Annotated in this window: 213 protein-coding genes and 2 tRNA genes (2 of these 215 running past the window's edge); 85 read left to right on the top strand and 130 right to left on the bottom strand. The window is 69.9% G+C overall.

The features are described from left to right. Together AC1DXJ_RS01890 and kdd are read right to left on the bottom strand one after the other, a co-directional pair. Nucleotides 1-1,952, bottom strand: partial view of a phosphoketolase family protein gene (locus tag AC1DXJ_RS01890; RefSeq protein ID WP_477636240.1) — the 5' portion only. The gene continues 496 nt to the left of window position 1, outside the view; only the first 1,952 of its 2,448 coding nucleotides appear in the window; it begins with the start codon at nt 1,950-1,952; the stop codon falls past the left edge of the window. Nucleotides 1,953-2,006: 54 nt separating this feature from the next. After that, the gene (gene kdd / locus AC1DXJ_RS01885) at nt 2,007-3,059 is read right to left on the bottom strand and encodes an L-erythro-3,5-diaminohexanoate dehydrogenase (RefSeq protein WP_477612944.1); all 1,053 of its coding nucleotides are present in this window, start codon (nt 3,057-3,059) and stop codon (nt 2,007-2,009) included. A gap of 86 nt (nt 3,060-3,145) precedes the next feature. On the opposite strand from kdd, the gene AC1DXJ_RS01880 reads away from it, so the two are divergent. The 4 genes from AC1DXJ_RS01880 (at nt 3,146) to AC1DXJ_RS01865 (ending at nt 7,174) form a co-directional block, all read left to right on the top strand. After that, nucleotides 3,146-4,591 (top strand): KamA family radical SAM protein, encoded by a 1,446-nt coding sequence (locus AC1DXJ_RS01880; protein ID WP_477612943.1) that lies wholly within the window; start codon nt 3,146-3,148, stop codon nt 4,589-4,591. Between the two features lie 86 nt (nt 4,592-4,677). Next, on the top strand, nt 4,678-5,289 hold the full coding sequence (locus tag AC1DXJ_RS01875; protein WP_477636239.1) for a biotin transporter BioY: 612 nt from the start codon (nt 4,678-4,680) through the stop codon (nt 5,287-5,289). Between the two features lie 32 nt (nt 5,290-5,321). After that, nucleotides 5,322-5,813: a Cys-tRNA(Pro) deacylase gene (ybaK, locus tag AC1DXJ_RS01870; RefSeq protein ID WP_477612941.1), complete on the top strand. Its 492-nt coding sequence runs from the start codon at nt 5,322-5,324 to the stop codon at nt 5,811-5,813. A gap of 137 nt (nt 5,814-5,950) precedes the next feature. Beyond that, complete coding sequence (locus AC1DXJ_RS01865; RefSeq protein WP_477636238.1) at nt 5,951-7,174, top strand: glycoside hydrolase family 15 protein; 1,224 nt, start codon at nt 5,951-5,953, stop codon at nt 7,172-7,174. 5 nt (nt 7,175-7,179) lie between these two features. Here AC1DXJ_RS01865 and AC1DXJ_RS01860 read toward each other — a convergent pair whose 3' ends face one another. Further along, nucleotides 7,180-7,602, bottom strand: a complete 423-nt coding sequence (locus AC1DXJ_RS01860) for an Lrp/AsnC family transcriptional regulator (protein WP_477612939.1) — start codon at nt 7,600-7,602, stop codon at nt 7,180-7,182. Nucleotides 7,603-7,650: 48 nt separating this feature from the next. Between AC1DXJ_RS01860 and AC1DXJ_RS01855 the strand changes: the two genes are divergently transcribed. Next, nucleotides 7,651-8,646, top strand: coding sequence for a 5'-3' exonuclease (locus tag AC1DXJ_RS01855; protein ID WP_477612938.1), 996 nt, complete (start codon nt 7,651-7,653; stop codon nt 8,644-8,646). A 126-nt stretch (nt 8,647-8,772) separates the two neighbouring features. On the opposite strand, the gene AC1DXJ_RS01850 is transcribed toward AC1DXJ_RS01855, so the two are convergent. From AC1DXJ_RS01850 to AC1DXJ_RS01820, 7 genes are all read right to left on the bottom strand, one after another. Beyond that, on the bottom strand, nt 8,773-11,610 hold the full coding sequence (locus tag AC1DXJ_RS01850) for a DEAD/DEAH box helicase (protein WP_477636237.1): 2,838 nt from the start codon (nt 11,608-11,610) through the stop codon (nt 8,773-8,775). A 10-nt stretch (nt 11,611-11,620) separates the two neighbouring features. After that, entirely contained in the window at nt 11,621-12,541 is a 921-nt protein-coding gene (locus tag AC1DXJ_RS01845; RefSeq protein WP_477612936.1) for a diacylglycerol/lipid kinase family protein, read from the bottom strand. Between the two features lie 9 nt (nt 12,542-12,550). Next, a complete protein-coding gene (gene tatC, locus AC1DXJ_RS01840; protein WP_477612935.1) occupies nt 12,551-13,357 on the bottom strand; it encodes a twin-arginine translocase subunit TatC in 807 nt (268 codons plus the stop codon). 32 nt (nt 13,358-13,389) lie between these two features. Beyond that, nucleotides 13,390-13,677: a Sec-independent protein translocase subunit TatA gene (gene tatA, locus AC1DXJ_RS01835; RefSeq protein WP_477612934.1), complete on the bottom strand. Its 288-nt coding sequence runs from the start codon at nt 13,675-13,677 to the stop codon at nt 13,390-13,392. A 72-nt stretch (nt 13,678-13,749) separates the two neighbouring features. Beyond that, nucleotides 13,750-14,061, bottom strand: coding sequence for a hypothetical protein (locus tag AC1DXJ_RS01830; protein ID WP_477612933.1), 312 nt, complete (start codon nt 14,059-14,061; stop codon nt 13,750-13,752). 10 nt (nt 14,062-14,071) lie between these two features. Further along, nucleotides 14,072-15,085 (bottom strand): helix-turn-helix transcriptional regulator, encoded by a 1,014-nt coding sequence (locus tag AC1DXJ_RS01825; protein ID WP_477636236.1) that lies wholly within the window; start codon nt 15,083-15,085, stop codon nt 14,072-14,074. Then, on the bottom strand, nt 15,082-16,071 hold the full coding sequence (locus AC1DXJ_RS01820) for a helix-turn-helix transcriptional regulator (protein WP_477623768.1): 990 nt from the start codon (nt 16,069-16,071) through the stop codon (nt 15,082-15,084). The genes AC1DXJ_RS01825 and AC1DXJ_RS01820 overlap by 4 nt, the downstream gene beginning before the upstream one ends. 52 nt (nt 16,072-16,123) lie before the next feature. Here AC1DXJ_RS01820 and AC1DXJ_RS01815 point away from each other — a divergent pair, with 52 nt between their 5' ends. After that, complete coding sequence (locus AC1DXJ_RS01815) at nt 16,124-17,269, top strand: DUF3866 family protein (protein ID WP_477636306.1); 1,146 nt, start codon at nt 16,124-16,126, stop codon at nt 17,267-17,269. 33 nt (nt 17,270-17,302) lie between these two features. Here AC1DXJ_RS01815 and AC1DXJ_RS01810 read toward each other — a convergent pair whose 3' ends face one another. From AC1DXJ_RS01810 to pafA, 3 genes are all read right to left on the bottom strand, one after another. Beyond that, nucleotides 17,303-17,689 (bottom strand): FKBP-type peptidyl-prolyl cis-trans isomerase, encoded by a 387-nt coding sequence (locus AC1DXJ_RS01810; RefSeq protein ID WP_477612929.1) that lies wholly within the window; start codon nt 17,687-17,689, stop codon nt 17,303-17,305. Nucleotides 17,690-17,748: 59 nt separating this feature from the next. After that, nucleotides 17,749-18,699: an FKBP-type peptidyl-prolyl cis-trans isomerase gene (locus AC1DXJ_RS01805; RefSeq protein WP_477612928.1), complete on the bottom strand. Its 951-nt coding sequence runs from the start codon at nt 18,697-18,699 to the stop codon at nt 17,749-17,751. A gap of 105 nt (nt 18,700-18,804) precedes the next feature. Next, the gene (gene pafA, locus AC1DXJ_RS01800) at nt 18,805-20,172 is read right to left on the bottom strand and encodes a Pup--protein ligase (RefSeq protein ID WP_477612927.1); all 1,368 of its coding nucleotides are present in this window, start codon (nt 20,170-20,172) and stop codon (nt 18,805-18,807) included. Between the two features lie 64 nt (nt 20,173-20,236). Here pafA and AC1DXJ_RS01795 point away from each other — a divergent pair, with 64 nt between their 5' ends. The 5 genes from AC1DXJ_RS01795 to AC1DXJ_RS01775 all read left to right on the top strand — a co-directional run bounded on the left by AC1DXJ_RS01795 (nt 20,237) and on the right by AC1DXJ_RS01775 (nt 25,796). Continuing rightward, a complete protein-coding gene (locus tag AC1DXJ_RS01795) occupies nt 20,237-21,796 on the top strand; it encodes a coiled-coil domain-containing protein (protein ID WP_477636235.1) in 1,560 nt (519 codons plus the stop codon). Beyond that, nucleotides 21,789-22,976 (top strand): hypothetical protein, encoded by a 1,188-nt coding sequence (locus AC1DXJ_RS01790; RefSeq protein ID WP_477636234.1) that lies wholly within the window; start codon nt 21,789-21,791, stop codon nt 22,974-22,976. The genes AC1DXJ_RS01795 and AC1DXJ_RS01790 overlap by 8 nt, the downstream gene beginning before the upstream one ends. 76 nt (nt 22,977-23,052) lie before the next feature. Further along, nucleotides 23,053-24,045, top strand: coding sequence for an NAD-dependent epimerase/dehydratase family protein (locus tag AC1DXJ_RS01785; RefSeq protein ID WP_477623772.1), 993 nt, complete (start codon nt 23,053-23,055; stop codon nt 24,043-24,045). Between the two features lie 130 nt (nt 24,046-24,175). Continuing rightward, the gene (locus tag AC1DXJ_RS01780; RefSeq protein ID WP_477612923.1) at nt 24,176-25,111 is read left to right on the top strand and encodes an alpha/beta fold hydrolase; all 936 of its coding nucleotides are present in this window, start codon (nt 24,176-24,178) and stop codon (nt 25,109-25,111) included. 49 nt (nt 25,112-25,160) lie between these two features. Beyond that, nucleotides 25,161-25,796, top strand: a complete 636-nt coding sequence (locus tag AC1DXJ_RS01775; protein WP_477632159.1) for a peroxiredoxin — start codon at nt 25,161-25,163, stop codon at nt 25,794-25,796. 96 nt (nt 25,797-25,892) lie between these two features. Here the strand turns inward: AC1DXJ_RS01775 and prcA are convergent, their stop codons facing one another. The 4 genes from prcA to dop form a co-directional block, all read right to left on the bottom strand. After that, on the bottom strand, nt 25,893-26,714 hold the full coding sequence (gene prcA, locus AC1DXJ_RS01770) for a proteasome subunit alpha (protein WP_477636233.1): 822 nt from the start codon (nt 26,712-26,714) through the stop codon (nt 25,893-25,895). After that, complete coding sequence (gene prcB, locus AC1DXJ_RS01765) at nt 26,711-27,538, bottom strand: proteasome subunit beta (RefSeq protein ID WP_477636232.1); 828 nt, start codon at nt 27,536-27,538, stop codon at nt 26,711-26,713. The genes prcA and prcB overlap by 4 nt, the downstream gene beginning before the upstream one ends. After that, nucleotides 27,535-27,741 carry a ubiquitin-like protein Pup gene (locus AC1DXJ_RS01760; protein ID WP_056914404.1) on the bottom strand — a complete coding sequence of 69 codons (207 nt, stop codon included), beginning with the start codon at nt 27,739-27,741 and terminating at the stop codon, nt 27,535-27,537. The genes prcB and AC1DXJ_RS01760 overlap by 4 nt, the downstream gene beginning before the upstream one ends. Before the next feature lie 69 nt (nt 27,742-27,810). Further along, the gene (dop, locus tag AC1DXJ_RS01755; RefSeq protein WP_477612919.1) at nt 27,811-29,328 is read right to left on the bottom strand and encodes a depupylase/deamidase Dop; all 1,518 of its coding nucleotides are present in this window, start codon (nt 29,326-29,328) and stop codon (nt 27,811-27,813) included. Between the two features lie 153 nt (nt 29,329-29,481). On the opposite strand from dop, the gene AC1DXJ_RS01750 reads away from it, so the two are divergent. The 3 genes from AC1DXJ_RS01750 (at nt 29,482) to AC1DXJ_RS01740 (ending at nt 33,683) form a co-directional block, all read left to right on the top strand. After that, nucleotides 29,482-30,471, top strand: a complete 990-nt coding sequence (locus AC1DXJ_RS01750) for a ribose-phosphate diphosphokinase (RefSeq protein WP_477636231.1) — start codon at nt 29,482-29,484, stop codon at nt 30,469-30,471. Between the two features lie 18 nt (nt 30,472-30,489). Then, entirely contained in the window at nt 30,490-30,897 is a 408-nt protein-coding gene (locus tag AC1DXJ_RS01745; RefSeq protein WP_477636230.1) for a DUF3054 domain-containing protein, read from the top strand. 86 nt (nt 30,898-30,983) lie between these two features. After that, nucleotides 30,984-33,683, top strand: a complete 2,700-nt coding sequence (locus tag AC1DXJ_RS01740; protein ID WP_477636229.1) for an AMP-binding protein — start codon at nt 30,984-30,986, stop codon at nt 33,681-33,683. Here the strand turns inward: AC1DXJ_RS01740 and AC1DXJ_RS01735 are convergent. From AC1DXJ_RS01735 to AC1DXJ_RS01720, 4 genes are all read right to left on the bottom strand, one after another. Further along, nucleotides 33,610-34,458: a sterol desaturase family protein gene (locus tag AC1DXJ_RS01735; RefSeq protein WP_477636228.1), complete on the bottom strand. Its 849-nt coding sequence runs from the start codon at nt 34,456-34,458 to the stop codon at nt 33,610-33,612. The two genes, AC1DXJ_RS01740 and AC1DXJ_RS01735, sit on opposite strands and share 74 nt — an antisense overlap. Nucleotides 34,459-34,512: 54 nt before the next feature. Beyond that, entirely contained in the window at nt 34,513-36,252 is a 1,740-nt protein-coding gene (arc, locus tag AC1DXJ_RS01730) for a proteasome ATPase (protein ID WP_477612914.1), read from the bottom strand. 93 nt (nt 36,253-36,345) lie between these two features. Beyond that, a complete protein-coding gene (locus tag AC1DXJ_RS01725; protein ID WP_477612913.1) occupies nt 36,346-37,392 on the bottom strand; it encodes a tRNA (adenine-N1)-methyltransferase in 1,047 nt (348 codons plus the stop codon). Nucleotides 37,393-37,403: 11 nt separating this feature from the next. Then, a complete protein-coding gene (locus AC1DXJ_RS01720; RefSeq protein ID WP_477636227.1) occupies nt 37,404-38,516 on the bottom strand; it encodes a site-2 protease family protein in 1,113 nt (370 codons plus the stop codon). Between the two features lie 59 nt (nt 38,517-38,575). Here AC1DXJ_RS01720 and metH point away from each other — a divergent pair, with 59 nt between their 5' ends. From metH to AC1DXJ_RS01700, 4 genes are all read left to right on the top strand, one after another. Continuing rightward, nucleotides 38,576-42,373: a methionine synthase gene (gene metH / locus AC1DXJ_RS01715; RefSeq protein ID WP_477636226.1), complete on the top strand. Its 3,798-nt coding sequence runs from the start codon at nt 38,576-38,578 to the stop codon at nt 42,371-42,373. Between the two features lie 493 nt (nt 42,374-42,866). Next, nucleotides 42,867-43,418, top strand: coding sequence for a SigE family RNA polymerase sigma factor (locus AC1DXJ_RS01710; protein ID WP_477636225.1), 552 nt, complete (start codon nt 42,867-42,869; stop codon nt 43,416-43,418). Beyond that, nucleotides 43,415-44,341, top strand: coding sequence for a hypothetical protein (locus tag AC1DXJ_RS01705; protein ID WP_477636224.1), 927 nt, complete (start codon nt 43,415-43,417; stop codon nt 44,339-44,341). The genes AC1DXJ_RS01710 and AC1DXJ_RS01705 overlap by 4 nt, the downstream gene beginning before the upstream one ends. Before the next feature lie 117 nt (nt 44,342-44,458). Beyond that, entirely contained in the window at nt 44,459-45,304 is an 846-nt protein-coding gene (locus tag AC1DXJ_RS01700) for a RecB family exonuclease (protein WP_477623781.1), read from the top strand. 15 nt (nt 45,305-45,319) lie between these two features. Here AC1DXJ_RS01700 and AC1DXJ_RS01695 read toward each other — a convergent pair whose 3' ends face one another. Then, nucleotides 45,320-46,045: an HAD family hydrolase gene (locus tag AC1DXJ_RS01695; RefSeq protein ID WP_477636223.1), complete on the bottom strand. Its 726-nt coding sequence runs from the start codon at nt 46,043-46,045 to the stop codon at nt 45,320-45,322. A gap of 126 nt (nt 46,046-46,171) precedes the next feature. Between AC1DXJ_RS01695 and AC1DXJ_RS01690 the strand changes: the two genes are divergently transcribed. Both AC1DXJ_RS01690 and AC1DXJ_RS01685 read left to right on the top strand, forming a co-directional pair. Further along, entirely contained in the window at nt 46,172-47,023 is an 852-nt protein-coding gene (locus AC1DXJ_RS01690; RefSeq protein ID WP_477636222.1) for a PAC2 family protein, read from the top strand. A 130-nt stretch (nt 47,024-47,153) separates the two neighbouring features. Then, nucleotides 47,154-47,837 (top strand): alpha/beta fold hydrolase, encoded by a 684-nt coding sequence (locus AC1DXJ_RS01685; protein WP_477636221.1) that lies wholly within the window; start codon nt 47,154-47,156, stop codon nt 47,835-47,837. Nucleotides 47,838-47,876: 39 nt separating this feature from the next. On the opposite strand, the gene mshC is transcribed toward AC1DXJ_RS01685, so the two are convergent. Genes mshC through AC1DXJ_RS01665 form a run of 4 tightly spaced genes read right to left on the bottom strand, consistent with a single transcriptional unit; the run spans nt 47,877 to nt 51,203 of the window. Then, nucleotides 47,877-49,124: a cysteine--1-D-myo-inosityl 2-amino-2-deoxy-alpha-D-glucopyranoside ligase gene (mshC, locus tag AC1DXJ_RS01680; protein ID WP_477636220.1), complete on the bottom strand. Its 1,248-nt coding sequence runs from the start codon at nt 49,122-49,124 to the stop codon at nt 47,877-47,879. A 22-nt stretch (nt 49,125-49,146) separates the two neighbouring features. Continuing rightward, nucleotides 49,147-49,917, bottom strand: a complete 771-nt coding sequence (locus AC1DXJ_RS01675) for an SCO1664 family protein (protein WP_477632296.1) — start codon at nt 49,915-49,917, stop codon at nt 49,147-49,149. Nucleotides 49,918-49,955: 38 nt separating this feature from the next. Further along, nucleotides 49,956-50,495: a DUF3090 domain-containing protein gene (locus AC1DXJ_RS01670; protein ID WP_477612903.1), complete on the bottom strand. Its 540-nt coding sequence runs from the start codon at nt 50,493-50,495 to the stop codon at nt 49,956-49,958. A 9-nt stretch (nt 50,496-50,504) separates the two neighbouring features. Next, a complete protein-coding gene (locus AC1DXJ_RS01665; RefSeq protein WP_477636219.1) occupies nt 50,505-51,203 on the bottom strand; it encodes an MSMEG_4193 family putative phosphomutase in 699 nt (232 codons plus the stop codon). A 58-nt stretch (nt 51,204-51,261) separates the two neighbouring features. On the opposite strand from AC1DXJ_RS01665, the gene corA reads away from it, so the two are divergent. Then, complete coding sequence (corA, locus tag AC1DXJ_RS01660; RefSeq protein ID WP_477612901.1) at nt 51,262-52,242, top strand: magnesium/cobalt transporter CorA; 981 nt, start codon at nt 51,262-51,264, stop codon at nt 52,240-52,242. A gap of 47 nt (nt 52,243-52,289) precedes the next feature. Here the strand turns inward: corA and AC1DXJ_RS01655 are convergent, their stop codons facing one another. Then, the gene (locus AC1DXJ_RS01655; RefSeq protein WP_477636218.1) at nt 52,290-53,147 is read right to left on the bottom strand and encodes an undecaprenyl-diphosphate phosphatase; all 858 of its coding nucleotides are present in this window, start codon (nt 53,145-53,147) and stop codon (nt 52,290-52,292) included. Between the two features lie 61 nt (nt 53,148-53,208). Further along, a complete protein-coding gene (locus AC1DXJ_RS01650; RefSeq protein WP_477632146.1) occupies nt 53,209-54,267 on the bottom strand; it encodes an LLM class F420-dependent oxidoreductase in 1,059 nt (352 codons plus the stop codon). A gap of 64 nt (nt 54,268-54,331) precedes the next feature. Here AC1DXJ_RS01650 and AC1DXJ_RS01645 point away from each other — a divergent pair, with 64 nt between their 5' ends. Continuing rightward, a complete protein-coding gene (locus AC1DXJ_RS01645; RefSeq protein ID WP_477632145.1) occupies nt 54,332-55,270 on the top strand; it encodes an aldo/keto reductase in 939 nt (312 codons plus the stop codon). A gap of 4 nt (nt 55,271-55,274) precedes the next feature. Here AC1DXJ_RS01645 and AC1DXJ_RS01640 read toward each other — a convergent pair whose 3' ends face one another. Next, nucleotides 55,275-55,616, bottom strand: a complete 342-nt coding sequence (locus AC1DXJ_RS01640; RefSeq protein WP_477632144.1) for a hypothetical protein — start codon at nt 55,614-55,616, stop codon at nt 55,275-55,277. Nucleotides 55,617-55,655: 39 nt separating this feature from the next. Between AC1DXJ_RS01640 and AC1DXJ_RS01635 the strand changes: the two genes are divergently transcribed. Then, nucleotides 55,656-55,841, top strand: a complete 186-nt coding sequence (locus tag AC1DXJ_RS01635) for a DUF5703 family protein (RefSeq protein ID WP_477612896.1) — start codon at nt 55,656-55,658, stop codon at nt 55,839-55,841. Between the two features lie 33 nt (nt 55,842-55,874). Here the strand turns inward: AC1DXJ_RS01635 and AC1DXJ_RS01630 are convergent, their stop codons facing one another. Next, nucleotides 55,875-56,657: an RAD23 family protein gene (locus AC1DXJ_RS01630; protein WP_477636217.1), complete on the bottom strand. Its 783-nt coding sequence runs from the start codon at nt 56,655-56,657 to the stop codon at nt 55,875-55,877. Between the two features lie 63 nt (nt 56,658-56,720). Next, complete coding sequence (locus AC1DXJ_RS01625; protein ID WP_477632142.1) at nt 56,721-58,052, bottom strand: M20/M25/M40 family metallo-hydrolase; 1,332 nt, start codon at nt 58,050-58,052, stop codon at nt 56,721-56,723. A gap of 149 nt (nt 58,053-58,201) precedes the next feature. Between AC1DXJ_RS01625 and AC1DXJ_RS01620 the strand changes: the two genes are divergently transcribed. Continuing rightward, nucleotides 58,202-58,288, top strand: a tRNA-Leu gene (locus tag AC1DXJ_RS01620). Between the two features lie 46 nt (nt 58,289-58,334). Here AC1DXJ_RS01620 and AC1DXJ_RS01615 read toward each other — a convergent pair. Next, nucleotides 58,335-59,105, bottom strand: a complete 771-nt coding sequence (locus tag AC1DXJ_RS01615) for a hypothetical protein (RefSeq protein WP_477632141.1) — start codon at nt 59,103-59,105, stop codon at nt 58,335-58,337. 116 nt (nt 59,106-59,221) lie between these two features. Further along, nucleotides 59,222-59,623, bottom strand: coding sequence for a hypothetical protein (locus AC1DXJ_RS01610; protein WP_477623791.1), 402 nt, complete (start codon nt 59,621-59,623; stop codon nt 59,222-59,224). Nucleotides 59,624-59,867: 244 nt separating this feature from the next. Here AC1DXJ_RS01610 and AC1DXJ_RS01605 point away from each other — a divergent pair, with 244 nt between their 5' ends. Together AC1DXJ_RS01605 and AC1DXJ_RS01600 are read left to right on the top strand one after the other, a co-directional pair. Further along, nucleotides 59,868-60,971 carry a beta propeller repeat protein gene (locus AC1DXJ_RS01605; protein WP_477632140.1) on the top strand — a complete coding sequence of 368 codons (1,104 nt, stop codon included), beginning with the start codon at nt 59,868-59,870 and terminating at the stop codon, nt 60,969-60,971. A gap of 133 nt (nt 60,972-61,104) precedes the next feature. Continuing rightward, on the top strand, nt 61,105-61,287 hold the full coding sequence (locus AC1DXJ_RS01600) for a hypothetical protein (protein WP_477612890.1): 183 nt from the start codon (nt 61,105-61,107) through the stop codon (nt 61,285-61,287). A gap of 57 nt (nt 61,288-61,344) precedes the next feature. On the opposite strand, the gene AC1DXJ_RS01595 is transcribed toward AC1DXJ_RS01600, so the two are convergent. Beyond that, nucleotides 61,345-62,307 carry an anti-sigma factor RsbA family regulatory protein gene (locus AC1DXJ_RS01595; RefSeq protein ID WP_477636216.1) on the bottom strand — a complete coding sequence of 321 codons (963 nt, stop codon included), beginning with the start codon at nt 62,305-62,307 and terminating at the stop codon, nt 61,345-61,347. Between the two features lie 213 nt (nt 62,308-62,520). On the opposite strand from AC1DXJ_RS01595, the gene ald reads away from it, so the two are divergent. The 6 genes from ald (at nt 62,521) to AC1DXJ_RS01565 (ending at nt 67,247) form a co-directional block, all read left to right on the top strand. Next, complete coding sequence (gene ald, locus AC1DXJ_RS01590; protein WP_477612888.1) at nt 62,521-63,639, top strand: alanine dehydrogenase; 1,119 nt, start codon at nt 62,521-62,523, stop codon at nt 63,637-63,639. 39 nt (nt 63,640-63,678) lie between these two features. Further along, nucleotides 63,679-65,214 carry an ATP-dependent DNA ligase gene (locus AC1DXJ_RS01585; RefSeq protein WP_477636215.1) on the top strand — a complete coding sequence of 512 codons (1,536 nt, stop codon included), beginning with the start codon at nt 63,679-63,681 and terminating at the stop codon, nt 65,212-65,214. Between the two features lie 46 nt (nt 65,215-65,260). Beyond that, on the top strand, nt 65,261-65,731 hold the full coding sequence (locus AC1DXJ_RS01580; RefSeq protein WP_477636214.1) for an SMI1/KNR4 family protein: 471 nt from the start codon (nt 65,261-65,263) through the stop codon (nt 65,729-65,731). A 137-nt stretch (nt 65,732-65,868) separates the two neighbouring features. Further along, on the top strand, nt 65,869-66,057 hold the full coding sequence (locus AC1DXJ_RS01575) for a hypothetical protein (RefSeq protein ID WP_477612881.1): 189 nt from the start codon (nt 65,869-65,871) through the stop codon (nt 66,055-66,057). Nucleotides 66,058-66,102: 45 nt separating this feature from the next. Then, nucleotides 66,103-66,870, top strand: a complete 768-nt coding sequence (locus AC1DXJ_RS01570; protein WP_477636213.1) for a HipA family kinase — start codon at nt 66,103-66,105, stop codon at nt 66,868-66,870. Beyond that, nucleotides 66,867-67,247, top strand: a complete 381-nt coding sequence (locus tag AC1DXJ_RS01565) for a DUF3037 domain-containing protein (protein ID WP_477632134.1) — start codon at nt 66,867-66,869, stop codon at nt 67,245-67,247. Before AC1DXJ_RS01570 ends, AC1DXJ_RS01565 begins: the two co-directional genes overlap by 4 nt. Here AC1DXJ_RS01565 and AC1DXJ_RS01560 read toward each other — a convergent pair. From AC1DXJ_RS01560 to AC1DXJ_RS01535, 6 genes are all read right to left on the bottom strand, one after another. Further along, on the bottom strand, nt 67,229-68,056 hold the full coding sequence (locus AC1DXJ_RS01560; RefSeq protein WP_477612878.1) for a TrmH family RNA methyltransferase: 828 nt from the start codon (nt 68,054-68,056) through the stop codon (nt 67,229-67,231). The two genes, AC1DXJ_RS01565 and AC1DXJ_RS01560, sit on opposite strands and share 19 nt — an antisense overlap. 19 nt (nt 68,057-68,075) lie before the next feature. Further along, nucleotides 68,076-68,795: a TSUP family transporter gene (locus tag AC1DXJ_RS01555; protein ID WP_477636212.1), complete on the bottom strand. Its 720-nt coding sequence runs from the start codon at nt 68,793-68,795 to the stop codon at nt 68,076-68,078. Further along, on the bottom strand, nt 68,795-69,568 hold the full coding sequence (locus AC1DXJ_RS01550; RefSeq protein WP_477632132.1) for a sulfite exporter TauE/SafE family protein: 774 nt from the start codon (nt 69,566-69,568) through the stop codon (nt 68,795-68,797). The genes AC1DXJ_RS01555 and AC1DXJ_RS01550 overlap by 1 nt, the downstream gene beginning before the upstream one ends. 92 nt (nt 69,569-69,660) lie before the next feature. Further along, nucleotides 69,661-70,833 carry an SPFH domain-containing protein gene (locus AC1DXJ_RS01545; protein WP_477636305.1) on the bottom strand — a complete coding sequence of 391 codons (1,173 nt, stop codon included), beginning with the start codon at nt 70,831-70,833 and terminating at the stop codon, nt 69,661-69,663. A gap of 11 nt (nt 70,834-70,844) precedes the next feature. Then, complete coding sequence (locus AC1DXJ_RS01540) at nt 70,845-71,312, bottom strand: NfeD family protein (RefSeq protein ID WP_477636211.1); 468 nt, start codon at nt 71,310-71,312, stop codon at nt 70,845-70,847. A gap of 31 nt (nt 71,313-71,343) precedes the next feature. Next, nucleotides 71,344-72,162, bottom strand: coding sequence for an ABC transporter ATP-binding protein (locus tag AC1DXJ_RS01535; RefSeq protein ID WP_477612874.1), 819 nt, complete (start codon nt 72,160-72,162; stop codon nt 71,344-71,346). A 32-nt stretch (nt 72,163-72,194) separates the two neighbouring features. On the opposite strand from AC1DXJ_RS01535, the gene AC1DXJ_RS01530 reads away from it, so the two are divergent. Next, nucleotides 72,195-72,962, top strand: a complete 768-nt coding sequence (locus AC1DXJ_RS01530; RefSeq protein WP_477612873.1) for a hypothetical protein — start codon at nt 72,195-72,197, stop codon at nt 72,960-72,962. 41 nt (nt 72,963-73,003) lie between these two features. Further along, nucleotides 73,004-74,764, top strand: a complete 1,761-nt coding sequence (locus AC1DXJ_RS01525; protein WP_477636210.1) for an NAD(P)/FAD-dependent oxidoreductase — start codon at nt 73,004-73,006, stop codon at nt 74,762-74,764. Nucleotides 74,765-74,786: 22 nt separating this feature from the next. Here the strand turns inward: AC1DXJ_RS01525 and glgA are convergent, their stop codons facing one another. Then, nucleotides 74,787-75,995: a glycogen synthase gene (gene glgA, locus AC1DXJ_RS01520; protein ID WP_477636209.1), complete on the bottom strand. Its 1,209-nt coding sequence runs from the start codon at nt 75,993-75,995 to the stop codon at nt 74,787-74,789. A gap of 62 nt (nt 75,996-76,057) precedes the next feature. On the opposite strand from glgA, the gene glgC reads away from it, so the two are divergent. Continuing rightward, complete coding sequence (gene glgC / locus AC1DXJ_RS01515; protein ID WP_477632130.1) at nt 76,058-77,311, top strand: glucose-1-phosphate adenylyltransferase; 1,254 nt, start codon at nt 76,058-76,060, stop codon at nt 77,309-77,311. After that, nucleotides 77,308-78,126 (top strand): LLM class F420-dependent oxidoreductase, encoded by an 819-nt coding sequence (locus AC1DXJ_RS01510; protein WP_477636208.1) that lies wholly within the window; start codon nt 77,308-77,310, stop codon nt 78,124-78,126. Before glgC ends, AC1DXJ_RS01510 begins: the two co-directional genes overlap by 4 nt. A gap of 43 nt (nt 78,127-78,169) precedes the next feature. On the opposite strand, the gene AC1DXJ_RS01505 is transcribed toward AC1DXJ_RS01510, so the two are convergent. Both AC1DXJ_RS01505 and AC1DXJ_RS01500 read right to left on the bottom strand, forming a co-directional pair. Beyond that, nucleotides 78,170-78,364, bottom strand: a complete 195-nt coding sequence (locus AC1DXJ_RS01505; protein WP_477612868.1) for a hypothetical protein — start codon at nt 78,362-78,364, stop codon at nt 78,170-78,172. Between the two features lie 10 nt (nt 78,365-78,374). Continuing rightward, nucleotides 78,375-79,172, bottom strand: a complete 798-nt coding sequence (locus tag AC1DXJ_RS01500) for a hypothetical protein (RefSeq protein ID WP_477636207.1) — start codon at nt 79,170-79,172, stop codon at nt 78,375-78,377. A 204-nt stretch (nt 79,173-79,376) separates the two neighbouring features. On the opposite strand from AC1DXJ_RS01500, the gene serB reads away from it, so the two are divergent. From serB to cphA, 3 genes are read left to right on the top strand one after another with little or no spacing between them, the layout of a single operon-like run. Beyond that, complete coding sequence (serB, locus tag AC1DXJ_RS01495; protein ID WP_477612866.1) at nt 79,377-80,600, top strand: phosphoserine phosphatase SerB; 1,224 nt, start codon at nt 79,377-79,379, stop codon at nt 80,598-80,600. 16 nt (nt 80,601-80,616) lie between these two features. Beyond that, complete coding sequence (locus AC1DXJ_RS01490) at nt 80,617-81,486, top strand: cyanophycinase (protein ID WP_477612865.1); 870 nt, start codon at nt 80,617-80,619, stop codon at nt 81,484-81,486. A 38-nt stretch (nt 81,487-81,524) separates the two neighbouring features. Then, nucleotides 81,525-84,380 carry a cyanophycin synthetase gene (gene cphA / locus AC1DXJ_RS01485; protein ID WP_477636206.1) on the top strand — a complete coding sequence of 952 codons (2,856 nt, stop codon included), beginning with the start codon at nt 81,525-81,527 and terminating at the stop codon, nt 84,378-84,380. A gap of 6 nt (nt 84,381-84,386) precedes the next feature. Here the strand turns inward: cphA and AC1DXJ_RS01480 are convergent, their stop codons facing one another. The 3 genes from AC1DXJ_RS01480 to fabG all read right to left on the bottom strand — a co-directional run bounded on the left by AC1DXJ_RS01480 (nt 84,387) and on the right by fabG (nt 88,222). Further along, the gene (locus AC1DXJ_RS01480) at nt 84,387-86,645 is read right to left on the bottom strand and encodes a tetratricopeptide repeat protein (RefSeq protein WP_477636205.1); all 2,259 of its coding nucleotides are present in this window, start codon (nt 86,643-86,645) and stop codon (nt 84,387-84,389) included. Between the two features lie 45 nt (nt 86,646-86,690). Continuing rightward, nucleotides 86,691-87,449 carry an enoyl-ACP reductase FabI gene (gene fabI, locus AC1DXJ_RS01475; protein ID WP_477612862.1) on the bottom strand — a complete coding sequence of 253 codons (759 nt, stop codon included), beginning with the start codon at nt 87,447-87,449 and terminating at the stop codon, nt 86,691-86,693. A gap of 62 nt (nt 87,450-87,511) precedes the next feature. Then, entirely contained in the window at nt 87,512-88,222 is a 711-nt protein-coding gene (fabG, locus tag AC1DXJ_RS01470; protein ID WP_477612861.1) for a 3-oxoacyl-[acyl-carrier-protein] reductase, read from the bottom strand. Nucleotides 88,223-88,344: 122 nt separating this feature from the next. On the opposite strand from fabG, the gene AC1DXJ_RS01465 reads away from it, so the two are divergent. Next, entirely contained in the window at nt 88,345-88,665 is a 321-nt protein-coding gene (locus AC1DXJ_RS01465) for a DUF3099 domain-containing protein (protein ID WP_477632124.1), read from the top strand. Then, entirely contained in the window at nt 88,665-88,874 is a 210-nt protein-coding gene (locus AC1DXJ_RS01460) for a hypothetical protein (RefSeq protein WP_477612859.1), read from the top strand. The genes AC1DXJ_RS01465 and AC1DXJ_RS01460 overlap by 1 nt, the downstream gene beginning before the upstream one ends. Before the next feature lie 46 nt (nt 88,875-88,920). On the opposite strand, the gene moaA is transcribed toward AC1DXJ_RS01460, so the two are convergent. After that, nucleotides 88,921-89,967 (bottom strand): GTP 3',8-cyclase MoaA, encoded by a 1,047-nt coding sequence (gene moaA / locus AC1DXJ_RS01455; RefSeq protein ID WP_477612858.1) that lies wholly within the window; start codon nt 89,965-89,967, stop codon nt 88,921-88,923. 32 nt (nt 89,968-89,999) lie between these two features. On the opposite strand from moaA, the gene AC1DXJ_RS01450 reads away from it, so the two are divergent. Then, entirely contained in the window at nt 90,000-90,794 is a 795-nt protein-coding gene (locus tag AC1DXJ_RS01450) for an SURF1 family cytochrome oxidase biogenesis protein (RefSeq protein WP_477636204.1), read from the top strand. Between the two features lie 19 nt (nt 90,795-90,813). On the opposite strand, the gene AC1DXJ_RS01445 is transcribed toward AC1DXJ_RS01450, so the two are convergent. The 10 genes from AC1DXJ_RS01445 to AC1DXJ_RS01400 all read right to left on the bottom strand — a co-directional run bounded on the left by AC1DXJ_RS01445 (nt 90,814) and on the right by AC1DXJ_RS01400 (nt 102,284). Then, nucleotides 90,814-92,682 carry an ABC transporter ATP-binding protein gene (locus AC1DXJ_RS01445; protein ID WP_477636304.1) on the bottom strand — a complete coding sequence of 623 codons (1,869 nt, stop codon included), beginning with the start codon at nt 92,680-92,682 and terminating at the stop codon, nt 90,814-90,816. Between the two features lie 165 nt (nt 92,683-92,847). Then, complete coding sequence (locus AC1DXJ_RS01440; protein ID WP_477636203.1) at nt 92,848-93,636, bottom strand: enoyl-CoA hydratase/isomerase family protein; 789 nt, start codon at nt 93,634-93,636, stop codon at nt 92,848-92,850. Continuing rightward, complete coding sequence (locus AC1DXJ_RS01435; protein WP_477632120.1) at nt 93,633-94,358, bottom strand: sirohydrochlorin chelatase; 726 nt, start codon at nt 94,356-94,358, stop codon at nt 93,633-93,635. Before AC1DXJ_RS01435 ends, AC1DXJ_RS01440 begins: the two co-directional genes overlap by 4 nt. A 10-nt stretch (nt 94,359-94,368) precedes the next feature. After that, nucleotides 94,369-95,655 carry a uroporphyrinogen-III C-methyltransferase gene (gene cobA / locus AC1DXJ_RS01430; protein WP_477636202.1) on the bottom strand — a complete coding sequence of 429 codons (1,287 nt, stop codon included), beginning with the start codon at nt 95,653-95,655 and terminating at the stop codon, nt 94,369-94,371. Continuing rightward, nucleotides 95,655-97,013: a sulfate adenylyltransferase subunit 1 gene (locus AC1DXJ_RS01425; RefSeq protein WP_477636201.1), complete on the bottom strand. Its 1,359-nt coding sequence runs from the start codon at nt 97,011-97,013 to the stop codon at nt 95,655-95,657. Before AC1DXJ_RS01425 ends, cobA begins: the two co-directional genes overlap by 1 nt. Beyond that, nucleotides 97,013-97,945 carry a sulfate adenylyltransferase subunit CysD gene (cysD, locus tag AC1DXJ_RS01420; RefSeq protein WP_477612852.1) on the bottom strand — a complete coding sequence of 311 codons (933 nt, stop codon included), beginning with the start codon at nt 97,943-97,945 and terminating at the stop codon, nt 97,013-97,015. The genes AC1DXJ_RS01425 and cysD overlap by 1 nt, the downstream gene beginning before the upstream one ends. Further along, on the bottom strand, nt 97,942-98,709 hold the full coding sequence (locus AC1DXJ_RS01415) for a phosphoadenylyl-sulfate reductase (RefSeq protein ID WP_477636200.1): 768 nt from the start codon (nt 98,707-98,709) through the stop codon (nt 97,942-97,944). Before AC1DXJ_RS01415 ends, cysD begins: the two co-directional genes overlap by 4 nt. Beyond that, on the bottom strand, nt 98,706-98,909 hold the full coding sequence (locus AC1DXJ_RS01410) for a hypothetical protein (RefSeq protein WP_477636199.1): 204 nt from the start codon (nt 98,907-98,909) through the stop codon (nt 98,706-98,708). Before AC1DXJ_RS01410 ends, AC1DXJ_RS01415 begins: the two co-directional genes overlap by 4 nt. Beyond that, a complete protein-coding gene (locus AC1DXJ_RS01405; protein WP_477636198.1) occupies nt 98,906-100,582 on the bottom strand; it encodes a nitrite/sulfite reductase in 1,677 nt (558 codons plus the stop codon). Before AC1DXJ_RS01405 ends, AC1DXJ_RS01410 begins: the two co-directional genes overlap by 4 nt. A gap of 100 nt (nt 100,583-100,682) precedes the next feature. Continuing rightward, the gene (locus AC1DXJ_RS01400; RefSeq protein ID WP_477636197.1) at nt 100,683-102,284 is read right to left on the bottom strand and encodes an ABC-F family ATP-binding cassette domain-containing protein; all 1,602 of its coding nucleotides are present in this window, start codon (nt 102,282-102,284) and stop codon (nt 100,683-100,685) included. A gap of 151 nt (nt 102,285-102,435) precedes the next feature. On the opposite strand from AC1DXJ_RS01400, the gene ypfJ reads away from it, so the two are divergent. Then, nucleotides 102,436-103,362, top strand: coding sequence for a KPN_02809 family neutral zinc metallopeptidase (gene ypfJ / locus AC1DXJ_RS01395; RefSeq protein ID WP_477612847.1), 927 nt, complete (start codon nt 102,436-102,438; stop codon nt 103,360-103,362). 11 nt (nt 103,363-103,373) lie between these two features. Here the strand turns inward: ypfJ and AC1DXJ_RS01390 are convergent, their stop codons facing one another. The 13 genes from AC1DXJ_RS01390 to AC1DXJ_RS01330 form a co-directional block, all read right to left on the bottom strand. Next, nucleotides 103,374-103,739 (bottom strand): hypothetical protein, encoded by a 366-nt coding sequence (locus AC1DXJ_RS01390; RefSeq protein WP_477612846.1) that lies wholly within the window; start codon nt 103,737-103,739, stop codon nt 103,374-103,376. A gap of 19 nt (nt 103,740-103,758) precedes the next feature. Continuing rightward, nucleotides 103,759-104,358: an acVLRF1 family peptidyl-tRNA hydrolase gene (locus tag AC1DXJ_RS01385; protein WP_477612845.1), complete on the bottom strand. Its 600-nt coding sequence runs from the start codon at nt 104,356-104,358 to the stop codon at nt 103,759-103,761. Next, the gene (locus AC1DXJ_RS01380) at nt 104,292-104,621 is read right to left on the bottom strand and encodes a metal-sulfur cluster assembly factor (RefSeq protein ID WP_477616457.1); all 330 of its coding nucleotides are present in this window, start codon (nt 104,619-104,621) and stop codon (nt 104,292-104,294) included. The genes AC1DXJ_RS01385 and AC1DXJ_RS01380 overlap by 67 nt, the downstream gene beginning before the upstream one ends. Beyond that, nucleotides 104,618-105,154 (bottom strand): Fe-S cluster assembly sulfur transfer protein SufU, encoded by a 537-nt coding sequence (sufU, locus tag AC1DXJ_RS01375; protein ID WP_477636196.1) that lies wholly within the window; start codon nt 105,152-105,154, stop codon nt 104,618-104,620. The genes AC1DXJ_RS01380 and sufU overlap by 4 nt, the downstream gene beginning before the upstream one ends. Further along, nucleotides 105,154-106,452, bottom strand: a complete 1,299-nt coding sequence (locus tag AC1DXJ_RS01370; protein WP_477636195.1) for a SufS family cysteine desulfurase — start codon at nt 106,450-106,452, stop codon at nt 105,154-105,156. The genes sufU and AC1DXJ_RS01370 overlap by 1 nt, the downstream gene beginning before the upstream one ends. Nucleotides 106,453-106,481: 29 nt before the next feature. After that, nucleotides 106,482-107,240 carry a Fe-S cluster assembly ATPase SufC gene (gene sufC, locus AC1DXJ_RS01365; RefSeq protein ID WP_477612841.1) on the bottom strand — a complete coding sequence of 253 codons (759 nt, stop codon included), beginning with the start codon at nt 107,238-107,240 and terminating at the stop codon, nt 106,482-106,484. Nucleotides 107,241-107,265: 25 nt separating this feature from the next. Then, a complete protein-coding gene (locus AC1DXJ_RS01360; protein WP_477612840.1) occupies nt 107,266-107,622 on the bottom strand; it encodes a non-heme iron oxygenase ferredoxin subunit in 357 nt (118 codons plus the stop codon). After that, on the bottom strand, nt 107,619-108,821 hold the full coding sequence (sufD, locus tag AC1DXJ_RS01355) for a Fe-S cluster assembly protein SufD (RefSeq protein ID WP_477612839.1): 1,203 nt from the start codon (nt 108,819-108,821) through the stop codon (nt 107,619-107,621). The genes AC1DXJ_RS01360 and sufD overlap by 4 nt, the downstream gene beginning before the upstream one ends. Beyond that, a complete protein-coding gene (sufB, locus tag AC1DXJ_RS01350) occupies nt 108,818-110,239 on the bottom strand; it encodes a Fe-S cluster assembly protein SufB (protein ID WP_477636194.1) in 1,422 nt (473 codons plus the stop codon). The genes sufD and sufB overlap by 4 nt, the downstream gene beginning before the upstream one ends. After that, nucleotides 110,236-111,030, bottom strand: coding sequence for a helix-turn-helix transcriptional regulator (locus AC1DXJ_RS01345; RefSeq protein ID WP_477636193.1), 795 nt, complete (start codon nt 111,028-111,030; stop codon nt 110,236-110,238). Before AC1DXJ_RS01345 ends, sufB begins: the two co-directional genes overlap by 4 nt. 59 nt (nt 111,031-111,089) lie before the next feature. Then, entirely contained in the window at nt 111,090-114,128 is a 3,039-nt protein-coding gene (locus tag AC1DXJ_RS01340; protein WP_477636192.1) for a helix-turn-helix transcriptional regulator, read from the bottom strand. Between the two features lie 13 nt (nt 114,129-114,141). Continuing rightward, complete coding sequence (locus AC1DXJ_RS01335) at nt 114,142-114,336, bottom strand: hypothetical protein (RefSeq protein WP_477612835.1); 195 nt, start codon at nt 114,334-114,336, stop codon at nt 114,142-114,144. Between the two features lie 105 nt (nt 114,337-114,441). After that, nucleotides 114,442-114,615, bottom strand: coding sequence for a hypothetical protein (locus AC1DXJ_RS01330; protein WP_477612834.1), 174 nt, complete (start codon nt 114,613-114,615; stop codon nt 114,442-114,444). A gap of 168 nt (nt 114,616-114,783) precedes the next feature. Here AC1DXJ_RS01330 and AC1DXJ_RS01325 point away from each other — a divergent pair, with 168 nt between their 5' ends. The 6 genes from AC1DXJ_RS01325 (at nt 114,784) to AC1DXJ_RS01300 (ending at nt 119,588) form a co-directional block, all read left to right on the top strand. Beyond that, nucleotides 114,784-115,494, top strand: a complete 711-nt coding sequence (locus AC1DXJ_RS01325; protein ID WP_477612833.1) for an ABC transporter ATP-binding protein — start codon at nt 114,784-114,786, stop codon at nt 115,492-115,494. Beyond that, nucleotides 115,491-116,264 (top strand): ABC transporter permease, encoded by a 774-nt coding sequence (locus AC1DXJ_RS01320; protein ID WP_477612832.1) that lies wholly within the window; start codon nt 115,491-115,493, stop codon nt 116,262-116,264. Before AC1DXJ_RS01325 ends, AC1DXJ_RS01320 begins: the two co-directional genes overlap by 4 nt. 235 nt (nt 116,265-116,499) lie before the next feature. After that, entirely contained in the window at nt 116,500-117,423 is a 924-nt protein-coding gene (locus AC1DXJ_RS01315; protein ID WP_477612831.1) for a COX15/CtaA family protein, read from the top strand. 39 nt (nt 117,424-117,462) lie between these two features. Next, nucleotides 117,463-117,651, top strand: coding sequence for a hypothetical protein (locus AC1DXJ_RS01310; RefSeq protein ID WP_477612830.1), 189 nt, complete (start codon nt 117,463-117,465; stop codon nt 117,649-117,651). Nucleotides 117,652-117,705: 54 nt separating this feature from the next. Next, complete coding sequence (locus AC1DXJ_RS01305; protein WP_477612829.1) at nt 117,706-118,287, top strand: ArsR/SmtB family transcription factor; 582 nt, start codon at nt 117,706-117,708, stop codon at nt 118,285-118,287. Continuing rightward, the gene (locus AC1DXJ_RS01300; protein ID WP_477612828.1) at nt 118,284-119,588 is read left to right on the top strand and encodes an MFS transporter; all 1,305 of its coding nucleotides are present in this window, start codon (nt 118,284-118,286) and stop codon (nt 119,586-119,588) included. The genes AC1DXJ_RS01305 and AC1DXJ_RS01300 overlap by 4 nt, the downstream gene beginning before the upstream one ends. Here AC1DXJ_RS01300 and AC1DXJ_RS01295 read toward each other — a convergent pair. Then, nucleotides 119,575-120,525 carry a heme o synthase gene (locus AC1DXJ_RS01295; RefSeq protein WP_477612827.1) on the bottom strand — a complete coding sequence of 317 codons (951 nt, stop codon included), beginning with the start codon at nt 120,523-120,525 and terminating at the stop codon, nt 119,575-119,577. The two genes, AC1DXJ_RS01300 and AC1DXJ_RS01295, sit on opposite strands and share 14 nt — an antisense overlap. A gap of 163 nt (nt 120,526-120,688) precedes the next feature. Between AC1DXJ_RS01295 and tkt the strand changes: the two genes are divergently transcribed. From tkt to pgl, 6 genes are read left to right on the top strand one after another with little or no spacing between them, the layout of a single operon-like run. Beyond that, nucleotides 120,689-122,848 carry a transketolase gene (gene tkt / locus AC1DXJ_RS01290; RefSeq protein ID WP_477612826.1) on the top strand — a complete coding sequence of 720 codons (2,160 nt, stop codon included), beginning with the start codon at nt 120,689-120,691 and terminating at the stop codon, nt 122,846-122,848. 6 nt (nt 122,849-122,854) lie between these two features. Beyond that, nucleotides 122,855-124,000 carry a transaldolase gene (gene tal / locus AC1DXJ_RS01285; protein ID WP_477612825.1) on the top strand — a complete coding sequence of 382 codons (1,146 nt, stop codon included), beginning with the start codon at nt 122,855-122,857 and terminating at the stop codon, nt 123,998-124,000. Next, on the top strand, nt 123,997-125,676 hold the full coding sequence (locus tag AC1DXJ_RS01280; protein ID WP_477612824.1) for a glucose-6-phosphate isomerase: 1,680 nt from the start codon (nt 123,997-123,999) through the stop codon (nt 125,674-125,676). The genes tal and AC1DXJ_RS01280 overlap by 4 nt, the downstream gene beginning before the upstream one ends. Next, nucleotides 125,673-127,217, top strand: a complete 1,545-nt coding sequence (gene zwf, locus AC1DXJ_RS01275) for a glucose-6-phosphate dehydrogenase (protein ID WP_477612823.1) — start codon at nt 125,673-125,675, stop codon at nt 127,215-127,217. The genes AC1DXJ_RS01280 and zwf overlap by 4 nt, the downstream gene beginning before the upstream one ends. A gap of 55 nt (nt 127,218-127,272) precedes the next feature. Further along, complete coding sequence (gene opcA / locus AC1DXJ_RS01270) at nt 127,273-128,535, top strand: glucose-6-phosphate dehydrogenase assembly protein OpcA (protein ID WP_477612822.1); 1,263 nt, start codon at nt 127,273-127,275, stop codon at nt 128,533-128,535. Further along, entirely contained in the window at nt 128,532-129,266 is a 735-nt protein-coding gene (gene pgl, locus AC1DXJ_RS01265) for a 6-phosphogluconolactonase (RefSeq protein WP_477636191.1), read from the top strand. The genes opcA and pgl overlap by 4 nt, the downstream gene beginning before the upstream one ends. Nucleotides 129,267-129,413: 147 nt before the next feature. On the opposite strand, the gene AC1DXJ_RS01260 is transcribed toward pgl, so the two are convergent. The 11 genes from AC1DXJ_RS01260 to AC1DXJ_RS01210 all read right to left on the bottom strand — a co-directional run bounded on the left by AC1DXJ_RS01260 (nt 129,414) and on the right by AC1DXJ_RS01210 (nt 140,336). Continuing rightward, complete coding sequence (locus AC1DXJ_RS01260; RefSeq protein WP_091782702.1) at nt 129,414-129,764, bottom strand: RNA polymerase-binding protein RbpA; 351 nt, start codon at nt 129,762-129,764, stop codon at nt 129,414-129,416. A gap of 113 nt (nt 129,765-129,877) precedes the next feature. Continuing rightward, complete coding sequence (gene secG / locus AC1DXJ_RS01255; RefSeq protein WP_477612820.1) at nt 129,878-130,123, bottom strand: preprotein translocase subunit SecG; 246 nt, start codon at nt 130,121-130,123, stop codon at nt 129,878-129,880. A 74-nt stretch (nt 130,124-130,197) separates the two neighbouring features. After that, entirely contained in the window at nt 130,198-131,004 is an 807-nt protein-coding gene (tpiA, locus tag AC1DXJ_RS01250; RefSeq protein WP_477612819.1) for a triose-phosphate isomerase, read from the bottom strand. Nucleotides 131,005-131,080: 76 nt separating this feature from the next. Continuing rightward, nucleotides 131,081-132,289 (bottom strand): phosphoglycerate kinase, encoded by a 1,209-nt coding sequence (locus AC1DXJ_RS01245; RefSeq protein WP_477612818.1) that lies wholly within the window; start codon nt 132,287-132,289, stop codon nt 131,081-131,083. Between the two features lie 20 nt (nt 132,290-132,309). Next, nucleotides 132,310-133,314, bottom strand: a complete 1,005-nt coding sequence (gap, locus tag AC1DXJ_RS01240) for a type I glyceraldehyde-3-phosphate dehydrogenase (RefSeq protein ID WP_477612817.1) — start codon at nt 133,312-133,314, stop codon at nt 132,310-132,312. A gap of 153 nt (nt 133,315-133,467) precedes the next feature. Beyond that, nucleotides 133,468-134,640, bottom strand: a complete 1,173-nt coding sequence (locus AC1DXJ_RS01235; protein ID WP_477612816.1) for a nucleotide sugar dehydrogenase — start codon at nt 134,638-134,640, stop codon at nt 133,468-133,470. 51 nt (nt 134,641-134,691) lie between these two features. Further along, the gene (whiA, locus tag AC1DXJ_RS01230) at nt 134,692-135,672 is read right to left on the bottom strand and encodes a DNA-binding protein WhiA (protein WP_179422770.1); all 981 of its coding nucleotides are present in this window, start codon (nt 135,670-135,672) and stop codon (nt 134,692-134,694) included. A gap of 127 nt (nt 135,673-135,799) precedes the next feature. Then, nucleotides 135,800-136,735, bottom strand: coding sequence for a gluconeogenesis factor YvcK family protein (locus AC1DXJ_RS01225; RefSeq protein WP_477612815.1), 936 nt, complete (start codon nt 136,733-136,735; stop codon nt 135,800-135,802). A gap of 76 nt (nt 136,736-136,811) precedes the next feature. Next, nucleotides 136,812-137,762, bottom strand: coding sequence for an RNase adapter RapZ (rapZ, locus tag AC1DXJ_RS01220; protein ID WP_477612814.1), 951 nt, complete (start codon nt 137,760-137,762; stop codon nt 136,812-136,814). Nucleotides 137,763-137,790: 28 nt separating this feature from the next. After that, complete coding sequence (uvrC, locus tag AC1DXJ_RS01215) at nt 137,791-139,761, bottom strand: excinuclease ABC subunit UvrC (RefSeq protein ID WP_477612813.1); 1,971 nt, start codon at nt 139,759-139,761, stop codon at nt 137,791-137,793. 122 nt (nt 139,762-139,883) lie between these two features. Continuing rightward, nucleotides 139,884-140,336 (bottom strand): Rieske (2Fe-2S) protein, encoded by a 453-nt coding sequence (locus AC1DXJ_RS01210; protein WP_477612812.1) that lies wholly within the window; start codon nt 140,334-140,336, stop codon nt 139,884-139,886. A 301-nt stretch (nt 140,337-140,637) separates the two neighbouring features. Between AC1DXJ_RS01210 and AC1DXJ_RS01205 the strand changes: the two genes are divergently transcribed. From AC1DXJ_RS01205 to AC1DXJ_RS01185, 5 genes are all read left to right on the top strand, one after another. Then, nucleotides 140,638-141,765 (top strand): branched-chain amino acid ABC transporter substrate-binding protein, encoded by a 1,128-nt coding sequence (locus tag AC1DXJ_RS01205; protein ID WP_477612811.1) that lies wholly within the window; start codon nt 140,638-140,640, stop codon nt 141,763-141,765. A gap of 114 nt (nt 141,766-141,879) precedes the next feature. Next, nucleotides 141,880-142,866 (top strand): branched-chain amino acid ABC transporter permease, encoded by a 987-nt coding sequence (locus AC1DXJ_RS01200; RefSeq protein WP_477612810.1) that lies wholly within the window; start codon nt 141,880-141,882, stop codon nt 142,864-142,866. After that, entirely contained in the window at nt 142,863-143,993 is a 1,131-nt protein-coding gene (locus AC1DXJ_RS01195) for a branched-chain amino acid ABC transporter permease (RefSeq protein WP_477612809.1), read from the top strand. Before AC1DXJ_RS01200 ends, AC1DXJ_RS01195 begins: the two co-directional genes overlap by 4 nt. Next, entirely contained in the window at nt 143,986-144,921 is a 936-nt protein-coding gene (locus AC1DXJ_RS01190; RefSeq protein WP_477636190.1) for an ABC transporter ATP-binding protein, read from the top strand. Before AC1DXJ_RS01195 ends, AC1DXJ_RS01190 begins: the two co-directional genes overlap by 8 nt. Continuing rightward, entirely contained in the window at nt 144,911-145,630 is a 720-nt protein-coding gene (locus AC1DXJ_RS01185) for an ABC transporter ATP-binding protein (protein ID WP_477613419.1), read from the top strand. The genes AC1DXJ_RS01190 and AC1DXJ_RS01185 overlap by 11 nt, the downstream gene beginning before the upstream one ends. Before the next feature lie 98 nt (nt 145,631-145,728). Here the strand turns inward: AC1DXJ_RS01185 and uvrA are convergent, their stop codons facing one another. Then, nucleotides 145,729-148,869 carry an excinuclease ABC subunit UvrA gene (gene uvrA, locus AC1DXJ_RS01180; protein WP_477636303.1) on the bottom strand — a complete coding sequence of 1,047 codons (3,141 nt, stop codon included), beginning with the start codon at nt 148,867-148,869 and terminating at the stop codon, nt 145,729-145,731. Nucleotides 148,870-149,115: 246 nt separating this feature from the next. Here uvrA and AC1DXJ_RS01175 point away from each other — a divergent pair, with 246 nt between their 5' ends. Together AC1DXJ_RS01175 and AC1DXJ_RS01170 are read left to right on the top strand one after the other, a co-directional pair. Next, nucleotides 149,116-150,930: a glycoside hydrolase family 15 protein gene (locus AC1DXJ_RS01175; RefSeq protein WP_477636189.1), complete on the top strand. Its 1,815-nt coding sequence runs from the start codon at nt 149,116-149,118 to the stop codon at nt 150,928-150,930. Then, nucleotides 150,927-151,703, top strand: a complete 777-nt coding sequence (locus AC1DXJ_RS01170; RefSeq protein ID WP_477612806.1) for a maleylpyruvate isomerase family mycothiol-dependent enzyme — start codon at nt 150,927-150,929, stop codon at nt 151,701-151,703. Before AC1DXJ_RS01175 ends, AC1DXJ_RS01170 begins: the two co-directional genes overlap by 4 nt. Here AC1DXJ_RS01170 and AC1DXJ_RS01165 read toward each other — a convergent pair. From AC1DXJ_RS01165 to AC1DXJ_RS01155, 3 genes are all read right to left on the bottom strand, one after another. After that, entirely contained in the window at nt 151,700-152,374 is a 675-nt protein-coding gene (locus tag AC1DXJ_RS01165) for a response regulator (protein ID WP_477612805.1), read from the bottom strand. The genes AC1DXJ_RS01170 and AC1DXJ_RS01165 overlap by 4 nt on opposite strands. A 224-nt stretch (nt 152,375-152,598) precedes the next feature. Continuing rightward, nucleotides 152,599-153,249, bottom strand: coding sequence for a response regulator (locus AC1DXJ_RS01160; RefSeq protein WP_477612804.1), 651 nt, complete (start codon nt 153,247-153,249; stop codon nt 152,599-152,601). Continuing rightward, complete coding sequence (locus tag AC1DXJ_RS01155) at nt 153,246-153,878, bottom strand: sensor histidine kinase (protein WP_477632099.1); 633 nt, start codon at nt 153,876-153,878, stop codon at nt 153,246-153,248. The genes AC1DXJ_RS01160 and AC1DXJ_RS01155 overlap by 4 nt, the downstream gene beginning before the upstream one ends. A gap of 232 nt (nt 153,879-154,110) precedes the next feature. On the opposite strand from AC1DXJ_RS01155, the gene AC1DXJ_RS01150 reads away from it, so the two are divergent. Beyond that, the gene (locus AC1DXJ_RS01150; RefSeq protein WP_477612802.1) at nt 154,111-154,983 is read left to right on the top strand and encodes an EamA family transporter; all 873 of its coding nucleotides are present in this window, start codon (nt 154,111-154,113) and stop codon (nt 154,981-154,983) included. Here AC1DXJ_RS01150 and AC1DXJ_RS01145 read toward each other — a convergent pair. The 10 genes from AC1DXJ_RS01145 to AC1DXJ_RS01100 form a co-directional block, all read right to left on the bottom strand. Then, on the bottom strand, nt 154,972-155,976 hold the full coding sequence (locus AC1DXJ_RS01145; protein WP_477613417.1) for a TerC/Alx family metal homeostasis membrane protein: 1,005 nt from the start codon (nt 155,974-155,976) through the stop codon (nt 154,972-154,974). The two genes, AC1DXJ_RS01150 and AC1DXJ_RS01145, sit on opposite strands and share 12 nt — an antisense overlap. A gap of 270 nt (nt 155,977-156,246) precedes the next feature. Continuing rightward, entirely contained in the window at nt 156,247-156,591 is a 345-nt protein-coding gene (locus AC1DXJ_RS01140) for an MmcQ/YjbR family DNA-binding protein (protein WP_477612801.1), read from the bottom strand. Beyond that, nucleotides 156,588-158,696 (bottom strand): excinuclease ABC subunit UvrB, encoded by a 2,109-nt coding sequence (gene uvrB, locus AC1DXJ_RS01135; protein ID WP_477612800.1) that lies wholly within the window; start codon nt 158,694-158,696, stop codon nt 156,588-156,590. Before uvrB ends, AC1DXJ_RS01140 begins: the two co-directional genes overlap by 4 nt. Before the next feature lie 58 nt (nt 158,697-158,754). Then, a complete protein-coding gene (gene coaE / locus AC1DXJ_RS01130) occupies nt 158,755-159,945 on the bottom strand; it encodes a dephospho-CoA kinase (RefSeq protein ID WP_477612799.1) in 1,191 nt (396 codons plus the stop codon). Between the two features lie 32 nt (nt 159,946-159,977). Further along, nucleotides 159,978-160,334, bottom strand: a complete 357-nt coding sequence (locus tag AC1DXJ_RS01125; protein ID WP_477612798.1) for a hypothetical protein — start codon at nt 160,332-160,334, stop codon at nt 159,978-159,980. Between the two features lie 123 nt (nt 160,335-160,457). Beyond that, nucleotides 160,458-160,922 (bottom strand): PPOX class F420-dependent oxidoreductase, encoded by a 465-nt coding sequence (locus AC1DXJ_RS01120; RefSeq protein ID WP_477612797.1) that lies wholly within the window; start codon nt 160,920-160,922, stop codon nt 160,458-160,460. Nucleotides 160,923-160,980: 58 nt separating this feature from the next. After that, on the bottom strand, nt 160,981-161,763 hold the full coding sequence (locus AC1DXJ_RS01115) for a DUF4184 family protein (protein WP_477612796.1): 783 nt from the start codon (nt 161,761-161,763) through the stop codon (nt 160,981-160,983). A 128-nt stretch (nt 161,764-161,891) separates the two neighbouring features. Then, the gene (locus AC1DXJ_RS01110; protein WP_477624732.1) at nt 161,892-162,506 is read right to left on the bottom strand and encodes a hypothetical protein; all 615 of its coding nucleotides are present in this window, start codon (nt 162,504-162,506) and stop codon (nt 161,892-161,894) included. Continuing rightward, the gene (locus tag AC1DXJ_RS01105; protein WP_477636188.1) at nt 162,475-163,809 is read right to left on the bottom strand and encodes an ATP-binding protein; all 1,335 of its coding nucleotides are present in this window, start codon (nt 163,807-163,809) and stop codon (nt 162,475-162,477) included. Before AC1DXJ_RS01105 ends, AC1DXJ_RS01110 begins: the two co-directional genes overlap by 32 nt. Nucleotides 163,810-163,863: 54 nt before the next feature. Beyond that, nucleotides 163,864-164,547, bottom strand: a complete 684-nt coding sequence (locus AC1DXJ_RS01100) for a response regulator (RefSeq protein ID WP_477612793.1) — start codon at nt 164,545-164,547, stop codon at nt 163,864-163,866. A 242-nt stretch (nt 164,548-164,789) separates the two neighbouring features. Between AC1DXJ_RS01100 and AC1DXJ_RS01095 the strand changes: the two genes are divergently transcribed. From AC1DXJ_RS01095 to AC1DXJ_RS01075, 5 genes are read left to right on the top strand one after another with little or no spacing between them, the layout of a single operon-like run. After that, a complete protein-coding gene (locus AC1DXJ_RS01095) occupies nt 164,790-166,589 on the top strand; it encodes an ABC transporter substrate-binding protein (RefSeq protein ID WP_477612792.1) in 1,800 nt (599 codons plus the stop codon). A 9-nt stretch (nt 166,590-166,598) separates the two neighbouring features. After that, nucleotides 166,599-167,633 carry an ABC transporter ATP-binding protein gene (locus AC1DXJ_RS01090; RefSeq protein WP_477612791.1) on the top strand — a complete coding sequence of 345 codons (1,035 nt, stop codon included), beginning with the start codon at nt 166,599-166,601 and terminating at the stop codon, nt 167,631-167,633. Beyond that, nucleotides 167,630-168,712, top strand: a complete 1,083-nt coding sequence (locus AC1DXJ_RS01085; RefSeq protein ID WP_477612790.1) for an ABC transporter ATP-binding protein — start codon at nt 167,630-167,632, stop codon at nt 168,710-168,712. Before AC1DXJ_RS01090 ends, AC1DXJ_RS01085 begins: the two co-directional genes overlap by 4 nt. 6 nt (nt 168,713-168,718) lie before the next feature. After that, nucleotides 168,719-169,789, top strand: coding sequence for an ABC transporter permease (locus AC1DXJ_RS01080; RefSeq protein ID WP_477636187.1), 1,071 nt, complete (start codon nt 168,719-168,721; stop codon nt 169,787-169,789). 10 nt (nt 169,790-169,799) lie between these two features. Continuing rightward, nucleotides 169,800-170,759, top strand: a complete 960-nt coding sequence (locus AC1DXJ_RS01075) for an ABC transporter permease (protein WP_477612788.1) — start codon at nt 169,800-169,802, stop codon at nt 170,757-170,759. Between the two features lie 119 nt (nt 170,760-170,878). Here the strand turns inward: AC1DXJ_RS01075 and rpsA are convergent, their stop codons facing one another. Then, entirely contained in the window at nt 170,879-172,387 is a 1,509-nt protein-coding gene (rpsA, locus tag AC1DXJ_RS01070) for a 30S ribosomal protein S1 (protein ID WP_477612787.1), read from the bottom strand. Between the two features lie 152 nt (nt 172,388-172,539). On the opposite strand from rpsA, the gene AC1DXJ_RS01065 reads away from it, so the two are divergent. Beyond that, nucleotides 172,540-173,355, top strand: a complete 816-nt coding sequence (locus AC1DXJ_RS01065) for a class I SAM-dependent methyltransferase (RefSeq protein WP_477636186.1) — start codon at nt 172,540-172,542, stop codon at nt 173,353-173,355. 111 nt (nt 173,356-173,466) lie between these two features. On the opposite strand, the gene pgfA is transcribed toward AC1DXJ_RS01065, so the two are convergent. Further along, nucleotides 173,467-174,465, bottom strand: coding sequence for a cell envelope lipid trafficking protein PgfA (gene pgfA, locus AC1DXJ_RS01060; RefSeq protein WP_477632093.1), 999 nt, complete (start codon nt 174,463-174,465; stop codon nt 173,467-173,469). A 192-nt stretch (nt 174,466-174,657) separates the two neighbouring features. On the opposite strand from pgfA, the gene AC1DXJ_RS01055 reads away from it, so the two are divergent. Together AC1DXJ_RS01055 and AC1DXJ_RS01050 are read left to right on the top strand one after the other, a co-directional pair. Beyond that, on the top strand, nt 174,658-176,406 hold the full coding sequence (locus AC1DXJ_RS01055) for a hypothetical protein (RefSeq protein ID WP_477636185.1): 1,749 nt from the start codon (nt 174,658-174,660) through the stop codon (nt 176,404-176,406). After that, the gene (locus AC1DXJ_RS01050) at nt 176,403-177,614 is read left to right on the top strand and encodes an acyltransferase family protein (protein ID WP_477612783.1); all 1,212 of its coding nucleotides are present in this window, start codon (nt 176,403-176,405) and stop codon (nt 177,612-177,614) included. The genes AC1DXJ_RS01055 and AC1DXJ_RS01050 overlap by 4 nt, the downstream gene beginning before the upstream one ends. A 6-nt stretch (nt 177,615-177,620) precedes the next feature. On the opposite strand, the gene AC1DXJ_RS01045 is transcribed toward AC1DXJ_RS01050, so the two are convergent. Both AC1DXJ_RS01045 and AC1DXJ_RS01040 read right to left on the bottom strand, forming a co-directional pair. Beyond that, nucleotides 177,621-181,745 carry an alpha-(1->3)-arabinofuranosyltransferase domain-containing protein gene (locus AC1DXJ_RS01045; RefSeq protein ID WP_477612782.1) on the bottom strand — a complete coding sequence of 1,375 codons (4,125 nt, stop codon included), beginning with the start codon at nt 181,743-181,745 and terminating at the stop codon, nt 177,621-177,623. Then, nucleotides 181,742-182,503, bottom strand: a complete 762-nt coding sequence (locus AC1DXJ_RS01040) for a class I SAM-dependent methyltransferase (RefSeq protein WP_477613416.1) — start codon at nt 182,501-182,503, stop codon at nt 181,742-181,744. Before AC1DXJ_RS01040 ends, AC1DXJ_RS01045 begins: the two co-directional genes overlap by 4 nt. A gap of 85 nt (nt 182,504-182,588) precedes the next feature. Between AC1DXJ_RS01040 and AC1DXJ_RS01035 the strand changes: the two genes are divergently transcribed. Further along, nucleotides 182,589-183,767 carry a glycosyltransferase family 4 protein gene (locus tag AC1DXJ_RS01035; protein ID WP_477612781.1) on the top strand — a complete coding sequence of 393 codons (1,179 nt, stop codon included), beginning with the start codon at nt 182,589-182,591 and terminating at the stop codon, nt 183,765-183,767. Here AC1DXJ_RS01035 and AC1DXJ_RS01030 read toward each other — a convergent pair. The 3 genes from AC1DXJ_RS01030 to polA form a co-directional block, all read right to left on the bottom strand. Next, nucleotides 183,755-183,958 (bottom strand): hypothetical protein, encoded by a 204-nt coding sequence (locus AC1DXJ_RS01030; protein WP_477612780.1) that lies wholly within the window; start codon nt 183,956-183,958, stop codon nt 183,755-183,757. The two genes, AC1DXJ_RS01035 and AC1DXJ_RS01030, sit on opposite strands and share 13 nt — an antisense overlap. A 95-nt stretch (nt 183,959-184,053) precedes the next feature. Beyond that, nucleotides 184,054-185,691, bottom strand: a complete 1,638-nt coding sequence (locus AC1DXJ_RS01025) for an MmpA family trehalose lipid delivery protein (RefSeq protein ID WP_477636184.1) — start codon at nt 185,689-185,691, stop codon at nt 184,054-184,056. An 11-nt stretch (nt 185,692-185,702) separates the two neighbouring features. Then, complete coding sequence (gene polA / locus AC1DXJ_RS01020; protein WP_477636183.1) at nt 185,703-188,375, bottom strand: DNA polymerase I; 2,673 nt, start codon at nt 188,373-188,375, stop codon at nt 185,703-185,705. 103 nt (nt 188,376-188,478) lie between these two features. On the opposite strand from polA, the gene AC1DXJ_RS01015 reads away from it, so the two are divergent. Then, entirely contained in the window at nt 188,479-188,871 is a 393-nt protein-coding gene (locus tag AC1DXJ_RS01015) for a PaaI family thioesterase (protein WP_477613415.1), read from the top strand. A gap of 35 nt (nt 188,872-188,906) precedes the next feature. On the opposite strand, the gene AC1DXJ_RS01010 is transcribed toward AC1DXJ_RS01015, so the two are convergent. The 3 genes from AC1DXJ_RS01010 to AC1DXJ_RS01000 all read right to left on the bottom strand — a co-directional run bounded on the left by AC1DXJ_RS01010 (nt 188,907) and on the right by AC1DXJ_RS01000 (nt 190,832). After that, a complete protein-coding gene (locus AC1DXJ_RS01010) occupies nt 188,907-189,497 on the bottom strand; it encodes a GNAT family N-acetyltransferase (protein ID WP_477612777.1) in 591 nt (196 codons plus the stop codon). Between the two features lie 190 nt (nt 189,498-189,687). Further along, nucleotides 189,688-190,218: an N-acetyltransferase family protein gene (locus AC1DXJ_RS01005; protein ID WP_477636182.1), complete on the bottom strand. Its 531-nt coding sequence runs from the start codon at nt 190,216-190,218 to the stop codon at nt 189,688-189,690. A gap of 2 nt (nt 190,219-190,220) precedes the next feature. Then, on the bottom strand, nt 190,221-190,832 hold the full coding sequence (locus AC1DXJ_RS01000) for an ANTAR domain-containing response regulator (RefSeq protein WP_477612775.1): 612 nt from the start codon (nt 190,830-190,832) through the stop codon (nt 190,221-190,223). 327 nt (nt 190,833-191,159) lie between these two features. On the opposite strand from AC1DXJ_RS01000, the gene AC1DXJ_RS00995 reads away from it, so the two are divergent. Then, the gene (locus AC1DXJ_RS00995) at nt 191,160-191,975 is read left to right on the top strand and encodes a hypothetical protein (RefSeq protein ID WP_477612774.1); all 816 of its coding nucleotides are present in this window, start codon (nt 191,160-191,162) and stop codon (nt 191,973-191,975) included. Nucleotides 191,976-192,041: 66 nt separating this feature from the next. On the opposite strand, the gene AC1DXJ_RS00990 is transcribed toward AC1DXJ_RS00995, so the two are convergent. After that, entirely contained in the window at nt 192,042-192,443 is a 402-nt protein-coding gene (locus AC1DXJ_RS00990) for a hypothetical protein (RefSeq protein ID WP_477632087.1), read from the bottom strand. Nucleotides 192,444-192,764: 321 nt separating this feature from the next. Between AC1DXJ_RS00990 and AC1DXJ_RS00985 the strand changes: the two genes are divergently transcribed. After that, on the top strand, nt 192,765-193,724 hold the full coding sequence (locus AC1DXJ_RS00985) for a sulfotransferase family 2 domain-containing protein (protein ID WP_477612772.1): 960 nt from the start codon (nt 192,765-192,767) through the stop codon (nt 193,722-193,724). Between the two features lie 37 nt (nt 193,725-193,761). Here the strand turns inward: AC1DXJ_RS00985 and glfT1 are convergent, their stop codons facing one another. Further along, entirely contained in the window at nt 193,762-194,703 is a 942-nt protein-coding gene (gene glfT1 / locus AC1DXJ_RS00980; protein WP_477632086.1) for a galactofuranosyltransferase GlfT1, read from the bottom strand. Between the two features lie 167 nt (nt 194,704-194,870). Here glfT1 and AC1DXJ_RS00975 point away from each other — a divergent pair, with 167 nt between their 5' ends. From AC1DXJ_RS00975 to AC1DXJ_RS00940, 8 genes are all read left to right on the top strand, one after another. Further along, complete coding sequence (locus AC1DXJ_RS00975) at nt 194,871-195,770, top strand: glycosyltransferase (RefSeq protein WP_477612770.1); 900 nt, start codon at nt 194,871-194,873, stop codon at nt 195,768-195,770. Then, complete coding sequence (gene glf / locus AC1DXJ_RS00970; RefSeq protein ID WP_477612769.1) at nt 195,767-196,960, top strand: UDP-galactopyranose mutase; 1,194 nt, start codon at nt 195,767-195,769, stop codon at nt 196,958-196,960. Before AC1DXJ_RS00975 ends, glf begins: the two co-directional genes overlap by 4 nt. After that, nucleotides 196,957-198,924 carry a glycosyltransferase gene (locus AC1DXJ_RS00965; RefSeq protein ID WP_477636181.1) on the top strand — a complete coding sequence of 656 codons (1,968 nt, stop codon included), beginning with the start codon at nt 196,957-196,959 and terminating at the stop codon, nt 198,922-198,924. Before glf ends, AC1DXJ_RS00965 begins: the two co-directional genes overlap by 4 nt. Further along, nucleotides 198,921-199,796 carry an ABC transporter permease gene (locus AC1DXJ_RS00960; protein WP_477612767.1) on the top strand — a complete coding sequence of 292 codons (876 nt, stop codon included), beginning with the start codon at nt 198,921-198,923 and terminating at the stop codon, nt 199,794-199,796. Before AC1DXJ_RS00965 ends, AC1DXJ_RS00960 begins: the two co-directional genes overlap by 4 nt. 2 nt (nt 199,797-199,798) lie before the next feature. After that, on the top strand, nt 199,799-200,527 hold the full coding sequence (locus tag AC1DXJ_RS00955; RefSeq protein WP_477612766.1) for an ABC transporter ATP-binding protein: 729 nt from the start codon (nt 199,799-199,801) through the stop codon (nt 200,525-200,527). Next, a complete protein-coding gene (locus AC1DXJ_RS00950; protein ID WP_477636180.1) occupies nt 200,524-202,494 on the top strand; it encodes a DUF6541 family protein in 1,971 nt (656 codons plus the stop codon). The genes AC1DXJ_RS00955 and AC1DXJ_RS00950 overlap by 4 nt, the downstream gene beginning before the upstream one ends. Nucleotides 202,495-202,574: 80 nt before the next feature. After that, a complete protein-coding gene (locus tag AC1DXJ_RS00945) occupies nt 202,575-202,874 on the top strand; it encodes a three-helix bundle dimerization domain-containing protein (RefSeq protein WP_477612764.1) in 300 nt (99 codons plus the stop codon). 192 nt (nt 202,875-203,066) lie between these two features. After that, a complete protein-coding gene (locus tag AC1DXJ_RS00940; RefSeq protein ID WP_477612763.1) occupies nt 203,067-203,798 on the top strand; it encodes an AfsR/SARP family transcriptional regulator in 732 nt (243 codons plus the stop codon). On the opposite strand, the gene AC1DXJ_RS00935 is transcribed toward AC1DXJ_RS00940, so the two are convergent. The 21 genes from AC1DXJ_RS00935 to AC1DXJ_RS00835 form a co-directional block, all read right to left on the bottom strand. After that, entirely contained in the window at nt 203,759-204,118 is a 360-nt protein-coding gene (locus tag AC1DXJ_RS00935; protein WP_477636179.1) for a protease inhibitor I42 family protein, read from the bottom strand. The two genes, AC1DXJ_RS00940 and AC1DXJ_RS00935, sit on opposite strands and share 40 nt — an antisense overlap. A 5-nt stretch (nt 204,119-204,123) precedes the next feature. After that, nucleotides 204,124-204,555, bottom strand: a complete 432-nt coding sequence (locus AC1DXJ_RS00930) for a hypothetical protein (RefSeq protein ID WP_477612761.1) — start codon at nt 204,553-204,555, stop codon at nt 204,124-204,126. A gap of 31 nt (nt 204,556-204,586) precedes the next feature. Further along, nucleotides 204,587-204,799 (bottom strand): hypothetical protein, encoded by a 213-nt coding sequence (locus tag AC1DXJ_RS00925; protein WP_477612760.1) that lies wholly within the window; start codon nt 204,797-204,799, stop codon nt 204,587-204,589. Nucleotides 204,800-204,838: 39 nt separating this feature from the next. Then, nucleotides 204,839-205,843 carry a C1 family peptidase gene (locus AC1DXJ_RS00920; RefSeq protein WP_477612759.1) on the bottom strand — a complete coding sequence of 335 codons (1,005 nt, stop codon included), beginning with the start codon at nt 205,841-205,843 and terminating at the stop codon, nt 204,839-204,841. 243 nt (nt 205,844-206,086) lie between these two features. After that, nucleotides 206,087-206,169: transfer RNA gene (locus tag AC1DXJ_RS00915), tRNA-Leu, on the bottom strand. Nucleotides 206,170-206,271: 102 nt separating this feature from the next. Beyond that, nucleotides 206,272-207,723 (bottom strand): pyruvate kinase, encoded by a 1,452-nt coding sequence (pyk, locus tag AC1DXJ_RS00910; protein WP_477612758.1) that lies wholly within the window; start codon nt 207,721-207,723, stop codon nt 206,272-206,274. 93 nt (nt 207,724-207,816) lie between these two features. After that, nucleotides 207,817-209,271 (bottom strand): glutamate synthase subunit beta, encoded by a 1,455-nt coding sequence (locus tag AC1DXJ_RS00905; protein ID WP_477612757.1) that lies wholly within the window; start codon nt 209,269-209,271, stop codon nt 207,817-207,819. Next, complete coding sequence (gltB, locus tag AC1DXJ_RS00900) at nt 209,264-213,808, bottom strand: glutamate synthase large subunit (protein ID WP_477612756.1); 4,545 nt, start codon at nt 213,806-213,808, stop codon at nt 209,264-209,266. The genes AC1DXJ_RS00905 and gltB overlap by 8 nt, the downstream gene beginning before the upstream one ends. Before the next feature lie 138 nt (nt 213,809-213,946). Continuing rightward, nucleotides 213,947-214,807, bottom strand: coding sequence for a prolipoprotein diacylglyceryl transferase (gene lgt, locus AC1DXJ_RS00895; RefSeq protein ID WP_477636178.1), 861 nt, complete (start codon nt 214,805-214,807; stop codon nt 213,947-213,949). Between the two features lie 14 nt (nt 214,808-214,821). Then, nucleotides 214,822-215,388: a hypothetical protein gene (locus AC1DXJ_RS00890; protein WP_477612754.1), complete on the bottom strand. Its 567-nt coding sequence runs from the start codon at nt 215,386-215,388 to the stop codon at nt 214,822-214,824. 168 nt (nt 215,389-215,556) lie between these two features. Then, nucleotides 215,557-215,979, bottom strand: a complete 423-nt coding sequence (locus tag AC1DXJ_RS00885) for a hypothetical protein (protein ID WP_477636177.1) — start codon at nt 215,977-215,979, stop codon at nt 215,557-215,559. Between the two features lie 90 nt (nt 215,980-216,069). Then, a complete protein-coding gene (locus tag AC1DXJ_RS00880; protein WP_477612752.1) occupies nt 216,070-216,849 on the bottom strand; it encodes a DsbA family protein in 780 nt (259 codons plus the stop codon). Beyond that, complete coding sequence (locus AC1DXJ_RS00875) at nt 216,846-217,436, bottom strand: DoxX family protein (RefSeq protein WP_477636176.1); 591 nt, start codon at nt 217,434-217,436, stop codon at nt 216,846-216,848. Before AC1DXJ_RS00875 ends, AC1DXJ_RS00880 begins: the two co-directional genes overlap by 4 nt. A 2-nt stretch (nt 217,437-217,438) precedes the next feature. Further along, nucleotides 217,439-218,257, bottom strand: a complete 819-nt coding sequence (trpA, locus tag AC1DXJ_RS00870) for a tryptophan synthase subunit alpha (RefSeq protein WP_477612750.1) — start codon at nt 218,255-218,257, stop codon at nt 217,439-217,441. After that, on the bottom strand, nt 218,254-219,525 hold the full coding sequence (gene trpB, locus AC1DXJ_RS00865; RefSeq protein WP_477612749.1) for a tryptophan synthase subunit beta: 1,272 nt from the start codon (nt 219,523-219,525) through the stop codon (nt 218,254-218,256). The genes trpA and trpB overlap by 4 nt, the downstream gene beginning before the upstream one ends. Continuing rightward, nucleotides 219,522-220,313, bottom strand: coding sequence for an indole-3-glycerol phosphate synthase TrpC (gene trpC / locus AC1DXJ_RS00860; protein WP_477612748.1), 792 nt, complete (start codon nt 220,311-220,313; stop codon nt 219,522-219,524). The genes trpB and trpC overlap by 4 nt, the downstream gene beginning before the upstream one ends. Before the next feature lie 125 nt (nt 220,314-220,438). Continuing rightward, nucleotides 220,439-220,699 (bottom strand): HGxxPAAW family protein, encoded by a 261-nt coding sequence (locus AC1DXJ_RS00855; protein ID WP_477612747.1) that lies wholly within the window; start codon nt 220,697-220,699, stop codon nt 220,439-220,441. 64 nt (nt 220,700-220,763) lie between these two features. Then, complete coding sequence (locus AC1DXJ_RS00850) at nt 220,764-221,360, bottom strand: Trp biosynthesis-associated membrane protein (RefSeq protein ID WP_477612746.1); 597 nt, start codon at nt 221,358-221,360, stop codon at nt 220,764-220,766. Next, nucleotides 221,357-222,910, bottom strand: coding sequence for an anthranilate synthase component I (locus AC1DXJ_RS00845; protein ID WP_477612745.1), 1,554 nt, complete (start codon nt 222,908-222,910; stop codon nt 221,357-221,359). Before AC1DXJ_RS00845 ends, AC1DXJ_RS00850 begins: the two co-directional genes overlap by 4 nt. Next, the gene (gene hisI / locus AC1DXJ_RS00840) at nt 222,907-223,320 is read right to left on the bottom strand and encodes a phosphoribosyl-AMP cyclohydrolase (RefSeq protein ID WP_477612744.1); all 414 of its coding nucleotides are present in this window, start codon (nt 223,318-223,320) and stop codon (nt 222,907-222,909) included. Before hisI ends, AC1DXJ_RS00845 begins: the two co-directional genes overlap by 4 nt. A 32-nt stretch (nt 223,321-223,352) precedes the next feature. Beyond that, nucleotides 223,353-223,871, bottom strand: a complete 519-nt coding sequence (locus AC1DXJ_RS00835; RefSeq protein ID WP_477612743.1) for a hypothetical protein — start codon at nt 223,869-223,871, stop codon at nt 223,353-223,355. 376 nt (nt 223,872-224,247) lie between these two features. Between AC1DXJ_RS00835 and AC1DXJ_RS00830 the strand changes: the two genes are divergently transcribed. Beyond that, entirely contained in the window at nt 224,248-225,744 is a 1,497-nt protein-coding gene (locus tag AC1DXJ_RS00830; protein WP_477612742.1) for a cobyric acid synthase, read from the top strand. Nucleotides 225,745-226,005: 261 nt separating this feature from the next. Then, a complete protein-coding gene (locus tag AC1DXJ_RS00825; protein ID WP_477636175.1) occupies nt 226,006-228,690 on the top strand; it encodes a P-loop NTPase fold protein in 2,685 nt (894 codons plus the stop codon). A gap of 65 nt (nt 228,691-228,755) precedes the next feature. Here the strand turns inward: AC1DXJ_RS00825 and AC1DXJ_RS00820 are convergent, their stop codons facing one another. Further along, nucleotides 228,756-229,089, bottom strand: partial view of an ABC transporter ATP-binding protein gene (locus AC1DXJ_RS00820; protein ID WP_477613414.1) — the 3' portion only. It continues 1,409 nt past the right edge of the window; the window shows 334 of its 1,743 coding nt (coding positions 1,410-1,743); its start codon lies off the right edge, out of view — the gene reads right to left on this strand; its stop codon occupies nt 228,756-228,758.

The raw sequence follows: 229,089 nt of genomic DNA, 5'->3' as shown, positions 1-229,089 counted from the left end.
GCGAGCGCCTCCTGGGTCGGCACGTCGCCGGCGCAGGCGAGCACGATGTCGGGCTCGTCGTCCGGTCCGCAGGTGCTGGCCCAGTCCCAGACGCCGGCACCCGCGGCACAGTGTGCGTGGGCTTCCTCGAGCGTGAGGTACTGCAGGTGCTTCTGCTTGTCCACGACGATGAGGTTGACGTAGTTGGTGCTGCGCAGGCAGTGGTCGGTGATGGACAGCGTCGTGTTGGCGTCCGGGGGCAGCCACACCCGCACGACCTGTGGCGACAACGGGATCAGGCAGTCGATCAGGCCAGGACCCTGGTGGGAGAACCCGTTGTGGTCGTTGCGCCAGCAGGTCGACGTGAGCAGAACGTTCAGCGACGACACGTCGGCCCGCCAGGGCAGCTCCTGCGCGTGCTGCAGCCACTTCACGTGTTGCACGGCCATCGACGCCGACACCATCGCGAAGGCCTCGTAGGTCGCGAACAGCCCGTGCCGCCCGCTCAGCACGTATCCCTCGAGCCAGCCCTGGCACAGGTGTTCGCTCAGCACCTCCATGACACGGCCGTCCGGCCCCAGGTGGTCGTCGGTCTCGCGCAGGGGTCCCATGAAGCAGCGGTCCGTCACCTCGAACACCGGCTGGAGGCGGTTGCTCGCCGTCTCGTCCGGGGAGAACAGCCGGAAGGTGCCGCCTCCGTCGGGTCGGGTCGTCGCGGCATACAGGTCGCGCATGAGCCGACCGGACGTGATGGTGTTCTCCACCGAGTCCTGTCCGCGCGTGGTGGGCGTGAGGGGGACCTCGTATGCCGTCAGGTCCTGCGGTGGAAGCTCCGTGCGCAGCCGTCCGCCGTTCGCGTAGGGCGTCGCGGACATGCGCTTGTCCCCTGCCGGCGCGAGGTCCCGCAGCTCTGGCGCGAGCCGGCCATCGGCGTCGAACAGCTCGTCGGGGCGGTAGGTGTGCAGCCATTCTTCGAGCAGCCGCAGGTGGTCGGGGTCCTCGGCGAGGCCGGACAGCGGCACCTGGTGGGACAGGTTGGTCCCCTGCACCTGCACGCCGTCGACGATGTCGGGACCGGTCCAGCCCTTGGGGGTCCGCAGGACGATAGCCGGCCAGGGGTGCCGCAACGGCTCGGCCGGACCGTCGCCACTGCGCGCCGCTTCCTGGATCGACCGGATCTTGTCGTGGGCTGTCGCCAGCGCCGACCGGAAGGCAGGAAAGACCTGCGCGGGGTCGTCCCCGCTGACCGTGACCGGGTCCCAGCCCTGGCTGCGCAGGTAGTCCTCCACATCCGCGTCGGAGGTGCGTCCCAACACGGTGGGCCCGGCGATCTTGTATCCGTTGAGGTGAAGGATCGGCAGCACCGCACCATCCCGGCGCGGGTTCAGGAAGTTCGGCAGCCGCCACGACGCGGCCAGGGGTCCGGTCTCGGCCTCGCCGTCGCCGACGACGCAGGCGACCACCAGCTCCGGGTGGTCGAACGCCGCCCCCGCCGCGTGCACCAGTGCGTAGCCGAGCTCGCCCCCCTCGTGGATCGAGCCGGGGGTCTGGACGCTGACGTGGCTGGGGATGCCCCCGGGCGAGGAGAACTGGCGGAAGAGCCGCAGCACCCCTTCGGCGTCGTCACCGATGTGGGGGTAGATCACGCTGTAGGTACCCTCGAGCCAGGCTGCCGCCACGAGGGCGGGGCCGCCGTGCCCCGGGCCCGTGACGTAGAGCCAGTCCGTGTCGGTCTCGCGGATGCGGCGGTTCACCAGGGCATAGATCATCGACAGGCCGGGGCTGGTGCCCCAGTGGCCGAGCAGGCGGGGCTTGGTGTGCGCCAGGGTCAGCGGCTCCCGCAGCAGGGCGTTGTCCCGCAGGTAGATCTGGCCGACCGTCAGGTAGTTGGCGGCAGCCCACCACCGCAGGTCCAGCGCGAGGTCCTCCGGGGCGTAGGACACGGTCACCGGCACAGCGGACGTCTGCGGCATGCGCCCCACGACACCACGGACCCGCACCCGAGGGGAAGGCCTTTGGTCCCGCCGCTACTCCGCGAGGCGACCTTCGAAGAGACTCCGCACCGCGGCGTTGCCCCTGATCAGGTCGAGGGCGTATGCCGCGTGGCCGGGCACGTAGCCGTTGCCCACCAGCATGCGAACGTCGGCGGCGACACCTTCGGCGCCGAGCGCCGCTGCCGCGAAGTGGGTGGCCATGGAGAAGAAGATGATCGTGCCGCCCTGTGCCGTCGAGAGGATGGCCGGCTGCTCGCACCCGGGCACGTCCACGCAGACGACCGTGATGTCCGCTGGTCCCCCCGCAGCGGCAACGGCTTCGGACAGTCCGAGCGGGCTGCGGGCGTCGGCGATGACCACCTCGTCCGCCAGTCCGGTGCCGGACAGCAGGTCGGCCTCGCGCTCGAAGGGCACCACGGCGATCCGACGGCCTGCGCCGGCCCGCGCCGCCGCGGCGAGGGACAGCGAGCCGGACTTGCCGGCCCCGCCGAGCACGCACACGGTGGGGCTGACGCCGCGCGCGGCATACTCCTCCACCACGCGGGCCACCAGCGCCGGTGCGCCGCACACGTCCATCACCATGAGGGCGAGGTCCGGGGCCAGGTCGGGGGGCAGCTGCGCCGCGATCGAGCGGCCGAAGAGGATGGCGTGTCCCCGGGCGGGCACCCGCTCGCTCTTGCCGTCCCACCGAGCCAGCTGGTCGGTGACCACCAGCGGCGTGAGAGACAGCGAGACGAGCGTGGCGACGTGGTCGCCGACCGCCAGGCCGAGGGTGGACTCGGGTCCGACCTCCTCGACCGTGCCGATGAGCATGCCGCCGGAACCGGTGACAGGGTTCTGCATCTTCCCGCGCGTGGCCACGATGTCGAGCACCTCTGCGCGGACGGCATCGCCGTCGCCGCCGTGCTTCTCGGAGAGCTGACGGTAGGACGCCGCGTCGAGGTTGAGCGTCTCGATGCTGATGCGCACCTCGTCCGGCCACAGCTCGGGCGAGGCGTCGAGCCGCTGGGCGGCCTGGGGCAGCGAGGCCCCGGCGGGGTCGAGGACGCGGTGCAAACCCACGGGCGACGAGGGGGTGCGGACCACAGAATCTCCTATCAATTGCGACACAGAGCGCAAATCTTGCGGCCGGATGTCGATTTCATCGGAACCTGTCCCGTATCCTGCCACGTATGAGCACCGCCATCGAGCAGCCCTATGTCTACCGCCACCGCGAGCTGGTGGAGCCCGACTGGACCCGATTCGCGGGGTGGCGCGACGTCACTGCCGAGGACTGGGCCAGCGCCCAGTGGCAGCGGGCGCACTGCGTCAAGAACATCAAGCAGCTGCGCGAGCTGATGGGCGACCTGCTGACCGACGCCTTCTACGCCGACCTCGAGCGCGACCAGGCCGAGCGCGCCACGATGTCGATGCTCGTCCCCCCGCAGATGATGAACACCATGGTCAGTGAGATGACCTGGACCGACGGGCGGATGCCCGCCGCCGGTGCCGAGTTCACCCGGGCGTTCTATGCCGACCCCATCCGGCGCTACATGCTCCCGGTGTTCTCCGACCGACGCACCGACTGGCCGTCCCACCCGCACGCGACCCGCGACAGCCTGCACGAGCACGACATGTGGGTCGCCGAGGGCCTGACCCACCGCTACCCCACCAAGGTGCTCGCCGAGCTGCTCCCGACCTGCCCGCAGTACTGCGGACACTGCACCCGCATGGACCTCGTCGGCAACTCCACGCCGGTGATCGACAAGCTCAAGCTCACCGGCAAGCCGGTCGACCGCTACGCCGCCATGCTCGCCTACCTGCAGCAGACGCCCCAGGTGCGTGACGTCGTCGTCTCCGGTGGCGACGTCGCCAACATGCCGTGGAAGAACCTCGAGGGCTTCATCGACAAGCTGCTCGACGTCGAGAACATCCGCGACATCCGGCTGGCGACCAAGGCGCTGATGGGCCTGCCCCAGCACTGGCTGCAGCCCGACGTCGTCGAGGGGGTCGCCCGCGTGTCGGCCAAGGCCCGCTCGCGCGGTGTCTCCCTGGCGATCCACACCCACGTCAACAACGCGCAGTCCGTCACGCCGCTGGTGGCCGACGCCTCCAAGGCGATGTTGGAGGCCGGCGTGCGGGACGTGCGCAACCAGGGCGTCCTGATGCGCGGCATCAACGACTCGGTGGAGCAGCTGCTCGACCTCTGCTTCGCCCTCCAGGACGACGCGATGATCACGCCGTACTACTTCTACATGTGCGACATGATTCCGTTCTCCGAGCACTGGCGGCTCTCGCTCGCCGAGGCGCAGCACCTGCAGCACTCGATGATGGGCTACCTGCCAGGCTTCGCCACGCCGCGCATCGTCTGCGACGTGCCGTTCGTCGGCAAGCGATGGGTGCACCAGGTCGACAGCTACGACACCGAGCGCGGAATGTCGTTCTGGCGCAAGAACTACCGCACCTCGATCGAGAACGCAGACACCGACGCCCTGTCGCGCGACTACGTCTACTACGACCCGATCTACACCCTCCCTGAGGCGGGCCAGCAGTGGTGGCGTGAGGAGGGTGACCACGAGGCTGCCCACGCGATCGCCGTCGAGCGCGCCGCGGCCAGCCGCGAGGCCTCGCTGGTCTGAGTCGGACGGTGCGCGGCCGCGGCGTGTGACGTTCACGACGTGAGGGCCTGTCATGCCGCGCGGTCGGGCTTCGCTAGGTTGCTCCCGTGACTGCTATCGCCATCCCCCGCAAGCGCGTCCTGGCCGACTACGTCCCCGCAGTGGTGGGCGTGCCCGCATGGGTCGGATCGCGCGTTCGTGACGTCCTGCTCATCGCTGCCGGCGCCGGATTCATCGGCCTCTTGTCCCAGTGGCACGTCCCGCTCCCGGGCACCCCGGTGCCCCTCACGCTCGGCACGTTCGCCGTCCTGCTGACGGGAGCCTCACTGGGCGGCCTGCGGGCCCTGCTCAGCGTCGGCACCTACCTGGTCGCCGGCGGACTGGGCGTGAACTGGTTCGCCGACCACAAGGACGGCTGGGGCGGCGCCACGTTCGGCTACGTCATCGGCTTCGTCGCTGCGGCGACGCTCGTGGGGTGGCTGGCCCAGCGCGGCGGTGACCGCACCGTGGTCAGGACGGGCGTCACCATGGTGCTCGGCAACCTCGTCATCTACGTCGTCGGCGTGTCGTGGCTGATGGCCTCCACCGGCATGGACCTCGAGGCCGGCCTGGCCGCCGGCTTCACCCCCTTCCTCCTCGGCGACGCCATCAAGATCGCGGCGGCTGCGGGTCTCTTCCCGGCCGCCTGGGCGCTCGTCAAGCGCGTCGACAAGCGCTGACCGACCTACCTCCGTCACGGCAGACCGACCTGATGGGCAAGCGTCGCGAAGCCAGCACCGGCACCCCCGCCAGCACGGCGCTGACCCGGCTCGGACTGGCGTTCGAGGTGCACTCCTACGAGCACGACCCGGCGGCGGCCTCCTATGGACTGGAGGCCGCCGCTGCGCTGTCGGTGCCCCCCGGACAGGTCTTCAAGACCCTCCTGGTCGAGTCCGAACGCGGCCTGGCCGTCGGGGTGGTGCCGGTCGACCGGCAGCTCGACCTCAAGGCCATCGCGGCCGCACTGGGCCTCAAGAAGGTGGCGATGGCCCAACCCGCCGACGCCGAGCGGTCGAGCGGCTACGTCGTGGGCGGGATCTCCCCCATCGGGCAGAAGAAGGCACTCCCGACCGTCGTGGACGAGTCTGCTCTCGGGTTCGACCGCGTGTACGTCTCGGGAGGCCGTCGTGGCCTCGACCTTTCCCTCACGCCTGACGACCTGGTCACCGCCACGCGGGCACAGGTCGCGCTGATATCGCGGTGACGCCCTGACCGCGCCCTGACGTCGCGGTCGTCGACGCCCTGCTCACCCGCCGTGCCGCCGACTCCCCCAAAGGTGGTGTGCGTCGGCCCCCGGGGCGATCTACCGTGGGCTGACTGGCCCACCATCGGGGGTGACACGTGAGGACCACGCGGACAGGGTCGCTGGGCATCCTGCTGCTCGCGCTCGTCATGGTCGGCGCGACCGCAGGCCCCCGGGCGCACCTCCCCGAGGCCCGACTCCTCACGGCGCCTGGCTACCGCTCACCCGAGGTGTATGCAGCCGGTGGCCAGAGCAGGGCTGACCAGCTCTGGCTGGAGACCGGCACCGTGCCCGGCGACGGCACCCGCTGGGAGGACCTGGCGAGGTGGGCGCTCGTCGACATCCACTCGTTCCTGTCCCCGAACGGGACCGTGGCGGCCGGGCCCGGCGGGCCGTGGGGATACTTCTGGCCGCGGGACGGCTCGTTCGCGGCGGCCGCTCTGAGCATCAGCGGTCACGACAAGGAGGCTGCGTCGATCCTCGACCGCCTGGCGCGACTGGAGTTCGACCCCTTGCGGGGCTTCCAGGCTCGATACCGTCTGGACGGGTCGCCCCTGACCGACCGCCCACGCCAGTCCGACGGGTGTGGCTGGGTGCTCTGGGCCATCGCGCAGGTGCGGACCGCGAGCCCCTCGAGTGTCCCGGCGACGGCGGCCGGCCTCCGAGACCGCTGTGTGCAAGCCCTCACCACGCTCGTCGACTCGGGCAGCCGGCTCCCGCCACCGTCCCCGGACTACTGGGAGCTGCCGGTCGACCGCACCTCCCTGGGGACCGTGGCGCCGATGCTCGCGGGCCTGGAGGCCGCGGCCGGTGACTACCGCGTCACCGGACAGCCGACGGAGGCCGTCACGGTCGGCGTCGTGGCCTCGCGGTTGAGCGAGGTCGTCACCCGCAGCTTCGGTCCGCGGTACGAGCGGTTCGGACGGGACGGTGGAGGCGTCGACGCCGCGGTGGCGATGCTGCTGCCCCCGTTCCACGGTCCACCGGGAGGCCAGGAGGGCGACCACGCCCTGCGTGACGCGTGGTTGCGCTACCAGCGTGAGGCTCTGCGCCCGGCCGGCGGTCTGGCCCCCGGCGCCGACTGGCCCAAGGACGACGGTGCGTCGTGGACGCCGGAGACCGCTCTGGTGGCTCTGACGGCCGCGGCGACGGCCCGTGACGGGACAGCCACTCGGTGGTTGAACTGGCTGGATGACCACCGCACGCCCTACGGATCCCTCCCCGAGAAGGTCACTCGCACCGGGCGCCCTGCCGGGCCGGCTCCGCTCGTGTGGACCGCTGCCCTCACGCTGCTGACCCTGCACGAGCTGGACCAACCCTGAGGCGGCTACTCCCAGGGGGTGGAAAGGACCACGGTGGTGCGGGTGGCGACGTTCGCGGCGGACCGCACCCGAGCCAGCAGCACCTCGAGGTCACCGGGCGTGCGGACCCTCGCCTTGAGGATGTAGTTCTCGTCGCCCGCCACCGAGTGACAGGCCTCGAGCTCGGTGATGTCGCGCAACCGGTCCGGGATGTCGTCCGGCGCAGCAGGGTCCAGCGGTGAGATCGAGATGAATGCCGTAAGCGGCAGGTCCAACGCGGTGTAGTCGACCAACGCGGCATACCCCTTGAGGACCCCGCGCTCCTCGAGCCGACGCACCCGCTGGTGGACCGCCGAGGTGGACAGGCCCATGGCCTTGCCCAGGTCGGTGTAGCTCATCCGACCGTCGGCGCGCAGCAGGTCGACGATGCGTCGATCGAGGTCTTCCACGCCCACACCTTACTGAGGACCGGGGTCGGGGGTGGCAGCATGTCCGCCATGACCTCGCCCGACAGCTCCGGCCGTCTCATGCTGCTCGACAGCGCCTCGTTGTACTTCCGCGCCTTCTTCGGGGTGCCGGACCAGCGCAGCGATCCCTCGCAGCCGCCCACCAATGCGATCCGCGGGTTCCTCGACATGATCGCCTCGCTCGTCACGACCCACCAGCCGACCCACCTCGCAGCCTGCTGGGACAACGACTGGCGACCGCAGTGGCGGGTGGACCTGCTGCCCAGCTACAAGGCTCACCGGGTGACCGAGGAGTCCCCCGCCCCAGTGGCCGGCTCCGTGCCCGACCAGGCGCACCCGGCCTCGGACGACACCGTCGCCGAAGAGGTCCCGGACGACCTGGCTCCCCAGGTGCCGGTCATCGTCGATGCCCTGGCAGCGCTGGGTATTGCCCGGCTGGGGGCTGACGGTTTCGAGGCCGACGACGTGATCGGCACCCTGGCCACCCGGTGGGGCGGCACCATGAAGGTCGACATCGTCACGGGAGATCGCGACCTCCTGCAGCTCGTGGACGACGCCCGCGGCGTCCGCGTCCTCTACACCGGCAAGGGAGGGGTGCGTGACCCCGACCTCGCGACCCAGGACTACCTGCGGGAGCGGTATGCCGTGGAGAACGGCGACGCCTACCTGGACATGTCGATCCTGCGCGGTGACACGAGCGACGGCCTGCCCGGCGTCAAGGGCATCGGCGACAAGACCGCGGCCCAGCTGATCGCCGAGTACGGCTCGCTCGCCGGTCTCCGGGCGGCGGTGGACTCTGGAGCACCGGCCATCAAGGGAGCCCGGCGGGCCAACCTGGAGGCGGCGACGGCGTACCTCGACGTGGCGCCCACGGTGGTGCGGGTGACTCGCGACGCACCGGTCGACGAGGTGGACCTGGCCCTGCCGACCGAGGTGGCGGACCCCGTGCTGATGAGCCGGGTCGCCAGTGAGTTCGGGGTGACCAGCTCGTTCAACCGCGTGCTGTCGGCTCTGCGCATCGAGTAGGCGAGCAGCCGCATCCTCAGGCGTCGGGGGTGGACATTCGGCCACTCGCCCGGTCGTTCGGAGGGAGGGGCGCACCTGTGCCCGGGAAATCGGCCACTCGCCCGAAAGTGCCCACCCGAGAGCCTCTCAGTCGAGGCGGTCGGCGGCGACCACGCCGCGCATGACGGCGTCGATGGCTTTGCGCGACGTGGCGCGCAGGGTCGGCTCGGGTGCCGCGTCGCCGATCTGACCGAGCAGGTCGACCACCTGCTTGCACCGCCGCACGAAGTCACCAGCGGCCATGTCCGACCCCCGAAGCACCTCCTCCAGCTGACGACCGCTCGCCCACCGGTGCATCATCCAGACCATCCCGGCATCGGGGTCACCGGTGAGCGGGAGCCCGAGCTCGCGTTCGCGGTCCTCCAGCACCGACCAGAGCCGGTTCATCTCACGGACCGCCTCGGCGACGTCCTCGTTGGGCATCCGGGGTGACGGGTCGGTCTCGTCGCGACGCGGCTCGTGGATCAGGGCCGACACGATCGACGCCAGGCCGGCCGGGTCCAGCCGCTTCCACACCCCCAGCCGCAGGCACTCAGCGGCCAGCAGGTCCTTCTCGGTGTACAGCCGGCGCAGGTTCTCCCCCTGCGGCGTCACGAGGTCACCACTGTCGGACAGGTAGCCCATCTCCCCGAGCAGGGTGCAGATCCGGTCGAACGTGCGGGCGACCGAGTTGGTGCGCCCCTCCACCTTGCGCTGCAGCCCAACGGTCTCGCGCTTGAGCCGCCACCACCGCTCGGCCCACCGGGCGTGGTCCTCGCGGTCCGGACACTGGTGACAGGGATGCGCCTTGAGCTGGCGGCGCAGCTCGGAGATGCGTTCGTCCTCAGCGCTTCCCGCGTATGCCGCGTGGTCGCGCGAGCGGCCGGGCGGGGGGTCGTAGGGGACGGCGATCCGCAGTGAGGTCGCCAGGTCGCGGCGGGCCTTCGGGCTCTTGGAGTTGAAGTGTGGCGGCACCTTGACGTGCGCGATCGCCTCGACCGGTGTCGGGACGTCCACGAGCGTCAGCTTGAGGAGCTGCTTGTCCTCGGTCACCACGGTCGGAGCCGGCACCTCGCCCCGGTAGGACTTGGAGGGATGGACGACGACGGCGTAGCCCGCGCGGCGACCCGACGGGATCTTGATGACGTCCCCGATCTTCAACGCCTCCAGCGACACCGCTGCCTGCGCCCGGTTGCTCGCCGAGCGGACCTTGGCCCCCTCCTTCTCGAGGCGCGCGATCTCGTGGCGCAGCGCGGCATACTCCTTGAAGTCGCCGAGGTGACACGCCATGCCCTCGCCGTAGCCCTCGAGGCCCTCCTCGTTCTTGCGCACGGCCCTGGCCATCCCCACCACGGCGCGGTCGGCCTGGAACTGGGCGAAGGAGGTCTCGAGGATCTCGCGGGCGGTCTCGCGCCCGACCTGGGCGACGAGGTTGACGGCCATGTTGTAGGTGGGCCGGAAGGACGACTTCAGCGGGTAGGTGCGGGTGGACGCCAGTCCGGCCACGGCGAGCGGGTCCATCCCGCGGTTCCACTGGACCAGGGCATGGCCCTCGACGTCGATCCCCCGACGCCCGGCCCGTCCGGTCAGCTGGGTGTACTCGGCGGGGGTGATGTCGGCATGGGTCTCGCCGTTGAACTTCACGAGCTTCTCGATGACGACGGTGCGCGCGGGCATGTTGATGCCGAGCGCGAGGGTCTCGGTGGCGAAGACGGCCCGGATCCGCCCTGCCGTGAAGAGCTCCTCGACGATCTCGCGGAACGTCGGCAACATGCCGGCGTGGTGCGCCGCGAACCCACGCGTCAGGCCGTCCACGAAGTCCCAGTAGCCGAGCACGCCGAGGTCCTCGTCGGCCAGCGCGGAGACGCGCTCCTCGACGGTGCGCCGGATCCGGTCGCCCTCGGCCTCGGTGATCAGCCGGACCCCGTCGCGCAGCAGCTGGCCGACGGCGGCCTCGCACCCCACCCGGCTGAAGATGAAGGTGATGGCCGGCAACAGCCCCTCGCGCTCGAGCCGCTGGACGACCTCGGAACGGGTCGCTCCCCCACCGGGGCGCCCGCCCGAGCTGCGGGCCATGCCGTGCCCGCCGTAGCCGCCGCCGGGGCCGCGAGGCCCCCGCCCCCGCCCACCGCGGCTGTGCCGGTCCGACTGCGATCCGTGGCGGGCGCCGTCGTCCCAGCGACCGCGTTGCTCGAAAGTGCGAATCGCCTGCAACAGTTCGGGATTCACCCGCGTCGCGTCCGCGCCCGTGACCGGCGCCGACGCCTCGTCGACGAACAGGTCGTACATCGACTGCGAGACCATCATGTGCTGCCACAGCGGCACCGGGCGGTGCTCGGACACGATGATGTCGACGCCGCTGCGCACCTCCGACAGCCAGGCGCCGAACTCCTCGGCGTTGCTCACGGTTGCGGACAGCGACACGACCTGCACGTCCTGTGGCAGGTGGATGATGACCTCCTCCCACACGGCGCCACGGAACCGGTCGGCGAGGTAGTGCACCTCGTCCATGACCACGAAGCCGAGCCCGTGCAGGGTCGACGACCCGGCATACATCATGTTGCGGAGCACCTCGGTCGTCATGACGACGACAGGAGCCTCGCCGTTGATCGAGGAGTCCCCGGTGAGCAGCCCGACGTTCTTGACACCGTGACGCTTCACGAGGTCGTTGTACTTCTGGTTGGACAGCGCCTTGATGGGGGTCGTGTAGAACGCCTTGCGCCCGGTGGCGAGGGCCAGGAACACCGCGAACTCGCCCACGATGGTCTTGCCTGCCCCGGTGGGCGCCGCGACGAGCACGCCGCGCCCGGCCTCCACGGCCTCGCAGGCCTGCACCTGGAAGTCGTCGAGGGGGAAGTCCACCGTCGCCGCGAAGGCGGCCAGCCGAGACTTCTCGTATGCCGCGCGGCTGGCGCTTGCGGCGAATCGCTCAGCGGGCGTCGACATGCTCCCGAGCCTACGTGGCGGCAGGCGCCAGCACCGTCACCGCGCCGGGGACCACCTCGACGGTGATCGGCAGCGGGGCGAACCGCTCCCCGTCGGCGTAGGCCACGATGCCCGCTGCCTCGAGCGTCACCGAGCGCCCCTGGATGATCTCCACCGCGGGGTGGGTGACGTGGGCGCCCTTGAAGACCTTGGGGAAGACCTTGAGGAACTCCAGCGTGCTGATCTGGTGCAGGATCAGCACGTCGAGCAGCCCGTCGTCGAACCTGGCGCCGGGCAGGACCTGCATCCCGCCGCCGTAGCTGGGGCCGTTGCCCACCGCGACGAGCATGGCGCGGGTCTCGTGTCGCACGCCGTCGATCGTCACGACATAGGGAATCGCCTTGAACAGCGGGAGCTCGCGCAGGATCGCCAGGTTGTAGCGCATGTTGCCCTTGGGCCAGGGCCAGGTGTTGGCGCGCTCGTTGACGACCGAGTCGAAGCCGGCCCCGAGGACCCCCACGAACCAGTGTCGGCCCCCATGGGCGTCGACGTGGCGGACGGCGTCGATGGTGCGGGGGATCCCCGTGCTGACCAGGTCGGCCGCGCGCACCGGGTCGTGGACCGGCAGCCCCAGGCCGCGGGCGACGTCGTTGCCGGTCCCGGCAGCGATGATGGCCAGCGTCGTCTTGGTCTCGGCGGCGAGGTCGACACCCAGGTGCACCATGCCGTCACCGCCGACCACGGCCAGCACGTCCAGGCCTTGGGAGATGGCGCCGAGGGCGCGGTCGCGCGCCGCGGCATACGACTCGTCCGAGAGGTCCAGCACCTCGTGGCCGGCCGCCCGCATCCGCTGGGCCACCTCGATGCCGAGTGCCATCCCGCGGTTCTTGCCGGAGGTCGGGTTGACCACCAGGCCGATGCGCTTCTTCACGGTGGATGGGTTCGGACTCACGCGCGGAGGCTACAGGGCCGACGCCTCGTCGTCGGGCACCTCGGTCCACTTCGGCCGGTTCTTGGTCCGGCCACGCTCGATCAGCTTGCTGACCCCGATCGCGGCGGCATAGAGGACGCACAGCGGGATGGCGAGCAGGAACATCGTGAAGGCATCCGGTGTCGGCGTCGCGATGGCGGAGAGGACGAAGATCCCGAAGATGGCGGGGCGCCACGCCTTGATCATCGCCCTGGCCGGCAGGATGCCGATCGCGTTCAGCGCGACCAGGAAGACCGGCAGCAGGAAGGCGAGGCCGAAGACGAGGATGAACCGCGTGACGAAGGAGAAGTACTCGCTGACCTGCTGGATGTTCGACGCCCCAGGAGGCGTGAACCCGTAGAGGACCGCGAGCACCTTGGGCAGGACGTAGTAGGCCATGGAACACCCGGCGAGGAAGAGCGGGACCGTCGCTCCGATGAAGGCCAGCGAGATCCGCCGCTCCTTCTTGGTCAGCCCGGGCACGATGAACGCCCACAGCTGGTAGAGCCACACCGGGCTCGACACGATGATCCCGACGAAGATCGACAGGCTCACCTGCTGGGAGAAGGCAGCGGTGGCGGTCCCGAAGTTCAGGTTGATGACACTCGTGGGGTGGGCAGCCTTGTAGTCGTTGAACGGCGCGGCCAGCCTGCCGTAGACCTGCGGGTAGATGATCCAGCCGAGCACGCCACCGAGCAGGACCGTCACAGCGGAGATCAGGAAGCGTCGGCGGAGCTCACGCAGGTGGTCGCCGAGCGACATGCGCCCGTCGGGATTGCGGGCACGCCGGAACGCCATGGTCGAGGTGACTGGTGCGGTGACGGGTCGGACTAGGACGCGCCGGAGGAGTTGTCAGTGCGGGGACGGTCCTCACGGATCGGGCTGGCAGCCTCGGGAGCGGCAGGAGCCTCGGGATCCTTGATGGCCTCGCCCTTGACGGTGTCGCTGCTCGCTGCGGACTTGCCGTCGGTCTTCATCTCCTGGACCTCGGACTTGAAGATGCGCATCGACCGGCCGATCGAGCGGGCTGCGTCCGGGAGCCGCTTGAAGCCGAACAGCACGACGAGGAGCACGAGCAGGATGATGATGTGCCAGCCTTCGAACAATCCGCGACCCATGTGACTCATTCCTCTCGACCACGTCGTGGCCAGTGTGACGGTGCTGCCCTGCCTCTGCTGGGCCTTCTGGCCTCAGTCTAGGTGTCTGGCCCAGCTGGGACGCCGCGCGGCCTGACGGGCGCGCCGCTGCTGCTTCAACGACGCGCGGGTGGCGTCTCGTTCCCGGCGCAGCTGGCGGGGGTCCCCGAACACGTCTGGTTGCGGCGCCCGCGGGCTCTCCCCCAGTCTGCTCGTCTCCGCCTGGAGGGCGGCGACGGTCTCCGAGGAACGGCGCACCTCGGCGGTCAGCTCCTTGAACTGCCCCCAGACGCCCCACGCGCGGGTCGCCAGGTAGGCCGCCGCGATGACCACGAGCAGCACCCAGATGAGAACCCACCACCACACGGCGTCGACCCTACCCGCCTGTGGTGGGTGGGTAGGCGTCCGCTCCGTATGCCGCGAGGGCGGCCTGCGCCCCTTCGCTCACCGCCTGCGCCACCTCCGGGGGCGACACCACGACACCGCGTCCCCCCAGCCGCCACAGCAGGCGTCGGAGCCAGAGCGTGTCGGCGGTGCGCAGTGTGACGGTCTGCGACCCGTCGGCGGCAGTCTCGACCGACTCGTTCGGGTAGTAGTCGCTGACCCACGTCGCGCCGGGCTGCAGCAGCAGCGTGACGAGCGTGTCGTCCGGCCGTGGGGTGAAGGCACCCGCGTCGAGATCCCGCAGCTGGGCATCGGCAGGCGGGGTCCCGTCGACGTCCAGGACGTCGAGACGGGCGATCCGGTCCATGCGGAACGTGCGCGTGTCCTGGGCCAGGTGGCACCAGCCCTCGAGGTACCACCGCGAGTCCAGGTTGACCACGCGCATGGGGTCGACGTCGCGTTCGGTCGCCTCGTCCCGGCTGGGCACGAGGTAGCGCAGGTGCACCCGACGGTGCCCCTCGACGGCGCGGCGGGCGTCGGCGAGCAGGTCTGCCTCCACGCCCTCGCTGATCGCGACCTCGACCCGGGCGGCCGCCTCGGCGCTGGCACCCGTGGCCTGCTCGAGCTTGGCCATGGCGCGCTCGATCGCGTCACGCTCCCCCAGTCCCGGCACGGCCGCGAGGGCCCGCAGTCCGACCATCAGGGTGAGTGCCTCGTCGCGCCCGAGCCGCAGCGGCCGGGCGATGGTGTCGGCGTTGGTGACGAACACCCTGCCGCTCTCCCACTGCGCGTCGATCAGCTCGTCGGGCATCTGGCCGTAGCCACAGAGGTAGAGCAACCGGAGGTCGGTCTCGAGCTGGTCGACGGTGATGCCGAGCTCCGCCGCGGCCCGGCCCAGGTCGATCCCCTGTCGGGCGACCAGCCAGGGCACCATCGTGAGGAGTCGCGCGAGTCGGTCGGTGGCGGTCTCGGGCACGGTGCGAGCCCTCTTGGGCGGCGGGGTCATGCTGCGCCCCCGCTGTGGGCGGACAGCGCACCGCGCAGCCGCTCGACCACGAGCTCACGCACCTCGGGCGGCGACACGACGACGACGTCCGCGCCGTAGCCGCTCACCTCGTCGGCCAACGCGTCGTCGTCGCCGAACGGCACCACCAGCTCGCTCCACTCCCCCAGGTCGGTGGTGCTCGTGGCACGTCGGCGCAGGCTGTTGCCCCGGTCGGCCCGCACCCTGACGACCGCGTCGCGGGTCGGTTGCTCCCCGACGAAGTTGCGGATCATCTCCTGCGCCCGGTGGTCGGCCGGCACGGCATACGCCGGAGCCTTCTTGACCTCGGCGACGTCGCCGTCGATGCGTGACAACCGGAAGACCCGCGGCGCCTCGCGGTCCAGGTCGAAACCGGTGAGGTACCAGCGGCCGTGCCACGAGGCGAGCCCCCACGGCTGGACCGTTCGCGCGTTGACCTCGCCCTGACCACCGGTGCGGTAGCCGAAGGTGATCGTGCGCTGACCGACCACGGCGTTCTTGACCGGGTCGAACGCCGGCTCGCTGGTGCCGAGGCGCGGCTCGATCCCGATGAGGGAGTCGCCGTCGCGTTCGATCCCCGCCGCCTTGAGCTTGCGCAGTGCCTGGGCTGCCGGACCGGCCAGCGAGGCGTGCGCCCAGGTGCGGCTGGCCAGGCCGAGCACGGCGAGCTCGTCCGGTTCGAAGGTGATGTCGGGCAAGGCGTACTCGCGCTGGTCGATCCGGTAGCCGACCTCGTCGTCCCAGGCCCCACCGATGTCTTCCGTCACGAGCGGGATGCCGAGCTCGCGGAGCTCGTCCTTGTCGCGCTCGAACATCCGGTCGAAGGCCTCGTCGCTGACCGCGTCGCCGTACTGCGGGACGACAGCACGGATCCGCGACTTGGGTAGGGGCCGACGGGTGTAGAGCAGGCACAGCACGAGGTTGAGCAGTCGCTCTGTCTTGGCCGCCGGACCGGTGGGTGAACTCACCCGCCCGACGCTACCCGAGTGGCAGGCACGCCCCGTGGCTAGTCTGCGTGTCGTGATGCAGTGGCGCGAGGGAACGGTCGAGCAGGTGCGTGGCCGGTGGCCGGGCGCGGTGGAGTATGCCGTGCGGCTGCGTGGAGCCGGCTCCGACACCGCCGACGACATCGCCGACGACACGCTCGACGACACCCTGGTGCGGGCGCTGGCCTACACCGCGCTCGTGGGTGAGCCGCAGGTCGGCGACCGGGTGCTGCTCAACGCCTCGGCGCTGCTGCGAGGGCTCGGGACCGGCGGGCTCGCCTTCATCGTCGCCGCGCCCGACCGCCTGCCCAGCGACCCCGAGGCCTCCGCAGGGCACATCGTCAAGGCCCGCTACACGCCCCAGCAGCAGATGTTCATGGCCGTCGACGAACAGGACAGCCCGCACCACGCCGTGATGACGGGCGCGCTCGCCGCGGCAGGTGACCTGCTCGGCATGCCGGTCGTCGTGGCCGACCTCCACTCAGCGCTGCCCGCCATCCTCGCGGGGACCAGGGTCGACCGTCCCGAGGCGCGATGCGTCTACCTCATGACCGACGGCGGGGCGTTGCCGATCGCGTTCTCCCGCAACGTCGCGACCCTCACCGAGCACGGCTGGCTGGCCGGAACCGTGACGGTCGGGCAGGCCTACGGCGGCGAGCACGAGGCGGTCACCCTGCACTCGGGTCTGCTGGCCGCGAAGCATGTGCTCGGCGCGGACATCGCCATCGTCATCCAGGGCCCGGGGAACGTCGGCACGGGCACGACCTGGGGCTACACCGGGGTCGCGGCGGGCGAGGCGCTCAACGCGGTCGGCACCCTGGGGGGCCGCGGCGTGGCCGCGCTCCGCGTCTCGGACGCGGACGCCAGGGAACGGCACCGCGGGATCTCCCACCACAGCACCACGGCATACGGGCGCATCTGCCTGGTCACCGCGGACCTGCCGGTCCCCGCGACCGGCGACGAGTTCGGCGCCCTGGTCGCCGACCAGGCGCACACCCTCGCGCGCACGGCACAGGGTGCGCTCACGGTCCGCAGTGTCGACCCGGACGGGCTCGACGCAGCCCTGAGAGCGACTCCCGTCAGGCTCTCGACGATGGGCCGTGGCCTCGACGAGGACCACGCGGCGTTCCTGTACAGCGCAGCAGCCGGGCGGCATGCCGCCCGGCTGCTGGAGAGCTGACGCGCTGGCTTCAGCGCGCGGTCTGGCTCGGCCTCAGCGGACGTCGACCAGGTCGACGACGAAGATCAGGGTCTCGCCGGGCTTGATCGCGCCGCCGGCACCGCGGTCGCCGTAGGCGAGGTGGGCCGGGATGACCAGCTTGCGACGACCGCCGACCTTCATGCCGACGATGCCCTCGTCCCAGCCGCGGATGACCTGGCCGACGCCGAGGCGGAAGTCCAGGGGTGCTCCACGGTTCCACGAGGCGTCGAACTCCTCGCCGGTGGAGTGGGCCACTCCGACGTAGTGCGCCGAGATGGTGTCACCCGCCCCGGCCTCCTGGCCGTCGCCCTCGGTGAGGTCCTCGATGACCAGCTCGGTCGGCGCCGCGTCGCCGGGGAAGTCGATCTCGGGCTTGGTGGTGTTGGGGTCGAAACCCATGGGTCATGCTCCTTCGCAGGGTGAGAACTGGGGGGTGGGTGAAGCGGTGTCAGGTGACGTCAGAAGGCCGCGAGGATGTCGACCACGAAGACGAGGGTGTCGGTGCCGCTGATCTTCGGCGGGCTGCCGGCAGCGCCGTAGCCGTCGGCCGGCGGAACCACCATGAGAACGCGGCTGCCGACGGTCTTGCCGACGAGCTGGGTGTCCCAGGCCTTGATGACCTGCTGGGTGCCGATCGAGGTCTCGAAGTACTTGTTCGGCGTCTTGGAGGAGGAGTCGAAGACCGACCCGTCCTTCCAGAGCGCGCCGGTGTAGGTCACGCGGATCGTCTGGCCTGCCTGCACCTTCGCGCCGGCGCCCTCGATGAGGAGCTGCCCGACGGTCTTGGTCGGCGGCTTGGCGCCCTTGGGGATCGTGATGGTGGCGGGCTTGTCGTTGCCCTCGACCTTCACCGCCGGCAGCCCGGCAGCCGGCTTGACCTCCTTGCCCTCGGCGGAAGCCAGCGGCTTGGTCGCCGACAGGACGTCCATGAGGAAGACCACCGTGTCGGTCCCGCCGACCTTGATCTCGGTGTTGCCCTGGGTGCCGAAGGCGTCCTTGGGCGGCATGGCGACCAGGACGCGGGACCCGATCTTCTGGTTCAGGAGTCCCTTCTTGAGGCCTGGCAGCAGGTCGGCCGCACCGAGGTTGAGGCCGAGGTTCTGCTTGCCGAAGTTCGTGTCGAGCACCGAGGAGTCCTTGCCGTTCAGCAGGACGTACTTGAGGCTGACGATCTCGTCGCCCTTGACCTGTGCACCGGTGCCGGGCTTGACGACCTTTGTGGTGGTCTCGGTCACCGAGAGGGGCTTGGGGTTGACCGTCACCGTGGGGGCCGTGGTGTCGCTGCCGCCCGTCACCGTGATCTTGTCGAGCACGGAGGTCTTGGTGTCCTTGGCGTCACCACAGCCGGTCAGGGCCAGGGTTGCGGCCAGGGCGACCGCCGTGAGGGCGGGAAAACGACGCAGATGCACGATGGAGAACTTTCGCTGGGGGCGGGGAACCAGCGACCACCATAACCGTGGCCGCTGGCAATACCCGATTCGCCGGTATGCCGCCCACGCGGCATACCCCGCTGCTCACCCGCGCATGCCCTCGATCAGCCGGTCCACGCGGGCGTCCACCGCCGCGAAGGGGTCCTTGCAGAGGACCGTGCGCTGCGCCTGGTCGTTGAGCTTGAGGTGCACCCAGTCGACGGTGAAGTCGCGACGGTGCTCCTGCGCCGCCTTGATGAAGTCGCCGCGCAGCTTGGCCCGGGTCGTCTGCGGAGGCACGGTCTTGGCCTCGAAGACCTCTGGGTCGGTGGTGATCCGGGCCGCGCGCCCGTGCTTCTGGAGCACGTAGAAGACCCCCCGGTCACGGTTGACGTCGTGGTAGGCGAGATCCAGCTGGGCGATCCTGGGGTGCTCCATCGGCAGGTCGTGCTTGGCCATGTAGCCGGCGATCAGCTTGTGCTTGATGACCCAGTCGATCTCGGTGTCGACCAGGCCGAGGTTGCCGGTGTCGACCGCCCGGATGGTCCGCTCCCACAGGTCGAGGACCTGCTTGTGGATCGGGTCCTCCAGGCCCTCGCGGTCGGCGAACGCCTGGGCTCGTTCGAGGTACTCGGTCTGGATCTGGAGGGCGGAGAGCTCACGTCCGTTGGAGAGGCGGACCGTCTTGCGCCCCGTCATGTCGTGACTCATCTCACGGATCGCGCGGATCGGGTTCTCCAGGGTGAGGTCGCGCACCACCATCCCGGCCTCGATCATCCGCAGCACGAGGTCGGCCGACCCGACCTTGAGCATGGTCGTGGTCTCGCTCATGTTGGAGTCGCCGACGATSACGTGAAGSCGGCGGTAGCGCTCGGCGTCGGCRTGSGGCTCGTCGCGSGTGTTGATGATGGGGCGGCTACGGGTGGTCGCCGAGGAAACTCCCTCCCAGATGTGGTCGGCCCGCTGGCTCACGCAGTAGGTCGCGCCCTTCGACGTCGTGACCACCTTGCCGGCGCCACACGTGATCTGACGACTGACGAGGAAGGGGATGAGCACGTCGGAGAGCTGCTGGAACTCCCCCGCCCGGCCCACGAGGAAGTTCTCGTGGCAGCCGTAGGAGTTGCCCGCGGAGTCGGTGTTGTTCTTGAAGACGTAGATCTCGCCCTCGATGCCCTCCTCGGCGAGCCGGTCCTGGGCGTCGGCGACCAGGCCCTCGATGATCCGCTCGCCCGCCTTGTCGTGAACCACGAGCTGGCGGACGTGGTCGCACTCCGGGGTGGCGTACTCAGGGTGCGAGCCGACGTCAAGGTAGAGCCGACTGCCGTTGGAGAGGAAGACGTTTGACGAGCGCCCCCACGAGACGACCTTGCGGAACAGGTAGCGCGCCACCTCGTCGGGGGTGAGGCGGCGCTGACCCTCGAACGTGCACGTGATGCCGTACTCGTTCTCGATGCCGAAGATCCGCCGGTCCATGCCCACACTCTAGGCTTCCGGGGTCTCGGGCTGCGGGTCACGCCACGCGTGGGAAGATGGGCGCATGCCCGACGCCCACGCTACGGACGCGGGGACCCGTGTCGCCGGTACGACCACCACCCAGGTGGGCGACCTGACGCGGCACACCCAGTCCATCCTCGAACGTGCCCAGGCCTACGCCGATGCCATGCGAGCCGAGACCGACCAGGTCCTGGCTGCTGCTCGCGCGGAGGCCGCCAGCATCCGCGATGAGGTCCAACGCCTCCTCGACGACGCCGAACGGCAGCACGCGGACGCCGTCAGGGACCGCGAGCAGGCCGGTCGCGCGCTCGCCGAGGCGACCCGCGAGGCGGAGTCCCTGGTGGAGGACGCCACCGAGCAGGCGTCCATGCTGACGGAGTCCGCCACCAGGACCAGCGACGAGGCGGTCACCTCCGCTCGCGCCGAGGCCTCCGCTGTCCTCACCGAGGCAAACGCCCGCGCCGAGGCCCTGCGCACCAGCGCGCAGACCGACTACGACACAGCAATGGCCCGGTATGCCGCGCACGAGACCGAGCGCGACGCCGCGTTCGCGGCTGGCGTCGAGAAGATGGACAGCCACTTCGCGGAGCGCGACGAGCAGGAGAAGGCGGCCCGTGCCGCCCTGCTCGAGGAGGCCACGGCTGCGGCCGCGAAGCTCAGGGAGGACGCGCAGGTCGAGTCCGAGCGCATGATCGGTGCCGCGGCGATCCACCAGGAGGAGACCGCGGCGCGTGCGGCCGAGCTCGTCGAGCAGGCCCAGGTCGACGCGGATGCGCGGGTGGACCGCGCCCGCTCCGAGGCGAGCGAGATCATGGCGCAGGCCGAGGAGCACCTGAAGTGGGGGCAGGACACGGTGCGCCGGATCCTCGACGAGGGCGAGGCCGAGGTCAGCCGCATGCGCAAGGAGACCCACCGTGAGCTCGCCGCGCGGATGCGGTCCCGTCGTCAGCTGATCCAGACGTCGCTGGCCCAGACCGCACACCGCGCCCGGTCCGAGCGGGAGTCTGCGCGCCTCGAGTCCGACAGCCTGCGAGCCCAGGCCGAAGCCGTGATGGCTGCCGCGCAGTCCCAGGCCGAGCGCACCACCGCAGCCGCCGCTGCGGAGGCAGAGCGGGTGAGGGCGAGCGCAGCCGAGACCGAACGGGCTGCCGACGAGCGGGCAGCCCGCCGGCTAGACGAGGCTGACAAGGCGGCGCGCCTGGTCCGGGAACGCACGGCCCAGGAGATCGAGCGTCTCCAGCGGGAGACCCACGAGTCGCACCGTCAGGCACGGGAGGAGCTCGTGACCACCACCGCCGCCGCCCGCGCCGACGCCGACCGGGTGCGTGAGGAGGCCCACGCGATGCTCGAGCGCGCCCGCGCCGAAGTGGCGGCACTGGCCTCGCGCCGGCAGGACATCACCACCCAGCTCGGCCATCTCTCCGGGGTCATCGACGCGCTGTCCGTGCCGGACCGCGTCGCCGAGACCTCCACGACCGACACCTCGCCCTCCACCACGTCCGCCGACACCTCTGCCGACACCTCCGCCCAAACCGACACCTCCACCGACACTCCCACCAGCGAAGACCCCTCCCCCCACCAAGAACGGACCGACCATGAGTGACACCAGTTCCTTCCGCAGCGTCCTGCGCGGCTACGACCCGGCGCAGGTCGACCAGTGGCGCGCCGAACACGCAGGCGCCCTGGACCAGGCTCGACAGGAGGCCGCCGAACGCACTGTCGAGGTCAGCGAGCTGCGCGCAGCGCTGGCCCGCGTCCAGGAGGAGCAGGCCGGCACGGCAACGACGCTGGCCAGCCTCCGGGAGGAGCACAGCAAGGCGGCCGCCCCCACCTACGCCAACCTCGGTGAGCGGATCGGCACCATCCTGAGCCTGGCCGACGAGGAGGCAGCCGAGATCCGCAGCAATGCGAAGACCGACGCCGACACACTCAAGGGCACGACCACCCTCGAGGCCGACCGCGCTCGGGCCGAGGCAGACCGATACGCCGAGGACGTCCGGACCAAGGCCGAGGCGCAGGCCACCCAGGTCGTGGAGAAGGCCAAGCAGCAGGCGGACAGCATCCTCGACGACGCCGACCGCGAGGCTTCTGCCCGTCGCGAGGAGGCCGAGGCGTTCTACGAGCACCAGCGCGCCCGGGCCGCCTCCGCTGCCGCGGACTTCGAGGCCACCCTCGGCCAGCGCCGCGACAAGGCCGCAGCAGAGTTCTCCGCCCAGATGGCCGCCCACGAGACCGCCCTCACCCAGGCCCAGGAGCGTGCCGAGACGCTGGCTGCCGAGAGCGACCGGGCCCACGCGGACAGCCTCAGTGAGAGCCAGCGCGCCCTGGACGCCGCCAAGGCTGAGGCCGAGCAGCTCGTGAGCGCGGCCCGTGAGCAGGCAGAGCGCATCCGTCGTGACTCCGAGCGCGAGCTCTCCGCCGCGACCGCGCGACGAGACAGCATCACGGCGCAGCTGAGCAACGTCCGCCAGATGCTGGCAACCCTCGGCGGTGGCGCCATCGCCGAGGCGTTCGGGGACCACGACGAGCAGGCGGCTCAGCCCGTCACCTCTGCCGGAGCCGAGGCTGGAGCAGAAGCCAAGGCCGCCCCGGCCGAGGACGATGTCGACGCCGACCTCGACGCCGACGTCGACACCGTGGGCGACGCAGCCGTMGACCAGTCCGACTCCGCCGACGGCGATGCGGACGAGGACTCGGCCGACGCCTCCGACGACGACGAAGGCGACGAGGACGACGCCGACGCCGAGGCAGACGTGGACGAACGCGCCAGCACCCGCGCCTGAGTCGGCTGCAGGACGCCCGCTACGCCGTCAGCACAACCGCTCGACATGCCCCCACGCCCGCTGGTTGCGTGGGGGCATGTCGCTGCTCGTCCTCGGTGGGACCGCCTGGCTCGGTCGTGAGGTGGTCGCTGCCGCCCTCGCTCTCGGCCAGGACGTCACCGTCCTCGCCCGAGGAGCCTCCGGCCCGCCGCCACCGGGCGTCGAGGTGGTGCGGTCAGATCGCGGCGACCCCGCGGCATACGACGACGTGTCCGGTCGCGCCTGGGACGTCGTCGTTGACGTCGCCCGCCAGCCGAGCCACGTCGCCGGCGCCCTGGAGGCGCTGGCGGCGCGCACCGCCTCGTGGGTGTTCGTGTCCTCGGCCTCGGTCTACGCCAGCAGTGACGTGGCGGGAGCTGACGAGAGCGCCGAGCTTCTCCCCGCCCACGTGGCCGACGACGAGGGCTGGGAGACCTACGGCGGTCGCAAGGTGGCCTGTGAGCGCAGCATCCTCGCCCAGGTCGGCGACAGGGCGCTCGTCGCCCGGTCAGGGTTGATCGCCGGGCCCGGTGACCACACTGACCGCACTGGATACTGGCCGTTGCGGTTCGCCCATCCCGCCAGCCCCGACGGGGCAGTCCTGGTGCCGGACAGCGAGGTGGCCACCCAGGTCCTCGACGTCCGCGACCTCGCCGGGTGGCTCGTCCGGGCGGGCCTGGACCGCACCACCGGGGTGGTCAACGTGAGTGGCCCGGTGCTGCCCCTCGGGGACCACCTCGAGACGGCGCGGGAGGTCGCGGGTCACCGTGGCGAGACCGTGGGGGTGGACCAGGACTGGCTTGCAGCACACGAGGTGCAGCCCTGGTCCGGCGAACGCAGCCTGCCCCTGTGGCTGCCCGTGCCCGAGCATGCCGGGTTCATGGCCCGGAGCACCGCCGCCGCCGAAGCCCTGGGACTCACCAGCCGCCCCCTGGCCGAGACCCTGAGCGACACCCTCGCCTGGGAGGTCGCGTCCGGTCCCGGTCGTGCCCGCAAGGCCGGCCTGACGGTGGCCGACGAGCTCGACCTGCTCGCCGACGCCCGCGCCTAGGGGACCCGGCCCGTCGCAGGTGGTGCGCCGGCACACCCGCGGCTCGTCGATGTGGTCAGCGTCGCCATGTCACGCCAGTCCCTGTCTGCGTAACGTCGCTGTCCCGACCGATCACCAGACTGGGGGCATCGTGCTGGCGGAGCGCACCGAACGGGTTCCCGTCGACGGTGGCCACCTCATGGTGCACGTCCTGGCCGAGGCTCTGCCCGGAGCGCCCGTCGTCGTGGCCCTGCACAGCATCTCCTCGAACGCGTTGGCCTGGGTGCCCGTGGCTCGCGCGCTGGCCGGACGGGTCACCCTGATCGCACCGGACATGCGCGGCCGTGCCGAGAGCGCGGCGCTGCGTTCGACCGGGCTGGCCGACCACGTCGCCGACGTCATACGGGTGCTCGACCACTTCGGATCCGCATCGGCGACCCTCGCAGGTCATGCCATGGGTGGCTTCGCCGCCGCGCTGACGGCGGCCACGCACCCCGAACGCGTGCGCGGCGTGGTCCTCGTCGACGGCGGCCTGGCCTTTCCCTCCCCCGGCACCTTCGACGTCGACGAGGTGCTGCACGGCATCATCGGGCCGGCGATGGGCCGCCTGTCGATGACCTTCGAGGACCAGTCCGCCTACCTGCGCCACTGGGCTGCCCATCCGGTGATGGGCCCGCTGCTGGACTCGGCGTCCGGCGCTGACCTGACGGCCTACCTGCTGCACGACCTGGACGGGCCCCAGGGAGCCATGCGGTCGACCAGCTCGCTGGAGTGTGTGCGGGCCGACTGGGCCGACCTGATGAGCGACCCCGCGACGCTCAGCGCCGTGCACACCCTCCAGTGCCGGGCCCACCTGCTCTGGGCCTCCCGGGGGCCACTCGGCCAGGACCAGGGGCTCTACTCCCTCGAGCAGATCGCGGGGGCCCGCCTGCCCGACGATGTCGCGGTCACCGGCCTGGCTGGGGACCACTACGGCGTCCTGCTCGAGCCGACCGCAGTGGGCCTCATCGCCGAGGCCGTTGCGGGTCTTGCCGGGGTCGGCGGCGTACCAGCATCCGGACGGGCCATCCACTCCTCGGTCAAGTAACGGCATGTTTGGTCACGACAAACTTCGCGTTACCGTTGAGAGGACCGTCATGGCCACGCTGCGACTGGGCGACGACGCCCCCGACTTCACTGCCGAGACCACCGAGGGCGAGCTGAGCTTCCACGACTGGAAGGGCGACGGCTGGGCAGTGCTGTTCAGCCACCCCGCCGACTTCACCCCCGTGTGCACGACCGAGCTGGGCCGCGTCGCCCAGCTCAAGGACGAGTGGGCAGCCCGCAACACCAAGGTTCTCGCCGTGTCCGTGGACGCACTCGAGGACCACACCGCCTGGAAGGCCGACATCGAGGAGGTCTCCGGTGCTGCCGTCGACTACCCGATCGTCGCTGACAAGGACCGCCAGGTCGCCGAGCTCTACGACATGATCCACCCCGGCGCGGGAGACACGTCCGCGGTCCGCTCGGTCTTCCTCATCGACCCGGTGGGCAAGGTCCGCCTCTCGCTGACCTACCCCAAGAGCGCCGGCCGCAACTTCGACGAGATCCTGCGCGCGCTGGACGCCTTGCAGGTCAACGACGCCGGCCCGTTCTCCACCCCCGCCGACTGGAAGGCGGGCGAGCGGATCATCGTCGCCCCCACTGTCACCACCGAGGACGCGCAGGCGCGGTTCAAGGGCGTCGAGGTCGTCAAGCCCTACCTGCGCTACGCCGAGGCACCGACGGCCTGACGGCGGCCCCACCTCCAACGCGTGTGCCGCGTCGGCCCGTTCCCGGGCCGGCGCGGCATCGTCGTTCCCTGGCTCTCCCCTACTCTGGGCTCTCCCCTACTCCTGGGGGCGCTGGGTCTGCGGGTTGCTGGACTCGTCGCGGGGCGTTCCCTCACCCGTCAGGGTGTCGTGGCGCCCGGGTGTGGGGTCGTCCTCAGCAGGGGCGTCGCTGGTCGGGTCCTCGGTGCTGAGCAGCGCATCGAGGAGCCCGCCGCCGATCCGGCGGAAGGTCCGGCGCGGTCGCTCGCGGTCGAGCACGGCCACCTCGAGCTGGGCGGCAGTCAGGGTCCGCGAGGTACCGCCGGCAGGGTCCTGCCCGAGCAGCTCCACCGCGAGGCTGAGGGCGTCCGCGAGCGACAACCCCGGGGTCCAGCGATCCTTCAGCGCGGTCTCGATGGGTTCGGCTGCGCCACCCATGGCGACGAAGCCCAGCTCGTCGGCGACCGAACCGTCGTAGGTGAGCCGGTAGATCTGGTCCTCGTCCGCGGTGCTGCCCACCTCGGCGACGACGATCTCCACCTCGTAGGGCTTGGACTCCTGGGTGAACACCGTCCCCAGCGTCTGGGCGTAGGCGTTGGCCAGACCGCGAGCGGTCACGTCGGTGCGGTCGTACGAGTAGCCGCGCAGGTCGGCATACCGGACTCCTGCCACGCGGAGGTTCTCGAACTCGTTGTACTTGCCGACGGCAGCGAAGGCGATCCGGTCGTAGATCTCGGAGACCTTGTGCAGCGCCCGGGAAGGGTTCTCGGCGACGAACGCGATCCCCTTGTCGTAGCCGAGCACGACGACCGACCGACCGCGCGCAATTCCCTTGCGGGCGTAGTCAGCCCGGTCCTTCATGAGCTGCTCGGGCGAGACGTAGAACGGCATGCTGCTCATCGGGCACCTCCCGGGTTGCCCTGACGGGCGGCGATGACGGCTTCGACGACCGTGCGCAGGTCGTCGTCGCCGACGAACCGCACGCCCTCGGCTCCCACCACGGCGACGGTCGGCCAGATCCGACGGCCGACGTCGGGTCCACCGGTGGCGGAGTCGTCGTCGGCGGCGTCGTAGAGCGCTTCGACGACCACGCTGACGACCTCGTCGGGGGACAGGCCCGGTCGCCAGACCTTCTTGAGTGCGCCGCGGGCGAACAGCGAGCCCGAGCCGACGCTGTGGTGGTCGTGCTCCTCGTAGCAGCCGCCGGTCACGTCGTAGGAGAAGATCCGGCCGAGCTCGCGGTCGAGGTCGTAGCCGGCGAACAGCGGCACCACCGAAAGTCCCTGCATGGCCATGCCGAGGTTGGACCGGATCATCGACGCGAGCCGGTTGGCCTTGCCCTCGAGCGACAGCAGGGTGCCCTCGATCTTCTCGTAGTGCTCGAGCTCGACCTGGAAGAGCTTGACCAGCTCGATCGCGATCCCGGCCGTGCCGGCGATGCCGACGGCGGAGTACTCGTCGCCGGCGAAGACCTTCTCCATGTCGCGGTTGGCGATGATGTTGCCCATCGTGGCCCGGCGGTCACCCGCCATCACCACGCCACCGTCGAAGGTCGCCGTGACGATGGTGGTGCCGTGCGGGGCCTCCAGTGTGCTGCCGGGCGGCAGGACGCGTCGTGAGGGCAGCAGCTGGGGGGCGTGGGCGCCGACGAACTCGGTGAACGAGGACGACCCTGCCGAGAGGTATGCCGCGGGGAGCTTCCCCGCGTCGGCGCCAGTGGTCACTGGCCGCCCTTCTGGACGAAGCCGCGGACGAACTCCTCAGCGTTGGACTCCAGGACGCCGTCGATCTCGTCGAGGACGCTGTCGATGTCGGAGTCCAGGTTCTCCTTGCGGGCCGTCGCCTCCGGCGCGGCGGGAGTGGGCTCGGGCGCCTCGTCGGGAGCGTCGTCGCGTCGCTGTGGTCGGCTCTGCTCTTGGCTGGGCATTGGCGTGACCTCTCACTCGTGATTCTCGAAGCTCGCGGACGAGCCGCTGCACATGAACCTAGTCCGAACCTATCCCGATGCGGACGCCAACTCACGCAAGAGGGTGGCCGCGTCCGGACTGCGGTCAAGGAGCGGACCGACGGTCGCCTTGGTGCCCCGCAACGGTTCGAGCATCGGGACCCGCTGGAGTGAGGTCTGTCCCGGGATGTCGAAGATGACCGAGTCCCAGGACGCGGCCGCGATCTGGTCGGGGTACTTCTCCAGGCACTTCCCGCGGAAGTAGGCCCGGGTGTCGACCGGCGGCTCGTGGACGGCATCGAGGACGACGTCCTCGGTGACCAGCTCCTCGAACCTTCCGGCGGCCCGGAGCTTGTGGAAGATCCCCTTGTCGGGGCGCACGTCGGACCACTGGATGTCGATGGCTCGCAGTCGGGAGTCGGTCCAGTCGAGGCCGTCGCGGTCGATGTAGCCCTGCAGCACCTGCTGCTTGGCCACCCAGTCCAGCTCGCGAGCGGCCTCACGCGGATCACGCTCGAGTCGGTCCAGCACGAGCGCCCACCACCGCATCACCTCGGCGGTGTCGCTGTCGAGCTCACCGGCATACCTGTCCTTCAGGTAGCGCTCCGCGAGGTCGTGGTAGCGCCAGAGCAGCTGCACCGCGGTGAGCTTGGTGCCGTCCCGCAGCTCGATCATGGCCGTGCAGGTCGGATCGTGGCTCACGGCCTGCAGGGTCGCGACGGGGCGCGCCACCGTGAGGTCGACGTCGATGGCGCGGTCCTCGATCATGGCCAGCACCAGCGACGTCGTGCCGAGCTTGAGCAGGTTGGCGACGTCGCAGTGGTTGGCGTCCCCGATGATCACGTGCAGGCGGCGGTAGAGGTCGGCCACCGCGTGCGGCTCGTCGCGGGTGTTGATGATCGGCCTCTTGAGCGTGGTCTCCAGACCCACCTCGACCTCGAAGAAGTCGCTGCGCTGGCTCAGCTGGTAGCCGGCGGTGCGCGAGTCCTGGCCGATGCCCACCCTGCCGGAGCCGGTGATGACCTGACGTGCCACGAAGAACGGCACGAGGTGCCGGACGATGTCGGTGAACGGGGTCTCGCGACGCATGAGGTAGTTCTCGTGCGTGCCGTAGGACTGGCCCTTGCCGTCGGTGTTGTTCTTGTACAGGTTCACCCCGGGAGGAAACTGGGAGAGCCGGCGGACCGACTCGGCCATGATCGCCTCGCCGGCCCGGTCGAAGGCGACCGCGGCCCGGGGAGAGGTCACCTCGGGCGAGGAGTACTCGGGGTGGGCGTGGTCGACGTAGAGCCGAGCGCCGTTGGTCAGCACCACGTTGGCGAGGGTGGGATCCTCCTCGTCCGTGAGCTGGCTCGCATCGGCGACGCCGCGTCCCATCTCGAACCCACGTGCGTCCCGCAGCGGCGCCTCGTCGGCGTAGTCCCACGACGCGTGGGCGGCCCTGATCCCCTGGGCCGACGCGTAGGCGTTGACCACCTGTCCCGAGAGGATCATCGGGTTGGCGGCCGGGTCCCCGGGCACCGAGATGCCGTACTCGGTCTCGACCCCCATCACCCTGCGGACCGTCATACCTGGCTCACGCTCATGGACTCACCCTAGGCGAGACCCGCCGGACCAGCCGTGCTGCCACGGGGATGCCGCCTGCGCGCGCCACAGCGCGCCCAGGAGGGTTAGGCTCGCACCAAGACCTCATTGCCGGACACCCAGCCACCAGGAGTGCCATTGCGCGACATCGTGGTCTTCAGCGGGAACGCGCACCGCGCCCTGGCCCAACGCATCTGCGAGGCCCTCGGGGTGCGGCTGTCCCCTGCCGAGATCAAGCGGTTCAGCAACGACTGCCTCCAGGCGCAGCTGCTCGCGAACTGCCGCCAGCGCGACGTCTACATCGTGCAGCCGCTGGTGCCCCCGACGCAGGAGCACCTCATGGAGCTGCTCCTGATGATCGACGCGGCCCGGGGAGCCTCGGCCGCCCAGATCACCGCGGTCATCCCCCACTACGCCTACGCCCGCTCCGACAAGAAGGACGCTTCCCGGATCTCGCTCGGGGGTCGCCTCGTCGCCGACATGCTGGTGGCGGCAGGCGTGGACCGGGTCCTGACGATGACCCTGCACGCACCGCAGGTGCACGGCTTCTTCTCGGTGCCCGTGGACCACCTCACGGCGATCGGCGTGCTGGCCGACCACTTCCGGGGGGCGAACCTCGAGAACTCGGTGGTGGTCTCCCCCGACCTCGGCAACGCCAAGACGGCCACCCAGTTCGCGCGACTCCTGGGACTGCCGGTCGCAGCCGGGTCGAAGCAACGCCTCGCGGACGACCGGGTCATCATCGACTCGATCGTCGGTGACGTCGCCGGCAAGCGCGCCATCATCCTGGACGACGAGATCGCCACCGGAGGCTCGATCGTCGAGCTGCTGGACCGGCTGGCAGACCTCGGCTGCCCGCGTGCCGACGTCGCCTGCACCCACGGCCTGTTCGCCGGCAAGGCGGTTGAGCGCCTCAGGGAGCACCCGATGGTCGGTGAGGTCGTCACGACCGACACCGTCCCCGCTCCCGGTCACTGGCCCGAGCTGCGGGTCCGCTCGGTCTCGCAGCTGTTCGCTGAGGCGATCAAGCGGATCCACGGCGGCGAGTCAGTGAGCAGCCTGTTCGACGGCGTCGACCCCACCCACGCGCCACCTCAGGCCTCGCTGTTCGACAAGGTCCATGTCTGAGATCTCGGTGAGGGCCTCGTGAGGCCACCGGGGTCTGCCCGGCTCGCCCTGCTCGTCGACCTGACCTTCGTCCTCCTCTTCGCCACGGTCGGACGGATCAGCCACGCGGAGGGTGTCACCTTCACTGGCGTCCTCACCGTCGCTTGGCCGTTCGTCGCGGCCCTGCTCGTGGGGTGGGCCATCGCCCACCGGCGTGGCGGCTGGCCGGTCCGGATGCCCGGCTCCACCACGGTCTGGCTGGTCACGGTCGCCCTGGGTCTGGGGCTGCGCGTCGCCACAGGTGGCGGCTTCGCCTGGAGCTTCGGCGTGGTCACCCTGCTCACGCTGGGGCTGTTCCTGATCGGCTGGCGCTGCGCCGTCGAGGTGTTCCGCTTCGTTCAGGAGGGGCTGAACCGCTGGGCCGACAGGGCGGCGGCGCGCCGCTGACGGTCGCGTGAACGCTCCGCCCCTCTCTGTGACGCCACTGTGAACGCCATTTGAGTTTGGTAAGGCTTACCTAATACCATCCCCGCGTGACCGCCGATCTCCTATGTGCACCACAGCGCCACCGCGTCGACTTCGTCGCGACGCTGGCGGACCGGGGCGAGGCGACCGCGGTCCTCTCCCCCGGCACGACGCTCACCTACGCGGACCTCGCGGACCTCGTGGCCGGCGCCGGGGCCCGGTTGGGCACCGGACGGCGTCTGGTCCTCATTGCCGCCGAGAACTCGGTCGAGGCACTGGTCACCTACCTCGGCGCACTCCACGCCGGACACGTCCCACTGCTGGCCCCCGGCGACCGCCTCCAGCACCTGGACGGACTGATCGAGGCCTACGACCCCGACGTCGTCGCCGGGCGCGGGGACTCCGGGTGGCAGGTGGTCTCGCGTCACGCGGGCGCCGCGCACGACCTGCACGCCGACCTTGCCCTGCTGCTCACGACGAGCGGCTCCACCGGCTCCCCCAAGCTGGTGCGCCTCTCCCACGAGAACCTCGACAGCAACGCCACCGCCATCGCCGAGTCGCTCGGCGTGCGGAGCAGCGACCGGGCCATCACCAGCCTCCCGCTGCACTACTGCTACGGGCTGTCCGTCCTTCACAGCCACCTGAGCGCGGGGGCTGCCGTGGTGCTCACCGACCTGTCCGTCGTCGACCCCTGCTTCTGGACCCTGTTCGACGACGTCGGCGCCACGACCCTGGCCGGCGTCCCCCACAGCTTCGACCTGCTGGACCGCAGCGGCTTCGCCCACCGCGCGCACCCCACCCTGAGGGTGGTCACGCAGGCAGGCGGCCGGCTCCCGTCCGACACGGTGCGCCGCTATGCCACCTTGGGGCGGGCGCGGGGTTGGGACCTCTTCGTCATGTACGGGCAGACCGAGGCAACCGCGCGCATGGCCGTGCTGCCCCCTGACCTGCTCGAGACCAGGCCCGAGACGGTCGGACTGGCCGTGCCCGGAGGCTCGTTCCGCCTCGACCCGCTCAGCGACCTCGACTGCGGGCTGGGCGAGCTCGTGTACTCCGGACCCAACGTGATGCTGGGCTATGCCGAGTCCGTGCTGGACCTGTCGCGGGGACGCGAGGTGCACGAGCTGCGCACCGGCGACCTCGCCCGCCTGGGCCCTGACGGCCTGGTCGAGATCGTCGGCCGCCGGAGCCGGTTCGCCAAGGTGGTGGGTCTGCGCATCGACCTCGACCAGGTCGAGCGTGACCTCGCCAATGCCGGCCACGAAGCGCATTGCGTCGACCTCGGCGACGCCGTCGGTGTCCTCGCGACGGCGGTGGGCGCCGGCGCCGAGGTGACGGAGACGGTGACCCGGCGGCACGGCATACCCGCGTCCGGAGTCGTCGTCCTCGACGGGCTGGAGGCTCCGCGCCTCCCCACGGGGAAGCCCGACTATCGCGGCATGGCGGAGCTGATCGGAGCTCACCGGGCTGGCGCCGCCGAGGCCGACGGAGTCGCTGGTGGTGCCGCGCGCTCCGCCGAGGAACGGACCGACGCGGTGGTGACCCTCTATCGCGAGCTGCTCGCGGCGCCGCGCGCCGACACGACGACGAGCTTCGTCGACCTCGGCGGCGACTCGCTGTCCTACGTCGAGGTGTCGGTGCGGTTGGAGGCGCTGCTGCACACCCTTCCCGACGGCTGGCACCTGCTGTCCCCCGGCGAGCTGGCCGCGTCGGAGCCTGCCCGCAGGCGTCCTGGCCGGCGGCTGCACACCGTCGACACCACCGTCCTGGTGCGAGCCCTCGCCATCCTGCTCATCCTCGCCAACCACACCCACCTGTCGTTCGTGCCCGGTGGCGCCCACACCCTGCTCGCCCTCGTCGGCTACAACGTCGCCCGCTTCCAGCTGACCTCACGCCCGCGCGGCGAACGGGTCCGCGGGATCGCGCGCAGCGTCGCCCGCGTGGTGCTGCCGAGCGCCGCGTGGATCGGGGTCGTCGCGCTCGTGGCCGGGACGTACGACTGGCGCAACGTCCTGATGCTCAACCAGGTGCTCGGCGACTGGGGGCGCTGGTCCGACCACTGGCACTTCTGGTTCATCGAGGCGGTGACGTCGCTGCTCGTCGGCACGGCCGTGCTCATGGCGGTTCCTGCTGTGGACCGGTGGGAGCGGCGGTGGCCCTTCGCCTTCCCCGTCGCGCTCGTGGGCCTGGGCCTGTTGACGAGGTATGCCGTGGTGGTGCCGGACGCCGGGCCCTACCGGGGCGCGAACGCCTACGTGCTCGTCTGGCTGTTCGCGACCGGCTGGGCCGCGGCCCGCGCCTCCACCCCCTGGCAGCGGGTCCTCGTGTCCGCCATCCCGGTGCTCACGGTGCCCGGTTTCTGGCCGAGCATGCCCGGGCGCGAGGTGACCATCATCGTCGGGCTGCTCGCGCTCATCTGGTTCCCGACCGCGAGGGTGCCACGCTTCGTCGGCCGGGCGGCATCGCAGGTCGCGACCGCGTCGTTGTTCGTCTACCTCACCCACTTCGTGGTCTACCCGCGCATCATGGGGACGAGCTCGGTGCTCGCGATGGCCTGCTGTCTCGTCGTCGGGATCGCCTACTGCCGGCTGTGGACCTGGCTGGAGGCGACAGTGCGTCGCGGGATGGACTCACGCAGGGCCCGGTTCACGACTGGGTTCACGACCGCGTTCACGACCGCGTTCACCACCGCGTTCACGACCGGGGTTCCCACCCCGGAGGTGCGAACAGGTAGCCCAGCCGGTCGCGCCACCGACCCGCTGCTCTGACCTGGCGGAACATCAGCGCGAACTCGGCGTACTGCAACCTGAACGGGTTGAACGTCGTGACGGGGTGGGTGAGGCCGTAGGTCGGGCGCTGCTGCTCCTCGCGGAACGTCCCGAAGAGCCGGTCCCAGACGATGAGGATGCCACCGTAGTTGCGGTCGAGGTACTCGGCATCGCTGGCGTGGTGGACCCGGTGGTGGGAGGGCGTGTTGAAGACGAGCTCGATGGGACGCCACAGCTTGGGGATCGTCTCGGTGTGCACCCAGAACTGGTAGGTCAGGTTGAGCGAGAAGACGAAGAAGATCATCCACGGGGGCAGCCCCAGCAGCGGGAGCGGCACCCAGAACAGCAGCTCGCCCCACGGGTTCCACTTCTGCCGCAGGGCGGTCGTGTAGTTGAAGTGGACGCTGCTGTGGTGGGCCTGGTGCATCGCCCAGAGCACGCGGACCCGGTGGCTGCTGCGGTGGTAGGAGTACCAGAGCAGGTCGACGAGCAACAGCGCGACGAGCCAGGTCCACCAGTCACGCGGGTCGAGGCGCAGGGGCGTCACGGCATACAGGGCGGCGTAGCCCAGCAGGGCCAGCGCCCGCGCCCCGAGGTTGACGACGACCGAGCCGACGCCCATCGACAGGCTCGCCGCCGAGTCCTGCCTGGCGTACCCCACCCGCGGCGCGTCCTCGTCCGTCTCGAGCACCCGCAGGGCGACCAGCTCCAGCACGATGAACAGAACGAAGAACGGCACGGCCATCAACGCCGGGTCCTCGAGCAGGTGGTCCATGGACCACGATGTTACCCAGAGTAAGTTAGGTCGGGAAGGCCTCTGTGCGCCGCCTCACAGGTACTGGCCGGTGTTGGCCACGTTGTCGATCGAGCGACCCGGCTCGGTGCCGCTCTTGCCGGTGACGAGCGTGCGGATGTAGACGATCCGCTCGCCCTTCTTGCCGGAGATGCGGGCCCAGTCGTCCGGGTTCGTCGTGTTGGGCAGGTCCTCGTTCTCCTTGAACTCGTCCACGCAGCTGGCCAACAGGTGTTCGACGCGGATGCCCTTGGCCCCGACGGTGAGGAAGTCCTTGATGGCCATCTTCTTGGCCCGGTCGACGATGTTCTGGATCATCGCCCCGGAGTTGAAGTCCTTGAAGTAGAGGACCTCCTTGTCGCCATTGGCATACGTCACCTCGAGGAAGCGGTTCTCCTCGATCTCGGAGTACATCCGCTCGACGGCCGCGGTGATCATGGCGTCGACGGTGGCCTGCGGTGACCCACCGTGCTCGGCCAGGTCGTGCTCGTGCAGGGGCAGGTCGGCGACGAGGTACTTGGTGAAGATGTCGCGGGCGCTCTCGGCGTCGGGGCGCTCGATCTTGATCTTCACGTCGAGCCGTCCCGGGCGCAGGATGGCGGGGTCGATCATGTCCTCGCGGTTTGAGGCGCCGATCACGATGACGTTCTCGAGCCGCTCGACGCCGTCGATCTCCGACAGCAGCTGCGGCACGATCGTCGTCTCGACGTCCGAGGAGACACCTGACCCACGAGTGCGGAACAGGCTGTCCATCTCGTCGAARAACACCACCACCGGCGTGCCGTCGGACGCCTTCTCGCGAGCCCGCTGGAAGATGAGCCGGATGTGCCGCTCGGTCTCCCCGACGTACTTGTTGAGGAGCTCGGGGCCCTTGATGTTGAGGAAGAACGACTTGCCGACCGGCTTGCCCTCCTTCTCAGCGACCTTCCGGGCGAGCGACGCGGCGACGGCCTTGGCGATCAGGGTCTTGCCACACCCGGGCGGGCCGTAGAGGAGCACACCCTTGGGGGGCTTGAGCTTGTGCTCGGTGAACAGGTCGGGGTGCAGGTAGGGCAGCTCGACCGCGTCACGGATGGCTTCGATCTGGCCGGCCAGGCCACCGATGTCCTCGTAGGCGATGTCGGGGACCTCTTCGAGGACGAGCTCGGAGACCTCGGCCTTGGGGATCCGCTCGTAGACGAACCCGGAGCGCGGCTCCAGCATCAGGGCGTCGCCGACCCGGATCGGCTCGCCCTCGAGGGAGTCGGCCATCCGGCAGACCCGCTCCTCGTCGGCGTGCGCCACGACGAGCACCCGGCCCTCGCCGAGCAGCTCCTTGATCATGACGACCTCACCGATGCGCTCGTAGCCGCACGTGGCGACGACGTTCATCGCCTCGTTGAGGCGGACCTCGCGCCCGCTGGACAGCTCGGCCGGGTCGACCGCCGGGCTGACGGCAACGTGCATCTTGCGTCCGCCCGTGAGGATGTCGACCGTGGCGTCGTCGTAGGACTCGAGGATCACTCCGTAGGCCGCGGGCGGCTGGGCCAACCGGTCCACCTCGGACTTCAGGGTGACGATCTGCTCGCGCGCCTCCTTGAGGGTCCGCACCAGCCGTTCGTTCTGCGAGGACACCGTGGCGAGGTTGGACTGCAGCTGCAGCACCTTGGTCTCGAGCTCGCGGGATCGGACTGGGGCGTCGGACAGCCGCTGGCGCAGCGCCGCAACCTCCTCCGCGAGCAGTTCCGCTTGGCGGCGCTCCTCGGAGTGGCCTGCAGGGGTGCTGTGATCGGTCATGTCGGCTCCCTCAAGACAACGCGGTGGCGATCGAGCTACCGACCGTGCCCTGCCCGCGCCTGGCGCGGCCGATGACACAAACCTAACCCCGAACTACTCGGGTGTCGGGGAGGTTTGAGTCACAGAACGGCGAAGCCGCCGGATCTTCTTGTCTGATGGGACGCGCTCGCCGACGTCCTCGGGGGTGAAGTCGCTCTCGGCACCGAACGCGAGTCCACTCTCGAGGGCGCCTTCCTCGTCCGTGGAGCCCTTTGCCGGACGGCGTTTGCGCAGCGGCGGGGTGACCCCGGGCGCCAGCCGACGGCTGGTGATGAGGAAGCCGGTGTGGCCGTGCATCCGGTGCTGGGGGCGCACCGCGAGACCCTCGAGGTGCCAGCCCCGCACCAGGGACTCCCACGCCTCGGGCTCGGTGTAGCCGCCATGGTCGCGCAGCGCCTCGGCGACCCGGGACAGCTGCGTGGCCGTGGCAACGTAGCAGATGAGGACGCCCCCGGGGGCGAGCGCCTGGGCGACGACCTCGAGACACTCCCAGGGGGCCAGCATGTCCAGGACCACGCGGTCGACGGACCCGGGCTCCTCGACGGACGGCAACGTCTCGACGAGGTCACCCACGGTGACCTGCCACGCGGGGTGGTCGAGCCCGAAGAAGGCACGGGCATTGCCCTTGGCGATGTCGGCGAAGTCCTCACGCCGCTCGAAGGAGTGCACGTGGCCGAGCTCGCCCACTGCCCGCAGCAGCGACATCGACAGGGCACCGGACCCCACGCCGGCCTCGACGACCCGAGCCCCCGGGAAGATGTCGGCCATCGTCACGATCTGGCCGGCATCCTTGGGGTAGACGACGGCAGCCCCGCGTGGCATCGACATGACGTAGTCGGACAGCAGTGGCCGCAGGGCGAGGTACTCGACCCCGGCCGTGTTGCGGACCACGGACCCGTCGGGTGCACCGATGAGGTCGTCGTGGGCCAGCCGCCCGCGGTGGGTGTGGAACTCGCGCCCGGGCTCGAGGGTGATCGTGTGCAACCGGCCCTTCGGGTCGGTCAGCTGGACCCGCTCCCCCTCGGTGAACGTTCCGCGACGCAGCGCTGCGCCGATCGGCGAGGCCGGTGCGGGACTGGTCGGCTCGGGGGCAGTGCTCATGGGCGGGAAGTCTAATTGCGCGACAGTGCCGCGATGACCAGGCGGCCGTGGGCGATGCCGTAGACCTGGCCGTGCCAGGTGAGCACCACGTCCTGGTAGCGAGTCGACTGCATGAGCTCGACCACGGGGAGCGCGTTGGCGTCCGGCGAGACCTCGAGGACGTTCTCCTCGGGGATGCGCATGACCGCGGTGATGAGCGGGGCGGCCGGGTCGAGTCCCACAGGGGTGACGCCGCCCGGCGAGGCGAGGAGCAGGCAGGGAATGCCGCGTGCGTCGGCCGTCACGACGGCGTCAGGATGGTCGATGGCCACCCCCAAGGGGGTCTGCGGGTCGAGGAAGACTGCGTGCTCCATGACCTGCGACACCCGGAGGCCCGCGAACTGGGAGAGAGCTCGCCCGCGGCGGATGGAGTCGGTGGCGCCGGCCCACAGGACCGAGCCCACGACCAGCACCCAGATGGAGTCGAAGCCGACCTGCTGGCCGTCGGTGAGCGGTCGGACGAAGAACCACAGGACGAGCAGGACGGTGAGCGCCCTGCCGCACCACCCGGCGACCACGGAACCCTTGCTGCGGTCGCCGGTGGTCTTCCAGACCAGGCTCTCCACGACCTGCCCCCCGTCCAGCGGCATACCCGGGAGGAAGTTCAGCACCGCGAGGGAGCCGTTGATGATCACGAGCCCCGTGAGGAGTGCACTCGTGCGGTCGCCCGTCGTCCCCAGCAGGAGCAGCCACGCCATGACGGCGAGGACCGCGTTCGAGGCAGGGCCGGCGGCCGCGATCGCCGCCAACCTCCCGGGAGTGCTTCGCGCCGCCTCGAAGGACGTGTGCCCTCCCCACAGGTTCGCGACGATGCGGATGACCGGCATTCCGAACATGCGGGCGCTCACGGCGTGGGCGGCCTCGTGGACCAGGACGCTGACGAGGAGCAGCAGTGCCTGCGTGATGCCGATGGCGATCCCCGTGCCGACCCGGTCCGGGAAGTAGGGCGTTGCCACGATCGCCACGATCACCAGTGCGATGACGAACCAGCTCGGCGCGAGGTAGACCGGCACACCGCCGACCCTCGCGATCCGCACCCCGTGACCGGACTCCTCTGGTTCCGTCTCGGGAGCCCTGGTCGTCATGGGGTGACCCTACGTGACCGGCCCCGACGTCGATTCCCGCACTGGGCCATACTTGTGCGGTGCCTGACTCCCCCACACTTCGGCCCGATGCCACCGACCAGCTGACGACCGCGCTCACCGAGCGCATCCTCGTCATGGACGGCGCGATGGGGACGATGATCCAGCGCGAGGGGCTCGGCGAGGCCGACTACCGCGGCGAGCGTTTCGCCGACTGGGACAGCGACCTCAAGGGCAACAACGACCTGCTGAGCCTGACCCAGCCGGAGATCATCCGCGGCATCCACACGGCATACCTCGAAGCTGGTGCCGACCTCATCGAGACCAACACCTTCAACGCGCAGCGGATCTCCCTCGCCGACTACGGCATGGAGGACCTCGGCTACGAGATCAACCTCGCCGCCGCGCGCCTCGCGCGCCAGGCGTGCGACGACATGACTGCCAGGACGCCGGACCAGCCGCGCTGGGTGCTCGGGGCGCTCGGCCCGACGAACCGCACCGCGTCCATCTCCCCCGACGTCAACGACCCGGGCAAGCGCAACGTCACCTTCGACGAGCTGGTCGCGGCCTACCTCGAACAGGCCCGCGGGCTGGTCGACGGTGGTTCCGACCTGCTGATCGTCGAGACGATCTTCGACACCCTCAACGCCAAGGCCGCCATCTTCGCCCTCGAGACGCTGTTCGAGGAGCACGACCGTCGCTGGCCGGTCATCATCTCCGGCACCATCACCGACGCCTCCGGCCGCACCCTCTCGGGTCAGGTCACCGAGGCCTTCTGGAACTCGGTCCGCCACGCCCGTCCCCTCGCGGTCGGGCTCAACTGCGCCCTGGGCGCCGCCGAGATGCGCCCGTATGCCGCGGAGCTGGCGCGCGTCGCCGACACCTTCGTCTCGTGCTACCCCAACGCCGGGCTGCCCAACGCCTTCGGCGAGTACGACGAGACCCCTGATGCGATGGCGTCGGTGGTCGGCGAGTTCGCGCAGTCCGGGTTGGTCAACCTCCTGGGTGGCTGCTGCGGGACGACCCCCGACCACATCGCCGCCATCGCGAAGGCGGCCAGCGACCAGTCGCCGCGCGTGCCCAGCGAGATCGCCCCCGCCCTGCGCCTGTCCGGGCTCGAGCCCCTGACGGTCACCGAGGAGTCGTTGTTCGTCAACGTCGGGGAGCGGACCAACATCACCGGGTCGGCGCGGTTCCGCAAGCTGATCCAGGCCGAGGACTACGGCACGGCGCTCAACGTGGCGCGACAGCAGGTCGAGTCCGGCGCGCAGGTCATCGACATCAACATGGACGAGGGCATGATCGACGGCGTCGCCGCGATGGACCGCTTCGTCAAGCTCGTCGCGACCGAGCCCGACATCTCGCGGGTGCCCCTGATGGTCGACTCCTCCAAGTGGGAGGTCATCGAGGCCGGGCTCAAGTGCGTCCAGGGCAAGTCGATCGTCAACTCCATCTCGATGAAGGAAGGCGTCGAGCCCTTCATCGAGCACGCCCGGCTGTGCCGCAAGTACGGCGCCGCCATCGTCGTGATGGCCTTCGACGAGGACGGCCAGGCGGACTCCCTGCAGCGCCGCAAGGAGATCTGCAAGCGGGCCTACGACATCCTCACGACCGAGGTCGGTTTCCCCGCCGAGGACATCATCTTCGACCCCAACATCTTCGCCGTGGCGACGGGCATCGAGGAGCACGCGGCATACGGCACGGATTTCATCGACGCGACCCGCTGGATCAAGGAGAACCTGCCCGGGGCGCTGGTCTCGGGCGGCGTCTCCAACGTGTCCTTCTCGTTCCGCGGCAACAACGCCGTGCGCGAGGCGATCCACGCCGTGTTCCTCTACCACGCCATCCAGGCGGGCATGGACATGGGAATCGTCAACGCCGGTGCGCTCGTGGTCTACGACCAGGTCGACCCCGAGCTGCGCGAACGCATCGAGGACGTCGTCCTCAACCGGCGGCCCGACTCCACCGAGCGGCTGCTCGAGATCGCCGACCGTTTCAACACCGGCGACACCAAGCAGGAGGCGATCGCCGAGGAGTGGCGTTCCCTGCCCGTCGGCGAACGCATCACCTACGCCCTCGTCAAGGGGATCGACGAGCACGCCGAGACCGACACCGAGGAGCTTCGCCAGGAGATCTCGGCCCGCGGCGGTCGTCCGATCGAGGTCATCGAGGGCCCCCTCATGGACGGGATGAACGTCGTCGGCGACCTGTTCGGGGCCGGCAAGATGTTCCTGCCGCAGGTCGTGAAGTCGGCCCGGGTCATGAAGAAGGCCGTGGCCTACCTCATCCCGTTCATCGAGGCCGAGAAGACCGAGGCCGAGGTGGCCGAGAACAGGGCCAAGGGCAAGGTCGTCATGGCCACTGTCAAGGGCGACGTCCACGACATCGGCAAGAACATCGTCGGCGTGGTCCTGCAGTGCAACAACTACGACGTCGTCGACCTCGGCGTCATGGTGCCGGCGCAGAAGATCCTCGATGCTGCCAAGGCCGAGAAGGCCGACGTCATCGGGCTGTCCGGCCTGATCACCCCGAGCCTCGACGAGATGGTCAACTTCGCCACGGAGATGGAGCGCCAGGGGTTCGACCTGCCGCTGCTCATCGGCGGCGCCACCACGTCACGGGCGCACACGGCCGTGAAGGTCGACCAGAAGTACCACGGCCCCGTGGTCTGGGTGAAGGACGCCTCCCGCTCGGTGCCCGTCGTCGCGCAGCTGCTGTCCGACGAGCTGCGCCCCAAGCTGATGGCCGAGGTGAAGGCGGACTTCGACTCGCTGCGCGCCCGCCACGCGGCCAAGACGACCGAGCGGCCGCTCGTGTCCATCGAGAAGGCCCGGGAACAGGCCACCCCGGTCGACTGGAGCAGCTACCGGCCGCCGGTGCCGCACCTCGTCGCGGCCCAGGAGAAGGAGCTGCTGCGCCGCCAGTCCGGCACGCGCAACCGCACCGTCACCCAGTTCGTGCGGACCTTCAAGGACTACCCCATCGCCGAGCTGCGCGACTACATCGACTGGGGACCGTTCTTCCTGGCGTGGGAGATGAAGGGCCGGTTCCCGGACATCCTCAACAACCCGGCGACGGGCGAGGCCGCGACCAGGCTCTACCAGGACGCGCAGAAGATGCTCGACCAGATCATCGACCAGAAGTGGCTGCGGGCCAACGGTGTCATCGGACTGTTCCCCGCGAACTCGGTCGGTGACGACATCGAGGTCTACACCGACGAGTCCCGAGAGACGGTGGCCACGACGCTGCACACCCTGCGCCAGCAGGGGCAGCACCGTGAGGGCATCCCCAACCGCGCCATGTCCGACTTCGTGGCGCCGCGGGACACCGGCAGGTCCGACCACGTCGGGGCGTTCGCCGTCACCGCCGGACTCGGCTCGCACGACAAGGTCAACGAGTTCAAGGCTGCGATGGACGACTACAACGCCATCCTGCTCGAAGCCCTGGCCGACCGCCTGGCCGAGGCCTTCGCGGAGCGCATGCATGAGCGCGTTCGTCACGACTTCTGGGGCTACGCACCCGACGAGCACCTGAAGAACCAGGACCTGATCGCCGAGAAGTACGTCGGCATCCGCCCGGCTCCCGGCTACCCGGCCTGCCCCGACCACACCGAGAAGGCCCTGCTCTGGGACCTGCTCCAGGTCGAGCAGAACACCGGCATGGAGCTCACCGAGTCGATGGCGATGTGGCCGGGCGCGTCGGTGTCGGGCTGGTACTTCTCGCACCCGCAGTCGCAGTACTTCGTCGTGGGTCGGCTGGGCCGGGACCAGGTCGAGGACTACGCCAAGCGCAAGGGCTGGACCCTCGCCGAGGCAGAGCGCTGGCTCTCTCCCAACCTCGGCTACCTGCCGGAGGACTGACCGGCCACCAGGCCCCAGTCCCACGGCCACAGGCGACAGTCAGTGCTGCTGGGGAATGCCGAGCGGGGCTGAGACGCCGGCGCCCGAGAGGTTGTCGCAGCGGACGATCTGGGACCCAACACGTTCCACCGGACACCGGAACGGGGTGGAGTCCCAGAACACCGTGGTGGCATGGGGCCGTGGCCCTGGGTCTTGCCGCGCAGTGGCGGTCGAGGAAACGCAGAGAATGAGCGCAGCGGCAACAGCTGCTGCGGTGGGCGCCAGGCGACGAATGTGCCTCTGCTGCATAGTTTTTGGTTGCATGTGGGGTAGTCGTCGATGCCGACCAAAGGTTGACGCCGGCGCCGCGGAATTCTTTGACGGTCTCTGGCCCCGCCGAACCCGATGCCGACTCCCGCCGTTTTCCAGCGTTTTCGAAATTCACCGACATCCGTGTCAACCTCCAGCGCGCTGCGACGACTACACCGCAGGAGACTGGTGCCGGGAGGCCGGAGTGAACGGTGGCGAGGAGTCAGCGGTCGTGCTCGCCTTCGAGGCGCCCGCATCCCACGACAAGGACGCCGTGGTCGAGGCGTTGTTCCGCGAGCAGTTCGGCAGCATGGTGCGCCTCGCCTACTGCCTGCTCGGCGACCGCAGCGCCGCCGAGGACGTCGCACAAGAGGCGTTCGTCTCCCTGCACCTGCACTGGGGCACCCTGCGAGACCGCGGCGCGCTGCTGCCCTATGTCCGGTCCGTGGTGTTCAACCAGTGCCGATCCAGGCAGCGGTGGCTCATCCGGGGTCGGAGGGCGGTGAGCGAGCTCGGATCGCCGGAGCTGGTGCCCAGCTCGGAGGACACTGCCGTCCTGCTCGACGAGACGCACCGCCTGGGCAGGGCCATCCGGGCGCTCCCGCTCCGTCAGCGCGAAGTCATCGTCTGCCGGTTCCTGCTGGGACTCAGCGAGGCCGAGACCTCGGCCGAGCTGGACATCAGTGTGGGCAGCGTCAAACAGCACACCCACCGGGCGCGAGCCGCCCTCCAGGCAGTGATGGGAGCCGGCAGATGACGCTGCAGGATCGAGATCTCGAACGCGCACTCGCGAGCCTCGCGGACGAGGTCGTGCTCGAGGCGCCGGACGTCGCCGCGGCGTTCACGGACTTCACGGACCGCTCGGCCCGCGCGTCGCGCCGCCGGCGCGGACAGCGCCTGGCAGCGGCCTGCGCGGCCGCGGTCCTCGTGCTGGGCGGGGCGACCGCCTACTGGGCCGAACGCGGCACGGACCGCCAGCCACCTCCCGTGCCCGCCGCAACCCCGTCGGTCATCTCGCCCGAGGAGATGGTCGGCGTCTGGACCGGTCTCGGGCTCTGGACCTTCTACGCGGACGGGACGGGTGGCTACAGCAACAACGCGGACACCCTGGAGACCCCCTTCCACTACACCCTCAAGGGGAACAAGCTCGGGGTGCGCGACGCCACTGGATGCGACTTCTCCTTCCTCCTGACGGGGTACCGCCAGAGCAGGCAGCTCACGGGAGACGCCTTGGAGTTCTGCGGGAACACCGCACCCCCTGTGTCGCTGGTGCGACTGTCGCCGGCAAGCCCCGGGGGGACGGAGATCCCGATGTTCTCGATGACGGGTGCCACACCCGTCCGTCGCGTCGCGCAGGTGGGTGGCGTGTGGATCATGCCGGGCACCGGCATGCTCCTCGCGATCGACGGCAGCCGAGCCACCTACGCGCTGGACGACCGGGGCAACCTGGCCAGGAACCCGCGCGACTCCGGCACCGTGACGGTCTCGTCGGACGGCACCGTCACCCTGACCAGCTCGCAGTCCCCCACCGCCGGGTGCGCCAGCCCCGGACGCCCTCGTACTGTCCTGCGGGATGTGATGGTGGTCGCGGCCCAGAGCGTCGAGGCCAAGGGCGGTGTGACCCCCACCTGTGCCCGGGCCGCCGTCCAGGCCGTCTGGGTCCTAGTGAGCACCCGCTGACCCCCACCCGTCACGGCACCGCGCCGGACGAGCGGCACCGGCATCGAGCGGTATGCCGCCGGGCACCGCCGGTGCGCCGCGGCACCGCTGTCAGCGGCGCGGCATACCGTGTGGTCCATGGTTCCAGCCCTCTCACCGAGCCGAGCATCGGACTTCAAGCAGTGTCCGCTGCTCTACCGGTTCCGCACGATCGACAAGCTGCCGTCCCCGCCGAGCCCGGCAGCGGCACGGGGCACGCTCGTGCACGCCGTCCTGGAGCGGTTGTTCGACCTGCCCGCCGAGGAGCGCACGCCGGCCGCCGCCCAGGCCCTGCTCGGTCCGCAGTGGGAGGCACTCGTCGAGCAGGAACCCGAGCTGGCCGAGATGATCCTGTCGGACGACAAGCTCACCGAGGCGGGCTGGTTCGGTGACGCGCAGGCGCTGATCGAGACCTGGTTCACGTTGGAGGACCCGACCCGGCTGGAGCCCGCCGAGCGCGAGCTCTACGTCGAGACCGACGTGGACGGCCTCGTCCTGCGTGGCTACGTCGACCGTCTCGACGTTGCCCCGGACGGCGCGATGCGGGTCGTGGACTACAAGACCGGCCGGTCGCCGAGCGAGCTCTTCGAGGGCAAGGCGCTGTTCCAGATGAAGTTCTACGCCCTGGTCCTGTGGCGGCTGCGCGGCGAGATCCCGCGCCTGCTCCAGCTGGTCTACCTCGGCAACGGGGAGGTGGTCCGCTACGCCCCCGACGAGCACGACCTGCTCAGCCTCGAGCGCAACCTCAAGGCTGTGTGGACGGCCATCGAGCACGCCGCCACCACCGGCGACTGGCGGCCCAAGACCTCACGGCTGTGCGACTGGTGCGACTACCGCGAGTTCTGCCCCGCCTGGGGTGGCACTCCCCCGCCGTTGCCCGAGAATGCCGCCCAGATCGCGCTGAACCCCGCCGTCTCCGGCCAGGTGACCCCGATCGACGAGTGAGCCCCGTGCGCTGGGCTATCCGCGAGCCTCGTTACTTCGCGCACCGACGAACAGGGTCCGAAGGTCCCAGGGCGTCAGCCCACGCAGGCTGGGCGCCTGGACCGCACCAACGATCACGGGCACCGGCACGACGTGCGGCACCGCGAGGGTCGGGACACCGGCGGCCACGGCAGACCGGACCCCGGTGGGCGAGTCCTCGATCGCCACGCAGTCGGTGACCTCGACCCCGAGGGCCCGAGCCGCAGCCAGGTAGGGCTCGGGGTGGGGTTTGCCGTGCTCCACCTCGTCACCGGTGATGACCGCGGTGAAGGTGCCCGGTGGCAGTGCCTCCACAACTGCGTCGGCCAGCGACCGCCAGGACATGGTCACGAGGGCGTTCGGCACGCCGGCCTCGCCCAGGGATGTCAGCAGCTCGACCGCACCCGGGCGCCAGGGCACGTGCTCGGTGACCTGGGCGATGACCCGCCTGAGCAGCTCCTCGATGATCTCGACCGGTTCGAGCGAGACAGGGCTGTTGTCCCGGATGAACTCCGCCGACACCATGAGGTCGTTGCCGACGAGCTGGTGCGCGTACTCGTCGTTCCAGATCCCGCCGGCCTCCTCGACGATCGCGTGTTCGGCGTTGATCCAGTAGGGCTCCGTGTCGACGAGGGTGCCGTCCATGTCCCAGAAGACCGCGGACGGGAGACCGCCCACGCGAGGCGACGGGTCCTCGGACTGATCGGACTCGGGAGGCGGCATTGCGGGTGGCCTTCGTGGTGCGGGGATGGCGGCGCGCCCGACTATACGCAGCCGTGCAGAGGGCTCCGGACCACGGACCGTAGGCTGGACCTGGACCGCGCATCGGCAGCAGAGGAAGGAGCGGTGGTGATAGAACTCGAAGACGTCTCCGAGCTCAACAACCCCGTCGTGATTGCCGCCTTCGAGGGCTGGAACGACGCAGGAGAGGCGGCGACCGCAGCCGTCGACCACCTCGTCGACGTGTGGGACGCCGAGGCCATCGCAGCACTCGACCCGGAGGAGTACTACGACTTCCAGGTCAACCGGCCCCGCGTGGTGCTCGAGGACGGCCGGCGCCGGATCCACTGGCGGACCACCCGGATCCTCGTCGCCCGCTCGGCGGGGCTGGACCGCGACGTGATCCTGATCCAGGGCATCGAACCCTCCTTCCGCTGGCGGGCCTTCACCATCGAGCTCATGGAGTTCGCCCAGGAGGTGGGCGCGAGCACGGTGTTCACGCTCGGCGCGCTCATGGCCGACGTGGCCCACACCCGCCCGATCCCGGTGACCGCGACCTCCGACGACGACGACGTGATCCACCGTTTCGACCTCGAGCCGAGCCGCTACGAGGGGCCGACGGGCATCGTCGGGGTGCTGGCCGACGCCGCCACGCAGTCGGGGATGCAGTCGCTGTCCTGCTGGGCCGCGGTGCCGCACTACGCCGGCCACTCTCCCTCGCCGAAGGCCACCCTCGCGCTGATCTCGCGGCTCGAGGAGCTGCTCGACGCGACCATCCCCCACGGTGACCTGGCCGAGGGCGCCAAGGCGTGGGAGCGCGGCATCAACGAGCTCGCCGACACCGACGAGGAGGTCGCCGAGTACGTCCAGTCCCTCGAGGAGGCCCAGGACACCGCGGACCTGCCCGAGGCGAGCGGTGATGCGATCGCGCGCGAGTTCGAGCGCTACCTGCGTCGCCGCGGCCAGGAGGGGCCGGGCTGAGCCGGACGACCAGCCGACTCTGGCCGAGGCACCCGTCGCTCGCTGAACCGGACGCACATCGTCCGGAACCGGACCTAGCCTGCAGGCCTCACCGTCGGGCACCGAGCCCGCGCTGGAAAGGGGCCTGACCATGGACATCCTGCTGATCGCCGGACTGTGGCTCGACGGATCCGCCTGGGACGCCGTCGTGCCGGAGCTCGAGGCCCTCGGCCACCGCCCCGTACCGATCACCCTCCCCGGTCAAGGTGACGGCGCAACGGAGGCCTCGCTGGACGACCAGGTCGCGGCGGTGCTCAGCGCGGTGGACCTTGCCGCCCACCCTCCCATGGTCGTGGGGCACTCCGCCGCCTGCACCCTCGCGTGGCTAGCGGCCGATGCCCGGCCTGACAAGGTGGCCCGGGTTGCCCTGATCGGCGGCTTCCCGTCCGCAGACGGAGAGGCCTACGCGGACTTCTTCGAGACCACGGATGGCGTCATGCCGTTCCCCGGCTGGGGGCCGTTCGAGGGAGCGGACTCGGCCGACCTCGACGAGGAGGCCAGGCGAGCCTTCGAGGCTGCGGCCATCGCGGTCCCCGAGGGGGTGACCAAGGGGGTGGTCCACCTCACCGACGAGCGGCGGTTCGACGTCCCGGTCGTGCTGGTGTGCCCCGAGTTCGACCCTGCGCAGGCCCAGGCGTGGATCGACGACGGTGAGCTTCCTGAGCTCGCCAAGGCAAGGCACCTCGACCTGGTCGACATCGACTCGGGCCACTGGCCCATGGTCACCAAGCCGAGGGCCCTCGCCCAGCTCCTCTCGGACGCCGCGACCGCCTGACGGGGGGTGACCGAGGGGCTCAGTCGGGACTGACCATCCTCAGACCCTGACTCCGAGGATGGCGTCGAGGGCGCGGGAGAGCACCCCCGCCGCGGAGCTGCTCGTGCCGCCGCGGGTCAGGGTCTGCCGGGCCCACGCGTCAACGGCAGCCAGTGCGCCCGGGGTGTCGAGGTCCTCGGCCACCCGCGCGCGGATCGCCTCGACGGCATCCGTGGAGTCACGTGCCGTGTTGACCGAGAGTGCGGCGCGCCAGGTCTCCAGCCGCTCCTGGGCCGCCTCCAGCACGGAGTCGGTCCACGACCACTCCGTGCGGTAGTGCTGGGCAAGCAGCGCCAGACGGATGGCCATCGGGTCGACGCCGTCGGCGCGCAGCTTGGAGACGAGCACGAGGTTGCCCTTGGACTTGCTCATCTTCTGGCCGTCCAGACCCACCATCGCCTGGTGGGTGTAGGTCCGTGCGAAGGGCCGCTGGTCGGTCAGCACCACGGCCTGGGTCGCGCTCATCTCGTGGTGGGGGAAGATGAGGTCCGTCCCTCCGCCCTGGATGTCGAAGGCCATGCCCAGGTGCTCCAGTGCGATCGCGGTGCACTCGACGTGCCAGCCGGGCCGACCGTCGGGCAGACCCTCGACCGTCCAGGACGGTTCACCCTCGCGAGCGGCCCGCCACAGAAGCGGGTCGAGCTCGTCGCGCTTGCCGACCCGATCGGGGTCGCCGCCACGGTCGGCAAAGACCGCGAGCATCTCCTCGCGGTTCCAGTTGGACACCGCGCCGAAGCCGGCGTCCGCCGAGATGTCGAGGTACAGGTCGTCTCCGTCGGACTCCGGGGTGTCGACCGGGTAGGCAGCACCCCGCTCGAGCAGTGCGCGGACGGCGGCTCCCACGGGTTCGATGCTCTCGACGACACCCACGTAGTGGTCCGGAGGAATGACCGCCAGCGCGGTCATGTCCTCGCGGAAGAGCGAGATCTCCAGCGCGGCAAGGTCTTCCCACTTGATCCCGTCGCGCGCGGCTCGCTCGAGAAGCGGGTCGTCGACGTCGGTGATGTTCTGGACGTACTCGACGTCGTGCCCCGCGTCACGCAGTGCGCGACCGAGGATGTCGAACGTGACGTATGTGGCGGCGTGCCCCATGTGGGTGGCGTCGTAGGGCGTGATCCCGCAGACGTACATCCGCGCGGTCGGCCCTGGGGTGATCGCGCGGACCGCGCCGGTCGCGGAGTCGAAGACCTGCACGGGGTGGCCGGTGCCGGGCACTGCGGGGAGGAAGGGCGTGGGCCAGGAGATCACAGCGGAAGCCTACGGGGGCCCTTCACACCGGCGGCCAGGGGATGGCCGGCCACTCGCCGGTGGGCAGCGGGTATGCCGCCTCGGCGAGCAGCGCCGCGCAGCGGGCCTCCAGGGCGGAGAGCTCGGCCGTGGTCAGCAGTCCTGACAGGCCGCGGTGCAGCGACGACGTCGCGTCACCCAGGGCGTCGCGCACGGTCGTGATCCGGGACAGGTCGGCTGAGGACAGCGGCTGACCAGCGAAGCCCCAGAGCACGGTCCGCAGCTTGTCGTCCTGGTGCAGGCTCACGCCGTGGTCGAACCCGCGCAGGCGCTCGCCCTCACGGACGAGGTGCGAACCCTTGCGGTCGGAGTTGTTGATCACCGCGTCGAAGGCCGCGACTCCCCGGACATCCGCGCTGTCCTCGTGCACGACCACGACCGGCCGGCCGCGCTCGTCCTGTCCGCGGAGCACAGCCAGCCATCCCTTCGGAACGGCGTCGGGCGCCACGACGTCGACGACGTACTCCGGCTGGGTCTGCGGGTCGCCGACCCACCGCTGCACCGATCCGGGACCACGGGGCCCGTCGCGCAGGACGGTCTCGGGCACCACGTCCCACCCACCCTCGGCGCTGACCAGGTGGGCAGCCACCTCGCGGGCCGCCAGCGACCCGTCAGGGAAGTCCCAGAGAGGTCGCTCGCCCTCGATCGGCTTGTAGATGGCCAGCGGTCCCTCGTCGTCGCCGAGTCGCACGAGCAGGGCGAGGTTGGAGGCGTCGGCCAACGCCCCGAGCACCACTAGGTCTGCGCGCGCCAGGAGGTCGAGGGTGACCCGTGCGCCGCCTGCCGGCTGGGTCAGCGCTTGTAGCCGTTCGCGCGGGGGCAGATGTGCCCCTCTGGTTCGAGCGGGCCACCGCAGAACGGGCAGGGCGGGCGGCCGGCGGACACGACCGACTGGGCCCGGCGCGCGAACGCCCGAGCCCTCGACGGGGAGAGCACCACCCGCACCTGTCGAGGTTCCTCGGTGAGGACCTCCGGGTCGACGGCGGCCTCGGGGTCGTCGGGGTCTCGGTCGAGGCACTCGATCACCACGACGTGCCGGGTGTCGTCCCAGGCCAGGCTCAGCGCAGTGACACGGAACTCGTCCTCGATCGGGGTGTCGAGCGGTGCGTTGTCGACGACCTCGGCCGCGGCGTGGTCGCCACCCTCCCCCGCTGCATAGCTGTCGAGCAGGTCGTTGATGCGGTCGGCGAGAACCGACACCTGCTGCTTCTCCAGCGAGACGCTGGTCAGTCGACGTCCCTCGCTGGCCTGGAGGAAGAAGGTGCGCTGCCCCGGCGGGCCGACGGTGCCGGCGACGAACCGGTCCGGTGGATCAAACTCGACGAGCCCCATGGCGAAACTCTAACCGGCTCCCCCGCCGACGGTTGCGTCGCCCGCGACCGGCGCATCGGGTGTCGGCTGGAACCGGGTTAGGTCGGGGCTCAGGTCGTTGGCCGTCAGCAGGAACGTGTGTCGACCGCCGTACCGCACCGCCGAGACCGAGGCGGGGTCTGCGGTGTAGCTCTGGAACTGGGCCAGACCGGACCCGGTCGCGTCGGCCAGGACCGCCTTGAGGAGGTCACCGTGGGTCACGGCGACCCACAGCATGGAGCCTCCCGACGCCTCGCCGACCTCCCGGTCGTGGCGCCTGACGGCCGCCACGACGCGGTCACTCATGGCGCGAAGGCTCTCGCCGGCATACCGGTCGTCGTCCGGGAACCGGGCCGTCTCCGGGGCGTCCTGGACGGCTTTCCACAACGCCTCCTTGGCCAGCTCACCGAGCGGGCGGCCTGTCCACGCGCCGTAACCGCACTCCTGGAGGTCGTCGTCGACGGTGACCTCGACGCCCACCGCCGCGGCGATGGGTGCCGCAGTCTCGAGACAGCGTTCGAGCGGACTGCTCACCACCCGCGCGACGGGCAGCCCGCGGAMCCGTTCCGCGAGGAGGCCGGCCTGCTCGCGACCCCGGTCGGTGAGGTGGATGCCGGGCAGCCGGCCGGCGAGGATGCCCTCACCGTTGGCGCTGGAGTGGCCGTGACGGACCAGCAGGACGGTGGGCACCTGCGCACTCTACGGCGCGCTGCTCGCTCGCTCGTCCGCGACGTGGTGAAGTAGGGCCGTGATCGTCGACCAAGCCATCTACCGCCAGGGCCAACGGCTGCCGTGCGGCGACCTCAGCGACGCGCTGGAGGAGCTACGCGGTGGGGACGACCCCCACGCCTTCCTCTGGATCGGGCTCAAGAACCCCACGGACGCGGAGTTCGACCTCGTCAACGACGAGCTCAAGCTGCACCCGCTGGCCGTGGAGGACGCGGTCAAGGGCAACCAGCGACCCAAGGTGGAGCTCTACGACAACACGATCTTCGTGGTGATGAAGACGTTGCGCTACATCGAGGAGACCTCCGACATCGAGACCGGCGAGGTGATGCTCTTCGTCGGCGACAGGTTCGTGGTGACCGTCCGGAGGGGCGAGGCGAACCCGCTGGCGGGGGTGCGGCAGGGGCTCGAGGCCAACACCGAGACGCTGCGCCACGGAGAGATCGCGGTGGTCCACGCGGTGATGGACAGCATCATCGACAACTACGTCTCCATCGACGCCGAGCTGCAGAAGGACCTCGAAGAGATCGAGGCCGCCGTCTTCTCGGGGTCCAGGTCCGCGAGCTCGACGACGATCTACCAGCTCAAGCGTGAGGTGCTGGAGTTCCGTCGCGCGGCGGTCCCCCTGGCCGCGCCGCTGCGGATGCTCCACGACGGGTCGCGGTCACCGTTGCCCCACAAGGAGGTCAGGCTGCTGTTCCGTGACGTCGCGGACCACCTCCTGCGCGTGATCGACCACGTCGAGTCCTACGACCGGCTGCTCACCGACATCCTCAACGCCCACCTCGCGCAGATCAGCGTCCAGCAGAACAGCGACATGCGGAAGATCTCGGCCTGGGTCGCGATCGCGGCCGTGCCCACGATGATCGCGGGCGTCTACGGCATGAACTTCGACAACATGCCCGAACTCCGGTGGCAGTACGGCTACTACCTCGTGCTGGTCGTCATGGCGTCGGCCTGCGTGGGCCTGTACCGCGCGTTCCGCAAGTCGGGCTGGCTCTGACCCCACCGGTGGCGCTGACGGGGCCTTGACCACGACGCCCTCATGCCTCAGGTGGCGGTCATCCACCCAGCGGCGAGGACGACGAGGAGCACGAGGCCCAGGGCGACGCGGTACCAGACGAAGGCCGTGATCTTGTTGCTGCTGACGAACTTCAGCAACCACGCGATCGAGGCGTAGGCCACGACGAAGGAGACCACGACGCCGAGGATGATCGGGCCGATGCCGAGCAGCTTGAGGTGGTCGGTCTCGCTGAGCAGCTCGAAGATGCCCGCAGCCGTCAGGGCCGGGATCGCCATGAAGAACGACAGCCGCGTGGCCGTCAGCCGGTCCAGCCCGCGGAACAACCCGGCGGAGATGGTCGCGCCGGAGCGGGACACACCCGGGACCAGGGAAGCGCACTGCACGAGGCCGATGACGACGCCGTCGACGAGGGTGACCTGCCCCTCGCCGCGCTCGACCCCCTGGCGGGTGAGCATCGTGTGGCGGGTCTCGGCGAGCCACATCACGGCACTCCAGGCAAGGAGGGCCACCGCGACCACCCACAGGCTGCGCAGGCCGCCGCTGATCAGGTCCTTGGCCGCGAAGCCGACGATGCCCACGGGGATGGACCCGACGATCACGGCCCAGGCCAGCTGGTAGTCGTGGTGGGCCCGGGCCGGAGCGCTCACCAGGCCGGACACCCACGCCACGAGCAACCGGACGATGTCCTTGCCGAAGTAGAGCAGCGTGGCGACGATCGCCCCGAGCTGGATCACCGCGGTGTAGGCGGTCACCCCCGGGTCGTCGACCGTCAGGCCGAGCAGCTTCTCGGTGATCGTCAGGTGTCCGGTGGAGGAGACCGGGAGGAACTCGGTCAGCCCCTCCACGATGCCGAGGATGAGGGCGTCGAGATAGCTCAGGGTCAACGGTCTGCTTTCGGGGTAGTGAGGCGGTCAGGCCTGAGGAGGAAGCGGTGCGGCGCCGAGGTCACGGGCCAGTCTCCCCCATCAGCTCCGCCATCGTTCGCACGACATGCAGCCGGTCCTCGAGCCCCCCGGCAAAGGGTGCGATCGACAGCGTGCCGACCCCGGCGTCGGCATAGCGCGCCAGGCGGTCCCGGATGCGGTCGCGGGGACCGATGAGAGCCGTGGCGTCGATGAACTCGAAGGGAACTGCGGCTGCGGCATCACGGTGCTGCCTGGCCAGGAAGAGGTCCTGCACCCGCGCCGCCGCCTCCTCGAACCCCATCCGCACCGCCAGCTGGTTGTAGAAGTTCTGCTCCCGCGAACCCATCCCACCGATGTAGAGGGCCGCGTAGGGACGGATCGCGTCTGCGGCGGCCTCGACGTCGTCGGCGATCACGACGGGCACCGACGGAGCGATGTCGAAACCCTCGAGGGGGTTGTCGTCGGTCCCCCGGCCGGCACGCCTGCGGCCAGTGACCACGGACTGCACCAGGTCGCCGGAGTGCTCGGGGCTGAAGAAGATCGCGTGCCACCCGTCGGCCACCTCCCCTGCGAGCTCCAGGTTCTTGGGCCCCACAGCCGCGAGGTAGATCGGGAGATCTGGACGCGGCGGGTGGATCGTCAGCTTGAGGGCCTTGCCGGGGCCGTCGGCCACCGGGAGCGTGAAGTGCTTCCCGGCATACGCCAGGCTCTCCCGTCGCAGGGCCATCCGCACGATGTCGACGTACTCTCGCGTGCGCCCGAGGGGCGCCGCGAACGGGACACCGTGCCACCCTTCGCTGACCTGGGGACCACTGACGCCCAGGCCCAGGCGGAAGCGGCCCTTGGACAGGGTGTCGAGCGTGGCCGCGGTCATCGCCGTCATGGCCGGCGTCCGCGCCGGGATCTGCATCACTGCCGCACCGAGGTCGATCCGCTCGGTGAGGGCGCCGATCCACGACAACACCGTGGGGACGTCCGAGCCGTACGCCTCGGCAGCCCACGCCACGGCATACCCGAGCCGATCGGCCTCCTGCGCGACCGCCACGTTGTCCTGGTCCACGCCCATGCCGAAGTAGCCGAGGTTCACACCGAGTTCCATGGGTGCGAGGTTAGCGGCGAGTGCGCCGCGTCAGCCGGGCGGCGGCCGACTACCGTACGGGACCATGCGCCAGCGACGAATGGGCACCTCCGGACTGTCGGTGTCCCGCCTTGCCCTCGGGACGATGACGTGGGGCCGGACCACGGACGAGGAAGGCGCACGCGAGCAGCTGCGCACATTCCTCGATGCCGGGGGGAACCTCGTCGACACCGCACACGGCTACTCCGACGGCGCCTCCGAGGAGATCATCGGCCGCCTCATCGACGACGACGTCCAGCGGGAGGACCTGGTCATCTGCACCAAGTCCGGCATCTCCCGCCGCTCCGGCAACCGCGTCGTGGACACCTCACGGCACAGCCTGCTCAGCCAGTTGGACACCTCACTCGAACGGCTCGGGACCGACCATGTGGACCTCTGGCTGGTCCACACCTGGTCGGACGAGGCGCCACTGACCGAGACGTTGTCGGCGCTGGAATGGGCCGTCAACACCGGGCGTGCGCGCTATGTCGGTGTGTCGAACTTCAGTGGCTGGCAGGCGGCCAGGGCGATGTCGCTGCTCGAGCAGGCGCGAGTCCCCTTGGTGGCCAACGAGATCGAGTACTCCCTTGCCAACCGCAGCCCCGAGCCCGACCTGCTGGCCGCCGCACAGGCGCTGGGGTTCGGGCTGCTGCCATGGTCGCCGCTGGGCCGGGGCGTGCTGACCGGCAAGTACCGCAACGGGGTGCCCGCAGACTCCAGAGCAGCCTCGCGGGACTTCCCCCGGTTCACGGCCCGCTACCTCGATGACCGCAGCACCGGGATCGTCGAGGCGCTCGCCATCGCCGCCAAGGGGCTGGAGGTCAGCCTGGCCGAGGTCGCCCTGGCCTGGGTGCGAGACCGGCCGGGCGTGGTCAGCCCCGTTGTCGGCGCCCGGACCACGGCACAGCTGCGCACCTCGCTCGCCAGCGAGTCCCTCGAGCTCCCCGACGAGCTGGTGGCCGCGTTGGACGAGATCTCAGCCTGAGGCGTCAGGACTCGTCGTAGTCCGCGTCGTCCAGTCCTGAGTAGACACCGCCGTCGCCGTCCTCGTCGGGATGGTCGTCAAGCTCCTCGTCGTCGTCGTCGTCCTCGTCGTCTTCGGCATCTTCGGCATCTTCGTCGTCGTCGTCGCCGTCATAGATGTCGAGCGGCGTCATCTCGCCGTACGCCTGCAGGAGGGCGTCGTCGTAGGTCGCGAACGCGTCGGCCAGGTCGTCGTAGGCTGCGATGACCGTTGGGTCTTCCTCGCCCCGCTTGGATGCCGATGCCTCGAGGTGCCGCTCGAAGGCGGTCATGAGGTTGGCCAGCGCGCCACGCGGGTCTGCGGTCATGGCTCGACGGTATCGGGTTCTACGGCAAAATGGCGGACGATGGTTGAGTACGAGTACCGCGTGGTGAGTTTCACCCGAACAGATTCGCGATCCGACATTCGCCGGACGCTGACCGAGCACGCCGAGTACGGCCACTGGGAGCTGCACCGCACCCGGATCTACCTCGGTGGTCTGCAACGGACCTGGTTGCGCCGCAAGATCATCCGGGCGCCGCGCCCCATCTGACGAGGGATGGCGGGAGTCGGTGCAGACCTCCGGTCAGGCGTTGTTCGTGCCCGCTGCCCCGTAGTCGACGAGCCCGTGGGCCTTGCGGAGAAAGGCGATCCCGAGGGCGATCAAGCCGCTGGCCAGCAGCACGGTGGGTGCGAGGTCGGCGCCCGTGAACGCGAGCAACCCCGAGGCCCCGACCCTCGCTGCGCTCCCCGTCGGGTTGGCTGACGTGGCGGCCGCGCTGGTGGTGCCGCCGGTGGATCCCTGGGAGGTGCCGACTGACGCTCCGGCCGGGCAGGGCACGAGCAAGCGTTCCACGGGCAGCCCCACAGACCTGAGCTCGTCGAGGAGGTTGCGGTCGAGCACGACGATCGTGGTGCGGGCCGGCACACCGGCGCGGGTCAGCCGTACGCACGCCCCCAGCAGGTCCCGCACGGTGAGGTCCGCGCCCACGACGGTGTCACCGTCCGCAGCGGGTGCTGCGACGACGCGCGCGGACGCGCTCGTCCCCGGCGCGGTGCGAGCCGGGGTGCTCCGCTGTGGAGCGCTGCCGGACCCCTTCCCCGAAGGACTCTCCACGGCACCCTTGACGGCGCCGACGACCTGGGTCACCGGCGTGGTCGGGCCGGACGGTGGCGGCGCCGGCACGAGGCTGGTCGCGGTGCCGACCACCGCGCCAACGGGGTCAGGCACCACCTGGGGGGCAGCATGGGCGCCACCCTCACCGAGGAGAACCACCCCTCCCGCGAGGGCCAGGACCGCGCCGAGCCGAGCAACGCCACTGATCCGTTGACCAGTCCCCATGACCGTCCGCCCTTCGCGTGTGTCCACTACGGACTGCTCAACGACGGGCCGGACCGCGGGGATACGGCTGCAGCAGGGATTTGTGCGCGGTCAGCAGGTGGCGATGAAGCGCTGGAGCACCTTGGTCCCGAACTCGAGGGCCGAGACCGGCACCCGCTCGTCGATGCCGTGGAACATGGGCGCGAAGTCGAGGTCAGCCGGCAGCTGGAGAGGGGCGAACCCGTACCCCGTGATGCCGAGGGTGCTCAGCGCCTTGTTGTCGGTCCCCCCGGACAGGCAGTAGGGCAGCACCTCGGCACCGGGGTCCTCGGCGAGCAGGGCCGCCTTCATCGCCTCGACGAGCGGCCCTTCGAAGGGGGCGTCGAGCGCGATGTCACGGTGCACGACCTCGACCTCCACGTGCTCACCCGCGAGTTCCCGGATGGTGTCGAGGAGGTCGTCGTCGTGGCCCGGGAGGAACCGGCAGTCGAGCGAGGCGCAGGCGCTCTGCGGGATGACGTTGTGCTTGTACCCCGCCTCGGCCATGGTGAAGTTGGCGGTGTCCTGCAGCGTCCCCCTCACGAATCCCTGCGCACCCCCCAGGTGGTCGAGCAGGTCGTCGAGGTCCTCGTCGGAGTAGGACGTGCCGGTGACGGCGGAAAGGCCGTCCAGGAGCTCGCGCACCGAGGCGATGTACTCCCGTGGCCACTTGTGCTCGTTGATGCGGGTGATGGCTTCGGCCAGGCGCACCACGGCGTTCTCGTCGTTGGGCACCGAACCATGACCGGCCCGTCCGCGGGCGGTGAGGCGAAGCCACAGGATGCCCTTTTCGGCGGTCTGGACCAGGTAGGCCCGGGTTTCGCCTCCGGCGGTCGGCACCGTGACGCTGTAGCCACCGACCTCCGAGACCGCTTCCGACACGCCCTCGAAGAGCTCCGGGTGGTGGTCGACCACGTAGTGGCTCCCCTTGACACCTCCGGCCTCCTCGTCGGCGAAGAAGGCGAACACGATGTCCCGCGGGGGCTTGGCACCGCGGCGGGCCAGGTCGCGGATGTTGGCCAGGATCATGGCGTCCATGTCCTTCATGTCAACAGCGCCGCGGCCCCAGATGCAGCCGTCCCTCAGCTCGGCCGCGAGCGGGTCGACCTGCCAGTCGGCGGCGTTGGCGGGTACGACGTCCAGGTGACCGTGGATGCACAGGGCCGGGCGGTCGCGGTCCTCGCCCTCGATCCGGACCACGACGCTGGTGCGTCCGGGGTCGCTCTCGATGACGGTGGGTTCGAGGCCGACCTCGCGGAGCTGGGCCACGACGTACTCGGCGGCCTCGCGCTCGCCGGGTCCGGAGCCGTCGCCGTAGTTGGTGCTGTCGATCCGGATCAGGTCACGGCACAGCCGCACGACCTCGTCGACGGGAGTGGTGGCGGACTCGGTGACCTCGCTCATGCCGTCCAGACTAAGGGCGTTGGGTATGCAGCGCGGCCGCTCGTTCCACGGGATCCGTTGGGGGCTGGGCCGTTTGGGAGATGCGGTGTGCTGCGTGCTATCGTTCCGGGTCGCAGCAGGCGCTCCCCAAGGGGCCTGCTCAGCACCTTGTCCGGGTGGCGGAATGGCAGACGCGCTAGCTTGAGGTGCTAGTGCCCTTAACGGGCGTGGGGGTTCAAGTCCCCCTCCGGACACCACATGGAACGACCCCGACACGCTTCATCGTCGGGGTCGTCCTTCGCGTCAGAAGTCCACGCCGTAGATCGGGAGCATGAGCGGTGCACGCTGCGTGCTCCGCTTGGCCTCTGCCAAGAGGGCCGGGACGTCGCCGTTGAACCGGTTGACGCCCAAGGCCATGCAGACGAGCATCATCTCGACCGACCTCAGCGGCTGTGTCCACTTCAGCAGGACCGCGGCGGGAAGCGTGTGACGCATGGCCTCGATCTGGGAGAAGGTCGCGCGGTCGCCGCGGAACGACCCCCCTTGGACGAGCACCGCCCCCGCCGCGCCGAGTAGCGCCGTGCACGCGGTCAGCTGGTCCTTGGAGGCGTCCGTCGTGTCGATCAGCACGCGCACCTTGCCGGCCTGCGGCGTCACGGCCTCGACGACCGCGTCGACCTGCTCGGCAATCAGGTGCAGGCAGTCGTTCCCACGCCCGGGTGCGACGACCAAGGCGACCTCTGAGGCGCCGAGCGACACCAGTTCCATGGCTTCGGCAGCGAGGTCGACCGGGTCATGGAATTGCGACGGCCTGTCATGGAAGGCAAGAGCCGTCACGGGCGCTGTTCCGCTCCCAGTGAGTCGGCGGGCCGCGGTGGCCAGGTGCTCGGGACGACACAGGACCGCGGCAAGCCCGACCTCGGCGGCATAGTCGCATCCCCGTCGAAGTTCCCCATGGTCGACTTCAGGGCCGTGCAGCCGGTGTTCCAGCGCTCCCGCGAGTGACTCGCGGGTCACCACCTCGCGTTCGAGCTGGATCCGCGTCCGAAGCCACGCTGTGTCCAGTGCGAGCACGCGTCACCCTTCCTCCGGGGGGCCCAGGAACGGTTTCGCCTACCGCCGTTTCACGGGGTTTGTCCCCGAATGTACCGGTCAAGCGGGTGTGGATGCGCGCTGTGCGTCCACCGGGGTCAGCTCGCCTCGCTCACCAGGGCGGTCTGCATCAGCGCGAGGTGCGTCAGTCGTCGCTGCCGGGCATCGCCGGTGTTCCGACCCCGCACGAGCCGGCGACGCAGCTCGTTGACCAGCTCCTGGTTCGACACGAAGCGAAGGACGAACGTGGGCTCACCCTCCTGGTTCTTCGGCAGCCCACACGCGATCCCGGCCGCCACCACCAGCTGACGGTAGGGCAGGTCAAGGGCTTTCGACAGCCGCGAGAGCGTCGACTCGTCGGGCATGGCGGACAGCTGCTCCGGGCCGACCAGGTTGACGACGACCTCCGGGCTCAGTCCGCTCTCGAACGTGAACTGCGAGACGGACCACCCCTTCTCGCGCAGCCGCTCTTCGATGACGATGCCGAGTTCATTTGCCATGGACGCTCCCCGCGTGAGCCGAATTGGAAGGGTTTCTTCCTTCTGGATGTGAAGAGGAAACCATGATGATTTGGGCTGCGTTCGGTAAACAGCAGAACAACTCATTAAAGGTTTGGTAAAGACGTTTGCATGGGGTTGAAGGCGCGCAAGGCTGGTAGCGGCGCGGCCCCCACCGGGTCGGGCCCTGCTGTGTCCGGCGACCTGCCGTGGCAGTGGACCAACGGCACCCATCGTGGGAGTTCGCATGCATCTCCGCAACGCAGCACCTGCCGTCCTCGCCACCGTCGTCGCAGCGGCGGCGATCGTCGCCGCAAGTCCCGCCCAGGCGGCCAAGCCGGTCAAGCCGACACCGGTTCCGTCGCACACGACGACCGTGGTGGGCACCGACCCGTTCGCTGCGGCACAACCCACCGCCGCGGGTCACCTCATCCGCGACCTCGGCCTCGACGGCGGGAGGCTCTACGTCGCCTACGGCGACTACGACGCGAACACCGGACCACAGCAGGTGCACACGTTCGACCCCGCGACCAAGGCGTTCTCGGGGAGCCAGCTCGAGGTGCCGAGCGAGGAGATCAGCGTCTACCGCAAGGTCAGTGGCAAGCTCTACGCGCCGATGACGGACCCGCGCGTTCCGTGGACCTCCAACGTTGGGTACGCGACCAACGCCACCGGTGCGTGGACCAACGAGATGAAGGCCCCCGCAGTTCACGTCTACGACGTCGCCACCCTGACCGGGAACGACCTGTGGATGGTCGGTTCGGTCGGGCAGTACGACCCCGCGGTGGCGGGCGGCGGGGCGGGTGCCTACCGGTCGACTGACGGGGGCCAGACCTGGCAGCTGGTCGCCAAGGACACCTCGGCCGTCGAGAACGGGTACGAGCGCTACTACTGGGCGGCCGCGATCAACGGCACGATGTACCTCCAGGCCACCGGTGTCACGGGAGGTGCGCCCCTGCGCGCCTTCAACGGGGTCACCTGGTCGACCGTCTCCCCCGGGTCCGTCGACCGGCCGTGCGGGACCGTGGCTGCCAACCGGGTCGAGGTCTTCAAGAACAAGATCGTCTGCGCGGGAGGCTCGTCCTACGGCGTCACCACGTTCAACGGGGTGAGCGCGGTGACCGCCGCGATCGGGGGACTCTCCGACCTGGCCGTCCCGGGTGACGGCTACATCTACGCCCTGACCTCCGCCGGCCTGTACCGCAGCCTCGACGGCAGCTCGTGGACCGCGCTCAGCACGGCACCCACCGGCGCCCAGTCCGTGGCCGTGGTCAACGGCAGCGTCTACCTGGGTATGAGCGACTCCACCATCGTGAAGGTCAACAACCTGACGGTCACTCCGGCAAGCTGACCTCGCGCTCAGCACCGCGGGTTCCGAGAGGTTGACCCCCGCCTCGTCCGTTCGGCCCTTCCATGGGGTGAACTCGGCCGATCCGCGGCGCGTCCGTGCACGGCATACCTGACGGGCTTCTACCGTCGAAGACGTGAGCACGCACACCATCCACCGCAGCACCAGCCACCACCCGCGCGTCCTGCGCGGAGCGCGGGGCTGGATCTGGGTCTGCGAGTGCGGTGGCGCATCGTGCCGGACGCCGGCACAGGCCCCGCTGGCCTGGCGTTCGGCCCTCATCGCCGCGTTGCTCCACTCGTCCACCGTCGCCCCCTGACGGGGCCCCGACACGCGACTCCCCCACACGCGTCCCCACGCGAGGAGGGCTGACGGGCTAGAGCCAGGTGTGCACCCGCACGGTCGTCCCGGTGTCGCACGACCGCAGCTGCACGAGGTCGCAGAGCTGGTTGACCATCCACAGCCCGCGGCCGTCCGGCTCCTCGGTGCTCGGGGCGAGTCGCCCGGTCAGGGGGTCCGCCACGACACCGCGGTCGGTGACCTCGCACACCAAGGCCTCCGGCGTGCGCCACAGTCGCAGGGTGCCGCCGTTGCCGTGCACGACCGAGTTGACACCCAGCTCGTGGAGCGCGAGCCCGAGGTCCTCGGCTCGTTCCTGCGGGACTCCGCAGACGCGAGCCACGTGGAGGGCCAGGTCGCGGACGGACCGCAGGGTCTCGTGCGTGATGGTCCGGACGATGCTCGTGACCGGCGGATCCGGGAGCGGCGTCGCAAAGGCCAACGCACCCTGCTCGCCTCCCGCGTAGGACTCGTTCGCCGTCGGCGTGCCATTCGGCTGCGCCACCCACGGGTGCGAGTGCAGGGCGACGTCGACGACCTCATCAGGCAGCGCCCCGACCTCGTAGGGGCAGCGCAACCACAACGGCGCCGACGCCGGGATGGCGTCGTTGAGCAGGGCCTCGTGCAGCTGGCACTCGCTGACCTCGACACTCGACCGCCCCGCCCAGAGGGGTTCACCAACCCCACGCGAGGGTCGGTCCCCCGACTCGGTCACGAACTGGACCCACGCCGCGATGATCCGTGCAGGGTTGGCGCCGAGGTGTTCCATGGCGGCGAAGTCCACGTGCCTGGCCTCGTCGCCGAGGGCCGCCCGGACCGCCTGCAGGCGAGGTGCGGGGAGCGCCACGAGGACGCGTTCGCCAGCCAGCAGTCCCCTGCGCACGAAGTCGACGGTGTCGTGGACGAACGCATCCGGACGCGACCAGAACATCACGTCATGGACGTAGCCGTTGCTGGCGCGCGCTTCCCCCACGGCGAGGGAGGAAGGTGTCATGCCCATGAGTGCTCCGTGCGCGCGGCCGACCGGGACGCAGCACCCGGACTCACGCAAAGGGTACGCCTCCACGCACGCCGACGGTGCAAGTCCGGAAAACCTGCTGAACAGCGAAAACGTGTCATCGCCATGGACCATCTGGGAAGGTGGGCCGTGGCGGCCTGACGTCGCCGTCACACGCGATGGACCACTGCGTGAGGGACCAACCAGGAGGACCAGATGAAGATCGGCATTCCGCGCGAGGTCAAGAACAACGAGTACCGCGTGGCCATCACCCCATCGGGTGTGCACGAGCTCGTCGTCAACGGCCACGAGGTCTTCGTCGAGAAGGAGGCGGGGGTCGGTTCCTCCATCCTCGACGAGGACTACATCGCCGCGGGTGCGACGATCCTCGGCACCGCGGACGACGTCTGGGGCACCGGTGACCTGATCCTCAAGGTCAAGGAGCCGATCGAGCCGGAGTACCACCGGATGCGCGAGGGCCAGACCCTCTTCACCTACCTGCACCTCGCCGCCGACCAGCCCCTCACTGAAGAGCTCGTCAAGCGCAAGGTCACCGGTATCGCCTACGAGACAGTGGAGCTTCCGGACCGTTCGCTGCCGCTGCTCGCCCCGATGTCCGAGGTCGCCGGCAGGCTGGCTCCCCAGGTCGGCGCTCAGACCCTGATGCGGGCTCAGGGCGGTCGTGGCGTCCTCATGGGCGGGGTCAGCGGGGTGTATGCCGCAAAGGTGGTTGTCATCGGGGCCGGGGTCTCCGGCATGAACGCCGCCGCGATCGCCCTGGGCATGCAGGCCGAGGTGCTGCTGCTCGACCGCGACATCGCCAAGCTGAGGCACGCGGACGCCATCTACCAGGGACACTGCCAGACCGTCGCCTCCAACGCCTACGAGGTGGAGCGGGCCATCATCGACGCGGACCTGGTCATCGGCGCGGTGCTGGTCCCCGGTGCCAAGGCACCCAAGCTGGTCACCAACGAGCAGGTCTCCCGGATGAAGCCGGGCTCGGTGCTCGTCGACATCTCGATCGACCAGGGCGGTTGCTTCGAGGACTCGCGGCCGACCACCCACGCCGACCCCACCTACGAGGTGCACAACTCGGTCTTCTACTGCGTGGCGAACATGCCGGGCGCGGTGCCCCACACGAGCACCTATGCCCTCACCAACGTCACCCTCCCGTATGCCGTGCAGCTCGCCAACCAGGGATGGCGCGACGCGCTGAGGGCCAACGGGCCCCTCGCCCTGGGGCTCAACACGCACGACGGAGCAGTGACGTACGCACCCGTTGCCGAGGCCCACGGCTTCGAGTCCGTCGACCTGAAGACCGTGCTGGCCGGCTGATCCCCCTCCGGTGTCGGCGGGCGAGGCTAGCGTGGGTCCGTGCTCCTCGCTGACGTCGTCGCCGCCTCGCGTGCTGCCACCGAGACTCGGTCCCGGCTGGCCAAGACGGCAGCCGTGGCCGACGCGCTGCGTGCGGCCGGCCCACACGACGCGACGACGGTCGCGGCATACCTCTCGGGGGTGCTGCCGCAGCGACGCGTGGGGGTGAGCTGGCGCGGGCTGTCCGCCCTCCCCGAGCCGGCGCCGTCGGCCACCATCACGGTGGCGGAGGTCGACGCCGCCCTCACCACGATCGGCGCCATCTCGGGCTCGGGGTCGGGGGCCACCAGGGCAGCCGCGGTGGGGGCCCTGTTCGCCCGGCTGACCGCACCCGAGCAGGACTACCTCCGAGCGCTGGTGACCGGGCAGGTGAGGCAGGGCGCTCTCGACGGCGTGATGCTGGCGGCGATCGCGTCGGCCTCCGCGCTGCCGGAGGCCGACGTGAGGCGCGCGGTGATGCTGGCAGGGCATGCCGGGCCGGTTGCCGCTGCGGCCCTGACCGGGGGCGCCGACGCGCTGGCAGCGATCCACCTCGAGGTCGGTCGACCGCTGCGACCGATGCTCGCGGCGTCGGCCCCGGACATCGACGCCGCGTGGGAACAGGTGGGTGACACCACCGAGGGGGTCGTGGTCGACGGCAAGCTCGACGGCATCCGGCTCCAGGCACACCGCAACGGCGACGAGGTGCGCCTGTTCACGCGCTCGCTCGACGACATCACCGATCGACTACCTGAGGTGGTCGAGGCAGTCCTCGCACTGGACGTCGAGACCGTCGTCATCGACGGCGAGGCCATCGCGCTCGACGCCGCAGGGCGACCCCGCCCGTTCCAGGAAACAGCGTCCCGCACGATGAGCAGCACCGGTGTACCCGAGCTGAGGGCCCGGGTGCCGGTCACCCCGTACTTCTTCGACCTGCTCCATGTCGACGGCGAGGACCTGCTCGAGCTGCCGGCCTCGGTGCGGTTCGCCCGGCTCGCCGAGCTGGTTCCCGGCCCCTCCCTGGTGCCACGGATCACCGCGGCCACGTCCACAGAGGCAGGGGACTTCTTCGGGCGCCTGGTGGGCGATGGGCACGAGGGCGTCGTGGTCAAGGCCCCGTCAGCGCCCTATGCCGCCGGCCGCCGTGGTGCGGGCTGGGTGAAGGTCAAGCCCCGGCACACGCTCGACCTCGTGGTGCTCGCGGTCGAGTGGGGCAGCGGCCGACGCCGTGGGTGGCTGTCCAACATCCACCTCGGTGCCCGCGACCCAGATACGGGCGGATTCGTGATGTTGGGCAAGACGTTCAAGGGCATGACCGACGAGATGCTGGCCTGGCAGACGGAGCGGTTCACCGAGCTGGCCACCGACGGCACCGAGGGCTACGTCGTGCCCGTCCGTCCCGAACAGGTCGTCGAGATCGCCTTCGACGGCATCCAGACCTCGTCGCGCTATCCAGGGGGGATGGCGCTGCGGTTCGCGCGGGTGCTGCGGTACCGCGACGACAAGACGGCCGAGGAGGCCRACACGATCGACGCGGTGCGCAACCACCTCACCTGACGTGCACGCTGACGGATAGGTTGCTCGCATGGGGGGAAGTGCACGGTTGTTCCGCGACGACGCGGCCGCGTTCGAGCCCGCACCGGAAGCGAGCCTCATCCAGTCGTTGGAGGCCGAACTCGGCGTCACACTTCCCGAGGCGTACGTGCGTCTTGCGAGCAAGCACAATGGCGGTCGCCTCGCGCGGGATGCCCATCGGACCGGCTCGCCGACGACGTGGGCAAGGGATCACGTCGGCATCACGAACATCGCTGCGATCGGCCGGACCGCGCCCTTCAGCCTTGGCGGGGAGCTCGGCAGCCGCTTCTGGGTCCTGGAGTGGGGCTATCCCGACATAGGCGTCTACTTCGCAGATTGTCCCTCGGCCGGGCACGACATGATTGCCCTCGACTATCGCGGCTCGGGCGAGCCCACAGTCGTGCACGTCGACCAGGAGGTCGACTACCGGATCACGCTGCTCGCAGCCGACTTCGCCTCGTTCGTCGAAGGTCTCGTACCGGAGGGCGAGTTTCGGTAACTGCGGTCCCCGCCAGACGTGACCGGTCACCGGACCGGGTCACGCGACACGCCGTTGCCGACGTATCACCGGTCCAGGGCGGGCCTCTTGGGAGTCAGGACGTGCCAAGGGGCGGCGCGGCCGAGGGGGGCAGGACCATGCAGACGCGACACCACACCCGGGCGGACACGGCCCACCACCACCCGCACGTGCACCGGGCAGGGACCGGCACGTGGCGCTGGCAGTGCGACTGCGGTGGCGCCTCCTGCCGGACGGCCACCTCGGGGCTGAGCTGGCGCGAGGCCGTGATCGCGGCGCTGAACCACGCCACCTGCCTGGCCCCCTGAGCAACCTGACTCGGGCACGGCGCGCAGCACCCTAGGCTGGGCGTCGTGCTCGACCAGATCACCGCCACGCGCTACGTCACTCCCCTCAAGGAGGGTGGCTCACTGCCGGGCATCGTCGAGGCCGACGACTTCGGCACCTACGTCGTGAAGTTCCGCGGAGCGGGGCAGGGCGTCAAGGTCCTCGTCGCCGAGGTCATCGTCGGCGAGCTGGCGCGCGTCCTCGACCTCAACGTGCCCCGCATGGTGGTCGTCGACCTCCAGGCACCGATTGCCAAGTATGAAGCGGACGAGGAGGTCCAGGACCTGCTCACGGCCAGCCTCGGCCACAACCTCGGCATCGACTTCCTGCCCGGCTCGTTCGGGTACGACGGCTCACGGCCACCCGCACCCGACACGGCCGCCGACATCCTGTGGCTCGACGCCTTCACCGCCAACGTCGACCGCACCTGGAGCAACCCCAACCTCCTTGTCTGGCACCGCAACCCGTGGCTGATCGACCACGGTGCGGCGCTGTACTTCCATCACGGCTGGCCGAGTCGGGGCGCCGACCCACAGAGGTTCGCCGACCAGTCCTTCGATGCCAGCACCCACGTCCTTCGCGATGTCGCATCCAGCACCGGCGCCGCCCACGAGCGGTGGTCCCCCACCATCACCTCCGAGGTCCTTGCCGGCGTCGTCGACGCGGTGCCCGACGGCTGGCTGGAGCAGGCACCCGGTCTCGACACGCCCGGAGCCGTCCGAGCGGCCTACGTCGAGCACCTCCTGGCCCGCGTCGCGAACCCAACGGCCTGGCTTCCAGGGGACCTGTCATGACGGTCCACGGCTACCAGTACGTCGTGCTTCGCTGCGTGCCCCGCGTGGAGCGCGAGGAGTTCCTCAACGTCGGGCTCGTCCTCTACAGCCAGGGCGCCGACTTCCTCGAAGCGGCCTACCGGGTCGACCCGGTCAGGCTGCACGCCTTCGCACCCCAGGTCGACGTCGACGACGTCGACCAGGCGCTGGAGACCATCTGCCAGGTATGCCGCGGCGTCACCGGTGGTGGGCTGCCCACCCTGGGTGGGCTCGGGCGCAGGTTCGGCTGGCTCACAGCGCCCCGGAGCACGGTGGTCCAGCCCGGGCCGGTGCACGGAGGCCTCACGGCGGACCCGGCCAGCGAGCTGCGCGACCTCCTTCAGCGCCTCGTCGACTGACCCGTGGGGCGTAGGGCCCACGCGGCCACCGCGCCCGCAGCGGCCACGTTGAGGGAGTCCACACCCCCGGCCATGGGGATGGTCACCGTCAGGTCGGCCGCGTCGAGGGTGTGGTGGGACAGCCCGTCTCCCTCGGTGCCGAGCACGAGTGCCAGTCGTTCTGGCGGGTTGGCGGCCAGCTCGTCGAGGCTCACCGCGTCGTCGGCCAGGGCCAGGGTGGCCACGGTGAACCCAGCGGCCTGGAGGTCGGCGATGCCGCCGGGCCAGGGGTCGATGCGCGTCCACGGCACCTGGAAGACGGTGCCCATCGAGACTCGAATCGACCGGCGGTACAACGGATCTGCGCATCGGGGAGTGACGAGGACCGCGTCGACCCCGAGGGCCGCGGCCGAGCGGAAGACGGCGCCCACGTTGGTGTGGTCGACGATGTCCTCGAGGACCAGCACCCGTCGGGCGCCGGCGACGAGGTCCGCCACGCTCGGCAGCTCGGGCCGTTGCATCGAGGCAAGCGCCCCACGGTGCAGGTGGAACCCCGTGAGCCGTTCGATGACGTCGTGCTCGCCGACGAAGACCGGTACGCCGCCGGCCTCGGCCTGCTCGACCAGGTCAGCCAGGTCGGTCAGCCACCGTTGGGCCATGAGGTAGCTGCGCGGTCGGTGCCCGGCCTGCAGGGCCCGCCGGATGACCTTCTCCGACTCGGCGATGTAGAGCCCGCGCTCGGGCTCGGTCCTGCGCCGCAGCGCGACGTCGGTGAGCGAGACGTAGTCGGTCAGGCGGTCGTCGTCGCTGCTGGTGATCGTGATGGGCACGGCGAGCAGGCTAGATCACTCAGGACAGGAGGGCGCGCACGATGACGCTCACGCTGGCCAGGACGCAGAAGGCGAGCACCGCCCGGCGCAACCGGTCGCGGTCGAGGCGGGCGCGGGCCGGAGCCGCCGCGGCATACCCCAACGCCATGAACGGGATCCAGGCGAGGCCGGCCACCAGCTGTTCACGGGTGAACTCCCCTGCAAAGCTCAGCCCGGCGACCGCCATGGCGGCTCCAGCCAGGAAGAAGACCGACAGCGTGGCGCGCAGGCGGGTGGGGCGTTCGTGCTGCAGCACGAGCGCCAGGAACGGGCCGCCGATCGAGGCCGCAGTGCCGGAGAACCCTGCGATGGCGCCGGCCACGGCCGCGTTCACCGGAGTGGTTCGCACCTCGAGAGCCGAGACCGACGCGGCGACCGTGAGCAGGATGAGCACACCGGTGACGACGGAGATCGCCCGCACCGACAGCAGTGCCACCGCTGCGACGCCCAACGGCATGACCAGCAGCCGCGCCACGAGGGCCCATGACAGTGGGCGCCAGGCGATGTCGCGAGGCCCGTGGACGAGCTGGACCACCGGCAGCGAGAAGCTGGTCACCAGGAGGGCTCCCGGCATGAGCTCGGGTGCGAACAGCACGAGGAACGGGGCCGCGACCACGGCCATGCCGAAGCCGATCGAGGACTGCACGAACGCTCCCGCGAAGAGGGCCAGACCGAGCAGCAGGACCGGAGTCCACTCCATCAGCTGAACCAGACGATCTTGATGATCCCGACGAGTCCCACGACGATGATGACGGCGCGCAGCGCAAGTGGGGGCAGCCGGCGGCCCACCTTCGCGCCGACGAAGCCGCCCGCGAACGCGCCCAGCCCGATGAACAGCGCCACCAGCCAGTCGATCCGGCCCCACGCCACCACCATGAAGGTGATGGCGGCCACGGCGTTGACGATGGTGGCGAGGACGTTCTTGAACCCGTTGAGCCGCTGGATGGGCTCGCTGGACAGGGCGCTCATCAGTCCCATCAGGATGACGCCCTGGGCGGCACCGAAGTAGCCGCCGTAGATGCCGGCGACCAGGACTCCCCCGGTGAGGGCCGCGCCGTGCCACGACGCCGGCGCGATCCCCGCCTCGTGGCGCTCGACGGCCCGAGCCTGCAGCCGGGGACCGACCACTACGAGCAGCAGCCCCAGGCCGATCAGGACCGGCACGATCGCCTGGAACGCCTCCGCGGGCAGCACCAGGAGCAGCACCGCACCGATGACGCCGCCGAGCAGGGAAGCGGGTGCAAGCCGCAGGAGGGTGCGCCCGGCGCCCTCGAGCTCGGCCCGGTAGCCATGGACTGCCGTGACTCCCCCGGCCACCAGGCCGACGGTGTTGGACACGTTGGCCACCACTGGCGGGTAGCCGAAGAAAAGCAGGGTGGGGAACGTGATGAGGGTGCCCGACCCGACCACGGTGTTGATGGTCCCCGCCGCCAGGCCTGCGAGGAAGATCCCGAGGGCTTCGAAGACGGACACCACGTCACCCTAGCGACGGGTGTCGCCCGTCCAGGACAGAGGTATGCCGCCCGCGCGGGTGCGTGGGCGGCATACCGTGTTGTGAGGTGGGGTCAGGCGGGCGGCGGCTTGGGCGCCTCGTCCGCGTCTGCCGGCGGCGGCTCCACGGGCAGCGAAGCCGGTGGGGCCGGCGGCTCGAAGTCGGGCACGGTGTCAGCCGGCGGCTTCATCGGGGGCTGGACCCGCTTCACCGGCGCCGCGTGCTCGGTGGCCTCCTGGCTGGCCTTCCCCGCGAGCCCGCGGGCCTCCGCAAGGGCCTGCATGGGGTCCTCCAGAACGGTCTCGTCGAAGGCGTCGGCGAGCTGGCCGGGGTCGACCCACTCCTCGTCACCGTCACCGTCCGGGCCGCTGGGCTTGTCCGTGGCACCCAGGGCCCCACCGATGCCGCGCAGGGCGTCCGTCAGCTCGCTGGGGATGATCCACATCTTGTTGGCGTCGCCACGAGCGATCTGCGGGAGCACCTGGAGGTACTGGTAGGCCAGCAGCTTCTGCGTGGGCTTGCCACGGTGGATCGCGTCGAAGACCTGCTGGATGGCGCGGGCCTGGCCCTGGGCCTCGAGGATGCGGGCCTGGGCCGAGCCCTCGGCCCGCAGGATCTGGCTCTGCTTCTCACCTTCGGCCGTGAGGATCGCGGACTGCTTGGTGCCCTCGGCGTACAGGATCTGGGCGCGGCGCTCACGCTCTGCCTTCATCTGCTTCTCCATCGACTCCTGCACGGAGTGCGGCGGGTCGATGGCCTTGAGCTCGACGCGGTTGACGCGGATGCCCCACTTGCCCGTCGCCTCGTCGAGGACACCACGCAGCTGGGCGTTGATCTGGTCACGGCTGGTCAGCGTCTGCTCCAGGTCGAGCGAGCCGATGACGTTGCGCAAGGTGGTGACGGTGAGCTGCTCGATGCCCTGGATGAAGTTGGCGATCTCGTACACGGCCGACTTCGCGTCGATGACCGAGTAGTAGATGACCGTGTCGATGTTGACGACCAGGTTGTCCGAGGTGATCACCGGCTGGGGCGGGAACGACACGACCTGCTCGCGCAGGTCGACGTTCGCGCGCACCTTGTCGACGAACGGCACCAGGAAGTGGATGCCGCCTTCGAGTGTGCGGGCGTAGCGGCCGAGCCGCTCGATGATCAGGGCAGTCTGCTGGGGGACGATGCGCACCGTGCGGAAGAGCACGATCAGCGCAAAGGCAACCAGGATCAGCAGGACGATGAAGCCTGCTCCAATGCCGTCCACGTCTACTCCGTTTTCTGACCCGCCGTGATGCCGGTGACGATCACGGTGGCCCCCTCGATGGATACAACCCGGACCTCTTGGCCGGGCTGGCATGTGTCGCCGCCTTGCGGCGTGCGTGCGGACCAGGTCTCCCCGCCCACCTTGACGCGACCGTCGGTCGCGGTGACGGCCTGCAGCACCCTCCCGCTGCGGCCGACGAGACCGGGCGCGCCGATTCCGTGGCTGGCCTCGGCGACCATGAACTTCCGGGTGATGATCGGGCGCACCAGCAGCAGGAGCAGTCCTGCGACGACGACGGCGACGATCACCTGGCCCGGGAAGGCGACCCCGATCGCCGATGTCGCCGCTCCAGCCAGTGCACCACCGGCCAGCATGAGGAACACGAAATCGACCGTGGCGGCCTCGATGGCCGCCAGGATCAGCGCCACCCCCAGCCACGCGAGCCACGGGTTCTCCGCGAACCAGTCCATGACACCCCTCCCTCTCAGTGGTCAGGTAACTCTAGGACGACGGGCGAGGCTCGGACGTTCCTTCGTCAACACGCAGTCGCGCCGTCCACCGGTCGCCTCGACGCTCCAGCTCCAGGGGCATGCCGAAGGTGGCCGAGAGGTTGGCCTCGGTGAGGGTGATCTCGACCGGACCCTGCGCGACGATCCGTCCCTCGCGCAGCAGGAGCAGGTCGGTGAAGTTGGGCGGGATCTCCTCGACGTGGTGGGTGACCAGGATCAGGGCCGGCGCCTCCAGGTCGCCGGCGAGGACACCCAGTCGCCGGACGAGGTCCTCGCGGCCACCGAGGTCGAGCCCGGCGGCAGGTTCGTCGAGCAGCATCAGCTCGGGGTCGGTCATCAGGGCGCGCGCGATCTGCACCCGCTTGCGCTCCCCCTCTGACAACGTGCCGTAGGTGCGGTCGGCCAGGTGGTCGGCCCCCAGGGCGACCAGCAGCTCGGACGCCCGAGCGTGGTCGAACGTCTCGTAGCTCTCCCGCCACCGGCCGACGACGCCGTAGGACGCGGTCACCACGACGTTGTGCACGATCTCGTCGAACGGGATCCGCTCGGCCAGGGCCGCCGAGGCCAGCCCGATGCGGGGTCGCAGCTCGAACACGTCGACCGCCCCGAGCACCTCGCCCAGCACACCGGCCACGCCGCGGGTCGGGTGCATCCGCGCTGCGGCCAGCTGGAGCAGGGTCGTCTTGCCCGCTCCGTTGGGGCCGAGGATGACCCAGCGCTGCCCTTCCTCGACCTCCCAGGAGACGTCGTCGAGCAGGGTCGCCTGACCCCGGACGACGCTCACTCCTGCGAACTCAAGGACGTCACTCATGGGACGGGACCCTATCGGCTTAGGCTGGCGGGATGCCCGAACTCCCTGCGTGCGTGCGCCTTTCGCTGTGGACGACACACGCGTGGGCCACGGGCACCCCGCTGGAGCGCTCGATCGCCCAGGCCCTTCCCGACATCGACCACGTCGCCGGTGACCTCGACCGCCTGGACCTGTGGCACGACCTCGGTGAGCGGGCCCTCCTCGTCGCCCTGCCGGCCCCCGGCGACCTCGTGGGTATGCCGGGTGCCTCCGTCGAGGCGCAGGGCGCGGCCGCCGCCGGCGGCGAGTGCGTCTTCGTTCCCGGCCTGGGAGGGCTTCTCGTGCCCACGATCTCGACCTATGGCGGCGGCCCCGAAGGAGGTCTGGACGTAGGCACCCGGGTGGATTGGACGGCATACGACGCAGATCCGGTGCCGCGTCACCGGGTGGAGGCGCTCGAGGCCTCGCAGCTCGAGCGCCACCTGCGTGAGGAGATCCGCGCGGCAACCGAGGCGATCGACGCGATCGGCGGCCAGCCGTTCGGGGCGGGTGCGGCCCGCACGCTGGCCGACGCGGCCCTCGGTGGTCGCTGGGGCCTGCCACCCGCCCTGCCGGGCCGGGCCGCGCGTGTCATCGCCCTCGCCGGCACCATCGACTCGGTCGTCGACGTCGCGCTCCGCGCTGGCGACGGGGCCCTGACCGCGGCCGAGGCGTCGTCGAGGCACCGCGTCCTGCTGCGCCTGCAACGGGCCTCCGAGCGGGCCCTCGCCGACGCGACCAACGCCGCGTGTGCGGTGCTGGCCGGATGGCGACCGGCCTGACCACTGGGAGGGGTCCGCTCCGGCAACTAGACTCGGACGGCATGGCGGACCCCGCAGTCTTCGACCCCGCAATCATCCTCGTGTCCGAGCACCATGCCGACACCCTGCTCGAGGAGTTCCGGAGCCGGTACCAGCGCGACTACGACCTGCGCACCGCCGGCTCCTGTGGCGAGGCCGAGTCCATCGCCCGCGAGATCCATGACCGGGGTGACCATGTGGCACTGTTCGTCACGGACTCGCGGCTGCCGGACGTCGAGAGCGTCCACGAGGCCTTCCACCGCTGGCGCCTCGTGGTGCCCACGGCCCGCCGCGTCGTCGCCGCGCCCTGGGAGTACTTCCTCACGGATGGCCCCGGGCTCCGGGCCGGCATGGCCAAGGGCAAGTACGACGCCTACCTGCTCATGCCGCGTGGCAAGCGCGACGAGGAGTTCCACAACGCGATCACCGACCTGCTGTCCGAGTGGACCTCGACCGTCCCCCAGCCCGAAGTCGTGGTCGCCAAGGTCATCTCGCCGACCCAGGACGCGCTCACCATGGCGATCCGCGACTTCCTGGACCGGATGGGCATGCAGAACCGGGTGTGGCATCCCGACGAGCCGGCGCTCCAGGACTACCTCGCGGGGATCCGCGAGCAGCTCGGTGTCGACGAGCTTCGCTGGCCCGTGGTCACCGCGGCCAACCGGACACCGATCCAGGCCACGAGCGTCCGCGACGTCGCGATCGCGGTCAACGGCCCGCCGCGCACCTTCGAGCTCGACGAGGTCGTCGATCTGGCGGTCGTGGGTGGCGGCCCCGCCGGACTCGCCGCCGCCGTGTACGGAGCGTCGGAAGGACTGTCCGTCGTGGTGCTGGAGGCTGAGGCGATCGGCGGGCAGGCCGGCACCAGCTCGATGATCCGCAACTACCTCGGCTTCCCCCGCGGCATCTCCGGCATGCGGCTGGCCCAGCGGGCACGGAACCAGGCCCTGCGCTTCGGGACCGAGTTCCTGACCGGCTGGGAGGTCACTGCTCTGGAGCCCGGGGCCGACGGGGCTCCCCACCTCCTGCGCACCGGTGGTGGCGACGTCCGGGCCAGGACCGTCCTCATCTCCACCGGCGTGGCGTACCGCAGACTCGGTGTCCCGCGACTCGACGCACTGGTGGGCGCCGGCGTCAACTACGGCGCGGCCATGACGGCGGCCCGCGAGATGGAGGGCTACGACGTCGTGGTCGTGGGAGGTGGCAACTCCGCCGGGCAGGCAGCGTTGCACCTGGCTCGGTTCGCGAGGTCGGTGACGATCGTCGTCCGTCGGGTCGGACTCGAGGAGACGATGTCGCGCTACCTCATCGAGGAGATGGCGTACAACGAGCGCATCACCGTGCTGCCCTGCACCCGCGTGGTGGACGGTGGTGGCGAGGGCCAGCTGGAGTGGCTCTGCCTCGAGGACATCACCAGCGGGAGGAGGACGACCAAGCAGGCGCGAGGTCTGTTCCTGCTGCTCGGGGCCGAACCGCGCTGTGACTGGCTGCCGCCCGAGCTTGCTCGCGACAAGCACAGCTTCGTGCTCACCGGGCGTGACGTGCCGCGGAGCAAGTGGGTCGACGACGTGCCGCCGGCCAATCTGGCGACCACGGTGCCCGGCATCTTCGCCGCCGGCGACATCCGGGCGGGCTCGATGAAGCGGGTTGCCTCGGCGAGTGGTGAGGGGGCGTCGGCCGTTCCCCTCGTGCACGCCTACCTCACCCCCACGACCGAGGACATCCCCACGACCGAGGACACCCCGACAGCCGAAGACGAAAGGGTGGCCACCCCGGTCTCGTAGGCGCGGCCGCCGACGGGTGCGGTCAGGCCTGGAGCATCCGCTGGCGCAGCACCTCGAGGTAAACCTGGTTGGTCCGCTCCCCGATGGTCGCCCAGGAGAACGAGTCGACAGCCCGCTTGCGCCCGGCCAACCCCATGGCGTCGGCCCTGGCCGGGTCGCTGACGGCGTTGGTCAATGCTGCGGCGAGGTCCGCGACGAACCGGTCCGCATCGAGGGGTATGCCGCTGCCGTCCTGTTTCTGGTCGATGGGCACCAACCAGCCGGTCTCGCCATCCACGACGACCTCGGGGATGCCGCCCGTCGCCGTGGCGACGACCGGGAGCTCGCACGCCATCGCCTCGAGGTTGACGATGCCCAACGGCTCGTAGATCGACGGACAGGCGAAAACCGTTGCAGCAGAAAGGAGTGCGACGACCTCTCCGCGCGGCAGCATCTCGGGGATCCAGACGACGCCCTCACGCGTCGCCTTGAGCTCGTCCATGAGGCTGGTCACCTCGGCCATGATCTCCGGGGTGTCCGGCGCCCCGGCGCACAGCACCACCTGGACGTCAGGTGGCAGCTGGGCGGCTGCCTTGAGCAGGTACGGCAGGCCCTTCTGCCGGGTGATGCGGCCGACGAAGATGACCGACTTCCCGTCGGGGTCGACCCCGTGCCGACGGACCGTGTCGTCGTCACGATGGCGCTGCCACAGCTGGGAGTCGATGCCGTTGTGGACGACCTTGACGCGTTCGGGGTCGATCGAGGGATAGCTGCGCAGGACGTCCTGTCGCATGCCCTCGCTCACGGCGATGACGGCGTCGGCGCCCTCGTAGGCCGTGCGCTCCATGAAGGAGGACACGCGGTAGCCGCCACCGAGCTGCTCGGCCTTCCACGGGCGCATCGGCTCGAGGCTGTGGGCGCTCACGACGTGGGGCATGCCCCCGAGCAGGGACGCGACGTGCCCGCCGAAGTTGGCGTACCACGTGTGCGAGTGCACGATGTCGGCACCGACGCAGTCACCGGCCATCGCCAGGTCGACGCCCATCGTCCGGACGGCCGCGTTCGCGGCACCCAGGTCCGGCAGGTCGGCATACCCCGTGGTGCCCTCCTCCGACACGGGTTCGCCGAACGCTCGGACCCGCGCATCGATGTCGCCGCGGTCGCGCAGCGCCCGCACCAGCTCTGCGACGTGCACCCCCGCGCCACCGTAGATGTTGGGCGGGTACTCCTTGGTCAGGATGTCGACTCTCACGTTCGTGAGATTAGTCGTGCAGTGGGGTCGCCGCGAGGGCGCGGATTGCCTAGGGTCGGACCATGCCTTATCGACGCGGGGTTCCCAAGGTTCTTGCCATCGTCCTCGCCGGCGGAGAGGGCAAACGACTGATGCCCCTGACCGCTGACCGGGCAAAACCAGCTGTCCCGTTCGGAGGGATCTATCGGCTCATCGACTTCGCCCTGAGCAACGTCGTGAACTCCGGCTACCTCAAGATCGTCGTGCTGACGCAGTACAAGTCGCACAGCCTCGACCGACACGTCACCAAGACCTGGCGGATGTCCACGATGCTCGGCAACTACGTCGCGCCCGTGCCTGCGCAGCAGCGCGTCGACAAGAACTGGTACCTGGGGTCAGCGAACGCGATCTTCCAGAGCCTCAACCTGATCACGGACGAGAAGCCCGACATCGTCGTGGTGGTCGGCGCCGACCACGTCTACCGCATGGACTTCTCCCAGATGGTGGCCCAGCACATCGAGACCGGTGCGGGTGTGACCGTGGCCGCGATCCGTCAGCCCATCTCGCTGGCGGACCAGTTCGGGGTCATCGAGGTCGACGACGCAGACCGGCGCAAGATCTCGGCCTTCAAGGAGAAGCCCAAGGACGCCAAGGGCCTGCCCGACTCCCCCGACGAAGTGCTGGCCTCCATGGGCAACTACGTCTTCGACGCCGATGTCCTCGTCGACGCCGTCACCCGCGACAACGACCGCGCGGGCAGCAAGCACGACATGGGCGGCGACATCGTGCCGGACTTCGTCGACAGTGGCGAGGGCTACGTCTACGACTTCAAGGACAACGTCATCCCGGGTGCCACCCCACGCGACCAGGCCTACTGGCGCGACGTCGGGTCGATGGACTCCTACTGGGAGGCGCACATGGACCTGGTGTCCATCCACCCCGTCTTCAACCTCTACAACTACGACTGGCCGATCTACACCGACTACGGCCCGCTCGCCCCTGCCAAGCTCGTCCAGGGCGCTGCCGGCAAGTTCGGGGAGGCGCACAACTCCGCCGTCTCCCCCGGTGTCGTCATCTCCGGTGCCACCGTGACCAACTCGGTCCTGTCTCCGCGGTGCCACATCCACAGCGGCACGACGATCGACGACAGCGTGCTGCTCGACGGTGTCGAGGTCGGACGCGGCTGCGTCATCAAGCGGGCCATCATCGACAAGGGCGTCGTGGTGCCCGAGGACACCACCATCGGGGTCGACCCCGACAAGGACCGGGAGCGCGGGTTCATGGTCACCGAGTCCGGACTCACCGTCATCGCCAAGTTCCAGGAAGTCACCGGATGACGGAGGCCCACCATTCGATCCGGATCGGGGTCCAGCTCCAGCCACAGCACGCCGAGTACGCGTCGATCCGCCGGGCCGCGGCGGAGGCCGAGGAGATCGGCGTCGACGTCGTCTTCAACTGGGACCACTTCTACCCGCTCTACGGTGGCCGGGACGGTGCGCACTTCGAGTGCTGGACGATGCTGGGCGCCTGGGCCGAGGCGACGTCCCGCGTCGAGATCGGCGCCCTGGTCACCTGCAACAGCTACCGCAACCCCCAGCTGCTCGCCGACATGGCCCGAACCGTGGACCACATCAGTGGGGGTCGGCTGATCCTCGGCATCGGCTCGGGCTGGTTCGAGAAGGACTACGACGAGTACGGCTACGACTTCGGCACGGCCGGAGGACGGCTGAACAACCTCGCCCGCGACCTGCCGCTCGTCAAGCAGCGGTGGGCCAAGCTGAACCCGGCGCCGACGCGCGACATCCCGGTCCTGATCGGTGGGGGTGGCGAACGCAAGACCCTCAAGATCGTCGCCGAGCACGCGACCATCTGGCACGGCTTCGGCGGGCCCGAGACGATCGCCCACAAGCACACCGTCCTCGACGAGTGGTGCGCCAGGATCGGGCGCGACCCCAGCGAGATCGAGCGGTCTGCCGGCGTCTCCGCCAGGCCGGGCCGCCACCCCGAGCAGGTCGCCGACTACGCCGCCGGCGCGGAAGCCCTGTATGCCGTGGGCACGCGGCTCTTCACCGTCGGGATCGGTGGTCCGAAGTACGACCTCGGGCCCGTGCGGGACCTGGTCGCATGGCGAGACTCCCGCCTGGGCGGCTGACCGGGGTGGGCGACCAGCCTGACGGGCACCGCCGTTGCCATGCTCATGAGTGTCGCCTGCGACGGATGGCACGAGCGCCAAGCACCGACGACCGCACGAGCACCCACCCGACCGCCAGGGTCAGGACCTCACTGTCCCGGGCTGGCTCGTGCCCTTGGACCAGCGGCGCCAGGACGGCAATAGTCAGGATGATGACGAGCACCAGTGCCTCACGGCGCAGCTCCTTACGGGTTGGCATGCGTCCCCTCTCAGGACCTACAGGTTTTGTAGTACGAATCGTATGCCGGCAGCGACGCGGCTCCACCCGTTGCCGGCATCCTGGCCTTGTAGCACTTCTTGAGTCGGATGGCGGTGTTCACAGTGCTTTTCACGTCGTCCTTGACCAGCAGGTATATCGCGCCGCAGGTGATCTTGGCGGTGGCCGTGGGAACGAAGCCGCACAGTAACCCGGGGATCTGGCTCGAGTTGGTGTCCATGAAGTTCTTGAGCTGCCACGTCTCTGACCAGGACATCTCGACGTAGTAGATCGGCGTGTAGTACCACCAGCCCGCTGTAACCCACGGATCCATGACTATCGGGAACGCCGCCCCCTTGGTGTCCACAACCTGGCGCAACGAGCGGCCCTCGACGACGAAGCGCGTCTTCAGGAAATGACCCTTTGCGTCGACCGCCCACGGACGCTCGACGTGGCCCTGGGTGACCCCGTCTTCGTTCTTGATCTCGAGCGTGCCGTCAATGGCCGGAGCCATCGTCCAAGCCTCCGGGATGACGTTCTCGAACACGCCGTCGGTGCGCCCCTGCGGCAACTCTGCGACCAGCCTCAGCCCGACGCCGTCGGCCTGAGCCCACGTCCGCAGGCCTCTAGCAGGCGCTATTGCCTGGCCGCCCTTGTTCAGCCCGGCGCTTGGCACACCCTCGCCGAGCTGGCCGGTCCGCGCCACGACCATGTCGGCCGCGAGGTCTGGCGCCTCCGCTCCGCTGGCGGGCGCGCTCACGCCGGAGACGAGCCCGACTGACACGATGACGAGACTGATGATGCGCTGCATGCCGCTCCCCTTTTGACGCCCGTCGCTCCGGACGCGTTCGAGGAACATAGATCCTTATGCCGGTCCATGACCATGACTGAGCATGACTGACTAGATCTATATCTCATCGTTATCGATGTGGTGCTTGTACACCGGGGGTGCGGGACTTGGTCGCATGGCGAGACTCCCGCCTGGGCGGCTGACCGGCGTCGATAGTCTGGAGCCGTGCCCGAGCTGACCGCGCAGACGCTGCTCGTGACCATCTCCGGTGAGGACCGGCCGGGCGTCACCAGCACGTTCTTCGACGCCATCGCCGACGTCGGCGCGGAGGTCCTCGACCTCGAGCAGGTGGTGGTCCGTGGGCACCTGACGCTGGCGATGCTGCTGTCGGCGGGGGACGCCGAGGCGCGACTGCGCTCGGTCCTGACGTCGGTGGGCCGCGACCTCGACCTCAAGGTCAAGATCAAGGTCGGCACCGGCGACAGCATGCACCGGCGCAGCGGGCGGGCCGCTGTGGTCGTCCTCGGGGCGCCGCTGCGGGCCAGCGGCGTCGCCGCGATCACGGCACGCATCGCCTCGCACGGTGCCAACATCGACCGCATTCGTCGCCTGTCGCGCTATCCGGTCACCACGGTCGAGTTCGACGTCTCCGGTGCTGACGTCGATCGACTGCGGCGTGAGCTCGCCCTCGAGTCCAGCGTCCACGGCCTCGACATCGCCGTGGCCGCCGGTGGGTTGGCGCGCCGCGGTCGACGTCTGGTGGTGATGGACGTGGACTCGACACTGATCCAGGACGAGGTGATCGAGCTGCTGGCCAGCCACGCAGGCCGCGAGGCCGAGGTGGCGGCAGTGACTGCCGCCGCCATGCGCGGAGAGCTCGACTTCGCCGACAGCCTGCGCGAACGAGTCGCCGCCCTGGAGGGCCTACCCGTGAGCGTGCTGGACGAGGTCCGTGCCGCCGTCCAGTTCACGCCCGGTGCGCGCACCCTCGTCCGGACCCTGAAGCGACTCGGGTTCACGGTGGCCATCGTGTCCGGCGGCTTCATCGAGATCGTCGAGGACCTCGCTCGCGAGCTCGGCATCGACCACGCCCACGCCAACCGGCTCGAGGTGCGCGACGGCATACTCACCGGCCACCTGGTCGGGGACATCGTGGACCGGGCGGGCAAGGCCGCAGCGCTTCGCCGCTTTGCCGCCGAGGCGGGCCTGCCGCTCTCGCGCACCGTGGCGATCGGTGACGGGGCCAACGACCTCGACATGCTGCAGGCGGCCGGCCTCGGCGTCGCCTTCAACGCCAAGCCCGTGGTCCGCGAGCAGGCCGACACCGCCGTCAACGTTCCCTACCTCGACGCGGTGCTCTACCTGCTCGGGATCACGCGTGAGGAGATCGAGGAGGCGGACGAGGCGGACGGCACGCCGACCCCCGCTCCGCCGATCCCCACCCCCTGACTCCTAGGCTGACGCAATGGCAAGTACGCAGGGCCGCACGGTCCGCAAGGTTCCCACCCTGTTCATCATCGGCGGAGCGGAGGACCGGGTCGGAAAGGCAACGGTCCTGCGCCGGTTCGTCCGACTTGCTGGGGGCAGGCGGGCGCGGATCGTGCTGATCCCCACGGCGTCGTCTTTCGAGGACGAGGTGGTCGCCTCCTACCGCGAGGTGTTCACGCGTCTGGGTGCCCCGGACATCGAGGTCGTGAACCCACCCAACCGCGCATCCGCCCAGGACCAGGAACTGGTCGCCCTGCTCGACCAGGCGACCGGCATCTTCATGAGCGGCGGCAGCCAGCTCAAGCTCAGCCAGCGGTTCCCGGGCACGCCGCTCGGGGAGGCACTGGCCCGCGCCCACGATCGCGGTGCCGTCATCGGCGGGACGTCGGCCGGGGCCTCGATCATGAGCCAGTTCATGATCTCGATGGGCGAGGAGGGCGTGACGCCCCGACAGCGCTACGGGCAGCTGACAGCGGGGCTCGGGCTCATCGACGGTGTCATCATCGACCAGCACTTCGCCCAGCGCTCCCGGTACGGGCGGCTGATGTCCATGGTCGCCGCCTCGCCCAACCTGATCGGCGTGGGCATCGACGAGGACACGGCGATCGAGGTGCGCGACCGGCGCGTCTTCACCGTGCACGGCAGCGGCGTGGCCTTCGTCCTCGACTGCCGCGCCGCCGAGTCCGATGCCCCGGACGCCCGCAGAGGTGCCCCCTTGATGGTCTCGGGCGCTGTGGTGCATTCACTCCCCGCAGGCGCTACGTTCGACCTCTCCGAGGTTCGCCTCGTCGACTTCGTCGAGAAGCACCCCGATGTCGCGGTGGCCCTCGCGACGGCCAAGGCCTGACCCACCGCCTCGCACTGCCCGACCCGCAAGGAGATCCCATGGCAGATCGCCCCACCCCCACCGGCCCCCCGGCACCCGAGTTCTCGATCGTCGAGTCCCGGGTCTACCGCGGCGGGAACATCTGGTCGTACAGCCCGGCGATCCACCTGGTGGTCGACCTGGGGGTGCTCGAGGCCTACCCGACCGACACGCTGACCGGGTTCACCGACCGACTCCTCGAGCTGCTGCCCAACCTGGAGAACCACACCTGCTCCCGGGGCGTGAAGGGCGGCTTCATCGAGCGGTTGCGCGAAGGCACCTGGCTCGGACACGTCGCCGAGCACGTCTCGCTCCAGCTCCAGCAGGAGGCGGGGCACGACCTGCGGCGCGGCAAGACACGCGCGGTCAAGGGTCAGGCCGGGGTCTACAACGTCATCTACGACTACGCCGACGAGGCTGTCGGCCTGGCCGCAGGTGTGCTCGCAGTGCGGCTGGTCAACCACCTCGTGCAGGCCGAGGAAGGGTTCGACTTCGCCGACGAGCTCGACCTCTTCCTGAGGCGGGCCCAGCGGACGGCCTTCGGCCCGTCCACGGGTGCGATCCTCGAAGAAGCGATCTCGCGCGACATCCCCTACATCCGGCTCAACGCGGCTTCGTTCGTGCAGCTCGGCCAGGGCGTCCACGCCCAGCGGATCCGCGCGACCATGACCTCCAAGACCGGTGCCCTGGCCGTCGACATCGCCGGCGACAAGGACATGACCACCCGCCTTTTGGGCTCTGCCGGGCTCCCGGTGCCCAAGCAGGAGACCGTGCGCACAGCCGACGGCGCAGTGGCCGCCGCCAAGCGGATCGGCTACCCCGTGGTCGTCAAGCCGCTCGACGGCAACCACGGTCGGGGTGTGTGCCTTGACCTGACCACGGAGGAGCAGGTCCGCGCGAGCTTCGTCATCGCCGAGGGCGAGTCGCGGCGTGGTTACGTCATCGTCGAGTCGCTGGTCACGGGTCGCGACTACCGCTGCCTCATCGTCGGCGGCAAGATGCAGGCCATCGCGGAACGCGTGCCCGCCCACGTCATCGGCGACGGCAGCCACACAGTGGCCGAGCTCGTGGAGATCACCAACGCCGATCCGCGCCGTGGAGTGGGCCACGAGAAGGTGCTGACCCGGATCAAGGTCGACGACGCGGCCACAGCGCTCGTGCGGGACCAGGGCTTCGAGCTCGACGACGTGCCGCCCAAGGACCAGATGGTCAAGCTGGCCCTCACGGGCAACATGTCGACCGGTGGCATCTCCGTGGACCGGACCTTCGACGCGCACCCGGACAACGTCGAGATCGCCGAGGAGGCGGCCCGCATGATCGGGCTCGACGTCGCGGGCATCGACTTCATCTGTCCCGACATCGCCTCCCCCGTCCGCGAGACGGGGGGCGCGATCTGCGAGGTCAACGCGGCTCCGGGTTTCCGGATGCACACCCACCCGACCGTCGGCGAGCCGCAGTTCATCGCCAAACCGGTCGTGGACCTGCTGTTCCCACCCGGCTCCCCCTCACGGGTGCCGATCGTGGCGGTCACCGGGACCAACGGCAAGACCACCACGTCGCGGATGATCGCCCACATCTTCAAGGGCATCGGACGCAAGGTCGGCATGACCTCGACCGACGGCATCGTCATCGACGAGCGCCTCGTCTACAAGGCGGACGCCTCCGGTCCTCGCTCGGCACGGATGGTCCTGCAGAACCCACGCGTCGACTTCGCGGTGATGGAGGTGGCCCGCGGCGGCATCCTGCGCGAAGGGCTCGGCTACGACCGCAACGACGTCGCGGTCGTGACCAACGTCGCCCCCGACCACCTGGGCATGAAGGGCATCGACACCCTGGCCCAGCTCGCCGACGTCAAGGCGGTGGTCGTGGAAGCGGTGCCCCGCAACGGTTTTGCGGTGCTCAACGCCGACGACGAGCTCGTCCGCAAGATGCGTCGCAAGTGCTCGGGCGGCATTGTGTGGTTCTCGCTGCAGCCGCCCGGCAGCAAGGTCCGCGAGTTCATCGAGGACTACTGTCGCCGGGGCGGTCGTGCCGTCGTCCTCGATCACACCGACCGCGGCGACATGATCGTGATCAAGCACGGCCGTCGCTCGATGCAGCTCGCGTGGACCCACCTGCTGCCGTCGACCTTCGGCGGCACGGCGAAGTTCAACGTCGCCAACGCCATGGCTGCGGCTGGCGCGGCGTTTGCCGCGGGCGCTGGGCTGCACGAGATCCGCCAGGGGCTGCGGACCTTCACCACGAGCTACTACCTCTCCCCCGGGCGGATGAACCTGGTCAACGTGCACAACGTGGACGTGTTCGTCGACTACTGCCACAACGCGCCAGGCATGCGGGTGCTCGGCGAGTTCGTGGAGAGCTATGCCGACCAGAAGGCCGGCCAGTCGGATCTCGGCAAGGTGTCGCGCATCGGCATGGTGTCGACAGCCGGTGACCGTCGCGACGACGACATGCGTGAGCTGGGCGCTCTCGCGGCTCGCCACTTCGACGTCGTGGTCGTCCGTGAGGACGAGCGCAAGCGGGGGCGGCCCGCCGGTCAGACGGCAGACCTCATCGCCGAGGGCGCGAAGGGCGAGATCGGCAAGGAGGGCGTGCGCTGCCGTCAGGTGGAGATCGTGCTCAACGAGGTGGACGCGGTGCGACACTGCATGGCGCGAGCCAACCCCGGGGACGTCGTGGTGCTCTGCGTCGACCAGCACGCGGAGGTGCTCGGTGAGCTGGAGTCGATGACCAAGCACGCCCAGGCCGGCGCCCACAACAAGCAGGGCATCGGCGACCCGGACCTCGACCCCGTCGAGATGCAGTCCGAGGCCCAGCAGTCGGGTGACGAGGCGGCCGCCGCCGAGGCTTCCGAGGTCGAGCCAGCCACCACCTGACCGAGGTCAGCGCTCGCGCAGCTCCGCGGCATACCCTGACAGGGCACGCTGGTAGGCGAGGGCGTCGTCGTCGCCAGCATGGTGCAGCAGCACGTCGATGAGGTCGGCGACGGAGGACTCGGCGTGTCCGCTGTCGACCCCCGCCAAGGCGCGGAAGGCCTCGACGGCCACGCTGCCCGGCCGCTCGGCGCTGAGCTCGGTGAGCAGCGAGTAGGCCAGCTCGGGCTGCCCGGCCACCCGCAGGCTCGATGCCAGCTGGATGCGCGCCCGGTGGCGCTGGGGTTCGCGCAGGCCCGAGGCGAGGGACTCGCGGTAGAGCGGGATGGCGTCCTGCTCCTTGCCCGCCGCGTCGAGCGCGCTGGCGTGCTCGAACACCAGCCGCGGGTCGGACGGGCGCTGGCTCCGCAGGAGGGCGATGGCGTCGATGCGTCGCTGGTCGTCGACCAGCTCCCACACGCCGGCGATCTCCGCCTCGAACTCGTGCTCACCCCGCGCCGCGACCACCTTGGCGCGGATGTCGTCGGCCGTGTCCGGGGTGGCGCCCTGCTCGGCGAGCCAGGACGCGACCTGGGCGCGTTCGGCGTGGCACATCAGCGCCACGACGTCGCCGTCCGCGGCACCCGGCACCAGGGCCTGGAGTCCGGCGAGCTCGGTGTCGTACGACTCGATGTCGGACACTCCGGCCCTCGCCAGGCCGTTTCGCAGGTGCGACTCCAGCTCCTCCATGGTGCGCCCGCGCAGGTAGTGCTCCTTGTGCGCCGCGACGATCCGGTCGGCCCGGAGCCCGGCCACCTCACCGATCGACTCGAGCAGGTCGTCAGTGCGGTCCCCGGCCAGGCCCAATCCGAGGTGCACCTGACCTCCGGGGACCTTCAGGCCATGGGCGACGTCCATGAGGGCTTCGAGACCGGCTTCGTTGTGCGCCAGGTCGACGATGACTGTGATGGCGGACTGGTCGCCGCGCCGCAGCGTGTAGGTGTTCATCCGGCCGGGGTTGAGCTTGTCGTCCGGCGCGAAGGTGCGCAGTCCCTCGACCACCGCGTCGCGCGGAAGCCCGAGCCCGAGGGCTGCAGCCGCTCCCGCGAGGGCGTTGGCGATGTTGTGCTCGGAGAGTCCGGACAGCGTTGCCGGGACGTCGAGGATGCTGACCAGCCGGTCGGGGTCCTGGCCGTTCTCCAGCACCGTGATCGACCCGTCGAGGACCGTGATCGCGCGGCCACCGCTGTCGAGCGACTCGCGGATCGCGGGGGCGTCGGAACGCAGCGTGAAGACCCACGGCCTGGCCTTGATGCCGTTGCGCATCGCCCACACGCGGGGGTCCTCGCCGTTGAGCACGACCCAGCCGCGAGGCTTGGTGGCCTTGGTGACGATCGCCTTGACCTCCGCCAGCTGGTCGACGGTGTCGATGCCCTGGAGACCGAGGTGGTCCGCGGAGACGTTCGTGACGACGCTGACGTCGTTGGCGCTCACCCCCATTCCCTTGAGCAGCATGCCGCCCCGCGCCGTCTCGAGGATGCCGAGCTCGACGCCGGCGGCGTTGAGGACGGCCCGTGCGCCGGCGGGACCGGAGTAGTCGCCTGACTCGACCACCTCGCCCTGCACGACGATCCCATCGGTGGACGACCAGGCCGTGCGCAGCCCGGCGGTCATCCCGATGTGGCCGAGTAGTCGGGTGGTCGTGGTCTTGCCGTTCGTGCCGGTGATCGACGCCACCGGGATCCGCGGCTTGAGGAGCGCGGGACGCTCACCCGGCTCGGTCTGCCCGATGACCAGGCCTTCGTGCTCGATGACGTCGCTGCCCTCGAGCCAGGCCTGCAGGACCGGACCCACTCCGAGCCCGAGCGCGCGCGCCCGCGTGCGACGGCGCCATACGAAGGCCATCACGACACTGGCCGGAGAGCTGCCGGGACGGACCCGCACACCCAACCGGGTCGTCCCGCTCGCGGTCGCGAGCAGGCGCACGGCACGCTCGACCAGACGCATCACGAAGCGCTGGCGCTGCTCGGTGCCCGGAGCGCCGGGACGGGCGCTGCGCAGCTCGATGCGGGCCGCCAGGGCGGCGAGGACACTCTCGTCGGCGGAGAGGTAGCCCGGCAGCTCGAGGCTGACCTTGATCGCGGGCTTGGCGAAGTACAGGTTGGGACCCTCTAGTACCCGCACCTCCGTCACGGCGACGGCGGGTGCCGAAACAGGCTCGGAAGCCGACCCCGGGGCGTGCTCCGGAACAGGCTCGGAGGCGGGCTCAGCGGCGGGCTCAGACGTCATGCATCCGAGCCTAGTAGCGGCCGGTGGGAGGGCCAGCGGGGGCGGTCACTGCCCCATCGCGTGGACGCCGCCGTCGACGTGGACGATCTCGCCCGTCGTCGCCGGGAACCAGTCCGACAGGAGCGCAGCACAGGCCTGCGCCGCCGGAACCGCGTTGTTCACGTCCCACCCGAGCGGCGCCCGCGTGTTCCAGGTGTCCTCGAAGGTCTGGAATCCCGGGATCGACTTGGCTGCCGTGGTGCGGATCGGGCCGGCCGCGACGAGGTTGCAGCGGATCCCCTTGGGCCCGAGGTCGCGGGCGAGGTAGCGGTTGGTCGACTCGAAAGCCGCCTTGGCGACGCCCATCCAGTCGTAGACCGGCCAGGCGAACTTGGCGTCGAAGGTGAGTCCCACGACGCTGCCGCCGTTGCTCATCAGTGGGAGCGCAGCCACCGCAAGGGACTTGAGCGAGTAGGCCGAGGCGTGCATCGCCGTCGAGACGTCCTCGAAGGTGCCCTCCATGAAGTTGAAGGCGCCCTGGGGTGCGAAGCCGATCGAGTGCAGGACCCCATCGAGGCGGTCGACGTGTTCGCCCAGCCGTCCGGCCAGGCTGTCGAGGTCCTCCGGGTTGGTCACGTCGAGCTCGATGACCGGCGGCGTGGTCGGCAGCCGCTTGGCGATCGTCTGGGTGATCTTGAAGGTGCGACCGAAGGACGTGAGCACCACCTCCGCACCCTGCTCCTGCGCGATCTTCGCGACGTGGAACGCGATCGAGGAGTCCATCAGGACTCCGGTGATCAGGAGCTTCTTGCCCTCGAGCAGCATGTCTGGTGCCTTTCGCTGGGAGTTCGTCGTGGGGTCAGTCTGTGGTGAGAGTGGGACTGGGCTCAGTGGCCCATGCCCAAGCCCCCGTCGACCGGGATCACCGCTCCGGTGATGTATGCCGCGTCGTCACCCGCGAGGAAGCGCACCGCTGCGGCGACCTCCTCCGGCTGTGCGAACCGACCGGCGGGGATCGTGGCCTGGTAGGCCTTCTTGCGGTCCTCCGGGAGCTCGGCCGTCATGTCGGTCTCGATGAAACCGGGGGCGACGACGTTGGCGGTGATGCCGCGGCCACCGAGCTCGCGGGAGATGGACCGGGCCAGTCCCACGAGCCCGGACTTGCTCGCCGAGTAGTTGGTCTGGCCGGGTGAGCCGTAGAGCCCGACGACGCTGGAGATGAAGATGATCCGCCCCTTGCGCTGCTTGATCATCCCCTTCACCGCGCGGCGCGCACACCGGAAGGCTCCGGCGAGGTTGGTGTCGATGACCACGTCGAAGTCCTCGTCGGACATGCGCATCAGCAAGGTGTCGCGCGTGACCCCGGCGTTGGCCACCAGGACCTCGATGGGGCCGCCCCAGATCGCTTCCGCCTCGGTGAAGGCCTGGTCGACCGATGCGGAGTCGGTCACCTCGCAGCGCACTCCTTGCAGACCCTCGGGCGGTTCCCCCGAGCGGTGCGTGATCACGACGTTGTCGCCTGCCTCGGCCAGAGCCTTGGCGATGGACAGGCCGATCCCGCGGTTGCCTCCGGTGACCAGCACGTTGCGGCCTGCCATGGATGTCCTCCGTGTGTCTCGGGCGGTGCGTCCGGCGGGCGCGCACCCGCGCTGCGCCTCCGGTCGCGACCTTATCGACTACCCATGGGTACACCGCATCTTGCGGCGCCTATCGTGGACATGTGCCGCGCGCCCACCGCCACCGCCACGACGAGCCCGTCGTGCAGTCGGTGACGTCCGTGCCGGAGTCGCTGGCCGAGGAGCAGGCGGGCCGGATCCGCCGCTACCTGATCACCATGGGCATCCGCACGGCATGCTTCATCGGCGCCGCGGTGACCGCGACGCAGGGCGCTCCGTGGTGGCTCTGGGGCAGCATGGCGGTGGCCGCGATCGTGCTGCCCTACGTCGCGGTGGTCCTCGCCAACGCCGTGCGGCCGCGCCCGCAGGGGTCGTCGGCACCGGTGACGCCGCGCGGCGACGGCCCCGAGCAGATCGGTCGTTGATGGACTCGATGGTCTGTAGTGCCAAGGGCTGCCGCAACACCGCGACGTGGGCGCACCTGTGGAACAACCCCACACTCCACACAGTCGATCGCCGCAAGGTCTGGCTGGCCTGCGACGACCACCGGACCTCACTCGGTGAGTTCCTCTCCATCCGCGGGTTCCTCATCGAGACCGTCCCCGCCGACGCGATCCCCGAGACCGCGGGCTGACCTCGCCGTCCCGCCGGTCGAGTCGAGGCAGCAGGTTCTGGAGGCCCTAGCCGCCGATGGCGGACATGGGGCGGTCCGGCTGGACGAAGTCGGCCGTGCCGATGCCGTGCCCGGGGGCCTTGCGCCACATCTCGCCCTGGATCAGGGCCGCGAGCTCGTCGTCGCTCGCGCCGCCCCGCATCGGACCGAGCAGGTCCGTCTCCTTCTGGGAGAACAGGCAGTTGCGCACCTGGCCGTCGGCGGTCAACCGGGTGCGGTCGCAGGCTGCGCAGAAGGGCGCGCTGACACTGGCGATGATGCCGACCGTGACGGGGCCCCCGTCGACGAGGAAGCGCTCGGCAGGGGCACTGCCGCGATCGGCAGCCGGCAGCGCAGTGAGCTCGAACCGCTCCCCCAGCCGCTCCCGGATCTCCTCGGAGCTGATCATGGTCGAGGCGTCCCACCCGTGCTGGGCGTCGAGCGGCATCTGCTCGATGAACCGCAGCTCGTAGCCGCGGTCGAGGCACCACTGGAGCAGGTCGGCGACCGAGTGGTCGTTGATCCCCCGCATCGCGACGGCGTTGACCTTCACCGGTGCCAGGCCCGCGGCGGCCGCGGCCTTGAGGCCGAGCTCGACGTCGTGGAGGCGGTCTCGGCGGGTCAGGTCGGCGAACTCTTTCGGGTCGACGGTGTCCAGGCTGACGTTGACCCGGTCCAGTCCCGCATCGGCCAGGGGCTGGGCCAGGCGGTCGAGGCCGATGCCGTTGGTGGTCATGGCGATCCTGGGCCGAGGCTCGAGGGCTGCCACACGCCGCACGACGTCGACGAGGGAACGGCGAAGCAACGGCTCGCCCCCCGTCAGCCGGATCTGCTGGATCCCCAGACCCACGAACACCCCGATCACGCGCACGAGCTCGTCGTCGGTGAGCATGTCGGGCTTGGCCAGCCACGGCAGGCCCTCGGCCGGCATGCAGTACCGACAGCGCAGGTTGCACCGGTCGGTCACGGAGACGCGCAGGTCGCGAGCCACCCGGCCGAGCTGGTCCGGCAGGCCCACGGTCCCCTCGGGGGCGCGGGTCTCACCGCGCACACTGGGGAAAGGAAGGCCCGTCATGGTCCCTAGCCTAAGCCGGGTACCGTGAAGCAGTGGTCAAGGTGCTCACATCGCGTCGGTGGCTGGGTGCCTTTGGGGTCGCCCTGGCCTTTGCGGTCGCCGCGTACTTCCTCGGACAGTGGCAATGGCACCGGTACGAGGCCAAGGCTGCGCGGGCCGACCGCATCCACGCGCACTACGACGCCGAGCCGCGTCCGGTGACCGAGGTGCTGAGCACCAGGCCCATGCCGCTCGCCGAGGACTGGACCCGGATCACCATGCAGGGCCGGTATGCCGCGGACAAGACGTTGCTGGTCCGCAACCGTCCCTTCGACGGCACGTATGGCTACGAGGTGCTGGTCCCCTTCGTCGAAACCACGGGTGCAACCGTGCTCGTCGACCGCGGCTGGGTGATGAACGCCGAGTCCGCCGAGACCCTGCCGGCCGTGGTGCCCTCGCCGACCGGGACGGTCACGGTGACCGGCTGGCTGCGCCGGTCGGAGCCCTCACTCGGCAAGAGCCTGCCCCCCGGCCAGGTCGCGAGCATCAACCTCGCCGAGGCGAGCCGGCAGGTCGGAGCCCAGCTGCTCGGCGCGTACGTCGTCCTGGAGGTGGAGCGGATGCCCGACGGCACCGCACCGGCACGGCCGACGGCCCTGGAGCCACCGGACACGGACCTCGGACCGCACCAGGCCTATGCGTTCCAGTGGTGGTTCGCGATGGTGGCAGGGTTCGTGCTGGTCTGGTTCGGCGCCCGCCGCGAGTACCTCGAGGGTGACGACGCGCCGCAGCGGTCCGCCCCCGTCAAACCGAGGAAGGTCCGGATCTGGGACGAGGAGGACGCCTGACAAGCCCGGTCGTCAGGCGTCAGGCGGGGACATCGCTGGCGCGGGTCTCCTGGTCGGCGAACTGCGTGGTGTAGAGGTCGTTGTAGAGACCACCACGCGCAATGAGCTCGCGGTGGGTTCCGCGTTCGACGATGCGACCCTCGTCGACGACGAGGATCTGGTCCGCGCCCCGGACCGTGGACAGCCGGTGCGCGATCACGATCGCGGTCCGGCCGCGCAGGGCCGTGTCGAGCGCCCGCTGGACGGCCGCCTCGGACTCGCTGTCGAGGTGGGCGGTGGCCTCGTCGAGGACGATCAAACCCGGCCCCTTGAGCAGCAGGCGCGCCAGGGCCAGGCGTTGCTTCTCGCCGCCGGACAACCGGTGGCCACGATCGCCCACGACCGTCTCCAGCCCCTCGGGAAGTGAGCCCACCAGGGACCACACCTGAGCTGCCTTCAGAGCCGCCACGAGCTCGTCTTCGGTGGCGTTCGGCGCGGCGTACGTGAGGTTGGCCCGGATGGTGTCGTGGAACAGGTGCGCCTCCTGGGTGACCATTCCCACGGTCTGGGCGACCGACTCCAGGGTGGCTTCCCGCAGGTCGACACCGTTGATCCGCACCGCTCCCGTGGAGGGGTCGTAGAGCCGGGCGATGAGCGAAGTGATCGTCGACTTGCCTGCTCCACTGGGACCGACCAGGGCGACGAGCTGTCCCGGCTGCGCCTCGAACGTGATGTCCCGGAGGACGACCCCGCCACCCTTGCGATCACCGGCGGCAACGCTCTCCAGCGAGGCGAGCGACACCTCGTCGGCCGAGGGGTAGCGGAACGCCACGCCGTCGACCTCGACCCGGACCGGGACGGGGGACAGAGGTCGGGCATCCGCACGCTCGGTCACCAACGGCTGCAGGTCGAGCACCTCGAAGACCCGCTCGAAGGACACGAGCGCGGTCATCACGTCGACGCGCACGTTGGACAGCGAGGTGAGCGGTCCGTAGAGCCGGGCCAGCAGGGCCGTGAGGGCCAGCAGCGTGCCCACGGTCAGGGTGCCGCTGACGGCCATCAGTCCACCGAAGCCATAGACCATCGCCGTCGCCAGCGAGGCCACGAGCGTCAGCGCGACGAAGAAGATGCTGCGGTTCATCGAGATCCGCACGCCCATGTCGCGGACGCCAGCAGCCTGCGCGGCATACTCACGGTCCTCTCGGCGGGGCTCGCCGAACAGCTTGACCAGCAGCGCGCCCGCCACGTTGAAACGCTCGGTCATCCGCGAACCCAGGTCGGCGTTGAGGCCCATCTGCGCATGGGCGAGCCCGGCGAGGCGCTTGCCCATGAGCCGTGCCGGCAGGAGGAAGAACGGCACCAGGGCCAGCGACGCCAGGGTCAGCTGCCAGGAGAGCGTGGCCATCGTCGCAATGATGAGGACCAGGGACACGACGTTGCTCACCACGCTCGAGAGCACCGAGGTGAACGCCTGCTGGGCGCCGATGACGTCGCTGTTGAGGCGGCTCACCAGGGCTCCCGTCTGGGCCCGGGTGAAGAACGCGATGGGTTGTCGCAGCACGTGTGAGAAGACCTCGACCCGCAGGGAGTAGATCAGCCCCTCTCCGATGCGGCTGGAGTACCAGCGCTCCAGGAGGGTCAGCCCGCCGCTGACCAGGGCGAGGGCAGCCACGACGAGCGCGAGCTCGATGACGACCCCACGGTCCCGCGGCGTGATGCCCCTGTCGATCAGCTCCTTGAGCAGCAGCGGCGTGGCCACCACCAGAGCCGAGTCAATGATCACCAGGACGAGGAAGACACCGATCTCGCGCCGGAACGGTCGCGCGTAGGACCCGACCCGCTTGGCGGTGCCGGGTGCCAGCTTGCGGTCCTTGACGGAGTCGTCGCGGGTCAGCGATCGCATGGCCATCCAGCCCGAGTGGCTCAAGAAACGTCTCCTCTGCTCATGGCGATGGAACGCCGTGCTCGCGACGGCGCATTCCCCATCATGCAGCCCGCCACCGACATTGCGCCGAGCGCGCAACCCGGGGAACCACTGCTGGTCACCCGGCGGGGCCCCGGGACGTCGGGGTGGTCAGCGCGACAACAGCCCGGCCAGGCCGTGCAGCAACCGTCCCTGGGCCTCACGTTCGAGGCGCAGCTGGGTCTCGCGATCGGTCGACGCTGCACTGCGCAGCAACGGTTTGAGCTCACGCAGTGCGGCCTCGGGTGCGGCGAGGAGGGCGGCGACCAGGTCGGCCGTCGTGGCCTCGAGCGCATCCACCGGCACGGCGACGTTGGCCAGTCCGCTGGCGACGGCCTCGGCAGCCCCAACGAACCGGCCCGTGGCGCAGATCTCCAGGGCCCGCGCCACGCCGACGAGCGACACCAGGGGCGTCGTGCCGGCCAGGTCGGGAACCAGCCCCAGCGAGGTCTCCCTCATGGCGAACTGCACGTCGTCTGCGACAACCCGCAGGTCCGCCGCGAGGGCCAGCTGGAACCCGGCACCGATCGCGTGCCCCTGGACGGCAGCCACGACCACCGCGGGCACGGCGGCCCAGGCCGAGAACCCGCGCTGGAAGTCCTCGATGACCTCGGCGGCGGCCCCGGCACTCTCGGCAGCCATGGCGATCATGTCGACCTCTCCCGGGACTCCCCCGGGCGCGAGCATGCCCCGGTCCAGTCCGGCCGAGAACGACGGTCCCTCGCCGCGCAGCACGACCACCCGCACGGACGAGTCGACCCCGGTCGCCACGGCGGCGAGGGCTGCCCAGAGACTGGGCGTCTGGGCGTTGCGCCTCGCCGCGTTGTCGAGGGTCACCGTGAGGACGGCACCCTCCCGAGAGACGGTCAGGTGCGGGTGGGGCTTGGCTGCATCGCTCACACAGGCAGGCTATCCACCCGCTCGCGGACGTTGTCCGCGCGTTCCAGGACGAGGTGGGCCACCGCCGTGGTCTGGGCCAGTGCCCCAGCCACCATGGACACCCCGGCCCGACCGCAGTGCTGCGCCATGCGGTCACGCAGGATCCCCTCGGCGACCATGAAGGACACCACCACGGTTCGCTCGACCTCGTCGGGGAGCCGCCGCAGCAGCTGTTCGATGGTCGACCCGCCCTCGAGCGCGGCGACGCTCCACGGACCCCACCCCACGCGTGGGTGCTCCGCGAGGGTGCGTCCCACGGTGGCGACGGCGTCGCTGTCACTGGAGCCCGCGGCATACAGGAGCACCGCCGTCGTCGGATCGGGCGAGATCCCTTGGGCAGCAAGGAGCTCCTCGGCAGCGTCGAGCAGCAGCTCGTGCGGCCCGAGGGGAGCGGCCACCGACACCTGCGAACCGGACGCCTGGGTCAGGTCGACGACGGCTGTCGGCACGTCGACCTTGGCGTGGAAGGCGGGCGTGAGCAGCACGGGCACCACGACGGCGTGGGACCCGAGGGTCACCCCGACGTCCCTGGGGCTGGGTGGATGGTGGTCGAGGTATGCCGTGTGCACCGGGCGGTGCGGAACCAGCTCTCGGACGTGCGTGGCCAGGGCTTCGACGCCCTGGGCGTGCCGTGGGTCCGGCGACCCGTGCGCGAGCAGGACGATGTCGGGTTCGGTGGTCACCCGCGTGACGCTACTCCCCCGACAGGTCGCCGAGCCGGTCCCGCAGGCTGACGACCTGGCCCACCACCACGACCGCGGGGGCCTGCACTCCGGCTGCCACGGCGTCACGGGCGGCATCGGCCAACGTGGTGGTGGTCGTGCGCTGCTCCGGGGTCCAGCCACGTTCCACCAGCGCCACCGGCGTGTCGGCGGCGCGGCCGGCAGCGATCAGGGCCGCGGCGGTCTCGGCCAGCCGGGTGACGCCCATGAGCAGCACCAGCGTCGCGTCGGGAGCTGCATCGGCAGCCGCGGCCAACACGTGCTCGGCGCCCTCGTGCGCCGAGGCCACGACGAAGGACGCGGCGATCCCCCGGTGCGTCACGGGGATGCCTGCGGCCGCTGGCACCGACACCGCCGAGGTCACTCCGGGCACGACCTCGACCGGGATGCCGTGCTCGACGCAGTACAGCGCCTCCTCGCCTCCCCGACCGAGGACGAACGGGTCACCGCCCTTGAGCCGCACCACCCGCTTGCCCAGCTGCGCGTGGTGCACCAGGAGCTCGTTGATGCGGGACTGGCTGACCGGGTGGTTGCCCGGGGTCTTGCCGACGTCGATGACCTCGACGTCCGCCGCCACGGTGCTGAGCAGCCCTCGCGGGCCCAGCCGATCGGTCACGATCACGTCAGCAGCCGCCAGGAGCGAGCGGCCCCGGACCGTGATGAGGTCGTCGGCGCCGGGCCCACCACCGACGAGGGCGACCCGTCCCACACCGGCCTGGGGGCCGCTCCCCGGGGCATCCTGGGGGCCGTCGCGCCGCACCCGACGCACTGGGAGGGTGCCGCTGTCGAGCGCGGCCAGGACGGCGTCGCGGACCGCCGTCGCGCGACGGGGGTCGCCGCCCGCGCTGACGGCGATGGTGAGGCCGTCGCTCGCCGCGCCCGCGACACCCCTCGCCACGGCGGGGGTCCAGGCGGAGGAGGCCTCCGCGGCATCGGCGCGCACGCACCAGATGCGGCCCGCATCGGCTTCGCGGGCCACCTGGGCGTCGACGAGCAGGTCGCCGGTCGCGGTGTGCACCAACCACGCGGGCTCAGGCTGGAGGAGGTCGCTGGCCACGTAGTCGCGCTCCTGCCACGTGATCCGGTCGGTCCTGACCAGTGCCGCCAGGTCCTCGCAGACGAACGGTGCGATGAGGTCCACCGCTGCCCCGGCCTCGAGGAGCCCGGCCGTGCGGCGCGCGGCCACGGGTCCACCACCGACGACCACCACCCGTCGCCCCGTCAGGTCGAGGGTCAGGGGGTAGCTGGGCGAGCTCATCAGATGCCCTCTCCGGCGTTGCGGTCCGGAGCGTCGGCCATGCCGGCCGCGAGGGTGGAGCCGTCGGCCTCGTCGATGAGCAGAAAGGCGCCAGTACGGCGCAGCGCGCGGTAGTCGTCGATGGCGACGTCCTCGGCGAGTCGGATGCGGACCCGACCGATGGCGTTGAGGGCGAGGCCGTCAGGCGCTGCGCGGTGCTCCATCGTCGCGATGTCGAGCTGGTCCACGATGTCGTCCACCAGTGCACGCACGGTGCGCGTGCCGACCCTCAGCAGCACGCGGTCACGCTGACGCAGCGGGTGTTCCGACAGGACCGCCACGGTGCCTGCGAGGTTGCGGGTCGTCAGGCCGGGTTCGTCAGCAGTCGCCAGCAGGTCGCCGCGCGACACGTCGAGGTCGTCGGTGAGGCGGAGCACCACCGACTGGGGGGCGAAGGCCACCTCGAGCGACTCCAGCGATCCGTCGCCGCGGGCCCGGTCGATGCCGGCCACCGTGGTGCGGCCGCCGCCGGGCAGGACGACGACCTCGTCCCCCGGGCGGACCACACCGGAAGCCAGCCGGCCGGCATACCCGCGGTAGTCAGGGTGCTCGGCACCCTGGGGACGGATGACGTACTGGACCGGCAGGCGCAGCGGCTGCGCCGAGGGGTCGGTGCCGACCGGCACCGACTCGAGGTGCTCGAGCAGGGTCGGGCCGGTGTACCACGCGGCGCGGTCGGAGCGATCGACGACGTTGTCGCCGAACAGGGCGGAGACAGGCACCGCCGCGACGTCCTCGATCCCGAAACGCGTTGCGTGGCGGCCGAACTCGGCGACGATGTCGTCGAACCGCTGTTGCGACCAGTCGACCAGGTCCATCTTGTTGACGGCCACCGCCACGTGACGGACACCCAGCAGTCCCGTGACTGCGAGGTGGCGTCGTGTCTGCTCGACCACCCCGTGCCGCGCGTCGATCAGGATGAGGGCCAGCTCCGCGGTCGAGGCACCCGTGACCATGTTCCGGGTGTACTGGACGTGGCCGGGGGTGTCGGCGAGGACGTAGGACCGGGTCGCCGTCGAGAAGTAGCGATAGGCCACGTCGATCGTGATGCCCTGCTCGCGCTCCGCCCGCAGGCCGTCGGTGAGCAGCGCGAGGTCTGCCGCATCCAGGCCCCGCTCACGGCTGACCCGCTCGACGGCGTCGAGCTGGTCGGCGAGCACCGACTTGGTGTCGTAGAGCAGCCGCCCGACCAGGGTCGACTTGCCGTCGTCGACCGAGCCGGCCGTCGCCAGCCTGAGCAGGTCGTGGCGTCGCGCGGGGGCCGAGGGGTCCTGGACGACAGTGGTCACGGGGGTCTGCGCTTCCTGGGTCGAGGGCATCAGAAGTACCCCTGCTTCTTGCGGTCCTCCATGGCGGCCTCGGACATGCGGTCGTCGGCCCGCGTGGCGCCCCGCTCGGTCAGCCGGGAGGCCGCCAGCTCGAGGATCACGCCGGCCACGTCGGTGGCGTCCGAGTCGACGGCGCCGGTGCAGCTCATGTCGCCGACCGTGCGGTAGCGGACCGTGCGACTCTCGACCCGCTCGGAGTCCTTGGGGCCACCCCACTCACCCGGAGCGAGCCACATGCCGTCGCGGGCGAAGACCTCGCGTTCGTGGGCGTAGTAGAGGTCCGGCAGCGCGATGCCCTCACGCTCGATGTAGCGCCAGACGTCCAGCTCGGTCCAGTTGGACAGTGGGAAGACCCGGACGTGCTCACCGACCGCGTGCTTGCCGTTGTAGAGGTCCCAGAGCTCCGGACGCTGGCGACGCGGGTCCCACGCGCCGAAGGAGTCGCGCAGGCTGAACACGCGCTCCTTCGCCCTGGCCTTCTCCTCGTCGCGGCGGCCTCCGCCGAAGACCGCGTCGAACTTGCCGGCCTCGATCGCGTCGAGCAGCGGGACCGTCTGCAACGGGTTGCGGGTGCCGTCGGCGCGCTCGCGCAGCCGGCCGTCGTCGATGTAGTCCTGCACGTGGGCCACGACGAGCCGCACTCCGAGCCGCTCGACCGTCGCGTCCCGGTAGTCGAGCACCTCGGGAAAGTTGTGGCCGGTGTCGACGTGGAGGAGCGCGAACGGCAGCGCTGCCGGGGCGAAGGCCTTGAGCGCCAGGTGCACCATCACGACCGAGTCCTTGCCACCCGAGAAGAGGATCACCGGGCGCTCGAACTCCCCCGCGACCTCGCGGAAGATGTGGATCGCCTCGGACTCGAGGTGGTCGAGGTGGTCGAGGGTGTACTCGGCGGGCAGCGCCCGCGCGGCGGTGGTCGTCGTCATGTGTGCAGCCCGCATTCGGTCTTGTCCTTGCCGGCCCAGCGGCCGGCCCTGGCGTCCTCGCCCTCGGCGACCGGACGGGTGCACGGGGCGCACCCGATCGAGGTGTAGCCCTCCTGCCGCAACGGGTTGAGGAAGACCCCGTGCTCCTCGACGTAGCGGTCCACGTCGTCGTCGGTCCACCCCGCGATGGGGTTGAGCTTGACCATCTCGCGACGCTCGTCCCACCCGACGATGCCGATGTCGGTGCGGGTCGGCGCGTCCACCCGTCGCATGCCCGTCACCCAGGCCTGGTGGGTCGAGAGCGCTCGGTTGAGCGGCTCGACCTTGCGCATCGCGCAGCACTGGTCGGGAGCACGGTCGTGCAGCTTCTCGCCGTACTTCGCGTCCTGCTGGGCCACCGTGAGCAGGGGCAGGATGGTGCGGATCGTGATGGGCAGCATGGCTTCGTAGGCGTCGCGGGTGCCCAGCGTCTCGGCAAAGTGGTAACCCGTGTCGAGGAAGAACACGTCGGCGCCCGGGATCGTGGTGCCCACGAGGTGCACCAGCACCTCGTCGCCCATCGACGAGGCGACGGTGAGGTGCTCACCGAACGTCTCCTGCGCCCAGCGCAGGGCCTCACGGGCCAGCTCCACGCGGGCTTCGTATGCCGCGTCACCGGACGTCTCGGCGTCGCTCGCCTCGAGCGCGGCGAACCTGTCACCGCCCTCGGCGGCGAGAGCGCGCAGCGCGTCGGCCGGACGGGTGTCGCTGGTGACCGCGGTCATGGCTTTCCTCCCTGCAGCTCGGCTTCCTCCCGGAGGCGACCCGGGATGCGGGTGGTGTCGAGGGCCGCCAGCTGGACGGTGAACACCCGCGCGCAGGCGTTGCAACGCCAGCCGCCGCGAGGCTCCTCCACGGGTCGCAGGTCCTCCTCGGCGCAGAACGGGCAGTAGTAGATGACGCTCCCGCGCGGCTCGTCACTCATCGGAGGTCGTCCTCCTCGGCGCGATGGGCCCAGTGCGCGAACGACTCGTCGCCCTCTCGCTGCGCGACGAACCGTCCGGCGAGCCGCTCGACGTACTCGGGCAGGTCCTCGGCGCGGACCTTGAGGGCACGGGTCTTGCGGGCCAACTGTGGCTCGGTGCCGAGGCCGCCGCCGAGGTGGACCTGGAAGATCTCGACGAGGTTGCCGTCGTCGTCGGTCTGGACCATGCCCTTGAGGCCGACATCGGCGACCTGGGTGCGGGCGCAGGAGTTCGGGCAGCCGTTGATGTGGATCGAGAACGGCACGTCGAAGTCGGGCAGCCGACGCTCCATCTCGGCGATGACCGTGTGGGCACGTGCCTTGGTCTCCACCAGCGCCAGCTTGCAGAACTCGATGCCGGTGCAGGCCATCAGGCCACGTCGCCACTCGCTGGGGGCGGTCGGCAGGCCGAGCTCGTCCAGACCCGCGGTGAGGGCGGCGACCTCGCCCTGCGCAACGTCGAGCACGAGCAGCTTCTGGTGGGCGGTGAGCCGCACGCGACCCGAGCCGTGCTTGGCAGCCAGCTTCGCGACGGCGTCCAGGGTGGTGCCGCTCACGCGGCCGGCGATGGGAGCGACGCCGACCCAGAACCTGCCGTCCTGCTGGGCGTGCACGCCGACGTGGTCGCGACGGTGTGCCGAAGGCGGGGGTGGTGCAGGTCCGTCGGTGAGGGTGCGCTCGAGGTACTCCGTCTCGAGGACCTCGCGGAACTTCTCCGGTCCCCAGTCGGCCATCAGGAACTTCAGCCGGGCACGGTTGCGCAGCCGGCGGTAGCCGTAGTCGCGGAAGATCGAGACGACGCCCTTCCAGACCTCGGGGACCTCCTCGAGCGGCACCCACGCGCCGAGTCGCTGGGCGAACATCGGGTTGGTGGACAGTCCCCCACCGACCCACAGGTCGAACCCGGGACCGTGTTCGGGGTGCTGGACCCCGACGAACGAGATGTCGTTGACCTCGTGCGCGACGTCCAGGCTCGGGCTGCCGGAGATGGCGGTCTTGAACTTGCGCGGCAGGTTGGAGAACTCGGGGCTGCCGATGTAGCGCTCGAGGATCTCGCGGACCGCCGGGGTCCCGTCGAGCACCTCGTCGGCGGCGATGCCGGCCACCGGGGAGCCCAGGATGACGCGAGGGGTGTCGCCACACGCCTCCGCAGTGGTGAGTCCGACGGATTCGAGGCGCTTCCAGATCTCGGGGACGTCCTCGACCCGGATCCAGTGCAGCTGGATGTTCTGCCGGTCGGTGATGTCGGCGGTGTCGCGGGCGAACTCGGTGCTGATCTGGGCGATGGTGCGGAGCTGGTCCCCGTCGAGCGCGCCGCCGTCGCTGCGGACCCGGAGCATGAAGAACTCGGCGTCCAGCTCGCTGGGGTCCAGGGTGGCGGTCTTGCCGCCGTCGATGCCGGGACGGCGCTGGGTGTAGAGCCCCCACCAGCGCATCCGCCCGCGCAGGTCCTCGCCCGTGATGGAGGCGAACCCCTCCTTGGAGTAGACCTCCTCGATCCGCGCCCGAACGTTGAGGCCGTCATCGGCCTGCTTGAACTCCTCGTTGGCGTTGAGAGGGGTGCGGTCGCCGTCGGCCCAGGCGCCAGTGGCCTTGCCTGCCTGCCGCTGGGGTCGCGTGGGGGTCTGCGTCACCCAACCATTGTGCCAATCCTGTTATGGATTGCATAACCGTCCATTATTCGACCGCAATCCCCACCAAACCTGTGGGTATGCCGCGCGGTCAGGGGGCCCGTCAGGCCAGCGAGATGAGGTCGAGGTAGTCCTGGCCCCAGTGGTCCTCGACGCCGTCGGGCAGCAGCAGGATGCGCTCTGGTTCCAGCGCCTCGACGGCTCCCTCGTCGTGGGTGACCAGCACCACCGCCCCCTTGTAGGTGCGCAGGGCACCGAGGATCTCCTCGCGCGACGCGGGGTCCAGGTTGTTCGTGGGCTCGTCGAGCAGGAGGACGTTGGCGCTGGACACGACGAGCATCGCCAATGACAGCCGGGTCTTCTCCCCGCCTGACAGGACGCTGGCGGGCTTGTCGACGTCGTCACCGCTGAACAGGAACGACCCGAGGACCTTGCGGACCTCGGTCTCGCCGAACGAGTCGGGCGCGGCGGACTTCATGTTCGAAAGCACGGTGCGGGAGACGTCGAGGTTCTCGTGCTCCTGGGCGTAGTAGCCGAGCTTGAGGCCGTGGCCGGGCTCCACCTGACCCGTGTCGGGAATGTCGACGCCGGCCAGCATGCGCAGCAGGGTCGTCTTGCCTGCACCGTTGAGGCCCAGGACGACGACGCGTGACCCGCGGTCGATGGCGAGGTCGACGTCGGTGAAGACCTCCTGGCTGCCGTAGGACCGGGACAGGCCCGAGGCTCGCAGAGGCGTGCGCCCGCACGGGGAAGGATCGGGGAAGCGCAGCTTGGCCACCTTGTCGCTGGTCCGCTCCCCCTCGACGCTGGCCATCAGGCGCTCGGCGCGCTTGATCATGTTCTGGGCAGCGACCGCCTTCGTCGCCTTGGCGCGCATCTTCTCTGCCTGCTCCATGAGGGCAGCGGCCTTCTTGGTCGCGTTGGCGTACTCGCGCTTGCGGGCCCGCTCGTCGGTCTCGCGCTGCTGGAGGTAGGGCTTCCAGCCGACGTTGTAGAGGTCGAGCTCGCCGCGGTTGGCGTCGAGGTGGAACACCCGGTTGACGACGGCGTCGAGCAGCTCGACGTCGTGGCTGATCACCACCAACCCACCCTGGTAGCCCTTGAGGTAGTCGCGCAGCCAGCCGATGGAGTCGGCGTCGAGGTGGTTGGTCGGCTCGTCGAGCAGGAGGGTCGCGGCGCCCGAGAACAGGATGCGTGACAGCTCAACGCGGCGGCGCTGTCCACCGGACAGGGTGGCGAGCGGCTGGCCCAGCACCCGCTCCTCGAGCGACAGGGCACTGGCGATGGTCGCCGCCTCGGACTCGGCGGCATACCCGCCCTGGGCGGTGAACTCGCCTTCGAGCCGCGAGTAGCGCCGCATGGCCTTGTCGCGCGTCTCGTCGTCGGCGCTGGCCATCGCGCCCTCGGCCTCACGCATCTGGGTGATGATCCGGTCGAGTCCGCGCGCCGACAGGATGCGGTCGCGGGCCAAGACGTGCAGGTCACCGGTGCGCGGGTCCTGCGGCAGGTAGCCCACTTCGCCGGTCGCGGTCACCGAGCCGGCCGCAGGCTGCCCCTGCCCCGCGAGCACCTTGGTCAGGGTCGTCTTGCCCGCACCGTTGCGGCCCACGAGGCCGACCCGGTCACCGGCCGCGATCCGGAACGTCGCGCCGTCGAGCAGGAGCCTGGACCCAGCACGCAGCTCGATCCCACTGGCGGCAATCACGACGGAACTCCAGACATCACAGGTGGGGTGGGGCGCTCCGATGAGTTGCGGATGCGCCGCGCAGGGGTTGAGATCACTAGTCTAACCGGGAGAGTTGACCGACCAGTACAGCTGCACAGGGCAGCCACGCCCTCACGACCGCGGAGGCCAGATGAGCTTCAACGACGATGTCAAGATCGACACCTCGCAGGTCGGGTCGGGCGGCAGCGGGGGCGCCCCGGGGGGCATGGTCGTGGGCGGCGGGATCGGCGGCATCATCCTGCTCATCATCGCCCTCATCTTCGGGATCAACCCGAGCGACCTCCCGACCAACCCCGGCGGGGGCACGTCGGACCAGGGCCAGGTCCAACCCGGGGGCACCGAGGACGGTTCCGCGTTCGCCGAGTGCAAGACCGGTGCCGACGCCAACAAGAACGACACCTGCCGCGTCATCGCCACCGTCAACTCGGTGAACGCCTTCTGGGCGCAGGAGCTGCCCAAGTACAAGCGGGAGTACACGCCTTCCAAGACGATCCTCTACAACGGCTCGACCCAGTCGGCCTGCGGCACGGCCAGCAACCAGGTCGGCCCGTTCTACTGCCCGTTGGACAAGCAGGTCTACATCGACGTCAGCTTCTTCGAGATCCTGTCCTCCCAGTTCGGCTCGAGCAGCGGGGCCCTCGCCCAGGAGTACGTCGTGGCCCACGAGTACGGCCACCACATCCAGGACATCCTGGGCCTGCTCGACCAGGCCCAGCAGAACCCCCAGGGCAAGAACAGCGGCAGCGTCCGCATCGAGCTGATGGCTGACTGCCTGGGCGGTGTGTGGGCCAACCACGCGACGCAGACCAAGGGTGAGAGCACGAGCGGCGGCGAGGTGGCCTTCCTCAAGCCACTGACGGACAAGGACATCAAGGACGCGCTCTCCGCGGCCTCGTCGGTCGGTGACGACCGGATCCAGGAGAAGACCCAGGGCCGGGTGAACCCCGAGTCGTGGACACACGGGTCTGCGGCGGCACGCCAGCAGTGGTTCACCACCGGTTACAAGACCGGCGACCTCAACCAGTGCGACACCCTCAGCCCGGCCACGGTCGAGTAGGGAACCTGCGGTCAGTCGTCCTTCGCACCCGGGTGCGCCTTGTCGAGCTCCTGGAGCAGCCGGTGCGCCGCCAGCTCGACGTCCTTGTGGCGCCACTCCGCGGCGCGGTACACACACGCGATGAGCCCGCTGCGGTGCACCGTGCCGAAGTCGCCGTAGGCGAAGGCGTGCCGCGCCTTCGTCTCGTCGTTGGCTCCCTCGGTGAGCCCGAGGAACCACTTCGGGTACTCGTCCCAGCCGTGCTCCTCGAGGAACGCGTTCTCGGTGTCCGCGTCGGGCTGCACGCTGCCCCACTCGCTGTCGAGCACGACCTCGCCGGCCTTGATCAGGTCGCGGCAGTGCCGCACGGCTGCCCGGTTGACCTTGTACTTCGCCATGCAGCCATCATGCGACAGATCAGTCCTGGATCGTGATGCGCACCGCGCGGCCTCGGTAGAGCGCGTCCTCGAGCACCGCCCGCCGGGGGTCCGGCAGGTCGTAGAGCTCACGGCGTGGCAGCGCGTCGAGGTGCGCGAGCCTTGGGTCGTCGAGGACGGCGCGGACCAGCGCCTTGTCGCCGCCGACCACCAGACCGGTTGGTATGCCGCGCGGCAGGATCCGCAGCGTGTGCTCGGCGACCGCACGGACCAGCTCGTCGGCCTGGTTGCCCCGTCGCCGCGCGAAGCGCTGCTGGGACCAGCCACCGGCAGCCGTGCGGGACTGCACGTGTCGTGTGCCCACCTTGGACTCGGTGAAGGTGGCCCCGTGCGCCAAGCCCACGGCATACCCACCGCGTCGGATGAGGAGCACTCCTAACGGGTCGTGCGAGAACTCGTCACGTCCCGTGATGAGCTGCGGCGTCGCCGAGCCCTCGTTGTTGGCGGCGAACCGCTCCAGCCAGCCGTCAAGCCGTTCGGGGGCGACGTCGACGACTCTCGGCCTGGGACCGGTCAGAGGTTGAACCCCAGGGCGCGCAGCTGCTCGCGACCGTCGTCGGTGATCTTGTCGGGGCCCCACGGCGGCATCCAGACCCAGTTGACGCGGTAGGACGCGACCAGGCCCTCCAGAGCCTGCTGCGTCTGGTCCTCGATGACGTCGGTCAGCGGGCAGGCCGCCGAGGTGAGCGTCATGTCGAGGACGGCATGCTTCTGCGCGTCCACCGTGATGCCGTAGACGAGGCCGAGGTCGACGACGTTGATCCCGAGCTCGGGGTCGACGACGTCGCGCATCGCCTCTTCGACGTCCGCGACGTTGGGGGAGGCTGTGGTCGTCTCACTCATGACTTGTCCTTGCTGGTTGCCGTGTCGGTGCTCGTGTCGCTGTTCGTGCTGCCGGTCGTGCTGCCGGTCGTGCTGGCTGTGTCACTGCTCTTGGTGTCATGGCCTGCTCGGTGCAACGCGTCCGTGAACGCCATCCATCCCAGCAGAGCACACTTCACCCGCGCCGGGTACCTGCTGACCCCCGCAAAGGCGACCCCGTCACCGATGACCTCCTCGTCACCGGGGTCGGCACCCTTGGAGGTGAGCATCGTGCGCATCGCCTCGTGCGTGGTCATCGCCTCGGCGACGGTGTGCCCGATGACCTCGTCGGCCAGCACACTGGTGGAGGCCGTGGAGATGGAGCAGCCCAGCGCGTCGTAGGAGATGTCCTTGACGACGGCGTCGCTGCCGCTGCCCTCGACGTGCACGCGCAGGGTCACCTCGTCGCCGCAGGTCGGGTTGACGTGGTGGACCTCGGCCTCGAAGGGCTCGCGCAAACCGGCGTGCAGCGGGCGCTTGGAGTGCTCGAGGATGAGCTCCTGGTAGAGGTCCATCAGCTCGCCACCCCGAAGATCGCCGGGACGCGGTCGAGCGCGTCGAGCAGCGTGTCGACCTCAGCCGGCGCGTTGTAGGCCGCGAGGGTGGCCCGCGTCGTCGCGGTCACGCCCATCCGGCGGTGCAGCGGCCAGGCGCAGTGGTGTCCGACGCGCACGGCGACGCCCTGGTCGTCCAGCACCTGCCCGACGTCGTGGGCGTGCACCCCCTGCACGTCGAAGGCGACCGCACCCACCCGGTCGACCGCCTCGGCCGGACCGACGATGCGCACCCACGGCCGCTCCGCGAGGCCCGCCAGGAGTCGCTCGGTCAGCGCGTGCTCGTGGGCCGCGATGCGGTCCAGGCCCAGCTCGTCGAGGTAGTCGATGGCGGCGCCGAGCCCGACGGCCTGCGCCGAGTTGGGCGAACCGGCCTCGAAGCGCTGGGGCGGCGGTGCGTAGGTGGTCGCCTCCATCCGCACGGTCTCGATCATCGAGCCGCCGGTGATGAAGGGTGGCATGGCGTGCAGCAGCTCGCCACGACCCCACAGCACCCCGACCCCGGTGGGGCCGAACATCTTGTGGCCGGAGAAGGCCGCGAAGTCGACACCGAGGTCGGCCACGTCGAGCGCGAGGTGGGGCGCCGACTGACAGGCGTCCAGAACCGTCAGGGCACCAACGGCTCGTGCGGCGGCAGCGAGCTCCCGGACCGGGTTGATGGTGCCGAGCACGTTCGAGACGTGCGTGAACGCGAAGACCTTGGTGCGCTCCGTGAGCAGCTCCCCCAACGCCGGGCCGTGCCGTCCGTCGAGGTCGAGCCGCCCCTCGTCGGTCACTCCCACCCAGCGCAGGGTCGCGCCGGTGCGCCGGGCGAGCTCCTGCCAGGGCACGAGGTTGGCGTGGTGCTCCATCTCGGTGACGAGGATCTCGTCACCCTCACCGAGGTCGAGCCGAGGATCCTTGGCTTGTCCCGCAACGGAGTTCGAGAAGGCGTAAGCCACGAGGTTCAGGGACTCGGTGGCGTTCTTGGTGAACACCACCTCGTCGTCCGCTCCCCCGACGAACCGCGCAGCCTTCGCGCGGGCGCCTTCGTAGGCGTCGGTGGCTTCCTCGCTGAGCTGGTGCGCCCCGCGGTGCACCGCGCTGTTGACCTGCTCGCTGAAGGCGCGCTCGACGTCGAGCGCACCGGCATACCGCTGCGACGTGGCACCGGAGTCGAGGTAGACCAGCGGCTTCCCGTCGCGAACGGTGCGCGACAGGATCGGGAAGCCGGCCCGGATGCGGGCCAGCTCCCCGTCGCTGAAGGTCGTTGCACTCATGGGGTATGCCGCGTGGCTGGGTGTGGCGCTCAGGCCTGGGTGGCGAGGTAGCGGTCGTAGCCCTCGGCCTCGAGGCGGTCGGCCAGCTCGGGACCACCCTCCTCGACGATCCGGCCGTCGACGAAGACGTGCACGAAGTCGGGCTTGATGTAGCGCAGGATCCGCGTGTAGTGCGTGATGAGCAGGACGCCGACCTCGCTGTTCTGCTTGGCCCGGTTGACCCCCTCGGAGACCACGCGCAGGGCGTCGACGTCCAGGCCGGAGTCGGTCTCGTCGAGGATCGCGATGGAGGGCTTCAGCAGCTCCATCTGGAGGATCTCGTGGCGCTTCTTCTCGCCACCGGAGAAACCCTCGTTGACGTTCCGCTCGGCGAAGGTCGGGTCCATCCGCAGCGCCTCCATGGCGCCCTTCATGTCCTTGACCCAGGTGCGCAGCTTGGGGGCCTGACCGTCGATGGCGGTCTTGGCCGTGCGCAGGAAGTTGCTGACGGTCACGCCAGGGACCTCGACGGGGTACTGCATGGCGAGGAACAGGCCAGCGCGTGCGCGCTCGTCGACCTTCATGGCCAGCACGTCCTCACCGTCGAGGGTGACGGTGCCGCCGGTGACCGTGTACTTGGGGTGGCCAGCGATCGAGTAGGCCAGCGTGGACTTGCCCGAGCCGTTGGGGCCCATGATCGCGTGGGTCTCACCGGACTTCACGGTGAGGTCGACCCCGCGCAGGATCTCCTTGGTGCCGTCCTCGACGTCGACGGTGACCGTCAGGCCACGAATCTCAAGTGTTGCCATGGGTTTCTCGTTTTCCTTCTGTGTGTCAGGCGTTCAGGGGGGTCGGGCTGACGAAGACCTCGTCGTTCTCGACCCGGACGGGGTAGACGTTGATCGGCACGATCGCGGGCGGCCCGGAGGGCTCGCCGGTGCGGATGTCGAACCGGGAGCCGTGCAGCCAGCACTCCAGCGTGCAGCCGTCCAGCTCACCCTCGGACAGGGAGACGTTGGCGTGGCTGCAGGTGTCGTCGACCGCGTGGATCTCGCCGCTCTCGGTGCGGATGATCGCCATGATCGTGCCGTTGATGTCCGCGGCAGCCGCGCCCCGCTCGGGGAGCTCGTCGACGCGGCAGACGCGCACGAACTCGGCCTCGTCGGGCACCAGCTCGGAGACGGCGCTCACGCGACGTCCTCGATCGCCGCGATGCCGGGCACCGCGCCGAGCTCGGCGTCGATGACCTCCATGAGGTGCTCGGAGATCTCGGGGACCCCGATGCGGGCGACGATGCTCGCGAAGAAACCGCGGACCACCAGCCGACGGGCGACGTCCTCGGGGATGCCGCGTGCCATGAGGTAGAACAGCTGCTCGTCGTCGAAGCGGCCGGTCGCCGAGGCGTGTCCGGCACCGACGATCTCGCCGGTCTCGATCTCGAGGTTCGGGATGGAGTCGGCGCGACCACCCTCGGTGAGCACGAGGTTGCGGTTGAGCTCGTAGGTGTCGGTGCCCTCGGCGCTGGCACGGATGAGCACGTCACCCACCCAGACGGTGTGGGCGGTGTCGCCCTGGAGCGCGCCCTTGTACTCGACGTTGGAGTGGCAGTGCGGCGCCTCGTGGTCGACGAAGAGGCGGTGCTCCTGGTGCTGACCGGCGTCGGCGAAGTAGACGCCGAGCCCCTCGAAGGAGCCACCGGGGCCCGAGTAGCGGGCGTTCGTCGAGACCCGGACGACCTTGCCGCCGAGGGTCACGGCGATGTGGCGCAGGCGGGCGTCGCGACCGATCAGGGCGTCGTTCTGGGTGACGTGGTGGGCGTCGTCGTCCCACTCCTGCACCGTGACGAAGGTCAGGTCCGCGCCGTCGCCGACCTTGAGCTCGACGTTGGCCCCGCACTCGGCCGACCCGCGGTGCGTGAGCACCACGGTGGCCTTGCTGTGGCGCCCGGCGTCGATGACGAGGTGGCCGTTGACGCGGGCGAAGTCCGTCGCGGTGACGGTGATCCGCACCGGCTCGGCGAGCTCCGACTCGGCCGGGATGGACACCTGGGTCGCCTGCGCCTCACCGGCCCACGCGACCGCGGCGGCGCGGTCGGCGGGGACCAGCACGCCGGCAGACCTCGGGTCCACCAGCGAGGTGGTCACCTCGGCCGGCGCCTGGATGTCGACGGTGACCTTGTCGGCCTGGGTGGGCGCGACCTGGAAGAGTGCGGACAGCCGGTCCACCGGGGTGAACCGCCACGCCTCCTCTCGGCCACCGGGGACGGCGAAGTCGTCCACGGCATACGAGGTCTTGCGCTCGGCCCTCGACTGGTCGGGGACGAATGCGGCGGCGGAGTCCTCGTGGGACCCCGCCGGCGCTTCGGGGTTCTTCTGGGCCAGCAGGCTCAACCCACTGCTCCTTCCATCTGGAGCTCGATCAGGCGGTTGAGCTCGAGGGCGTACTCCATGGGCAGCTCACGCGCGATGGGCTCGACGAACCCGCGCACGATCATGGCCATGGCCTCTTCCTCGGTCATCCCGCGGGACATGAGGTAGAACATCTGGTCCTCGGACACCTTGGAGACGGTCGCCTCGTGGCCCATCGTCACGTCGTCCTCGCGGATGTCGACGTAGGGGTAGGTGTCCGAGCGGCTGATCGTGTCGACCAGCAGGGCGTCGCAGACCACGCTCGAGCGGGAGCCGTGGGCACCCTCGAGGATCTGCACGAGTCCGCGGTAGGACGTGCGCCCGCCGCCACGGGCCACCGACTTGGAGACGATGGTCGAGGAGGTGTTGGGGGCCGCGTGCACCATCTTGGCGCCGGCGTCCTGGTGCTGACCCTCACCCGCGAAGGCGATGGACAGCGTCTCACCCTTGGCGTGCTCGCCGAGGAGGAAGACCGCCGGGTACTTCATGGTGACCTTGGAGCCGATGTTGCCGTCGATCCACTCCATCGTCGCGCCCTCGGCCGCGGTCGCCCGCTTGGTGACGAGGTTGTAGACGTTGTTGGACCAGTTCTGGATGGTCGTGTACCGAACGCGGGCGTTCTTCTTCACGACGATCTCGACGACCGCGGAGTGCAGCGAGTCGGACTTGTAGATCGGTGCGGTGCAGCCCTCGACGTAGTGCACGTAGGAGCCCTCGTCGGCGATGATCAGCGTGCGCTCGAACTGGCCCATGTTCTCGGTGTTGATCCGGAAGTAGGCCTGCAGGGGGATGTCGACGTGGACGCCCGGCGGGACGTAGATGAACGAGCCACCCGACCAGACGGCGGTGTTGAGCGCGGCGAACTTGTTGTCACCGGCGGGGATGACCGACGCGAAGTACTCGCGGAACAGGTCCTCGTGCTCGCGCAGGCCGGTGTCGGTGTCGACGAAGATGACACCCTTTTCCTCCAGGTCCTCACGGATCTGGTGGTAGACGACCTCGGACTCGTACTGCGCCGCGACACCGGAGACGAGGCGCTGCTTCTCGGCCTCCGGGATGCCCAGCCGGTCGTAGGTGTTCTTGATGTCCTCGGGGAGCTCGTCCCACGAGGTCGCCTGCTTCTCCGTCGACTTCACGAAGTACTTGATGTTCTGGAAGTCGATGCCGGTGAGGTCGCTGCCCCAGTTGGGCATCGGCTTCTTGCCGAACAGGCGCAGCGACTTCAGCCGCAGGTCGAGCATCCACTGGGGCTCGCTCTTGCGGCCGGAGATGTCGCGCACGACGTCCTCGTTGAGGCCACGCTTGGCCGTGGCGCCAGCGGTGTCGCTGTCGGCCCAGCCGTACTCGTAGCGTCCCAGGTCCTTCAGACCCGGGTTCCGCTCCTCGATGTTGGTGCTCATCGCGTGGCCCCTTCTGTTGGTGTAACAGGTGTTGGTGTGACAGCAGTCGTGGTGGTTGTGGTGGTCGTGGCGGGCTTAGAGGTGACGGGCTTGCTGGTCGGGACGAACGTCGTGCAGACGTGGTCTCCGTGGGCGAGCGTCGCCAGGCGCTGCACGTGCACGCCGAGCAGCCGCGAGAACGCATCAGTCTCAGCGTCACAGAACTGCGGAAATTCCCGAGCCGCGTGCTGGACGGGGCAGTGCCCCTGGCACAGCTGTATGCCGGTGAACGGGCTCGTGGAGCCCGGCTCGCCCACGGGGCGGGCCGAGGCGGCGAAACCGTCGCGCGTGAGGGCGCCGACGAGGGCGTCCACGCGAGCGGCGGTGCCGGGGCCGGCGGCAGCCAGCTCGGCGGCATACCGGCCCTCGAGCTCGGCCACGCGTGACTCGGCGAACCGGCGCACTGCGTCCTGGCCGGACTCCCGCGACAGGAACCGCAGGGCTTCGGTGGCCAGGTGGTCGTAGTCGGACTCGAGGCCCTGGTGGCCCGCGTCGCTCAACACGAACGAGCGTGCCGGGCGGCCGCGACCGCGAACACCGGGGGCCACCTCGTGCGTGGCGATGAGGCCGGCGTCCTCGAGGTTCTCGAGGTGACGACGCACGGCGGGGGCGGTGAGCCCGAGGTCCAGGGCCAGCGTCGCGGCCGTGATGGGACCGCGTTCGCTGATCACCTGGAGGATCCGGTCGCGCGTGCGTGACTCCAGGACCGCAGGGGCCCCGTGGGTCGTCGCGACGGACACCGGGATATTCACAACGCCGATGTTACGTAAATACCCGGCGCAAGGGAAAGCAAGGTGAACCTAACCCTCGCTCAGCCCAGCAGGCCACGCTCTCGCGCGACGGCCACTGCCTCGCCCCGGCCGGCCACCCCGAGCTTGGCGATGATGTTGGACACGTGCACGCTGGCGGTCTTGGCGCTGATGAACAGCTGGGTGCCGATCTGCCGGTTGCTGCGGCCGAGGGCGACCAGCGCGAGGATCTCGGCCTCACGGCTCGTCAGGGCCTCACCGAGCCGTGAGGCCGCCTTCGGCGTGGTCCGGACTCCCCCACCGAGCCGGATCTCGGCCCGGAGCGGTTCGGCTCCGAGCCGCTGGGCCACCTCGAGCGCGGCCTTGAGCTCGTCCGAGCCGCGCGGGTCGCCGGTCGACTTCAGGATGGTGCCGAGGCGGGCCCGTGAGCGCGCTGCCTCGTAGGGATGCCCGTAGGCGTCGAAGGTGTCCACCGCGTCCTGCCAGGCCTCGACGAGGGGCGCGGGGTCGACCTCGGCTCCCCCCAGCCACTCCAGCCGCAGGGCCTCGGCCCGGGCGCGCGCCCTCCAGGCGGTGGACTCGGGTCCGTCGTTGCCGGGCCGCGTCGTCGCGCGGTCCCAGACCTGCGATGCGGACTCGGCCAGCTCGGCGCCCCGTGACAACAGGGCTGCGCGATCCGAGGTCGGCACCCGCTGGATGTGGCTGCCCAGCTGGCCGAGCAGCAGGGCGTCCAGCCGCAGCTGGCCCTGGAACAGGGGGTACCAGACACGGTTCAGCACGTCGACCACCTCGTCGTGCACCCTGATGGCAGAGGCGAGGTCGTCGGCGTGACCGTAGAGGTCGATGGCGGCGCTGCCCGACAGCAGAGGGACCAGGCCCTCCTGTTCCCACCACGGCCGGGACGCCTCGTACCCCGCCACGGCAGAGAAGTCCCCCTGAGCCGCGGCGACGTACATCCGCGCCCCCATGAGCATCGACCGGGCGGGCTCGGGCGGAACCTCGCTCGAGACGTCGAGGATCTCGAGGGCCTCCGACCACCGGCCCCGTTCGTAGGCGGCGATCCCGGCCAGCAACCGGCCGTCGAAGGCATAGGGGGCCCAGGGTCGCCCCGCACCCCGAGCGCGCTCGACCCCACGCCGGTAGACGTCGACCGCCTCGTCGAGGCGTCCCGCGCGGTGGTGCAGCCAGCCGAGGTGGTGGTAGGCCCGGACCTCGGCAGGGTCGCCGGGAGTCCTGGAGGTCGCGATGATCCGCTCGAGGGTCGCCCGGGAGGTCTCGGGATCGCCGGCGCGTTCGAGGATGCGCGCCTCCACGACCCGCACCTCGTCGGCCACGTCGTGCAACCCGGACGCCTCGGCGGCAGCGACTGCCTCGTCGACGGCGGCGATCGCCTCGCCGTCACGCCCACGGTCGGCGAGGGCCTGCACCTTGGCCGCGAGCAGCCGGGCCCGGATCTGGGGGTGTTCCTCGTCGACACCGTCGAGCAGGCCGAGGCCCTCTTTGGTCGCCGCCAGCGTGTCGAGCGTGCTCTCGGTGATCCGCGCCGTCGTCGCCAGGGCGGCCAACAGCTCGGCACGCCCGGCCGGGTCGGCTCGCGGGCCCCGGCGGGCCAGTCGCTCCTCGAGCAGCTCGAGCGCCTTGAGGACGCGCCCGACCGCGGTGGCGGCCGCGGCCGCTCGCAACGTCACCGCGTCACAGTCGGGGTCGCTCTCGGGCATCAGCGCGAGGGCGTTCTTGAAGTGGCGGAAGGCCTCCTCCGGCCCGGCCATGCGCAAGGCGGAGTCGCCCGCCTGCACGCTGGCCTCGCGCGCCTGCTCGCGCTGGCCCGCAGCGGTGGCATGCCGGGCCAGCTCTGCCCAGGTGCCGAGCGAGCGGTCCTGCGCCAGCGCCGCGGCATACCTCTCGTGGGCACGGACCCGCTCGCCGGGCAACAGGTCGTCATAGACCGTCTCGCCCAAGAGGGCGTGGCGGAAGGCGTAGCCGCCGGTGTCCGTGGGGACCAGGACGTGGTGCTCGACCGCGTCTCGCAGGCCCGCGTCGAGGTCGGCCTCGCCGAGACCGGCGACGGCCGCCAGCAGTCGGTGCGACACGTGGCGTCCGGCGGCCGAAGCCACCCGGACCACGTGCTGCCCCGAGGTCTCGAGCTGGTCGAAGCGCACGAGCAGCAGTCGGGACAGGTCCTCGGCCAGGCCGGACCCCCCGAGCGCCGTCGCGGCCACCAGCTCCTCGGTGAAGAACGCGTTGCCCTCGGCCCGCTCGACCACCTGACGCACCTGGTCCTCGGGCAGCGGCTGGGACTGCAGCCCTCGGACCAGCTGTCGGACGGCGTCGTCGCCGAGCGGGGCGAGGTCGAGCCGCTCGACCTCGGCCAGCCGGGACCAGTGGGCGAGCGTGGTCCGCAACGGGTGGCGCCGGTGCAGGTCGTCGCTGCGGTATGACGCCACGATGCTCACCCGACGAGCGAAACCCCTCGTGAACAGCAGCGTCAACAGGTCGCGGGAGGACTGGTCGGCCCAGTGGACGTCCTCCACCACGAGCAGGATCGGCGCGTCGGAAGCCAGGTCGTCGAGAGCGGCGTGGACCGCCTCGACGAGGTCGCCGCGGTCGAGCGCCGCATCCGCGGCCTCGTCGGGGTTGGGCTCGGTGCGGCGGGCGGGGACCAACCGGGAGAGCCCCGGGTGAGCCTTCAGGACGCGGTCGAGAACGTCCGGCGAGGTGCTGTCGAGTCGCCCGAGGACCTCGATGAACGGCAGGTAGGGCAGCGACTGGCCGGCCTCACCCAGACAGTGCCCGACCAGCACCGTCCAGTCCTGGGCCCTGGCGCGCGCCGCGACCTCGGCGAGGATGCGGGTCTTGCCGATCCCGGCATCACCGGACAGCAGCACCAGGCCCGTGCCTGACGGACCGTCGATGCCGAGGAGCGTGGCGAGCCCTGTCGCCTCGTCGTCACGTCCGACGAACAACCCGGCAGCCGAACGCTCGAAACCCACGACACCGATTATGTCGGAGGGCTCCGACAGGGTGTCGTGGGTTTCGGCGTGGTGGGCTTCGGCTGGGTGACGGTCGCCGCGGTGGGTGTCGACGTCGAGCGTGGTCGCCATCGGGCGGCCGCCGTCAGGCGACCCGAGCCGAGCCGGTGCGGGCGGCGCCCTGACCGTGACGGTGCGAGTGCACGACCCGGCCGAGGGCGGTGCGGATGGCGTGGCCGTGGTGCCGTGCGGGGACGGCGCTGGCCAGCCCGGTCGACAGCCTCTCGGTGCGCCAGGCAACCTCGGCGGCGACGAACAGCGGGTCTGCGTTGATGCTCATGCTGTGCTCCTTCTGGTGGTGGTGTGTCCTCAAACCTGACCGTCTGAGGCAGGCGTTCACATGGGGCGGGTGCCTTATCTGTGGCCGCACCTGCCTCAGGGGGCCTCAGACCGGGCGCGGGGTGTGGCGGACCGACTGCCCCAGCGGCCGCGGCAGGTGCCAGTCGCGGCGCCTGCGCGTTGGCCGGGGCTGGCGGCGGGCGAGGTTGGCGCCGGACAGGCTCTCCTGCTTCCACTGCTGCTCGGCGAGGACGATGTACGGGTGGGCGGTGAGACTCATGGCCGTGCTCCTTCGTGCCTTGGTATTCCTCGTGGTTGATGCCTCCACAGTTCGCCTCTGAGGCACCCCTCCACATGGGGAAGTCGCCCATCCCTCGATCGACACGCGACTGTTCTGAGGTGCCCGGCCCCCCTCAGGGGTGCTGCGTCCCGGACCTAGACTCAGGGCGTGCCACCCGCTGTCCTCGTCTCCGGTCTCGCCAAGCGCTACGGCAGCGTGGTCGCCCTGGACGGCGCCTCGTGGCAGGCCGAGCGCGGTGCGGTGACGGCAGTGCTGGGGCCCAACGGCGCCGGCAAGACCACGATGGTGGAGTGCTGCGAGGGGCTGCGCCGGCCGGACGCGGGTCAGGTCCGCGTGCTGGGCACCGACCCGTGGAACGCCGGCCCCGCCCACCGTGCACGAGTCGGCGTGATGCTCCAGGACGGCGGGCTGCCCGCATCCGCCCGTCCACTGCGGCTGCTGCGCCACCTCTCGTCGATGTATGCCGCGCCCGCGCCCCTCGACCCCCTCGTCCAGCGCCTCGGGATCGACGAGTTCGCCGGCACCTCGGTGCGTCGGCTGTCCGGGGGTCAGCGGCAACGCGTGGCGCTGGCGGCAGCCCTGGTCGGTCGTCCCGAGGTGGCGTTCCTCGACGAGCCCAGTGCCGGCCTGGACCCGCACGCACGCCTCGACGTGTGGGAGCTCGTGCGGTCCCTGGCCGACGGGGGCGCGGCAGTCGTGCTCACCACGCACTCCTTCGAGGAGGCCGAGCGGCTGGCCGACCACATCGTCGTCGTCGCCGCCGGTGCCGTCGTCGCCCAGGGGTCGCTCGACGCCGTCACCGGCGGGGACCGGCTCGAGGACCGCTACTTCGCCCTGACGGGGAGGTCGGTCGCATGACCGCCGCCTCCGCCCCCACCGCGCAGGCTGCGCCGGCGGCGCCCGCTGCCCGGGTCCTGGCCCAGGCCCGGTTCGAGGCGGTGACGCTGCTGCGCAACGGAGAGCAGCTGCTCGTGGCCGTCCTCCTCCCGGCGGCCGTACTCGTGGCCCTCGTCCACGCGCAGTCCATCTCGCTCGGGGACGGGCGCCGGGTCGACCTGGCCGTTCCGGGTGTCCTCGCGCTGTGCGTGATCTCCTCGGCCTTCACCGGCCAGGCCATCGCGACCGGCTTCGACCGCCGCTACGGCGTGCTGAGACTGCTCGGCGTCACTCCGCTCGGCCGCACGGGGCTGGTGCTCGCCAAGGCCGCCGCGGTGCTCTGCGTGGTCGCTGTGCAGGTGGTCGTCATCGGAGCGCTGGGGCTGGCGCTCGGCTGGGAGCCGACGCTGCGCGGCATACCCGCGGCACTCCTCTCCCTAGTGCTGGGAACGTGGGCCTTCGTGGCTCTGGCCCTGCTCCTGGGGGGCACGCTGCGCGCCGAAGGCGTGCTGGCCGTCGCCAACCTGCTGTGGGTCGCCCTGCTCGCCCTCGGTGGGGTCGTCATCGCCGGCACCGAGCTCCCGGACAGGTTCGCGAGCGCCGTTGCCCTGCTGCCGTCGGCCGCGCTCGGTGACAGCCTGCGCGCCGCGCTGGTCGAGGGTCGGATGCTGCCGGGCGCCTGGCTCGTGATGACGCTCTGGGCGCTCGCGGCGACGGTGCTGGCACGCCGGTTCTTCCGCTGGAGCGACTGACTGGTGGCGCCGGCCCTGGTCCAGCACACCACCGTCACCAGGGCCAGCAGACCCACGAGCCACCACGGTCGCGCCGTCGCCACCGCCACCACCAGGAGCGTCGCGTACCCCGCCGCGACCCCCGCCCGCCACGTGTTGGTCTCCATGCGTCCAGTCAGCCAGCCCACCGCGGCCAGCACCATGAGGGGACTCCCCCAACCGCGTCAGGGTCCGCCCTGAGCCGTACCCTCGTTGCGTGACCGCAGCACCAGCCTCGACCTCCACCATGGCCGCACCGGTGGCCTCCGCCGGACGGGTGTGGCTGCCCAGGATCCTGCTCGCCAACCTGGTCGTCGAGGTGCTCATCGTCGTCACCGGCGGCCTCGTCCGGCTCACCGGCAGTGGGCTCGGCTGCCCCACGTGGCCGCAGTGCGTGCCCGGCTCCTACACCCCCGTCCCCCACCAGGCGGAGGGGTGGCACCGCTACATCGAGTTCGGCAACCGCACACTCACCAGCGTGGTCAGCATCGCGGCCCTTGCGACCGTGTATGCCGTGTGGCGCTGGGCCGCGCGCCGTCGCGACCTGCTCGTCCCCGCCCTCGGCGTGCTCGCCGGGGTGGGCGTCCAGGCGGTGCTCGGCGGGATCACGGTGCGCACCGGCCTCAACCCGTTCACCGTCTCGGCCCACTTCCTGGTGTCGATGTGCCTCGTCGCCACCTCGGCCTACCTCGTCTTCCGCGCACCGGAGCCGGCCGGGCCACGGCCGCTGGTCGTGCACCCCCTCGTCCAACGGCTGGGCTGGGCCACCTGTGCGGTGGCTGCGGTCGTGCTGATCCTCGGCACCGTCGTCACCGGCTCGGGTCCGCACTCGGGCGACGCCGACGAGCCGGCCCGGTTCGGCCTCGACCCGCGCACCATCTCCTGGCTGCATGCCGATGCCGTGATGCTGTTCGTCGGACTGGTGATCGCGATGTGGATCGCGAGCCGGCTGGGCGACGGGCCCGCGGCTCCCGGCCGCGCCTGGGCCGTGGTGCTCGTCGTGACCCTCGCCCAGGGTGTGGTCGGCTACACGCAGTACCTCACCGGACTGCCGTGGGTCGTCGTCCTGGTGCACATGTTCCTGGCCACCGTGCTGGTGGTGACGCTGACCCGCGCCATGGTGCGACTCCGCGCGCACTGACCCCTACCCAGGACGAGCCCCGAAGAGCACACTCGGGCCATGAGACCTCAAGCGGACGTGCTCCGTGGCCACGCAGGGCAGCTCGTGGCGATCATGCTGCTCCTGGCCACCCTTGCGATGTGGTGGTCGGTGCGCGGCTCTGGTGAGGACTGCGCCGTTTACGGCGCCTCACCCCAGGCGGCCAGCCTCTCCACCGTGGGCCAGACGCCGATCGGCTGCGTGCGCTAGACCATTCCACAAGGACTCTTGTGCAACCTTCGTTGTGCAAATAGTCTTGTGCACATGCCCGCCAAACAACGCCCAGGAGTCAGGACCGTCACCGAGGCCAAGGCCCTCGCGGCGATGGCCAACCCGTTCCGCTCGCGGATGATGGACGCGCTCAAGGTCGACGGCCCGTCAACCGCCTCCGCCCTCGCCGCCCGCACCGGGCAGGCCGTCGGCAGTGCCAGCCACCACCTCAAGGTGCTGCACGAGGCCGGCCTGGTCGAGGAGGCACCCGAGCTCGCCAAGGACCGCCGCGAACGCTGGTGGCGCCTGGTCGACCCCGGCACGCGCTGGTCGCGCGCCGACTTCGCCGACGACACCGCAGCAGTCACGGCCGCCTACGCCGCCGAGGCGCTGGCCCTCCAGCGCCAGTTCGACCGCACCCGTGAGTGGAACGCCAACGCCGCGTCCGTCCCCGAGTGGGACGCCGTCTCCTTCGCCACCCAGAACTGGATGAAGGTCTCCCCCGACGAGCTGCAGCAGGTGGCCGACGAGATGGTCGACGTGCTGATGCGGTGGTCGCAGCGCGAGGTGCCTGACGACGGCGTCGAGCGCGAGTCGGTGTTCGTCTTCGCCCGAGGGTTCCCGGCCCAGCCATGACGACCCACACCACACCGGTTGCCCCGCCTCCCCCACTGGCCCGCAACCGGAACTTCAGCCTGCTCTGGTTCGGCGAGGGCGTCAGCGTCCTCGGCAACGCCACCACCTCGGTCCTGCTCCCGCTCCTGGCCGTCGTCGGCTTCGACGCCGGCCCCGGCTGGATGGGTGCGCTGACGGCGGCGGCCTGGGTGCCGTGGCTGCTCATCGGGCTCCCCGCCGGCGCTTGGGTGGACCGGCTGCCGGCCCGCCGCGTCATGGTCGTGAGCGACCTCGTCGCGGCCCTGACGCTGGCCAGCGTTCCGGTCGCCTGGCTCCTCGACGTCCTCACGCTCCCCCATCTCGCGGTCGCGGCCTTCTGCAACGGCGTGTGCACCGTCTACTTCCGCGCCGCCTACCCGGCGTTGGTGCGGCAGGTCGCCCGGCGCGAACAGCAGGAGGCTGCGTTCGCACGGTTGTTCGGCACCGAGTCGGCCATGCAGGTCGCCGGCCCCGGGGTGGGCGGTCTCCTCGCCCAGGCGATCTCCACGGCCGGGGGCATCCTCGTCGACGCGGTCAGCTTCCTCGTGTCGGCGGTGTGCCTCTGGCGGCTGAAGCTGCCCGCCGCCGAGCCCCACCTGGCGGAGGACGTCGAGGTGGCATCGCTGGCCCGACGCATCCGCGAGGGCATCGACTACATCCGCCACGACCGGATCATGCGCTTCTTCATGGTGATGCGCGGCATGAGCAACTTCGGCCTCACCGGCTACGCGGCGCTCCTCGTCCTGTTCCTGGTCCGGGAGGTCGACCTCGGCTCGGGGGCGGTCGGCCTGGTGATGGCCGTGGGCTCGCTGGGCGGCGTCATCGGGGCGGCCGTCGCGACCCGCGTCTCGCACCGGCTCGGCTCGGCGCGGGCCCTGCTCGCCCTGCAGGTGCTGGCCGGGCCACCCGCCCTGCTGGTGCCGCTCGGCGCTCCGGGCGCCGGTCTGGTCGCCCTGGTCGCGGGAATGCTCCTCGTGGGCGTCGGCGTGGTCGCGGGCAACGTGATCCGCGGTGCCTGGCGCAACCGCTACGTGCCCGAGCACATGGTGGCCAGACAGGTCACGACCATGCAGGTCATCAACTACGGCACCATGCCGCTGGCCGGCATCGCGGCCGGCGCCCTGGGCAGCACCTTGGGGCTGCGCCCGACCATCGCGGTGATGGCGGCCATCCACGTGGTGGCCTGCCTGTCGATGTGGTGGAGCCCGCTGCGCGGACTGCGCGAGATGCCCGGCCCTGTGGCCGAGGTCAGGGATCCGGCCGTCAGCGTCAGCGAGAGATGACCGGCAGGTAGAGCAACGGGTCGACGGCAACACCGAGGAACAGGATGCCCACGTAGGTGATCGAGAAGTGGAACAGCCGCATCGGCTTGAGCGCCTGGGGGTCCGCACCGGTCCTGGCGACGCGCAGCAGGCGGTGCGCCTCGAGCAGGAACAGCAACCCGGTGACCAGTGCCGTGCCGAGGTAGATCCAGCCCATCGGGTTCACCCACACCAGGGCGAGCGACACGGCCACCATCGCCCAGGAGTAGGCCACGATCTGGCGGGCCACGACGACGAACTTCTCGACCACCGGCAGCATCGGCACGTGGGCCGCGGCGTAGTCGTCCTTGAACTTCATCGACAGCGGCCAGTAATGCGGAGGCGTCCAGAAGAAAATGACCAGGAACAGCATCACGGCCGACCACGACACCGAGTTCGCCACTGCCGACCAGCCGATGAGGACGGGCATGCAGCCGGCCGCGCCGCCCCAGACGATGTTCTGCGCGGTGCGGCGCTTGAGGATCATCGTGTAGCCCACGGCATACATGACGATGGCGCCGAGCGAGAGGGCCGCCGAGAGCCAGTTGACGACCACGGCGAACCACACGGTCGAGACGACGGTGAGGACCACCCCGAACACCAGCCCCTCACGCGGGCTGATCTCGCCGGTCACCATCGGACGGTTGCTCGTGCGGTGCATCTCCGCGTCGATGTCGCGGTCGTAGACACAGTTGAACGTATTGGCGGCGCCGGCACTGAGCGCACCACCGACGAGGGTGGCCACGATAAGCCAGAGCGAGGGAATTCCCTTGTGCGCCAAGAACATCACCGGCACCGTCGTCACCAGCAGCAGCTCGATGATGCGGGGCTTGGTGAGCGCGAGGTATGCCGCTGCCTTGCGTCTGCGACCCGGGGCCGAAGACGCGGAGATCCGGGCAGACGGATCGAGTGCGGTCACGGCGTCCTTCGTGGGTGGTGCAGGGGCGGCTGGCCGGGTCAGTCTATCCCCGGCCCGGCGATGTCCTGTGGACGGGACTGGATGCGACGCGGATCACCTCCGGGACTAGTCTCGGATCGTCGTCGTGCGCCGCCTGTGCAGCTCAGTGTGAGGAGAACCATTCGTGCCTACCACCACTCGTTCCGCCAAGTCCCAGCCCGCCCGGAAACGCAGCAGCTCACTGCGTCCGCCGGTCGCGCGCAAGGCCGGCTGGACCGACCTGGACGTCCGTGCCGTCGACACCGTCAGGGTGCTTGCCGCGGACGCCGTCCAGAAGGTCGGCAACGGCCACCCGGGCACGGCGATGAGCCTGGCCCCCGCGGCATACCTGCTCTACCAGAACGTGATGCGCCACGACCCGTCCGATCCGCACTGGCTCGGCCGCGACCGGTTCGTGCTGTCCTGTGGCCACTCGAGCCTCACTCAGTACATCCAGCTCTACCTGTCCGGCTACGGCCTCGAGCTCGACGACCTCAAGGCGCTGCGCACCTGGGGTTCGCTGACGCCCGGCCACCCGGAGGTGCACCACACCAAGGGGGTCGAGATCACCACTGGCCCGCTGGGTTCCGGCCTCGCCTCGGCCGTCGGCATGGCGATGGCACAGCGTCGCCAGCGCGGCCTGTTCGACCCGGACGCAAAGCCCGGGACCAGCCCGTTCGACCACCACATCTGGGTGATGGCGTCCGACGGCGACATCATGGAGGGCGTCAGCCACGAGGCGTCAGCGCTGGCCGGCCACCAGGAGCTCGGCAACCTCACCGTCATCTACGACCAGAACACCATCTCCATCGAGGACAAGACCGAGATCTCCTTCTCCGAGGACGTCGGCAAGCGCTACGAGGCCTACGGCTGGAACGTCGTCACGATCGACTGGCGTGGTGACGGCACCAGCGGTGGTTACGTCGAGAACGTCGACCAGCTGCTCGCCACCCTGGAGAAGAGCCGCACGTCCAGGAAGCCCACGTTCGTGGTGCTCCGCACCATCATCGCCTGGCCCGCACCGACCAAGCAGGACACCGGCAAGTCGCACGGCTCGGCCCTCGGCGACCCCGAGATCGCCGCCACCAAGGAGCTGCTCGGCTTCGACCCGGCCAAGACCTTCGAGGTCCCTCGCCCGCTGATCTCCCACACCCGCAAGGTCGGGGCGCGTGGCAAGGCCGCCCACAAGGCGTGGGACAAGGGGTATGCCGCGTGGCGCAAGGCCCAGCCCGAGCGGGCGGCCCTGCTCGACCGGCTTGTCGCGGGTGACCTGCCCGACGGGTTCGAGAAGGCCGTGCCGACCTTCGCGGCAGACCCCAAGGGCATCGCGACGCGAGCCGCCTCGGGCAAGGTCCTCGGCGCCCTGGCCGACGCGGTCCCCGAGCTCTGGGGTGGGTCGGCGGACCTCGCCGAGTCCAACAACACCACGATGGACGGGCAGCCCTCGTTCATCCCCAAGTCGAAGCAGACCCGCGAGTGGTCCGGCGGTCCCTACGGACGGACCTTGCACTTCGGCATCCGCGAGTTCGGGATGGGGCTGATCCTCAACGGCATCGCCCTCGAGGGCCTGACCCGCCCCTATGGCGGCACCTTCCTCGTCTTCTCCGACTACATGCGCCCCGCCGTGCGGCTCGCCGCGATCCAGCAGGCGCCAGTGACCTTCGTCTGGACCCACGACTCCATCGGGCTCGGCGAGGACGGTCCGACCCACCAGCCGATCGAGCACCTTGCGGCGCTGCGCGCCATCCCGTCCTTCGACGTGGTGCGGCCGGCGGACGCCAACGAGACGGCCGCCGCCTGGGTCGCCGTCCTCAAGAACAAGCGGCCGGCCGGTTTGGCGCTCAGTCGCCAGAACCTGCCGATCGTCGACCGCACGGTGGCCGGCAAGGTCAGTGGGGTGGCCAAGGGCGCCTACATCCTCTTCGAGTCGAGCAAGGCCACCCCCGACGTCATCCTCGTCGCGACCGGCTCCGAGGTGCAGCTGGCTGTCTCCGCTCGCGAGACGCTGGAGGAGTCGGGTGTCGCGACTCGCGTCGTCTCGATGCCCTGCCGTGAGTGGTTCGACGAGCAGACCCCGGCCTACCGCGAGAAGGTCCTGCCCGCAGCCGTCAAGGCCCGGGTCTCCGTCGAGGCGGGCGTGCCGCAGGGCTGGCGCGACATCGTCGGCGACGCCGGCGAGATCATCGGGATCGACCACTTCGGCGCCTCCGCAGATGCGGCGACCCTCTTTCGCGAGTTCGGTTTCACTCCTGCCGCTGTCGTGGCGGCGGCCAAGAAGTCCCTCAAGACCGTCAAGGGAAAGTGAACAGAAATGACTGACAACGCAGCACTCAAGGCCCTTGCCGACAACGGCGTCTCCGTCTGGCTCGACGACCTGTCCCGCGAGCGCCTCGAGACCGGCAACCTCCAGGAGCTCATCGACACCAAGGGCGTCGTGGGGGTCACCACGAACCCCTCGATCTTCCAGGCCGCGCTGGCCAAGGGAGACCGCTACGACGCCGACCTGCGCACGTACGCCGCCCAGGGCAAGACGGTCGACGAGACGGTGTTCGGCCTGACGACCGAGGACGTCCGCAACGCCTGCGACATCCTGCGTCCGCTGTACGACTCGACCAACGGCGTCGACGGCCGCGTGTCGATCGAGGTCGACCCGCGGCTGGCCCACGAGACCGCCAAGACGGTGGACCAGGCCAAGGAGCTCTACGCCGCCGTCGACCGCCCGAACGTCCTCATCAAGATACCGGCCACCGTCGAGGGGCTGCCGGCCATCTCCCAGACCCTGGCCGAGGGCATCAGCGTCAACGTGACCCTGATCTTCTCGCTCGACCGCTACCGCGGGGTGATGAACGCCTTCCTCACCGGGCTCGAGCAGGCTCGTGAGGGCGGCAAGGACCTGTCGCAGATCCACTCGGTCGCGTCCTTCTTCGTGTCGAGGGTGGACACCGAGGTGGACAAGCGGCTCGACGCCATCGGTACCGACGAGGCCAAGGCCCTCAAGGGCAAGGCCGCCGTGGCCAACGCCCGCCTGGCCTACCAGGCCTTCGAGGAGGTCTTCGCGACCCCGCGCTGGAAGAACCTCGCCGACGACGGCGCCAACGCCCAGCGCCCCCTGTGGGCCTCGACCGGCGTGAAGGACCCGGCCTACTCCGACACCCTCTACGTCACCGAGCTGGTGGCCCCCAACACCGTCAACACGATGCCCGAGAAGACCCTGGACGCGGTCATCGACCACGGCGAGGTCACCGGTGACACCGTCACCGGCACCTACCAGGACGCTGGTGGGGTGCTGGACGCCTTGGAGGGCCTCGGGATCTCCTACGCCGACGTGACCGCCCAGCTCGAGCGCGAGGGCGTCGACAAGTTCGAGGTCTCCTGGGGCGAGCTGCTGGACGAGGCACAGTCCGACCTCGACCTCGCTCGTGCCGACGTGGAGCAGTCTGGCAAGGGCGACCAGTGAGCTCACTCGGCGTGGTGGCATCAGGCGCCGCTGCCGATGCCATCGCCACCAAGGTGGCCGACCTCGTCGGGGTCCAGTTCGCGAGCAAGCTCTTCGCCCAGGACGCGACTCTCTGGGGGCCGGAAGCCGAGTCCGAGTCGGCGATCCGCCTGTCCTGGGTCAACCTGCCCCGGTCGTCCCGGCCTCTGCTCGGGGAGATCGCGGCGTTGCGCGAGCAGCTCCGCGGTGAGGGCGTGGACCGGGTGGTCCTGTGTGGCATGGGTGGTTCGTCCCTTGCCCCTGAGGTGATCTGTGCGACGGCGGGCGTCGACCTCGTCGTCCTCGACTCCTCCCAGCCCGACATGGTGCGGGCCGCGATCACCGACCTGGAACGGACTGTCGTTGTCGTCTCCAGCAAGTCGGGATCGACCGTGGAGACGGACTCGCAGCGCCGCGTGTTCCAGGCGGCGTTCGCGGAGAAGGGCATCGACCCGACCACGAGGATCGTCATCGTGACGGACCCGGGCAGCCCGCTCGACGAGGAGTCGCGCGCCAGCGGCTACCGGGTCATCAACGCCGACCCCAACGTCGGCGGTCGCTACTCGGCGCTGACGGCCTTCGGCCTGGTTCCCTCCGGCCTCGCCGGAGCTGACATCGAGGCGTTGCTCGACGATGCCGAAGCCGTGGCCGACGTGCTCAGCGCCGACGACGACGCCAACCCCGGCCTGCGCCTGGCCGCCGCCATGGCGGGCACCGATCCCCTGCGCGACAAGTTCGTCATCGTCGACGACGGGTCGGGCATCGTGGGCTTCGCCGACTGGGCCGAGCAGCTCATCGCCGAGAGCACCGGCAAACAGGGCACCGGCATCCTGCCCGTCGTCGTCGGTGGCGACTCCGACCCCGAGGTGGCCTGGCCGGCGCGTGATGTCACCGTCGCCCGGCTGGTCGGTGACTCCGACGACGATCTCACCCTTGGAGCAGATCCCCAGGGCGAGGCCGACGCCAGCCGCTCCGAGGTCGCCGTCAGCGGCCCGCTCGGAGCCCAGCTCCTCCTGTGGGAGGTGGCGACCGCCGCCGCCGGACGGTTGCTCGGCATCAACCCGTTCGACCAGCCCGATGTGGAGAGCGCCAAGAAGGCGGCCCGTGCGCTGCTGGACCAGGGCATCGGCAGCGCCGAGGCTCGCGCCGCCACCGACCGAGCAGTGGAGATCCGCTCCCTCGGCGGCGAATGGCTCGGCGGCGCCAGGACCGTCCCCGAGGCCCTCACCGCACTGTTCGACCAGCTCGACCCCGAGCACGGCTACGTCGCGGTGATGGCCTACCTCGACCGGCTCACGGACGCGGCCCTCGCCGACGTGCGCCCCGGCCTGGCACGGCATACCGGACGTCCCACGACGTTCGGGTGGGGTCCCCGTTTCCTGCACTCGACCGGTCAGTTCCACAAGGGTGGGCCGGCGACGGGCGTCTACCTCCAGATCACGACCGCGCCGCACGAGGACCTGGCGATCCCCGGACGCGAGTTCAGCCTGGGTGACTTCATCGCCTCCCAGGCCGCCGGCGACGCCCAGGTCCTCGCCGAGCACGGTCGTCCGGTGCTGCAGCTGCACCTGACCGAGCACGACGCCGGCTTGGCGCAGGTCACCCAGGCCCTCACGGAACTGGCTCCCTCGCTGGCCCCATCGGAAGGCACCACATGAGCCCAACGCGGGTGACGCAGGACAGCAACCCCCTGCGCGATCCTCGTGACAAGCGACTCCCCCGCATCGCCGGCCCCTGCGGCCTGGTCCTCTTCGGCGTCACCGGGGACCTCGCGCGCAAGAAGCTCATGCCGGCGATCTACGACCTGGCGAATCGTGGGCTGCTTCCTCCGGGCTTCTCGCTCGTCGGTTTCGCCCGTCGCGACTGGGCGGACCAGGACTTCGGCAAGATCGTCTACGACGCGGTCAAGCAGCACGCCCGCACACCGTTCCGCGAGAGCGTGTGGCGCAACCTGGCCGAGGGATTCCGTTTTGTGCCAGGCACTTTCGACGACCCGACGTCCTTCGACCTGCTCGCCCAGACGGTCAAGAACCTCGAGCACGAGCGTGGCACCGGTGGCAACCTCGCGTTCTACCTGTCGATCCCGCCGTCGTCCTTCTCCGTCGTGTGCGAACAGCTCGAGCGGTCCGGGCTGAGCAAGCCCGAGGCGGACGCGTGGCGTCGCGTGGTCATCGAGAAGCCCTTCGGCCACGACCTCACGAGCGCACGCGAGCTCAACGACATCGTCGAGGGTGTCTTCCCGCCTGACGCGGTGTTCCGCATCGACCACTACCTCGGCAAGGAGACCGTCCAGAACCTGCTGGCCCTGCGCTTCGCCAACCAGATGTTCGAACCGGTCTGGAACGCCAACTACGTCGACCACGTGCAGATCACCATGGCCGAGGACATCGGCATCGGTGGACGGGCCGGCTACTACGACGGCATCGGCGCGGCCCGCGACGTGATCCAGAACCACCTGCTCCAGCTCCTCGCCCTGACCGCGATGGAGGAGCCGGTCTCGTTCGCGGCGGAGCACCTCCGCTCCGAGAAGGAGAAGGTGCTCTCGGCGGTGCGGCACCCCAAGGACCTCGGCAAGTCCACCGCCCGCGGCCAGTACGCAGGCGGGTGGCAGGGCGGCGAGCAGGTCATCGGCTACCTCGACGAGGACGGTGTCGCCAAGGAGTCGCGCACCGAGACGTATGCCGCCATGAAGGTCGAGATCGACTCCCGCCGTTGGGCCGGCGTCCCGTTCTACCTGCGCACCGGCAAGCGGCTCGGCAAACGGGTCACGGAGATCGCCGTCGTCTTCAAGAAGGCGCCGCACCTGCCGTTCAACGACACCGCGACCGAGGAGCTCGGCCAGAACGCCATCGTCATCCGCGTCCAGCCCGACGAGGGCATCACGATGCGCTTCGGCGCCAAGGTGCCGGGGGCCCAGATGGAGGTGCGCGACGTGACCATGGACTTCGGCTACGGCCGTGCCTTCACCGAGTCCAGTCCGGAGGCCTATGAGCGCCTCATCCTCGACGTCCTGCTCGGGGACCCGCCGCTGTTCCCTCGGCACGAGGAGGTCGAGCTCTCCTGGGAGATCCTCGACCCGGTCGAGGCCTACTGGGCCAAGCAGCGCAGCACGGTCGAGCCCTACGTCGCCGGTGGTTGGGGTCCGGCCACGGCCGACGAGATGATGCACCGTGACGGCCGTGTCTGGAGAATGCCATGAGCACCCCACACAGTTCTCCCCCGCTGCGCTCTTCCGACACTGATCGGGGACCCCGGTGATCGTCGACCTGCCCAGCACCAGCACCGTCGCGATCAGCAAGAAGCTGGTCGCCCTGCGCCAGGACACCGGGGCGATGGCCCTGGGTCGCGTCCTCACCCTGCTGATCGTCGTCGACGAGCAGGATGCCGAGGAGGCCATCCAGGCCGCCAACGACGCCAGCCGGCAGCACCCGTGCCGGATCATCGCGGTGGTCATCGGCAACAAGCGTGGCCAGTCGCGCATCGACGCCCAGATCCGCGTGGGCGGTGACGCGGGAGCCAGCGAGGTCGTGGTGCTCCGGCTCTACGGTGCCCTGACCGACCATGGGCGCAGCGTCGTCATCCCCCTGCTGCTGCCCGACTCTCCCGTCGTGGCCTGGTGGCCCACCGATGCCCCCACGCACCTGGCGCAGGACCCGATCGGTTCGATGGCCCAGCGGCGCATCACCGATGCCGCAGAGGCCAAGCACCCGCGATCCGCGCTCCAGGCACGGGCTGGCACCTACACCCGGGGCGACACCGACCTKGCCTGGACGCGCGTGACCCTCTGGCGGGGACTGCTCGCCGCCGCGATGGACCAGCCACCGTTCGAGCCGGTGACCGAGGCAACCGTGACCGGCGGCTCGGACTCCCCGTCGACGGACCTGCTGGCCGCCTGGCTCGCCCAGACGCTGCGCTGTCCGGTCCGCCGGGCTCGCTCACGTTCGGGCACCGGCATGGTCAGCGTCCGGCTCGAGCGCCGCAGCGGCGCCATCGACCTGGTCCGACCCGACGGCGCCATCGCCACGCTGAGCCAGCCCGGGCAACCCGTCCGACGCATCTCGCTGGCCCGCCGTGCCACCGCCGAATGCCTGGCCGACGAGCTGCGCCGGCTCGACCCGGACGAGATCTACGAGGAGGCGATCCGCAGCGGGCTCGCACGGATCGGCACCAAGACGGTGACCGCCAGCGAGGCCGTCCGCGAGGGCGAGGCGCCCTCGGTCAAGGAGGCCGAGCGAGAGTCACGCAGGATCGCCCGAGCCAGTGCCAAGACAGCCAGCTCGGAGATGGTCCAGGCAGCGACCCCGGCGTCCACGTCCGACACGGCTGTCGTCAAGAAGGCAGCGGCCCGCAAGCTCGCCAAGGGCACGACTTCCGGCGCCACCACCAAGGCGAAGGCGGCCAAGGCCGTCAAGCCGGCGAAGGCCGTCAAGTCCCCGACGGGCGTCAAGTCCTCGACGGGCGTCAAGGCGGCGAAGACCGTCAAGTCCTCGACGGGCGTCAAGTCAGGCAAGGCATGAGCGCCGCAGTGCTCGTGGTCGTCCATCCCGACAAGCAGGCGGTGGCCGACGCCGGCGCCGCGCGGCTCGTCACGGCCCTGCTCGACCTGCAGGCCGCCGGACGCGCACCCCACGTGTCGCTGACGGGTGGCTCGCTCGGCTCGGCGATCATCGCCTCGATCCTCCAGGTGCCGGCCCACACGGCGGTCGACTGGTCGAGGGTCTCGGTGTGGTGGGGAGACGAGCGCTACCTGCCCGCCGGGGACRCCGACCGCAACGACACCCAGAACGATGCCGCTGGGCTGGACCGCCTCGGGCTCGACCAGGCCAAGGTCCACCGCGTCGCCGGGCCTGACGCCAGCGACTCGGTCGAGGACAGCGCGGAGCGGTACTCGGCAGCGGTGCGTGGCAGTGGTGGGGGCGAGTTCGACATCATGATCCTCGGCGTCGGTCCCGACGGCCACGTCGCATCGCTCTTTCCCGGGCATCCCGCCCAGCTGACCACCGAGGCAATCGCCGTCGCCGTGCACGACTCGCCCAAGCCACCTCCGGACCGTGTGTCGCTCACCTTCGAGTGCCTCAGCCGGTCCGACCGCGTGTGGTTCCTGGTGGCCGGCGCGGACAAGGCCGAGGCGGTGCGCAACGGAGTCGAGGGGGCTGGGCCCGAGCTGTCCAGCGCGGCGCAGGTGCGCGGCCTACGCGAGACGATCTGGCTCGTCGACGCGGACTCCGCCGCCGACCTCGACACCTGACCAGCCCATCCCCCCACTTCCGGCCACCCGTGGCTGGCGGGAGCTGCCGGACAGCCGCAGCTGGAGTCACTGCTGGCCAGGAGTGCACCACGACAACGAAGCGCCGCCCCGGATCTCCCGGGGCGGCGCTCGTGCGTGCGTGGGGCGCTACTGGATGAGCTTGCGCTCCCGCAGCGTCGCCAGGGCCTCGTCGAGGATGGCCTTGCCGTCGGCGTCGGAGCGACGCTCCTTCACGTAGGCCAGGTGCGTCTTGTAGGGCTCGACCTTCGGCGGGGCCGGCGGGTTGGCCTCGTCCTGACCCGCGGGGAACCCGCAGCGCGGGCAGTCCCAGGTCTCGGGGACGGCCAGGCCCGGCTCCTCCGCGAAGCTCGGTCGGGTCTGGTGGCCGTTGGCGCACCAGTAGGACACGAAGACGCGGGGTGCGGCCTCGCCGCGTTCGGCCTCGCCCATCGGGCCGGCGCCGACTCGGCTGCCTCGGATTGCGTTGCCACCTGCCATGTGCGAAAGGTCCTTGTCTGGTCAGGAAGAGTCTGGTCTGGGGAGAGCTGGTCTGTGAGTGCGTCAGTGACGCGCGGTCAGTGCGTGGTCGGGTCGAGCTGCCGGTCGGGAGCTCAGGCGGAGAACCGGTCGATGAGGCCGATCCCCACGATGCAGGCGAACCAGATGACACCCACGGCCACGGTGAACCGGTCGAGGTTGCGCTCGGCCACCGAGGAGGACCCCAGTGAGGTGGACATGCCGCCACCGAACATGTCGGACAGACCGCCGCCCTTGCCCTTGTGGAGCAGGACCAGCAGCGTCAGGAACAGACCACCGATGACCAGCAGTACCTGCAGGCCAATACGTACGGCTTCCACGGAGCACCCATCTCGAGTCGACGTCAGTTGGTGCTGCCGAAAAGGCAGCAAGGTTCAGGATACCTGCTGGCCGCTCAGGCAGTGGCCAGGTGGTCGCGGTAGCGGCAGATCGAGGCGAACTCGGCCGGGTCGATCGACGCGCCACCCACGAGCGCGCCGTCGACGTCCTCCTGGGACATGATCGCCGCGACGTTGTTCGCCTTCACCGATCCGCCGTACAGCACGCGCACCCCATCGGCCAGGTCGCCGGAGTACAGCTCCGCCAGCTTGGTGCGGATCGCGGCGCAGACCTCCTGTGCATCCTGCGGCGTGGCGACCTCACCGGTGCCGATGGCCCACACCGGCTCGTAGGCGATGACGATGGTCTTGGCCTGCTCGGCCGTGACATCGGCCAGGCCCGCCTCGAGCTGCATGAGGACGTGCGCGAGGTGAGTCCCCTCCTGGCGCACCTCGAGGTGCTCGCCGACGCAGAAGATGGGGGTCAGGCCGTGCCGGTAGGCCGCCTTGACCTTGGCGTTGACGACGTCCTCGGACTCCTGGTGGTACTCACGCCGCTCGCTGTGGCCGGCCAGCACGTACGTGCAGCCGAGCTTGGCGAGGAAGGCACCGGAGATCTCGCCCGTGTAGGCCCCGGAGTCGTGCTTCGACAGGTCCTGGGCCCCGAAGACCAGCTGGAGCCGGTCGCCGTCGATCAGGGTCTGAACGGACCGCAGGTCGGTGAACGGTGGCAGCACCGCGACCTCGACCGCGGCGAAGTCGTGCCGGCCGTCGCGCAGGGTCCAGTCGAGCTTCTGCACGAGGTGGGTGGCCTGCAGGTGGTCGAGGTTCATCTTCCAGTTGCCGGCCATGAGGGGCGTGCGTCCGGAGGTCTTCGCTGCCATCAGGTTGTCGTCCTAGGGGTATGCCGGTGGGCCGGGCTGCGAGCCCGGCCCACCGAAGGGTCTTGGTCGGGCTGGGTCAGGCGGTGGTCTCGTCGAGCACGGTGAGCCCCGGGAGCTCCTTGCCCTCGAGGTACTCCAGGCTCGCGCCACCGCCGGTCGAGATGTGCCCGAACTGGTCGTCGTCGAAGCCGAGCTGGCGCACGGCAGCCGCGGAGTCGCCACCACCGATGACGGTGAGGGCCCCCTTCTCGGTCGCCTCGACCAGGGCCGCGGCCACCGCAGCCGTGCCTGCGGCATACGGCTCCATCTCGAACGCACCCATCGGGCCGTTCCAGAAGACCGTCTTGCAGTCCTTGAGCTTCTCGGCGAACAGCACCCCGGACTCGGGCCCGATGTCGAGCCCCATGCGGTCGGCGGGGATCGCGCCGGCGGGCACCACGTCGCGCTCGGCGTCGGCCGAGAACTCGGTGGCGGCGACGATGTCGACCGGGAGGACGATCTCGACGCCACGCTCCTTGGCCTGCTCGAGGTAGCCCTTGACCTGGTCGAGCTGGTCGGCCTCGAGCAGGCTCTTGCCCACCTCGTAGTCCTGGGCGGCGAGGAAGGTGAAGACCATGCCACCGCCGATGAGGAGGCGATCGGCCGTCTGGAGCAGGTTGTCGATGACGCCGAGCTTGTCGGAGACCTTCGCACCACCGAGCACCACGGCATACGGACGCTCCGGGTCCTCGGTGAGGCGCTTCAGGACGCCGACCTCGGTCTCGACGAGCCCGCCCACGGCCGACGGCAGCAGCCGCGCGACGTCGTAGACGCTGGCCTGCTTGCGGTGCACTACACCGAAGCCGTCGGAGACGAAGACGTCGGCCAGCCCGGCGAGCTGGCGCGCGAACTCGGCGCGCTCGTCGTCGGTCTTGGCCGTCTCTCCCGGGTTGAACCGGAGGTTCTCCAGCAGCACGACGTCGCCGTCCCGGGCCGCCTCGACCGCCGCCTTGGCGCTGTCGCCCACCGTGTCGCTGGCGAACGTGACGTCGCGGCCGAGGACCTCGCCGAGGCGAACAGCCACCGGAGCCAGCGAGTACTTGTCCTCGGGCGCGCCCTTGGGCCGACCGAGGTGGGCGCACACGATGACGCGGGCACCCGCCTCGGACAGCGACGCGATGGTGGGCGCCGACGCGCGGATGCGCCCGTCGTCGGTGATCGTCGTCCCGTCCAGGGGCACGTTGAGGTCTGACCGGACGAGGACGCGCTTGCCGCGCAGGTCGCCCAGCTCGGAGATCGAGTGCATCAGCTGTGGCTCGACCCGGGTCAGAGCGTCTGGCCGACGAGGACCACGAGGTCGGCGAGGCGGTTGGAGTAGCCCCACTCGTTGTCGTACCAGCCGATGACCTTCACCTGGTTGCCGATGACCTTGGTCAGGCCTGCGTCGAAGATGCACGAGGCCGGGTCGGTCTCGATGTCCTTGGAGACGATGGCGTCCTCGGTGTAGACGAGGATGCCCTTGAGCGGACCCTCGGCGGCGGCCTTGACTGCGGCGTTCACCTCTTCGGCGGTCGTCTCGCGGCCCGCCTCGAAGGTGAGGTCGGTCGCCGAACCGGTGGCGATCGGGACGCGCAGCGCGAACCCGTCGAGCTTGCCCTTGAGCTCGGGCAGCACGAGGCCGATGGCCTTGGCCGCGCCGGTCGAGGTGGGCACGATGTTGAGCGCTGCGGCCCGGGCGCGACGCAGGTCCTTGTGCGGGGCGTCCTGGAGGTTCTGGTCCTGGGTGTAGGCGTGGATGGTCGTCATCAGGCCCTTGACGATGCCGAACTCGTCGTTGAGGACCTTGGCCATCGGGCCGAGGCAGTTCGTCGTGCAGGACGCGTTGGAGATGATGGTGTGCTTGGCCGCGTCGTACTGGTCGTCGTTGACGCCCATGACGATGGTGATGTCCTCGTTGGACGCCGGCGCGGAGATGATGACCTTCTTGGCGCCGCCGTCGATGTGCGCCTTGGCCTTGGTCGCGTCGGTGAAGAAGCCGGTCGACTCCACGACGATGTCGGCGCCGACAGAGGCCCAGTCGATCTTGGCCGGGTCGCGCTCCTCGAAGACCTTGAACGTCTTACCACCGGCGGTGATCGAGGTGTCGTCGTAGGTCACCTCACCGGGGAAGCGGCCGAGGATCGAGTCGTACTTGAGCAGGTGCGCCAGCGTCTTGTTGTCCATCAGGTCGTTGGTGGCCACGACCTCGATGTCGGCTCCCGACGCCTCGATGGCGCGGAAGAAGTTGCGGCCGATGCGGCCGAAGCCGTTGATACCTACGCGAACAGTCACGATGCCAAGTCCTTCTCAGATGGGGACGGTATGCCGCGTGGCGCGGCGCGGAAATGCTCGGGCCCGAGCCTAGCGAGCGGGGCCGCCGGGAGTCACGGCGGTCCGGCGTACGGGCCGGTAACGTCGCCCCCTCGCCCAGGGCTCAGGAGCAGGTCAGTAGTCGCCGCCGAAGAGGTCTCGGGTGTAGACCTTGTCGGCCACCGGCGTGAGCTCGCCGACCATCCGGTTGGCGACGATGACGTCGGCCACCTCGGTGAACTCGGCGAGGTCGCGGATCACCCGTGAGCCGAAGAAGTGGTCATCGGCCAGCGCGGGCTCGTAGACCACGACCTCCACACCCTTGGCCTTGATCCGCTTCATGATCCCCTGGACGCTGCTCGACCGGAAGTTGTCGGAGCCGGACTTCATGATCAGGCGGTGGATGCCGACGATGCGGGGGTGGCGACGCAGGATGTCGGTCGCCACGAAGTCCTTGCGGGTGGTGTTGGCCGTGACGATCGCCTCGATGAGCGACTGGGGCACGTTCTGGTAGTTGGCCAGCAGCTGCTTGGTGTCCTTGGGCAGGCAGTACCCGCCGTAGCCGAAAGAGGGGTTGTTGTAGCCAGGGCCGATCCTCGGGTCGAGCCCGACCCCCTCGATGATCTGGCGGGGGTCGAGTCCGTGGGTCACTGCGAAGGTGTCGAGCTCGTTGAAGAAGGCGACGCGCATGGCCAGATAGGTGTTGGCGAACAGCTTCACGGCCTCGGCCTCGGTGCTGTCGGTGAGCAGCACGGGGACATCCGGCTCCTCGGACCCCTCCCGCAGCAGGTCGGCGAACGCCTGCCCCCGGTCGCTGCGCTCGCCCACGACGATCCGGGAAGGGTGCAGGCTGTCCCACAGCGCCTTGCCCTCGCGGAGGAACTCTGGACTGAACAGCAGGTTGTCGGTGCCGAGTCGCTGCGAGAGGTCCTCGGTGAAGCCGACCGGGACCGTGGACTTCACGACCATCACGGCGGTCGGGTTGGCAGCCACCACGTCGGCCGCGACCTTCTCCACGGTCGAGGTGTCGAAGTAGTTGGTCACGGGGTCGTAGTCGGTCGGTGTCGCGATGATGACGAACTCGGCGCCGGCGTAGGCCGTGGCCGGGTCGGTCGTGAAGGTCAGCGTCAGCTCGTGGTGGGCGAGGAACGTCTCGATCTCGGGGTCCGCGATGGGGCTGCGGCCCGAGCTCAGCAGGTCGACGCGGGCCGCGTCGATGTCGAGGGCCACGACGTCGTGTCGCTGGCCGAGCAGGACCGCCATGGAGAGTCCGACGTACCCGGTTCCGACGACGGCGATCCTCGTCATGCGTTGTCCCCGCTCCGAGTCAGGCGCTGGCGTGCGTCGGTCATGGGTCGATCAGGCGTCGAGCATGTCGGGCGTGAGGTTGGCCTCGGTACCCGGGATGCCGAGGTCCTGGGCCCGCTTGTCGGCCATCGCCAGCAGGCGCCGGATCCGCCCTGCCACGGCGTCCTTGGTCATCGGTGGCTGGGCAAGCTGGCCGAGCTCCTCGAGCGAGGCCTGCTTGTGCTCCAACCGCAGCGCCCCGGCCTCCTTGAGGTGGTCGGGGATCTCGTCGCCGAGGATCTCCATGGCGCGGTGCACCCTGGCGCCGGCCGCAACGGCGGCGCGCGCCGAGCGGCGCAGGTTGGCGTCGTCGAAGTTGGCCAGCCGGTTGGCCGTGGCCCGGACCTCGCGGCGCATCCGCCGCTCCTCCCACGCCATGACCGCGTCGTGCGCGCCCAGTCGCGTGAGCATTGCCCCGATGGCATCGCCGTCGCGGATGACGACCCGGTCGACGCCGCGCACCTCGCGTGCCTTGGCCTGGATGCCGAGGCGACGAGCCGCTCCGACGAGGGCGAGGGCCGCCTCAGGCCCCGGGCACGTGACCTCGAGAGCAGAGGATCGGCCGGGCTCGGTCAGCGAGCCGTGGGCGATGAAGGCACCGCGCCAGGCTGCTTCGGCGTCGCAGGCCGAGGCGCTGACCACCTTGGGTGGCAGCCCCCGCACCGGACGCCCCCGGGCGTCGATCAGCCCGGTCTGCCGGGCCAGGGCCTCGCCGTCCTGGACCACCCGGACGACGTAGCGGCTGCCCTTGCGCAGACCGCCGGCTGCGAGGACCAGCACCTCCGAGGGGTGGCCGTACAGGTCGCTGATGTTCTTGCGGAGCCGTCGGGCGGCGTTCGCCGTGTCGAGCTCGGCCTCGACGACGATCCGTCCCCCCACGATGTGCAGGCCGCCAGCGAACCGCAGCGTCGCGGCCACCTCCGACTTGCGGCAGCAGGGCTTCGTGACGTCGAGTCTGCTGAGCTCGTCCTTGACCCGCGCCGTCATTGCCATTGGTTCATCCTGCCATCTCGCCGTCGTGCACTGGTGGGCTCTGCTCCCATGCTGTGCTGTCTCCCCTGGTTCGTCGGCGCCCAGAGGCGCTGACGTGGTCTCGCGTCAGACTCAACCATGTCCGCCCTCAGCCGAACAGGTCACGGTATGCCGCCGCCAGCCTGAGCGAGTCATGGTGCCCCGGTGCGCCGCGTTGCGCCACTGGTGCAAGCACCAGCTCTGCACCGAGTCGCGCGGCGGCCGTGCGCAATCCTGCCTCATCGTCGACAGCACTGGGGTCGGCCAGGACGGCGTCCAGCCGCATTCGCGGCGCGTGGTCCACGAGCGCCTCCAGCTGGCGGGCGGCCGTGAAGCCGGCCGTCTCGCCGGAGTGCTCCAGGTTGAGGGTCAGCAACCGCCGGGCGGTCGTGTCATGGAGCGCGTCGCGCAGACCCGGCACCATGAGGTGCGGCATCACCGAGGTGAACCACGACCCCGGCCCGAGGATCACCCAGTCGGCCTCACGCACGGCCGCCACGGTCTCGGGTGCCGAAGGGGGATCAGCCGGCTCGAGGGCGATGCTGAGCACGGTCCCCTTGGTCGTGGCGACCGCCACCTGGCCGCGCAAGGTCGAGAGAGCCCGGGCGTCGGCCGGGTCCAGGCCACGTACCCGGGCGGTGATCTCGAGTGGCACGGCGGCCATGGGCAGCACCCGGCCCCGGGCGTTGAGGAGTCGACCAACGAGGTCGAGCCCGATGACCGGGTCGTGGTGCAGGTCCCACAGGGCGGTGATCAGCAGGTTGCCGAGGGCGTGGCCGCCCAGCTGCCCGTTGCCGCGGAACCGGTGCTGCAGGACGTCTCGCCAGGTGTGGCCCCACTCGGTGTCGTCGCAGAGCGCGGTCAGGGCCATCCGCAGGTCACCCGGCGGCAGCACGTCGAACTCGTCGCGAAGCCGTCCGGAAGACCCACCGTTGTCGGCGACGGTGACCACCGCCGTGATGTCGTCACAGACCAGCTTGAGTGCCTCGAGCGAAGCGGCGAGGCCGTGTCCACCGCCGAGCGCGACCACCGCGGGGCCGGTCATGACAACTGCTCGCTTCCGCGCTTGCTCCGCGCCTCGCTCGTGCCTCGCTCGTGTGCTCGCTGCGCTGTCAGACTCACTATTCCTGCCCCAGGTCGCGGTGCACGACGAACGTCGCGATGTCGTCGCTGCTGAGCCGGGTCCGCAGCGCTTCGGCCACGGCGACGGAGCGGTGCTTGCCGCCGGTGCAGCCCACCGCGACGGTGACGTACCGGCGACCCTCGCGGATGTAGCCCTCGGTCACCGGGTCCATGAGTGCGACGACCCGGTCGACGAACTCGGGAGCCCCCTCCTGGGCCATGACGAACTCGGCCACCGGCGCGTCCTGCCCGGTGAAGTTGCGCAGCTCGGGGATCCAGAACGGGTTCGGCAGGAACCGCATGTCGAAGACGAAGTCGGCGTCGAGCGGCACGCCGTACTTGAAGCCGAACGACATCACCGCGATGCGGACCTTGTGGCCGATGTCGCCGGAGAAGACCGGGTGGACCTTCTTGGCGAGCTGGTGGACGTTCAGGCCGGACGTGTCGATGACGACGTCGGCGCGGGCCCGCAGGTCGGCCAGCATGGCGCGCTCGCGGGTGATGCCGTCCAGCAGCCGGCCCTGGCCCTGGAGAGGGTGTGGTCGGCGCACGGACTCGAAGCGGCGCACGATCGCCTCGTCCGTGGCGTCCAGGAAGACCAGGTTGGGTCGCCACCCGCGGTCGCGCAGCTCGTCGAGCGCGGTCTGGAGGTGGTCGAAGAACCCGCGGGCCCGGACATCCACCACGGCCGCAAGGCGCGGCAGACCTGCCCGACGCGGTGCCTCGTTGGCGAGGTCGGCCAACGAGACGAGCAGGTGTGGCGGCAGGTTGTCGACGACGTACCAGCCGGAGTCCTCGAGCACGTTGGCGGTCGTCGACCGCCCGGCTCCACTCATGCCGGTCACGATGACGAGCTCAGCCTGGTCGCGCTTGTCGCCCGAGTCGGCGGCGTCCGGGGCTCCTGCGTCCGGCACCGCTGCCCCAGATGCTGCGCGGTCCTCGTCGGTCATCCCTGCCCCGTCTCCTTGCTCATCGCGCTCAGTCACCGTCGAGGATCTCTCCGGTCATCAGGTTGACGGCGGGTGCGGCCGTGTCTGCGGTGGCCAACTCTGCCGCAATCGTGGCTGCCAGCGCAGGTCCGATGCCGGAAACTTCCTGCAGCTCCTCGGCCGTCGCCGCGCGAACCTTCTTCACCGAGCCGAAATGACGCAGCAGGGCCTTGCGTCGCGTCTCCCCGAGTCCGGGGACACCGTCCAGGACGCTCGTGGTCATGGCCTTGGACCGGCGCTGGCGGTGGAAGGTGATGGCAAAGCGGTGGGCCTCGTCGCGGACCCGCTGCAGCAGGTAGAGGCCCTCACTGGTCCGCGGCAGGATGACGGGGTAGTCCTGGCCGGGCACCCAGACCTCCTCGAGCCGCTTGGCGAGCCCGACGACGGCGACGTCGTCGATGCCCAGCGCCGTCAGGGCCGCCTGGGCGGCGTTGACCTGGGGCAGGCCGCCGTCGACGACGACGAGGTTGGGCGGGTACGCGAACTTCTTCGGCTTGCCGGTGTCGGGGTCGATCCGCTCGGGACCGTTCTCCGGGTCGGGGCCGAGCTCGACGTCGGTGGCCTGGTCGCGCTCCTCGAGGTAGCGCTGGAACCGCCGGGTCAGCACCTCGTCCATCGCCGCGGTGTCGTCCACCTGCTCGCCACGGATGACGAACCGGCGGTACTCGGACTTGCGGGCCAGCCCGTCCTCGAAGACGACCATCGACCCGACGACCTGGGAGCCCTGGATGTGGCTGATGTCGTAGCACTCGACGCGCAGCGGCGCATCAGCCAGGTCGAGGCTGGTCTGCAGCTCCTGCAGTGCCTGGCTGCGTGCCGTGAGATCCCCGGCGCGGGCGAGCTTGTGCCGGGCCAGCGACTGCTTCGCGTTGCGGTGCACGGTCTCGAGCAGGGTGCGCTTGTCGCCCCTCTGGGGCACGCGCAAGTCGACCCCGGAGCCCCGCAGCGACCCGAGCCAGATCGCGACGGCATCCGGGTCCTCCGGCAGGACCGGCACCAGCACCTCGCGCGGCACGCTGTCGTCCGACTCGCCTCCGTAGACCTGCTGGAGGAGGTGGCCGACGATCTCGGGCACGGTCTCGGCGTCCATCTCGGCGACCCAGCCGCGCTGTCCGCGCACGCGCCCGCCACGCACGTGGAAGACCTGGACGGCGATCTCGAGCCCGTCGTGCTCGAGGGCGAACACGTCGGCGTCGGTGCCGTCGCCCAGGACGATGGCGGACTTCTCCAGCGCCTTGCCCAGCGCCACGAGGTCGTCGCGCATCCGGGCTGCCTGTTCGAACTCCAAGGACTTCGACGCGGCAGCCATGTCGCGCTCGAGCCGCTTGACGAACCGCGTCGTGTTGCCGGCCATGAAGTCGCAGAAGTCCTCGGCGATGGCGCGGTGCTCCTCTGGGCTGACCCTCCCCACGCAGGGCGCCGAGCACTTGTCGATGTAGCCCAGCAGACACGGACGGCCCACCTGCCCGGCCCGCTTGAAGACCCCCGAGGAGCAGGTGCGGACGGGAAACACCCGCAACAACAGGTCGAGCGTCTCGCGGATGGCCCAGGCATGGGCGTAAGGGCCGAAGTAGCGGGTGCCCTTGCGCTTGGCCCCGCGCATCACCTGCGCCCGCGGGAACTCCTCCCCGAGCGTCACCGCGAGGTAGGGGTAGGACTTGTCGTCGCGGTACTTGACGTTGAACCGCGGGTCGTACTCCTTGATCCAGGAGTACTCGAGCTGCAGCGCCTCGACCTCGGTCGAGACCACGGTCCACTCGACGCTCGCAGCCGTGGTGACCATGGTGGCGGTGCGGGGGTGCAGGGCTGAGATGTCCTGGAAGTAGGACGACAGCCGCGGCCGCAGGGACTTGGCCTTGCCGACGTAGATGACGCGCTTGGCGGCGTCCCGGAACCGGTAGACGCCCGGGTCGACCGGGATCTCCCCCGGCGCCGGACGGTAGGTCGACGGGTCAGCCACGACTCCACTCTATGGAGGGCGACCGACGGCCCGTCCCGCGGGAGCCCCGCTTCCCGCGGAGACGAGGTATGCCGCGTCGGGACGGCGCGGCATACCTGGCCCTGCGCTTCTGGCGGGGAAGGTCAGGTGACCGAGATCCCGTCGCCGCTCACGGCCACGGACTTCTCCGGAAGGGCCTTGGTGGCCGGTCCCTTCTTGACCGCGCCGGTGGTGATGTCGTACTCGCTGCCGTGGCAGGCACAGTTGATGGTGCCGTTGGCGACGGTGGTCACCAGGCACGCCTGGTGGGTGCACACGGCGCTGAAGGCCTTGAACTCCCCCGAGGTGGGCTGGGTGACCACCACCTTCTGGTCGGTGAAGATCTTGCCTCCCCCCACGGGGATGGTCGCCTTCGAGATGGCGTCCTTGACGGCGCTGGTCGCGGCGTCCTTGGCCGTGCTGGCCGCGCTGCTCGCAGCGTCCTCGGCGGCTCCACAGCCGGCGAGTGCAGTGACGCCGACTCCGGCGAGGCCGGCGGACGCCAGCACGGTGCGGCGGGAGGGGCCGGTGACGGGGTGGTCTTCTGGGGTGGTCATGCGCGCGCCTTTCGGTGGAGGTGCCCCCTCACGGGGCTGACCAGATGGCCCGAGGATGCGGGCCGATGATGGGTGGGACCTGTATGAGACATGCGTGGGACATGGGTATGACGGGTGACGCTGCCACGACGTTCACGGCACCCGCCACCGGGCGGTGATAACGACACGGTCACGCATGGGGTTGATGTGCTGCCCCGCAGGGGGAACAGCGGCATAGTCTGCACACACCCCAACCGGGGTGACCCGTGGGCGCCGTACGGCCCGCGAGCACCCAATGACTTCAGGAGGAGTCTTGCGTTCCGTGTTCAAGATTGGCGCGCCACTCGTGGCCGCTGCCCTCGCGCTGACTGCCTGTGGTGGAACCACTGGCGGCAGCTCCGACGCCGGTTCCAAGGCGTGTGACCTCAAGATCGGCTTCTTCGGCGCCCTCACCGGCGACGCTGCCAACCTCGGCATCAACATCAAGAACGGTGCCGAGCTCGCCGTCAAGCAGTACAACGAGAAGAACGCCGACTGCAAGGTCGCGCTCACCTCGTTCGACAGCCAGGGCGACCCGTCCATTGCCCCCGGACTGGCCCAGAAGGCCGTCACCGACAAGAAGCTGGTCGGCATCGTCGGCCCCGCCTTCTCCGGTGAGTCCAAGGCCGCCGACCCGATCTTCGACAAGGCCGGCCTGAACATCATCACGGCCTCCGCGACGGCGACGAAGCTGTCCGAGAACGGCTGGAAGACCTTCCACCGCATCCTCGGCAACGACAACAGCCAGGGCCCCGCGGCCGCGAAGTACATCAAGGACGTCCTGAAGGCGCAGAAGGTCTTCGTCTCGGACGACACCTCCGAGTACGGCAAGGGCCTGGCCGACATCGTCAAGAGTGATCTCGGAGCGCTCGTCACCGGCACCGACCACACTGCAGCCGACGGCAAGCAGGACGACTTCTCCGCGACCGTGACCAAGGCCAAGGCCTCGGGTGCGACCGCGTTCTTCTACGGCGGCTACTACTCCAACGCCAGCAAGCTGGCCAAGCAGCTGAAGGACGGTGGCTTCACCGGCACCTTCGTCGCCGGCGACGGCGTCAAGGACGACGGCTTCATCAAGGGCGCCGGTGCGGCGGCCGAGGGCGCCATCGTCACCTGCCCGTGCCTCCCGCCGGACCAGGCACCCGAGTTCGCGGCCGCCTACAAGAAGGCCTACAACTCGGACCCGGCCACGTACTCGGCAGAGGCCTACGACGCAGCCAACGTGTTCCTCGCTGCCATCAAGGCTGGGAAGACCACGTCGGCCGACATCAACGCCTTCATCGCCTCCTACGACCAGAAGGGCGTCACCAAGCAGGTCAAGTTCGACGCCAAGGGCGAGCCGGCGGACATCCACGTGTGGGCCTACAAGGTCACCGGCGGCAAGATCGTTCCGGACCAGGAAGTCAAGTAACACCACGTGTAGCGGCCAGGGCTCTCGGCAACGGGGGTCCTGGCCGCTACCGTGTTCCCGTCCGGACCCGGACCCCGCCGCACTGACGCGCAGGTCCCTCACCACGGAGGTCTGATGCAGCTTCTCCTGAACAACTTCTGGGAGTTCACAATCACCGGGTTGGCCAACGGGGCCATCTACGCGCTGATTGCTCTCGGCTACACGCTCGTCTACGGCGTGCTGCGCCTCATCAACTTCGCCCACTCCGAGGTGTTCATGTGGGGCGGCTTCGCGGCCGTCTGGGCCCTGGTGGCGCTCGGCGCCAGCAAGGCGAGCGGCATCGGCGTCGTCGGGTTCCTCATTGCGGGCTTCGCGTCGGCCATGGTGATCTCCGCGCTCGTGGCGCTCGGCCTCGAGTTCGTCGCCTACCGCCCGCTCCGCAAGCGCAACTCGCCACCGCTGATCGCGCTCATCTCCGCGATCGGTGCGTCGTACACGCTGTCGGAAGTGATGGGCCTGCGCGACAAGCCGTTCAAGTGGTTCGGCAAGGACGACGACCTGGTCAACTACGTCGGCCGTCCCCGCGAGGCCGCGCCGTTCCCGCTCAACATCGAGACGAAGCGGCTCTTCTACGTCTTCGACTACCACGTCTCCAACAAGGACCTCATCGTCCTGGGGTCGGCCATCGTCATGATGATCGTGCTCGACCAGTTCATGCAGCGGTCCCGTCTCGGCCGGGGGATCCGCGCCGTTGCCCAGGACCCCGAGTCCGCCGCCCTGATGGGTGTGAACCGCGACAGGGTCATCCGGCTGACCTTCGTCATCGGCGGGGCCATGGCTGGTGCCGCCGCGATGATGTACCTCATCCGGATCGGGCAGATCCGCTACAACTCGGGCTTCCTGCTCGGCGTGAAAGCCTTCACCGCCGCCGTGCTCGGCGGCATCGGCAACCTTCGCGGCGCTCTGCTCGGTGGCTTCATCCTCGGCGTGGCCGAGAACTACGGTCAAGCCATCTTCGGTGGAGAGTGGAAGGACGTCGTGGCCTTCACGCTCCTCGTGGTCATCCTCCTGTTCCGGCCCACCGGCCTGCTCGGTGAGTCCCTCGGAAAGGCACGCGCATGAGCGCCGTCTCGAACGTGTTCCACGGGGTCGGTGACCGTTTCCGTGCCCTGCCCCGCTGGGCCAAGATCGTGCTGATGGTCGCCGCCGTGGTGTTCGTCTACCTCCTGCCGATCCTCAACCCGCCGCTGATCACGACGACCGACTCCGACTTCGGTGCCGTGCTGTTCCTCTGCGCGCTGTACGCCCTGGTCGCGATCGGGCTCAACATCGTCATCGGGTATGCCGGCCTGCTCGACCTCGGGTACATCGGCTTCTTCGCGATCGGCGCGTTCACGGTGGGCGTGCTCGGGTCGGCCCATGGGAAGCTTCCGCTGCTGCTGTGCATCCCGATCGCGATGGCGGTCACGCTGTTCTCGGGCATCGTCCTCGGCGCGCCCACGCTGCGCGTGCGGGGCGACTACCTCGCGATCGTGACCCTCGGCTTCGGCGAGATCGTCCGGCTGATCCTGGTGAACGCCGACGCCCTGACCGGCGGCTCCCGCGGTATCTCGAACATTCCCACGCCACCGAGCTGGGCACTGTTCGAGATCCCCAAGCTCAAGTGGGAGGGGTTCGTCGCCTACGTCGACCAGAGCAACACCACGACGTTCCTGCAGTTCGGGGTCACCGACTCGGTGCCCTACTACTGGCTGGCGCTGACTCTCGTGGGCGTGGTGCTCTTCCTCGACTGGCGGATGCAGAACTCTCGCGTCGGCCGGGCCTGGGAGGCAACCCGCGAGGACGAGGACGCCGCTGAGCTCATGGGTGTCCCGACCTTCCGGTTCAAGCTGCTGGCCTTCGCCACGGGTGCCGCGATCGGCGGACTGTCCGGTGCGCTCTTCGCCACCAAGCAGCAGTTCATCAACCCGGACAACTTCACCATCCTGTACTCCGTGCTCTTCGTCGCCATGGTCGTCGTCGGTGGTCAGGGCAACCGCTGGGGCGTCGTGCTCGCTGCGGCTCTGCTGACCTGGGCGCCGGAGAAGTTCCGGTTCCTGTCCGACGCTCGGTTCCTGCTGTTCGGCCTCGCCCTGATGGCGCTGGCCATCTTCCGACCGCAGGGCCTGATGCCGCCTCGACGATCGGTGCGTGCCAAACAGGCGGACATCGAGACAGAGGTCCTCGAGGAAGGGGCGACCCATGCCTGACACCACGCCTGACAAGACGCCTGACGAGACCGCCGATGCCGCGGCCGCGGCACGCGGACCCCGGGTCGACGACGAGGCCACGACCCGTCCCGAGGTCGACACCACCCCGGACACCTCGGTCGACATCAGTGTCGACGAGATCGCCCACCTCCCCAAGGGCAAGATGCTCGAGGTCGACGACGTGACCCTGCGCTTCGGCGGTGTCACGGCCCTCGACGGTGTCTCGTTCCACATCAACACCGGCGAGATCCTCGGCCTGATCGGGCCCAACGGTGCTGGCAAGACGACCTGCTTCAACGTGATGACCGGTGTCTACCAGCCCACCTCGGGCGGGATCCAGTTCATGGGCGAGCCGCTCGGCAAGCGACAGAAGTTCCAGATCACCAAGCTGGGCATCGCCCGCACCTTCCAGAACATCCGGTTGTTCCACAACATGACGGCACTGGAGAACGTCCTGGTCGGCGCGGATGCGCACCACTCCACGGGTATGGGGTCGGCGCTGCTGCGGCTGCGCAAACACCATGCCGAGGAGGCCGAGGGCATGGAACGTGCCTTCGAGCTGCGCAAGTTCATGGGGTTGGACAAGCGGGCCGACGAGCTCGCCCGCAACCTGCCCTACGGCGACCAACGGCGGCTCGAGATCGCGCGAGCCCTCGCCACGAACCCCAAGCTGCTCTGCCTCGACGAGCCGGCGGCCGGCTTCAACCCGGCGGAGAAGGCTCGGCTGATGGAGCTCATCCGGTCGATCCGCGACCAGGGCTACACCGTGCTGCTCATCGAGCACGACATGAAGCTCGTCATGGGCGTCACCGACAGGATCGTGGTGCTGGAGTTCGGCAAGAAGATCGCCGAGGGACTGCCCGCCGAGATCCAGGACAACCCTGCGGTGATCGCCGCCTATCTGGGAGTTGATGAAGATGCTTCTTGAGGTCGACGACCTCTGCGTCAACTACGGACGCATCGAGGCCATCCGCAACATCTCGTTCACGGTGAACGAGGGCGAGGTGGTCACGCTCATCGGGGCCAACGGTGCCGGAAAGACGACCACCATGAAGACGGTCTCCGGGTTGCGCCCGGTCCGCGCGGGCTCCATCCGGTTCGAGGGTCAGGACATCACCGCGATGCCGCCCCACGAACGTCCGGTGCTGGGGATCGCCCAGTCGCCCGAGGGCCGAGGCTGCTTCGTCGGCATGACCGTGCTCGAGAACCTCGACATGGGTGCCTACGCCCGGAGCGACCGCAAGACGCCGAAGATCAAGGAGGACCGCGACCGGGTCTTCGGGCTCTTCCCGCGGCTGGCGGAGCGGCGCAGCCAGGTGGCCGGCACCATGTCGGGCGGCGAACAGCAGATGCTCGCGATCGGGCGCGCCCTCATGGCCAACCCGAAGCTGCTGCTCCTGGACGAGCCGTCGATGGGACTGGCGCCCAAGCTCATCCAGCAGATCTTCGACATCATCACCGAGATCAACAAGCAGGGCACGACCGTGCTCCTCGTCGAGCAGAACGCTGCGCAGGCGCTCAAGCGCGCCGACCGCGCCTACATCCTCGAGACCGGCGAGATCGTGCGTGAGGGAACCGGCCAGGAACTGGCCAACGACCCTGCGGTCAAGGCGTCCTACCTCGGCGGCGACGTCTAGGCACTCCCTGGTGTGCCGGCTGGCCGGCACACCGCGAACGGCCCCTCGGTGATTTCCGAGGGGCCGTTCGCGCAGGAGCCTTCATCGGCGGGGTGGGCCTACCTCGTGGAGGGCGCTTTCGCGGACTTCGACGTGACCTTGGGGGCGGCGCGCTTCGTGGCCGCTTTCGCGGTCGCCTTCTTCGCCGTCGCCTTCTTCGCGGTCGCCTTCTTCGCAGTCGTCGTCTTCGGAGTCGCGTTGGTTGCCGGCTTCGTGGTCGCGGTCTTCGTGGTGGCGGTCTTCTTCGGCGCGGCCGCAGCTGCGGTGCGCTTGGCCGCCCCGGTGGCTCGCTGCGGCGTGCGCGCGCTGCGCGCCAGGATGGGCGCGAGGAACTGCCCGGTGTAGCTGTCCTCCACCGTGGCGACCTGCTCGGGAGTGCCCTCGGCGATGACGCGACCTCCGCCGTTGCCGCCCTCGGGACCCATGTCGACGATCCAGTCGGCGTTCTTGATGACGTCGAGATTGTGCTCGATCACGATCACGGTGTTGCCCTTGTCGACCAGACCCTGCAGGACGAGGAGCAGTTTGCGGATGTCCTCGAAGTGCAACCCCGTGGTGGGCTCGTCCAGGACGTAGATGGTCCGGCCCGTCGACCGCTTCTGCAGCTCGGCGGCCAGCTTGACGCGTTGCGCCTCACCACCGGACAGCGTGGGTGCGGGCTGCCCGAGTCGGACGTACCCGAGCCCCACCTGGTTGAGCGTCTTCATGTGGCGAGCGATGCCGGGCACCGCGGCGAAGAAGTCGGCGGCCTCCTCGATCGGCATGTCGAGGACGTCAGCGATCGTCTTGCCCTTGAAGTGGACCTCGAGCGTCTCGCGGTTGTAGCGCGCCCCATGGCACACCTCGCACGGGACGTAGACGTCGGGGAGGAAGTTCATCTCGATCTTGATGGTGCCGTCGCCCGAGCAGGCATCACAGCGACCGCCCTTGACGTTGAACGAGAACCGACCGGGCTGGTAGCCACGGATCTTGGCCTCGGTCGTCGTCGCGAAGAGCTTGCGCACGGCGTCGAAGACACCCGTGTAGGTCGCCGGGTTGGACCGCGGAGTGCGGCCGATCGGGCTCTGGTCGACGTGGACGACCTTGTCGAGGTTGTCCAGGCCCGTGACCGTCTTGTGCCGCCCCGGGACGTGGCGGGCACCGTTGAGCTTGTTGGCCAGGACGTTGTAGAGGATGTCGTTGACGAGCGTCGACTTGCCCGAGCCGGAGACTCCGGTGACCGCCACGAGGTTGCCCAGCGGGAACGACACGTCGACCCCGTGCAGGTTGTGCTCGCGAGCCCCGACGACGGTGACCTCGCGCCCGCGCTCCTGGGGTCGGCGCAGAGCGGGCATGGGGATCTCGAGGCGCCCGGAGAGGTACTTGCCGGTGATCGAGTCCTGGTGCTCGAGCAGTCCCTGGACCGTGCCCGAGTGGACGACGACCCCACCGTGCTCGCCGGCTCCCGGGCCGATGTCGACGACCCAGTCCGCAGTGGCGATCGTGTCCTCGTCGTGCTCGACGACGATGAGCGTGTTGCCGAGGTCGCGCAGCCGCGTCAGCGTCTCGATGAGCCGGTGGTTGTCGCGCTGGTGCAGACCGATGCTCGGCTCGTCGAGGACGTAGAGGACTCCGACCAGGCCCGAGCCGATCTGGGTCGCGAGCCGGATCCGCTGGGCCTCGCCGCCGGAGAGCGTGCCCGCCGGGCGGTCGAGCGAGAGGTAGTCGAGCCCCACGTCGAGCAGGAACCCGAGCCGCGCGTCGATCTCCTTGATCACCCGCTCGGCGATCTGCCGTTCACGGACGGTGAAGTCGACCTCCTTGAGGAACTTCGCACAGTCGGCGATGGCCAGCGCACAGATTGCCGAGATGCTGCGGCCCCCGATGTGAACGGCCAGCGACTCGGGCTTGAGGCGGGCGCCACCGCACTCGGGGCACGGCACCTCGCGCATGTACCCCTCGTAGCGCTCCCGGCTCCACTCGGAGTCGGTCTCGGAGTGTCGACGCTTCACGAAGGGGACCACACCCTCGAAGCCAGTCGTGTAGGACCGCTCCCGCCCGTAGCGGTTCTTGTAGCGGACGTGGACCTTGTAGTTCTGACCGTGCAGCAGCGCCTCCTTGGCGCGGTCCGGCAGGGCGTGCCAGGGGGTGTCCATCGTGAACTTGAGGTCCTCACCGAGCGCGGTCATCACGCGCTGGAAGTACTCGGCGGACCCGCTGGTTGACGCCCAGGGGGCGATCGCGCCCTGGGCAAGGGTCAGGTCCTCGTCGGGGACCAGCAGCTCGGGGTCGACCTCCAGCTCGGTGCCCAGACCGGTGCACTTGGGACAGGCGCCGAAGGGGCTGTTGAACGAGAACGAGCGGGGCTCGACCTCGTCCATCGCCAGCGGGTGGTCGTTGGGGCACGCCATCCGCTCGGAGAAGCGTCGCTCACGCTCAGGGTCCTTGGAGTCCTTGTCGACGAAGTCGACGACGAGGACACCCCCGGCCAGCCCGAGGGCGGTCTCGACGGAGTCCGTGAGCCGCCGCTTGGCCCCGGTGTCGTTGCCCTTGGCCACCAAGCGGTCGACCACGACGTCGATGGTGTGCTTGACCTGCTTCTCCAGCTTGGGGGGATCGGTCAGCGACACGACCTCGCCGTCGACCCGGGCTCGCGAGAAGCCCTTGCTCTGGAGCTCGCCGAAGAGGTCGACGTACTCCCCCTTGCGGGCGCGGACGACCGGGGCGAGGACCTGGAACCGGGTCTTCTCGGGCAGCTCCAGGAGGCGGTCGACGATCTGCTGGGGGCTCTGCCGGGTGATCGGCTCGCCACACACCGGGCAGTGCGGACGGCCCGCGCGCGCGAAGAGCAGGCGGAGGTAGTCGTAGACCTCCGTGATCGTGCCGACCGTCGAGCGCGGGTTGCGGTTGGTCGACTTCTGGTCGATCGAGACCGCCGGCGAGAGCCCCTCGATGAAGTCGACGTCGGGCTTGTCCATCTGTCCCAGGAACTGCCGGGCATAGGCGGACAGGGACTCGACGTAGCGACGTTGCCCCTCGGCGAAGATCGTGTCGAAGGCCAAGGACGACTTGCCTGACCCTGACAAACCCGTGAAGACGATCAGCGAGTCACGAGGCAGCTCGACCGACACATCCTTGAGGTTGTGCTCACGGGCACCCCGGACGATGAGCTGGTCGTGCTGGTGGCGGCGGGCGGGCACGGCTGAAGTCACGCGCACCATCGTAGGTGGCCGCACCGACAACCCTCTCCCGGCCACCGGCCCGGCACCTCCCGCGTGGACCCCTGCACGCGGCATACCCTCTCGTCATGACCACGCCCAACCGGCCAGGCTCCTCGCCCCTCCGGGCCTCGCTCGTCCCTCACTCGGGTCCTCGGGGTRTCGTCGCATGACCACGCCCAACCGGCCAGGCTCCTCGCCCCTCCGGGCCTCGCTCGTCCCTCACTCGGGTCCTCGGGGTGTCGTCGCATGACCACCCCCATCGAGGAGTACGCCGTGCTCGGCGACACCGAGACCGCTGCCCTCGTGAGCCGCGCTGGCTCGATCGACTGGCTGTGCCTCCCCCGGTTCGACTCGAGCGCCTGCTTCGCCGCGCTGGTCGGCACCCCCGACAACGGGCGCTGGCTCCTCGGCCCCAAGGGACCCGCCAGCAGCACCCGTCGATACATCGAGAACTCGTTCGTTCTGGAGACTGTCCACGAGACCGACACGGGCGCGGTGAAGGTCACGGACCTGATGCCGCTGGGCGACGGACGGGCCGACATCATCCGCAGTGTCGAGGGCCTGCGCGGCACGGTCACGATGTGTCACGAGTGGGTGGTCCGCTTCGACTACGGCAAGGTCCGCCCGTGGGTGTCGCACAGCGTGGGACACCGCCTCGACGGCGACGTCATCACCGCGGTCGCCGGGCCCGACATGCTCGTGCTGCGCGGCAGCCGGCTCCCCCACGCCCGTGACGGGCACCACGAGGACGAGTTCGACGTCGCCGCCGGAGAGACCCACACGTTCTCGACGACGTGGTTCCCCTCGTTCGAGCAGGTGCCGCCACCCCTGGACATCGACTCGAGGATCGCGGAGACGATCCGGGTGTCCAACGAGTGGGCTGCCCGGTGCGACTACGAGGGCCCCTATCGCGAGCTCGTCGTCAGGTCGCTCCTGACGCTGCGTGGCATGACGCACTCGCGCTACGGGGGCATCGTCGCTGCGCCGACCACGAGCCTGCCCGAGGACTTCGGCGGCGAGCGCAACTGGGACTACCGCTACTGCTGGCTGCGCGACGCCTCCCTCACGCTGGAGGCGCTGCTGGCCTCGGGGTACGTCGACGAGGCCCGCCTGTGGCGCAACTGGCTGCTGCGTGCCGTGGCCGGCGACCCCGAGGACCTGCAGATCATGTACACCATCAACGGATCCCGTCGCCTACCCGAACGCACGCTCGACCACCTCGCCGGGTATGCCGGCTCGACCCCTGTCCGGATCGGGAACGGGGCGGTGGACCAGCGCCAGTCCGACGTCCTCGGCGAGGTCATGATCGCCCTCGACGAGGCCCGCGCGCGGGGGCTGGAGGTGTCGACGCAGTCGTGGGCCATGCAGCGTGCCCTCGTCCAGAACCTCGCGCGCCACTGGCAGGAGCCGGACAACGGGTTGTGGGAGATCCGTGGCCCCCTGCGGCACTTCACCCACTCCCGCGTCATGGTGTGGGCGGCGTTCGACCGGGCGGTCCGGGGAGTCGAGAAGTGGGGGCTCGACGGCCCTGTCGAGCGGTGGCGCGAGCTCCGGGACGAGGTGCGCGACGAGATCCTCACCAAGGGCTTCAACGCCGAGCGCAACACCTTCACCCAGCACTACGACACGACCGAGGTCGATGCGTCGTTGCTGCTCATCCCCCTCGTGGGCTTCCTCCCTCCTGACGACCCGCGCGTCCTCGGCACGGTTGCCGCCATCGAGCAGGACCTGGTGCGTGAAGGCTTCCTGCTGCGCTACCGCACCGAGAGCGGTGTGGACGGCCTCGCCGGCGACGAGCACCCCTTCCTGGCCTGCTCGTGGTGGCTCGTCAGCGCGTATGCCGTGTGCGGACAGGTCGAGAAGGCCCGGGACCTGATGGACCGTCTCGTCGCGCTGTTCAACGACGTGGGCCTGATCTCCGAGGAGTACGACCCCCTCGAGAAGCGGATGGTGGGAAACTTTCCGCAGGCCTTCTCCCACCTCACCTTCATCGGCGCGGCCCACGCCCTCGCCGAGGCCGAGGCGAAGGGGGCCGCCAGCGCGGGAGGACAGCTGCCATGACCGACCCCACCACCGCCGGTACCGGCTCGGGCCGTGGCCCGGGCTCCCCTGCCGACCTCGACACGGACCTCCGGCTCGTGTCACGGCATACCCAGCTGCTCGTGGACCATGCCACCCAGCTCGGTGACGTAGGGGCGAGGTCGCTCTGCGAGGGCTGGAGCCGCGCGCACGTCCTCACCCACGTGGCCCGCAACGCCGACGCGATCCTGCGGCTCACCGAGTGGGCCCTGGACGGACATCCTCGGGAGATGTATCCCGGAGGCACCGCGGCCCGTGACGCCGAGATCGAGGAGGGCGCCCTGCGCGCAGGGCCGGCCTCATCCGACGACCGCCGTCCGGCCGGCGTCTTCGTCGACGACGTCGCCCGCACCGCTTCTGCTCTGGCGCCGCGGCTGGCCGAGCTCACGGGGTCGCTCGCCGTCGACGAGGTCGAGATGCGTGGTGGCCTGAAGATCTCACCGATGGCCCTGCCGTTCGTGCGGCTGCGCGAGGTCGTCTACCACCACGTCGACCTCGACGACGGGTTCGGGTTCGGCGATGTCGAGCCGGACCTGCTGCGCCGGTTCATCGACGATGCGGTGTCGAGGCTGCGCATGGGCGGTCACCCGCCAGCCCTGGACCTGAGAACTTCTGAAGGTGACCAGTGGATGGTCGGCGAGGGTTCCACCGAGATCCACGGCTCGCGGCCCGGGGTGCTCCTCTGGCTGGCCCGGCGCATCGACGCCGGCGTCAGTGCGGAAGGGGGCCTTCCGGAACTCCCTCCCGGGGCCTAGGGGATCGGGAGCGACGCCCCCGAGATGCCGGCCCGCCGGGCGATGGCCACCGCCGCCAGGGCTGAGTGCACCTTGAGCTTGTGGAGGATGCTCTGGACGTGGGTGCGCACGGTGTTGGGGGACACGTGCAGAAGGGTCCCGATCTCGGTTCGGCTCATGCCCTCGACCAGGCAGCCGAGGACCTCGAGCTCGCGCCCGGTGAGCTCACGGATCCCCTGGACGTGCTCGACCGTGGTGCGCTGTCCCCGGGACAGCGCCACCAGGACTCCAGCCAGCAAGCCGGCCGGGATGCGGGTCTCCCCCCGCGCCACGCCGCGGATGGCGTCCACGAGCGCCTCGGCGGTCTCCGTCTTGGAGACCCAGCCACGGACGCCCAGCTGGACGGCCTCCACGATCTGGTCCCCCGCCGCCGCGCCCGTGGCGACGACGATGCCCATCGACGGCCTGGTCACCAACGCCTCCCGGGCGACCAGGAGGCCATCCTCGCCCGCCAGGTCGAGGTCGAGCACGACCACGTCGCACTCGACCTCCTCCAGGCGCCGCAGGGCCTGGGTGACGCTGGTCGCAGAACCCTGCACCACGATGTCCGGGTAGTCCCCCAGACAGATGGCCAGGGCGTCCACGAACACCTGGTGGTCATCCACGAGCAACACGCGCACGGGGGCTGGCATGGCCCCACGGTGACGCACCGGCAGAGCGGACAAAACCGGCCCGTGCCGGAGGTCGTCCTACGTCAAAAGGGTGACCGGACTAGTCCGTTACGTCCATGCGACGCCGTCCGTTCGGACGACGTCGCCGGTTCGGACGACGCCGTCCGTCCACACGATTCCGTCCGTCCGGACGATGCCGTCGGTTCGCACGACGCCGTCCGTCGAGACGACGGCCCGGGTGACGCTCAGCGCAAGTGGGCCGGCCAGGACTCCTGGGAACCGTGCGCCGACATCAGGGCCGCCGCCTGGAGCCTCGAGTGGACCCCCAGCTTGGTGAGCAGGTTCTGGACGTGGGTGCGGGCCGTGCTGCGCTGGACGCCGAGGGACGTCGCCATCTCCTCGGTGGTCTGGCCGTCCATGATGCAACGCATGACCTGCCACTCGCGGTCGGTCAGGAACTGCAGGGCCCACAGCGGGTCGTCGGTGGACTTCGACGGGCGCAGGGCCCGCTGCAGCAGTGACGGCTCGACGGCGAGCTGGCCACGGACGGCGCGGTCCAGCATCTCGACGATCTCGACGATGGGCTTCTCCTTGCCCACGTAGCCCGACGCACCTTCGGCGATGGCCCGGCCCACGATCGAGTGGTCGGCCTCGGCCGACAGCATCACGACCTTGGTCTCGGGCGAGATCTCACGGATCACGTGGATCGCGGAGACCGAGCTCCCGCCGGGGAAGTTGACGTCGAGCAGGCACACGTCGGGACGGTGCATCGCCACGGCGCTGACCGCCTCCTCCGGCGTGCCGGCCAGGGCGACCACCTCGTGTCCGCGGGCACCCAGTGCGAGACCGAGCGCCTCAAGGAGCAGCAGGTGGTCGTCACAGACGACGATCCTCATGACGCCACCAGCCCGAGCTCGGTCTGGGCGAGGCAGATCTCACCCACCGTGCCACCACCGTCCGCCGCGTGCAGCGTGAAGGATCCGTGACAGGCGGCCACCATCGCCCTGGTGGTGGTCAGGCCCAGCGACGTGCGGGCGGTCACCTTGCCGAGGCCGGGGCCGTCGTCGGTCACCATGATGTGAGCGCCATCGCGGTCGGCGTAGGCGTCAACGTGAACGTGGCCCCCGTCGCCAGCGGCACGCACTGCATTGTCGAGCACGCAGGCCAGCGCCCGGCTCAAGGCGACCGGCCGAGCCCACGCCTCGAGCGCTCCGCTCGCATCGATCGTGATCTCGCAGCTCGCCGTGGCGCGAGCCCGGGCCACCGCCCGGGTCGCGACAGCCGCCAGGTCGGTGCTCGTGACCTCGTCGGCCGCGGCCTCACTGAGGCTCGTCTCGACCAGCTCGGCGAGCCAACGCGCCTGTCCGGCRATACCGTCCATCTTGCGACCGACGTCCCCGCCCTCGGTGCCTGCCAGGAGCAGGATCGCGGCCAACGGTTGACGCAGGTCGTGCAGCAGCGCTCGTACGGTGTCGATCTCCCCGCCAGCGACTGGGCGCTGGCGATCTTCAAGAAAAGCAGCCATGTATGTCCCTCACAACCCCGCAGACCGGAGACCAGCACCCCCTGTGAGGTCTCCTTGTGGTTCCGCGACTCGTCAACGGTATGAGTTCAAAAAGACGGGCAGCAATAGTCATTAGGGACTAGGTGACCTCGCCAATACTTGCCGGTTGCCTGCTCTGGCCGTGCAGTGCGTCCCGTGCCCTGCGACGGTCGAGTGGAGGTGCCCCCTCCTCACCTCACTAGAGTCGCCAACCATGGTGGCGACACGGACCCCGGCTCGGCCGTTGCTCCTCGTCCTCGCCGCCATCGTCTCGGTGCAGTTCGGTGGCGCGCTGGCGGCCACCCTGGTCCCCGAGATCGGTGCGGGAGGCTCGGTCACCCTCCGCCTCCTGTTCGCCACGGCCATCCTCTGGGCCATCGCGCGTCCGCGCGTCCGCGGTCACAGCCGCACTGCGTGGTCGACCGTGCTGGCGTTCGGCTTCGCCCTGGGCCTGATGAACCTCGCGTTCTACTCCTCGCTCGCGCACCTGCACATCGGGGTCGCGGTGACGGTCGAGTTCCTCGGCCCGTTGGCCCTCGCGACGGCCTTGTCGCGACGGCTGCGCGACCTCGCCGCCGTGGCCGCAGCCGCCGTCGGCGTGGTGCTCATCTCCCAAGCCCTCGACATCCCCCTCGCGGACATGGAGTGGACCGGGCTGGGGCTGGCCGCCCTCGCGGGGGCCTGCTGGGCGGCATACATCCTCGCCAGTGGTCGCGCGGGGCGGGAGTTTCCCAAGCTCGAAGGGCTTGCCCTCGCCATGGCCGTCGCACTGGTGGTCACGCTGCCGTTCGGCGTGGCGAGCGCGCCCTCCTGGTCCCCCGAGTCGGTGGCCAAGGGGCTGGGCATCGCCGTGCTGTCCTCGGTGCTGCCGTACTCGCTCGAGCTGGCCGCCCTGCGGCACCTGAGTCCGCGGGTCTTCGGCATCCTGCTCAGCCTCGAGCCGGCCGCAGCCGCCCTTGCCGGTCTGGTCGTCCTCGGACAACGGCTGACCCAGCCGCAGCTGGCCGGAATGGCGCTCGTGGTCGTGGCCAGCGCCCTGGTCATGGGCGCCGGCCAGCGCAAGGACCCTGCCGCGTCAGGAGGCTGAGAGCCGCTCCCGCTCGTCCTTGCGGGACTTGCGCAGGCTCGCGACGGTCGTGACGCCGAGGATGACGACGATCGCACCCAGCGAGACCGAGATCGGGATGTCCGGGGCGGCGGTCACGTGCTCACCTCCGTTGATGAAGGGCAGCTCGTTCTCGTGCAGCGCGTGCAGCACGAGCTTGAGCCCGATGAAGGCCAGGAGGACGGCGAGCCCCAGGCTGAGGTAGACGAGCTTCTTGAGCAGGCCACCGATGAGGAAGTACAGCTGGCGCAGGCCCATCAGGGCGAACAGGTTGGCTGTGAGGACCAGGTAGGGCTCCTTGGTCAGGCCGTAGATCGCCGGGATCGAGTCGAGTGCGAACAGCAGGTCCGTGGTGCCCAGCGCCATGATGACGATGAACATGGGGGTGGCCAGCTTCCTGCCGTCGATGCGGGTGAACAGCTTGGCGCCGGCGTACTGGTCGGTCGCCGGGAAGCGGCGCTCGACGAACTTCATGAAGCGGTTCTCCTCGTACTCGTCGTCGTCGGTCTCGCCCTCCTTGGCGAGCTTGACGGCGGTGTAGATGAGGAAGGCACCGAAGATGTAGAAGACCCAGGAGAACCGGTCGATCGCGGCCGCACCGGCGGCGATGAAGATCCCGCGCAGGACGATGGCGATGATGATGCCGATGAGCAGGGCCGACTGCTGGAGCTTCTCGGGGACGCCGAACCTGGCCATGATCAGCAGGAAGATGAACAAGTTGTCGATGGACAGCGAGTACTCGGTCAGCCAGCCCGCGTAGTACTCGGTCATGAACTTGGCGCCGGCCTGGTCGTGGGTGAACCACCACACGCCCAGCCCGAACAGCACCGCTGCGCCGATGTAGAAGACCAGCGAGACGCTGACCTCCTTCGTCGACGGCACGTGCGGGCGCCGCGCGATGATGAAGACGTCGAAGAGGAGGACGGCGGCCATCAGGCCGACGGTGAGGTACCAGACCCAGGTGGGGACTTCCATCCGGGTGGCAGTGGTGGCAACGAACGCGGTCACAGTGGGAACCTTCCGGTCACGACGAGGTGGCCGGAGGTCTCTCCCGCCCCAGACAGGTGCGGACCGGCTCCCCGGGTCGGTATGCCGCGTGGCTGCGTGAGCCGTGCGACGAGCGACCGTGATGACGAGGACACCGCGTGGGGATACTCCCCTCCGATGATCTGGAGCCAGTGTCCCAGACTCCGACCCGCAAACCCAACTCGGGACGCCGCCGTCCCATCCATCGGCTGGGCGCGGTCAGGCCTGCTGGGGCCGTCGTGACTTGGGCAGCTTGGCGACGATCGTGTCGTAGGACGCGTCGACGGCCTCACGGAGCTCGTCGTCGGCGATCGCACCACCCAGGCGCAGCGTGTTCCAGCCGGACCTGCCGATGTAGGCCATCACCGAGGCGTCGTCGGGGTACTGCAGGACCCACTCGTCGGCCTCGGTCCGGTTCGCGCCGCACTTGAGCCCGACCGACTCGTCGCCCATGAAGGCGAAGATCTTGTCGCCGACCTTGGCGACGAAGTCGCCCTCCCACGGTTGGTCCACCCACGCCCCGGGCTTGGCCAGGCAGTGCTCGCGCAGCTGGTCCGGCGTCACTTGGTGGCCTCGGACATCTGCCGCAGCTCCTTCTTCAGGTCGCCGATCTCGTCGCGCAGCCGTGCGGCCAGCTCGAAGTGCAGGTCGGCCGCTGCTTGGTGCATCTGGGTGGACAGCTCCTGGATGAGGTTGGCCAGGTCGTTGGCGGGCAGGTTGCGCAGCCGGTCGGTGGCCACACCCGCGTCGGCCTGGACCGCTCCGCGGCCTCCGCGTCCGCCGCCCTTGCCCCGCGACTGGCTGCGTCCCGAGCCGATCAGGGCCTCGGTGTCGGCGTCCTCGCGCTGGAGCAGGTCGGTGATGTCGGCGATCTTCTTGCGCAGCGGCTGGGGGTCGACGCCGGCCTCGAGGTTGTAGGCGATCTGGATCTCGCGGCGGCGCTGCGTCTCCTCGATGGCCTCCTGCATGGACGGCGTGATCTTGTCGGCGTACATGTGCACCTGACCGGACACGTTGCGCGCGGCGCGCCCGATGGTCTGGATGAGCGACCTGGCCGAGCGCAGGAATCCCTCCTTGTCGGCGTCGAGGATGCTCACCAACGACACCTCCGGCAGGTCAAGGCCCTCGCGCAGCAGGTTGATCCCGACGAGGACGTCGTACTCCCCCATCCGCAGCTCACGGAGCAGCTCGACGCGGCGCAGGGTGTCCACCTCGCTGTGCAGGTAGCGGACCCGAACCCCCTTGTCGAGGAGGTAGTCGGTGAGGTCCTCGGCCATCTTCTTGGTCAGGGTCGTCACGAGGACGCGCTCGTTGACCTTGGTGCGCTCGCCGATCTCGTGGAGCAGGTCGTCGATCTGACCCTTGGTGGGCTTGAGGATGACCTCGGGATCCACCAGGCCGGTCGGCCTGATGATCTGCTGGACGATCCCCTCGCTCTGGGCCAGCTCGTAGGGACCCGGCGTGGCGGACAGGTAGACGGTCTGGTCGATCCGGCCGAGGAACTCCTCCCAGCGCAAGGGACGGTTGTCCATGGCGGACGGGAGCCGGAAGCCGTGGTCGACGAGCTGGCGCTTGCGCGACATGTCGCCTTCGTACATCGCACCGATCTGAGGCACGGTGACGTGGGACTCGTCGATGACGAGGAGGAAGTCCTCGGGGAAGTAGTCGAGCAGGGTGTTGGGCGCCGTCCCGCGACCTCGACCGTCGATGTGCATGGAGTAGTTCTCGATGCCCGAGCACGAGCCGACCTGGCGCATCATCTCGATGTCATAGGTGGTCCGCATGCGCAGCCGCTGGGCCTCGAGCAGCTTGCCCTGCTTCTCGAACGCCGCGAGCTGGTCGGCGAGCTCGAGCTCGATGCCGCGGATCGCCCGCTCCATCCGCTCGGGCCCGGCGACGTAGTGGGTCGCCGGGAAGACGTACATCTCCTGCTCCTCGCGCATGATCTCGCCGCTCACCGGGTGGAGCGTGTAGATGCGCTCGATCTCGTCGCCGAAGAACTCGATGCGGACGGCGAGCTCCTCGTAGACGGGGATGATCTCGACGGTGTCGCCACGGACCCGGAAGGTCCCTCGGGTGAACGCCAGGTCGTTGCGGGTGTACTGCATCTGGACGAAGCGTCGCAGCAGGTCGTCGCGGTTGACCTCCTGGCCGACGCGCAGCCGGGCCATGCGGTCGACGTACTCCTGTGGTGTGCCCAGGCCGTAGATGCAGGACACCGAGGCGACGACGATGACGTCACGACGGGTCAGGAGCGAGTTCGTCGCGCTGTGCCGCAGCCGCTCGACCTCGTCGTTGATCGAGGAGTCCTTCTCGATGTAGGTGTCCGTCTGCGGGATGTAGGCCTCGGGCTGGTAGTAGTCGTAGTAGGACACGAAGTACTCGACCGCGTTGTTGGGCAGCAGCTCGCGGAACTCGTTGGCGAGCTGCGCCGCCAGCGTCTTGTTGGGGGCCATCACCAGGGTCGGCCGCTGCACCTGCTCGATCAGCCAGGCGGTCGTGGCCGACTTGCCGGTGCCGGTGGCACCGAGCAGGACGGTGTTCTTCTCCCCCGCCCTGATCCGGGTCGTGAGCTCGGCAATGGCAGTGGGCTGGTCTCCCGCGGGCGAGAACTCGGAGACGACCTCGAACGGGGCGACCGTGCGCTGCAGGTCAGTCGTGGGACGCATGCGTCCAGCGTAGGCGGACCCGCCGACAGTGCCCTGTCCGGCGGTCCCTCTCCCGCCCTCAGCCGCGTGGGGGCTCCCACCCGGTCTCGCGCGCCCAGGCCTCGACCCGCTCGTGGACGGAGTCGAACCACGGCTCCTTCGCGGCGGCATACTCGCTCGTCCCCAGACCGGTGGCGGCGAGGCGGCGCTTCTCCGCGGCATACTCCTCGCGCGCCTCGGGCACGGCACGCATCCAGTCACGGAACACCAGTGCCCACCGCCATCCCGGGCTCCCGACCTCCCGCACGTGCACGTGGGCCATGCGTCCCGGGTCGGCAGTGCCGTGGAACCGCTTGGGCCAGCTCCTGCCGTCCTTGGCGTTGTCGGCCCAGTCCCCGTCAGGACGTGGGAATCCCGCCCTGGTCAATCGGTCCACCAGGTCCGGGTCGTCGGCGTCGTCGAGCGACCGGACGCCCACCTGGAGGTCGATGACGTCCTTGGCGAGGAGACCCGGGACGGCGGTGCTGCCGATGTGGTCCATCGTCACCTGCGCATCACCGAACGCCAGCCGCAGCCGCGCGAGCAGCCGCCGTGCCTGGGTCGGCCACGTCGGATCGCTCGCTACCAGCGCGAGCCTCTCGACCCTCGCTGCGCGTATGCCGCCGCGGACGTTCTCCTCGAACGGCACCAGGCGCTCGTGCCACAGCACGTCGACCGCTGTGATCAGGTGCTCCCTGGGCCCGTCGTTGTCGAGCCAGACGTCGGCCGCCGCGCGACGCTCCTCGTCGGTGGTCTGGGCCGCGATCCGGCTGCGGGCTTCGGTCTCGGTCATCCCTCGCGTGTGCATGAGCCGCTTGACCCGGGTCTGGATGTCAGCCCCTGTGACCACCACGAGGTGGTACCCGGGCCCGTAGCCCTTCTCCACGAGCAGCGGGACGTCATGGACCACCACTGCACCCTCCGGCGCGGCGGCCACGAGCTCGGCCGTCCGGCGCGCGATCAGGGGATGGGTGATGCCCTCGAGGTCGCGTCGTGCCTGCTCGTCGGCGAACACGATGGCACCGAGGGCGGGACGGTTGAGGGCACCTGCGTCATCGAGGACACCGTCGCCGAAGCGGCCGACAATGGCCTCGAGGCCCGAGCTCTCGGGCGCGACCACCTCGCGGGCGAGGACGTCAGCATCGATGACGACCGCGCCGAGTTCCGAAAGTCGTTGTGCCACAGTGGATTTCCCCGACCCGATGCCTCCGGTGAGGCCCACGCGCAACATGTCACCCACCCTATCCGCACGGCTCCGGGCCGTCAGGCGGCGAACCACCAGTGCGGAGCGTGCGGCTCGAGCAGGGCCGGCACGACGGTGACAGCAGCGCCGCTCAGCACGGCGCAGACGCAGGCGGCGAACCAGCTGCCGCGGGGTCCGAGTGCGGTCAAGGCGTTCAGGACGGCGGTCAGCAGGAGGACGCTGGCCACGCCGACGAGGACCGCCACAATGATGTACTGAGGCATGCCGTTGCCCGGTCTGCACCAGGGCTGACGGACCAGGTCACAGGTCTGACCCAGCTTGGCGCCCGGCCAGAACCACTGCAGGAAGTAGGCACTGAGCACCCAGCTGGGCACGCTGGCGAACGCGACGACGAACTTGCCTGACCACACGAGCACAGACCGCAACCTGCCCACATCCATGGCCCAGAACGGTACTGGCCCCTCGTCAGGCTCCGCGGGCTTTTCGGGAGCTTCGTCGCGCAACCGTGACCGAGCACCTTCCGGTCCGAGCTGCGGCCCTCAGTCGGCCAAGCGGGCGGGGAAGCCTCCGGTCGCGACGGGCCCCCAGCGAGTCGGCGTGATGCGCAGGATCGACTTGTCCTGGTGGACCATGGCCTGACGGTACTCGGCCCAGTCGGGGTGCTCGCCGGAGATGTTGCGGAAGTACTCCACCAGGGGCTCGACCGAGTCGGGGGCGTCGAGCACCTCGCAGTCGCCGTCGACCTGCACCCACGCCCCACCGAAGTCGTCGGACAGCACGACGACACTCACGGCCGGGCGCTTGCGCGCGTTGGCCGTCTTGGCGCGATCGCGATAGCTGGAGATCACGATGCGTCCGCTGTCGTCGACTCCACCCGTCACGGGCGAGGCCTGGGGCCGCCCGTCCGCCCGGCTGGTGATGACCAGCATCTGGTGTCGGGGCCGGACGAAGTCCAGCAGGCCCTCTCGGTCGACCGTCGTGTTTGTGGCAATGGTGCGTCCCATGACCTGCACGCTACCCACCGTGAGACGTTGCGCCTCCCCAGTCAGGTATGCCGGGTGCTCACCTTCGTGCCGCAGCCGAGCTCACCAGCCGTTCCCCCGCCGGACGGCGCGGGCGCCGCAGCCACCAGGCCAGGCAGACCAGGAGCGACACACCGGCCGCCGCGGCGCCACCACGCGTGACGGCCCGGAACAGCGCGACCTCGACGTCGAGGCCCCTCGCGGAGAAGGCGCCACCGGCCGCCCCGAGCACCGCCACGGCCACCACGGTCGCAGCTGCCTGCCGCCTCTGGGCCGGAGACACCCAGCCGCGGTCGGCACCCGGCGTGGCAGCGACGAGCAGCCTCAGGCAGACCACGAGGAGCACGGCTCCCCCGACCAGCCCGCTGGCCAGCTGCGCCCACTGCGCCCCGAGGAGCCCGGCGTGCTCGGTGTGCAGCCAGCCGATTCGGGCCACCGCCCACCGGCCTTCATGGGTGAAGTCGTCCCAGACCAGATGCGTTGTCGCTCCGAGGACGATGCCGAGCAGCGCCCATCCCCATCGGGTCGACCTCAGCGGCTCGGGGGTCGGGAGACGAAGACCGACCACCGGCGGAAGCAGGTCTCGGACCGGCGCGAACAGCGCGCCCCGCCACAGCGTGAGGAGGGCCAGCCCGAGGACGGGGTCGGCCGTGACCAGTCCCGGCCACGAGTGCAGGAAGGCAGCCCCTCTGCCGCCGGTGAAGAACCACGGGATGTCCGGCACCATCGACCCGATGACCCACGCGGCGGGGACGACCCGGGCGGTGTGCCTGCGTCCGACGACGGGGAGCACCGCCGCCACGTGGCTCAGCGTGAACGGCATGCGGGGAACCCTAACCCCCCGGCCACTGCACCGCCGCGCCGCCGCGGGCCAGCCCACCTCGTCAGATCGCGGCGGTCGTCCGCGGTCGTCGGCAGGCGTCAGCAGGCGTCCGCGGTCGTCGGCAGGCGTCAGCCGGGCGGGTTGTAGGCGGCGTAGTCGACTCGGGTCACGGGCCGCGTGACCAGCTGTCCGCTCGGGTCGGGCATGGGCAGGGCCCTGGCCCCCTGGACCAGCTGGACGCTTGTCGCCAGGCTGTTGGCCGTCACCGTGAACACGAGCTGGGCCATGGCCAGCGACTGCTCGTGCACGGAGATGCGCTCGAACCCCGTGGGCAGCTCGATCCGTGCGACCCCGTCTTCCACGGTGCCGCGAAGCGGAGTGCTGGCCAGGGGCAGCGCGCTGCGGATCCCCGCCGCCGACATGGTCGCGGTGATGGGCGTCGCCAACCCCACGAAGGACGGCTCCAGCCCCGCGCCAGGGGGGACGGTTCGCGTCAGCCGAGCCAGGCGGTCCCCCTGCACCAGGTAGACCTGGATGGTCAGTGGGACACCCTGACGGCTCGGACCGGACGAGGATGCGGAGGCCGTGGGGGCCACAGCGGGCACCGGGGCGGACTGGGTACCGATCGAACACGCCGACAGCCCAAGGCCGCAGGTGACCATGACGGCGAAGGCGACGGCGGCACCGCGGATGACACCGCGGCATACCCCGTCACGAGGTGGCGGTCGGTAGCTCGACGACAAAGCGGGCACCTCCCCCGGGGGTCTCCTCGACGAGCACCTGACCGTCGTGCAGCGCCACGTGCCGTTGCACGATCGCCAGCCCGAGCCCGACTCCTGTGCGCTCGTTCGAGCCTCCGCGCGCGAAGCGCTCGAACACCCGCGACCGCCGCTCGGGCGCGATTCCGGGCCCGGCATCCTCGACGACCACACGCAGCCCGTGCGCCCCACGCTCGACGCGCACCCCCGTGCACCCGCCTCCATGCGTCTCCGCATTGCCGACCAGGTTGGCGACGACGCGTTCGAGGCGTCGCTTGTCGACGTCCATCGTCAGCCCGGCCACGGCTTCGTCGACCGACGTGACCTCCCGGCCTGCAGCCGCATCGGCGGCCCGGCGGACGAGGTCGCCCATCCGCACGGTCTCCCGGACCACCTGGTCGCCCGCGTCGTGCCGCGAGATCTCGAGCAGGTCGACGACCAGGGCGCGGAACCGCTCCAGCTCGTCCGCCAGCAGCTCGACCGGCTCGCGGACCGACTCGGGAAGCTGGTCCCGGCGGTTCTGGATCACCTGCATCGAGTTGAGCATGGTGGTCATGGGCGTGCGCAGCTCGTGGCTCACGTCGACGGCGAACCGCGCATCGGCGACGACGTGGCGCTGCAGGTCCTCGACGGTCTGGTTGAACGAACCGGCGAGCTCCTCGAGGTCCGGGTCGCCGTCGGCATCCAGGCGTGTGGAGAGCCGGCCCGCTGCCACGTCCGCGGCCACCCGGTTCAGCTCGGTGAGAGGGCGCAGCGCGAGCCGACTGGCGAACCGCCCCACTCCCAGCCCCATGAGGACGGTGACGATGGCCGCCGCCACGAGGCCGAGTGACAGGACGCGAGCCGTGCGCTGCATCTCACTGAGGGAGTAGACCTCGAAGTAGCTACCCCTCCCTCCCGAGAGCGGCAACCCGACCGCGAGGTGCAGGGTGCCGTCCACCCGGATGCGCTGGGTCGCACCCTGGCCGCCGCTCACCATCGTCACGAGCCCGCCGGGCAGGCTCGCCGGGCCCAGGCTGGGGGACGTCGCGTACCACCGCCCGTCCACCTGGGCGAGCACCGCGGCGGAGTCCGTCCCCGGCACTCCCTCCAGGACGGCAGGGAGGCCGGTGGCTCCGGTCGAGAGCGCGTTCTCCACCTCGCCGCGATCCAGCGCCGTCTCGACCAGTGCGGTCTGCTCGGTCTGCGACACCATGGTGCGGGTCACCAGCGTCCAGGCCAGTCCGGACAGGAGCGCAGACAGACCGAGGGCCAGCACCCCGAACCCGAGCGTGAYGCGGCCACGCACCCCGACCCGTCGCGTCGCAAGCACCCGGCGCGACGTGCGCGGACCGCGCCCCACCTAACCGGCCAGCCGGTAGCCCAGGCCGCGGGCAGTCACCACGTGGCGGGGACTCGCAGGGTCGCGCTCGACCTTCGTCCTCAACCGACGAATGTGGACGTCGACGATCCGCGAGTCGCCGAAGTAGCCGTAGCCCCACACCTTGTCGAGCAGGTCCTCGCGGCTGAGGATGCGGCCCTCGGCCACGGCCAGCTCCGCGAGCAGGCGGAACTCGGTGCGGGTCAACGCGACCGGCTCGCCGTCGCGGAGCACCACGCCGTCGTCCAGCCCGATCGACAGGTCGCCCAGGACTGGACGGCGCGGGCGGTGGTCCACCGCGGGCTCCACCCGACGGAGGAGGGCACGGATCCTCGCTGAAAGCTCTTTGGCGACAAGGGGTTTCGTGACGTAGTCGTCGGCACCGGCCTCGAGCCCAGCCACGACGTCGTGGCTGTCCGAGCGGGCGGTCACCATGATCACCGGCACGTTGCTCCGGTGCCGGATCTCGCGACACACGGAGAAGCCATCCATGTCCGGGAGCATCACGTCGAGGAGCACGACGTCGGGTTCCTCGCGCGGCAGGTCGGCCAGACCCTGCTCCCCCGTCGCCGCCTCCGAGACGTGGTACCCCTCGTCCTCCAGGGCGAGGCGCAGGACGCGGCGAACTCGGGCGTCGTCCTCCACGAGCAACACGCGTCGCGTCACCTCGCCAGTATCACACCGGCTCACGAGGTCCGTCCGGAAGTCCTCTCGGACATGGCGTTCCGTCACGTAATCGTCATGAAGGGCCATGGTCCATGACGAGCCCCTTGCAGTCCCGTGACGGTCGAGTCGAAGGCCCGCCGGGCACCCTCCCGAGTGCCTAGGTTCGCAGTCGACCTGTCCGGCGCGACCGGCAGGCCATGCCCCTTCAAACCGGATCCGTCTACCCATCCGAGGAGGATGTGATGATCCCCAGGACACGTCGGCTCGCAGCGGTGGCAACCGTCTGCACTGCGAGTCTCGGACTGGCGGCCTGCGCCAACAACAACGGCACCGCGTCAGGCTCGTCCAGCTCCAGCGGCGCCGTCGCCAAGGGCGGGACGCTCAACATCCTCGGCGCCGGCGACGTCGACTACATGGATCCCAACATCAGCTACTACTCGGCCGGCTACATGGCGCTCAGGCTGTGGAGCCGGCAGCTGTTCACCTACCCGGCCATCGAGGGTCAGGTCACCAAGGCGGCACCCGACCTGGCCACCGCCCTCCCCACCGAGGGCAAAGGCATCAGTGCCGACGGCAAGACCTACACGATCAGCATCCGCCAGGGCGCCAAGTGGAACACCACCCCGGCCCGTCAGGTGACGGCGCAGGACATGGTGCGCGGGGTGAAGCGCACCTGCAACCCGGTGCAGCCCTTCGGCGGCCTGCCCGACTACGCCGACCTCATCGTCGGCTTCCAGTCGTTCTGCGACGGGTTCGCGAAGGTGGGCAAGACGCCCGCTGCCCTCGCGGCATACGTCGACAAGACCCCGGTGGCGGGCGTGACCGCGAAGGACGACGAGACCGTCGTGTTCACCCTCACCCACCCGGCGAGCTACTTCGTCGACATGCTGACCCTTCCTGCGTTCTCCCCGGCCCCCAAGGAGTGGGACGCCTACCTGCCCGCGAGCCCGGAGCTGGCCGCCCACACGATCTCCGACGGGCCGTACAAGATCGACTCCTACACGGCCACGAAGAACATCACGTTCAGCCGCAACACGGCGTGGGACGCGGCCTCCGACCCGATCCGCAAGGCATACGTCGACAAGATCGTGATCAACGAGACCGTCAGCCAGGACTCGATCCAGCAGCAGCTGCAGACCGGCACCCCCAGCGCGGACCTCGAGTTCGACGCGTTCGTCCCGCCGTCCCAGCTGCCCGCTCTCATCGCCAAGAAGGACCCGAACCTCAACCTCGGCGAGGGCTCGTCCAGCAACCCGTACCTGGTCTTCAACACGGTGTCGCCGAACAACAACAAGGCGCTCCAGAAGAAGGAGGTCCGGCAGGCGCTGTCCTACGGGCTGAACCGGGCCAACATCATCCAGGTGCTCGGTGGGCCCAAGATCGCCCCTCCGCTGACCCACGTGCTCCCGTCCAACATCGTCGGAGGTGAGCAGGACTTCGACCTCTACCCCACCGATCCGGCCAAGGCGAAGTCGATGCTGGCCCAGGCCGGCTACCCCAACGGGCTCACCATCAAGATGCTCTACCGCAACGCGTCCGAGGGGCAGAGCAAGTCGTTCCAGACCGTGCAGCAGGACCTGTCCAAGATCGGCGTGAAGGTCGTCGGCGTCCCCTCGCCGAACGCGGACTTCTACACCAAGTACCTCCAGGTGCCGACGGTCGCGCAACGCGGCGTGTGGGACATCGCCCCCTCTGGTTGGGGCGCGGACTGGTACGGCAACGCGGCCCTGTCGTTCTTCAAGCCGCTCTACTTCGGTCAGGCCGCCTACCCGCCGATCGGCAGCAACTTCGGGTTCTACAACAGCCCGGCGACCAACGCCCTCATCGTGCAGGCGTCCAACGCCAAGACCGAGCAGGAGGCCAAGGAGCTGTGGGCCAAGGCCGACCACCAGGTCATGGAGGACGCGGTGTTCTTCCCCATCACCAACTCCCTGAACCCCAACTACCGGGCGAGCCAGGTGCAGAACGCCGTCTACATCCCGGCCTTCCAGAACTTCGACCCTGCGAACGTCTGGCTGACCGCAGGCAAGCAGGGCGGGTAGGCAAACACCATGGCACTGTTGGAGGTTCGTGACCTGAAGGTCGCCTTCACCACCGCCGACGGTGTCGTCCAGGCCGTGCGCGGACTCTCCTTCGACGTCGAACGTGGCAGCACGCTCGCCATCGTCGGAGAGTCCGGCTCGGGCAAGAGCGTCGCGACGCAGACCATCGCCGGACTGACCCGCGGCGCCCAGGTCAGCGGGTCGGCGCGGTTCGACGGCATCGACCTGATCGGCGCCGACCCGGAGGTGCTCCGCCGGGTCCGCGGCGACCAGATCGGCATGATCTTCCAGGACCCGCTCTCGAGCCTGCACCCCTACTACACAGTGGGATGGCAGATCGTGGAGATGATCCGCGCGCATCGTCAGGTCTCCAAGTCGGCGGCCCAGCAACGCGCGGCCGAGCTGCTGACCCTCGTCGGAATCCCCCGTGCCTCCAGTCGGATCCACGACTACCCGCACCAGTTCTCCGGCGGGATGCGCCAGCGCGTGATGATCGCCATGGCTATGGCCCTCGACCCTGCGCTGCTCATCGCCGACGAGCCGACCACCGCCCTGGACGTGACCGTCCAGGCTCAGGTGCTCGACGTGATGCGCAGCCTCCAGGAGCGCTTCGGAACGGCGATCATCCTGATCACCCACGACCTCGGCGTGGTCGCCGAGATGGCCGACGAGGTCGTGGTGATGTATGCCGGGTCGGTCATGGAGCGCGCGCCGCGGCGGACGTTGTTCTACCGGAACCACCACCCCTACACCGAGGGCCTCCTCGCGTCGCTGCCGTCACAGGGCGGTCCCGGGGCCAGGCTCACCCCCATCTCGGGGGCACCTCCCTCGCTCATCGGACTCCCTGCGGGGTGCCCCTTCGCCCCCCGCTGCCGCTATGCGTTCGAGCGGTGCTGGGGCGCCACCCCACCGCTCGACACGGTCCACGACGATCCCCTGCACCAGTCGGCGTGCTGGCTGCCGGACGACGCCCAGGGGCGCCGTACCAGCCGACCCCTCGACACCGGTGGTGTCTCGCCCGCTCCGACGGGGGCCCGGCCATGAGGTCCGAGGTGCTCCTTCGGGCCCAGGACGTGACGAAGTCCTTCCCGGTCCGATCGGCGGGCTGGCGGCGGCAGCACGACGTGGTGCAGGCGGTCGCGGGCGTCACCCTGGACGTGCGGCGCGGGGAGACCCTCGGACTCGTCGGTGAGACCGGGTGCGGCAAGTCGACGCTGGCCCGGTGCCTGGCTCGGCTCTACGACCTGACCTCGGGCTCCGTCCTGTTCGAGGACCGCGACATCACCTCGCTCTCGGGACGGGAGATGCGCCCGCTGCGCCAGGACATCCAGATGATCTTCCAGGACCCCTACGGCTCGTTGAACCCTCGCCGTCGCGTCGGGTCGATCATCGGTGACCCGTTCGTCATCCACGGGATCGGGTCGGCGGACGAGCGCAAGCGCAACGTGCAGGAGCTCATGGAGCGCGTCGGGCTCAACCCTGAGCACTACAACCGGTTCCCGGCCGAGTTCTCCGGAGGGCAACGTCAGCGCATCGGAGTGGCGAGGGCGCTTGCCCTGCGGCCCAAGCTGGTGATCTGCGACGAGCCGGTGTCGGCCCTCGACGTGTCGATCCAGGCGCAGATCATCAACCTGCTGATCGACCTCCAGGACGACTTCGGCCTCACCTACGTCTTCATCTCGCACGACCTGTCCGTGATCAGGCACGTGAGCGACCGGATCGCCGTGATGCACCTGGGCAAGATCGCCGAGCTCGCCCCCGCGGAGCAGCTGTTCAACCGCACCCGCCACCCCTACACCCGCTCGCTCCTGTCGGCCCTGCCGCACGCCGACCCCGACGTGGCGGACAGTCGCGAACGCATCGTGCTGGTCGGGGACCTGCCCACTCCGACGAACCCGCCGTCGGGCTGTCGGTTCCACACCCGTTGCCCCAAGGCTCGCGAGGACTGCGCCGTCACCGACCCTCCGCTGGTTCCGGTGCTCGGTGACGGCACCGCGCACCAGACGGCGTGCCTGCACCCGCTGGAGGTCGGCGAGGACCTCTCACTCGCCACCCCCCGCGTCGAGGACACCGAGATCGACACGTCGTCGCACCATCGGGTCGCACCATCCACAGGAGGCTGAGTCGGCATGAGCGACATGAAGGGCGCGGCGGCGGTCGGACGTCCCTCTCCTGAGGCCTCCGGTCCTGCCGCCCTGGGTTCCGCCTTCGATCCTGACGCCCTCGGCAGCGGCTCCGGCCGTCCCGCCCGTGGGCCCGGCGACGGCAGCGCAGGCGACCCCAGCGCGGGCCAAGCCCGGGGCGTCGGGAGCATCCAGGGCCGCACTCCGTGGCAGCTGGCCTGGCAGCGCCTGCGGAGAGACCGGGTGGCGATGATCTCGTTGGTCGTCATCGTGGTCATCGTGCTGATGGCGTTCCTCGCGCCGCTGGCCGCGATGATCACCGGGCACCCCGTCAACGAGCAGTACCGCACCACCGGCCTCACGCCAGAGGGCCTCCCCCGAGGGCCGTCCAGCGAGTTCTGGCTCGGCACCGACGACCTCGGCAGGGACATCCTCGTGCGGATCGCCTACGGCTCGCGCATCTCGCTGCTCGTCGGTGTCGCATCGACGGCGCTGACCGTGGTCATCGGCGTGGTCATCGGGCTTGCGGCAGGGTTCCTCGGGGGAATCGTGGACACGGTCCTGGCTCGACTGATCGACGTCGTCCTGTCGGTGCCCTTCCTGCTCGTCGCCATCGCGCTGGTGTCCATCACCGGTCCCAGCCTGATCGTCACCGTCCTGGTCATCGGGTTCTTCAGCTGGGCGTCGGTCGCCCGCATCGTGCGGGGACAGGTGCTGTCGATGCGCGAACGCGAGTTCGTCGAGGCGGCCCGGTCTCTTGGCGCCTCCAACTCGCGGATCATGTTCGTCGACATCCTTCCGAACGTCCTTGCCCCCGTGATCGTCTACGCCTCGCTGCTGATTCCGGTGGTGATCGTCGTCGAGGCGACGCTGTCGTTCCTGGGTCTCGGGCTGGCGCCACCGACTGCCGACTGGGGCGGGATGATCAGCGAGGCCCAGAACTACTACACGACCTCATGGTGGTTCGTGGTCTTCCCGGGCGCCGCCCTGCTGGTCACCACCCTCGCCTTCAACCTGCTGGGCGACGGGATCCGGGACGCCTTCGACCCGCGCGCTGCCCGGCTCATGGCGAAGTGAGGAGACGGTCATGCTGCGCTTCCTGATCCGACGGCTGGTCCTCGGCGTGCTCGTCCTGTGGCTGATCACGGTCGCAGTCTTCGGCCTCTTCTTCGTCGCGCCCAACAACGTGGCGCGCACCCTCGCCGGTCGCCAGGCCACGCCTGAGACGGTTGCGGCGATCTCCCACCGGCTCGGTCTGGACCAACCGCTCTGGAAGCAGTACCTCGACTTCGTGGGCAACGCCGTGCGGGGGGACCTCGGCTACGACTACTACCACCAGGTCCCGGTGACCACGATCCTGGGGGCCGCGCTGCCGATCACGATCTCGCTGGTGCTGGGGGCGGCCCTCATCTGGCTCGGCCTCGGCGTCTTCAACGGCGTCATCTCCGCGACCCACCCGCGCTCGTTCACCGACCGCTCCCTGACGGCCATGAGCCTGTTCTTCTACTCGACCCCGACGTTCCTGCTCGGCATCCTGCTGCTCTACCTCCTGTACTTCCGGCTCACCCTGGCCGGGCACACGGCCTTCCCGGCCGGTGGCTACTCGCCGCTCGCCCTGGGTCTCGGCGGCTGGGCCCAGCACCTGGTCCTGCCGTGGTTCACGCTGGCGCTGGTCTCCGCCGCCACCTACACGCGGCTCACCCGCGCCTCGATGTTGGACGTGCTGGGCGAGGACTACATCCGGACCGCGCGGTCCAAGGGCATCCGCGAACGCCGGGTCGTGCTGCGGCACGGCCTGCGAGCCGCGCTCACGCCCATCGTCACCCAGTTCGGGATCGACGTCGGCTCCCTGCTTGGCGGCGTGGTGGTCACCGAGACGGTGTTCAGCCTGCCCGGGCTCGGCAAGACGGCGATCGACGCCATCAACCAGCAGGACCTGCCGGTCATCATCGGGATCGTCCTCTTCGCAGCGGCGGCCGTCGTCGTGGCCAACATCCTGGTCGACCTCGCGTATGCCGTGCTGGACCCCCGCGTCCGCCTCCACTGAGGGGTCTCCGCACACCGGGACGCCGAGAGGCCCGGCCCCCTTCAGGGGACCGGGCCTCTCGTTCAGCCACCAGGCCGAGCCGGCCACGCGGCATACCGAAGTGTGCCTCGTGGAACGGATCAGTTGCCGGTGAGCTTCTCGCGCAGTGCGGCGAGGGCCTCGTCAGAGGCCAGGGTGCCCTCGGACTCCGGGGCGGCCGGGCGGCTGCTGGCGCTGCCCGTGTCGCTGTCGGACGACGAGGACGAACCCGAGTCGCTCGAGTAGGACGTCCCACTGCCAGCGTTGGCGGCAGCCTCGGCGTCGGCCTTGGTGGCCTCCTCGACCTGGGTCTTGTGGGCCTCCCAGCGGGTGTGGGCCTCGGCGTACTGCTTCTCCCACTTCTCACGCTGGGTGTCGAAGCCCTCGAGCCACTCGTTCGTCTCCGGGTCGAAGCCCTCCGGGTACTTGTAGTTGCCCGCCTCGTCGTACTCCGCGGCCATGCCGTAGAGGGTCGGGTCGAACTCGGCGACGGGCGCGCTGTCGTCGTTGGCCTGCTTGAGGCTCAACGAGATCCGGCGACGCTCGAGGTCGATGTCGATGACCTTGACGAAGATGTCGGAACCGACCGTGACGACCTGCTCCGGCAGCTCCACGTGGCGCTCGGCCAGCTCGGAGATGTGGACCAGGCCCTCGATGCCGTCGTCCACGCGGACGAACGCACCGAACGGCACCAGCTTGGTGACCTTGCCCGGGACGACCTGACCGATCGCGTGGGTGCGGGCGAAGTGCTGCCACGGGTCTTCCTGCGTCGCCTTGAGCGACAGGGAGACACGCTCGCGGTCCATGTCGACGTCGAGAACCTCGACGGTGACCTCCTGGCCGACCTCGACAACCTCGGACGGGTGGTCGATGTGCTTCCAGGACAGCTCGGACACGTGGACGAGACCGTCGACGCCGCCGAGGTCCACGAAGGCACCGAAGTTGACGATGGAGGACACGACGCCGGAGCGGACCTGCCCCTTCTGGAGCTCCTTGAGGAACGTGGTGCGCACCTCGGACTGCGTCTGCTCGAGCCACGCACGGCGCGACAGGACCACGTTGTTGCGGTTCTTGTCGAGCTCGATGATCTTGGCCTCGATCTCCTTGCCCACGTAGGGCTGGAGGTCGCGGACGCGACGCATCTCGACGAGGGACGCGGGAAGGAAGCCGCGCAGGCCGATGTCGAGGATGAGTCCACCCTTGACGACCTCGATGACGGTGCCGGTGACGACGCCGTCCTCTTCCTTGATCTTCTCGATCGTGCCCCAGGCGCGCTCGTACTGCGCACGCTTCTTGGACAGGATCAGCCGACCCTCCTTGTCCTCCTTCTGGAGAACCAGGGCCTCGACCTCGTCGCCGACCTTGACGACCTCAGAGGGGTCGACGTCGTGCTTGATCGAGAGCTCGCGGGAGGGGATGACACCCTCGGTCTTGTAGCCGATGTCGAGCAGGACCTCGTCCCGGTCGACCTTGACGATGACACCCTCGACGATGTCTCCGTCATTGAAATCCTTGATCGTCGCGTCGATCGCGGCGAGCAGTTCTTCCTCGGTGCCGATGTCGTTGATGGCAACCTGAGGGGCGGTCTTTTCGACCGTGCTGGCAGTCATGTAGTAGGAACTCCGATGGTGGACAGTGAATAGAAGGTGGTTGTTGTGCTCGCGCTCAGCAGGCCACCGGACGGCGGCACGACGAAGCGCGCACACGGAAGTGCGCCTCCACCTTACCGACGGTGTCCGTGCAGGGTCAAAACGCGAGGGGTATGCCGGTGAGTGAGTACGCGCAGGTCAGCCGTCGGGAGGCGGGGGCCGAGGAAACCGCCGCGGCCAACCGGTCGTGGTGGGACGCCGAGGCCGGCGAGTACTACGCCGAGCACGGCACGTTCCTCGGCGACGCGGACTTCGTGTGGGGCCCCGAGGGCTGGCGCGAGGACGAGCTGGGCCTGCTGGGCGACCTGGCGGGTCGGCGGGTGCTCGAGATCGGCGCCGGCGCGGGGCAGTGCGCACGCTGGGTGGCCGCGGCCGGCGGCCGGGTGGTGGCCACCGACCTGTCAGCGGGGATGGTCCGACAGGGGCTCGACCTCAACCGGACGGTGACTCCGCCTGCGCAGCCCGTGCCGTTCGCTCAGTGCGACGCGGTGGCCCTGCCGTTCGGCGAGGCCACCTTCGACATCGTCTTCACGGCCTACGGAGCGGTGCCCTTCGTCGCCGACACGGCGCGGCTGATGCGCGAGGTGGCGCGGGTGCTGCGCCCCGGCGGTCGGTTCGTGTTCTCCACGACCCATCCGTTCCGGTGGGCCTTTCCCGACGACCCCGGTTCGCCGGGCCTCACCCTGACCCAGTCCTACTTCGACCGAACCCCTTACGTGGAGGCCGACCCCGACGGTGAGGCGACCTACGTCGAGCACCATCGGACCCTGGGCGACCGGGTGCGCGAGCTGGTGGCCGCCGGTCTGGTCCTCGTCGACCTCGTCGAGCCGGAGTGGCCGGAGCGCAATGACCAGACCTGGGGCGGCTGGTCGCCATTGCGTGGCCGCGTCTTCCCGGGGACGGCGATCTTCGTCTGCACACGAATGTGAAGGCGGGAGCGGGCACACGACCCGCGCAGGCCGGCACACGAAACGCAAGGCAGGCGCCGCGAAGGGCCGCCCGGATTCCGAGCGGCCCTTCGTGGTGTGGTGCGGGTGGCGTCAGGTGGCTTCGCGAGAACCCCGGCGCCTGCCCCCGAAGGTGAGGAACAGGCCGAGGGCGAGGAACACCAGTCCGAGCACGATCGCGATAGCGGTCAACGGACCGTTGATGAGGCCGAGCGTAGAGCCCTTGGAGCCCCAGTCCTCGGCGTTCTTCTTCACCGTCGCCTCGGAGTAGCCGATGGTGCCCTTGGTCGTGAAGAGCTCGGGGTAGGCGTCGGTCGTAAGCGACTTCTCGACCTCTTCCTGGCCCTTGATCAGGACGCCCGTGTTGGGTTCGATCCACAGCGTGCGGATGTTGCCGTAGTTCACGGTGGCAGTGACGTTGCCGGTGGCGGTGTCGCCGAACAGTGCCTTGGGGACATCGCGCTGCGTCACCTCCGTCTTGGGGATGGTCTGGCGGAAGACGTAGGTGCTGACTCCCTCCAGCTTCTCCTCGCGGACGAAGCTGATGTCGGTGGCCTTGCCCAGGTCGCCGTCCCACCACTGGTAGGTCTTCTTCTGCACGTCGAACGGGAACTTGAAGAACAGTCCCTGGTGGTCGAGCGGCGTGACCTTGGCCGGGTCGTCGAGGTCACCGGCGGACTTGAAGTCGCCACAGCAGTTCGTGGCCTCAGCCGTCTTCCGGTTGAAGGAGACACCTTCGTTGGTGAAGCTGAGGTCGGTCCACTTGCCGTCGATCTCGGCCTGAGACTGCACGGTGGTCTGCCAGAAGGCGTCCGTGTCCTGCTTCTTGGCATCCTTGGCCCTGCCAGGGATCCCGATCACGTTCCGTGTGCTCTTGAGATGGGCGTTCTCAAGCTTGTCGTAGTGTGACTTGCCGTCGTCGCCCTTGTAGACGTGCAGCGTAGACATGCCAGTGCCTTCTGAAACAGACACTGAGCGTTGGTTCAGCTTGACGGTCGCAAGCCCGTCGTACAGAACCGGCTTCGCTGAAACACCTACAACCAACAGCAAAACTCCCAAAAGCGTGGCAACACTGCCAAGCACCTTGCGCATCCCGGCTTTCTCCTTGCGTTATGAGGTGGCTGGACACTACCAGCGAGTAGCCTTTGTCACGCGCATATTGGCGCCAGTGCGAGAAATGAGCTGATTTTGGTGGGAGTTGTGCAGCAAACTGCGCCGTCCGAGGCCACTCGGGTGCGGCATGCCGCACGTCCGGGGCGATCGTTCGACCGGGGCGCCGGTGCCGTGATCGCTGCCTTCGTGGTCGCCAGCGCCCACCTGATCGTCCCGAGCGGCTACTACATCGACGACTTCCGGGCACAGGCCTACGCCGCGGGCCGAGGGCCGTGGCCGTTCATCGTCGAGAGCAACGCGACCCACCTCGCTCCCGGTGCCCGGACGATGGACTGGCTCCAGGCCCACTACTGGCCGCTCGAACGCCTGCCTGCCGTCCTGTTCACCCTGACGGTGTGCGCGCTGCTGGGCGTGGCGGTGTGGCGGCTGGTCAACCAGCTCGTCACCCGCCGCTCGGTGGCCCTCGTGGGACTCGGCCTGGCCCTCTTCGCTCCGTCGATCATCCCGGCCATCGCGTGGTACCGGCAGGCGCTCACCACCCTCACCGCACTCGTCCTGATCCTCGTGGCCATCGATGCGGGGCTGCGCTACCTTCGCGGCGGCTCGCGCACGTGGGCGTATGCCGCGTGGCTGGCGCACGCCGCAGGGTTGGCCTTCTCCGAGCGAACCCTGGTCGTCCCCGTGGTCCTCGTGACAGCCGGCCTCCTGCTGGTCCCCAGCACGACGTTCCGGCGCGCCCTGCCGCGGCAGGCCGTGGCCGTGGGGCCCATGATCGTCCTGAACCTCGCGTTCCTCGCGTTCTACGGCAGCGGCGACTTCGACCACGCTGGCGTGGGGACACCGAGCCTTGCCGGGTTCGCAGCCGCCATCGGACGGTCCCTCCTTCGCAACTCGATCCCGAGCCTGGTGGGCGGCCCGATCAGCTGGCGGCCCGGCGGTGAGAGCTACTCGTACGCGCAGACACCCCTGTGGCTCGCGATCGTCGGCTGCGCCGCCCTCGCCCTCCTCGTGGTGCTCGCCGTTCGCCACCGTCGCGAGGGACACGGCGGCACACCTGTGTGGCGACCCCTCCTGGTGGTGGCGGCGTACGTCGTGCCGATCTACTGCATGCTCTACGTCGGACGCATCGCGCGCGCCGAGGTCTCGTCCGTGGACGACCTCCGGCTGTTCCCGGACGTGGGCGTCTTCCTTGCCCTTGCGGTGGCAGTGCTGCTCGACGTCGCCGTCCGTCGCCCCCGACGCGCGACAGTCCGAGCCCTCGCGGCCGGCGCGATCGCTGCGACGGTGGCGTGCGGCCTGTCCTGGGTCGGCTTCGCCCACCGTTGGCACCAGAACTCGAGCCCCTCCTACGTGGAGGCGCTTCGCACCGACCTCACCAAGAACCTTTCCCCCGTGGTCGCGTCCCCTGTGCCTGTCACGATCGTGCCCAACTGGGTCCAACCCGACTTCTCGACGGCCGACCTGATCGCCATCCTGCGCCCCACCACGCGCACGTCCGTCTTCGACTCCGCAGCGCGCCTCGTCGGCCCCGACGGGCATCTCACGGACGGCCAGCTGAAACGGATCGCGGTGGCGCCGGACGAGCGGTCGGACTTCTGCAGGCACGCGTTGCCCGCCGGTCAGGAGAACGCAACGATCGACTTCACCGAGGCTGTCCCCTACTACAGGGGGGCGCTGCTGGAGCTCGGCGTTCTCGTGTCGGACACCACCTCCCTCACGGTGCGCGTCATCGCCGAGGACGGTTCGGTCTCGGCTCCGCGGCCCGGGGTCACGCCCGAGATGCAGCGAGGTCCCCACCGGCTGCTCCTGCCGGTCATGCCGGATGTCCGCGTGAAGAGCGTCCAGATCAGCCGAAGCCGTGCGAGCGCCGACGTGTGCGTCACGACCCTGCAGGTCGTCCAGCCTCCGGAGCCCCAGTGACCGCGACCGACGTTCCCACCGGCGCCGGCACCGGCGCTCCCCCAGAAGCCCCCTCTGACGTCACTGCTGATGGCAGGCGCACACGAGGCGCCGAGCACGCAGTGCACCACGTCCGAGAGCTCGAGGGTTTGCGTGCCCTCGCTGCGTTGGCGGTGGTCGTCACCCACGCGGGCTTCATGGCGGGGACCATCGGGCGGAACGTGCTGCCCGGTTTCGTTGCGCGCATGGACATCGGGGTCGCCCTCTTCTTCGTGCTGAGCGGCTTCCTCCTGTACCGGCCGTACGCCCGGTTCAACGCCGGCCTGGGCGTCTGGCCATCGCTGCGGACCTTCGCGCTGCGCCGGACGGCCCGCTTGGTCCCCGCGTGGCTGTGCGTCCTCGCGGCGACTCCGCTGCTCTGGGCAGAGGCGCGGCAAGCCCGCCTCACGACCTGGTTGGCCAACCTCGCCCAGCTCCAGGGGGTGAAGCAGTCGTGGGTCATGCCCGGACTCGCCCAGCTCTGGAGCCTGTCGACCGAGGTGATGTTCTACCTCGCGCTGCCAGGCCTGGCCTGGCTGGTCGCGCGGATCGTCCGACGACGCTCCCCCGGTCACGAGCTGGCCGCCATCGTCGGGATCATGCTGTTCGCCGAGGCATTCCGCGCCGTCGATGCCTGGGGTGGCCTGCCCGCGGGGTACACCTGGTTGCAGACGCTCCCTGCCACGCTCGACTGGTTCGGCTACGGCATGCTGCTGGCCTGTCTGACGGCTCGTCCCGGGCGCTGGTCGTCGGCCACCTCCACGATCCGCCGTTCGCCCGTCGCTCTCTGGGTGCTGGCGGCCTGCGTGATGTGGGTCCTGACGACCAGGCTCGCCGGACCCTACGACCTGTCGCAGGCCACGGTGTGGGAACAGACCTTCAAGCACCTCGGCTACGGCCTCTTCGCGTTCCTCGTGATCGCCCCGTCCGCGGTGGGTGGTGGAAACCCGTTGAGCGGGTTCCTCGGCAGTCGGGTGATGCGCTACCTCGGGCAGATCAGCTACGCGATCTTCCTGTGGCACATGCCCATCATGTTCGCCCTGCGGGAGGCCCGCGGCCTCACGCTGTTCGCGGGCCACTTCTGGTTCACCCTGATCGGCACCCTCGCGATCACCGTTCCCGTGGCCGCGGCGAGCTGGCACTTCGTCGAGCAACCGGCCCAGCGTTTCGTGCGCGACCGGACGGGCTGAGCCAGCTCAGACGCGGGAGCGGTGGTCGCCGGCGCGGTGGTCGCCAGCGCGGTGGTCCGGTCCCCGGTGCCGTCGCGCTGGCAGCAGCACCACACCCAGCACCACGGCGGTCAGAACCGCTGCAACGAGTCCGCGGTTGGTCGCGGCGGGCTCGGGCCAGGGTGCGGCGGCGCCCCACGTGGCCCACACTCCCAAGACCCCGACCAACGCCACGACCCCACGCCGTGGGCCGAGCCGGCGAACGGCGAAGCCGGCGAGGGCTCCCGCCAGCCCCCAAGGCCCAGCCAGTACCGCGAGGGCAGCGACGAGAGCGAGCGCACCGACGAGACCGGGCAGCCGGAGCTCGGGACCGAGCGCGAGGGAGAACCGTCTCCGACCCGTGACCGCCACGACCAGGACTCCCAGAGCGAGCAGGAGGCCGAGGCCCAGCGTGACCCGGAACGGAGTCTGCGGGCTGAACTCGAGCCGCAGGACGCCACGGTCAGCCGCAGGGACGATCCACCCCTGGGACCAGCCGTCCAGCGTCACCGATGACGCCTGCTTGGTGCCGAAGCGTGCTGTCCACCCGGGGTTGGCGTTCTCGCGCACCCGGACCACGGAGGGCTGGCTCAGGTCGGTCACCGTGATGGCACGGTCGGCGGGCGACCACCGGGAGGCCGTGACGGGCGACTGCGTCGCCGACGTCTCCGAGGCCCACAGCGAGAGGTTGCGCACTCCGAACTCCGCGGAGGCCAGCACCCTCAACCGCGAAACCCCCTGGTCGAGGCGGACCCGCTCGCAGACCCGGAGCCGAAGCGGGAGGCCCTGGATCAGGGCAGCACGTGACCCGGTCACCTCCGTGGGGTACTCGGTGCCGTTGACCTGCAGTCGTGGTCCGAAGCCGCAGGGCATCGCGACGTCGGTGCCCTCGAGGGGTGGCCAGGAGTCTCCGACCAGGTTGACGTCGCCGAGGACGATCGGAGCCGGCGCGTTGCGGCCATCCGAGCGAAGGGCGAGGTTGGTGCTCTTGATGACCCTGACCACCACGCTGGCCGCCTCGGTCTCGGGAATGACCACCGTGCCGCGTGCGGCATCCCCCTCCACGGTGCGGCGATAGGTCTGACCGCCGGCCGTCACGTCGACCTCGGTGATCCGCCGGCCGGTCACCGCGGGGTCGGTCTCGAAGCTTAGGCCACGAACCACCCGCTTGTGCGGGAAGCGCAGGGTGAGGCTGGGGCCGAACTGTGACGGCGACGAGGCCCAGAAGGTGGCGGGGTCGCCATCGATGGCCAGCTGCGGTGCGGTCGACGCACCCGGCACCCATGTGCTCGTGGCCGCGGCCCTGATGCCGTCAGGTCGGTCCAGGAGTCTGGCCGTCGCCGTGGCCGCACGCGGCACGACCGAGCCCGTGCCCTCCATGGTCGTGCCCGAGGGGACACTGAAGATGCGGCGCAGGTCGAGCTCGCCCTCACTCACCCGTGCCTTGTCGGGGCGGCAGTGCAGGACGTCGTGGAACCCCGGCACGCACGCGGGGACCCGGTCCGGCGAGGCCTGAAGGAGGACTCCGTCGATCGTGTCGGACGTCGGCTCGGGCAGGCGCAGCCAGCTCTCGACCCTGGGCAGCACTCCCACGCCGATGTCCCGCACGCGAACGGTCGGCTTGCCAGGACGGGTCTCGACCACGGCCATCCGGAACCTTGTCGTCGCACCGGGCTGCACCGAGAGCCGGACCACCGTACGTGCCGCCGCCGACCCACGCTCGGGCGAGCTGACCGGAGTTCTGACGGTTCCCGTGTCGGTGGTCACGGTCACTGCGGCGATGTCTGCACCGTCCTGCATGTCGAAGACCGCGTCGAGGTGATCCGGCAGCGTCACCGCCTGCTGCAGCTGGAGCTCGACGTACTGACCCGCAGGTTGGTAGCCGCGGCTCTCCCACATCGTGTCGAGGCTGGAGTCGAAGGCGCTGTCCGGTACCCGCGTCAGGTCGCGCACCTGACCCAGGTCGGGATAGGCCAACGATCCGGAGGCAGTGACCGAGCGCGCCCCCACGAGCTCCTTGACGGTCTGCTGGTCGACGAGCGAAGCGTCGTGGTACAGCCACGGCATCAACCAGTCGTGCGCCAGCCGTGGCGCCGGATAGGCCTCGGACGCCGCAAGCGGCGGGCCGTAGTTCCTGCGCACGGCGGCAAAGTTGGCCTCGCGGCGCTGCAACGTGTCGGTGAGGATCTGAGGCGCCTTCTCGAGCCCCGCCGTACGCAGCGACGCTCCGTCCGAGCTCAGGAGCACGGGCTGCTCCGCGTCGGGAAGCAGCACCGTGCCTTCCGGGCCTCCGGCCAGGACAGAGGTGGACTCGACCGGCTGGGTCCGTGTTGGCGCGATGCTGGTGTCGTCGGCGACGTCATAGATGACGATGGCCGGGATCGGCTGGTCCTGGCCTCCGTCGAAGGCCACCTCCGGGTTGAGGCTTCCTCCGAGCTCGGGGCCGAAGAAGGACACCGGTCGCGCCCCCGCCGACGCCAAGGCGGCCTGCACCACCATCGGTGCCGGCGCCCCCGTGACCCGGTAGGCCAGGTCCGAACGCAGCAGCACCCTGCTGATGCCCATGCGGACGAAGGCGTTGCGCAGCTCCACGCCGCCGAAACCCGACGCCACCCGAGCCTCGATGTCGTTGAGCATGCGAGTCGCCCCAGCGGAACCGAGCGGCACGGCGTCGCGCACGATCCAGGGGCTGGATGCGAGTGGCTGCAGCGCCTCGTCCCGGGGGTCACCCCAGTAGCTGGCCGGCGCGTTGGCTCCCGGGAGGACCAGGGTGCGTCCCGCGCTCGGGTGGTCCCCCAGCCAGTCGGCGGCCTGCTTCCAGTACCCCGGCACGGCCAGGAACTGCCCACGCTGGCTCACTCCCTGGAAGACCGGGGCAGCAGCCTGCGCCGCCACCGCCACCAGAACGACCGCGGTCACGACGTGCGGGATCCGGCCTCCGGCCCGACGCAGCATTCCCTCGAGACGCGGGAGCGCGTGCGCGATACCGATGCAGAGGACGACCCGGATGACCGGTTCGAACTTGTGCGTGTTCCGAAAGGGGGCGAGGGCGCCGTCCAGCAGGGTGGACAAGGACCCGGCGAACGGCCCGACCCCCGGGCCCACGTGGCCCAAGGTCACGAGCACCAGCCCGACGACGAGGCCACAACGGACGAAGAGCGACCAGGAGGCGCCGGCGCGCCAGACACCCAGGAGTCCGACCGCCACCAGCACGAGCCCGAGCCAGACGACGGGCTGTTGGGTCAGGATCTGCCATCCTGCCGGCCACTGCGGTCCACGAGCACCTGAGATGGCTGCGATCCACTGCGTCGTGCCACGCAGTGCTTCGGTGGTCGAGGCCCCCGACGTAGTCACAGCGCTCGACTCGATCCAGTCGAGGAAGGGCGGGCTGTAGCGCCCCAGCAGGAGCAGGGGCCCGATCCACCACGCGGACACCAGGACGACGAACAGCGACCACCACCCAGCCAGTCGCAGTCGTGCCCCCTTGGCGCGGGTGAGGATCCACAGCGCTGGCAGCGGGAGCAGCGCCAGGGCCGCCACCGCGTTGACCGCGCCCGCGGCGAGGAATGCCGCCGCCGACCGAGCCGCAACCACGCGTTCGTCCCCCCGGCGTGCACCGACGAGGGGCAGCAGCACCCACGGCGCCACCGCCATCGGCCAGATCTCCGAGCTGATGGCGCCCAGACCCTCCAGCATCCGTGGTGCCAACGCGTAGGCGAAGGCCGCGAGCATCCGGGACGTGCCGGTCCCGATGGCCAGCCTCACCAGCAGCAGGCGCATCCCGTGGAAGGCCACGAGCAGCAGCAGGCACCACCACAGCCTCTGGACCACCCACGGTGGCGCTCCCAGCTGGTGCCACAACCAGAAGAACGGCCCCATGGGGAACAGATAGCCGTACGCCTGGTTCTGCAGCTGTCCGGCGGCGGCCTGGGGGTCCCACAGGGTGAAGGCTCGGGCCAGCAGTGCTCCCGGAGCCTGGGTGAGGTCGAGCTTGGTGTCACCCGCGGTCCACCGCGGCGCCTGGGTGAAGGCGAAGGCGACCAGAACGGCCGACTGGGCGATCAGGTTGAGAGTGTCGCGTCCCCGCTCGACGGCATGTCGGTCGGCCATCATCCGCCCACGCGTTGCACGACGATGACGCTGTTCCAGCACGCCACCTCGCGCAGCCCGGGGACACGGATGACCCACTTCGCCCAGGACGGGTGGTACCGAGGCAGCACTTCGACCACCCGCACGGCCCCCGTCGACTCGACCGCGTTCAGCCAACGCATCATCCGCCCGACCGAGCAGGCGAACAGGGAACGACCGAAGTCGTTCTTGGGGCGCTTGCCGTGCTTCGCGGCATACCGGTCGGCGGCGCGCCGACCCCCCAGGTAGTGCCACGGTGCCGTCTCGTGGCCGCCCCAGGGCGACAGCCACGGGGTCCACGACAGCACCATGAGGCCGCCCGGTTGCAGGATCCGCAGCATCTCGTCCGCCATCGCCTCCGGTTCCGGCACGTGCTCGAGCACGTTGCTCGAGTACGCGACCGTCACCGAGCCATCGGCGAAGGGCAGGGCAAGGCCCGAGCCCCGCACCGCGTTGGCCCCCACCTGGCCCCGGGCCGTCAGCTCGCCCACGTCCGGTTCGACACCGGCATACCCTGCACCGGCCGCGACGAAGGCGTCGGCGAAGTAGCCCGGTCCCCCACCGATGTCGACCACGGTGGCGCCCTCGAGCGTCGTCCACCGGCGCACCTCGGCGACCGAGTCGACGGCGAGGGTCGAGTAGAAGCGGTCGGGATCGGTCTGCTCCACCAGGAAGGCCCGGAACAGCTCCAGCGAGCGCCGCAGGGACCCCCTCGGCAGCTCAGGCGCAGCCGGATTTCCCATCTCGATCACGGGGTGAACCCTAATGCCGCTACGGTTACTCATGAGTCAACTTAGCCAATCTCCGGACGTGTGAGGATCGCAACAGGTGCGTATCGCCCTTCTCAGCTGGCGCGACTTCACGCACCCTGAGGGCGGCGGCGCGGAGCACTACCTCGAAACCGTCGGGCAGCACCTGGCCGCGCGCGGCCACGAAGTCACCATCTACTGCGCCGCCCACGGAGACGCTTCGCCGCGAGAGACCATCCGCGGCGTGACCTACCGCCGCCAGGGCGGCCGACTGAGTGTGTATGCCGCGGCCATGCGGGCGCTGCGCCGCGACGAGCGGGCAGACGGCCCGTACGACGCGGTGGTGGACACCCAGAACGGCATTCCCTTCTTCTCTGCCTGGGGCACCCGCAGCCCGCTCGTCGTGCTGGTCCACCACGTGCACCGGGAGCAGTGGCCGGTGGTCTTCGGTCCGCTCGCGGCCCGGATCGGCTGGTTCATCGAGTCGAGAGTGGCCCCTCGTGCCTATCGCACGAGGCAGTACGTCGCCGTGTCCGGCAAGACGCGGGACGAGCTCGTCGAGCTGAGGGTGGATCGTGAGCGCATCGCCGTCATCCACAACGGCACCGATGCGCCACGTTCGCTCGGTGTCGCGCGCGCCGACCGACCGACGATCGTGGTCCTCGGGCGGCTGGTGCCGCACAAGCGCGTCGAGCATGCCATCGACGTGGTCGCCCGCCTCCGACCGACGCATCCCGGGCTCCAGCTGCGCGTCATCGGCCACGGGTGGTGGCACGACCGTATCGCCGAGCACGCTCACGAGTCCGGCGTCGAGGACGACGTGTCCTTGCTCGGCTTCGTCGACGAGGAGACCAAGCACGCCGAACTGGCGGCGGCGTGGCTCGCCCTCGCCCCCAGCGTCAAGGAGGGCTGGGGGCTGTGTGTCGTGGAGGCGGCCAGCCACGGCGTCCCGACCATCGCCTACGACGATGCCGGCGGCCTGTCGGAGTCCATCGTCGACGGCCGCACCGGAGTGCTGGTCGAGGACCTGGACGCCATGACGCACGAGGTGTCGGAACTGCTTGCCGATCGAGTCCGCCGGGAGCAGATGGGGCAGCACGCCCGCGACTACGCCCAGCAGTTCACCTGGACGGGAACGGCTGAGTACTGGGAGCGACTCCTGACCCACGTGGCACAGAGAAGGGCGCCGATCGCGATGACCGACGCCCGTTCCCAGGCAGTAGAGGGCTGGTCAGCGGTGGCTGATCAGCCGCCGTAGGGAATGATCTGGGCGGGGTCGACGATGTCTTTCTGACCCGACTGGACCGCGGCGCTGTCGCCAGGACCCTGCGTGTTCACCACGGTGATCACAGCGGCGGCGGCGGCGCCCCCACCGAGCACGAGGCTGAGCAGCGTGACGGCAACGGCTGACGAAACCTCGCCACGCTCGTTTGGACGGAAAAACTTCATGCTCCAGGGCCTCCCCGGCTAGTGGTGTCCCGCGAATGTTACCGGCTGGTTGCCTTTTTCGTGCAATCCTCCGAGATTCGCGCCTCGCGGGCGTGTCACCACGCCCAGACTGCGAAGTTCGCCGAGTCCTGCACGACGCGCATTCCGGTAGGCCGCGAGGGTGCCCCACCGGGCGTTCCCTTCCAGATCACCACGGCTGCCACTCCCTGCGCGCGGAGGTCTGCGACGTCGACCCGGCCAGCCTGCCACCCGGCCACCACGGCGGGATCGTCATCCACCGTGATCCGCCTGGCGTCTCGCACCACGGTGAGCTGGTGTGCCGTCAGCACCCGCCCGGGCAAGGCTCTCGGCAGCGGGTCGAGGAAGGGCCGCCCGCCGGCCCAGGACACCGCCCTGAACGGCTGCCAGGGCAGGACGGCCACCGTTCCACTGCCCGCGGCCGCAACTGCCGCGCTCACCATGGGCTGCCAGTCTGCCGGCATCGTGACCGGCCGGTATGCGGTGTGCACGGCCTTGGGCAGGTCCGGCGCCGACAGCACAGCGAGGCTCGCCACCACCACGGCAGCCGTGGCCGAGACCAGCCGGCCCGGTGCCTGACGACCACGGCGCCGGAGCAGGTGGCCCAGCTCAGCCACCGCCATGGCGAGGAGCACCGCTGCGGCCAGCGCGCTGAGCCCCAGCCAGCGATGAGTGTCGCGACCGATGGCCACGCCCGGGACGGCCTGAAGGGAGGTGAACAGGGACAGGCCCGGGCCTGTCGAGAGCAGCCACGCGGTCAGCGGTGGCACCAGCCATCCGAGGGCGAGGCCGAGCGCCAAGCCAGGACGACCCCGACGGTGCAGGGTGAGGACGCCTGCCCCGGCGGCGACCAGGACGAGGCAGGACGCGACCACGGACGTCAGCTCGGTGCGCGAGGCCGGCTGGGCACCTGATGCCCAGACGCCGCCCAGGGTCATGGCCGAGCCGAGGACGCCCAGTGGAGAGTCTGCCGCGAGCGCGAAAGCGCGAGCGCCATCGGGATCGGCGCCACCCGAGCCGTGCGCGAGTGCCGGGACCACCCACGGCAGGCACCAGGCGGTGACCACCAGGACGCACCCGACGAGCCACGCCCCGCTGCGGCGGTRGGCAACCGCGGCCGACGAGCCCAGCACGGTGGCACCGGCCACGAGCGCACCCCACGGCGTCAGGGCCGCAGGCAGTCCGGCCAGGGCGACGAGCAGCAACGACTTCAACGGCGCGGACCTCGAGAGCACCACGGCGACGAGCCACGGCGTCATCGAGTAGGCGAGCAAGGTCGGCGGCTGCCCGATGAGCAGGCGCTCGGCGACGTAGGGGTTCCACATCGCCAGGACTGCGCCCGTCACCATCGCGGCCAGCCCCCACCGTCGCAGCAGGAGGGCCGTCCCGAGCCCCGCCATGAAGACCGCACCCGTCAGCATCGCCTGCTGTTGCACCCCCGTCGGCACCACTCCGGACAGGGCTGTCATCACCGCGTCGAGCGGGACCGCCCGGGGTGCCTGACCCCCGCCCCACGTCGTGGGACTCCACACGGGTCGCGGCACGCTCACGAAGTCGCGGTACAGGTAGAGGCCCTGGCCAAGCGACCGACCGCACACCACGGCCGTGACCACCAGTGATACCAGCGCCGCCACGGCTAGGTCGCGCGCGCCGCTGTGAGAGCCCGCTGCACTGTCGCGCAGCCCGCGGCGGGCAGCCGCGACCGGAGCCGGCATCTCGGAGCCGCTCAGTGGGCGGCGTCGTGCCAGGAGCGGCCGACCCCGACACTGACGTCGAGCGGCACGTCCATCTCGATGGCGCCGCCCATCTCGCGGCGGACCAACGCCTCCACGTCGGCCGCCTCACCGGGCGCGATCTCGAGGACCAGCTCGTCGTGCACCTGGAGCAGCTGACGCGACTGCGCGCCGGACTCCTTGAGCGCGGCCTCGACGCGCAGCATCGCCAGCTTGATGATGTCGGCGGCCGATCCCTGGATGGGCGCGTTGAGCGCCATCCGCTCGGCCATCTCACGGCGCTGCCTGTTGTCGCTGGTCAGGTCGGGCAGGTATCGCCGGCGGCCCAGCATGGTCTCGGTGTAACCCGTCCCGCGCGCCTCGGCGACCACCGAGTCGAGGTAGTCCTTCACCCCCCCGAACCGGGCGAAGTACTCGTCCATCAGACCCTGCGCCTCGCCGGTCGAGATGGTGAGCTGTTTGGACAGGCCGAACGCCGACAACCCGTAGGCCAGGCCGTAGGACATCGCCTTGACCTTGGAGCGCATCGCCGAGGTGACGTCCTCAGGGTCGACGGAGAACACGCGCGACCCGACGAACCGGTGCAGGTCCTCCCCCGACCGGAACGCCTCGATCAGGCCCTCGTCACCGGAGAGGTGGGCCATGATCCGCATCTCGATCTGGCTGTAGTCGGCCGACATGAGGGACTCGTAGCCCTCGCCCACGATGAAGACCTCGCGGATCCGGCGTCCCTCGTCGGTGCGGATCGGGATGTTCTGCAGGTTGGGGTCGGTCGACGAGAGGCGGCCGGTCGCCGCGATCGTCTGCTGGTAGGTCGTGTGGATGCGCCCGTCCTCGGCCACCGACTTGAGCAGGCCCTCGACCGTGACGCGCAGGCGCGAGGCGTCACGATGCCGCAGCAGCGCCTCGAGGAAAGGGTGCTCGGTCTTGGCGAACAGGTCGGTCAGAGCATCGGCATCGGTCGTGTAGCCGGTCTTCGTGCGCCGTGTCTTGGGCAGGCCCAGGGTTTCGAACAGCACCACCTGGAGCTGCTTGGGCGAACCGAGGTTGATCTGGTCTCCACCGATGGCGTCGTAGGCATCGCCCTGCGCCTCGCGCACCTTCGCCGCGAAGTCGGCCTCCAGCCCGGTCATCACCTCGACGTCGGCCGCGATGCCGGTGCGCTCCATGCCAGCGAGCACCTGCTCGAGGGGTAGCTCCACGTCCTGCTGGAGCGAGGTGCCGCCGGTGGCCTCGAGCTGCTCGGCCAGCGACCCTGCGAGGTCGAGCACGGCGCGGGCACGGACCATGGCATCCTGCGCGCCGGCGTCGCCCTCGTCACCGAAGTCGAGCAGACCCTGCCCGGAGGTGTCCGCCTCGGCCCGCAGCTCACGGCCGAGATGGCGCAGCACGAGGTCGGCCAGGTCGTAGGAGCGCTGGTCGGGTCGCACCAGGTAGGCGGCCAGCGCGGTGTCGGTCGTGATCCCCTCGACGCTCCAGCCCCGCGCCGCCAGCGCGAGCAGGGGTCCCTTGGCGTCGTGCAGCACCTTGGGACGCTGCGCGTCGGCGAGCCAGGCACCGACGGCCGCCTCCCCCGCCGGGTCCAGCGCGGTCAGGTCGACGTAGGCCGCGGCGTCGCCGTCGGTGGCCAGCGCCAGGGCGGTCGCGTCCCCGGTGCCACGACCCCACTGGCCGACGAGGTGCACGCCCACTGTGGCGCCGGGCGCGGCATACTCCTGCAGCCACCCCGCCACCTCGTCGGGCGCGAGCAGCGCGCCGTCGAGGTCGAACCCGTGGTCAGCCTCCTCCTGGGGAGCGTCGAGGTACTCGAATAGGCGGTCGCGAAGGACGCGGAACTCCAGGCTGTCGAACACCGCGTGCACCTGCTCGCGGTCCCAGTTCTGGCGCTCGAGGTCGGCGATGGTCAGGGGCACGTCGAGGTCACGGACGAGCTGGTTGAGGCGCCGGTTGCGCAGCACGCCGTCAAGGTGCTCGCGCAGGGACTCACCCGCCTTGCCCTTGATCTCGTCGACGTGGGCGACCACCCCGGTGAGGTCGCCGTACTGGCCGATCCACTTGGCCGCCGTCTTGGGGCCGACCCCCGGGACGCCCGGCAGGTTGTCGGAGGACTCACCGACGAGCGCCGCGAGGTCGGAGTAGCGCTCGGGCAGCACGCCGTACTTGGTCTCCACCGCGGCCGGGGTCATCCGGGCAAGCTCGGAGACGCCCTTGACGGGGTAGAGCACGGTGCTGGTGTCCGTGACCAGCTGGAACGAGTCGCGGTCGCCCGAGCAGATCAGCACCTCCATCCCCTCGGCCAGCGCCTGGGTGGTGAGGGTGGCGAGCACGTCGTCGGCCTCGTAGCCGTCGACCTCGACGTAGCGGATGCGCAGGGCGTCGAGGACCTCGTGCAGCAGCGAGACCTGACCCTTGAACTCGCTCGGGGTCGCCGAGCGGCCGGCCTTGTAGTCGGCGTACTGCTCGGTGCGGAAGGTCTGCCGGGACACGTCGAACGCCACCGCGAGGTGAGTCGGCTGCTCGTCACGCATGACGTTGATCAGCATCGAGGTGAACCCGTAGACAGCGTTGGTGTGCTGGCCCGTGCTCGTCGAGAAGTTCTCGGCCGGCAGGGCGAAGAACGCCCGGTAGGCGAGGGAATGACCGTCGAGGAGCAGGAGGCGACTCACGCATGGCAGCCTATTGGTTATGAGTGACACCCCCATGACCGACCGCACCGCCGTCGCCGACTCCAGGGCCACGACCGACGACTTCACCGCCGCGCTCGAGGCGATGCAGGCCCTCAACCCGAACTCCCTGCTGCACCGCATGGAGATCGAGGTCCTCGAGGCCACACCGCAGCGCCTCGTCGCGCGAATGCCGGTGGAGGGCAACACCCAGCCCTACGGCCTGCTGCACGGTGGCGCCTCGGTGGTCCTCGCCGAGACGCTGGGCTCGATCGGCGCCGCGCTGCATGCTGGCCCGGACAGGATCGCCGTGGGCCTCGACATCAACGCGACCCACCACCGCGCCGCCCGATCAGGTTTCGTCACGGGGACGGCGACGGCGCTGTCGCTCGGCGGCACCCTCGCGTGCTACGAGGTGGTCGTCACCGACGACCAGGACAAGCGGATCTGCACCTGCCGGATCACCTGCCTGCTGCGCGACGGCGCACCGGGCGCCTGAGCGCCCGAGCGCCCGAACGCCCGAACTCCTGAGTCTCAGCCCGCGAGGCGGCTGTCGGAGCCGGCGGATGCGGTGGCCCGCGCCCGCAGCGACCGCCGACGGTGCAGCAACGCCTCGATCGAGTGGTGCCTGGGCTCGTCCTGGCCGAGTCGGCGACGCAGTGCGGCGACGCTCGTGACCCGGCGCACCACCTGGGACGAGAAGCCGAGCCGGGCGAAGAAGCGGTTGGCCTCGCGGTGTTGGGCCGGCACGTTGCAGCCGATCTGGTCGCAGCCGCGCGAGTCGGCATACAGGGTGACGGCGGTCATCAGCTGACGAGCCACACCGTGCTTGCGCGCCTCGGGCACGACATAGAGCTGGTCGATGGTGACGCACGGAGTGTCGGTGAGCGACGAGAAAGGGCTCGTGGCGGCGACGGCGAAACCGACCGCGCGACCGTCGGACGTGGCGAGGTAGGCCCGGACGTCCTCACGGTGCAGGGCCGTCGCCACCCGTCCCTCGGAGGCGGCGCGCGCGGCGACCTCAGGGCCGACGCCGGCCTCGACGCGGGACGACAACCACAGCTCGGTGAACGTGCGCTCCTCGTCCGCGGAGACACGCCTGACAGAGATCGCTGGACGGCTCACCGGGGTTCCTCCATCGTCGGTCTGGCACTGCTCACCACTGCAGACGGCTCCCCCGACGGCCGCGGTCCCTCGAAAGGCGACCGACTCTGGACTCTAGGCCCATTGGCGGGCCTTCGTGAAGGGTTCAACAACTTTCGTGCGTCAACTCCGTGCGACGCCGGTGTTCCGCGCCGGTCCGGGTGCAGCGTCCTCACAGGGCACGCTCGAAGACGTAGTCGTTCTCGTAGCGGGCCCCCACGAGGAACCGCTTGGTCCCGACCCTGGCGAAGCCGCTCTTGCCGTAGAACTTCTGGGCGCGCTCGTTCTCCTGGTTGACCCCCAGCCACACCCCGACCGCACCCCGTGCCCGCGCGGCGTCCATGGCAGCCTGCATCAACAGCCGGCTCGTGCCGGCACCGTGGTGGTCGGGCAGGACGTAGATCTTGCTCAGCTCTGCCGTCGGTCGCAGCGTGAGGGCGGCTCGCGCGTCCGGATCCGTGGGCTCACCGTTCACCACCATCGCGTACCCCGTCACCGTGTCACCGTCGACGGAGACGAACAGGTCGCGGTGCGGGTCGGCGAGGTAGCCCTCGAAACAGTCCTGCGACAGCACGTTCGCGATGAACGTGTCGATCGCCTGCTGCGTCGTGTGCGGCGGACAGGCCAGCGCAAACGTCGCTGCTGCCACCTCGGCCAGCACCCCGGAGTCGGCCGGATCCGCCCGGCGTACCTCCACGTCCACGGTCAGGCCTTGTCCATCCCGGCCACGACGGCCTCGGCGACCTCGCGCATGCCGAGGCGCCGGTCCATCGCCGTCTTCTGGATCCAGCGGAACGCCTCGGCCTCGGTGATCTTGAGCTTCTTCATGAGCACACCCTTGGCGCGGTCGACCGACTTGCGGGTCTCCAGCCGCTCGCCCAGGTCGGAGATCTCCTGTTCGAGCGCCTTGACCTCGGTCCAGCGGTGCCGCGCGATGTCGATGGCAGGCGAGAGGTCGGAGGCGGTGAACGGCTTCACGATGTAGGCCATCACGCCCGCGTCACGGGCCCGTTCGACGAGCTCGGTCTGGCTGAATGCGGTGAGCATGACGACCGGACAGATGCGAGCGGCCCCGATCTGCTCTGCTGCCGTGATGCCGTCCATGACCGGCATCTTGACGTCCATGATGACCAGGTCAGGGGTCAGCTCGGTGGCCATCTCGACGGCCTGCTCACCGTTGCTGGCCTGCCCGACCACCTCGTAGCCGGCCTCGACGAGCATCTCGGCCAGGTCGAGGCGGATGAGGGCTTCGTCCTCCGCCACCAGGATGCGGGTGGGTGCGGAAGGCGGGGGGCTCGCGGTTTCGGTCTGGCTCACGGAGAAAGCCTAGGGGACTCGCGTTAACGGCACGTTGCGGGAGGCGCCGCCGCCGTTTTGTCGAGGATTGGTATGCCGCGTGCCGGCCTGCGCGATGCGGTCCTCGCCCGGACGCTACCCGCTCTGGTTTGAGACGCGGCGAGGGGCGATGATGGAGACGACCCCGGCGGTGCCCGGGTGTCCCCGTCCGCTGCGGTCCGGCTGCCGGAGGCATGGCAGTTGGAGGACGGAGTGGCTGAGACAGCCCGTCCACGTCGCCGTGCCCGGCGCCCTCCCCATCCCCGGCGCCGACCGACCTCTGCGTCGATGCGCGTGGTGTGGATGCTCGTGGCATTCCTGGGCGGCGGCCTCCTGGGGCTCTTCCTCGTGCTCCCTCGCACCCGTTCGCTGCGCCCGCGCCGCGTCCTCGCCTGTGACCTGTGCCAGGCCCGGCATCGACGGCTGCTCGGCGTGACCATGGTCCTGGCGCTCCTCGCGGTCGCTGGGTTCGGGCTGCGGGTCTCCCAGCGGGCGCGTGAGCTCCCCGCCTGCGCCGCCGACACCTCGATCGCGGAAGGGCGTCGGGTCATCGACCCGCGCGCTCCGAGGCCGCCGCCACTGTGGTCGACGGTCCGCTCCGCCATGACGGCTCCCGTGAGCGGGCTTGCACTGGGGTTCGCGGAAGTCCGTGGGCAAGGCCTGTGCAGCGTCGGTGACCCGCCCATCACGCTGGCGTTCGTGCCGCAGGCAGGGGAGCACATGGGAAGCATGGTCGGCGAGGTGTTCCTGGCCTCCCCGGTGCCGCGCATCAACGCCGTGCGGGCCCGCGGCGTCGCCGAACACGAGTCACGTCACGTCGACCAGTGGGCCGTGTGCACCATCGTCGGCGGGATCAGCCTGCTGCCGGTGCTCTACCTCGTCGACGAGACCCTGTACCCGGGCTCGGAGAACCACTTCGAACAGGCTGCGGGTCTGTTCGACGGCGCGTATCCCCCACCGCCCGTCCCGCCGCGAGGACCCCAGGGCTGGGCCATCGCTCTCTGGGTCGGGGTCCTCCTGCTCCTGACTCGCCGTCGCATCCGCTGGGCGGTCCGGACGGTCGTCAGGCGAGGCAGCGACCCCGACCCCCGCCGGTGCGCCGTCCACACGACCGGCTGGAGATAGCCGTCCGACGTCATCCCCTCGCTGGGGCGCCGACAGGGGGCGACTCGCGGTGGATGTCCAGCGGGGTCAGCTCGCCTCGCTGACCAGGGCGGTCTGCATCAGCGCGAGGTGGCTCAGCCGCCGCTGACGCCCGTCGCCGGTGTTCCGGCCTCGCACGAGTCGGCGACGCAGCTCGTTGACCAGCTCCTGGTTCGACACGAACCGCAGGACGAACGTGGGCTCACCCTCCTGGTTCTTCGGCAGACCACACGCAACGCCGGCAGCAACGACGAGCTGACGGTAGGTCAGGTCCAGGGTCTTCGCGAGCGTCGAGAGCGTCGACTCGTCGGGCATGGCAGCCAGCTGCTCCGCCCCCACGAGGTCTGCGACGACCTCCGGGCTCAGTCCGCTCTCGAGCGTGAACTGAGAAAGGGACCATCCCTTCTCTCGCAGCCGCTCTTCGATGACGATGCCGAGCTCGTTCCCCATGGTGCTCCCTGCGTGGACGTGGAAGGGTCTCTTCCACTCTGGATGGGACGTTCGCCCCATCGTGGTGCGTCCTGCCCCGGTGGACACCGGAACAGCGCACTACACGGCAGATCAGGTCGTTTGCGTTGACTGAAGGGACGAGCATCGAGTCGCCCGATCGGGTCCTCTACGACCTGCTCCGGCGTTGCCGCTGTGGATCGGGCCCTGGTCCGGTCATCGCCACCTGCTGTCGGGCCCGAGACTCCCAGCGTTCTCCCTCTCGCAACCTCACTCGGCGCCGAGAGTCACCTGGCCCACACCTTCGCCCGCGATCGTGTCACCGTGACCCACGCGACAGGTGCGACCAGGGAAAGCCCGACCTTCACCGAGTGGGTGAGGAAGTACAACGGCCTGGCCTTCCTGCACCCTGGGTGGCGGCTCCTGTACATCTCCGTACCCAAGGCCGCCGGGACCTCGTTGAACGTGGCTCTCACCCGTTCCGCGGGCGTCCCCTTCCCGGGCGCCTTCGTCGACTCGCTCGGCGAGGAGTCGCTCGTGAGCCAGACCATCTGGGACGGGGACGCGGGCGGCCGACCGATGGTCGACTCACTGGACGACGCGGCATACGAACGCCTGATGGGCACCGGCCTCCGCCACGTCTTCACGGTGGTACGCCACCCCGTCGAACGCCTCCTGACCACCTGGTCCAGCAAGTACCTCGTCCGGGCTCCCTACTATCGCGCCAGGCTCGGGTTGCCGGACCCCGGCCTGCGACGGTTCGAGCGCGTGGACGACGTACTCGCAGACCTCGACGAGCTCGTGGCGCACCTCCATGCGAACCCCGCGCTCGTCCACCGTGATGTGCACCTCGTGTCGCAGTACGAGCTGCTGCGCCGCGACCTGACCCGCTTCGACCACGTCGGACGCACCGACCGGTTGGGCGAGACCATCGAGTGGCTTCGCGGTCGCCTTGCCACCGAGGGCGCCGAGCTCTGCGACGTCGGCCACGACAACGACTCCCCCATCGACGTCGACCTCTCGATGGTCGACCCGCGGACCGTGCAACGAATCCATGACCTCTACGCGGAGGACTACGGCTTCCTCGGCCTGGACCCCACTGAGGTGAGGCTGAACGGGACTCTCAGCGACGCCATGCTCGGGATCCTCAACCGGGAGATCGAGCACAACGTCCGCGCCGAGGTCCTCCACCGCGCTGCACACGGGCGTCCGAACCGGGCCGGTCCGCACCGTTCGCTGCGCACTGCGTTGTCGTCGTCGCTCAACAGGGCGATCGGGGCCTGACGGCGCCCCCTAGCTCGACGCACCAGCTGCGTCCGGACTACACGAAGGCGGTGTGTCGCGAGCCGGAGCCGGATGGCGAGGCAAAGAGCTCCCGCCGCCCTGCCCGGCTCGACCGGCGCCAGGCGCGCCAACCGGTCGGGTCGTGCTGTTGCACCAGGAAGTACCAGAGGTACCGCACTTCATCAGGCCAGCGCCGCCAACGCAGACCGGGCTGCGCCGTGAGGTACCCGAGGTTGCGGAACGTGCCTGCCCGCCTGACCGGGTCACGGGGAACCAGGACAGTGAGCCGTCCACCCAGGATGGGCGCCCAGTCATCGTGGCCCTGGGGATGGAGGTAGGTCGCGGGTGGGCAGGTGCCGAAACGGAGCTGACTACGCCTCAGCCGCCGGTGGATCTCGACCTCGTCACCGCGGACGAACAGCCGCGGGTCAGGCACACCCACCGCGTCAACGGCTCGGGCCGAGAACAGGGCGCCGTTGAACAAGTTGGCGACGTTGGGCACGAGGACATCGTCTCCCAGCTCCCCGCGCTGCCGGATCCACCGGAGACCCCTCCGCAGGGGGAACGCGAGTCGGTCCGGGTCGTCCTGGTCGACGACCAGGGGGGAAACCACGTCGAGACGATGATCGGCAGCGCAGGCCAGCAGTCGACCCAACGTCCACCTGGACCCCGGTCGTCCGTCGTCGTCGGCGAGCCACACCCAGTCGGCGCCCAGAGCGCGTGCGGTCAACACGCCGTACGCGTAGCCGCCGGCCCCACCGAGGTTCGTCTCGGACTGGAGCAGGGTGTGCGGGATCCCAGTCGCAGCAAGGGCATCGGCGGCACCGGGCTCCGTGCCGTTGTCCACGACGATGAGGTGGTCGGGTCGTCGTTGCTGCGAGGCAACGGCCTCGAGGCACGCTCGCAGGAGGGCTGCCCTGTCGCGCGTCACGATGACGCAGGCCACCCATGGCTGGCGGGCAGGTACCTCGGTCCTCACCCACCCAACGCTAGAAGTCGCGACGGCCCGGCTGGCGGCTCGCGGGTGAACGCCGGATGCACCCGCGGTGTCGACTCGGCCGCGCGGTAGGGGCCTTGGCCCGGGGTCCATCCGCGCGACGCGTCGAGTTCACCATCTCGTTGGTCTGGCTGCCTACCGTCGTCGTCGTGAGCATCCCCTTCTCCCTGCTCCTGCCCGTCTACCGTGGTGACCGCGCTGACCACCTGGCGAGAGCCTTCCAGAGCACCGTGCAGGAACAGCTGCTGCGACCCTCGGAGGTCGTGGTGGTCCAGGACGGGCACGTCGGCCCCGAGCTGGCCTCTGCGCTGGAACGGCTCGAGTCAACCAGCCCGGTGCCGGTGCGCCGGCTGCGCCTCAAGCACAACGTGGGACTGTCCCAGGCCCTCCAGTGCGGCCTCTCGGCCTGCACCCACGAGGTGGTGGCCCGGATGGACGCCGACGACATCAGCCTGCCGCACCGGTTTGCCGTCCAGATCCCCGTCATCGAGGCGGGCGCAGACCTGGTCGGTAGCGGGATGCGCGAGTTCGGCGAGGCGACACCGACGGACGGCTTGCTCAGGATCCCCCCGACCGACCCGGCGCAGATCGCCACCGAGGCGCGACTGCGCAGCCCGTTCAACCATCCCACGGTGGTCTACCGGCGGTCGGCGGTGCTCCAGGCAGGGGGCTACCGCGAGCTGCCGTTGCTGGAGGACTACTGGTTGTTCACCCGGATGATCGAGTCGGGTTCGGTGGTGGCGAACGTGCCGGAGCCGCTGGTCCTCTACAGAGTGGACGCCGGGTCCTACCGACGTCGTGGGGGGATGCGGCTGCTGCGCTCTGAGCTGGGGCTGCAGCGGCGGCTGCGACGTGAGGGCTTCACAACCCGGGCCGAGATGCTGCGCAACGTCGCGATCCGGGGCGGTTACCGGGTGATCCCCGTAGGACTTCGCAAGTCGTTGTACCGCAACCGGTTCACGACCGAGGCGGGGAGCTCGCCGGAGCTCCTGCTCGGCGAGGTGACGTCGACGGTTCTCCGTCCCCGCGCGACACGGGAGCACGCGTGAGGGCCGACCTCGTCGTCGTCGGGGCGGGTCTGTTCGGTCTCACCGTCGCCGAACAGGCCGCAGAGCGTGGCCTCGACGTCGCGATCGTGGACCGGCGCGACCACCCCGGCGGCAACGCCTGGAGCGAGACCGACCCGGACACGGGGATCGAGGTGCACCGCTACGGTGCCCACCTCTTCCACACGTCCAACGAGCGGGTGTGGGAGTACGTCAACAGGTTCACCGCCTTCACGGCATACCAGCACAGGGTCTGGACCGTGCACCGCGGGGAGGTGTACCCGCTGCCCATCAACCTCGGAACCCTCAACCAGTTCTTCCGCGCCAACCACGGGCCGCAGTCGGCTCGCGCCCTCGTCGCACGGCAGGCGGCCGAGGTGACCGGGCAGCCCGCGAACCTCGAGGAGAAGGCGGTGTCCCTCATCGGCCGCCCCCTCTACGAGGCGTTCATCCGCGACTACACCGCGAAGCAGTGGCAGACCGATCCGCGGGACCTGCCCGCCGAGGTGATCAGCCGCCTCCCCGTCCGCTACACCTACGACAACCGCTACTTCAACGACCGCTACGAGGGACTACCCCTCGACGGGTATGCCGCGTGGCTGAGTCGGATGGCCGACCACCCGCGCATCTCCGTGCACCTCGAGACGGACTTCCTGGCCGAGGGGCATCCGTTGTCCCGCAACGCCGTTCGGGGCCACGTGCCCGTCGTCTACACGGGACCGGTCGACCGCTACTTCGGTGACGTCCACGGGGCGCTGGGCTGGCGCACTCTGGACTTCGAGAGGGAGGTGCTTCCCGTCGGCGACTTCCAAGGAGCACCGGTGGTCAACTACGCCGATGCGGACGTCGACTTCACCCGAATCCTGGAGTTCCGTCACTTCCATCCGGAGCGCGACTACCGCACGGACCGCACCGTCATCGTCCGCGAACGGTCGCGCGGGGCCGGGCCCGGCGACGAGCCCTACTACCCGGTGAACACCCCTGAGGACCGTGACCGGCTGTTGGCCTACCGAGAGCTCGCAGAGCAGGAACGGCGCAGCTCGGTGTGGTTCGGCGGTCGGCTGGGGACCTATCAGTACCTCGACATGCACATGGCGATCGCCTCGGCGTTGCGCCTCGTCGACGACCTCGACGAGCTGGTGCACGGGCGCGGCCGGTCGCCTCGCCGCTCCGTCGTCGAGGTGTCGGTATGACCGCGGGGCCTCCCGCCGGCGACCGGGTGCTCGCCAGGGTGGTGTTTCCCACCGACGGGGACCTCGACGTCCTGCCGCTGTACGTGGACGGTCAGCAGGTGCCGGTCGCGGTCGAGGACGGCGAGACAGTGCTGCCTGTCCCCTTTGACCAGAGCCCGGACCAGGTGCTGGGCCGACGGTCCTATCGCCTCGGCCACGGTACGCGGACCTCTTTCGCCACCTACTTCAACGCCTTCCCGGCGGGGTACTGGCGGCGGTGGAGCGTCCTGCAGTCGGTGCGGCTCGACGTGCGCACCACCGGCAACGGGACTCTGATCGTCTACCGGTCATCGGCGCGAGGCAGCGTCGCCCGCGTCAGCGCGCACACGCTGACAGGACAGTCGACGCTGTCGATCCCGCTGCCACTGAATGCGTTCGGCGACGGTGGCTGGTACTGGTTCGACCTCGTGGCCGGCCGCGAGGACCTCGTGCTCGACGCTGCGGAGTGGCTTGCCGGCCAAACCGAGCCTGGCTCCCGCCAAGCGCCCCGTGGCACGGTCACGGTTGGAATCACCACCTTCAACCGCCCCGCCTACTGCAGCGCGCTCCTCGCCCAGCTCGCCGCCGACCACCAGCTCACCGACGTGGTGGACGAAGTCATCGTGGTGGACCAGGGCTCGGAGCAGGTGCGCCACGACCGGGGCTTTCCGGCGGCAGCGGCGTCCCTGGGCGGCCGACTGCGGGTGCTCGAGCAGCAGAACCTCGGCGGGTCCGGTGGCTTTGCGCGCGCGATGCTCGAGACCCTCGACGTGGGTCGCAGCGACTACGTGCTCCTCCTCGACGACGACGTCGTCTGTGAGCCCGAAGGCATCGCCCGTGCCGCCGTCTTCGCGGACTTCGCGCGTGCGCCCACGGTGGTCGGCGGCCACATGTTCTCGATGTACGAACGGTCGGTCCTGCACGCGTTCGCAGAGCGGGTCTCCCCCTGGCAGTTCCGATGGACTCCAGCCCCCGCGACCGAGCATGACCACGACCTCTCGCACTCCAACCTGCGCTCCACGCCGTGGCTCCACCGTCGTGCCGCGGCGGACTACAACGGCTGGTGGATGTGCCTCATCCCGACCGCGGTACTTCGCGACGTGGGGTTGTCCGTGCCCGTCTTCATCAAGTGGGACGACGCGGAGTTCGGCCTGCGCGCCGCGGAAGCCGGCTACCCGACCGTCTCGCTTCCCGGGACAGCGGTGTGGCACGTCCCCTGGACCGACAAGGACGACTCGGTCGACTGGCAGGCCTACTTCCACGCGCGGAATCGCTTCATCGCAGCGCTGCTCCACTCGCCGTTCGACCATGGTGGCCGGATAGTGCGTGAAAGCCTTGCCATCCAGCTCAAGCACCTCATGGCCATGCAGTACTCGGCAGCGCACCTGCGCGAGCAAGCCCTCCTCGACGTGCTGGCAGGCCCCGAGGACCTCCACCCGAGCCTGCCGTCACGGCTCGGTGAGGTCCGAGAAGCCCGCTCGGGCTTCGACGACGCGCGGGTGGCGCCGGATGCCAAGGCCTTCGCGCAGGTCCGCGCGGCCAAGCCGCGCAAGCGCGACCCCCGGACCGAGAAGCCCACCAGCCAGCTTGCGACCCTGACCACCGCTCTCGTCGGCCTGGCCCGGCAGCTCACAGCAGTGCCGGCGGGCGCACGGCAGCAGCCCGAACGCGAGGTCCCCGCCGCCGATGCCGGCTGGTGGACGCTCTCCCGGCTGGACTCCGCGCTCGTCTCGACGACCGACGGGACCGGCGTCTCGTGGCATCGGCGTGACCGCGCCCGGTCTCTGGCTGCGGCCCGCAGGGCGACTCAGGTGCACCAGCAGCTCCTGCGTGAGTGGCCGCGGCTCGCGGCCGAGTACCGCGCTGCCCTCCCGGACCTCGTGGGCCAGGACGCCTGGCGCAAGACCCTCGACCTGCCTCTGCCCGATCACGAGGCCGACCGGTGACCGCGGTCGCCATCGCCGCCGACACCCCGCTGGTCGTCCAGGGTCGCGGAGGTGGCCTGCGCGAGGTGGCGGGGCGACGATTCCTGCTCGGCCTCCTGGTTCGCAAGGAGCTCCGGGTGCGCTACCGGGCGTCTGTGCTCGGTCTGGGCTGGTCCTACGTCAAGCCCGCCGTGCAGTTCGGCGTGTACTTCGTGGGCCTGGGACTGCTGCTGCGCCAGACCACGATCGGTGACTACGCGGTCTACCTCTTCGGCGGCCTGGTCGTGATCACTGCGTTCGGCGAGGCCGTGGGGAACGCGACCCGGTCGGTCGTCGTCAACGCCGACCTCGTCCGCAAGATCTACCTGCCCCGCGAGCTCTTCCCGGTCTCGAGCCTCTGCGTGGCCGGGGTTCACCTGGGGCCCCAGCTGCTGGTGCTGGTCGTCGGAGCCTTCGTGGCAGGCTGGTCCCCCGACCTTGTCGGGGTGGTCGCACTCGGGGCGGGACTCGCCCTCGCCGCCCTGCTGGCGCTCGGCCTGGGGCTGCTGCTCGGGGCGGTCAACGTGCTCTTTCGTGACGTGGAGAACGTCGTCGACATGGTGCTCATGGTGTTGGTCTGGATGAGTCCGGTTCTCTACCCCTGGCAGCGCGTCGCCGACTTGCTCGGCTCCGACTCCGTGTGGTTCGGCATCTACCAGGCGAACCCGCTCACCGTGGCGGTCGAGCTCGTGCACCGGGGCACCTGGGCCAACGCATCTCCGGGCAACGGCGCGACGTTGCCGCCCGACCTGGCCTCCCGGACCCTCCTCGCGTTTGCTCTATCGGCATCGCTCGTGGTGCTGGGGGCGTGGGTGTTCCGGCGGCTGGCCGGCCGCTTCGCCCAGGAGCTGTGACCGTGACGACCAGCGCCGTCGAGGTCGACGGGATCTCGAAGCACTTCCGGCTCCGGCACACCCACTCACTGAAGGAGAGCGTGGTGTGGGCCCTGCAGGGTCGGGCCCGACGTGATGACTTCACGGCCCTGCACCACCTCGACCTCACCATCAACCAGGGGGAGACGGTGGCCCTCCTGGGCCGCAACGGGTCCGGCAAGTCGACCCTGCTGAAGCTCATGGCTGGTGTCATGGCTCCCGACAGCGGACAGGTCCGCGTGCGGGGTCGGCTGGCCGGTCTGCTCGAGGTCGGAGCCGGCTTCCACCCTGACCTCACTGGTCGGGAGAACGTGTACCTCAACGCCTCCATCCTGGGGGTCGAGCGCGCGCAGATCGCGGCCCGGTTCGACGACATCGTGGACTTCGCCGACATCGGCCCCTTCCTCGACACCCAGGTCCGCTTCTACTCGTCGGGGATGTTCCTCCGGCTCGCTTTTGCGGTGGCTGTGCACACCGAACCCGACGTCTTCCTGGTCGACGAGATCCTCGCCGTGGGTGACGAGGCATTCCGGGCCAAGTGCCTCGATCGCATTGCCCGACTGAGCGCCGAGGGTCGCACCCTCGTCGTGGTCAGCCACGACCTGCCGCTGGTCGAACGGCTGTGCACCAGGGGCGTGGTCCTCGACAGTGGTCGCGTCCTGGCCGATGGCCCGGTGAGCGCCGCGGTCGAGACCATGCGGGTCCGCGGTTGACCGGCTGGGCCGACGCAGCGCCAGCAGTGCTCGCGGCCGCCTGCGTCCTCGTCCTTCCCGGCCTCCTGGTCGCCCTCGCGGCAGGGTTGCGCGGGAACGCGGCTCTCGGGATGGCGTCGCCCCTGTCGGTGACGACTGTGGCGCTCACGGCAGTCGTGTGCGAACTCGTGGGCGTCCCCTTTGGCGTGCCGGCGGTAGCCGTTGCGACGACGGCCGCGGCCGCCGCGGTTCTCCTCGCAGCGCGCCTGCTCCCCGCGGGTAGGACGCGCGCGACCGCGCGGCTCCAGACCGGGCACCTCGGGACCGGGCACCTCGGGACCAGGCACCTCGGGAGCGAGCGCTTCGCGACGGCGTCAGGCATCGCCGGGGCAGCGATCGGGGGGACGTGCGCCGCGGTTGCCGTCGTTCGTGGGATCGGCCGACCTGAGGTCTTCCCGCAGACCTTCGACGCCCTCTTTCACCTGAGCGCGGTCTGGCGGGTGCTGCACACCGGGGACGCATCGTCGTTGACGTTGGGCAGCGTGTCGGCGCCAGGGCATTCGGCCGCCTTCTACCCAGCCGCGTGGCATGACGTCGTGGCCCTGGTGGCCCAGGTCTCGGGAGCCCACGTGGTGGTGGCGGTGAACTGCGTCTCGATCGCGATCGCAACCGTCGTCTGGCCGCTCGGATGCGTGTTCCTCGCACGTCAGCTCGTCGGGGATCGTCCCGGCGTGCTGTTCGCCGCTGGGGTGCTGTCCGCCGCCTTCGGTGCCTCGCCGTACCTTCTTCTGTCCTACGGCACGTTGTGGCCCAACGCCCTCGCGAACGCCCTGTTGCCCTCGGTACTCGCCTGCGGGGTGGCTGTCCTGCTCCCCAGGTCACCGCGGGACCTTGACGGGCTCGACGGCATGCGCGCCCTGGCCCTGGGAGCAGCAACGCTCCCGGGCGTCGCGCTCGCGCATCCCAACGCGGTGCCCAGTGCGATGCTCTACCTCACCGTGATGGCCCTGGCGGCTCTGGGCAGATGGGGCCTCGGCGACGGGGCCGGTCCTCGGAGACGGCTGACGGCCGCGGGTGCGGCCTCGGCCCTGGTCGGGGCGGACCTCTGGTTCGTGGCGTTCTCACCCGTCTTCGCGGCGACGCGCGGCACCAGCTGGCCAGCGCGGCAGACGCTCGCCCAGGCGGCAGGCGAGTGGGCCCTCGCAGCTCCGATGAGGAGTCCGGTCCCGTGGCTCGCCGCCACCCTGGTCCTCCTGGGCTGTGCCGTCGCCTCGCGAAAGCCACGCCTGCGCTGGCTGGTCCTCGCCCATGCCGCGGCCGGAGCGGCGTTCGTCCTCGTGTCCGGCAGCGACGGCAGGCTCGCCCGCGCCCTCAGCGGCCCCTGGTACGACGACTCGTTCCGCTTCGCAGGGCTTCTCGGCATCACCGCTGTGCCACTCGCGGCAGTCGGCCTCGAGTGGTGCGCGACCGCCGGCGTCATTGCGGTCGGCCGGGCCACGCCGCGCGCGCGCCGCTTGACGCCGCAGGCCGTCGTCGGTCCGATGGCCCTGGTCCTGGCCGCGCTCACCATGGGGATGTATGCCGGTGCGAACGGCCGTGTTGTCGGCAACTGGTACCACGGACAGTCCCTGGCGGGACCAGCGGAGAGGTCGATGCTCGTGCGCCTGCCGCAGCTGGTGCCGTCAGACGTGCGGATAGCGGGCAACCCGTGGAACGGTTCGCCCCTGGCGGCCCCTCTCGGCAACCGCGCGACCGTGTTTCCACACGTGGGCGGGGCGTGGGACCCAGACCGGCTGCTGCTGGCCAAGAGCCTGAACGAGGCGGCCGAGAGCCCGGCCGTGTGCGCTGCGGTGCATCGACTCGACGTCAGCTACGTGATCGACGGACCGATCGAGTTCTGGAAGGGCGACCGCCGGCAGACCCGCTATCCAGGGCTGGAGGTCGAGGGCCACCCAGGTTTTGTGCCGGTTGCCTCCGGGGGAGACTGACGCTCTACCGGGTGACGGCCTGCTCCTGAGCCCGGCGATCAGGTTCGCGAGCCGTCTTCGGGCCAGAGCTGAGGGCTCCGATGGACTGGCTCTTGCGCGCGGGACGAGACCGGAGGAACCTACGCTTCATGTCCGGGGTTGACGAGGCACAAGCCCTCGAGCACGTACGTGAAACGCTCGCCTCTCGGTTTCCCACGGTGGACCCGATGACAGTGAAGTCCGTTGTCATCGAGGTCCATGCCTCGCTCGATGGCCCCGTTCGAGATTACGTGCCGCTCCTCGTCGAGCGGGCGAGTATGGATCGCCTTCGCGCCCTGACGTCCGGCTCCTCGTCCCCTGCGCGAGCACGTCAGGCCCGGGGCGAGCTCACCTCAGCCTGAGCCACCGGGCTGACGCGGAAGTCGCACTGATGCGCCTGGTTGCCCCGATCCAGGATGCCGTGGTCCGGCCCGGTCAGGTCCGTTACGTCATTTGAGCGAGTACGAGACCGCTCTGGCGGAATATCATGCATTTGCCAGCGAACGTGGATGTTGACGTTCACTGGACTTCCGGACCGGCATGAGGGGGTTCCGATGGCCGGGATGCGCCTTCAGCTGCTGCAGGGGTTCGTCCTGCACGATGCCGACGCTCGCATCGGCCTGCCTCAGGGCATGCAGCGGCTCGTGGCGTTCCTCGCGCTCAAGGGTCCGGCACATCGTTGCGTGGTAGCCGGCACCCTGTGGCCCGAGGTTCCCGAATGCCAGGCGCTGGCCAGCCTGCGCACGAGCATCTGGCGGATGAACCGCATCCTGCCAGGGTCGATCGCCCAGGAGGGGATGTCCCTCACGACCGCACAGACCATGACGGTCGACAGTCGGCAACAGGAATGGTTCGTGACTCGGCTGCTGCGCGAGCAGGTCATCGACGAGCAGTGGATCTCAGAGCGACTCGAGATCCTGTGGCCCGGCGAGCTCCTGCCCGGGTGGTACGACGACTGGATCGTGCTCGAGAGGGAACGGCTCAGCCAGCTCCGCCTGCGCGCCCTGGAGCACACGGCCGTGGTGATGGCGCGAAGCCACCGCCGGGCGACGGCGCTCCAGCTCGCCCTCGAAGCCGTGCGTGCAGAACCGTTGCGTGAGACCGCGAACGCTGCCCTGATCGAGGTGTACCTGTTGGAGGGCAACGTCATCGACGCCGTGAACCAGTACGAGTCGTTTCGAGGACGTCTGCAGCGTGAGCTGGGGGTTGAGCCGTCCCCCGCCCTGCGAATCGGGCTGCCGCGCGGTCAAGTCCGCCGTTCAACGACTTCGACGGTCACGCTGTAGCGGGCAATTGCCCCGGTGTCGTCCTCGTCCTCTTCCCATTCGTGTCGGAGGACGAACCTGAGCGTGGCGACGCCCGTCGACAAGGCCGCCAGACGGAACTCCCGCGCTCCACCTCGTCCGAAGACGGGCTCGGCGGGCAACGGCTCCGACAGAGTCTGTGCGTACCCGTCGTCGACCATCCCGACGACGCCGCCCACCCCAGTAACCGTCCAGCGGTACCCGGTCGTCGGGTTCTCCTCCAGCACCACGACGAGCTCGTCGCCGAGCTCGACGACGATGCTGCGCCCGTCGTCAACCGCCCCCAGCTCGATCTGCGCCATCTGCCCTATCGCTTGGACGCTCTCGGCTTGGCCCGGGACCTGGGTGCCGTCTCGTCATCGGCCTCCGTGGCCGCCGACACCGCGGCTTGCAGGTCGTCCACCGACAGCGGTGCGGGAGCGCCGCCCGGTGCGCCGCCGCCGCCGACTCCCGCCAGGGACGGGTCGTCGGAAGGTGGCGGGGCGGCAGCCGCGCTGCCCGCGCTCAGCTGTTCGACGGGCATCGGCGTGGGCAGGGCGTCGCCGGAGGACGTGACCTCGCCACGAGCCCCGGCCAACTCCGCCGGTTCGAGCGGGGACGGGGTCTCGCCGGTCCCGGCCGCTTGGAGATCCTCGAGCGCGGCGGGGGCTGGTCCTGCACCCGTGTCGGCCGTGGCCATCGAGGTCGACTCGACCTGCCCGGCGCCGACGCTGATCGTGATGGTGACTTCGGAGCTCACGACGAATCCTTCCGATGCGTCAGGGCATACCTCACAGGTACGCCTGCACGATGTTGCCGCTACCGTCTCGGACGACGTATGCCTGTCGGTTGTTCGCCTTGGCAGCCGTCAGGATGAGGAACACGTTGGTCACGCCGTCGGCGCTACCCGTGAGGATACGGTGCCAGGCGTTGGTCCCGGCAAGATGCGCCCACGCGTTCTGTGCGTCTCGGCTGGCATAGACCTGATTGATGTTCGTCCACATGAAACCCATTCCTCCTCAGTCTCGTAGGCCTTTCGCGGCCTACAGGTACACCTGGTAGATCTGTGAGCCGTCCACGAGCACGGTCACCGTCAGGTTCTTGGCGGCCGCCTCGGTCAGGACTGCGTGCACGTTCGTGACCCCGTCGGCCGCACCGGGCTGGATACGACGCCACCCGAGCCCCGGGAAGTGTGCCCACGCGTTCTGTGCGTCCCGGCTGGCGTACACCTGGGTCACCTTGGTGCTCTGGTACACCGGGCCGACGCTCACGTCAGCGGAGTAGAAGGACCAGCTCGAGTCGATGAGGAGATCGGTTTGCCCGTATCCAATCCGGCCGAAGCCCTGGGCTCCCCACGTGGTGCCCCAGCTGTTCTTGACGATCCAGCACTGCTGGTTGTCGTCGTAACCCACCACGCAGATGCAGTGGTAGCCAGGAGGGTTCAGCCTCGTGGCGGCGGAGGACTTCACGTACACCGACGTCCCGTTGTAGGCGAAGAAGTCGCTCCACACCTCCAGCCCCGCGAGGACCGGACCTTTGGCTACGGCCTCCTTGCGCGCCGCCATGGTTCCGTAGCCGGTGAAACCGGAGATCTTGGTCAGGCGGTTCTGCCAGTCGCTGCACCGGCTGGCCCCGCAGTTCATGTTCTGCGGTTGGTAGGGCATGCATGCCTCGTCGGTGACCCCGGTGCTCTGCGCGAACGACAAACCTGAGGTCAGACCCCAGCCGTTACAGCTACCACCGCCGCAGAACTGCAGGAACGCCTCGGACAAGTCGATCGCGTAGGCCGGGTTGTTCAGCTTGATGCGGACTCCGGACTCGATCACGGCACAGGTGCAGAACGAGACGCAGGAACCACAGCCGCCCTGGTTCTTCACCGAGGTCACGTACCCCCCGGTTCGCCAGTCGACCGCGGTCGGAGCACCGACTCCTGCCCCGAAAGCCGACATCTCCTGCGCCGCGTAGCCCTGGGTTTCCGCCTCCAAGGCGGCCATCTCCTCGGGAGTGACGATGACCCCAAGGTAACCGCGCCGCTCCTCCGTGGACATCTCTGTCAGGAAGTTCTCCTCAGCCTGCCAGGAGAGACCATCTGCTTTGATCGCGGCCTGAATCTGACTAACAGTTGGTTCGTTCTTCGCCATGTCCCACCTCACACGGGTACGTCGGTCGACTGTCAGTCAACGAGACGGGCCGTCACGGAGGCGTCACTCCTGCGTCAACCCGTTTTCCGAGATCCCGGGCGGGGTTGTCGGCGCAGCCCTCAAGGGTGCGCTGTTGTGCAGGTCAAGGGGTGCCGAAGGCGGGACTTGAACCCGCACGCCCTTTCGAGCAGAGCATTTTGAGTGCTCCGTGTCTGCCATTCCACCACTTCGGCGCGGCCACGTCAGCGGCCTCCGAAAGGATAGCGGTGAGCACGCGGCATACCGAACGTGGCCGTGGCCTGTCGTGGGTCGGCAGGCCGTGCCCCCGCACCACGTCAGTCGGCGAGGTCCTCGTAGGCCGGTGCCACCTTGTTGATGGCGTCACCCATCTTGTGCACGCGCAACGCGTTGGTGGACCCAGGGATGCCGGGAGGCGATCCCGCGACGATGACGACGAGGTCCCCCTCCTTGGCGCGACCGGACGCGAGCAGCGACTTGTCGACCTGCTGGGCCATCTGGTCGGTGTGCCTGGCCATCGGGACGAGGTAGGTCTCGATGCCCCAGGCCAGCGCGAGTCGAGAGCGGGTGTGTGGCTCCGGGGTGAAGGCGAGCATGGGGATCCGCGGGCGGATGCGGGACATCCGCTTGGCCGTGTCGCCGGACTGGCTGAAGGTGATGAGGAACTTGGCGCCGAGCAGCTCACCGATCTCGACGGCAGCCGCAGCCACAGCGCCGCCCATCGTGTGCGGCTTGGTGCCGAGCGGTCGGATCCGCTCGAGGCCGTGCTCCTCGGTGCTCTCGATGATCCGGGCCATGGTCTGCACGGCGATGATCGGGTAGGCGCCGACGCTGGTCTCCCCCGACAGCATCAGGGCGTCCGCGCCGTCGAGGACGGCGTTGGCGGCGTCGGAGGCCTCGGCGCGGGTGGGGCGCGGGTTCTCGATCATCGACTCGAGGACCTGGGTGGCGACGATGACCGGCTTGGCATTGCGCCTCGCGATCTCGATGGCTTCCTTCTGGACGATCGGCACCTCTTCGAGCGGCAGCTCGACGCCGAGGTCGCCACGGGCCACCATCACACCGTCGAAGGCCTCGATGATCTCGACGAGGTTGTCGACGGCCTGCGGCTTCTCGATCTTGGCGATGACCGGCAACCGGACGCCGACCTCGTCCATCACGGCGTGGACGTCGTCGAGGTCGGCAGCCGAGCGCACGAAGGACAGCGCGATCATGTCGGCGCGCAGCCCGAGGGCCCAGCGCAGGTCTTCCTTGTCCTTCTCGGACATCGCCGGCACCGAGACCGCGACGCCAGGCAGGTTGATGCCCTTGTTGTTGGACACCATGCCGCCCACGGTCACCATGCAGCGGACGTCGGTGTCGGTGACCTCAACGGCCTGCAGGGCGACCTTGCCGTCGTCGATCAGCAGCGCGTCGCCAGGACTCACGTCACCCGGAAGACCCTTGTAGGTCGTGCCGACCTCTGCCTGCGACCCGTCGACCTCACGCGTCGTGATGGTGAACTCGGCGCCGTTGACCAGCTCGACCGGACCATCCTTGAACCGCGTGGTGCGGATCTTGGGACCCTGGAGGTCGACCAGGATGCCGACCGCGTGACCAGTCTCGTCGCTGGCCTTGCGGATCTCCTCGTAGATCTTCTCGTGGTCGGCGTACTCGCCGTGGGAGAGGTTGAGCCGGGCCACGTCCATGCCCGCCTCGACGAGCGCGCGGATGCGCTCGGGAGAGGAAACTGCGGGGCCGAGGGTGCAGACAATTTTGGCGCGACGCATGGCAACGACCCTATCGGTCAGCAACCCCCGAACGTGACCCCGGTCACCCTGCGGACACCCCACAGCGGAGGTATGCCGCGTTGCGACCGAGCCTCAGACGACCAGGGGGCGGTCGCTCGGGTTGATGGGACGTGGCAAGGCGGTGCCACCCGTGAGGAATCGGTCGACTCCTGCTGCGGCCGACCGACCTTCGGCGATGGCCCACACGATGAGTGACTGTCCACGACCGGCGTCACCGGCGACGAAGACACCGGGCACCGAAGACATGAAGTCCTTGTCGCGCTTGACGTTCGAGCGCTCGTCGAGCTCGACCTCGAGCTGCTCGACGACACCGGGGCCCTCTGGTCCGAGGAAGCCCATGGCCAGCAGGATCAGCTGGGCAGGAAGGACTCGCTCCGTGCCCTCGACCTCCTCGAAACCCTTGTCGCCCATGCGCACGTCGACGACCCGGATGCCGGACACCTTGCCGTCCTCGCCGAGGACCTCCTTGGTGGACGCGGCATACACGCGGTCGCCGCCCTCCTCGTGCGCGGAGGCGACGCGGAAGATCATCGGGTAGGTAGGCCACGGCTGGCCCGCCACGCGCTCCTCCCCCGGCTGCGGCAAGATCTCGAGGCTGGTGACCGAGCGAGCACCCTGGCGGTGGGAGGTGCCGATGCAGTCGGCCCCGGTGTCGCCGCCGCCGATGACGATGACGTCCTTGCCCTCGGCGGTGACCTGTCCCTCGACGGTTTCACCGAGCGCCACCCGGTTGGCGGGCGGCAGGAAGTCCATCGCCTGCATCACGCCGTCGAGCTCGCGGCCGGGGACCGGCAGGTCACGCGGCACCGTCGCACCGATGGCGAGGACCACGGCGTCGTAGCGGTCGCGCAGCTGCTTGCCGGTGACGTCGCCGCCGACGTCGACCCCGCTGCGGAAGCGGGTGCCCTCGGCCTCCATCTGGGCGATCCGGCGGTCGAGGACGGACTTCTCCATCTTGAACTCGGGGATGCCGTAGCGCAGCAGCCCACCAGGCTTGTCGGCGCGCTCGTAGACCGCGACCGTGTGGCCGGCGCGGGTGAGCTGCTGGGCAGCGGCCAGACCGGCTGGACCCGAGCCGACCACGGCGACCGTCTTGCCCGAGAGGCGTTCGGGGGCCTGGGGCTGGACGTAGCCGGCGTCGAAGGCGCGGTCGATCGTCGTGACCTCGATCTGCTTGATGGTCACGGCAGGCTGGTTGATGCCGAGGACACAGGCCGTCTCACACGGAGCCGGGCAGAGCCGACCGGTGAACTCGGGGAAGTTGTTGGTGGCGTGCAGCCGTTCGATGGCCTCGCGCCAGTCGCCCTTCCAGGCCAGGTCGTTCCACTCGGGGATGAGGTTGCCCAGCGGACATCCGCTGTGGCAGAACGGGATCCCGCAGTCCATGCAGCGACCGGCCTGGCGCTGCAGCTGTCCGAGCTCCTGCTCCTCGTAGACCTCTTTCCAGTCCCGGATGCGCACGGGCACGGGTCGGCGGGCCGGCAGCTCGCGCTCACGTGTCTTGAGAAAGCCCTGGGGGTCAGCCACGGGAAGCCTCCATGATCCGCTCCCAGACCTCGGAGCCGTTGACGTCGAGTCCCTCCGCCTCAGCGGCGGCGCGCACGTCCAGGACGCGCTGGTAGTCGCGCGGAAGGACCAGGGTGAAGCGCGTCCTTGCGCTGTCCCACTCCTCCAGCAGCCTTGCGGCGACGGGCGATTCGGTCCACTCGACGTGCTTGCCCAGCAGCTCGCGCACGACCGTCTCGTCGTCGGGCCGCAGGGCGGACAGGTCGACGAGCTCGGTGTTGACCCGCCCGGGGTCGAGGTCCAGCACGTAGGCAACTCCCCCGGACATTCCGGCGGCGAAGTTGCGACCGGTGGGCCCGAGCACGAGGACCGTGCCGCCCGTCATGTACTCGCAGCCGTGGTCGCCGACACCTTCGACGACAGCGGTGGCTCCGGAGTTGCGCACGCAGAAGCGCTCGCCCACGAGGCCGCGCAGGTAGAGCTCACCGGTGGTGGCGCCGTAGCCGATCACGTTGCCGGCAATGACGTTTGCCTCGGCCTGGAGCGGGGCCGCGCGGTCGGGACGGACCACGATCCGGCCACCGGAGAGGCCCTTGCCGACGTAGTCGTTGGCGTCCCCGACCAGGCGCAGGGTGACCCCGCGCGGGACGAACGCACCGAGCGACTGACCGGCCGAACCCCTGAGGGTGAGGTTGATCGTGTCGTCGGGCAGACCCTCCGGGTAGGCCTTCGTGACCTCGTGACCGAGCAGCGTGCCGATCGTCCGGTTGACGTTGCGGACCGCGACGTCACCCGTGACCCGGGTGCCGTCGTTGAGGGCCTCGCGGGCGATGGTGATGAGGTGGTGGTCGAGCGCCTTCTCGAGCCCGTGGTCCTGGGTCGTGGTGTTGCGCCGGGCCGAGCCGTCAGGACTTTCGACGTCGGTGAAGATCGGCGAGAGGTCGAGGCCGGCTGCCTTCCAGTGGTTGACCGCGCGAGTCGCGTCGATCGCCGAGACCTGGCCGATCGCCTCCTCGATGCTCTTGAAGCCGAGGGCCGCCAGGTGCTCGCGGACCTCCTCGGCGACGTACTCGAAGAAGGTCTCGACGAACTCGGGCTTGCCCGAGAACCGGGACCGCAGCTCGGGGTTCTGGGTCGCGATGCCGACCGGACACGTGTCCAGGTGGCAGACCCGCATCATGATGCAGCCGCTCACGACCAGCGGTGCCGTGGCGAAGCCGAACTCCTCTGCGCCGAGGAGTGCGGCGATGATGACGTCACGACCGGTCTTGAGCTGACCGTCGCACTGGACGACGATGCGGTCGCGCAACCCGTTGAGCACCAGCGTCTGCTGCGTCTCGGCGAGCCCGATCTCCCAGGGCCCACCGGCGTGCTTGAGGGAGGTGAGCGGCGAGGCGCCCGTCCCGCCGTCGTGACCGGAGATGAGCACGACGTCGGAGTGCGCCTTGGAGACGCCGGCCGCGACGGTGCCGACACCGATCTCCGACACGAGCTTGACGTGGATCCGGGCCTCGGGGTTGGCGTTCTTGAGATCGTGGATCAGCTGGGCAAGGTCCTCGATCGAGTAGATGTCGTGGTGCGGCGGCGGACTGATCAGGCCGACACCCGGCGTCGAGTGCCGCGTCGTGGCGATCCACGGGTAGACCTTGTGACCGGGCAGCTGCCCGCCCTCGCCGGGCTTGGCGCCCTGGGCCATCTTGATCTGGATGTCGCCGGACTTCGTGAGGTAGAGCGACGTGACCCCGAAGCGGCCGGAGGCCACCTGCTTGATCGTCGACCGACGCTCCGGGTCCATCAACCGGTCGACGTCCTCGCCGCCCTCGCCCGTGTTGGAACGACCACCGAGCCGGTTCATGGCGATCGCCAGCGTCTCGTGGGCTTCCTGGCTGATCGAGCCGTAGGACATCGCCCCGGTGTTGAACCGCTTGACGATCTCGCTGACCGGCTCGACCTCGTCGATCGAGATGGCGGGGCGCGGCGACGCCCCTCCGAGCGTGAACAGGCCGCGCAGCGTCATCAGCCGCTCGGACTGCTCGTCGATGCGCTCGGTGTACTGCTTGAAGATGTCGTAGCGCCGCTGCCGCGTCGAGTGCTGCAGCCGGAACACGGTGTCGGGGTCGAAGAGGTGCGGCTCACCTTCGCGCCGCCACTGGTACTCGCCGCCGACGCCGAGCTTGCGGTGCGGCAGTCGCACCCCGTCCGGCGGGTATGCCGCGGCGTGCCGGGCCGCGGTCTCCGCGGCGAGGACGTCGAGGCCGACTCCGCCCAGCTGGCTCACGGTGCCCGTGAAGTAGCGGTCGACGAGCTCCTGGGACAGGCCGAGGGCCTCGAAGACCTGGGCGCCGCGGTAGGACGCGACGGTCGAGATGCCCATCTTGGACATCACCTTGAGCACGCCCTTGCCGAGGGCCTTGATGAGGTTCTTGACGGCTTGCTCAGAGGTGACGCCGTCGATTGCGCCGGAGCGGACGAGGTCCTCCACCGACTCCATGGCGAGGTAGGGGTTGACGGCCGCCGCGCCGTACCCGACGAGGAGTGCGACGTGGTGGACCTCGCGGACGTCTCCCGCCTCGACGACCAGGCCCACGAGGGTGCGGGTCTTCTCGCGGATGAGGTGGTGGTGGACTGCGGAGGTCAGCAGCAGCGACGGGATGGGGGCGTAGTCGCGCCCTGAGTCGCGGTCGGAGAGCACGACGAACCGGGCACCCTCGGCGATCGCCGCGGACACCTCACCGAAGATCTCCTCGAGGCGCGCCGTCATCGCGGCCGCGCCACCGGTGACGTCGTAGAGCCCGCGCACCACGTGGGTGGCGTAGCCGGGCAGGTCGCCGTCGGCGTTGACGTGGACGATCTTGGCCAGCTGGTCGTTGTCGATCACGGGGAACGGCAGAACGACCTGGCGGGAGTGGGCCGGCCCGGCCGCCAGGGCGTTGCCCTCGGGCCCGATGACGGTGCCGAGCGAGGTGACCAGCTCCTCGCGGATGGCGTCCAGCGGCGGGTTGGTGACCTGGGCGAAGAGCTGGGTGAAGTAGTCGAAGACCAGGCGGGGGCGGTCCGACAGCACCGCGATCGGGGTGTCGGTGCCCATCGAACCGAGGGCCTCTCCCCCGGTGCGGGCCATCGGGGTGAGCAGGATCTTGAGCTCCTCCTGCGTGTAGCCGAAGGTCTGCTGGCGGCGGGCGACCGACGCCGCCGTGTGCACGATGTGCTCGCGCTCGGGGAGGTCGTCGAGGTGGATCAGGCCCGCGTGCAGCCACTCGTCATAGGGGTGCTGGGCGGCGAGCTGGGACTTCACCTCGTCGTCGGAGACGATGCGGCCGTGCTCGGTGTCGACCAGGAACATACGTCCGGGCTGGAGGCGGCCCTTGCGGACCACCCGGGTCGGGTCGAGGTCCAGGACCCCGGACTCCGAAGCCAGCACGACGAGCCCGTCGTCGGTCACCGAGTAGCGGCCCGGGCGCAGTCCGTTGCGGTCGAGCACTGCGCCGATGAGCGAGCCGTCCGTGAACGTCACGCAGGCGGGACCGTCCCACGGCTCCATGAAGGTCGAGTGGAACTCGTAGAAGGCCCGGCGGGCGGGGTCCATCTCCTCGTTGTTCTCCCACGCCTCCGGGATCATCATGAGGACGGCGTGGGGCAGGGGGCGGCCACCGAGGTGCAGCAGCTCGAGCGCCTCATCGAAGGACGCCGAGTCGGACGCCTCCGGGGTGCAGATGGGGAACAGCCGCTCGAGGTCCCCGGGGATGACGTCGGAGACCAGCTGGCTTTCCCGCGCGCTCATCCAGTTGCGATTGCCCTTAACGGTGTTGATCTCACCGTTGTGCGCGATCAGCCGGTAGGGGTGCGCCAGCGGCCAGCTGGGGAACGTGTTGGTCGAGAAGCGCGAGTGGACCAGCGCGAGCTGGGTCTCGAACCGCCGGTCGGACAGGTCGGGGAAGAACGGCTCGAGCTGGCCGGTGGTGAGCATGCCCTTGTAGACCAGCGTGCGACACGACAGGGACGGGAAGTAGACGTCGGTCTCACGCTCGGCCCTCTTGCGCAGGCAGAACGCCAGGCGGTCCAGGCCGAGGCCGACCATCCGACCCACGGCCGCCGAGACGAACAGCTGGCGGAAGAACGGCATGCAGTCGCGCGCTGCCTGGCCGACCAGCTCCGCGGCCACCGGCACGTCGCGCCAGCCGAGGACGGTCAGCCCCTCCTCAACGGCCAGCTCCTCGATCCGGGCCTCGACCCGGGCACGCTCGGCCTCGTCGCCGGGCAGGAACGCGATGCCCACGGCATACGCACCCTGGACGGGGAGGTCGAAGTCCACCACCGCACGCAGGAAGGCGTCCGGGACCTGCGTGAGGATGCCGGCGCCGTCGCCCACGAGCGGGTCGGCGCCGGTGGCGCCGCGGTGGTCGAGGTTGCGCAGCGCGGTGAGGGCGTGGTCGACGATGTCGTGCCCTGCGCTCCCCCGCATCGTCGCCACGAGGGCGACCCCGCAGGCGTCGTGCTCGAACTCGCGGCGGTAGAGGCCCGTGTCGGCGGGCTGGGCGGAGAAGCGCGCAGAGGTCACGTTCGGGTCACCGTCCTTGGGGGGAGAAGTGCGTTGTGGAACCCAAGTTGGGCACACCAGGTCACGCGCGTGGACGGCCTTGGCCACGGCTGCAGGAAGGATAGCCCGAGTGCCGTTTGTCCCGCCATGTGAGCCGCCTCATTCCGTATGCTGAGACGTCGCCTCACGCGGAACGGCCACCTCGCGGCGCCTCCCGAACCACACGATGGCCACGCCTATCAGGAAGACCAGGATGCTCGTCCACACGTTGACGCGCGCGCCGAGGATCTTGTGCGCGGGGTCGCTGCGCATCAGCTCGAAGACGATCCGGCCCAACGGGTACCCCACCACGTAGAGGCCGAACAGCTGTCCCTTGCGCAGCGCCCAGCGGCGGTCTGCGAACACCAGCACCAGGGCGAGCAGGAGGCACCACAGCGACTCGTAGAGGAACGTGGGCTGGTAGGTGCCGAGCACCACGGCCTTGCCGCTCGCGTCCCGCACCGCGTGACCGGCGGACTGGTCCCACTCGTGGATGGTCAGGCCCCACGGGACGTCGGTCGCGCGGCCGTAGAGCTCGTTGTTGAACCAGTTGCCCCACCGGCCGAGGGCCTGGGCCACGGCCACCCCGGGGGCAGCGGCGTCGATGTAGTCGAGGAACGGGACGCCGTGGCGACGTGCCCCTATCCAGCCCCCCAGTGCTCCGAGGGCGATGGCGCCCCAGATGCCGAGCCCACCCTCCCAGATGTAGAGCGCCTTGAGCGGGTGGCCGCCCTCGCCGAAGTACGGGTCCGGGGTCGTGATGACGTGGTAGAGCCGGCCACCGATGATGCCGAAGGGGACCGCCCAGGCGGAGATGTCGACGGCTTTCTCCGTGGCGTGACCGCGGTCGACGAGCCGCCGACCCGTGATCCAGACGGCCACGACGATCCCCGCGAGGATGCACAGGGCATAGGCCCGGATCGGGAACGGGCCGAGGTGCCACACTCCCGAGGTCGGGCTGGGCAGGTAGTAGGGCACCACTGGAGGCTATCCAGTCAGGGACGCGGGAAGTACGGCAGGTCGGGGTACAGATGAGCCAACGCCGTCGCGAGGCAGTCCCGGCCAGCTTCCACCCGCTCCCCTCGAGCCTGCCCCCGCACTGCCCCGACGATGCCACCGAAGTCGGTGATGCCACGCACGTCGTATCCGCGCCCGACCATGCACGTCTGGACAGCGGACGCCAGAGGCGGGTCCATGTGGGGCGGCGTATCGGCTGCATAGACTGCCGATGCCGGGAACCAGTGGCTCTCCTCGCAGGCGTCGACCCTCTCGGCCTCCCCTTTGCTCAGCACGCCGGTCGTCGGCGCCGAGGTCGCTGTGGTCGTCCCTGTGGCGGTCGCCGCGGCGCCGGTCCGCGCGTACGTGAAGATCCGAGTCGTGGTGGTGACCGGGTCCCAGACCGGCGTCGTCACCCCGAATCCGGCGGCCCGCAGGCACTGGGCATAGTCCTCCCAGGCACCCTCGACCTCGGCCCGCGTGACCCGGCCATCAGCCAGGATGACCCGCTGGGACGAGTCCGGATCCAGCGCGTCGACGAGCCGTCGGAGCTGGGTGGGACCCACGCGGTACACGCTGGGGTCGCTGTAGGTCGCGACGGCACGCGCCTGCCTCGGCGGCGGCTGGTCCGCCTCGGGTCCACACCCGCCCGCCAGCCCTACGGACAGCACACTGACCGCGGCCCAAGGCCACGAAACGCCAGCCACCCTCGCATGACGATGTCCGCGCGCCATCTAGAGGACGTATTTGTACTCGGAGCCGCTCCACTTCTGCAGCGTGTGAGTGGACTTGATCTGGAACACCGAGTACCCGCCGCGCGCGATGTCCACCCCCGAGGCGCACTGACCGAGGAGTGACGAGTGGGTCGCGAAGCTGCCGTTGGGCAGGCTGATCGTGGTCTTGGCCCGCTTGACGTACAGCAGGCAGCCCGTCCCGGGGACGTTCGTCGTGGCGTACGCGTAGACCCCGTTGGTGCCACCGCTGCCGTAGTAGTAGTACGTCGTGCGCTTGGCGTCGTCGCCGCGCCACGGGAACTTTCCCGACCCCAGCGCCTCGGCCGGCGATGCGTGGCCGCATACGAACAGAACTGCGAGCGTCGCAGCAAGGAGCGCGAGTCGAGATCTGCTGATGCCTGGGTTCCCCATGTTCATGGTCATGGAGCAACCATATACAGCAACTGGCTAGCTATGCATAGGTTTCTGGATAGTTCTGGTCACTACGGCGTCGTTCGACGTGGTGGGGTGCCGCTACTTCGTGGCGGCCTTGATCTCGGCGGCAAGCTTGTCGCGAGTCAGACCCGTCAGCTCGAGGGCCTTGCCGTTGAGCTTGACCGTCGGGGTGCCATTGACATGGTCCTTCTCGGACTGGGTCTGCACGGACTCGACCCACTGGTTGTGCGACTTGGCGGCGTAGCACTGGTCCCAGGTGGCCAGGGCCGTGCTGTTCAGCCCCGCCTGCACGGCGAACTGCTTGAGCTGGGCATCGGTGTAGCCGGCCCCCTCCTTCGCGGGCTGACCCTGGAACGTGGCCGCGTGGTACTGGAGGAACTTGTCGGCGTCAGAGGCACACGCGGCCGCGTTGGCCGCACGGTTGGATGAGTCGTTGCCCAGGTTGTCGTCGAGGAACGACAGCGGGTGGGCGACCAGCTTGATCTGGTTCGCCTTGACCATGTCCACCATCTGCAGCCCGAAGATCTCCTCGAACCGTGCGCAGATCGGGCACTGGAAGTCCTCGTAGAGGTCGAGGGTGGGCACGTTCGCCGGGGCGCCGGGGTTGACGACGATGCCGGCGCCCATGGCGGCCACGTTCTTGGGCAGGGTCGCGCCGCCGGCGGTCGTGGCTGCCTTCTTGTCCTGGCTGCCGAGGATGACAGCCGTGATGACCGCCGCCAGCACCACGACGACCACGACCGTGGCCACGACGATGCGGTTCGCTCCCTGGCCACCGCCGTTGCCACCGCTGCGGATCGGGCCCTTGGGCGCTGCCGCCTGGATCTTCGCCTTGCGGCTGGCGCTGCTGCTGGTCATGCGTGGGGCCTCTCGTCGTGCTGGTCGGGCTCGTGCTGGTCGGGCTCGTACTGGTCGGGCTCGTGCTGGTCGGGCTCGTACTGGTCGGGCTCGTGCTGGTCGGGCTCGTGCTGGTCGGGGAACAGGACCGGCTCGAGGCCGAAAGCCGTTCGAGGCCGCACGGCGAGCCAGGCGGCGCACACGAGCAGCCCGAGGTCGCGAGCGATCTCCTGGGGGTACTGCGTCTGGGAGGCCGCAATGGTTCCCCCGTGGCCGAAACACCCGCAGTCGATGGACAGCCCACGCGCCCAGGCCGAGGCGATCCCGGCGATGAACACCACCATCAGGACTCCACCCACGACCGCACTGAACCGGGTGAACAGCCCCAGGACCAGCAGCACCCCGACGGCAACCTCGAGGATCGGCAGGCCGTAACCGAGGTAGCCGGCGACGTCGTAGGGCAGCAGCTGGTACGCGCGCACAGAACGCGCTGACGTCTCGAGGTGGCCGACCTTGAGCAGCCCCGCCACGAGGACGACACCGCCCAGGACCAGCCGGGCCAGCAGCCCCACGACGTCGCGCAACCGCGGGTTGGACAGCAGGCTCAACGTCAGCGCCCGCTCCGGACGCCCTCGGCCAGCTCGCCGACGAGCGCCCGCAGGCTGGCGATCCCAGCCTCGAGGTCGTCCGCCTCGGTAAGGCACCGCACCAGGGCCGAACCCACGATGACGCCGTCGGCATAGGCCGCCACCTCGGCCGCCTGGGAACCACCGGAGACTCCGAGACCCACGCACACGGGCTTGTCGGTGACCGCCTTGGTGCGGCCCACGATCACCGCCGCAGCGTCTCCCATGGACGTCCTCGCGCCGGTCACGCCCATGTGCGACACGGCATACACGAAACCGCGGCACTGCGCGGTCACGGCGGCGATGCGCTGCTCCGTGGAGCTCGGGGCGACGAGGAAGACGCGGTCGAGGCCGGTCTCGTCACTCGCTGCGATCCACTCGGCGCCCTCGTCGGGGATGAGGTCGGGGGTGATGATGCCGGCACCGCCGGCGGCCGCGAGGTCTCGGGCGAAGGCGGTCGGGCCGTGCCGCAGGATGAGGTTCCAGTAGGACATCACCAGCGGCGGCGCCCCAGCGTCTCGCACCGCGCGGGTGGCGGTGAACGCGTCGCTCACCCGGACCCCGTGCTTGAGAGCCTGGTCTGCCGCGTAGGCGATGACGGGGCCGTCCATGAGCGGGTCGCTGTAGGGGATGCCGACCTCGACGATGTCGACGCCTGCCTCGACCATCGCGACCATCGCCTCGATGGAGCCCTGCACCGACGGGAAGCCGACGGGCAGGTAGCCGACGAGGGCGGCACGGTTCTCGGCACGACACTGCTCGAGGACCTGGGCGACCCCGATGCCCGTGGTCGTGGGGGTCACAGCTGGGCCCTTCCGTCACCCTCGGCCCGCGGCTCGTCGGCCGTGCCGCTCGGGGTCGCCTCGCCGTCCAGGAGGCCGAAGTACTCCGCAGCGGTGTGCATGTCCTTGTCACCGCGACCCGACAGGTTGACCAGCAGCAGCGCCTCGGGGCCGAGCTCCCGCCCGACCTCGAGCGCACCCGCGAGGGCGTGGGCGGACTCGAGCGCGGGGATGATGCCCTCGGTGCGGCAGAGCAGCTCGAACGCCTTCATGGTCTGGTCGTCAGTCGCGTAGCGGTACTCGGCCCGACCGGTGTCGCGCAGGTGGGCGTGCTCCGGCCCCACGCTCGGGTAGTCCAGGCCCGCAGAGATCGAGTGCGACTCGAGGGTCTGGCCGTCGTCGTCCTGCATGAGGTAGCTGAAGGTGCCGTGCAGCACCCCCGGCGAGCTCGCCGCGAACCGCGCCGCGTGCCTCCCGGACTCGATGCCCGCTCCCCCGGCCTCGATCCCGATGAGCCGGACGTCCGCGTCGTCGATGAACCGGTGGAAGATGCCCATGGCGTTGGATCCGCCACCGACACAGGCGATCACGGCGTCGGGGAGGCGTCCGGTGAGGTCGAGCACCTGGGCGCGGGCCTCGACCCCGATGACCCGGTGGAAGTCGCGGACCATCTCCGGGAACGGGTGCGGTCCGGTGACGGTGCCGAGGATGTAGTGGGTGTTGCCGACGTTCGTGACCCAGTCGCGCAACGCGTCGTTGATGGCGTCCTTGAGGGTGGCGCTGCCCGTGGGGACGGCGACCACCTCGGCGCCGAGCATCCGCATGCGGGCTACGTTGAGGGCCTGCCGCTCGGTGTCGACCTTGCCCATGTAGATCACGCACTCGAGGCCCATCAGGGCGGCCGCTGTTGCCGTGGCGACCCCGTGCTGGCCGGCGCCGGTCTCGGCGATCACACGGGTCTTGCCCATCCGCTTCGTCAGCAGCGCCTGCGCCAGCACGTTGTTGATCTTGTGGGAGCCAGTGTGGTTGAGGTCCTCGCGCTTGAGGATGATCCGTGCGTTCCCGGCGTGCGCGGCGAACCGCGGCACCTCGGTGATGATGCTCGGACGTCCGGTGTAGGTCCGGTGCAGCCGCTCCAGCTCGCCCATGAACTCGGGGTCGACCATGGCCTTGCGGCGGGCCTCGTCGAGCTCCTCCAGCGCCGGGATCAGCGCCTCCGGGACATAGCGGCCCCCGAACTCGCCGAAGCGGCCCGGGCGGGCCAGGGGTTCAGGCGTCAGGTCGGTCATGGTGTGGCTCCCGCCGCAATGAGTTCGTATGCCGCGCGGCGGGGGTCGCTGCCCCGCACCAGTGCCTCGCCGACGAGGACGGCGTCGGCGCCCTGACCCGCGAACCGGGCCGCGTCGGCGGGGCCGCCGATGCCGGACTCCGCCACCTTGACGCAGGTGTCGGGGATCAACGAGGCCAGTCGCGCGAAGGTGTCGGGGTCGACAGCCAGGGTCTTGAGGTTGCGGGCGTTGACGCCCACCACCGCGGCCCCGGCGTCGACGGCGCGTCGCGTCTCCTCCTCGTCGTGGACCTCCACCAGCGCCGTCATCCCCAGATCGTGGGCGAGGCCCTGCATGCGGACCAGGTCGTCCTGGGCGAGAGCGGCCACGATGAGGAGGATGAGGTCGGCCCCATGGGCCCGTGCCTCGAACAGCTGGTAGTCCTCGACCATGAAGTCCTTGCGCAGCACCGGGATCCGCACGGCTTTGCGCACTGCGTCCAGGTCCTCGAGCGACCCGTTGAACCGGCGGCGTTCGGTGAGCACGCTCACGGCCGTCGCACCACCGGACTCATAATCCGCCGCAAGGCCCGCCGGGTCGGCAATGGTCGCCAGCGCTCCCTTGCTCGGGCTGGATCGCTTGACCTCGGCAATCAGCGCCAGTCCGGGACGGCGCAGCGCGGCCTCCGCGTCGAGCGCAGGGGCGGCGTCAGCCGCCAGCTCCTCGATCCGTGAGCGCGGGACGACGGCCTGCGCGGCCGCGAGGTCTTCGCGGACGCCGGCAACGATGTCGTCGAGCACGGTGGGCATGTCGACAGGCTATCCAGCAGAACTGGGTGGTCCCCGCCCGGGTCAGCCGGTGGACTGGTGGGCCGAATGGGCCGGGGCGGCCGGGTGGTCCCGGTCGACCGGGTTGGCCGCGGCGCCCGCGCCGGTCAGTTGATGCCGACCTCGGGCTTGGTGCTGTCGGGGGCGTCGGGCCCGTCGACCGTGACGGCGCCGTAGCCCGCCATCGACAGGACCTTGCCTGCCACCGCGCCCAGGGCGCAGACGACCAGTCCGATGACGAACAAGGTCGTGTTGGTCAGCACCACGGCCAGGGACGCCACGGCAGACCCGACGAGGATGATGACGACGGCCGTCCAGGCGGCGACGCTGTGGCCGTGGTCTTCTTCGTGGATCTCGTGCTCTGCCATGGGGGTGGCTCCTGCTGGTCGTCGTGGTCTGGTCTGGTCTGGCGTGGGCTCGACGCCCATTCTGTCAGGTGCTTGCGGACTCGTCGCGCACCGTCGGGTCGTCGCCGGCGTCGAGCCGGTCCCAGTCGGTCGCCACCCGTTGTCCCCGAGCCCCCGCCGACGTGGACGGAGCCTCGTACCGCGCTCCGAGTCCGCGCCAGCTGCCCGCTCCGACCCATCCCGCCACGGCTGCCACGACCAGCAGCACCGATGCCACGACGCAGATCCACGGCCAGGCGGTCGCCATGGCGTGGGTCTCGATGGATCCGGTGCGCCCGGCCGCCTTGGCGGCGACGGATCCGAGGGAGTTCTCGGGCACGAGTCCGACGCGGGCTGCCACGAAGCCCTCGGCAGCACCTGCCAGGGCGAGCACGACGAGCGTGACCCGTCGCACGACCGGCCCGCTGGTGGCACTCGCCAGGGCAGCCGCCGCACCCACGAGCGCCAGCGCCACGACGCCGGAGGCGACCTCGCTACCGGTGCCGGTGATGCGGCTGGCTCCGAGGACCGCATCGTTGACGGTGCCTTCCACCCAGACCCGGCCCCCGCTGGACAGCAGGACGCCCGAGCCCAGGAGGGCCAGGAGCACCACGGACAGCTTCGAGGTGAGGCGAGTGCTCACTGAACGGTCCTCAGGGCCGCGGCGGTCGCCACGGCACGGAGGGCAGCCGCCGCCTTGTTGACCGTCTCTTCGAACTCGGCCGTGGGCACCGAGTCGGCGACGATGCCCGCGCCCGCCTGCACGTGCGCCACACCATCCTTGATGACAGCAGTGCGGATCGCGATCGCCATGTCGAGGTCGCCGTGGAAGTCGAGGTAGCCGACCACCCCGCCATAGACCCCTCGCCGACTGGGTTCGTAGTGCTCGATCAGGCTGAGCGCGCGTGGCTTGGGCGCACCCGACAAGGTGCCCGCAGGGAACGTGGCGACGAGCACGTCATAGGCCGACTGGTCCGGACGGATCTCGCCCACGACGGTGGACTCGAGGTGGGTGACGTGGGAGTAGCGACGGATGTTCATGAACTCCACGACGTCCACGGAGCCCGCCTCGCAGACGCGTTGGAGGTCGTTGCGCCCGAGGTCCACGAGCATGACGTGCTCGGACCGCTCCTTGGGGTCGGCGAGCAGGTCCTCGGCGAGCTGGTGGTCGTCCTCGGGAGTCTTGCCCCGCGGCCTCGAGCCGGCGATCGGGTGGGTGATGGCCCGGCGGCCGGAAACCTTGACCAGCGCCTCGGGTGAGGAGCCGACGACGTCGTAGGCCGTGCCGTCGCCGGCGGGCAGCCGCAGGAGGTACATGTAGGGACTCGGGTTGGACGAGCGCAACGACCGGTAGACGTCGAGGGCGTCAGCGCGACACGGTGTCGAGAACCGTTGCGACAACACGACCTGGAAGACCTCGCCTGCCCGGATGTCCTCCTTGGCCTGCTCGACCATCTCCTCGAAGGCCGCCTGGGTGAGGTTGCTGCGCACCTCGCCCCGTGCCCGCTGGAAGGCCTCGCGGTCGACCGTCGCCACCGTGCTCGGCGCGGGAGCAGCGAGATCTGCGGTCATCACGTCGAGCCGTGCCACGGCGTCAGCCCAGGCGTCCTCGACCCGCTCGTCGGTCGCGTCGTAGTTGACGGCGTTGGCCACGAGCAGCACGGAGCCGTCGGCGTGGTCGAGCACCGCGAGGTCGGTCGCCAGCATCATCGAGATCTCGGGCAGGCCCAGCTCGTCGGGAAGGCTGTCCGGCACCCGCTCCCAGCGCCGCACCGCGTCATACGTGATGGCACCGACCATCCCTCCCGTGAGCGGCGGCAGGCCCTCGATGGGCTCTGTCGCCAAGGCGGCGACCGTGTCACGCAAGGCGTCCAGCGGGTTGCCGTCGGTGGGCACGCCGACCGGCGGCTCCCCCACCCAGTGGGCCTGACCGTCCTGCTCCGTCAACGTCGCCCGGCTCGCCGCCCCGACGATGGAGTAGCGCGACCAGACGCCGCCGTGCTCGGCGGACTCGAGCAGGAAGGTGCCGGGGGCGTCCTTGGCGAGCTTGCGGTACAGGCCCACGGGCGTCTCGGCATCGGCCATCAACCGGCGCACGACCGGGATGACGCGGCGGTCCTTCGCCAGGATCTGGAACGTCTCGAGGCGAGGCCAGGTCGTGCCGAATGACAGGTCGGGGCTGACGTCGCTCACCGTTCCCCCACCCGGGCATCGAGGTCGCCGGCGTCGAAACAGGTCCGGTCGCCCGTGTGGCAGGCGGCGCCCACCTGGTCGACCCGCACCAGCAGCGCGTCGCCGTCACAGTCGAGCGCCACGGAGCGGACGTGCTGCACGTGCCCGCTCGTGTCGCCCTTGCGCCAGTACTCACCCCGGCTCCGGGACCAGAACGTCACGCGACCCTCGCCCAGGGTTCGGCGCAGCGCCTCGTCGTCCATCCAGCCGAGCATGAGCACCTCACCGGTGTCGTGCTGCTGGACGATGGCCGCCACGAGCCCTTGCGCGTCCCGCTTGAGACGCGCGGCGATGGCGGGGTCGAGCACTGCAGACGAAGTCACCCGGCCATTCTGCCGTGTGCGTCCCGAAGCGGTCGGCTCGCCCACCATCCGTCAGGTATGCCGCGGGGCCGGGAGTCTCGCTACAGCGGGCTGACCGTGAAGCCGCCGCCGTCCTCCACGAGCAGCACCCCGGCCCCCCTGGCGAGCGGCCCGACGAGCTGGCCGGCCAGGCCGGCCACGGCGGCCTCGTTCGTGGGACTGTGACCGACGACCAGGGCGCGGCCGCCCTCGGGAAGTGACTCGACGATCCCCCGCAGCGCTTCGCCGAGGAGCCGCTCCTCGTGGTCGACCAGCTCTGGGTCGACCCCTCGGATCTGTTCGAGCGTTGCGCCCTTGCCCGCCGCCTTCGACGCGGCCCGCCAGCGATCCTCGACTGTCGAGCGCAGCCCAGTCACCTCGGAGACGGCCAGGTCGTCCTGCCCGGCGGCGTGACGCAGGATGGTGACCATCTGGGTGGCGCGGGCCGCGCCCGAGGAGACGAACGCGGCATACGGTGGCTGCAGTCCGTCGCGGCCGATCGCCTGCGCGTCGGCCACCCCCTGTGCAGTCAGCTCGTCGCCGTCGCTGTCCGTGTGTCGACGGAGCTCTATGTAGCGCATCCTCCATCGTCGGCACCGGGCCACGAAGAGCGCAACTCCGTCAGTTGGATGAAGCGCACCACCCACCGAGGGCTGGGCCGGAGCCCGCGTCGGAATGCCAAGGTGAGGGCAATCAACTCGCAGGGTGTTGATCGACAGGAGTCCCCCACATGAGCAGCTACATTGCGCGGCATCGTCGTCCTCGCCTTGCGTGGCGCCGGCGCCGCTCGCCGCGGTTGACCGCGATGTCCCCACAGGTGACGCAAGAGGCCCCAGTGACCGCAAGCCTGTTCGCGCCCGTCGTGCGACCGGGATCCGCGTAGCCCTGCTGCTCCCGGCCCGTTGCGGGTGCTGGGCGCCGGGATGAGCCTCACCGATCCTTCGTAGGCTACGCAGTGTGAAGGGGTCACTGCTGGTCGCCGGGACGACTTCGGATGCTGGCAAGAGCGTCGTGACCACTGGGCTCTGCAGGCTGTTGGCCCGCCGCGGGGTTCGCGTTGCCCCGTTCAAGGCCCAGAACATGTCGAACAACTCGATGGTCGTGGCCGGCCCCGACGGCCAGGGCGCCGAGATCGGGCGCGCCCAGTGGATCCAGGCCGTTGCTGCCGGAGCCGCACCCGAAGTGGCGATGAACCCCGTCCTGCTCAAACCGGGGAGCGATCGGCGCAGCCATGTCATCCTCAACGGACTCCCTGCGGGCTCCATCTCCTCGGCCGAGTTCGCAGGGTCGCGAGGAGCGCTCGCGAAGGCGGCCTTCGCGGCATACGACGACTTGGTCAGCCGTTTCGACGTGGTCATCTGCGAAGGCGCCGGAAGCCCCACCGAGATCAACCTGCGCGAGCACGACTACATCAACCTCGGGCTGGCACGGCACGCCGACATACCTGTGATCGTCGTCGGGGACATCGACCGCGGCGGGCTGTATGCCGCCCTCCATGGCACCGTGGCGCTGCTGCAGCCAGCCGACCAGCGACTTGTGGCCGGGTTCGTGGCGAACAAGTTCCGGGGGGACCAGACCCTCCTCGAACCGGCCAACCGCGAGATCGAGCGCATCACCGGTCGAGCGGTACTGGGGGTGATCCCCTGGAGCCCAGCCGTGTGGCTGGACTCTGAGGACGGCCTCGACCTCGCCGGACGAGCGGCCGAGGCCGAGCACCCGTTGGTCGTCGCGGTGGTGAGGTTCCCGCGGATCAGCAACTTCACCGACCTGGACGCCCTCGGGCTGGAGCCCGACGTCGACGTGAGGTTCGCCTCCCGTCCCCAGGACCTCGCCGACGCCGACCTCGTCGTGCTCCCCGGGACCCGATCGACCATCGCGGACCTTTCCTGGCTGCGGCATCGCGGCCTGGACCGAGCTGTCGTCACCCATGCCGCCGCCGGACGCCCCGTGCTCGGCATCTGCGGCGGGTTCCAGATGCTCGGACGCACCATCACCGACCCGGAGGGAGTCGAGGGCCCGGCCGGGATGGTGACCGAGGGGCTGGGACTGCTCGACACCACGACCACGTTCGCCCCCCGGAAGGTCCTGCGCCTCGCGCAAGGAACGGCGTTGGGCGCTCCGGTGTCCGGCTACGAGATCCACCACGGGGTGACCACCACCGGCGCGGAGGAGGAGTTCTTCGGCGGAGCCCGCCGGCGGCACGTGCTCGGGACCATGGTGCACGGGAGCCTGGAGTCCGACGAGTTCCGGCACTCGCTCCTGCGCGAGGTCGCCGCGTGGGTGGGACGCCCCCACACCGCCAGTGGGGTCAGCTTCGAGGCGGCTCGGCAGGCCAGGCTCGATCTCCTGGCCGACCTGGTTGAGGAGTGCCTCGACATGGACGCGATCGACACGCTGATCAACGAAGGAGCACCGTCGGGCCTGCCTGTGCTGCCGCCCGGAGATGCGAGGTGACCGCCCGAGCTCGCAGGTAGCAGCGCAACAGCGCCGACCTGCCTCTGTTCGCGTTGCCCATGCAGGCTCAGGTCCTTGCGTTGCAGCGCGAACTACGGCACTTGCATGAGATATGCCCTGTCTGTGAGTGAGAACATCCCTATGGGTCCAGTTGTTGTCAGGCTCCCGCCTCGGCGCTCCTCGAGCTCGCACGGTCAAGGCCGAGGTGGACCCGTCCAGGACCGGCAGCACAGGGTGCCGAGCACATGAAGCGGGGCACAGATGAGTGAGGCTCCGGCCGCCGGCTTGTCGCCATCCGTCCAGAGAGCGCTGGACTGGGCAAGCGCTGTTGCCCGGGTCCGGGAACGGACTCCTGCGGCCGACCCCGATCCGCTCCCGACGCCGAGCGACCTGTTCGTCGGCACGATGCTGGCTCACGCGGACAGTGACGGAGAGGTCCGGGTACTGCTGACACATTTCGGTCTGACGGCGCGCGACATCGTCGGCGAGCAGTACGCGCGCGTGACCCCGGTGAACCTCGCCGCCGTGGCTCCGTCGGTGAGCGTGGGTCGGCCGGTGCCGAGCGGTCCGATCGACGGCATCGTCGACTGGGCACAGCGGCAGAGCGGCGGTGACGTCCAGCTGCTCCATCTCCTCGGTGCGATGCTGGCCATCCAGACAGAGCTGATGACCAGCTTCGAGTCGGCTTTCACGTACATCGGGGAGAGCCGACAGGCCGTCGCCTCGTCGTACGAGTCGTGGCTCTCCACTCGACCTCAGGACGAGCCGCGCACCGCCGGGGCGTCCCTGCGGGAATGGCTGCAGAGAAACAACCCGCGTGCTCCGGTCAACGTCGCGGGGTTCTCGACCGATGACATCTCGAGCCCGGACCTGCCACAACAGGACCTGGTGGGAATCTCGCCGGAGGCGAATGCCCTGGCCTATCTCGTCGCCTCGCGTGACCTCGCGCCACCGCTCGCCGTTGGCCTGTTCGGGGACTGGGGAAGCGGAAAGAGCTTCTTGATGCGAGACGTGCGCAATCGCGTCCGCGGTCTGGTGGCCTTGAGCGACGGACAACCACAGCACGAATCCGCCATCTGGCAGAACATCCAGCACATCGAGTTCAACGCCTGGGAGTACGTGCAGGGCGACCTCTGGGCTGGGTTGCTCGAGAAGATCTTCCAGAAGCTGGGCACGGCCATCAAGACGCGCACCCTCGTCGAGGAAAGGCAGGCCCCCGTCCGGACGCGATGGACCGAGCAGCTCGTCGTGGTCGAGAGCGCCGAGCTCGCCAAGGAGGAGCTCGGAGTTCGGGTTGAGGCCGCGGCGAACGACGTGACCAACGCCAGTGCCGCTCTCACTCAGCGAAAGCACGAGGCGGGCCAGCTGGAGGGGACCGTTCCGGAGGCCACGAGGATCGCCGCCAGAAAGGTGCTCAGCGAAGTCTGGTCCGAGGAGCGGGTCAAGGCGCTCGGAGCCGACGCGGACGGGCTGCTCACTGCTCTCGAGGAGGCCTGGGAGGAGATGCGTCAGGGCAAGGCACTCCTGGGCCCGTACTGGAAGGACTGGCGCCGGTTCGCCGTGCTGTGCGCAGCGGTCGCCGTGGTCCCGTTGGTGACCTGGCTGGTCGGGTGGCTGACGGGTGTGGGAGACGTCGGCTCGGCGCTCGCCGGTCTGGCCGCGGGGGTGCCCGTGCTCATCGCCTGGCTGCGGCTCTTCACGAGCTGGAGCCAGAAGCAGCGACACTCGATCGCCATGGCCCAGCAGCAGGTGCGGGCGACTCATCAGGCACCTGTCGCCCAGGCGCAGCGCGACCTGGACCGGGCGCAGGCCCGACATGCCGAGATGCTGAAGGCGCTGTCGGACCAGAGCGCCACCGTGGCACAGGAGAAGCAGCGAGCACTCGAGCTCGAGGCAGAGCTCAAGACCCTCACCGCCGGGCGGGTGTTCACCGAGTTCGCAGACAAACGAAGCACCGACTACCGGGCGCAGCTCGGCTTCCTCGGGACTGTTCGGGCTGATCTGAGGACGATCGAGGCCGAGGTCACCAAGAACAACCAGATGGCCGTTGCCCCGGAGTCCGATGGGCAGCCGTCGCACAATGTGCAGATCCCCAACCGGATCGTGCTGTATATCGACGATCTCGACCGATGCCCACCCGCGAAGGTCGTCCAAGTCCTTGAGGCCGTGCACTTGTTGCTCGCCTTCCCGTTGTTCGTCGTCTTCGTTGCGGTCGACTCGCGATGGCTCACCTCGGCGCTGCTCCAGCAACTTCATGCCCTGCGGGCTCAGGACGACGACAAGACCTCTGCGGATGGACTCCCCACGGCCCGCGACTACCTGGAGAAGATCTTCCAGCTCCCGTTCTGGGTGCAGCCCCTGTCAGGGGATGACCGCCGAAACATCGTGTCCGGCCTCCTCGGGCCAACCGTGCGCGGGGACACCGCCGAAGCCGGAAACGTGGCACCCGGAGCGCTGAGCATGGACGAGTCACGCTCTGAAGCCCTTGACGCGATGCTCGGCCAGAGCGGAAGCGGGCTCAGGCTCGAGACCAGCTCGTTGGCCCTGACTCCTACCGAGCTGGAGTTCGTCGCGAGTCTCGGCCCCCTCGTCGGTGAGACACCGCGGCGCATCAAGCGGTTCGTCAACACCGTCCAGTTCGTGCTCTCGGTGCGGCCGCCCMTCGTCGGCGACGGCCCCCACTCACCTCGACTGGCCGCCGCTCTGTTCGCCGCCATTCATGAGGGCACGCCAAGCGTTGCGCGTGAGTTCTTCAAGGAATCCAAGGAGAACGAGCCGTTGGACCTCGCTCTCATGGCGCTGGGCACCGAGGATGCCGAACGGGTCCGGCTGTCGGCGTGGTTGGACCAACCCGTCAACCAGCACTGGAGGCAAGTGACGCCGCGCATCATCGGTGAGCGATGCCAGATGGTGCAGCGGCTCAGCTTCGACCGGCCCACACGTTGACCCTGCCGAAGCACACCGTGACCCCCGGACCGGCCAGGCGCTCGGCCGAAGCGCCTTCAGCGGGGCTAGCCGCGTTGTTGGGCCGCCCACGAGGCGTGCAGCGCGGCATACACGCCGTCCTGCTCGACCAGGTCTCGGTGCGGGCCGCGCTCGACGATGCGCCCACGGTCGACGACGATGACCTCGTCGGCGGCCTCGGCCGTCGAGAGCCGGTGGGCGATGGCGATCGAGGTGCGGCCGCGGGTGAGGCCCTCGAGCGCCCGCTGGAGGCGCACCTCCGTGGAGGGATCGACGGCGGAGGTCGCCTCGTCGAGCACGAGCAGGTCGGGGTCGGCGAGGTAGGCACGGGCCAGGGCCACGAGCTGCCGCTCGCCGGCGGACAGCGACTCGCCCCGCTGC

The sequence above is a fragment of the Pedococcus sp. P2_D9 genome, assembly GCF_056404275.1.
This window is presented reverse-complemented; position numbering and strand designations above follow the sequence as displayed.

Excerpts from the sequence above, each read along its gene's own strand:
- AC1DXJ_RS01335 (WP_477612835.1), bottom strand. The coding sequence starts at position 114,336 with ATGAGCATCAACGCAGACCCGCTGTTCGTCGCCGCCGAGGTTGCCTGG.
- AC1DXJ_RS01300 (WP_477612828.1), top strand. The coding sequence starts at position 118,284 with ATGACGACCCACACCACACCGGTTGCCCCGCCTCCCCCACTGGCCCGC.
- AC1DXJ_RS01225 (WP_477612815.1), bottom strand. The coding sequence starts at position 136,735 with ATGACCGGCCCCGCGGTGGTCGCGCTCGGCGGTGGACACGGCCTCGCC.
- fabI (WP_477612862.1), bottom strand. The coding sequence starts at position 87,449 with ATGCTGCTCGAGGGCAAGAAGCTCCTGATCACCGGAGTCCTGATGGAC.
- AC1DXJ_RS00880 (WP_477612752.1), bottom strand. The coding sequence starts at position 216,849 with ATGACCAGCAGCAGCGCCAGCCGCAAGGCGAAGATCCAGGCGGCAGCG.
- zwf (WP_477612823.1), top strand. The coding sequence starts at position 125,673 with ATGAGCCCAACGCGGGTGACGCAGGACAGCAACCCCCTGCGCGATCCT.
- AC1DXJ_RS01645 (WP_477632145.1), top strand. The coding sequence starts at position 54,332 with ATGCGCCAGCGACGAATGGGCACCTCCGGACTGTCGGTGTCCCGCCTT.
- AC1DXJ_RS01330 (WP_477612834.1), bottom strand. The coding sequence starts at position 114,615 with ATGAGTCTCACCGCCCACCCGTACATCGTCCTCGCCGAGCAGCAGTGG.
- ypfJ (WP_477612847.1), top strand. The coding sequence starts at position 102,436 with ATGAGCTTCAACGACGATGTCAAGATCGACACCTCGCAGGTCGGGTCG.
- AC1DXJ_RS01095 (WP_477612792.1), top strand. The coding sequence starts at position 164,790 with ATGATCCCCAGGACACGTCGGCTCGCAGCGGTGGCAACCGTCTGCACT.
- AC1DXJ_RS00965 (WP_477636181.1), top strand. The coding sequence starts at position 196,957 with ATGACCGCGGGGCCTCCCGCCGGCGACCGGGTGCTCGCCAGGGTGGTG.
- AC1DXJ_RS01245 (WP_477612818.1), bottom strand. The coding sequence starts at position 132,289 with ATGCACTCGATCTCCGAGCTGGGCGACCTGCGCGGCAAGCGCGTCCTC.
- tpiA (WP_477612819.1), bottom strand. The coding sequence starts at position 131,004 with ATGGCAGCGAAGACCTCCGGACGCACGCCCCTCATGGCCGGCAACTGG.
- AC1DXJ_RS00940 (WP_477612763.1), top strand. The coding sequence starts at position 203,067 with ATGGCCGGGATGCGCCTTCAGCTGCTGCAGGGGTTCGTCCTGCACGAT.
- AC1DXJ_RS01850 (WP_477636237.1), bottom strand. The coding sequence starts at position 11,610 with ATGTCGACGCCCGCTGAGCGATTCGCCGCAAGCGCCAGCCGCGCGGCA.
- AC1DXJ_RS01090 (WP_477612791.1), top strand. The coding sequence starts at position 166,599 with ATGGCACTGTTGGAGGTTCGTGACCTGAAGGTCGCCTTCACCACCGCC.
- prcA (WP_477636233.1), bottom strand. The coding sequence starts at position 26,714 with ATGAGCAGCATGCCGTTCTACGTCTCGCCCGAGCAGCTCATGAAGGAC.
- pyk (WP_477612758.1), bottom strand. The coding sequence starts at position 207,723 with ATGCGTCGCGCCAAAATTGTCTGCACCCTCGGCCCCGCAGTTTCCTCT.
- AC1DXJ_RS01185 (WP_477613419.1), top strand. The coding sequence starts at position 144,911 with ATGCTTCTTGAGGTCGACGACCTCTGCGTCAACTACGGACGCATCGAG.
- rapZ (WP_477612814.1), bottom strand. The coding sequence starts at position 137,762 with ATGACCGACGAGGACCGCGCAGCATCTGGGGCAGCGGTGCCGGACGCA.
- AC1DXJ_RS01720 (WP_477636227.1), bottom strand. The coding sequence starts at position 38,516 with ATGACGACCAGGGCTCCCGAGACGGAACCAGAGGAGTCCGGTCACGGG.
- AC1DXJ_RS01425 (WP_477636201.1), bottom strand. The coding sequence starts at position 97,013 with ATGCCCTCGACCCAGGAAGCGCAGACCCCCGTGACCACTGTCGTCCAG.
- AC1DXJ_RS01415 (WP_477636200.1), bottom strand. The coding sequence starts at position 98,709 with ATGACCGCGGTCACCAGCGACACCCGTCCGGCCGACGCGCTGCGCGCT.
- AC1DXJ_RS01735 (WP_477636228.1), bottom strand. The coding sequence starts at position 34,458 with ATGGACCACCTGCTCGAGGACCCGGCGTTGATGGCCGTGCCGTTCTTC.
- AC1DXJ_RS01510 (WP_477636208.1), top strand. The coding sequence starts at position 77,308 with ATGACGGAGGCCCACCATTCGATCCGGATCGGGGTCCAGCTCCAGCCA.
- AC1DXJ_RS01775 (WP_477632159.1), top strand. The coding sequence starts at position 25,161 with ATGGCCACGCTGCGACTGGGCGACGACGCCCCCGACTTCACTGCCGAG.
- AC1DXJ_RS01175 (WP_477636189.1), top strand. The coding sequence starts at position 149,116 with ATGACCACCCCCATCGAGGAGTACGCCGTGCTCGGCGACACCGAGACC.
- AC1DXJ_RS01075 (WP_477612788.1), top strand. The coding sequence starts at position 169,800 with ATGCTGCGCTTCCTGATCCGACGGCTGGTCCTCGGCGTGCTCGTCCTG.
- cysD (WP_477612852.1), bottom strand. The coding sequence starts at position 97,945 with ATGACGACGACCACCGCCGCGCGGGCGCTGCCCGCCGAGTACACCCTC.
- uvrB (WP_477612800.1), bottom strand. The coding sequence starts at position 158,696 with ATGCGTCCCACGACTGACCTGCAGCGCACGGTCGCCCCGTTCGAGGTC.
- AC1DXJ_RS01340 (WP_477636192.1), bottom strand. The coding sequence starts at position 114,128 with ATGGCGACCACGCTCGACGTCGACACCCACCGCGGCGACCGTCACCCA.
- AC1DXJ_RS01555 (WP_477636212.1), bottom strand. The coding sequence starts at position 68,795 with ATGGAGTGGACTCCGGTCCTGCTGCTCGGTCTGGCCCTCTTCGCGGGA.
- AC1DXJ_RS01210 (WP_477612812.1), bottom strand. The coding sequence starts at position 140,336 with ATGACCACCCCAGAAGACCACCCCGTCACCGGCCCCTCCCGCCGCACC.
- AC1DXJ_RS01625 (WP_477632142.1), bottom strand. The coding sequence starts at position 58,052 with ATGAGCGAGGTCACCGAGTCCGCCACCACTCCCGTCGACGAGGTCGTG.
- AC1DXJ_RS01190 (WP_477636190.1), top strand. The coding sequence starts at position 143,986 with ATGCCTGACACCACGCCTGACAAGACGCCTGACGAGACCGCCGATGCC.
- AC1DXJ_RS01685 (WP_477636221.1), top strand. The coding sequence starts at position 47,154 with ATGGACATCCTGCTGATCGCCGGACTGTGGCTCGACGGATCCGCCTGG.
- sufU (WP_477636196.1), bottom strand. The coding sequence starts at position 105,154 with ATGGACCTCTACCAGGAGCTCATCCTCGAGCACTCCAAGCGCCCGCTG.
- AC1DXJ_RS01015 (WP_477613415.1), top strand. The coding sequence starts at position 188,479 with ATGCAGGCCCTCAACCCGAACTCCCTGCTGCACCGCATGGAGATCGAG.
- AC1DXJ_RS01320 (WP_477612832.1), top strand. The coding sequence starts at position 115,491 with ATGACCGCCGCCTCCGCCCCCACCGCGCAGGCTGCGCCGGCGGCGCCC.
- AC1DXJ_RS01160 (WP_477612804.1), bottom strand. The coding sequence starts at position 153,249 with ATGAGGATCGTCGTCTGTGACGACCACCTGCTGCTCCTTGAGGCGCTC.
- AC1DXJ_RS01370 (WP_477636195.1), bottom strand. The coding sequence starts at position 106,452 with ATGAGTGCAACGACCTTCAGCGACGGGGAGCTGGCCCGCATCCGGGCC.
- AC1DXJ_RS01610 (WP_477623791.1), bottom strand. The coding sequence starts at position 59,623 with ATGGCAAATGAACTCGGCATCGTCATCGAAGAGCGGCTGCGCGAGAAG.
- moaA (WP_477612858.1), bottom strand. The coding sequence starts at position 89,967 with ATGACGGGCCTTCCTTTCCCCAGTGTGCGCGGTGAGACCCGCGCCCCC.
- AC1DXJ_RS01700 (WP_477623781.1), top strand. The coding sequence starts at position 44,459 with ATGGTTCCAGCCCTCTCACCGAGCCGAGCATCGGACTTCAAGCAGTGT.
- AC1DXJ_RS01310 (WP_477612830.1), top strand. The coding sequence starts at position 117,463 with ATGAGACCTCAAGCGGACGTGCTCCGTGGCCACGCAGGGCAGCTCGTG.
- AC1DXJ_RS00945 (WP_477612764.1), top strand. The coding sequence starts at position 202,575 with ATGGACTGGCTCTTGCGCGCGGGACGAGACCGGAGGAACCTACGCTTC.
- AC1DXJ_RS01825 (WP_477636236.1), bottom strand. The coding sequence starts at position 15,085 with ATGACCCCGCCGCCCAAGAGGGCTCGCACCGTGCCCGAGACCGCCACC.
- AC1DXJ_RS01115 (WP_477612796.1), bottom strand. The coding sequence starts at position 161,763 with ATGCCGTTCACGCTGAGCCACGTGGCGGCGGTGCTCCCCGTCGTCGGA.
- AC1DXJ_RS01525 (WP_477636210.1), top strand. The coding sequence starts at position 73,004 with ATGGCGGACCCCGCAGTCTTCGACCCCGCAATCATCCTCGTGTCCGAG.
- AC1DXJ_RS01640 (WP_477632144.1), bottom strand. The coding sequence starts at position 55,616 with ATGACCGCAGACCCGCGTGGCGCGCTGGCCAACCTCATGACCGCCTTC.
- AC1DXJ_RS01235 (WP_477612816.1), bottom strand. The coding sequence starts at position 134,640 with ATGACGAGGATCGCCGTCGTCGGAACCGGGTACGTCGGACTCTCCATG.
- AC1DXJ_RS00925 (WP_477612760.1), bottom strand. The coding sequence starts at position 204,799 with ATGTGGACGAACATCAATCAGGTCTATGCCAGCCGAGACGCACAGAAC.
- hisI (WP_477612744.1), bottom strand. The coding sequence starts at position 223,320 with ATGGTGGGCGAGCCGACCGCTTCGGGACGCACACGGCAGAATGGCCGG.
- sufB (WP_477636194.1), bottom strand. The coding sequence starts at position 110,239 with ATGAGCACCAACATCGAGGAGCGGAACCCGGGTCTGAAGGACCTGGGA.
- AC1DXJ_RS01170 (WP_477612806.1), top strand. The coding sequence starts at position 150,927 with ATGACCGACCCCACCACCGCCGGTACCGGCTCGGGCCGTGGCCCGGGC.
- cobA (WP_477636202.1), bottom strand. The coding sequence starts at position 95,655 with ATGAGCTCGCCCAGCTACCCCCTGACCCTCGACCTGACGGGGCGACGG.
- tatC (WP_477612935.1), bottom strand. The coding sequence starts at position 13,357 with ATGGCGTTCCGGCGTGCCCGCAATCCCGACGGGCGCATGTCGCTCGGC.
- AC1DXJ_RS01390 (WP_477612846.1), bottom strand. The coding sequence starts at position 103,739 with ATGGCGAAGTACAAGGTCAACCGGGCAGCCGTGCGGCACTGCCGCGAC.
- AC1DXJ_RS00885 (WP_477636177.1), bottom strand. The coding sequence starts at position 215,979 with ATGACCATGAACATGGGGAACCCAGGCATCAGCAGATCTCGACTCGCG.
- AC1DXJ_RS01195 (WP_477612809.1), top strand. The coding sequence starts at position 142,863 with ATGAGCGCCGTCTCGAACGTGTTCCACGGGGTCGGTGACCGTTTCCGT.
- cphA (WP_477636206.1), top strand. The coding sequence starts at position 81,525 with ATGGCAGATCGCCCCACCCCCACCGGCCCCCCGGCACCCGAGTTCTCG.
- AC1DXJ_RS01705 (WP_477636224.1), top strand. The coding sequence starts at position 43,415 with ATGACGCTGCAGGATCGAGATCTCGAACGCGCACTCGCGAGCCTCGCG.
- AC1DXJ_RS00935 (WP_477636179.1), bottom strand. The coding sequence starts at position 204,118 with ATGGCGCAGATCGAGCTGGGGGCGGTTGACGACGGGCGCAGCATCGTC.
- AC1DXJ_RS01670 (WP_477612903.1), bottom strand. The coding sequence starts at position 50,495 with ATGGGGCTCGTCGAGTTTGATCCACCGGACCGGTTCGTCGCCGGCACC.
- AC1DXJ_RS01410 (WP_477636199.1), bottom strand. The coding sequence starts at position 98,909 with ATGAGTGACGAGCCGCGCGGGAGCGTCATCTACTACTGCCCGTTCTGC.
- tal (WP_477612825.1), top strand. The coding sequence starts at position 122,855 with ATGACTGACAACGCAGCACTCAAGGCCCTTGCCGACAACGGCGTCTCC.
- AC1DXJ_RS01380 (WP_477616457.1), bottom strand. The coding sequence starts at position 104,621 with ATGAGTGAGACGACCACAGCCTCCCCCAACGTCGCGGACGTCGAAGAG.
- AC1DXJ_RS01725 (WP_477612913.1), bottom strand. The coding sequence starts at position 37,392 with ATGAGCACTGCCCCCGAGCCGACCAGTCCCGCACCGGCCTCGCCGATC.
- AC1DXJ_RS01480 (WP_477636205.1), bottom strand. The coding sequence starts at position 86,645 with ATGACGTCTGAGCCCGCCGCTGAGCCCGCCTCCGAGCCTGTTCCGGAG.
- AC1DXJ_RS01760 (WP_056914404.1), bottom strand. The coding sequence starts at position 27,741 with ATGCCCAGCCAAGAGCAGAGCCGACCACAGCGACGCGACGACGCTCCC.
- AC1DXJ_RS01565 (WP_477632134.1), top strand. The coding sequence starts at position 66,867 with ATGACGGTCCACGGCTACCAGTACGTCGTGCTTCGCTGCGTGCCCCGC.
- AC1DXJ_RS01635 (WP_477612896.1), top strand. The coding sequence starts at position 55,656 with ATGGTTGAGTACGAGTACCGCGTGGTGAGTTTCACCCGAACAGATTCG.
- whiA (WP_179422770.1), bottom strand. The coding sequence starts at position 135,672 with ATGGCAATGACGGCGCGGGTCAAGGACGAGCTCAGCAGACTCGACGTC.
- AC1DXJ_RS00835 (WP_477612743.1), bottom strand. The coding sequence starts at position 223,871 with ATGCGCTACATAGAGCTCCGTCGACACACGGACAGCGACGGCGACGAG.
- AC1DXJ_RS01575 (WP_477612881.1), top strand. The coding sequence starts at position 65,869 with ATGCAGACGCGACACCACACCCGGGCGGACACGGCCCACCACCACCCG.
- AC1DXJ_RS01880 (WP_477612943.1), top strand. The coding sequence starts at position 3,146 with ATGAGCACCGCCATCGAGCAGCCCTATGTCTACCGCCACCGCGAGCTG.
- coaE (WP_477612799.1), bottom strand. The coding sequence starts at position 159,945 with ATGTTGCGCGTGGGCCTCACCGGAGGCATCGGGTCGGGGAAATCCACT.
- rpsA (WP_477612787.1), bottom strand. The coding sequence starts at position 172,387 with ATGACTGCCAGCACGGTCGAAAAGACCGCCCCTCAGGTTGCCATCAAC.
- AC1DXJ_RS01200 (WP_477612810.1), top strand. The coding sequence starts at position 141,880 with ATGCAGCTTCTCCTGAACAACTTCTGGGAGTTCACAATCACCGGGTTG.
- AC1DXJ_RS00920 (WP_477612759.1), bottom strand. The coding sequence starts at position 205,843 with ATGTCCACGGAGGAGCGGCGCGGTTACCTTGGGGTCATCGTCACTCCC.
- AC1DXJ_RS01855 (WP_477612938.1), top strand. The coding sequence starts at position 7,651 with ATGACCTCGCCCGACAGCTCCGGCCGTCTCATGCTGCTCGACAGCGCC.
- tatA (WP_477612934.1), bottom strand. The coding sequence starts at position 13,677 with ATGGGTCGCGGATTGTTCGAAGGCTGGCACATCATCATCCTGCTCGTG.
- pgfA (WP_477632093.1), bottom strand. The coding sequence starts at position 174,465 with ATGCGCAAGGTGCTTGGCAGTGTTGCCACGCTTTTGGGAGTTTTGCTG.
- AC1DXJ_RS00855 (WP_477612747.1), bottom strand. The coding sequence starts at position 220,699 with ATGGCAGAGCACGAGATCCACGAAGAAGACCACGGCCACAGCGTCGCC.
- AC1DXJ_RS01795 (WP_477636235.1), top strand. The coding sequence starts at position 20,237 with ATGCCCGACGCCCACGCTACGGACGCGGGGACCCGTGTCGCCGGTACG.
- AC1DXJ_RS01120 (WP_477612797.1), bottom strand. The coding sequence starts at position 160,922 with ATGGGACGCACCATTGCCACAAACACGACGGTCGACCGAGAGGGCCTG.
- AC1DXJ_RS01785 (WP_477623772.1), top strand. The coding sequence starts at position 23,053 with ATGTCGCTGCTCGTCCTCGGTGGGACCGCCTGGCTCGGTCGTGAGGTG.
- AC1DXJ_RS00990 (WP_477632087.1), bottom strand. The coding sequence starts at position 192,443 with ATGGGGAACGAGCTCGGCATCGTCATCGAAGAGCGGCTGCGAGAGAAG.
- AC1DXJ_RS01535 (WP_477612874.1), bottom strand. The coding sequence starts at position 72,162 with ATGAGTGACGTCCTTGAGTTCGCAGGAGTGAGCGTCGTCCGGGGTCAG.
- AC1DXJ_RS01595 (WP_477636216.1), bottom strand. The coding sequence starts at position 62,307 with ATGGGCATGACACCTTCCTCCCTCGCCGTGGGGGAAGCGCGCGCCAGC.
- AC1DXJ_RS01460 (WP_477612859.1), top strand. The coding sequence starts at position 88,665 with ATGGACTCGATGGTCTGTAGTGCCAAGGGCTGCCGCAACACCGCGACG.
- AC1DXJ_RS01040 (WP_477613416.1), bottom strand. The coding sequence starts at position 182,503 with ATGGGAAATCCGGCTGCGCCTGAGCTGCCGAGGGGGTCCCTGCGGCGC.
- AC1DXJ_RS01530 (WP_477612873.1), top strand. The coding sequence starts at position 72,195 with ATGCCCGAACTCCCTGCGTGCGTGCGCCTTTCGCTGTGGACGACACAC.
- glgC (WP_477632130.1), top strand. The coding sequence starts at position 76,058 with ATGCCTTATCGACGCGGGGTTCCCAAGGTTCTTGCCATCGTCCTCGCC.
- fabG (WP_477612861.1), bottom strand. The coding sequence starts at position 88,222 with ATGGCAGGCCGCAACGTGCTGGTCACCGGAGGCAACCGCGGGATCGGC.
- AC1DXJ_RS01810 (WP_477612929.1), bottom strand. The coding sequence starts at position 17,689 with ATGGGTTTCGACCCCAACACCACCAAGCCCGAGATCGACTTCCCCGGC.
- ybaK (WP_477612941.1), top strand. The coding sequence starts at position 5,322 with ATGGGCAAGCGTCGCGAAGCCAGCACCGGCACCCCCGCCAGCACGGCG.
- AC1DXJ_RS01080 (WP_477636187.1), top strand. The coding sequence starts at position 168,719 with ATGAGCGACATGAAGGGCGCGGCGGCGGTCGGACGTCCCTCTCCTGAG.
- AC1DXJ_RS01030 (WP_477612780.1), bottom strand. The coding sequence starts at position 183,958 with ATGAAGTTTTTCCGTCCAAACGAGCGTGGCGAGGTTTCGTCAGCCGTT.
- AC1DXJ_RS01500 (WP_477636207.1), bottom strand. The coding sequence starts at position 79,172 with ATGCAGCGCATCATCAGTCTCGTCATCGTGTCAGTCGGGCTCGTCTCC.
- uvrA (WP_477636303.1), bottom strand. The coding sequence starts at position 148,869 with ATGGTGCGCGTGACTTCAGCCGTGCCCGCCCGCCGCCACCAGCACGAC.
- AC1DXJ_RS01165 (WP_477612805.1), bottom strand. The coding sequence starts at position 152,374 with ATGCCAGCCCCCGTGCGCGTGTTGCTCGTGGATGACCACCAGGTGTTC.
- AC1DXJ_RS01260 (WP_091782702.1), bottom strand. The coding sequence starts at position 129,764 with ATGGCAGGTGGCAACGCAATCCGAGGCAGCCGAGTCGGCGCCGGCCCG.
- AC1DXJ_RS01085 (WP_477612790.1), top strand. The coding sequence starts at position 167,630 with ATGAGGTCCGAGGTGCTCCTTCGGGCCCAGGACGTGACGAAGTCCTTC.
- ald (WP_477612888.1), top strand. The coding sequence starts at position 62,521 with ATGAAGATCGGCATTCCGCGCGAGGTCAAGAACAACGAGTACCGCGTG.
- AC1DXJ_RS01150 (WP_477612802.1), top strand. The coding sequence starts at position 154,111 with ATGGTGGCGACACGGACCCCGGCTCGGCCGTTGCTCCTCGTCCTCGCC.
- AC1DXJ_RS01065 (WP_477636186.1), top strand. The coding sequence starts at position 172,540 with ATGCCGGTGAGTGAGTACGCGCAGGTCAGCCGTCGGGAGGCGGGGGCC.
- AC1DXJ_RS01490 (WP_477612865.1), top strand. The coding sequence starts at position 80,617 with ATGGCAAGTACGCAGGGCCGCACGGTCCGCAAGGTTCCCACCCTGTTC.
- sufC (WP_477612841.1), bottom strand. The coding sequence starts at position 107,240 with ATGGCAACACTTGAGATTCGTGGCCTGACGGTCACCGTCGACGTCGAG.
- AC1DXJ_RS01045 (WP_477612782.1), bottom strand. The coding sequence starts at position 181,745 with ATGATGGCCGACCGACATGCCGTCGAGCGGGGACGCGACACTCTCAAC.
- trpB (WP_477612749.1), bottom strand. The coding sequence starts at position 219,525 with ATGACCGACCTGACGCCTGAACCCCTGGCCCGCCCGGGCCGCTTCGGC.
- AC1DXJ_RS01505 (WP_477612868.1), bottom strand. The coding sequence starts at position 78,364 with ATGCCAACCCGTAAGGAGCTGCGCCGTGAGGCACTGGTGCTCGTCATC.
- AC1DXJ_RS01305 (WP_477612829.1), top strand. The coding sequence starts at position 117,706 with ATGCCCGCCAAACAACGCCCAGGAGTCAGGACCGTCACCGAGGCCAAG.
- AC1DXJ_RS01650 (WP_477632146.1), bottom strand. The coding sequence starts at position 54,267 with ATGGAACTCGGTGTGAACCTCGGCTACTTCGGCATGGGCGTGGACCAG.
- dop (WP_477612919.1), bottom strand. The coding sequence starts at position 29,328 with ATGACGGTCCGCAGGGTGATGGGGGTCGAGACCGAGTACGGCATCTCG.
- AC1DXJ_RS01605 (WP_477632140.1), top strand. The coding sequence starts at position 59,868 with ATGCATCTCCGCAACGCAGCACCTGCCGTCCTCGCCACCGTCGTCGCA.
- AC1DXJ_RS01695 (WP_477636223.1), bottom strand. The coding sequence starts at position 46,045 with ATGCCGCCTCCCGAGTCCGATCAGTCCGAGGACCCGTCGCCTCGCGTG.
- AC1DXJ_RS01445 (WP_477636304.1), bottom strand. The coding sequence starts at position 92,682 with ATGGCCATGCGATCGCTGACCCGCGACGACTCCGTCAAGGACCGCAAG.
- AC1DXJ_RS01145 (WP_477613417.1), bottom strand. The coding sequence starts at position 155,976 with ATGGAAGTCCCCACCTGGGTCTGGTACCTCACCGTCGGCCTGATGGCC.
- trpC (WP_477612748.1), bottom strand. The coding sequence starts at position 220,313 with ATGCCCACCGTGCTCGACGACATCGTTGCCGGCGTCCGCGAAGACCTC.
- AC1DXJ_RS01540 (WP_477636211.1), bottom strand. The coding sequence starts at position 71,312 with ATGGACTGGTTCGCGGAGAACCCGTGGCTCGCGTGGCTGGGGGTGGCG.